231 protein-coding genes, 7 pseudogenes and 1 other annotated feature (1 of these 239 running past the window's edge) are annotated in these 223,964 nt (G+C 55.4%); of the genes and pseudogenes, 140 read left to right on the plus strand and 98 right to left on the minus strand.

Annotated elements, in window-relative coordinates; genetic code table 11:
- Window positions 1-213 precede the first annotated feature (213 nt).
- From rimJ to murJ, 4 genes are all read left to right on the plus strand, one after another.
- Window positions 214-798 carry a ribosomal protein S5-alanine N-acetyltransferase gene (gene rimJ / locus IAE50_RS01260; RefSeq protein ID WP_076769679.1) on the plus strand — a complete coding sequence of 195 codons (585 nt, stop codon included), beginning with the start codon at window positions 214-216 and terminating at the stop codon, window positions 796-798.
- A 9-nt stretch (window positions 799-807) separates the two neighbouring features.
- The gene (locus IAE50_RS01265; protein WP_200579347.1) at window positions 808-1,455 is read left to right on the plus strand and encodes a YceH family protein; all 648 of its coding nucleotides are present in this window, start codon (window positions 808-810) and stop codon (window positions 1,453-1,455) included.
- A gap of 2 nt (window positions 1,456-1,457) precedes the next feature.
- A complete protein-coding gene (locus tag IAE50_RS01270; protein ID WP_094420241.1) occupies window positions 1,458-2,381 on the plus strand; it encodes a Gfo/Idh/MocA family protein in 924 nt (307 codons plus the stop codon).
- 106 nt (window positions 2,382-2,487) lie between these two features.
- Complete coding sequence (murJ, locus tag IAE50_RS01275; protein WP_139964968.1) at window positions 2,488-4,023, plus strand: murein biosynthesis integral membrane protein MurJ; 1,536 nt, start codon at window positions 2,488-2,490, stop codon at window positions 4,021-4,023.
- 67 nt (window positions 4,024-4,090) lie between these two features.
- Here murJ and flgN read toward each other — a convergent pair whose 3' ends face one another.
- The 3 genes from flgN to flgA all read right to left on the minus strand — a co-directional run bounded on the left by flgN (window position 4,091) and on the right by flgA (window position 5,562).
- Entirely contained in the window at window positions 4,091-4,513 is a 423-nt protein-coding gene (gene flgN / locus IAE50_RS01280; RefSeq protein WP_023481860.1) for a flagella biosynthesis chaperone FlgN, read from the minus strand.
- Between the two features lie 4 nt (window positions 4,514-4,517).
- Window positions 4,518-4,811, minus strand: a complete 294-nt coding sequence (gene flgM, locus IAE50_RS01285; RefSeq protein ID WP_042714118.1) for a flagellar biosynthesis anti-sigma factor FlgM — start codon at window positions 4,809-4,811, stop codon at window positions 4,518-4,520.
- A gap of 91 nt (window positions 4,812-4,902) precedes the next feature.
- The gene (gene flgA, locus IAE50_RS01290) at window positions 4,903-5,562 is read right to left on the minus strand and encodes a flagellar basal body P-ring formation chaperone FlgA (RefSeq protein ID WP_094420238.1); all 660 of its coding nucleotides are present in this window, start codon (window positions 5,560-5,562) and stop codon (window positions 4,903-4,905) included.
- 157 nt (window positions 5,563-5,719) lie between these two features.
- Here flgA and flgB point away from each other — a divergent pair, with 157 nt between their 5' ends.
- From flgB to flgL, 11 genes are all read left to right on the plus strand, one after another.
- Window positions 5,720-6,136: a flagellar basal body rod protein FlgB gene (gene flgB, locus IAE50_RS01295; RefSeq protein ID WP_023481616.1), complete on the plus strand. Its 417-nt coding sequence runs from the start codon at window positions 5,720-5,722 to the stop codon at window positions 6,134-6,136.
- A 4-nt stretch (window positions 6,137-6,140) separates the two neighbouring features.
- Window positions 6,141-6,545, plus strand: coding sequence for a flagellar basal body rod protein FlgC (flgC, locus tag IAE50_RS01300; protein WP_023481372.1), 405 nt, complete (start codon window positions 6,141-6,143; stop codon window positions 6,543-6,545).
- 11 nt (window positions 6,546-6,556) lie between these two features.
- The gene (flgD, locus tag IAE50_RS01305) at window positions 6,557-7,243 is read left to right on the plus strand and encodes a flagellar hook assembly protein FlgD (RefSeq protein ID WP_200579348.1); all 687 of its coding nucleotides are present in this window, start codon (window positions 6,557-6,559) and stop codon (window positions 7,241-7,243) included.
- Window positions 7,244-7,270: 27 nt separating this feature from the next.
- The gene (gene flgE / locus IAE50_RS01310) at window positions 7,271-8,548 is read left to right on the plus strand and encodes a flagellar hook protein FlgE (RefSeq protein ID WP_200135510.1); all 1,278 of its coding nucleotides are present in this window, start codon (window positions 7,271-7,273) and stop codon (window positions 8,546-8,548) included.
- Window positions 8,549-8,568: 20 nt separating this feature from the next.
- Window positions 8,569-9,324, plus strand: coding sequence for a flagellar basal body rod protein FlgF (locus tag IAE50_RS01315; RefSeq protein ID WP_200579349.1), 756 nt, complete (start codon window positions 8,569-8,571; stop codon window positions 9,322-9,324).
- Between the two features lie 15 nt (window positions 9,325-9,339).
- Complete coding sequence (gene flgG, locus IAE50_RS01320) at window positions 9,340-10,122, plus strand: flagellar basal-body rod protein FlgG (RefSeq protein WP_023481502.1); 783 nt, start codon at window positions 9,340-9,342, stop codon at window positions 10,120-10,122.
- A 57-nt stretch (window positions 10,123-10,179) separates the two neighbouring features.
- Window positions 10,180-10,878, plus strand: coding sequence for a flagellar basal body L-ring protein FlgH (locus IAE50_RS01325; protein WP_023481882.1), 699 nt, complete (start codon window positions 10,180-10,182; stop codon window positions 10,876-10,878).
- A 12-nt stretch (window positions 10,879-10,890) separates the two neighbouring features.
- Complete coding sequence (locus IAE50_RS01330) at window positions 10,891-11,988, plus strand: flagellar basal body P-ring protein FlgI (protein WP_023481768.1); 1,098 nt, start codon at window positions 10,891-10,893, stop codon at window positions 11,986-11,988.
- The gene (gene flgJ, locus IAE50_RS01335; protein WP_200579350.1) at window positions 11,988-12,965 is read left to right on the plus strand and encodes a flagellar assembly peptidoglycan hydrolase FlgJ; all 978 of its coding nucleotides are present in this window, start codon (window positions 11,988-11,990) and stop codon (window positions 12,963-12,965) included. The genes IAE50_RS01330 and flgJ overlap by 1 nt, the downstream gene beginning before the upstream one ends.
- A 75-nt stretch (window positions 12,966-13,040) precedes the next feature.
- Window positions 13,041-14,690, plus strand: coding sequence for a flagellar hook-associated protein FlgK (gene flgK, locus IAE50_RS01340; protein ID WP_076769683.1), 1,650 nt, complete (start codon window positions 13,041-13,043; stop codon window positions 14,688-14,690).
- Between the two features lie 14 nt (window positions 14,691-14,704).
- A complete protein-coding gene (gene flgL / locus IAE50_RS01345; protein ID WP_200579351.1) occupies window positions 14,705-15,673 on the plus strand; it encodes a flagellar hook-associated protein FlgL in 969 nt (322 codons plus the stop codon).
- An 84-nt stretch (window positions 15,674-15,757) separates the two neighbouring features.
- On the opposite strand, the gene IAE50_RS01350 is transcribed toward flgL, so the two are convergent.
- Window positions 15,758-16,969 (minus strand): MFS transporter, encoded by a 1,212-nt coding sequence (locus tag IAE50_RS01350; protein ID WP_200579352.1) that lies wholly within the window; start codon window positions 16,967-16,969, stop codon window positions 15,758-15,760.
- Window positions 16,970-17,106: 137 nt separating this feature from the next.
- Between IAE50_RS01350 and IAE50_RS01355 the strand changes: the two genes are divergently transcribed.
- On the plus strand, window positions 17,107-18,042 hold the full coding sequence (locus IAE50_RS01355; protein ID WP_200579353.1) for a LysR family transcriptional regulator: 936 nt from the start codon (window positions 17,107-17,109) through the stop codon (window positions 18,040-18,042).
- 40 nt (window positions 18,043-18,082) lie between these two features.
- Here IAE50_RS01355 and rne read toward each other — a convergent pair whose 3' ends face one another.
- Window positions 18,083-21,316, minus strand: coding sequence for a ribonuclease E (rne, locus tag IAE50_RS01360; protein ID WP_200579354.1), 3,234 nt, complete (start codon window positions 21,314-21,316; stop codon window positions 18,083-18,085).
- Between the two features lie 71 nt (window positions 21,317-21,387).
- Here rne and IAE50_RS01365 point away from each other — a divergent pair, with 71 nt between their 5' ends.
- On the plus strand, window positions 21,388-21,780 hold the full coding sequence (locus tag IAE50_RS01365; RefSeq protein ID WP_139567097.1) for a hypothetical protein: 393 nt from the start codon (window positions 21,388-21,390) through the stop codon (window positions 21,778-21,780).
- 108 nt (window positions 21,781-21,888) lie between these two features.
- Complete coding sequence (rluC, locus tag IAE50_RS01370) at window positions 21,889-22,842, plus strand: 23S rRNA pseudouridine(955/2504/2580) synthase RluC (protein ID WP_023481636.1); 954 nt, start codon at window positions 21,889-21,891, stop codon at window positions 22,840-22,842.
- A gap of 31 nt (window positions 22,843-22,873) precedes the next feature.
- Here rluC and IAE50_RS01375 read toward each other — a convergent pair whose 3' ends face one another.
- Window positions 22,874-24,025 (minus strand): dienelactone hydrolase family protein, encoded by a 1,152-nt coding sequence (locus IAE50_RS01375; protein WP_375286130.1) that lies wholly within the window; start codon window positions 24,023-24,025, stop codon window positions 22,874-22,876.
- Between the two features lie 85 nt (window positions 24,026-24,110).
- Window positions 24,111-24,695, minus strand: coding sequence for a nucleoside triphosphate pyrophosphatase (locus tag IAE50_RS01380; RefSeq protein ID WP_042714964.1), 585 nt, complete (start codon window positions 24,693-24,695; stop codon window positions 24,111-24,113).
- A gap of 141 nt (window positions 24,696-24,836) precedes the next feature.
- On the opposite strand from IAE50_RS01380, the gene yceD reads away from it, so the two are divergent.
- The 14 genes from yceD to ptsG all read left to right on the plus strand — a co-directional run bounded on the left by yceD (window position 24,837) and on the right by ptsG (window position 37,208).
- A complete protein-coding gene (gene yceD, locus IAE50_RS01385) occupies window positions 24,837-25,358 on the plus strand; it encodes a 23S rRNA accumulation protein YceD (protein ID WP_023481686.1) in 522 nt (173 codons plus the stop codon).
- 16 nt (window positions 25,359-25,374) lie between these two features.
- Complete coding sequence (gene rpmF, locus IAE50_RS01390) at window positions 25,375-25,548, plus strand: 50S ribosomal protein L32 (protein WP_006819481.1); 174 nt, start codon at window positions 25,375-25,377, stop codon at window positions 25,546-25,548.
- 79 nt (window positions 25,549-25,627) lie between these two features.
- Window positions 25,628-26,716, plus strand: a complete 1,089-nt coding sequence (gene plsX / locus IAE50_RS01395) for a phosphate acyltransferase PlsX (protein WP_200579355.1) — start codon at window positions 25,628-25,630, stop codon at window positions 26,714-26,716.
- Window positions 26,717-26,722: 6 nt separating this feature from the next.
- Window positions 26,723-27,676, plus strand: coding sequence for a beta-ketoacyl-ACP synthase III (locus IAE50_RS01400; RefSeq protein WP_023481420.1), 954 nt, complete (start codon window positions 26,723-26,725; stop codon window positions 27,674-27,676).
- 16 nt (window positions 27,677-27,692) lie between these two features.
- The gene (fabD, locus tag IAE50_RS01405; protein WP_094420227.1) at window positions 27,693-28,622 is read left to right on the plus strand and encodes an ACP S-malonyltransferase; all 930 of its coding nucleotides are present in this window, start codon (window positions 27,693-27,695) and stop codon (window positions 28,620-28,622) included.
- 12 nt (window positions 28,623-28,634) lie between these two features.
- A complete protein-coding gene (gene fabG, locus IAE50_RS01410; protein ID WP_094420226.1) occupies window positions 28,635-29,369 on the plus strand; it encodes a 3-oxoacyl-ACP reductase FabG in 735 nt (244 codons plus the stop codon).
- A 154-nt stretch (window positions 29,370-29,523) separates the two neighbouring features.
- A complete protein-coding gene (gene acpP / locus IAE50_RS01415) occupies window positions 29,524-29,760 on the plus strand; it encodes an acyl carrier protein (protein WP_000103754.1) in 237 nt (78 codons plus the stop codon).
- A 90-nt stretch (window positions 29,761-29,850) separates the two neighbouring features.
- Window positions 29,851-31,092 carry a beta-ketoacyl-ACP synthase II gene (gene fabF, locus IAE50_RS01420; RefSeq protein WP_094420225.1) on the plus strand — a complete coding sequence of 414 codons (1,242 nt, stop codon included), beginning with the start codon at window positions 29,851-29,853 and terminating at the stop codon, window positions 31,090-31,092.
- Window positions 31,093-31,204: 112 nt separating this feature from the next.
- On the plus strand, window positions 31,205-32,020 hold the full coding sequence (pabC, locus tag IAE50_RS01425; RefSeq protein ID WP_200579356.1) for an aminodeoxychorismate lyase: 816 nt from the start codon (window positions 31,205-31,207) through the stop codon (window positions 32,018-32,020).
- Window positions 32,017-33,039 carry a cell division protein YceG gene (gene yceG, locus IAE50_RS01430; RefSeq protein ID WP_200579357.1) on the plus strand — a complete coding sequence of 341 codons (1,023 nt, stop codon included), beginning with the start codon at window positions 32,017-32,019 and terminating at the stop codon, window positions 33,037-33,039. Before pabC ends, yceG begins: the two co-directional genes overlap by 4 nt.
- On the plus strand, window positions 33,029-33,670 hold the full coding sequence (gene tmk / locus IAE50_RS01435) for a dTMP kinase (RefSeq protein WP_200579358.1): 642 nt from the start codon (window positions 33,029-33,031) through the stop codon (window positions 33,668-33,670). Before yceG ends, tmk begins: the two co-directional genes overlap by 11 nt.
- On the plus strand, window positions 33,667-34,671 hold the full coding sequence (gene holB / locus IAE50_RS01440; protein ID WP_200579359.1) for a DNA polymerase III subunit delta': 1,005 nt from the start codon (window positions 33,667-33,669) through the stop codon (window positions 34,669-34,671). The genes tmk and holB overlap by 4 nt, the downstream gene beginning before the upstream one ends.
- Window positions 34,672-34,681: 10 nt before the next feature.
- Window positions 34,682-35,476 (plus strand): metal-dependent hydrolase, encoded by a 795-nt coding sequence (locus IAE50_RS01445; RefSeq protein WP_054803912.1) that lies wholly within the window; start codon window positions 34,682-34,684, stop codon window positions 35,474-35,476.
- A gap of 298 nt (window positions 35,477-35,774) precedes the next feature.
- Window positions 35,775-37,208: a PTS glucose transporter subunit IIBC gene (gene ptsG / locus IAE50_RS01450; RefSeq protein ID WP_023481473.1), complete on the plus strand. Its 1,434-nt coding sequence runs from the start codon at window positions 35,775-35,777 to the stop codon at window positions 37,206-37,208.
- Between the two features lie 192 nt (window positions 37,209-37,400).
- Here ptsG and fhuE read toward each other — a convergent pair whose 3' ends face one another.
- Complete coding sequence (gene fhuE / locus IAE50_RS01455; protein ID WP_200579360.1) at window positions 37,401-39,587, minus strand: ferric-rhodotorulic acid/ferric-coprogen receptor FhuE; 2,187 nt, start codon at window positions 39,585-39,587, stop codon at window positions 37,401-37,403.
- Window positions 39,588-39,916: 329 nt separating this feature from the next.
- On the opposite strand from fhuE, the gene hinT reads away from it, so the two are divergent.
- From hinT to IAE50_RS01495, 8 genes are all read left to right on the plus strand, one after another.
- Window positions 39,917-40,276, plus strand: a complete 360-nt coding sequence (hinT, locus tag IAE50_RS01460) for a purine nucleoside phosphoramidase (RefSeq protein WP_200579361.1) — start codon at window positions 39,917-39,919, stop codon at window positions 40,274-40,276.
- Window position 40,277: 1 nt separating this feature from the next.
- Window positions 40,278-40,652, plus strand: coding sequence for a YcfL family protein (locus IAE50_RS01465; protein WP_200579362.1), 375 nt, complete (start codon window positions 40,278-40,280; stop codon window positions 40,650-40,652).
- A gap of 10 nt (window positions 40,653-40,662) precedes the next feature.
- The gene (lpoB, locus tag IAE50_RS01470; RefSeq protein WP_094420219.1) at window positions 40,663-41,316 is read left to right on the plus strand and encodes a penicillin-binding protein activator LpoB; all 654 of its coding nucleotides are present in this window, start codon (window positions 40,663-40,665) and stop codon (window positions 41,314-41,316) included.
- Complete coding sequence (thiK, locus tag IAE50_RS01475; RefSeq protein ID WP_200579363.1) at window positions 41,297-42,112, plus strand: thiamine kinase; 816 nt, start codon at window positions 41,297-41,299, stop codon at window positions 42,110-42,112. The genes lpoB and thiK overlap by 20 nt, the downstream gene beginning before the upstream one ends.
- Before the next feature lie 11 nt (window positions 42,113-42,123).
- Window positions 42,124-43,149, plus strand: a complete 1,026-nt coding sequence (nagZ, locus tag IAE50_RS01480; RefSeq protein ID WP_200579364.1) for a beta-N-acetylhexosaminidase — start codon at window positions 42,124-42,126, stop codon at window positions 43,147-43,149.
- 35 nt (window positions 43,150-43,184) lie between these two features.
- On the plus strand, window positions 43,185-43,727 hold the full coding sequence (gene ycfP / locus IAE50_RS01485; RefSeq protein WP_054803905.1) for an alpha/beta hydrolase YcfP: 543 nt from the start codon (window positions 43,185-43,187) through the stop codon (window positions 43,725-43,727).
- Between the two features lie 258 nt (window positions 43,728-43,985).
- Window positions 43,986-45,290 (plus strand): NAD(P)/FAD-dependent oxidoreductase, encoded by a 1,305-nt coding sequence (locus tag IAE50_RS01490; protein ID WP_200579365.1) that lies wholly within the window; start codon window positions 43,986-43,988, stop codon window positions 45,288-45,290.
- A gap of 191 nt (window positions 45,291-45,481) precedes the next feature.
- Window positions 45,482-46,021 carry a glycine zipper 2TM domain-containing protein gene (locus tag IAE50_RS01495; protein WP_023481678.1) on the plus strand — a complete coding sequence of 180 codons (540 nt, stop codon included), beginning with the start codon at window positions 45,482-45,484 and terminating at the stop codon, window positions 46,019-46,021.
- 517 nt (window positions 46,022-46,538) lie between these two features.
- Here IAE50_RS01495 and IAE50_RS01500 read toward each other — a convergent pair.
- Window positions 46,539-47,174, minus strand: coding sequence for a TetR/AcrR family transcriptional regulator (locus IAE50_RS01500; RefSeq protein WP_076769689.1), 636 nt, complete (start codon window positions 47,172-47,174; stop codon window positions 46,539-46,541).
- A gap of 241 nt (window positions 47,175-47,415) precedes the next feature.
- Here IAE50_RS01500 and IAE50_RS01505 point away from each other — a divergent pair, with 241 nt between their 5' ends.
- Window positions 47,416-47,673 carry a YdgH/BhsA/McbA-like domain containing protein gene (locus IAE50_RS01505; RefSeq protein WP_042715368.1) on the plus strand — a complete coding sequence of 86 codons (258 nt, stop codon included), beginning with the start codon at window positions 47,416-47,418 and terminating at the stop codon, window positions 47,671-47,673.
- 80 nt (window positions 47,674-47,753) lie between these two features.
- Here IAE50_RS01505 and IAE50_RS01510 read toward each other — a convergent pair whose 3' ends face one another.
- The 4 genes from IAE50_RS01510 to IAE50_RS01525 all read right to left on the minus strand — a co-directional run bounded on the left by IAE50_RS01510 (window position 47,754) and on the right by IAE50_RS01525 (window position 53,998).
- Window positions 47,754-48,719 carry a L,D-transpeptidase family protein gene (locus IAE50_RS01510; protein ID WP_200579366.1) on the minus strand — a complete coding sequence of 322 codons (966 nt, stop codon included), beginning with the start codon at window positions 48,717-48,719 and terminating at the stop codon, window positions 47,754-47,756.
- A gap of 451 nt (window positions 48,720-49,170) precedes the next feature.
- Window positions 49,171-52,617: a transcription-repair coupling factor gene (mfd, locus tag IAE50_RS01515; RefSeq protein ID WP_094420213.1), complete on the minus strand. Its 3,447-nt coding sequence runs from the start codon at window positions 52,615-52,617 to the stop codon at window positions 49,171-49,173.
- 110 nt (window positions 52,618-52,727) lie between these two features.
- Complete coding sequence (locus tag IAE50_RS01520; RefSeq protein WP_200579367.1) at window positions 52,728-53,801, minus strand: acyltransferase family protein; 1,074 nt, start codon at window positions 53,799-53,801, stop codon at window positions 52,728-52,730.
- Entirely contained in the window at window positions 53,798-53,998 is a 201-nt protein-coding gene (locus IAE50_RS01525; protein WP_200579368.1) for a hypothetical protein, read from the minus strand. The genes IAE50_RS01520 and IAE50_RS01525 overlap by 4 nt, the downstream gene beginning before the upstream one ends.
- 92 nt (window positions 53,999-54,090) lie before the next feature.
- Here IAE50_RS01525 and lolC point away from each other — a divergent pair, with 92 nt between their 5' ends.
- The 11 genes from lolC to crtB all read left to right on the plus strand — a co-directional run bounded on the left by lolC (window position 54,091) and on the right by crtB (window position 66,054).
- On the plus strand, window positions 54,091-55,290 hold the full coding sequence (gene lolC, locus IAE50_RS01530) for a lipoprotein-releasing ABC transporter permease subunit LolC (protein ID WP_200579369.1): 1,200 nt from the start codon (window positions 54,091-54,093) through the stop codon (window positions 55,288-55,290).
- Window positions 55,283-55,984: a lipoprotein-releasing ABC transporter ATP-binding protein LolD gene (gene lolD, locus IAE50_RS01535; RefSeq protein ID WP_200579370.1), complete on the plus strand. Its 702-nt coding sequence runs from the start codon at window positions 55,283-55,285 to the stop codon at window positions 55,982-55,984. The genes lolC and lolD overlap by 8 nt, the downstream gene beginning before the upstream one ends.
- The gene (lolE, locus tag IAE50_RS01540) at window positions 55,984-57,228 is read left to right on the plus strand and encodes a lipoprotein-releasing ABC transporter permease subunit LolE (protein ID WP_094420209.1); all 1,245 of its coding nucleotides are present in this window, start codon (window positions 55,984-55,986) and stop codon (window positions 57,226-57,228) included. The genes lolD and lolE overlap by 1 nt, the downstream gene beginning before the upstream one ends.
- Window positions 57,229-57,264: 36 nt before the next feature.
- Window positions 57,265-58,182, plus strand: a complete 918-nt coding sequence (gene nagK, locus IAE50_RS01545) for an N-acetylglucosamine kinase (RefSeq protein WP_200579371.1) — start codon at window positions 57,265-57,267, stop codon at window positions 58,180-58,182.
- Between the two features lie 10 nt (window positions 58,183-58,192).
- Window positions 58,193-59,014, plus strand: a complete 822-nt coding sequence (gene cobB / locus IAE50_RS01550; RefSeq protein ID WP_128483175.1) for a Sir2 family NAD+-dependent deacetylase — start codon at window positions 58,193-58,195, stop codon at window positions 59,012-59,014.
- A 253-nt stretch (window positions 59,015-59,267) separates the two neighbouring features.
- The gene (locus IAE50_RS01555; protein ID WP_076769696.1) at window positions 59,268-60,185 is read left to right on the plus strand and encodes a polyprenyl synthetase family protein; all 918 of its coding nucleotides are present in this window, start codon (window positions 59,268-59,270) and stop codon (window positions 60,183-60,185) included.
- 3 nt (window positions 60,186-60,188) lie between these two features.
- Window positions 60,189-61,217 (plus strand): type 2 isopentenyl-diphosphate Delta-isomerase, encoded by a 1,029-nt coding sequence (gene fni, locus IAE50_RS01560; RefSeq protein WP_200579372.1) that lies wholly within the window; start codon window positions 60,189-60,191, stop codon window positions 61,215-61,217.
- Window positions 61,214-62,479, plus strand: coding sequence for a glycosyltransferase (locus IAE50_RS01565; protein ID WP_200579373.1), 1,266 nt, complete (start codon window positions 61,214-61,216; stop codon window positions 62,477-62,479). The genes fni and IAE50_RS01565 overlap by 4 nt, the downstream gene beginning before the upstream one ends.
- Window positions 62,476-63,651, plus strand: coding sequence for a lycopene beta-cyclase CrtY (crtY, locus tag IAE50_RS01570; protein ID WP_200133270.1), 1,176 nt, complete (start codon window positions 62,476-62,478; stop codon window positions 63,649-63,651). Before IAE50_RS01565 ends, crtY begins: the two co-directional genes overlap by 4 nt.
- Window positions 63,644-65,125, plus strand: a complete 1,482-nt coding sequence (locus tag IAE50_RS01575; protein ID WP_200579374.1) for a phytoene desaturase — start codon at window positions 63,644-63,646, stop codon at window positions 65,123-65,125. Before crtY ends, IAE50_RS01575 begins: the two co-directional genes overlap by 8 nt.
- Window positions 65,122-66,054, plus strand: coding sequence for a 15-cis-phytoene synthase CrtB (crtB, locus tag IAE50_RS01580; RefSeq protein WP_200579375.1), 933 nt, complete (start codon window positions 65,122-65,124; stop codon window positions 66,052-66,054). Before IAE50_RS01575 ends, crtB begins: the two co-directional genes overlap by 4 nt.
- Here the strand turns inward: crtB and IAE50_RS01585 are convergent.
- The 5 genes from IAE50_RS01585 to potA form a co-directional block, all read right to left on the minus strand.
- Window positions 65,987-66,538 carry a sterol desaturase family protein gene (locus tag IAE50_RS01585; RefSeq protein ID WP_200133267.1) on the minus strand — a complete coding sequence of 184 codons (552 nt, stop codon included), beginning with the start codon at window positions 66,536-66,538 and terminating at the stop codon, window positions 65,987-65,989. The genes crtB and IAE50_RS01585 overlap by 68 nt on opposite strands.
- 125 nt (window positions 66,539-66,663) lie before the next feature.
- A complete protein-coding gene (gene potD / locus IAE50_RS01590) occupies window positions 66,664-67,710 on the minus strand; it encodes a spermidine/putrescine ABC transporter substrate-binding protein PotD (protein ID WP_200579376.1) in 1,047 nt (348 codons plus the stop codon).
- A complete protein-coding gene (gene potC, locus IAE50_RS01595; RefSeq protein WP_200133265.1) occupies window positions 67,710-68,498 on the minus strand; it encodes a spermidine/putrescine ABC transporter permease PotC in 789 nt (262 codons plus the stop codon). The genes potD and potC overlap by 1 nt, the downstream gene beginning before the upstream one ends.
- The gene (gene potB, locus IAE50_RS01600; protein WP_023481604.1) at window positions 68,495-69,352 is read right to left on the minus strand and encodes a spermidine/putrescine ABC transporter permease PotB; all 858 of its coding nucleotides are present in this window, start codon (window positions 69,350-69,352) and stop codon (window positions 68,495-68,497) included. The genes potC and potB overlap by 4 nt, the downstream gene beginning before the upstream one ends.
- The gene (potA, locus tag IAE50_RS01605; RefSeq protein WP_200579377.1) at window positions 69,336-70,454 is read right to left on the minus strand and encodes a spermidine/putrescine ABC transporter ATP-binding protein PotA; all 1,119 of its coding nucleotides are present in this window, start codon (window positions 70,452-70,454) and stop codon (window positions 69,336-69,338) included. Before potA ends, potB begins: the two co-directional genes overlap by 17 nt.
- 284 nt (window positions 70,455-70,738) lie before the next feature.
- On the opposite strand from potA, the gene pepT reads away from it, so the two are divergent.
- Complete coding sequence (gene pepT, locus IAE50_RS01610) at window positions 70,739-71,977, plus strand: peptidase T (protein WP_200579378.1); 1,239 nt, start codon at window positions 70,739-70,741, stop codon at window positions 71,975-71,977.
- Window positions 71,978-72,080: 103 nt separating this feature from the next.
- On the opposite strand, the gene IAE50_RS01615 is transcribed toward pepT, so the two are convergent.
- The 8 genes from IAE50_RS01615 to rluE form a co-directional block, all read right to left on the minus strand.
- The gene (locus tag IAE50_RS01615) at window positions 72,081-73,202 is read right to left on the minus strand and encodes a cupin domain-containing protein (protein ID WP_042717553.1); all 1,122 of its coding nucleotides are present in this window, start codon (window positions 73,200-73,202) and stop codon (window positions 72,081-72,083) included.
- Window positions 73,203-73,261: 59 nt separating this feature from the next.
- Window positions 73,262-74,722: a two-component system sensor histidine kinase PhoQ gene (phoQ, locus tag IAE50_RS01620; protein WP_200133261.1), complete on the minus strand. Its 1,461-nt coding sequence runs from the start codon at window positions 74,720-74,722 to the stop codon at window positions 73,262-73,264.
- Window positions 74,719-75,393 carry a two-component system response regulator PhoP gene (gene phoP, locus IAE50_RS01625; RefSeq protein ID WP_023481368.1) on the minus strand — a complete coding sequence of 225 codons (675 nt, stop codon included), beginning with the start codon at window positions 75,391-75,393 and terminating at the stop codon, window positions 74,719-74,721. Before phoP ends, phoQ begins: the two co-directional genes overlap by 4 nt.
- A 135-nt stretch (window positions 75,394-75,528) precedes the next feature.
- A complete protein-coding gene (purB, locus tag IAE50_RS01630; protein WP_200579379.1) occupies window positions 75,529-76,899 on the minus strand; it encodes an adenylosuccinate lyase in 1,371 nt (456 codons plus the stop codon).
- Between the two features lie 19 nt (window positions 76,900-76,918).
- Window positions 76,919-77,548 carry a high frequency lysogenization protein HflD gene (hflD, locus tag IAE50_RS01635; protein WP_042717549.1) on the minus strand — a complete coding sequence of 210 codons (630 nt, stop codon included), beginning with the start codon at window positions 77,546-77,548 and terminating at the stop codon, window positions 76,919-76,921.
- Window positions 77,549-77,622: 74 nt separating this feature from the next.
- Complete coding sequence (mnmA, locus tag IAE50_RS01640; protein WP_042717548.1) at window positions 77,623-78,729, minus strand: tRNA 2-thiouridine(34) synthase MnmA; 1,107 nt, start codon at window positions 78,727-78,729, stop codon at window positions 77,623-77,625.
- Between the two features lie 55 nt (window positions 78,730-78,784).
- Window positions 78,785-79,243 carry an NUDIX hydrolase gene (locus IAE50_RS01645; protein ID WP_200579380.1) on the minus strand — a complete coding sequence of 153 codons (459 nt, stop codon included), beginning with the start codon at window positions 79,241-79,243 and terminating at the stop codon, window positions 78,785-78,787.
- A gap of 17 nt (window positions 79,244-79,260) precedes the next feature.
- A complete protein-coding gene (gene rluE, locus IAE50_RS01650; RefSeq protein WP_200579381.1) occupies window positions 79,261-79,908 on the minus strand; it encodes a 23S rRNA pseudouridine(2457) synthase RluE in 648 nt (215 codons plus the stop codon).
- Window positions 79,909-80,095: 187 nt separating this feature from the next.
- Between rluE and icd the strand changes: the two genes are divergently transcribed.
- Window positions 80,096-81,346 carry an NADP-dependent isocitrate dehydrogenase gene (gene icd / locus IAE50_RS01655; protein WP_023481567.1) on the plus strand — a complete coding sequence of 417 codons (1,251 nt, stop codon included), beginning with the start codon at window positions 80,096-80,098 and terminating at the stop codon, window positions 81,344-81,346.
- Window positions 81,347-81,456: 110 nt separating this feature from the next.
- On the opposite strand, the pseudogene IAE50_RS01660 reads toward icd, so the two are convergent.
- The 4 genes and pseudogenes from IAE50_RS01660 to IAE50_RS26625 form a co-directional block, all read right to left on the minus strand.
- A pseudogene (locus tag IAE50_RS01660) lies at window positions 81,457-81,621 on the minus strand (integrase); the annotation flags it as partial.
- A gap of 376 nt (window positions 81,622-81,997) precedes the next feature.
- Window positions 81,998-82,285 carry a contact-dependent growth inhibition system immunity protein gene (locus tag IAE50_RS01670; protein WP_200579382.1) on the minus strand — a complete coding sequence of 96 codons (288 nt, stop codon included), beginning with the start codon at window positions 82,283-82,285 and terminating at the stop codon, window positions 81,998-82,000.
- A 3-nt stretch (window positions 82,286-82,288) separates the two neighbouring features.
- Window positions 82,289-82,597, minus strand: coding sequence for an RNase A-like domain-containing protein (locus tag IAE50_RS26620; protein ID WP_309228082.1), 309 nt, complete (start codon window positions 82,595-82,597; stop codon window positions 82,289-82,291).
- Window positions 82,598-82,600: 3 nt separating this feature from the next.
- Complete coding sequence (locus IAE50_RS26625; protein WP_309228081.1) at window positions 82,601-83,116, minus strand: hypothetical protein; 516 nt, start codon at window positions 83,114-83,116, stop codon at window positions 82,601-82,603.
- Between the two features lie 182 nt (window positions 83,117-83,298).
- Between IAE50_RS26625 and IAE50_RS01680 the strand changes: the two are divergent.
- From IAE50_RS01680 to IAE50_RS01695, 4 genes and pseudogenes are all read left to right on the plus strand, one after another.
- A pseudogene (locus tag IAE50_RS01680) lies at window positions 83,299-83,668 on the plus strand (putative holin).
- Window positions 83,655-83,922: pseudogene (locus IAE50_RS01685) on the plus strand (phage holin family protein). Before IAE50_RS01680 ends, IAE50_RS01685 begins: the two co-directional pseudogenes overlap by 14 nt.
- Entirely contained in the window at window positions 83,919-84,374 is a 456-nt protein-coding gene (locus IAE50_RS01690) for a lysozyme (protein ID WP_200133294.1), read from the plus strand. The pseudogene IAE50_RS01685 and the gene IAE50_RS01690 overlap by 4 nt, the downstream one beginning before the upstream one ends.
- Entirely contained in the window at window positions 84,374-84,841 is a 468-nt protein-coding gene (locus tag IAE50_RS01695; RefSeq protein ID WP_370568925.1) for a lysis protein, read from the plus strand. Before IAE50_RS01690 ends, IAE50_RS01695 begins: the two co-directional genes overlap by 1 nt.
- A 30-nt stretch (window positions 84,842-84,871) precedes the next feature.
- Here IAE50_RS01695 and IAE50_RS01700 read toward each other — a convergent pair whose 3' ends face one another.
- Complete coding sequence (locus IAE50_RS01700) at window positions 84,872-85,159, minus strand: hypothetical protein (RefSeq protein ID WP_200133255.1); 288 nt, start codon at window positions 85,157-85,159, stop codon at window positions 84,872-84,874.
- A gap of 437 nt (window positions 85,160-85,596) precedes the next feature.
- Between IAE50_RS01700 and IAE50_RS25900 the strand changes: the two are divergent.
- The 5 genes and pseudogenes from IAE50_RS25900 to IAE50_RS01720 all read left to right on the plus strand — a co-directional run.
- Window positions 85,597-85,814: pseudogene (locus IAE50_RS25900) on the plus strand (terminase small subunit); the annotation flags it as partial.
- A pseudogene (locus tag IAE50_RS25905) lies at window positions 85,794-86,006 on the plus strand (hypothetical protein); the annotation flags it as partial. The pseudogenes IAE50_RS25900 and IAE50_RS25905, both read left to right, overlap by 21 nt.
- Before the next feature lie 134 nt (window positions 86,007-86,140).
- Entirely contained in the window at window positions 86,141-86,386 is a 246-nt protein-coding gene (locus tag IAE50_RS01710; RefSeq protein ID WP_200133254.1) for a hypothetical protein, read from the plus strand.
- A 337-nt stretch (window positions 86,387-86,723) separates the two neighbouring features.
- A complete protein-coding gene (locus tag IAE50_RS01715; protein ID WP_200133253.1) occupies window positions 86,724-86,951 on the plus strand; it encodes a hypothetical protein in 228 nt (75 codons plus the stop codon).
- Window positions 86,942-87,865: pseudogene (locus IAE50_RS01720) on the plus strand (glycosyltransferase family 2 protein); the annotation flags it as partial. The gene IAE50_RS01715 and the pseudogene IAE50_RS01720, both read left to right, overlap by 10 nt.
- 341 nt (window positions 87,866-88,206) lie before the next feature.
- Here IAE50_RS01720 and IAE50_RS01725 read toward each other — a convergent pair.
- Window positions 88,207-89,181: a hypothetical protein gene (locus tag IAE50_RS01725; RefSeq protein ID WP_200579383.1), complete on the minus strand. Its 975-nt coding sequence runs from the start codon at window positions 89,179-89,181 to the stop codon at window positions 88,207-88,209.
- A gap of 173 nt (window positions 89,182-89,354) precedes the next feature.
- Here IAE50_RS01725 and IAE50_RS25910 point away from each other — a divergent pair.
- Window positions 89,355-89,429: pseudogene (locus IAE50_RS25910) on the plus strand (hypothetical protein); the annotation flags it as partial.
- A gap of 135 nt (window positions 89,430-89,564) precedes the next feature.
- Here IAE50_RS25910 and IAE50_RS01730 read toward each other — a convergent pair.
- Complete coding sequence (locus IAE50_RS01730; RefSeq protein ID WP_200579384.1) at window positions 89,565-90,005, minus strand: GNAT family N-acetyltransferase; 441 nt, start codon at window positions 90,003-90,005, stop codon at window positions 89,565-89,567.
- Between the two features lie 193 nt (window positions 90,006-90,198).
- On the opposite strand from IAE50_RS01730, the gene IAE50_RS01735 reads away from it, so the two are divergent.
- A complete protein-coding gene (locus IAE50_RS01735; protein WP_200133250.1) occupies window positions 90,199-90,816 on the plus strand; it encodes a LysE family translocator in 618 nt (205 codons plus the stop codon).
- Between the two features lie 174 nt (window positions 90,817-90,990).
- On the opposite strand, the gene IAE50_RS01740 is transcribed toward IAE50_RS01735, so the two are convergent.
- The 3 genes from IAE50_RS01740 to IAE50_RS01750 form a co-directional block, all read right to left on the minus strand.
- Window positions 90,991-92,649 (minus strand): methyl-accepting chemotaxis protein, encoded by a 1,659-nt coding sequence (locus tag IAE50_RS01740; protein WP_200579385.1) that lies wholly within the window; start codon window positions 92,647-92,649, stop codon window positions 90,991-90,993.
- Between the two features lie 449 nt (window positions 92,650-93,098).
- A complete protein-coding gene (locus IAE50_RS01745) occupies window positions 93,099-94,649 on the minus strand; it encodes a methyl-accepting chemotaxis protein (RefSeq protein WP_200579386.1) in 1,551 nt (516 codons plus the stop codon).
- A gap of 418 nt (window positions 94,650-95,067) precedes the next feature.
- A complete protein-coding gene (locus IAE50_RS01750) occupies window positions 95,068-96,006 on the minus strand; it encodes an alpha/beta hydrolase (RefSeq protein WP_200133247.1) in 939 nt (312 codons plus the stop codon).
- A gap of 70 nt (window positions 96,007-96,076) precedes the next feature.
- Between IAE50_RS01750 and IAE50_RS01755 the strand changes: the two genes are divergently transcribed.
- The gene (locus tag IAE50_RS01755; protein WP_200133293.1) at window positions 96,077-97,012 is read left to right on the plus strand and encodes a LysR family transcriptional regulator; all 936 of its coding nucleotides are present in this window, start codon (window positions 96,077-96,079) and stop codon (window positions 97,010-97,012) included.
- Window positions 97,013-97,175: 163 nt separating this feature from the next.
- On the opposite strand, the gene IAE50_RS01760 is transcribed toward IAE50_RS01755, so the two are convergent.
- The gene (locus tag IAE50_RS01760; protein ID WP_200579387.1) at window positions 97,176-98,081 is read right to left on the minus strand and encodes a LysR family transcriptional regulator; all 906 of its coding nucleotides are present in this window, start codon (window positions 98,079-98,081) and stop codon (window positions 97,176-97,178) included.
- A gap of 128 nt (window positions 98,082-98,209) precedes the next feature.
- On the opposite strand from IAE50_RS01760, the gene IAE50_RS01765 reads away from it, so the two are divergent.
- Window positions 98,210-98,503 carry a DUF1330 domain-containing protein gene (locus IAE50_RS01765; RefSeq protein ID WP_200579388.1) on the plus strand — a complete coding sequence of 98 codons (294 nt, stop codon included), beginning with the start codon at window positions 98,210-98,212 and terminating at the stop codon, window positions 98,501-98,503.
- 124 nt (window positions 98,504-98,627) lie between these two features.
- Window positions 98,628-99,218, plus strand: coding sequence for a TetR/AcrR family transcriptional regulator (locus tag IAE50_RS01770; RefSeq protein WP_200579389.1), 591 nt, complete (start codon window positions 98,628-98,630; stop codon window positions 99,216-99,218).
- A gap of 26 nt (window positions 99,219-99,244) precedes the next feature.
- Here IAE50_RS01770 and IAE50_RS01775 read toward each other — a convergent pair whose 3' ends face one another.
- Complete coding sequence (locus IAE50_RS01775; protein WP_200579390.1) at window positions 99,245-100,024, minus strand: BPL-N domain-containing protein; 780 nt, start codon at window positions 100,022-100,024, stop codon at window positions 99,245-99,247.
- Between the two features lie 520 nt (window positions 100,025-100,544).
- Window positions 100,545-101,345, minus strand: coding sequence for a helix-turn-helix domain-containing protein (locus tag IAE50_RS01780; RefSeq protein ID WP_200579566.1), 801 nt, complete (start codon window positions 101,343-101,345; stop codon window positions 100,545-100,547).
- 77 nt (window positions 101,346-101,422) lie between these two features.
- On the opposite strand from IAE50_RS01780, the gene IAE50_RS01785 reads away from it, so the two are divergent.
- The 4 genes from IAE50_RS01785 (at window position 101,423) to IAE50_RS01800 (ending at window position 105,480) form a co-directional block, all read left to right on the plus strand.
- Window positions 101,423-103,459, plus strand: coding sequence for an FUSC family protein (locus IAE50_RS01785; RefSeq protein ID WP_200579391.1), 2,037 nt, complete (start codon window positions 101,423-101,425; stop codon window positions 103,457-103,459).
- A complete protein-coding gene (locus IAE50_RS01790) occupies window positions 103,452-103,667 on the plus strand; it encodes a DUF1656 domain-containing protein (protein ID WP_042712952.1) in 216 nt (71 codons plus the stop codon). The genes IAE50_RS01785 and IAE50_RS01790 overlap by 8 nt, the downstream gene beginning before the upstream one ends.
- Complete coding sequence (locus IAE50_RS01795; RefSeq protein WP_200579392.1) at window positions 103,664-104,527, plus strand: HlyD family secretion protein; 864 nt, start codon at window positions 103,664-103,666, stop codon at window positions 104,525-104,527. Before IAE50_RS01790 ends, IAE50_RS01795 begins: the two co-directional genes overlap by 4 nt.
- Window positions 104,528-104,622: 95 nt before the next feature.
- On the plus strand, window positions 104,623-105,480 hold the full coding sequence (locus IAE50_RS01800) for an erythromycin esterase family protein (protein ID WP_200579393.1): 858 nt from the start codon (window positions 104,623-104,625) through the stop codon (window positions 105,478-105,480).
- A gap of 11 nt (window positions 105,481-105,491) precedes the next feature.
- On the opposite strand, the gene IAE50_RS01805 is transcribed toward IAE50_RS01800, so the two are convergent.
- Entirely contained in the window at window positions 105,492-106,376 is an 885-nt protein-coding gene (locus IAE50_RS01805) for a LysR family transcriptional regulator (RefSeq protein WP_200579394.1), read from the minus strand.
- A gap of 162 nt (window positions 106,377-106,538) precedes the next feature.
- Between IAE50_RS01805 and IAE50_RS01810 the strand changes: the two genes are divergently transcribed.
- A complete protein-coding gene (locus IAE50_RS01810; protein ID WP_200579395.1) occupies window positions 106,539-107,675 on the plus strand; it encodes an alpha/beta hydrolase in 1,137 nt (378 codons plus the stop codon).
- A gap of 172 nt (window positions 107,676-107,847) precedes the next feature.
- Window positions 107,848-109,023 (plus strand): MFS transporter, encoded by a 1,176-nt coding sequence (locus IAE50_RS01815; RefSeq protein ID WP_200579396.1) that lies wholly within the window; start codon window positions 107,848-107,850, stop codon window positions 109,021-109,023.
- Window positions 109,024-109,046: 23 nt separating this feature from the next.
- Here the strand turns inward: IAE50_RS01815 and IAE50_RS01820 are convergent, their stop codons facing one another.
- A complete protein-coding gene (locus IAE50_RS01820) occupies window positions 109,047-109,949 on the minus strand; it encodes a LysR family transcriptional regulator (protein WP_200579397.1) in 903 nt (300 codons plus the stop codon).
- 98 nt (window positions 109,950-110,047) lie between these two features.
- Between IAE50_RS01820 and IAE50_RS01825 the strand changes: the two genes are divergently transcribed.
- From IAE50_RS01825 to IAE50_RS01835, 3 genes are all read left to right on the plus strand, one after another.
- A complete protein-coding gene (locus IAE50_RS01825; protein WP_200579398.1) occupies window positions 110,048-110,596 on the plus strand; it encodes a GNAT family N-acetyltransferase in 549 nt (182 codons plus the stop codon).
- 114 nt (window positions 110,597-110,710) lie between these two features.
- Entirely contained in the window at window positions 110,711-111,232 is a 522-nt protein-coding gene (locus IAE50_RS01830) for a GNAT family N-acetyltransferase (protein ID WP_200579399.1), read from the plus strand.
- 169 nt (window positions 111,233-111,401) lie between these two features.
- Window positions 111,402-113,300 (plus strand): methyl-accepting chemotaxis protein, encoded by a 1,899-nt coding sequence (locus IAE50_RS01835; protein ID WP_200579400.1) that lies wholly within the window; start codon window positions 111,402-111,404, stop codon window positions 113,298-113,300.
- A gap of 330 nt (window positions 113,301-113,630) precedes the next feature.
- Here IAE50_RS01835 and IAE50_RS01840 read toward each other — a convergent pair whose 3' ends face one another.
- Complete coding sequence (locus IAE50_RS01840; protein ID WP_200579401.1) at window positions 113,631-114,533, minus strand: hypothetical protein; 903 nt, start codon at window positions 114,531-114,533, stop codon at window positions 113,631-113,633.
- The gene (locus IAE50_RS01845; RefSeq protein ID WP_200579402.1) at window positions 114,533-115,528 is read right to left on the minus strand and encodes a DGQHR domain-containing protein; all 996 of its coding nucleotides are present in this window, start codon (window positions 115,526-115,528) and stop codon (window positions 114,533-114,535) included. The genes IAE50_RS01840 and IAE50_RS01845 overlap by 1 nt, the downstream gene beginning before the upstream one ends.
- A gap of 451 nt (window positions 115,529-115,979) precedes the next feature.
- Between IAE50_RS01845 and IAE50_RS01850 the strand changes: the two genes are divergently transcribed.
- Window positions 115,980-116,546 carry a TetR/AcrR family transcriptional regulator gene (locus IAE50_RS01850; protein ID WP_200579403.1) on the plus strand — a complete coding sequence of 189 codons (567 nt, stop codon included), beginning with the start codon at window positions 115,980-115,982 and terminating at the stop codon, window positions 116,544-116,546.
- A gap of 60 nt (window positions 116,547-116,606) precedes the next feature.
- Complete coding sequence (locus tag IAE50_RS01855; RefSeq protein WP_200579404.1) at window positions 116,607-117,083, plus strand: nuclear transport factor 2 family protein; 477 nt, start codon at window positions 116,607-116,609, stop codon at window positions 117,081-117,083.
- Window positions 117,084-117,149: 66 nt separating this feature from the next.
- Here IAE50_RS01855 and cynS read toward each other — a convergent pair whose 3' ends face one another.
- Both cynS and IAE50_RS01865 read right to left on the minus strand, forming a co-directional pair.
- Window positions 117,150-117,620, minus strand: coding sequence for a cyanase (cynS, locus tag IAE50_RS01860; protein WP_200579405.1), 471 nt, complete (start codon window positions 117,618-117,620; stop codon window positions 117,150-117,152).
- A gap of 26 nt (window positions 117,621-117,646) precedes the next feature.
- Window positions 117,647-118,300 (minus strand): carbonic anhydrase, encoded by a 654-nt coding sequence (locus IAE50_RS01865; protein WP_200579406.1) that lies wholly within the window; start codon window positions 118,298-118,300, stop codon window positions 117,647-117,649.
- 109 nt (window positions 118,301-118,409) lie between these two features.
- On the opposite strand from IAE50_RS01865, the gene cynR reads away from it, so the two are divergent.
- Entirely contained in the window at window positions 118,410-119,297 is an 888-nt protein-coding gene (gene cynR, locus IAE50_RS01870; RefSeq protein WP_200579567.1) for a transcriptional regulator CynR, read from the plus strand.
- An 86-nt stretch (window positions 119,298-119,383) separates the two neighbouring features.
- Here the strand turns inward: cynR and IAE50_RS01875 are convergent, their stop codons facing one another.
- Entirely contained in the window at window positions 119,384-120,220 is an 837-nt protein-coding gene (locus tag IAE50_RS01875; RefSeq protein ID WP_200579407.1) for a MipA/OmpV family protein, read from the minus strand.
- A 183-nt stretch (window positions 120,221-120,403) separates the two neighbouring features.
- On the opposite strand from IAE50_RS01875, the gene IAE50_RS01880 reads away from it, so the two are divergent.
- Both IAE50_RS01880 and IAE50_RS01885 read left to right on the plus strand, forming a co-directional pair.
- Entirely contained in the window at window positions 120,404-121,081 is a 678-nt protein-coding gene (locus tag IAE50_RS01880; protein ID WP_200579408.1) for a response regulator transcription factor, read from the plus strand.
- A complete protein-coding gene (locus IAE50_RS01885) occupies window positions 121,081-122,469 on the plus strand; it encodes a HAMP domain-containing sensor histidine kinase (protein WP_200579409.1) in 1,389 nt (462 codons plus the stop codon). Before IAE50_RS01880 ends, IAE50_RS01885 begins: the two co-directional genes overlap by 1 nt.
- Before the next feature lie 201 nt (window positions 122,470-122,670).
- Here IAE50_RS01885 and IAE50_RS01890 read toward each other — a convergent pair whose 3' ends face one another.
- The gene (locus tag IAE50_RS01890; RefSeq protein WP_200579410.1) at window positions 122,671-123,258 is read right to left on the minus strand and encodes a TetR/AcrR family transcriptional regulator; all 588 of its coding nucleotides are present in this window, start codon (window positions 123,256-123,258) and stop codon (window positions 122,671-122,673) included.
- Window positions 123,259-123,536: 278 nt separating this feature from the next.
- On the opposite strand from IAE50_RS01890, the gene IAE50_RS01895 reads away from it, so the two are divergent.
- On the plus strand, window positions 123,537-124,715 hold the full coding sequence (locus IAE50_RS01895; RefSeq protein WP_200579568.1) for an MFS transporter: 1,179 nt from the start codon (window positions 123,537-123,539) through the stop codon (window positions 124,713-124,715).
- Between the two features lie 36 nt (window positions 124,716-124,751).
- Here the strand turns inward: IAE50_RS01895 and IAE50_RS01900 are convergent, their stop codons facing one another.
- On the minus strand, window positions 124,752-125,303 hold the full coding sequence (locus tag IAE50_RS01900; RefSeq protein ID WP_200579411.1) for a cysteine hydrolase family protein: 552 nt from the start codon (window positions 125,301-125,303) through the stop codon (window positions 124,752-124,754).
- Window positions 125,304-125,664: 361 nt separating this feature from the next.
- On the opposite strand from IAE50_RS01900, the gene IAE50_RS01905 reads away from it, so the two are divergent.
- Window positions 125,665-126,402 (plus strand): SDR family oxidoreductase, encoded by a 738-nt coding sequence (locus tag IAE50_RS01905; protein WP_200579412.1) that lies wholly within the window; start codon window positions 125,665-125,667, stop codon window positions 126,400-126,402.
- 82 nt (window positions 126,403-126,484) lie between these two features.
- Window positions 126,485-127,054 (plus strand): YceI family protein, encoded by a 570-nt coding sequence (locus IAE50_RS01910; protein ID WP_200579413.1) that lies wholly within the window; start codon window positions 126,485-126,487, stop codon window positions 127,052-127,054.
- A gap of 14 nt (window positions 127,055-127,068) precedes the next feature.
- Here the strand turns inward: IAE50_RS01910 and IAE50_RS01915 are convergent, their stop codons facing one another.
- Genes IAE50_RS01915 through IAE50_RS01930 form a run of 4 tightly spaced genes read right to left on the minus strand, consistent with a single transcriptional unit; the run spans window position 127,069 to window position 129,526 of the window.
- Window positions 127,069-127,866 (minus strand): anti-sigma factor, encoded by a 798-nt coding sequence (locus IAE50_RS01915; RefSeq protein ID WP_200579414.1) that lies wholly within the window; start codon window positions 127,864-127,866, stop codon window positions 127,069-127,071.
- Window positions 127,863-128,378, minus strand: coding sequence for a sigma-70 family RNA polymerase sigma factor (locus tag IAE50_RS01920; RefSeq protein ID WP_200579569.1), 516 nt, complete (start codon window positions 128,376-128,378; stop codon window positions 127,863-127,865). Before IAE50_RS01920 ends, IAE50_RS01915 begins: the two co-directional genes overlap by 4 nt.
- 22 nt (window positions 128,379-128,400) lie before the next feature.
- A complete protein-coding gene (locus IAE50_RS01925) occupies window positions 128,401-128,916 on the minus strand; it encodes a tetratricopeptide repeat protein (protein WP_375286304.1) in 516 nt (171 codons plus the stop codon).
- A 31-nt stretch (window positions 128,917-128,947) separates the two neighbouring features.
- Window positions 128,948-129,526: a cytochrome b gene (locus IAE50_RS01930; RefSeq protein ID WP_200579416.1), complete on the minus strand. Its 579-nt coding sequence runs from the start codon at window positions 129,524-129,526 to the stop codon at window positions 128,948-128,950.
- Window positions 129,527-129,762: 236 nt separating this feature from the next.
- On the opposite strand from IAE50_RS01930, the gene IAE50_RS01935 reads away from it, so the two are divergent.
- The 4 genes from IAE50_RS01935 to IAE50_RS01950 all read left to right on the plus strand — a co-directional run bounded on the left by IAE50_RS01935 (window position 129,763) and on the right by IAE50_RS01950 (window position 132,193).
- Entirely contained in the window at window positions 129,763-130,245 is a 483-nt protein-coding gene (locus IAE50_RS01935; protein ID WP_200579417.1) for a glutathione peroxidase, read from the plus strand.
- Between the two features lie 193 nt (window positions 130,246-130,438).
- Window positions 130,439-131,248 (plus strand): pentapeptide repeat-containing protein, encoded by an 810-nt coding sequence (locus tag IAE50_RS01940; RefSeq protein WP_200579418.1) that lies wholly within the window; start codon window positions 130,439-130,441, stop codon window positions 131,246-131,248.
- A gap of 2 nt (window positions 131,249-131,250) precedes the next feature.
- A complete protein-coding gene (locus tag IAE50_RS01945; protein ID WP_200579419.1) occupies window positions 131,251-131,883 on the plus strand; it encodes a nucleotidyltransferase domain-containing protein in 633 nt (210 codons plus the stop codon).
- Window positions 131,876-132,193 carry a hypothetical protein gene (locus IAE50_RS01950; RefSeq protein WP_200579420.1) on the plus strand — a complete coding sequence of 106 codons (318 nt, stop codon included), beginning with the start codon at window positions 131,876-131,878 and terminating at the stop codon, window positions 132,191-132,193. Before IAE50_RS01945 ends, IAE50_RS01950 begins: the two co-directional genes overlap by 8 nt.
- Window positions 132,194-132,379: 186 nt before the next feature.
- Here the strand turns inward: IAE50_RS01950 and IAE50_RS01955 are convergent, their stop codons facing one another.
- The 5 genes from IAE50_RS01955 to IAE50_RS01975 all read right to left on the minus strand — a co-directional run bounded on the left by IAE50_RS01955 (window position 132,380) and on the right by IAE50_RS01975 (window position 136,344).
- A complete protein-coding gene (locus IAE50_RS01955; protein WP_200579421.1) occupies window positions 132,380-133,447 on the minus strand; it encodes a hypothetical protein in 1,068 nt (355 codons plus the stop codon).
- Window positions 133,448-133,735: 288 nt separating this feature from the next.
- Window positions 133,736-134,119 (minus strand): hypothetical protein, encoded by a 384-nt coding sequence (locus tag IAE50_RS01960; RefSeq protein WP_200579422.1) that lies wholly within the window; start codon window positions 134,117-134,119, stop codon window positions 133,736-133,738.
- A gap of 268 nt (window positions 134,120-134,387) precedes the next feature.
- Entirely contained in the window at window positions 134,388-134,792 is a 405-nt protein-coding gene (locus IAE50_RS01965; RefSeq protein WP_200579423.1) for a nuclear transport factor 2 family protein, read from the minus strand.
- A 146-nt stretch (window positions 134,793-134,938) separates the two neighbouring features.
- Window positions 134,939-135,424, minus strand: a complete 486-nt coding sequence (locus IAE50_RS01970; protein WP_200579424.1) for a cupin domain-containing protein — start codon at window positions 135,422-135,424, stop codon at window positions 134,939-134,941.
- Window positions 135,425-135,513: 89 nt separating this feature from the next.
- Complete coding sequence (locus tag IAE50_RS01975) at window positions 135,514-136,344, minus strand: SDR family oxidoreductase (protein WP_200579425.1); 831 nt, start codon at window positions 136,342-136,344, stop codon at window positions 135,514-135,516.
- 100 nt (window positions 136,345-136,444) lie between these two features.
- Here IAE50_RS01975 and IAE50_RS01980 point away from each other — a divergent pair, with 100 nt between their 5' ends.
- Entirely contained in the window at window positions 136,445-137,341 is an 897-nt protein-coding gene (locus tag IAE50_RS01980) for a LysR family transcriptional regulator (protein WP_200579426.1), read from the plus strand.
- A gap of 58 nt (window positions 137,342-137,399) precedes the next feature.
- Here IAE50_RS01980 and IAE50_RS01985 read toward each other — a convergent pair whose 3' ends face one another.
- Window positions 137,400-138,392, minus strand: a complete 993-nt coding sequence (locus tag IAE50_RS01985; protein ID WP_200579427.1) for an AraC family transcriptional regulator — start codon at window positions 138,390-138,392, stop codon at window positions 137,400-137,402.
- Between the two features lie 61 nt (window positions 138,393-138,453).
- On the opposite strand from IAE50_RS01985, the gene IAE50_RS01990 reads away from it, so the two are divergent.
- Window positions 138,454-139,695 carry an MFS transporter gene (locus IAE50_RS01990; RefSeq protein WP_200579570.1) on the plus strand — a complete coding sequence of 414 codons (1,242 nt, stop codon included), beginning with the start codon at window positions 138,454-138,456 and terminating at the stop codon, window positions 139,693-139,695.
- Window positions 139,696-139,738: 43 nt separating this feature from the next.
- On the opposite strand, the gene IAE50_RS01995 is transcribed toward IAE50_RS01990, so the two are convergent.
- Window positions 139,739-140,200, minus strand: a complete 462-nt coding sequence (locus IAE50_RS01995) for a helix-turn-helix domain-containing protein (RefSeq protein ID WP_200579428.1) — start codon at window positions 140,198-140,200, stop codon at window positions 139,739-139,741.
- Between the two features lie 192 nt (window positions 140,201-140,392).
- On the opposite strand from IAE50_RS01995, the gene IAE50_RS02000 reads away from it, so the two are divergent.
- On the plus strand, window positions 140,393-141,535 hold the full coding sequence (locus IAE50_RS02000) for an MFS transporter (RefSeq protein ID WP_232045500.1): 1,143 nt from the start codon (window positions 140,393-140,395) through the stop codon (window positions 141,533-141,535).
- Between the two features lie 2 nt (window positions 141,536-141,537).
- On the opposite strand, the gene IAE50_RS02005 is transcribed toward IAE50_RS02000, so the two are convergent.
- Window positions 141,538-143,019, minus strand: a complete 1,482-nt coding sequence (locus IAE50_RS02005; RefSeq protein WP_200579430.1) for a PLP-dependent aminotransferase family protein — start codon at window positions 143,017-143,019, stop codon at window positions 141,538-141,540.
- A gap of 252 nt (window positions 143,020-143,271) precedes the next feature.
- Between IAE50_RS02005 and IAE50_RS02010 the strand changes: the two genes are divergently transcribed.
- Together IAE50_RS02010 and IAE50_RS02015 are read left to right on the plus strand one after the other, a co-directional pair.
- A complete protein-coding gene (locus IAE50_RS02010) occupies window positions 143,272-143,727 on the plus strand; it encodes a GNAT family N-acetyltransferase (protein ID WP_200579431.1) in 456 nt (151 codons plus the stop codon).
- 43 nt (window positions 143,728-143,770) lie between these two features.
- On the plus strand, window positions 143,771-144,436 hold the full coding sequence (locus tag IAE50_RS02015) for a hypothetical protein (protein ID WP_200579432.1): 666 nt from the start codon (window positions 143,771-143,773) through the stop codon (window positions 144,434-144,436).
- Window positions 144,437-144,564: 128 nt separating this feature from the next.
- On the opposite strand, the gene yjbE is transcribed toward IAE50_RS02015, so the two are convergent.
- Window positions 144,565-144,831, minus strand: coding sequence for an exopolysaccharide production protein YjbE (gene yjbE / locus IAE50_RS02020; RefSeq protein ID WP_225975733.1), 267 nt, complete (start codon window positions 144,829-144,831; stop codon window positions 144,565-144,567).
- A 310-nt stretch (window positions 144,832-145,141) separates the two neighbouring features.
- Between yjbE and IAE50_RS02025 the strand changes: the two genes are divergently transcribed.
- Together IAE50_RS02025 and IAE50_RS02030 are read left to right on the plus strand one after the other, a co-directional pair.
- Window positions 145,142-145,675: a hypothetical protein gene (locus tag IAE50_RS02025; protein ID WP_200579433.1), complete on the plus strand. Its 534-nt coding sequence runs from the start codon at window positions 145,142-145,144 to the stop codon at window positions 145,673-145,675.
- Window positions 145,676-145,790: 115 nt separating this feature from the next.
- Entirely contained in the window at window positions 145,791-146,999 is a 1,209-nt protein-coding gene (locus IAE50_RS02030; RefSeq protein WP_200579434.1) for an MFS transporter, read from the plus strand.
- Here IAE50_RS02030 and IAE50_RS02035 read toward each other — a convergent pair.
- The 7 genes from IAE50_RS02035 to IAE50_RS02065 form a co-directional block, all read right to left on the minus strand.
- Window positions 146,976-147,620 (minus strand): hypothetical protein, encoded by a 645-nt coding sequence (locus IAE50_RS02035; RefSeq protein WP_200579435.1) that lies wholly within the window; start codon window positions 147,618-147,620, stop codon window positions 146,976-146,978. The genes IAE50_RS02030 and IAE50_RS02035 overlap by 24 nt on opposite strands.
- A gap of 128 nt (window positions 147,621-147,748) precedes the next feature.
- Window positions 147,749-148,324, minus strand: coding sequence for a YrbL family protein (locus IAE50_RS02040; RefSeq protein WP_200579436.1), 576 nt, complete (start codon window positions 148,322-148,324; stop codon window positions 147,749-147,751).
- Between the two features lie 182 nt (window positions 148,325-148,506).
- The gene (locus IAE50_RS02045) at window positions 148,507-148,746 is read right to left on the minus strand and encodes a DinI family protein (RefSeq protein ID WP_023481865.1); all 240 of its coding nucleotides are present in this window, start codon (window positions 148,744-148,746) and stop codon (window positions 148,507-148,509) included.
- A 358-nt stretch (window positions 148,747-149,104) separates the two neighbouring features.
- On the minus strand, window positions 149,105-150,688 hold the full coding sequence (locus IAE50_RS02050; protein ID WP_200579437.1) for a methyl-accepting chemotaxis protein: 1,584 nt from the start codon (window positions 150,686-150,688) through the stop codon (window positions 149,105-149,107).
- Between the two features lie 199 nt (window positions 150,689-150,887).
- Window positions 150,888-152,711: a sensor domain-containing phosphodiesterase gene (locus IAE50_RS02055; RefSeq protein ID WP_200579438.1), complete on the minus strand. Its 1,824-nt coding sequence runs from the start codon at window positions 152,709-152,711 to the stop codon at window positions 150,888-150,890.
- A gap of 96 nt (window positions 152,712-152,807) precedes the next feature.
- The gene (yoaJ, locus tag IAE50_RS26690; RefSeq protein ID WP_071789586.1) at window positions 152,808-152,885 is read right to left on the minus strand and encodes a protein YoaJ; all 78 of its coding nucleotides are present in this window, start codon (window positions 152,883-152,885) and stop codon (window positions 152,808-152,810) included.
- 98 nt (window positions 152,886-152,983) lie between these two features.
- The gene (locus tag IAE50_RS02065; protein WP_200579439.1) at window positions 152,984-154,012 is read right to left on the minus strand and encodes a sensor domain-containing diguanylate cyclase; all 1,029 of its coding nucleotides are present in this window, start codon (window positions 154,010-154,012) and stop codon (window positions 152,984-152,986) included.
- 302 nt (window positions 154,013-154,314) lie between these two features.
- Between IAE50_RS02065 and IAE50_RS02070 the strand changes: the two genes are divergently transcribed.
- Both IAE50_RS02070 and IAE50_RS02075 read left to right on the plus strand, forming a co-directional pair.
- Entirely contained in the window at window positions 154,315-154,560 is a 246-nt protein-coding gene (locus tag IAE50_RS02070) for a DUF333 domain-containing protein (RefSeq protein WP_054802910.1), read from the plus strand.
- Between the two features lie 78 nt (window positions 154,561-154,638).
- The gene (locus IAE50_RS02075) at window positions 154,639-154,944 is read left to right on the plus strand and encodes a hypothetical protein (RefSeq protein ID WP_200579440.1); all 306 of its coding nucleotides are present in this window, start codon (window positions 154,639-154,641) and stop codon (window positions 154,942-154,944) included.
- Here the strand turns inward: IAE50_RS02075 and IAE50_RS02080 are convergent.
- Window positions 154,941-155,288 (minus strand): DUF488 domain-containing protein, encoded by a 348-nt coding sequence (locus IAE50_RS02080; protein ID WP_200579441.1) that lies wholly within the window; start codon window positions 155,286-155,288, stop codon window positions 154,941-154,943. The genes IAE50_RS02075 and IAE50_RS02080 overlap by 4 nt on opposite strands.
- A gap of 120 nt (window positions 155,289-155,408) precedes the next feature.
- On the opposite strand from IAE50_RS02080, the gene IAE50_RS02085 reads away from it, so the two are divergent.
- Window positions 155,409-156,116 carry a CTP synthase gene (locus IAE50_RS02085; RefSeq protein WP_200579442.1) on the plus strand — a complete coding sequence of 236 codons (708 nt, stop codon included), beginning with the start codon at window positions 155,409-155,411 and terminating at the stop codon, window positions 156,114-156,116.
- Window positions 156,117-156,324: 208 nt separating this feature from the next.
- Here the strand turns inward: IAE50_RS02085 and IAE50_RS02090 are convergent, their stop codons facing one another.
- Window positions 156,325-157,509, minus strand: a complete 1,185-nt coding sequence (locus IAE50_RS02090) for a CynX/NimT family MFS transporter (RefSeq protein WP_200579443.1) — start codon at window positions 157,507-157,509, stop codon at window positions 156,325-156,327.
- 99 nt (window positions 157,510-157,608) lie between these two features.
- Here IAE50_RS02090 and IAE50_RS02095 point away from each other — a divergent pair, with 99 nt between their 5' ends.
- The 5 genes from IAE50_RS02095 to IAE50_RS02115 all read left to right on the plus strand — a co-directional run bounded on the left by IAE50_RS02095 (window position 157,609) and on the right by IAE50_RS02115 (window position 161,686).
- Window positions 157,609-158,394, plus strand: a complete 786-nt coding sequence (locus tag IAE50_RS02095) for a helix-turn-helix transcriptional regulator (protein WP_200579444.1) — start codon at window positions 157,609-157,611, stop codon at window positions 158,392-158,394.
- A 203-nt stretch (window positions 158,395-158,597) separates the two neighbouring features.
- The gene (locus IAE50_RS02100; protein ID WP_200133194.1) at window positions 158,598-159,422 is read left to right on the plus strand and encodes an ABC transporter substrate-binding protein; all 825 of its coding nucleotides are present in this window, start codon (window positions 158,598-158,600) and stop codon (window positions 159,420-159,422) included.
- Window positions 159,423-159,424: 2 nt separating this feature from the next.
- Complete coding sequence (locus IAE50_RS02105) at window positions 159,425-160,246, plus strand: amino acid ABC transporter ATP-binding protein (protein ID WP_232045001.1); 822 nt, start codon at window positions 159,425-159,427, stop codon at window positions 160,244-160,246.
- Entirely contained in the window at window positions 160,246-161,004 is a 759-nt protein-coding gene (locus tag IAE50_RS02110) for an amino acid ABC transporter permease (RefSeq protein WP_128483100.1), read from the plus strand. Before IAE50_RS02105 ends, IAE50_RS02110 begins: the two co-directional genes overlap by 1 nt.
- Window positions 160,994-161,686 (plus strand): amino acid ABC transporter permease, encoded by a 693-nt coding sequence (locus IAE50_RS02115; protein ID WP_200579445.1) that lies wholly within the window; start codon window positions 160,994-160,996, stop codon window positions 161,684-161,686. Before IAE50_RS02110 ends, IAE50_RS02115 begins: the two co-directional genes overlap by 11 nt.
- On the opposite strand, the gene IAE50_RS02120 is transcribed toward IAE50_RS02115, so the two are convergent.
- Window positions 161,669-162,115, minus strand: a complete 447-nt coding sequence (locus IAE50_RS02120; protein ID WP_054802901.1) for a DUF441 domain-containing protein — start codon at window positions 162,113-162,115, stop codon at window positions 161,669-161,671. The two genes, IAE50_RS02115 and IAE50_RS02120, sit on opposite strands and share 18 nt — an antisense overlap.
- An 11-nt stretch (window positions 162,116-162,126) precedes the next feature.
- Window positions 162,127-162,633: a YbaK/prolyl-tRNA synthetase associated domain-containing protein gene (locus tag IAE50_RS02125; protein ID WP_200579446.1), complete on the minus strand. Its 507-nt coding sequence runs from the start codon at window positions 162,631-162,633 to the stop codon at window positions 162,127-162,129.
- A 398-nt stretch (window positions 162,634-163,031) separates the two neighbouring features.
- Between IAE50_RS02125 and IAE50_RS02130 the strand changes: the two genes are divergently transcribed.
- Window positions 163,032-163,358 carry a four-helix bundle copper-binding protein gene (locus IAE50_RS02130; RefSeq protein WP_200579447.1) on the plus strand — a complete coding sequence of 109 codons (327 nt, stop codon included), beginning with the start codon at window positions 163,032-163,034 and terminating at the stop codon, window positions 163,356-163,358.
- A 53-nt stretch (window positions 163,359-163,411) separates the two neighbouring features.
- Here IAE50_RS02130 and IAE50_RS02135 read toward each other — a convergent pair whose 3' ends face one another.
- From IAE50_RS02135 to yeaG, 6 genes are all read right to left on the minus strand, one after another.
- The gene (locus IAE50_RS02135) at window positions 163,412-164,149 is read right to left on the minus strand and encodes an ankyrin repeat domain-containing protein (RefSeq protein WP_200579448.1); all 738 of its coding nucleotides are present in this window, start codon (window positions 164,147-164,149) and stop codon (window positions 163,412-163,414) included.
- A gap of 33 nt (window positions 164,150-164,182) precedes the next feature.
- On the minus strand, window positions 164,183-164,386 hold the full coding sequence (locus IAE50_RS02140; RefSeq protein ID WP_200133188.1) for a hypothetical protein: 204 nt from the start codon (window positions 164,384-164,386) through the stop codon (window positions 164,183-164,185).
- A gap of 102 nt (window positions 164,387-164,488) precedes the next feature.
- Entirely contained in the window at window positions 164,489-164,983 is a 495-nt protein-coding gene (locus tag IAE50_RS02145; protein WP_042714625.1) for a MarR family winged helix-turn-helix transcriptional regulator, read from the minus strand.
- 250 nt (window positions 164,984-165,233) lie between these two features.
- Window positions 165,234-166,778 carry a methyl-accepting chemotaxis protein gene (locus tag IAE50_RS02150; RefSeq protein ID WP_200133187.1) on the minus strand — a complete coding sequence of 515 codons (1,545 nt, stop codon included), beginning with the start codon at window positions 166,776-166,778 and terminating at the stop codon, window positions 165,234-165,236.
- 211 nt (window positions 166,779-166,989) lie between these two features.
- Window positions 166,990-168,267 (minus strand): YeaH/YhbH family protein, encoded by a 1,278-nt coding sequence (locus IAE50_RS02155; protein ID WP_094420118.1) that lies wholly within the window; start codon window positions 168,265-168,267, stop codon window positions 166,990-166,992.
- A 68-nt stretch (window positions 168,268-168,335) separates the two neighbouring features.
- Entirely contained in the window at window positions 168,336-170,270 is a 1,935-nt protein-coding gene (gene yeaG, locus IAE50_RS02160) for a protein kinase YeaG (protein ID WP_042714617.1), read from the minus strand.
- A 434-nt stretch (window positions 170,271-170,704) separates the two neighbouring features.
- On the opposite strand from yeaG, the gene IAE50_RS02165 reads away from it, so the two are divergent.
- On the plus strand, window positions 170,705-171,451 hold the full coding sequence (locus tag IAE50_RS02165; protein WP_023481831.1) for a MipA/OmpV family protein: 747 nt from the start codon (window positions 170,705-170,707) through the stop codon (window positions 171,449-171,451).
- Window positions 171,452-171,542: 91 nt separating this feature from the next.
- On the plus strand, window positions 171,543-172,397 hold the full coding sequence (locus tag IAE50_RS02170; protein WP_200579449.1) for an aldo/keto reductase: 855 nt from the start codon (window positions 171,543-171,545) through the stop codon (window positions 172,395-172,397).
- Between the two features lie 44 nt (window positions 172,398-172,441).
- Here the strand turns inward: IAE50_RS02170 and IAE50_RS02175 are convergent, their stop codons facing one another.
- Together IAE50_RS02175 and gapA are read right to left on the minus strand one after the other, a co-directional pair.
- Window positions 172,442-173,326 carry a D-hexose-6-phosphate mutarotase gene (locus IAE50_RS02175; protein WP_200579450.1) on the minus strand — a complete coding sequence of 295 codons (885 nt, stop codon included), beginning with the start codon at window positions 173,324-173,326 and terminating at the stop codon, window positions 172,442-172,444.
- 74 nt (window positions 173,327-173,400) lie between these two features.
- Window positions 173,401-174,396 (minus strand): glyceraldehyde-3-phosphate dehydrogenase, encoded by a 996-nt coding sequence (gene gapA / locus IAE50_RS02180; RefSeq protein ID WP_023481291.1) that lies wholly within the window; start codon window positions 174,394-174,396, stop codon window positions 173,401-173,403.
- Window positions 174,397-174,738: 342 nt separating this feature from the next.
- On the opposite strand from gapA, the gene msrB reads away from it, so the two are divergent.
- Complete coding sequence (msrB, locus tag IAE50_RS02185) at window positions 174,739-175,152, plus strand: peptide-methionine (R)-S-oxide reductase MsrB (protein ID WP_054802950.1); 414 nt, start codon at window positions 174,739-174,741, stop codon at window positions 175,150-175,152.
- Between the two features lie 38 nt (window positions 175,153-175,190).
- Entirely contained in the window at window positions 175,191-175,466 is a 276-nt protein-coding gene (locus IAE50_RS02190) for a YeaC family protein (protein ID WP_023481791.1), read from the plus strand.
- A gap of 317 nt (window positions 175,467-175,783) precedes the next feature.
- On the opposite strand, the gene pncA is transcribed toward IAE50_RS02190, so the two are convergent.
- From pncA to sppA, 3 genes are all read right to left on the minus strand, one after another.
- On the minus strand, window positions 175,784-176,425 hold the full coding sequence (gene pncA / locus IAE50_RS02195) for a bifunctional nicotinamidase/pyrazinamidase (protein ID WP_200579451.1): 642 nt from the start codon (window positions 176,423-176,425) through the stop codon (window positions 175,784-175,786).
- A 10-nt stretch (window positions 176,426-176,435) separates the two neighbouring features.
- Window positions 176,436-177,452, minus strand: coding sequence for an asparaginase (gene ansA / locus IAE50_RS02200; RefSeq protein ID WP_200579452.1), 1,017 nt, complete (start codon window positions 177,450-177,452; stop codon window positions 176,436-176,438).
- Between the two features lie 61 nt (window positions 177,453-177,513).
- Window positions 177,514-179,367 (minus strand): signal peptide peptidase SppA, encoded by a 1,854-nt coding sequence (gene sppA / locus IAE50_RS02205; RefSeq protein WP_094420113.1) that lies wholly within the window; start codon window positions 179,365-179,367, stop codon window positions 177,514-177,516.
- Window positions 179,368-179,529: 162 nt separating this feature from the next.
- On the opposite strand from sppA, the gene IAE50_RS02210 reads away from it, so the two are divergent.
- The gene (locus IAE50_RS02210; protein ID WP_200133150.1) at window positions 179,530-180,081 is read left to right on the plus strand and encodes an NAD(P)H nitroreductase; all 552 of its coding nucleotides are present in this window, start codon (window positions 179,530-179,532) and stop codon (window positions 180,079-180,081) included.
- 98 nt (window positions 180,082-180,179) lie between these two features.
- On the opposite strand, the gene phoC is transcribed toward IAE50_RS02210, so the two are convergent.
- Complete coding sequence (phoC, locus tag IAE50_RS02215) at window positions 180,180-180,926, minus strand: acid phosphatase PhoC (protein WP_042712399.1); 747 nt, start codon at window positions 180,924-180,926, stop codon at window positions 180,180-180,182.
- A gap of 263 nt (window positions 180,927-181,189) precedes the next feature.
- On the opposite strand from phoC, the gene selD reads away from it, so the two are divergent.
- The gene (selD, locus tag IAE50_RS02220; protein WP_200133149.1) at window positions 181,190-182,233 is read left to right on the plus strand and encodes a selenide, water dikinase SelD; all 1,044 of its coding nucleotides are present in this window, start codon (window positions 181,190-181,192) and stop codon (window positions 182,231-182,233) included.
- 4 nt (window positions 182,234-182,237) lie between these two features.
- Window positions 182,238-184,175 (plus strand): DNA topoisomerase III, encoded by a 1,938-nt coding sequence (locus tag IAE50_RS02225; RefSeq protein WP_094420109.1) that lies wholly within the window; start codon window positions 182,238-182,240, stop codon window positions 184,173-184,175.
- Window positions 184,176-184,490: 315 nt separating this feature from the next.
- Here the strand turns inward: IAE50_RS02225 and gdhA are convergent, their stop codons facing one another.
- Window positions 184,491-185,834 carry an NADP-specific glutamate dehydrogenase gene (gene gdhA, locus IAE50_RS02230; RefSeq protein ID WP_200579453.1) on the minus strand — a complete coding sequence of 448 codons (1,344 nt, stop codon included), beginning with the start codon at window positions 185,832-185,834 and terminating at the stop codon, window positions 184,491-184,493.
- A gap of 236 nt (window positions 185,835-186,070) precedes the next feature.
- On the opposite strand from gdhA, the gene IAE50_RS02235 reads away from it, so the two are divergent.
- Window positions 186,071-186,358, plus strand: a complete 288-nt coding sequence (locus IAE50_RS02235; protein WP_200579454.1) for a DUF1496 domain-containing protein — start codon at window positions 186,071-186,073, stop codon at window positions 186,356-186,358.
- Here the strand turns inward: IAE50_RS02235 and IAE50_RS02240 are convergent.
- Together IAE50_RS02240 and xthA are read right to left on the minus strand one after the other, a co-directional pair.
- A complete protein-coding gene (locus IAE50_RS02240; protein ID WP_128483087.1) occupies window positions 186,324-186,743 on the minus strand; it encodes a pyrimidine (deoxy)nucleoside triphosphate diphosphatase in 420 nt (139 codons plus the stop codon). The genes IAE50_RS02235 and IAE50_RS02240 overlap by 35 nt on opposite strands.
- A complete protein-coding gene (gene xthA, locus IAE50_RS02245) occupies window positions 186,743-187,549 on the minus strand; it encodes an exodeoxyribonuclease III (RefSeq protein ID WP_200579455.1) in 807 nt (268 codons plus the stop codon). Before xthA ends, IAE50_RS02240 begins: the two co-directional genes overlap by 1 nt.
- A 433-nt stretch (window positions 187,550-187,982) precedes the next feature.
- Here xthA and IAE50_RS02250 point away from each other — a divergent pair, with 433 nt between their 5' ends.
- The 7 genes from IAE50_RS02250 (at window position 187,983) to ves (ending at window position 195,681) form a co-directional block, all read left to right on the plus strand.
- Complete coding sequence (locus IAE50_RS02250; protein WP_200133145.1) at window positions 187,983-189,203, plus strand: aspartate aminotransferase family protein; 1,221 nt, start codon at window positions 187,983-187,985, stop codon at window positions 189,201-189,203.
- Window positions 189,200-190,249, plus strand: coding sequence for an arginine N-succinyltransferase (gene astA / locus IAE50_RS02255; RefSeq protein ID WP_200133144.1), 1,050 nt, complete (start codon window positions 189,200-189,202; stop codon window positions 190,247-190,249). The genes IAE50_RS02250 and astA overlap by 4 nt, the downstream gene beginning before the upstream one ends.
- The gene (gene astD, locus IAE50_RS02260; protein ID WP_200579456.1) at window positions 190,246-191,724 is read left to right on the plus strand and encodes a succinylglutamate-semialdehyde dehydrogenase; all 1,479 of its coding nucleotides are present in this window, start codon (window positions 190,246-190,248) and stop codon (window positions 191,722-191,724) included. Before astA ends, astD begins: the two co-directional genes overlap by 4 nt.
- Complete coding sequence (astB, locus tag IAE50_RS02265) at window positions 191,721-193,046, plus strand: N-succinylarginine dihydrolase (protein WP_200579457.1); 1,326 nt, start codon at window positions 191,721-191,723, stop codon at window positions 193,044-193,046. The genes astD and astB overlap by 4 nt, the downstream gene beginning before the upstream one ends.
- A gap of 11 nt (window positions 193,047-193,057) precedes the next feature.
- Complete coding sequence (astE, locus tag IAE50_RS02270) at window positions 193,058-194,023, plus strand: succinylglutamate desuccinylase (protein WP_200579458.1); 966 nt, start codon at window positions 193,058-193,060, stop codon at window positions 194,021-194,023.
- Window positions 194,024-194,334: 311 nt separating this feature from the next.
- On the plus strand, window positions 194,335-194,817 hold the full coding sequence (spy, locus tag IAE50_RS02275; RefSeq protein WP_094420101.1) for an ATP-independent periplasmic protein-refolding chaperone Spy: 483 nt from the start codon (window positions 194,335-194,337) through the stop codon (window positions 194,815-194,817).
- Between the two features lie 309 nt (window positions 194,818-195,126).
- Complete coding sequence (gene ves / locus IAE50_RS02280; RefSeq protein WP_023481716.1) at window positions 195,127-195,681, plus strand: environmental stress-induced protein Ves; 555 nt, start codon at window positions 195,127-195,129, stop codon at window positions 195,679-195,681.
- Here ves and cho read toward each other — a convergent pair.
- A complete protein-coding gene (cho, locus tag IAE50_RS02285; RefSeq protein WP_076769745.1) occupies window positions 195,678-196,541 on the minus strand; it encodes an excinuclease Cho in 864 nt (287 codons plus the stop codon). The genes ves and cho overlap by 4 nt on opposite strands.
- Before the next feature lie 165 nt (window positions 196,542-196,706).
- Window positions 196,707-197,537, minus strand: coding sequence for an ammonia-dependent NAD(+) synthetase (gene nadE, locus IAE50_RS02290; RefSeq protein ID WP_200579459.1), 831 nt, complete (start codon window positions 197,535-197,537; stop codon window positions 196,707-196,709).
- A 252-nt stretch (window positions 197,538-197,789) separates the two neighbouring features.
- Between nadE and osmE the strand changes: the two genes are divergently transcribed.
- Window positions 197,790-198,158, plus strand: a complete 369-nt coding sequence (gene osmE / locus IAE50_RS02295) for an osmotically-inducible lipoprotein OsmE (protein ID WP_042716978.1) — start codon at window positions 197,790-197,792, stop codon at window positions 198,156-198,158.
- A 57-nt stretch (window positions 198,159-198,215) separates the two neighbouring features.
- On the opposite strand, the gene katE is transcribed toward osmE, so the two are convergent.
- Complete coding sequence (katE, locus tag IAE50_RS02300; protein WP_200579460.1) at window positions 198,216-200,474, minus strand: catalase HPII; 2,259 nt, start codon at window positions 200,472-200,474, stop codon at window positions 198,216-198,218.
- 194 nt (window positions 200,475-200,668) lie between these two features.
- On the opposite strand from katE, the gene cedA reads away from it, so the two are divergent.
- On the plus strand, window positions 200,669-200,923 hold the full coding sequence (gene cedA / locus IAE50_RS02305) for a cell division activator CedA (RefSeq protein ID WP_258185103.1): 255 nt from the start codon (window positions 200,669-200,671) through the stop codon (window positions 200,921-200,923).
- Window positions 200,924-200,970: 47 nt separating this feature from the next.
- Here cedA and IAE50_RS02310 read toward each other — a convergent pair whose 3' ends face one another.
- The 4 genes from IAE50_RS02310 to hxpB form a co-directional block, all read right to left on the minus strand.
- Window positions 200,971-202,362, minus strand: coding sequence for an L-cystine transporter (locus IAE50_RS02310; RefSeq protein WP_200579461.1), 1,392 nt, complete (start codon window positions 202,360-202,362; stop codon window positions 200,971-200,973).
- 128 nt (window positions 202,363-202,490) lie between these two features.
- On the minus strand, window positions 202,491-203,081 hold the full coding sequence (locus tag IAE50_RS02315) for a metal-dependent hydrolase (protein ID WP_094420097.1): 591 nt from the start codon (window positions 203,079-203,081) through the stop codon (window positions 202,491-202,493).
- A 97-nt stretch (window positions 203,082-203,178) separates the two neighbouring features.
- Window positions 203,179-203,940: a 2-dehydro-3-deoxy-D-gluconate 5-dehydrogenase KduD gene (kduD, locus tag IAE50_RS02320; RefSeq protein ID WP_094420096.1), complete on the minus strand. Its 762-nt coding sequence runs from the start codon at window positions 203,938-203,940 to the stop codon at window positions 203,179-203,181.
- A gap of 146 nt (window positions 203,941-204,086) precedes the next feature.
- Entirely contained in the window at window positions 204,087-204,755 is a 669-nt protein-coding gene (gene hxpB / locus IAE50_RS02325) for a hexitol phosphatase HxpB (protein WP_200579462.1), read from the minus strand.
- Window positions 204,756-204,901: 146 nt separating this feature from the next.
- Between hxpB and IAE50_RS02330 the strand changes: the two genes are divergently transcribed.
- On the plus strand, window positions 204,902-205,438 hold the full coding sequence (locus tag IAE50_RS02330) for a YniB family protein (RefSeq protein ID WP_139567267.1): 537 nt from the start codon (window positions 204,902-204,904) through the stop codon (window positions 205,436-205,438).
- Window positions 205,439-205,488: 50 nt separating this feature from the next.
- On the opposite strand, the gene IAE50_RS02335 is transcribed toward IAE50_RS02330, so the two are convergent.
- The 3 genes from IAE50_RS02335 to pfkB all read right to left on the minus strand — a co-directional run bounded on the left by IAE50_RS02335 (window position 205,489) and on the right by pfkB (window position 207,770).
- Window positions 205,489-206,349, minus strand: a complete 861-nt coding sequence (locus IAE50_RS02335) for a fructosamine kinase family protein (protein WP_094420093.1) — start codon at window positions 206,347-206,349, stop codon at window positions 205,489-205,491.
- Between the two features lie 105 nt (window positions 206,350-206,454).
- Window positions 206,455-206,745 carry a type V toxin-antitoxin system endoribonuclease antitoxin GhoS gene (gene ghoS / locus IAE50_RS02340; protein WP_200579463.1) on the minus strand — a complete coding sequence of 97 codons (291 nt, stop codon included), beginning with the start codon at window positions 206,743-206,745 and terminating at the stop codon, window positions 206,455-206,457.
- A gap of 92 nt (window positions 206,746-206,837) precedes the next feature.
- Window positions 206,838-207,770 carry a 6-phosphofructokinase II gene (gene pfkB / locus IAE50_RS02345; protein WP_200133137.1) on the minus strand — a complete coding sequence of 311 codons (933 nt, stop codon included), beginning with the start codon at window positions 207,768-207,770 and terminating at the stop codon, window positions 206,838-206,840.
- Window positions 207,771-208,056: 286 nt separating this feature from the next.
- Between pfkB and IAE50_RS02350 the strand changes: the two genes are divergently transcribed.
- Window positions 208,057-208,812 (plus strand): YdiY family protein, encoded by a 756-nt coding sequence (locus tag IAE50_RS02350; RefSeq protein WP_023481849.1) that lies wholly within the window; start codon window positions 208,057-208,059, stop codon window positions 208,810-208,812.
- A gap of 245 nt (window positions 208,813-209,057) precedes the next feature.
- Window positions 209,058-209,261 (plus strand): hypothetical protein, encoded by a 204-nt coding sequence (locus IAE50_RS02355; RefSeq protein ID WP_054802949.1) that lies wholly within the window; start codon window positions 209,058-209,060, stop codon window positions 209,259-209,261.
- Window positions 209,262-209,424: 163 nt separating this feature from the next.
- Here IAE50_RS02355 and IAE50_RS02360 read toward each other — a convergent pair whose 3' ends face one another.
- Window positions 209,425-210,870, minus strand: coding sequence for a flagellin (locus tag IAE50_RS02360; protein ID WP_200579464.1), 1,446 nt, complete (start codon window positions 210,868-210,870; stop codon window positions 209,425-209,427).
- Between the two features lie 227 nt (window positions 210,871-211,097).
- On the opposite strand from IAE50_RS02360, the gene fumD reads away from it, so the two are divergent.
- The 15 genes from fumD to selO form a co-directional block, all read left to right on the plus strand.
- Window positions 211,098-211,310, plus strand: coding sequence for a fumarate hydratase FumD (fumD, locus tag IAE50_RS02365; RefSeq protein ID WP_042715883.1), 213 nt, complete (start codon window positions 211,098-211,100; stop codon window positions 211,308-211,310).
- A 551-nt stretch (window positions 211,311-211,861) separates the two neighbouring features.
- Window positions 211,862-213,790 (plus strand): threonine--tRNA ligase, encoded by a 1,929-nt coding sequence (gene thrS, locus IAE50_RS02370; RefSeq protein ID WP_094420089.1) that lies wholly within the window; start codon window positions 211,862-211,864, stop codon window positions 213,788-213,790.
- Window positions 213,791-213,793: 3 nt separating this feature from the next.
- A complete protein-coding gene (gene infC / locus IAE50_RS02375; protein ID WP_071789579.1) occupies window positions 213,794-214,336 on the plus strand; it encodes a translation initiation factor IF-3 in 543 nt (180 codons plus the stop codon).
- 92 nt (window positions 214,337-214,428) lie between these two features.
- Window positions 214,429-214,626: a 50S ribosomal protein L35 gene (gene rpmI, locus IAE50_RS02380; protein WP_001124225.1), complete on the plus strand. Its 198-nt coding sequence runs from the start codon at window positions 214,429-214,431 to the stop codon at window positions 214,624-214,626.
- Window positions 214,627-214,671: 45 nt separating this feature from the next.
- Window positions 214,672-215,028 carry a 50S ribosomal protein L20 gene (gene rplT / locus IAE50_RS02385; protein WP_007374646.1) on the plus strand — a complete coding sequence of 119 codons (357 nt, stop codon included), beginning with the start codon at window positions 214,672-214,674 and terminating at the stop codon, window positions 215,026-215,028.
- A gap of 119 nt (window positions 215,029-215,147) precedes the next feature.
- Window positions 215,148-215,272: a sequence feature (Phe leader region), on the plus strand.
- A complete protein-coding gene (pheM, locus tag IAE50_RS02390) occupies window positions 215,153-215,197 on the plus strand; it encodes a pheST operon leader peptide PheM (RefSeq protein ID WP_001386830.1) in 45 nt (14 codons plus the stop codon). (Overlaps the previous feature by 45 nt.)
- Before the next feature lie 40 nt (window positions 215,273-215,312).
- Complete coding sequence (gene pheS, locus IAE50_RS02395; protein ID WP_023481633.1) at window positions 215,313-216,296, plus strand: phenylalanine--tRNA ligase subunit alpha; 984 nt, start codon at window positions 215,313-215,315, stop codon at window positions 216,294-216,296.
- Between the two features lie 14 nt (window positions 216,297-216,310).
- Window positions 216,311-218,698, plus strand: coding sequence for a phenylalanine--tRNA ligase subunit beta (gene pheT / locus IAE50_RS02400; RefSeq protein WP_200133134.1), 2,388 nt, complete (start codon window positions 216,311-216,313; stop codon window positions 218,696-218,698).
- A gap of 4 nt (window positions 218,699-218,702) precedes the next feature.
- Window positions 218,703-219,002, plus strand: coding sequence for an integration host factor subunit alpha (gene ihfA, locus IAE50_RS02405; RefSeq protein WP_006820203.1), 300 nt, complete (start codon window positions 218,703-218,705; stop codon window positions 219,000-219,002).
- A 101-nt stretch (window positions 219,003-219,103) separates the two neighbouring features.
- Complete coding sequence (gene btuC, locus IAE50_RS02410; RefSeq protein ID WP_200579572.1) at window positions 219,104-220,084, plus strand: vitamin B12 ABC transporter permease BtuC; 981 nt, start codon at window positions 219,104-219,106, stop codon at window positions 220,082-220,084.
- A gap of 34 nt (window positions 220,085-220,118) precedes the next feature.
- Window positions 220,119-220,670 carry a glutathione peroxidase gene (locus tag IAE50_RS02415; RefSeq protein ID WP_094420087.1) on the plus strand — a complete coding sequence of 184 codons (552 nt, stop codon included), beginning with the start codon at window positions 220,119-220,121 and terminating at the stop codon, window positions 220,668-220,670.
- Window positions 220,670-221,419: a vitamin B12 ABC transporter ATP-binding protein BtuD gene (gene btuD / locus IAE50_RS02420; protein WP_042715842.1), complete on the plus strand. Its 750-nt coding sequence runs from the start codon at window positions 220,670-220,672 to the stop codon at window positions 221,417-221,419. Before IAE50_RS02415 ends, btuD begins: the two co-directional genes overlap by 1 nt.
- A gap of 78 nt (window positions 221,420-221,497) precedes the next feature.
- Entirely contained in the window at window positions 221,498-221,962 is a 465-nt protein-coding gene (locus IAE50_RS02425) for a C40 family peptidase (protein ID WP_042715841.1), read from the plus strand.
- Between the two features lie 314 nt (window positions 221,963-222,276).
- Window positions 222,277-222,990 (plus strand): EAL domain-containing protein, encoded by a 714-nt coding sequence (locus IAE50_RS02430; RefSeq protein ID WP_094420086.1) that lies wholly within the window; start codon window positions 222,277-222,279, stop codon window positions 222,988-222,990.
- A gap of 62 nt (window positions 222,991-223,052) precedes the next feature.
- Window positions 223,053-223,964, plus strand: the 5' portion of a protein-coding gene (selO, locus tag IAE50_RS02435) for a protein adenylyltransferase SelO (RefSeq protein WP_200133133.1). 531 nt of this gene lie beyond the right edge of the window; the window shows 912 of its 1,443 coding nt (coding positions 1-912); the start codon lies at window positions 223,053-223,055; the stop codon falls past the right edge of the window.

Here is a 223,964-nt window from a genome sequence, read left to right on the forward strand (position 1 = left end):
AAGGTGACGTCTCTATTCTGCGGCTTCGGCAACCGTTTTCACACATTCACCGCGACAATATTTTTTTATCAAGGCGGGCGTTTGATTGAGACTTTTCATCGAAAAGGGGGCGCGGCGCAGAAAATGCCATGTTGCTGTTTTCACAGAGTCGCAGAGCAAAGGTATAGTAAAGAGAAGGGGTAAAAAAAGCCGCGAAACGAAGGAGTGGTAAACATGTTTGGCTATCGCAGTAATGTGCCGAAAGTACGCTTGGTAACGGACAGATTAGTGGTGCGCCTGGTTCACGAGCGCGATGCGTGGCGGCTTGCGGATTATTACGCGGAAAATCGCCAGTTTTTAAAACCCTGGGAGCCCGTTCGCGATGAGAGCCACTGTTACCCTTCCGGCTGGCAGGCGCGTCTGGGGATGATCAATGAGTTTCATAAACAGGGCTCTGCTTTTTACTTCGCCCTGCTCGATCCCGAAGAGAAAGAGATCGTCGGCGTTGCCAACTTTTCCAACGTGGTGCGCGGCTCGTTTCACGCCTGTTATCTCGGCTACTCCATCGGCCAGAAGTGGCAGGGGCAAGGCCTGATGTTTGAAGCCCTGACATCCGCCATTCGCTATATGCAGCGCACGCAACATATGCACCGCATAATGGCCAACTATATGCCGCACAATAAACGCAGCGGCGACTTGCTGGCGCGCCTCGGGTTTGAAAAAGAGGGCTATGCCAAATCCTATTTATTGATCGACGGGCAGTGGCGCGACCACGTCCTCACCGCATTAACCGCCCAGGAGTGGACTCCGGGACGCTAAGGAGCAGAGATGAAGTATCAACTCACCGCCATCGAGGCGCGGGTTATCGGCTGCCTGCTGGAGAAGCAGGTCACTACGCCGGAGCAGTATCCGCTCTCCATCAACGGCGTGGTGACGGCCTGTAATCAAAAAACCAACCGCGAGCCGGTGATGAACCTGAGCGAGCACGAGGTCCAGGATGTGCTTGATGAGCTGGTAAAGCGCCACTATCTGCGCACCGTTAGCGGTTTTGGTAATCGGGTGACCAAATATGAGCAGCGCTTCTGCAACTCAGAGTTTGGCGATCTGAAGTTAAGCCCGGCAGAGGTGGCGCTTATCGCCACGCTGTTACTGCGCGGGCCGCAAACGCCGGGCGAACTGCGTGGACGTGCGGAACGCATGCACCGTTTTGATGATATGGCCGAGGTGGAGAACGCCCTTGAGCAGCTGGCCAGCCGTGAAGATGGCCCCTATGTGGTGCGCCTGCCACGCGAGCCGGGCAAGCGTGAAAGCCGCTATATGCACCTCTTCAGTGGCGATATGCAGACGCTGATCAATGTGGTGGAAGCCGTCGCGCCGAATGAGCAGAGCCTCGAAGCGCGCGTTGAAGCGCTGGAGATCGAAGTCGCGGAACTGAAGCAGCGTCTCGATTCGCTGCTGGCACATTTAGGGGATTAAGCGTGACGACATTACGGATTGGTGTAGTAGGGCTGGGCGGTATCGCGCAGAAAGCCTGGTTGCCGGTACTCGGTGCGGCAACGGAGTGGACGCTGGCGGCGGCCTGGTCGCCGACGCGGGACAAAGCCCTGCGGGTGTGTGAAACCTGGCGCATTCCTTATGCAGATTCGCTGGCGTCGCTGGCGGCGCAGTGCGATGCGGTCTTCGTGCACACCTCAACCGCCTCGCACTATGCGGTGGTGAGCGAGCTGCTCAACCTTGGCGTGCATGTCTGCGTCGATAAGCCGCTGGCGGAAAACCTGAAAGATGCCGAGCGCTTAGTCGAGCTGGCGGCGCGCAAAAAACTGACGCTGATGGTTGGCTTTAACCGCCGTTTCTCGCCGCTCTACCGCGAGTTGAAACAGCAGATGCCGCAGGCGGCGTCGCTGCGCATGGATAAACACCGCGCCGACAGCGTCGGGCCGCACGACCTGCGCTTTACGCTGCTTGATGACTATCTGCATGTGGTCGACACCGCGCTATGGCTGGCGGGAGGCCGCGTGCAGATCCAGAGCGGCACGCTGCAAACCACCGACGACGGCGCAATGCTCTATGCCGAGCACCACTTCAGCGCCGACACGCTGCACATCACTACCAGTATGCACCGGCGGGCGGGCAGCCAGCGCGAGTGGGTGCAGGCAGTGACTGATGGCGGGCTGGTGGATATTACCGATATGCGCGAGTGGCGCGAAGAGCGCGGGCAGGGGATTATTGCGCGCCCAATTCCCGGCTGGCAGAGCGTGCTGGAGCAGCGCGGTTTTGCCGGTTGCGCGCGCCACTTTATCGAGTGTGTGCAAAATCAGACGGTTCCGGAAACTGCGGGCGAGCAGGCGATCCTTGCGCAGCGCGTGGTGGAGAAGCTCTGGCGCGAGGCGATGAGTGAATAATGCGGGGTAACGCAGGCGATAGTAATTCGCTTTTTTCCCTGTAGACTAAGCGCTTCGCTGTATCCCAACGCCTGCATTGCAGGCGTTGTGTCTTATGGAAACCAGAATGAACTTACTCAAATCGCTGGCGGCAGTCAGCTCCATGACAATGTTTTCCCGCGTGCTGGGTTTTGCGCGCGATGCCATTGTGGCACGGGTGTTTGGCGCAGGGATGGCGACGGACGCCTTCTTTGTCGCCTTTAAACTGCCCAACCTGTTACGGCGTATTTTTGCCGAGGGCGCCTTTTCCCAGGCCTTTGTGCCGATCCTCGCCGAGTACAAAAGCAAACAGGGCGAAGATGCCACCCGCGTCTTTGTCGCCTATGTTTCCGGCCTGCTGACCCTTGCGCTGGCGATAGTCACCGTTATCGGGATGCTCGCCGCGCCCTGGGTTATCCTCGTTACCGCGCCGGGGTTTGCCGATACGGCAGATAAATTCAACCTCACCTCGCAGCTGTTGCGCATTACCTTTCCCTATATTCTGCTGATCTCGCTGGCGTCGCTGGCAGGGGCGATCCTCAATACCTGGAACCGCTTTTCGGTACCGGCGTTTGCACCCACCTTTCTCAATGTCAGCATGATTGGTTTTGCGCTATTTGCCGCGCCTTACTTCCATCCGCCGGTGCTGGCGCTGGCCTGGGCGGTGACCGTCGGTGGCGTGCTGCAACTGGTCTATCAACTGCCGCATCTGAAGAAGATTGGCATGCTGGTGCTGCCGCGTATCAACCTGCGCGATGCGGGTGCAATGCGTGTGGTGAAGCAGATGGGGCCAGCGATCCTCGGCGTCTCCGTCAGCCAGATCTCGCTTATCATCAACACCATATTCGCCTCGTTCCTCGTCTCCGGCTCCGTGTCGTGGATGTATTACGCCGACCGCTTAATGGAGTTCCCCTCCGGCGTGCTGGGCGTGGCGCTCGGGACGATCCTGCTGCCATCGCTGTCGAAAAGCTTCTCCAGCGGCAATCAGGAGGAGTATTGCCGCTTGATGGACTGGGGCCTGCGCCTCTGTTTTCTGCTGGCGCTGCCCAGTGCCGTGGCGCTTGGTATTCTCGCTAAGCCGTTGACCGTTTCGCTGTTCCAGTACGGTAAATTCACCGCTTTTGATGCGGCCATGACCCAGCGCGCGCTGATCGCCTATTCGGTCGGGTTGATGGGGTTGATCGTGGTGAAGGTGCTGGCACCGGGTTTCTATTCACGCCAGGACATTAAAACGCCGGTCAAAATCGCCATTGTGACGCTGCTGATGACCCAGGTGATGAACCTGGCGTTTATCGGCCCGCTGAAGCATGCCGGGCTGTCGCTGTCGATTGGTCTGGCGGCCTGTCTCAATGCCAGCCTGCTCTACTGGCAGCTGCGCAAGCAGAAGATCTTTACCCCGCAGCCGGGCTGGAGCCGTTTTCTGCTTCGTCTGGTGATTGCCGTGGTAGTCATGGCCGCCGCGCTGGTAGGGATGCTGTATGTGATGCCTGACTGGGCGACAGGAACAATGCCGTACCGCTTGCTGCGCCTGATGATAGTGGTTGGGGCGGGTATTGTTGCTTACTTTGTTACCCTTGCGCTGCTCGGGTTTAAAGTGAAAGAGTTCGCGCGCCGGACGGTATAAAAAGCAACGCAAAAAGCCAGGGGAGACCCTGGCCTGTTTACGACGGCGTGCTCACGCTATCGTCGGACTAAATCGCGATCTTCTTGCCGCCGCGATTGGCGGATGAGGCATAGCCATTCGCACCGTAGAGGCTCGGTTCCTGATGCGGTTTCAGGACTTCCAGTGCCTGCTGGTTGCGCGCGATTTGCCCCTCCAGCAGCCAGCCGTTGTGCTGGTTGAGGTCGCGTAAATGCTGCGTTTTCTGCGTGATGATCTGCCAGCGATTGGCAACATCGCCAGAGGCGTTTTGTTGCGTTTTCTGTTCGGCACGACGCTGCTGCTCAAGGTAGTCCAGCGTCGCGAGCAAGGAGCTTTTCTCCTCCGTAATGCGCTGTAGCGCGCTGCCATTGAGATGGCCAACGGAAAGCTGTTTTTGCTCAGTATCCATCACGTCTTTCAGAGCGCTCAGGATAACTGTCATTTGATCAAGAATATCTGACAGTCGATTCATACGGTTATTTACTCTGTAAGTAACTCTTCGCTTCGTTAATCAGGGCATCAGCAATTTTGCCGGTGTCCATTTTGAGTTCACCATTACGAATCGCGGTTTTCAGTTTTTCAACGCGTTCCATATTGATGTCGTTAGCGCCCGCCTGCATCAGCTTGGTTTGGGAACCGCTGAGCGTGACGTTGGTGCTGTTTGCCGTCGCGGCAGTTTCCTGACGCGCTTTCTGCGTCTGGGTTTCGTTAGTCTCACGCTGTTGAACGGTGTTAACCGGCTTCAGGGAAGAGGTACGATCGATGCTCATAATGTTTCCTCATTGAGGTTCGCGGCGTTTCGGGCCAGATTTCTTCAGTCTTACTAACTTATCGGCAGATAGCATTAGTTCTTTAAGCAATTTATAGGTTAATAAGAATATTCCCATCAGAATTAACCGTACCGCTAACTATCTGCCCTGAAGCCATGCGAACACGCGCATTTTGCGCCACTGCCGCATTGTTCATCGCCTGACCTTCGCTGTTCACACTAAAGCCATCTCCGGACGCTACAACCTGTACGCGCTGGCCGGCTTTAATCCGCCATGCCTGACGCACCATTGAGAGCTGAATTGCCTGGCCTGGTGCCAGATCGCGCAGACTTACCGCGTCCTGCGCCATATTGATATCGAGCATGGTTCTCGGCGGCAGCTGATCGAGTCGGCCGCGCTGTAACGCCACGCTGCCGGGCTGCAAAGTCGCGCCGCGTGCAACAGGCTGCACCGCCACAACATAGTTGCCGGTCGCCTGGACTTCGACCTGCACAAAGCGTTTCGTGCCCGCGCAGTTCGCCATCACATTCATATTGCCCCACAGCTTCGCGCCACCCACCACGCTCAGGGTGGGCTGGTCGCACGCCGGTAACTGGCTTTGCGGGGTGCGAATGTTTACCACCACCTCATCGCTAAAGCCAGCCAGACGCTGGGCGAAAAGCGACGTCAGTTGCGCCTGCAGATCCGCTGCCTGAGAAAAGGGGCTTAATAACAATAAGATTGCGGCTACACCGCCTTTCAACGTCTTCATCGCAAAACATGCCTGTTGAACCAGATGAGGAGATTTTAACCGCTTTGCAAATCTATCAACGCAAAAAATAGCGACGCATTTTGCCCTTATTCCAACGATAAGTTTGCAAGGGGCGATTTAAGCTGTTGGCTAAATAATTGTCATCAGTGAGGGAGCCATGCTCGATAAACTTGATGCCGCACTGCGCTTTCAACAGGAAGCGCTGAACCTGAGCGCCCAGCGCCAGGAGATTCTGGCAGCAAATATTGCTAACGCCGACACCCCAGGGTTTCAGGCGCGCGATATGGATTTTTCCAGTGAATTAAAAAAAGTGATGGAGCGCGGTCGGGCTGAAGGCAGCGGTGTATCGCTGGCGCTCACCTCTTCGCGCCACATTCCGGCGCAGGCGATGACCGGCCCGTCTACCGATCTGCTTTATCGCATTCCCGATCAACCATCGCTGGATGGCAACACCGTCGATATGGATCGTGAACGTACCCAGTTCGCCGACAACAGCGTCAAATACCAGACCGGGTTGACCGTGCTGGGCGGGCAGATCAAAAGCATGATGAGTGTTCTGCAACAGGGGAACTAATTAAATGGCATTACTGAATATCTTTGATGTCGCAGGCTCCGCGCTGACCGCACAGTCCAAACGTATGAACGTCGCCGCCAGTAACCTGGCAAACGCCGACAGCGTAACCGGACCGGATGGCCAGCCGTATCGCGCTAAACAGGTTGTCTTTCAGGTCGATGCAGCACCGGGCCAGGCAACGGGCGGCGTAAAAGTGGCGGATGTGATTGAAAGCCAGGCGCCGGACAAGCTGGTGTATGAACCTGGTAACCCGCTGGCAGATGCAAGCGGCTACGTAAAAATGCCTAACGTCGATGTCGTGGGCGAAATGGTCAACAGCATGTCCGCGTCACGCAGCTACCAGGCGAACGTTGAAGTGCTGAACACCGTGAAGAGCATGATGCTCAAAACGCTCACTCTCGGTCAGTAAAGGGGCCCCGTATGTCTATCAGCGTAAATATTAACGACCCGATTAACAACGGCGTCTCGACGACCAGCAAAACGTCCGGTACCACGACTACCGGCACTAACAGCGCATCCGACCTTCAGGGCAGCTTTTTGACGCTGCTGGTTGCGCAGTTAAAGAACCAGGATCCCACCAACCCGCTGCAGAACAACGAGCTGACCACGCAGCTGGCGCAGATCAGCACCGTAAGCGGGATTGAGAAACTGAATACCACCCTCGGCTCCATCTCCGGACAGCTTGATAACAATCAGTCGCTGCAGGCGAGCACCCTGATTGGTCACGGCGTGATGATCCCGGGACAGACGGTGCTGGTGGGCAAAGGAACATCCACGCCGTTTGGCGTAGAACTGACGCAGACTGCCGACAAAGTGACCGCCATCGTAAGCGATAAGAGCGGTACGCCGGTGCGGACTATTGAACTCGGCGGTCTGAAAGCTGGCGTCCACACCTTCAGTTGGGACGGCAAAATGACAGATGGCAGCGTAGCACCGGATAACTCATATACGGTGTCTATCGCGGCCAGCTCCGGCACAACGCAGCTGGTTGCACAACCGCTGCAGTTTGCGCTGGTACAGGGTGTTACCCGCGGCGACAAGGGAAGCACACTGGATTTAGGTACTTACGGAAGTACCACACTCGACGAAGTACGACAGATTATTTAAAGCCTTCATACTTATCAGGAGTAAGTCATGGCCTTTTCACAAGCGGTCAGCGGCCTGAATGCTGCGGCCACCAACCTCGATGTCATTGGTAACAACATTGCCAACTCCGCCACCTATGGCTTTAAATCCGGATCTGCGTCCTTCGCCGATATGTTTGCCGGTTCTAAAGTGGGTCTCGGCGTTAAAGTGGCAGGTATTACTCAGGACTTCGCTGACGGCACCACCACCAACACCGGTCGTGGCCTCGACGTCGCGCTGAGCGGCAACGGTTTCTTCCGTGTGACCGACAGCAACGGTTCTGTTTACTACAGCCGTAACGGTCAGTTCAAACTCGACGAAAACCGCAACCTGGTTAACATGCAGGGTATGCAGGTGACCGGTTTCCCGGTAGCTGGCACCCCGCCTGCGGTACAGAGCGGTGCGAACCCGTCTGCCATCACCATCCCTAACACCCTGATGGCGGCGAAAGCTACCACCACGGCGGCGATGCAGATGAACCTGAACTCAACGGACTCCACCCCGACGGTTAGCCCGTTCGATCCGACGAACTCAGACTCCTACAACAAAAAAGGCACTGTTACCACCTATGACAGCCTGGGTAACTCCCACGCCGTTGACGTTTACTACGTTAAAAACAGCGCCAACAAATGGGATGTCTACACCCAGGACTCCAGCGTAGCGGGCTCTTCTTACCAGAAAGCCGCGCAGATGACCTTTACCAGCAACGGTACGCTCTCTGCGGTCAACAACTACACCGAAGTCTCTCCGGCGACCTCTCCGCGTACCTGGAACCTGTCAGCGACCGCTAACGCTCAGCCGCAGATCGATATCAATCTGGCCAGCCTGAACGGTTCTGCGCCGGGCACTTTCAGCCTGAGCTTCCTGAACTCAATGCAGCAGAACACCGGCACCAGCGGTGTAGTGGCTATCAACCAGAACGGTTACGCGCCGGGTTCACTGGTGAGCTACGCCATCAACGATGACGGCACCGTTGTCGGTAGCTACTCCAACGAACAGTCGCAGCTGCTGGGTCAGATCGTGCTGGCGAACTTCGCCAACAACGAAGGCCTGCAGTCTCAGGGTGACAACGTCTGGTCCGCTACCAACTCCTCTGGTGTTGCGCTGCTCGGCACCGCCGGTACCGGTAACTTCGGCAAGCTGACTAACGGCGCGCTGGAAGCCTCAAACGTGGATCTGAGTAAAGAACTGGTCAACATGATCGTCGCGCAGCGTAACTATCAGTCGAACGCGCAGACCATCAAAACCCAGGATCAGATTCTTAACACGCTGGTTAACCTGCGTTAATCGACTGACGGGACGGCTTAATGGATCACGCAATATATACCGCGATGGGCGCAGCCAGCCAGACGCTGAATCAGCAGGCTGTCACCGCCAGCAACCTCGCGAATGCTTCCACACCGGGCTTTCGCGCCCAGCTGAACGCGCTGCGCGCGGTGCCGGTAGAAGGGCTTTCTCTGCCTACCCGCACGCTGGTGGTGGCCTCCACGCCTGGCGCCGATATGACGCCGGGTCAACTGGACTACACCTCACGCCCGCTTGACGTGGCGTTGCAGCAGGATGGTTGGCTGGCAGTGCAAACGGCGGACGGCTCGGAAGGTTACACCCGTAACGGCAATATCCAGGTGAGCCCGACCGGTCAGTTGACGATTCAGGGCCATCCATTGATTGGCGAAGGCGGTCCGATCGCCGTACCGGAAGGGGCGCAGGTCACCATCGCCGCCGACGGTACGATTTCGGCGCTCAACCCTGGCGACGCGGCGAATACCATCGCGCCTGTCGGCAAGCTGAAGCTGGTAAAAGCAGAACCGCGCGAAATAGTGCGCGGTGATGACGGTCTTTTCCGTCTGAGCCAGAGCGCGCAGGCGACCCGTGGCGCAACGTTGCAGCCTGACCCCTCCATTCGCGTGCAGTCTGGCGTACTGGAAGGCAGTAACGTGAAACCGGTCGAGTCGATGACCGATATGATCGCCAGCGCGCGCCGTTTCGAAATGCAGATGAAGATCATCAGCAGCGTCGATGAAAACGAGCAGCGTGCTAACCAATTGCTGTCAATGGGCTAATAAACAGGACTACATATGATCAGTTCATTATGGATCGCAAAAACCGGCCTCGACGCCCAACAAACCAATATGGATGTCATCGCCAACAACCTGGCGAACGTCAGCACCAATGGTTTTAAGCGTCAGCGTGCGGTATTTGAAGATTTGATGTACCAGACGATCCGCCAGCCAGGCGCGCAATCATCTGAACAGACAACGCTGCCTTCCGGTCTGCAGATCGGTACCGGTGTGCGTCCGGTCGCCACCGAACGTCTGCACAGCCAGGGCAACCTGTCTCAGACCAACAACAGCAAAGATGTCGCCATTAAAGGCCAGGGCTTCTTCGAAGTTCTGCTGCCGGACGGCACCTCTGCTTACACCCGCGACGGCTCTTTCCAGGTGGATCAGAACGGCCAGCTGGTAACAGCAGGCGGTTTCCAGGTGCAACCGGCAATCACCATCCCGGCGAACAGCCTGGGCATCACCATCGGTCGCGATGGTGTGGTCAGCGTGACGCAGCAGGGCGCGGCAGCACCGGTGCAGGTTGGCCAGTTAAACCTCACCACCTTTATGAACGACACCGGGCTTGAGAGCATTGGTGAGAACCTCTACACCGAAACCCAGTCTTCCGGCGCGCCAAACGGCACCACGCCTGGCCTGAACGGTGCAGGTTTGCTCTACCAGGGATTTGTGGAAACTTCCAACGTAAACGTCGCGGAAGAGCTGGTGAACATGATCCAGGTTCAGCGCGCTTACGAAATTAACAGTAAAGCAGTATCGACCACCGATCAGATGCTGCAAAAACTGACGCAACTCTAAGGCGTTATCCGGTGCGGTAACCGCCGCACCGGAACCCTGATCTCGAAGATGAATGCAATGCAAAAATACGCCGTCCGCAGCTACCCGATAATGGCTTTAGTGGCATTAACCCTGACCGGGTGTGCCTGGGTCCCTTCTACACCGCTGGTGCAGGGGGCAACGACAGCTCAACCGATGCCCGGCCCCATTCCGGTGGTCAATGGCTCGATTTATCAGACCGCGCAGCCGATTAACTACGGCTATCAGCCGCTGTTTGAAGATCGTCGTCCGCGCAACATTGGCGATACGCTGACTATCGTACTGCAGGAAAACGTGAGCGCCAGCAAGAGCTCGTCGGCCAACGCCAGTCGTGATGGTAAAGCCAGTTTTGGCGTAGACACCACACCGCGTTATCTCGAAGGTCTGTTTGGCAATGCACGTGCCGATCTGGGTGCCTCGGGCAGCAACTCCTTCGGGGGTAAAGGCGGCGCCAACGCCAGTAACACCTTTAGCGGCACGTTGACCGTGACCGTCGATCAGGTGCTGATCAATGGCAATTTACATGTTGTGGGTGAAAAACAGATCGCCATCAACCAGGGCACTGAGTTCATCCGCTTCTCCGGTGTCGTGAACCCACGCACCATCAGCGGCAGCAACAGCGTTCCTTCCACCCAGGTGGCGGACGCGCGCATCGAGTACGTCGGCAACGGCTACATCAACGAAGCGCAGAATATGGGCTGGCTGCAGCGTTTCTTCCTTAACTTATCGCCGATGTAACCGGGGTGAACAATGTTTAAATATTTGACTGGTATGGTGTTAGTGCTGATGGCGACCTTCGCCCAGGCTGACCGTATCCGGGATCTCACCAGTGTACAGGGCGTACGTGAAAACTCCTTAATTGGCTACGGGCTGGTGGTTGGCCTGGATGGTACGGGCGACCAGACCACCCAGACACCGTTTACTACCCAGACGCTGAACAACATGCTCTCGCAGATGGGTATTACCGTCCCGCAGGGCACCAACATGCAGCTGAAAAACGTGGCGGCAGTCATGGTCACGGCGCAGCTTCCGGCCTTTGGTCGCCAGGGGCAGACCATCGACGTGGTGGTCTCCTCAATGGGTAACGCCAAAAGCCTGCGCGGCGGTACGCTGCTGATGACCCCGCTGAAGGGCGTCGACAGCCAGGTCTATGCGCTGGCGCAGGGCAACATCCTCGTTGGCGGCGCGGGCGCATCAGCCGGCGGCAGCAGCGTGCAGGTTAACCAGCTTAACGGCGGTCGCATTACCGGCGGCGCGGTGATTGAGCGTGAGTTGCCGAACCAGTTCGGGGCCACGAACAGCATCAACCTGCAGCTGAACCAGGAAGACTTCACCATGGCGCAGCAGATTGCTGACACCATCAACCGCGCACGCGGTTATGGCAGCGCCACCGCGCTGGATGGTCGTACCGTTCAGGTGCGCGTCTCCTCCGGCGGCAGCTCTCAGGTTCGTGCGCTGGCGGATATCCAGAATATGGAAGTCGGCACCACGCAGCAGGATGCGAAAGTGATTGTTAACTCGCGTACCGGCTCGGTGGTGATGAACCGCGAAGTGTCGCTGGATAGCTGCGCCATTGCGCAGGGTAACCTCTCGGTCACCGTCAACCAGCAGAATAATGTTAGCCAGCCGAATACGCCATTTGGCGGCGGCCAGACCGTGGTGACACCGCAAACGCAGATTGACCTGCGCCAGAGCGGCGGCTCGCTGCAGAGCGTACGCTCCAGCGCCAACCTCAATAGCGTCGTGCGTGCCCTTAACGCCCTGGGTGCCTCGCCAATGGAGCTGATGTCGATTCTGCAGGCAATGCAGAGCGCCGGTTGCCTGCGTGCGAAACTGGAGATCATCTAATGTTGACCGACAGCCGAATGTTGACCAGCGCGGCATGGGACGCGCAATCGCTGAATGAACTGAAGTCAAAAGCCGGACAGGATCCGGCTGCCAACCTGCGCCCGGTGGCGCGTCAGGTGGAGGGGATGTTCGTGCAGATGATGCTGAAAAGCATGCGCGAAGCGTTACCGAAAGACGGGATTTTCAGCAGTGATTCAACGCGGCTGTATACCAGCATGTATGACCAGCAGATCGCCCAGCAGATGACCGCCGGTAAAGGTCTGGGTCTCGCCGATATGATGGTGAAACAGATGACCGGCGATCAGGCGCCGGTCGATCCGGCTGACCAGATGCAGCAGGTGCCGATGAAGTTCCCGCTGGAGACCGTCAACACCTATCAAAACCAGGCGCTGACACAGCTGGTGCGCAAAGCGATACCCAAAGTGCCGGATGCCGATGACGTTTCCGACGCGGGTAGCGGGCAGGCACTCTCCGGCGACAGCAAAGACTTCCTCGCCCAGCTTTCGCTCCCGGCGCGGCTGGCGAGCCAGCAGAGCGGCGTGCCGCACCACCTGATCCTCGCGCAGGCTGCGCTGGAATCGGGCTGGGGACAGCGGCAGATCCCGCGTGAGAACGGCGAGCCGAGCTACAACATCTTCGGCGTAAAAGCGACCTCAAGCTGGAAAGGGCCGACTACCGAAATCACCACCACCGAGTATGAAAACGGTGAGGCGGTGAAGGTGAAAGCCAAATTCCGTGTGTATAGCTCTTACCTTGAAGCGCTCTCCGACTATGTCGGCATGTTGACGCGCAACAAACGTTACGCGGCGGTAACCACCGCGGCAACGGCGGAGCAGGGCGCACAGGCGTTGCAGAGCGCCGGTTACGCAACCGATCCGCACTATGCCCGTAAGCTGACCTCAATGATCCAGCAGCTTAAATCAATGGGTGAGAAAGTGAGCAAGGCGTACAGCACAGATACACAAAATCTGTTCTAAAACGTCTCAAGTTTCACTCAGGGTTGCCGATAATCTTCAACAGGACTCATGTCTGAAAGTGTATAAGGAACCTCCATGTCCAGTTTGATTAACAGCGCAATGAGCGGGCTTAGCGCAGCCCAGGCCGCGCTCAATACCGCCAGTAATAACATTGCGAGTTATAACGTCGCGGGCTATACCCGTCAGACGACGGTGTTGACCAGTTCGAACAGCACGCTGACCGGTAGCGGCTACGTGGGCAATGGTGTCACCGTGACTGGCGTTCAGCGTGAGTATGACGCCTTTATTACCAACCAGCTGCGCGCGGCGCAAAACCAGAACAGCGGGTTGACCACGCGTTACGAGCAGATGTCAAAAATTGACGATGTGCTGTCGGATACCACCAACTCCCTGTCGAGCAGCCTGCAGAGCTTCTTCTCCAGCATGCAGACGCTGGTGAGTAACGCCTCCGATCCGTCGTCGCGCCAGGCGCTGCTCGGCAAAGCCGACGGTCTGGTAAACCAGTTTAAAGTGGCCGATCAATATCTGCGTGACCAGGATAAACAGGTCAACTTATCTATCGCTACCAGCGTTGATCAGATCAACAACTACTCGAAGCAGATCGCCAACCTCAACCAGCAGATCTCTAAACTGACTGCGGTAGGTGCAGGCTCATCGCCAAACGACCTGCTCGATCAGCGCGATCAGCTGGTCAGCGAACTGAACAAAGTCGTGGGTGTGGAAGTCAGCACCCAGGATGGCAGCTATAACGTCAGCATGGGTAACGGCATTACTCTGGTGCAGGGTAAGGAAGCGCGTCAACTGGCGGCGGTGCCTTCCAGCGCCGATCCGGCACGTACCACGCTGGCGTATGTCGATAAGATTGCCGGCAATGTCGAGATCCCGGAAAAGCAGGTGACCACCGGTTCACTCGGCGGCCTGCTCTCATTCCGCACGCAGGATCTGGACCAGGCGCGTAATACGCTGGGCCAGCTGGCGCTCTCGTTCGCCGACTCCTTTAACCAGCAGCACGTTAAAGGCTTTGACGCAGACGGCGATGCGGGTGAGAAGTTCTTCAATATTGGCGGGCCTTCTGCCACGTCGAACAGCAAAAACAGCGGCGACGCTACGCTGACTGCGGCCGTAACCAACAGCTCTGCGGTACAGGCGACCGACTATAAAGTCGCTTTTGACGGCACGCAGTGGAACGTCACGCGTCTCTCCAATAACACCACCATCGCGGTAACGCCGGATACAACAGACGGTACACTCAATTTTGATGGCCTGAAAGTCTCCATCAATAACGGCTCTACCGGCGCGAAAAAAGATGACAGCTTCACCATCCGTCCGGTGAGCAACGCGATTGTGAATATGAGCGTGGCGGTGACCGATGAGTCGAAAATCGCCATGGCGGGCGCGGCCGGTAACGGCGCGAGCGACAACCGCAACGGTCAGGATTTGTTAAAGCTGCAGAGCGCGAAAGTGGTCGGCGGGAACAAAACCTTTAACGATTCGTATGCCACGCTGGTGAGCGATGTCGGGAACAAAACCTCGACGCTGAAAACCAGCAGCGCGACACAGACTAATGTCGTGACCCAGTTGAGCAACCAGCAGCAATCTATCTCCGGGGTAAACCTCGATGAAGAGTACGGCAACCTGCAGCGTTTTCAGCAGTACTACCTGGCTAACGCCCAGGTACTGCAGACCGCAAGCACGTTGTTTGATGCCCTGCTGGCCATTCGTTAAGTAAGAGGTGAGTCATGCGTATTAGCACGCAAATGATGTACGAACAAAATATGCGCGGCGTAACCAATGCTCAGGGCAAATGGTTAGGATACGGCGAGCAGATGACAACCGGTCAGCGCGTTAACCGCCCGTCTGATGATCCGATTGCCGCCTCGCAGGCGGTAGTGATCTCCCAGGCGCAGGCGCAAAACACGCAGTACGATACGGCGCGCACCTTCGCGAAGCAGAAAGTTTCGCTGGAAGAGAGCGTGTTGCAGCAGGTGACTACTGCCATCACGGGCGCACAGAGCAGCATCGTGAAAGCGGGCAACGGCTCGTTGAGTGATGATGACCGCGCCTCAGTTGCCGCCGAGCTGCAGGGCTTTCGCGATCAGTTATTGAACCTCGCGAACAGCACCGACGGTAACGGCCGCTACATTTTTGGTGGTTACCGCACTGAAAACAAGCCGTACGATGCCACAGGCAACTACAGCGGCGGTACCGACGCCATTACCCAGCAGGTTGATGCTGCGCGTACGATGGTGATCGCCCATACCGGTGACCAGGTATTCAACTCCGTTACCAGTAATGCGACCAAAGAGCCTGTCGATCCTGCTACAGGAGTTGCGCCTGCGCCGGAGACGGATCTGTTCAAAATGCTCGACACGGCAATTGCAGCGCTGAAGACGCCGGTAGCGGGCGACGATACGGCGAAAGACGCGGCACAGGCCGTGGTGGATAAAAGCAGCCGTGGTCTGAGCAACTCGCTGAACAACGTGCTGAGTGTGCGTGCTGAACTCGGTACGCAGCTTAACGAACTGGATACCCTCGATGCGCTTGGCGACGATCGTGCACTGTCGTTAAAGCAGCAGAAGAGCGATCTGATCGATGCTGACTGGAACTCGGTGATCTCCTCTTACACCATGCAACAAGCGGCGTTGCAGGCTTCTTATAAAGCCTTCACCGATATGCAGGGTATGTCACTGTTCCAGATGAATCGCTAATAACCTTTTTACTTTGGGCATATCCTGAAACTGGAGTATGTCTACTATGCCCGCTCTGTCTCTCCAGAGCGGGCCTTTTTTTATCTATGCGTTTTGCTTCGCCTGCTCAAGCTTACGGGCATCGAAGAGACGAATCAGCAGGGCGATAAGCCCCGATACGCTCGCCAGTACCACCACCCCCTGCCATGAGGCGACAGCGTAAAGCTTGCTTCCCAGCGCGGAACCCAGCGCCATCCCAATAAACACCCCCGTAAAGAGCAGCGCATTGAGTCGTCCCCGCGCCTGTGGCTCCAGGCTATAAACCAGATTTTGATGCGCGACGAGGCTCGATTGCAGGCCAAGATCAAACCCGACCGCAGAGAGGGCTATCAGCGCCAGCTGGCCATGGGGCGGCAGGGCAGGCAGCAGGAACATCAGGGCGAAGGAGATCGTTACCAGCCCGGCTCCCAGTTGGGTTACGCGCTCTGCACCCACTTTATCCGCAAGGCCTCCCGCCAGCGGCGCCGCTAACGCCCCTGCGGCACCGGCAATGCCGAACGTCCCGGCAACCGCGCTGCCCAGCTGATAGTGCTCAAGCAGCATCAGCGCCAGCGTCGACCAGAAGGCGCTAAAGGCGATGGATAAAAAGCCCTGCGCCATCGCCGCACGGCGCAGCGTCGGGTAGCGCTGCCAGAGATGCGCCATTGAGCGCATCAGTGCCGGGTAGCTCAGCGTGGAGTGGGTAGCGAAGCGCGGCAAGACTGACCACATCAAGAGGCCGATCAGTGCAATGCTGACCGCCGCGAGCTGATACATCACACGCCAGCCAAACGCCGCGCCGACAAAGCCGCTGACCGTACGCGAGAGCAAAATACCGAGCAGCAGACCGGTCATCACCGTGCCGACCATTTTCCCCTGTTTCCCCGCCGGGGCGAGGATCGCCGCGGCCGGCACAATATCCTGCGCCATGGTCGCCGCCATGCCGATTAACAGACTGACAATAAGCAGTGAGGGCAGGTGGCTGGTCAGGCTACAGGCCAGCAGTAACACCGCCAGCGCTGCGCTTTTCACCACAATTAAGCGACGGCGATCGTGACGGTCGCCCAGCGGCAGCAGAAAGAGAATGCCGAGCGCGTAACCGGCCTGGGTGAGTGTCGGTACCAGTCCCATGCCGTTGATGGTCAGATGCAGATCGCTGCCCATCAGCGGCAGCAGTGGCTGCGAGTAGTAGATGGCCGCGACGCTGAATCCTGCGCCAAGCGCCAGCGCAAAAAAGATGCCGTTTGCCATACGGGCAGAGAGCGATTGATGGTTCATATGGTGTCCCCGAAGAGATAAAGCTGTGAATGCGTAGTCAGGCTACGGTGTGAGCGCATTTTTACCCATGGCGCGGTAGCGCGGTAGCCAGCGCAGTGGTAAAACGGTTATACGTGAAACGTATAGGCATAAAGATTATGAGGCGACAAGAGCGTATAGACCGGGTGGACTTAATGCGGACCTTTATCCGCATTGTTGAAGCAGGCTCCCTGTCGGCAGCGGCCCGCCAGCTGGAGACAACACAGGCAACCGTCAGCCGTCGTTTGCAATCGTTGGAGACATTGCTTGGCGTCAAACTGCTGCTGCGCACCACCCATGCCATGAAGCTCACCGATGATGGCGAGCGCTGCTATCAACATGCAAAACGGGTGGCGGATGCCTGGGTGGCGCTGGAGGACGATCTCAGCCAGTCCGACGACGAACCGGTCGGCATGCTGCGGGTGCGCGCCCCGCATGCTTTTGGTCAGCAGCAGCTGCTGGTGCCGCTAACACAATTTCTTGAGCGTCATCCGCAGCTGACGGTGGAGTGGATGCTGAATGATAAAACCGTCGACTTTCTTAGCGCCAATATCGATTGCGCCATTCGCGTCGGGGCAGAGGTCGATCCGGCTACCGTCTCGGTGCTGCTGGCAGAAGTGCCGCGCAGTCTGGTGGCGTCGCCCGCGCTGCTGGAACGCTTTCCGGCTATTGAGACACCGCAGCAGCTGAGCAACTTACCATGGGTGGCGCTGAGTACCTTCTATCAGCATCAAATCACGCTGTACGCGCAGGATGATGAGCAGGTGCAGGTAACCATCTCTCCACGCTTGTTTACCGACAGCCTTTACGCCGCGCGCAATACGGCACTCGCCGGGCTGGGAGTGACGTTAATCTCCAGCTGGGCGGTGGAAGAGGATATCCGCAGCGGCAGGCTGGTGACGCTTTTACCGCAATGGCAGGCCGCACCGTTGCCGGTTCACCTTGTCTATCCGTGGGCGCGCTACTACCCCGCGCGGCTGCGTAAATTCTTGCAACTGATGCGGGAAGTGATGCCGGGGCTGAGCGGGATGCGCCAGCCGGAAATGCGGGCATAAAAAAAGCCGACCCGGGGGTCGGCTTGTTGCAGCGTTTTACTTACTCAACCGCTGGCGGTTTGGTCGCCGGCGCGGTGGCGGTATGCGTGGCGCTGTGACCGCCCGCAGAACCTTTACCGTCGAAGTTGAACGCCGGGCGAACCCAGTCGCTGTGGCGCGGTGCTTCCTGTACATACGCAGGGGCAGGCGCTTTAGTCATCGGCGCGGTTGCAACCACCGGCGCGTCGGCTTTCACCGGCGCAGCTGTTTCAGCTTTCACCGCGACAGGGGCTTCAACTTTCACCGGAGCAGGAACTTCAGCTTGCACTGGCGCTTCAACTTTCGCCGGCGCAACGTCTTCAACAACTGGTGCAGGCGCAGCCTCTTCTTTCACTGGCTCGGCCTCTTCGGCAACCTGCTCTGCGACAGGGCGATCTTCCTCAGCAATCAGCTGCGGCTGCTCGTCTACCGGGGCAGAGATCGCTTCCGGATGGGTCGTTTCAACCTCGACCGGAGCTGGCTCTGCAACCGCTGCCTGCGGTTCAACCACTTCTGGCTGTTCGCTGACAGCTGCGGTTTCTACCGGTGCCTGCGGCTCAACAACGTCAGCCTGCGGGGTGGTGACCAGCTGTGCTTCAGCTACGGCTGGGGCAACTTCATGCTCTGCTGCATGCTGCTGCTCGGTTTCCAGTGCGCTGTTATGCTGGATCTCCTGCTGCTCTTCCTGCGCACGCGGCACCGGATAGCGAACCCACACTTTACCGGAAGCCATCTCCGGTGAGGCGCAGGCGATAGTCAGCGGCATCGCGGACTGTACCGGGTAGCGCTCGTCACGGTAGCGACGGCGGCGTTGACCGCTGACACGCAGGTGACGCGGGGAGCGGCGTGAGCGGCGCGGCATGGTGTTTTCACGCGCTTCACCGTTCTCTTCCTGCTCCAGCACCGGGGCGTTTTCAACCACAGCCGGCAGATCGACTTTCGCGAGCTGAGTATGCTGCTCCTCTGGCGCGGTCTCTGCGACGGTTTCGTCGATAACGGTTTCAGCACGGTTATCATCGATGCGCACTTTCTGGCTCAGCTGGCGCTGTTTGCGGCGCGGCATCACCTGAACACGCTCTTCCTGCTCCGCTTCCTGAGCAGGCTGCTCTTCGCGGGTCAGCTCTTCACGGTTCAGCTCTTTGACTTCCTGCTGCGCCTGACGTTTGTCATCACCGCGGCGGCGATTGCGTTCACGACGTGACGGCTGCTGCTCGTCGCGGGTTTTCGCTTTATCCGACTCGTCAACGACGGTGTTCTGGCGCGGCTCGCGATTCTCCGCGTTCTGCTGCGGTTTTTCACGACGGTTGCGGCGGTTATCTTCGCGACCTTCACGGTTATCACGATTGTCGCGGTTGTCACGTCCTTCACGACCCTCGTTGCCTTCGCTACGGGAATCACGCGAATCGCGGCGATCGTTACGGTCGCGACGGTTGCTTTGACGCGGTTTACGACGCTCCTGCGAACGCTCAGGTTTCGCCTCTTTCTTCTCTTCCTTCACTTCAACCGGCGCAGGCGCTTCTTCGCCAGCAAACAGGTTTTTCAGGGCAGAGACGATGCGGCCAAACAGACCCGGTGCTGCGGTAGTGGCAGCGGCAGGCTGTGCCTGTGCTACAGGCGCTGGCTCCTGGGCTTGCGGCGCAGGCGGCACATCCGGCATTACAAAGGTGGCGAGGGCAGGCTGCTCAGGCAGTTTACGCTCGGCATACTCCTCTTCAGACGGCAGCGCCATCTCCTCTTCATGCAGCTTCGGCAGCAGGTAGCTGAGAGTTGGCGTCTCTTCGCCTTTACGTACGCGCAGTACCGAGTAGTGCGGCGTTTCCATCTGATCGTTCGGCACGATGACGCAGCGCACGCCGCCCTGACGGGCTTCGATAGCGCTGACGGCGGCACGTTTTTCGTTCAGCAGGTACGAGGCAACAGGCACCGGCACAATGGCGTGCACTTCCTGGGTGTTCTCTTTCAGCGCTTCTTCTTCAATCAGACGCAGAATAGAGAGTGACAGGGATTCGTTGTCACGGATGGTACCCGTACCGCTACAGCGCGGGCAGACATGATGGCTCGATTCACCCAGCGACGGGCTCAGACGCTGGCGGGACATCTCCAGCAGGCCGAAGCGGGAGATGTGGCTGATCTGAATACGTGCACGATCCTGACGTACCGCTTCACGCAGACGGTTTTCAACCGCGCGCTGGTGGCGTACCGGAGTCATGTCGATAAAGTCGATAACGATCAGGCCGCCGAGGTCGCGCAGACGCAGCTGGCGGGCAATCTCATCTGCCGCTTCGAGGTTAGTGTTGAACGCCGTCTCTTCAATGTCGCCGCCGCGGGTTGCGCGAGCGGAGTTGATGTCGATGGCGGTCAGCGCTTCGGTGCTGTCGATAACAATCGAGCCGCCTGACGGCAGACGCACTTCACGCTGGAAGGCGGATTCGATTTGCGACTCAATCTGATAGTGGCTGAACAGCGGGATTTCACCGGTGTAGAGCTTAATTTTGCTGCTGAAATCCGGACGACCCAGTGCGGCGATATGCTGGCGAGCCAGCTCCAGCACTTTCGGGTTATCAATCAGGATTTCGCCAATGTCCTGGCGCAGATAGTCACGGAAAGCGCGAACGATAACGTTGCTCTCCTGGTGAATCAGGAACGGAGCCGGGCGGCTCTCTGCGGCTTTCTGAATGGCTTCCCAGTGTTTCAGGCGGAAGCTGAGATCCCACTGCAGCGCTTCGGCAGATTTGCCAACGCCTGCGGTACGCACGATAAGACCCATGCCGTCCGGCAGTTCAAGGCTAGACAGCGCCTCTTTCAGCTCGGTACGGTCATCGCCTTCGATACGGCGGGAGATGCCGCCCGCGCGCGGGTTGTTCGGCATCAGAACGAGGTAGCTACCGGCGAGGCTGATAAAGGTGGTCAGCGCCGCGCCTTTGTTGCCGCGCTCTTCTTTGTCGATCTGGACGATAACTTCCTGGCCTTCACGCAGCACATCTTTGATGTTCGGACGGCCATGCGCGTTGTAGTTGGCGGGGAAGTATTCGCGAGCGATCTCTTTGAGGGGGAGGAAACCGTGACGTTCAGCGCCGTAGTCAACGAAGGCAGCTTCAAGGCTCGGTTCAATGCGGGTGATTTTACCTTTGTAGATATTGGCTTTTTTCTGTTCATGCCCGGGGCTTTCGATATCCAGGTCGTACAGACGTTGCCCATCAACAAGTGCGACACGCAACTCTTCTTGCTGAGTTGCGTTGATTAACATTCTTTTCATCGTAACTTACTCATTATTCTTACATTGACGACTAAGCTGCGGGCAAGATTTTGCCTTTCCGGGGAGAACCGATGGCCTCGAGTCTATTACGCGTCGCCAACCTCACGGTTATCGCTCGCTTAAGAGGCGCAGTGTGTCGGTTGCCTGCATTTCCTGTGGAAAATACAGCGCAATTATCAGGGGAACAGCCTGGGAAAAACTCTCCAGAGAAGATTCCATCTACCGGTAAGGACTGCAACCCGCAGCCCGCTAACTGCCTGAAAGATCAATACGTCTTACGCCATTGCTGCGTGTATGATCGGACAGGCAAAACTGGTCATTCCGCTCATTTACTTGTTTTAGCAAAATTCAACACGGAAAACGGCAACATTATTCCCTGCGAACCCTGTTATAGCAAGCTGACTTTTACCATTTATCACCCGGTTACTCACAGTTTCTTCACCTTTGCCCGGAGATTGGTTTAATAACCACCGAATCAACTGTATGAAACGCTGTTTACCGAATGTAATAGTCAATATAAGCATATAAAAATGAGTGGCGCTATTCAGCGTGGCTATTTAGAATCGCCTCCCATGAAAACTGAGACATTAGCCGTAAAATTTGTTGCTATCACTGCAGACGAAGCGGGGCAACGCATTGATAACTTTTTGCGTACGCAGTTGAAGGGCGTACCGAAGAGCATGATCTACCGTATTTTGCGTAAAGGCGAAGTACGTGTGAACAAAAAGCGCGTAAAACCAGAATATAAACTGGAAGATGGCGATGAAATTCGCATCCCGCCGGTACGCGTGGCCGAAAAAGAAGAAGAGGCAGTTTCGCCGCACCTGCAAAAGGTCGCCCAGCTTAACGACGTCATCCTCTACGAAGATGATCATATTCTGGTGCTGAATAAACCCTCGGGCACCGCGGTACACGGCGGCAGCGGCCTCAGCTTTGGCGTGATCGAAGGGCTGCGTGCGTTGCGCCCGGAAGCGCGCTTCCTCGAACTGGTTCATCGCCTCGATCGCGACACCTCCGGCGTGCTGCTGGTGGCGAAAAAGCGTTCGGCGCTGCGTTCGCTCCATGAGCAGTTGCGCGGTAAAGAGATGCAGAAAGATTATCTGGCGCTGGTGCGCGGGCAGTGGCAATCCCACGTGAAAACCGTGCAGGCACCGCTGCTGAAAAATATTCTGCAGAGCGGCGAGCGCATCGTACGGGTTAACAGCGAAGGTAAACCGTCGGAAACGCGCTTCAAAGTGGAAGAGCGCTACGCTTTCGCCACGCTGGTACGTTGCAGCCCGGTAACGGGGCGTACGCATCAGATCCGCGTTCATACCCAGCATGCCGGGCATCCCATTGCCTTTGACGATCGCTACGGCGATCGCGAGTTTGATAAGCAGCTTGCCTCAACCGGCTTATCACGCCTCTTCCTGCATGCGGCGGCGCTGAAGTTCACCCACCCGGCAACCGGCGAGACGCTGCGCATCGAAGCGCCCCTCGACAACGCCCTTAAGCACTGCCTGACGACGCTGCGTAACGCAAAATAACGTCTCTCCCCTCCGTTGCGGAGGGGATCGCTTACGGCTTCAGCCACCTGTCCAGCCACGGAAAGACCTCATCCTGCTGCTGCTGATAAAAGACATGGCCCAGTTCGGGCCAGCTTTTGGTCACCAGTTTTTCATCGGCATGCTGCGACGCCCAGACGCGGTGCACTTTCTCAAAGGCCTCTGCGACCGCCTGGGGCGGGAAGAGCTTATCTTTACCGCCGCTGAAGATCAGCATCGGTTTTGGTGCAGCGAGGCTGGCAATATCGGGAATATCCATCAGCGCCGGCATTCCAGGGTGCAGCATATAAAAGGCTGACTGCCCGCGCAGCACATTATTCCCGGGCTGCATCAGGCCATTGTAAGTGCCGAACCACGAAATCACCGCCGTCGCGGCCACCTTGTCACTCAGTGCAGCCAGTTGCCAGGCGCGGAACCCGCCCATTGAGAAGCCCAGCACGCCGACGCGTTTGCTATCGACCCCTGCATGCGCGGCGATAAAATCGACGGTGCGCATATCTTCATATGCCACTTCGCCCGCAAGAGAACGGCCCAGATTGAAGTAGTTGCTGGCCAGCGCCTGCTGTTGTTCATAGACCATCGGCCCGCGATCGCCCCAGCCGGGGCTGTCGATAGCGATAACCGCATAACCGCGCTGCGCCAGCTCGTCGCCAATAAATTTTCCGCTGAAGAACTTATCCGCCCATGCCTGCGCACTGGCGAGTTTTTTAGCGTCATTCCACGGTTTGATGAGCTTCTCTTTGCCGATATCAAATTTCGAACCGTGGTCGTGCAGAAGCACCACCGCCGGATGCGGGCCGGGCGTTTTTGGCATCAGCAGCAGGGCCGAAATGCGGTTGTCGTCGGTAATGTTAAGCGCCAGTTTTTCGGCGGTGTAGCTGCCGCGATCCTCTTTGCTTATTGTTTCCGGCGCGAAAATTTTTGTGGCATCGGGGGTGAGGAGGGCGGCACGAAAGCGTTGGCGGCTCTCTGTTTGCCATTGATTAAAATCGGTGTAGTGGCCGGAGAGCCAGGAGTCAGGGTAGAGCATTTGCGCTTTCAGCGCGGGCCAGCTTGCCGGGAGATTGCCTTCGACGACGCCCTCGGTTTGCCACGTCTCTTGTGCGCTGGCCGCAGCGGAAATCAATAACGCAGCGGCCAGCGCCGTTTTGCACGACATCTTCATCAGTACCCCTCAAATTAAAACGCCGTTTTAATATTGAGAGTGACTCTACAGGTCGTGTACTAAACAATCTGTGATCGCCTAAGCATTAGCTTAACAATGGGTTGCGCTCCTCGCGGCGCAGCATCTGGCACAGCGCAATCAGCGGCAGCCCGACCAGCGTATTTGGATCGCGCCCTTCAAGGCGCTCGAACAGCGCGATGCCCAACCCTTCGCTTTTAAAACTACCGGCACAATTAAGCGGACGCTCTTTACGCACGTAGTCCTCGATCTCCTGCTCATTTAAATGGCGGAAATGGACGTCGAAGGGTTCGCACTCCGTTTGTAGATGCCCGGTTGCTGAATTATAGAGCGCCAGTCCCGTATAGAAGGTGACAATATTTCCGCTCGCTTTCAGCAATTGCTGGCGTGCATTCTCTTCCGTATGCGGTTTGCCGTTAATTTCGCCATTCAATACGCACACCTGGTCGGAACCAATTATCAGATGGTGCGGATATTTATCCGCCAGTGATTGCGCTTTTTCCTGAGCAAGGCGCAGCACGAGGTGGCGGGGTGTTTCACCGGGGTGCGGTGTTTCGTCGGTTTGTGGTGCTGCACACTCAAAGGGGAGGCCGAGTTTATCCAGCAGCGCGCGACGATAGGGTGAAGTTGAAGCAAGAATAAGAGGAGACATATTTTTTCCACCAAATATGGCTTAACGATGAGAGGCAAATTAAACTGTAGGCCGCAATGTGTGCGAATAATTGGCAAAAGGCAACCGCAGGCTGCCTTTTTCTTTGACTCTATGACGTTACAAAGTTAATATGCGCGCCCTATGCAAAAGGTAAAATTACCCCTGACTCTTGATCCGGTTCGTACCGCTCAAAAACGCCTTGATTATGAGGGTGTCTACACTCTCGATCAGGTCGAGCGCGTCGCCGATTCTGTTGTCAGCGTAGAAACTGATGTGGAGTGCTCCATGTCGTTTGCTATTGATAATCAGCGTCTGGCGGTGTTAACCGGCGATGCGAAGGTTACGGTAGCTCTCGAGTGCCAGCGCTGCGGGAAACCGTTCACCCATCACGTCTACACAACGTATTGTTTTAGTCCTGTGCGTTCAGACGAACAGGCTGAAGCACTGCCGGAAGCGTATGAGCCGATTGAGGTTAACGAATTCGGCGAAATCGATCTGCGGGCGTTGGTTGAGGATGAAATCATTCTCGCCTTGCCTGTAGTTCCGGTGCATGATTCTGAACACTGTGAAGTGTCCGAGGCGGACATGGTCTTTGGGGAATTGCCTGATGAAGCGCAAAAACCCAATCCATTTGCCGTATTAGCCAGCTTAAAGCGTAAGTAATTGAGGAGTAAGGTCCATGGCCGTACAACAGAATAAACCAACCCGTTCCAAACGTGGCATGCGTCGTTCCCATGACGCGCTGACCGCAGTCACCAGCCTGTCTGTAGACAAAACTTCTGGTGAAACCCACCTGCGTCACCACATGACCGCTGACGGTTTCTACCGCGGTCGCAAGGTTATCACTAAGTAATCACGCGCAAGCGTGATGAAGCTTAGTGAGGCTTTCCCCGCTCAGGCGGGGATAAACCGAACCAGGCTCTGACGATACCTTGACACGTCTAACCCTGGCGTTAGATGTCATGGGGGGCGATTTTGGCCCCTCCGTGACAGTGCCTGCAGCTTTGCAGGCACTGAATTCTAATTCGCAACTCACTCTCCTGTTAGTCGGCGATCCCGACGCAATCACGCCATTACTTGCCAAAGCTGATTTCGAGCAGCGCTCTCGCCTGCTTGTTGTTCCTGCACAGTCAGTTATTGCCAGTGATGCGCGCGCGGCGCAGGCGATCCGTAATAGTCGCGGTACGTCAATGCGTATTGCGCTGGAGCTGGTGAAAGAGGGGCGCGCCCAGGCCTGCGTCAGCGCAGGCAATACCGGGGCGCTGATGGGGCTGGCGAAGCTGCTGCTCAAACCCCTCGACGGCATTGAACGCCCGGCGCTGGTGACGGTATTACCGCATCAGCAAAAGGGCAGAACGGTGGTGCTCGATCTGGGTGCGAATGTCGATTGCGATAGTACGATGCTGGCACAATTCGCCGTTATGGGTGCCGTCATGGCGGAGGAGATCCTTGAGATCGCCAACCCGCGGGTCGCTCTGCTCAATATTGGTGAAGAGGAGAGCAAAGGCCATGACAATATCCGCGAAGCTGCCGCGTTATTACGCGAAGCGCCATCCATCAACTACATTGGTTACCTGGAAGCGAACGAATTATTAACCGGCAAGACGGATGTGCTGGTGTGTGACGGTTTCACCGGAAACGTCACGCTAAAAACCATGGAAGGGGTTGTCAGAATGTTCCTTTCGCTGCTGAAATCGCAGGGCGAAGGGAAAAAAAGGGCGTGGTGGCTCATCTTACTCAAACGTTGGTTACAAAAAAGTCTGATAAGTCGATTCAGCCACCTCAACCCCGACCAGTATAATGGTGCCTGTCTGTTAGGATTGCGCGGCACAGTGATTAAAAGTCACGGCGCAGCCAATCAGCGCGCGTTTTGCGTCGCGATTGAGCAGGCAGTGCAGGCGGTGCAGCGGCAAGTCCCACAACGGATTGCCGCTCGCCTGGAATCTGTGTACATCTCGTCGGCTTCGTCTGCACTGGGCGACGAAAGCAAGAACGTATGTATATTATCCAAGAGTGACTGAGCGCACATGTATACAAAGATTATTGGTACCGGCAGCTATCTGCCAGAACAGGTTCGAACAAACGCCGATTTAGAAAAAATGGTCGATACCTCCGACGAGTGGATTGTCACGCGTACGGGTATTCGTGAGCGTCGTATTGCTGCGGCAAACGAGACTGTATCGACTATGGGCTTTGAGGCCGCTAAACGCGCGCTCGAGATGGCCGGCATCGATAACGATCAGATTGGCTTAATCATTGTCGCAACCACTTCAGCGACCCACGCTTTCCCAAGCGCTGCCTGCCAGATCCAGAATATGCTGGGGATTAAAGGCTGCCCGGCGTTTGACGTTGCCGCCGCCTGCGCAGGCTTTACCTATGCCCTGAGCATTGCCGATCAGTACATCAAATCCGGCGCGGTAAAACATGCGCTGGTGATCGGCTCCGATGCGCTGGCGCGCACGCTCGATCCGGAAGATCGCGGTACGATTATCCTCTTCGGTGACGCCGCTGGCGCTGCCGTGCTGGGCGCTTCAGAAGAGCCGGGTATTATCTCCACGCATATGCACGCTGACGGAAGCTATGGCGAACTGCTGACGCTGCCGAACCTCGATCGCGTAAACCCGGAAAATCCGACCTATTTAACGATGGCGGGTAACGAAGTCTTTAAAGTTGCCGTCACCGAACTGGCGCATATTGTTGACGAAACGTTGGCTGCCAACAACCTTGAGCGCAGCGAGCTGGACTGGCTGGTGCCGCATCAGGCGAACCTGCGTATTATCAGCGCGACGGCGAAAAAACTCGGCATGTCGATGGACAATGTAGTGGTAACACTCGATCGTCATGGCAATACGTCTGCCGCTTCCGTGCCTTGCGCACTGGATGAAGCGGTGCGCGACGGGCGCATCAAAGCTGGTCAGCTGATCCTGCTTGAAGCCTTTGGCGGCGGGTTCACCTGGGGCTCTGCGCTGGTACGTTTCTGAGTATAAGGATAAAAAAATGACGCAATTTGCATTTGTGTTTCCGGGACAGGGTTCCCAGACTGTCGGCATGTTGGCCGATATGGCTGCAACCTGGCCGGTTATCGAAGAGACTTTCCAGGAAGCTTCAGCGGTGCTGGGCTACGATCTCTGGGCGCTGGTGCAGCAAGGCCCGGCGGAAGAACTGAACAAAACCTGGCAGACGCAGCCGGCGCTGTTGACGGCGTCTGTCGCGCTGTGGCGCGTATGGCAGCAGCAGGGCGGTAAAGCGCCTGCGCTGATGGCAGGCCATAGCCTTGGCGAATACTCTGCGCTGGTTTGCGCTGGCGTAATCGCGTTTGCTGATGCGGTTCGCCTGGTTGAACTGCGCGGTAAGTTTATGCAGGATGCCGTTCCGGCAGGTACCGGTGCGATGTCCGCGATTATCGGTCTTGATGACGCCGCAATTGCACAGGCGTGTGAAGCCGCTGCCGAAGGGCAGGTTGTATCGCCGGTAAACTACAACTCACCGGGTCAGGTTGTTATTGCGGGTCATAAAGAAGCCGTTGAGCGTGCGGGAGCTGCCTGTAAAGCCGCTGGCGCAAAACGTGCGCTGCCGTTGCCGGTAAGCGTTCCTTCCCACTGCGCGTTGATGAAACCTGCGGCGGAGAAACTCGCTGCTGAGCTCAGCAATATTACGTTTAATGCGCCGCAGATCCCGGTGATCAATAACGTTGATGTGGCGTGTGAAACTACCCCGGAAGCGATTCGCGATGCGCTGGTGCGCCAGCTCTATAGCCCGGTTCAGTGGACCAAAAGCGTTGAGTTTATGGCGTCACAGGGCATTGAGCACCTGTATGAAGTGGGCCCGGGTAAAGTCCTCACCGGCCTGACTAAACGTATTGTTGACACCCTGACAGCCTCGGCGTTAAACGAGCCGGCGGCGATGTCAGAGGCACTTGCGCAATAAAAGAGGAAGACCATGAGTTTTGAAGGAAAAATCGCGCTGGTTACCGGTGCAAGCCGCGGTATTGGCCGCGCAATCGCCGAAACCCTCGTAGCCCGTGGCGCGAAGGTGATTGGTACTGCGACCAGCGAAAGTGGCGCGCAGGCAATCAGCGATTATCTGGGTGCGAACGGTAAAGGTCTGCAGTTAAATGTGACCGACCCTGCATCTATCGAATCTGTGCTGGAAAACATTCGCGCTGAGTTTGGCGAGGTCGATATTCTGGTGAATAACGCCGGTATCACCCGTGACAATCTGCTGATGCGCATGAAAGATGATGAGTGGGACGATATTATCGAGACCAACCTTTCATCTGTTTTCCGTCTGTCAAAAGCGGTAATGCGAGCTATGATGAAAAAGCGTCATGGGCGTATTATCACTATCGGTTCTGTGGTTGGTACCATGGGAAATGCCGGTCAGGCCAACTACGCTGCGGCGAAAGCGGGTCTTATCGGTTTTAGTAAATCGCTGGCGCGTGAAATTGCGTCCCGCGGTATTACGGTAAACGTTGTTGCTCCGGGTTTTATTGAAACGGACATGACGCGTGCGCTATCTGACGATCAGCGTGCGGGTATTCTGGCGCAAGTGCCTGCAGGCCGTCTCGGCGGTGCGCAGGAAATCGCCAGCGCGGTTGCATTTTTAGCCTCTGACGAGGCGGGTTACATCACTGGTGAGACCCTGCACGTCAACGGCGGAATGTATATGGTTTAACCACGATGAAATTTATTTGCGTTATTGGGGTGAAAAGCCTCAAAATAGCGTAAAATCGTGGTACGAACTGCCGGGATTTAGTTGCAAATTTTTCAACATTTTATACACTACGAAAACCATCGCGAAAGCGAGTTTTGATAGGAAATTTAAGAGTATGAGCACTATCGAAGAACGCGTTAAGAAAATTATCGGCGAGCAGCTGGGCGTTAAGCAGGAAGAAGTTACCAACAATGCTTCCTTCGTTGAGGACCTGGGCGCTGATTCTCTTGACACCGTTGAGCTGGTAATGGCTCTGGAAGAAGAGTTTGATACTGAGATTCCGGACGAAGAAGCTGAGAAGATCACTACCGTTCAGGCTGCCATTGATTACATCAACGGCCACCAGGCGTAAGTGAACATCTCCAGGCGGTCATTCGACCGCCTGAGTTTTATCTGAGCAATCCCACGAATCTCTTTTTTTATCCCTCCCTGGAGGACAAACGTGTCTAAGCGTCGTGTAGTTGTGACCGGACTTGGCATGTTGTCTCCTGTCGGCAATACCGTAGAGTCTACCTGGAAAGCTCTCCTTGCCGGTCAGAGTGGCATCAGCCTGATCGACCATTTCGATACTAGCGCCTATGCAACCAAATTTGCTGGCTTAGTAAAGGATTTTAATTGTGAAGAGTACATTTCGCGCAAAGAACAGCGCAAAATGGACGACTTCATTCAATATGGAATTGTCGCTGGTATTCAGGCCATGCAGGATTCCGGCCTGGAAGTAACAGAAGAAAACGCCTCGCGTATTGGCGCGGCGATTGGTTCTGGCATTGGTGGTCTCGGCCTGATCGAAGAAAACCACAGCTCCCTCGTCAAGGGTGGGCCGCGTAAAATCAGCCCGTTCTTCGTTCCATCGACCATTGTGAATATGGTGGCTGGCCATTTGACCATTATGTTTGGTCTGCAAGGCCCCAGCATTTCAATTGCGACTGCCTGTACCTCAGGCGTGCACAACATTGGTCACGCGGCGCGTATCATTGCCTATGGCGATGCAGATGCGATGCTGGCAGGCGGTGCGGAAAAAGCGAGTACGCCGCTTGGCGTCGGTGGTTTTGGCGCAGCGCGCGCGCTCTCCACGCGTAACGACAATCCGCAGGCCGCAAGCCGCCCGTGGGATAAAGACCGTGATGGTTTTGTCCTCGGCGATGGTGCAGGCATCATCATGCTGGAAGAGTACGAACACGCCAAGAAGCGCGGTGCAAAAATCTATGCTGAAATCATCGGTTTTGGCATGAGCAGCGATGCTTACCACATGACTTCTCCGCCGGAAAACGGCGCGGGTGCGGCGAAAGCGATGATTCATGCGCTTCGCGATGCGGGCATTGAGCCGTCTCAGATTGGCTATGTGAACGCACACGGCACTTCAACACCTGCGGGCGATAAAGCCGAAGCGCAGGCAGTGAAGTCCGTATTCGGCGACGCAGCTTACAACGTAATGGTTAGCTCGACGAAATCGATGACCGGCCACCTGCTCGGTGCGGCGGGTGCAGTAGAATCTATCTACTCCATCCTGGCACTGCGCGACCAGGCTGTACCGCCAACCATCAACCTGGATAATCCGGATGAGGGTTGCGACCTTGATTTTGTGCCACATGAGGCGCGTCAGGTCAGCGGTCTGGAGTACACCCTGTGTAACTCCTTCGGCTTCGGTGGTACCAACGGCTCGCTGATCTTCAAAAAAGTGTGATCAACCTGCCGTATAAAGGCCCGCTTGCGGGCCTTTTCTATTCTGATTTATCCCCCTTGTCCTCGGCTTTTCATCCTGCCAAACTGTCTGCCCATGCATACAAGGAGTCGCTATGTTCTTGATTAATGGCACAGAGCAGGCCTCGCTTGCGGCCAATGACCGGGCGACGCAGTTTGGCGACGGCTGCTTTACCACCGCACGCATCATCGACGGGCAGATTCAATTTGCTGCCGCTCACCAGCAGCGTCTGCGGCAGGGGTGCGAGCGCCTGGCGATCCCTTTTGCCGACTGGTCTGCCCTTGAGCAGGAGATGGCCTCGCTGGCGAAACAGCATGATGAAGGCGTTATCAAAGCGGTGATCACGCGCGGTGTGGGCGGGCGGGGCTACAGCCCGGCCAACTGTTCTGCGCCGACGCGCATTGTCTCCTTTGCACCGAGGCCCGCACACTATGCGCGCTGGCAGCAGGAGGGGGTCTCCCTTGCGCTCAGTGAGATCCGTCTGGGGCGCAACCCTGCGCTTGCCGGTATCAAACACCTTAACCGGCTGGAACAGGTGCTTATTCGTCTCGGGCTTGAACAAACCGACGCCGATGACGCGCTGGTGCTCGACAGCGACGGCTGGATCACCGAGTGCAGCGCGGGAAATCTCTTCTGGCGGCAGGGTAAAACGGTGTTTACGCCGAGGCTCGATCAGGCGGGTGTGAATGGCATTATGCGGCAATATTGCCTGCGCCAGCTGGCATCTTCTGCGTTTGACGTGGTCGAAGTCAACGCCAGGCTCGATGCGCTGGCACTGGCAGACGAAGCTATTATTTGTAACGCGCTGATGCCCGTTGTGCCGGTTCGCCAGTGGGCGGACAGGCAGTGGCAGGCGCGCGATCTGTACCATTTTTTAGCCCCTCTTTGTGAGCGCATGAATCAATTATGAAAAAACTCTTTGGCGTTGTACTCATTCTGCTCGCGGTACTGGTTGTTGCCGCAGGCGCCGGTGCCTGGAAGGTGCGGCAGCTGGCCGACAGCAAAATTTTGATCAAAGACGAAACCATCTTCACCTTGCCGGCAGGCACCGGGCGCACAACGCTTGGCGAGCTGCTCTATCGCGAAAAGGTGATTAATCGTCCGCGCGTATTCCAGTGGTTACTGCGCCTTGAGCCCGATCTTTCGCATTTTAAAGCCGGTACCTACCGCTTCACGCCCAACATGACCGTGCGGGAGATGATGCAGTTGCTGGAGAGCGGCAAAGAGGCGCAGTTCCCGCTGCGCTTCGTTGAGGGGATGCGGTTAAGCGACTACCTGAAACAGCTGCGCGACGCGCCATACATTAAACACACGCTGAAAGATGATGACTATGCGACCGTGGCACAGGCGATAAAAATGGCGCACCCGGAGTGGGTCGAAGGGTGGTTCTGGCCCGACACGTGGATGTACACCGCCAATACCACCGACGTCGCGCTGTTGAAACGCGCGCATCAAAAAATGGTGCAGGCCGTTGTCCGCGCCTGGGAAGGGCGCGCCGAGGGTCTGCCCTATAAAGATGAAAATCAGCTGGTGACCATGGCCTCGATCATTGAGAAAGAGACCGCCGTCGCCGGTGAGCGCGACCGGGTCGCCTCGGTGTTTATTAACCGGCTGCGCATCGGGATGCGTCTGCAGACCGATCCGACGGTAATCTACGGGATGGGGGCGCGATATAGTGGTAAGCTGTCGCGCGCCGATCTGGAGGCGCCGACGGATTACAACACCTATGTCATTAATGGCCTGCCGCCGGGGCCGATTGCCACGCCGGGTGAAGCCTCACTGAAAGCCGCGGCGCATCCGGCAAAAACGCCATATCTCTATTTTGTTGCCGACGGTAAAGGCGGGCATACGTTTAACACCAATCTCGCCAGTCATAACCGATCGGTGCAGGAGTACCTGAAAGTACTTAAGGAAAAAAATGGGCAGTAAATACATCGTCATTGAAGGGCTGGAAGGCGCGGGCAAAACCACCGCGCGGGATGTCATTGTCGACACGCTGAAAACGCTCGGCGTTGGCGACATGGTCTTCACCCGCGAGCCGGGCGGCACGCTGCTGGCAGAAAAGCTGCGCAGCCTGGTGCTGGATATCCGATCCGTCGGGGATGAAGTGATCACCGATAAAGCCGAAGTGCTGATGTTTTACGCCGCCCGCGTCCAGCTGGTGGAGACAGTGATCAAACCTGCGCTGGCAAGCGGAAACTGGGTGATTGGCGATCGCCACGATCTCTCCACCCAGGCCTACCAGGGCGGCGGACGCGGTATCGATCAAACCCTGCTCACCACGCTGCGCGACGTGGTGCTTGGCGATTTCCGCCCCGATTTAACCCTCTATCTTGATGTAACGCCGGAAGTGGGCCTCAAACGCGCCCGCGCGCGCGGCGAGCTTGACCGCATTGAGCAGGAGTCGCTCGATTTCTTCAACCGCACACGTGCGCGCTATCTGGAACTGGCGGAACAGGATGCGACTATTCGTACCATTGATGCCACCCAGTCGCTGGAAGAGGTTGTAGCCGATATTCGCCGCACCGTTACCGCATGGGTGGAGGAGCAGGGCGCATGAAATGGTATCCGTGGCTACGGCCGGACTTTGAACAACTGGTCGCCAGTTATCAGAGCGGGCGCGGGCACCACGCGTTACTGATCCACGCCCTGGAAGGGATGGGCGACGATGCGCTGATTTACGCCATCAACCGCCTGCTGCTCTGCCAGACGCCGCAAGGAAATAAAAGCTGCGGTCGCTGCCGCGGCTGCGAATTGATGCAGGCCGGTACGCACCCCGATTATTACGTGCTTGCGCCGGAGAAAGGGAAGTCGACGCTGGGCATCGATGCGGTGCGTGAAGTGAATGAAAAGCTGTATGAGCACGCCCGGCTCGGCGGCGCGAAAGTCGTCTGCCTGCCGGACGCCGCGCAGCTCAGCGACGCTGCTGCCAACGCACTGCTCAAAACGCTGGAAGAGCCGCCCGCGCAGACATGGTTTTTCCTTGCCTGCCGCGAGCCTGTGCGGCTGTTACCAACCCTGCGCAGCCGCTGCCGCATGCATCACTTAGCGCCACCCGCAGAACAGTACGCCGCGACGTGGCTTTCACGTGAAGTGACAATGTCACAAGAAGCGATTCTTACCGCGCTGCGCCTGTCGGCCGGCTCGCCGGGTGCTGCTCAAGTGTTGTTGCAGGATGATAAGTGGAAGCAGCGCCAGGCGCTGTGTGAAGCGGCAAATACCGCGCTGGCTGGCGGTGACTGGCTGGCAATGCTGCCGGCGCTTCATCATGACAATGCCCCGGAGCGCCTACAGTGGCTTGCTTCGCTGATCCTCGACGCGCTGAAACTGCAGCAAGGCGCAACATTGGTGACTAACGTTGATGCCCCGGCGCTGGTGCAGGGTTGCGCCCGCCAGTGGCGCAGCGACACGCTGCATGCGCTTTTGCATGCGCTGTTTACCTGCCGTGAGCAACTGCTGAGCGTAGTTGGCGTCAACCGTGAACTGCTGCTGACCGATTTACTGTTAAATGTGGAGCGTTACCTGCACTCCGGCGTGACGCTTCCTGTATCCCATCTATAAGAGAGACATTATGTTTTTAGTCGACTCGCACTGCCATCTCGATGGCCTTAACTATGAAACGCTGCATAAAAATGTGGACGATGTGCTGGCGAAAGCCGCCGCGCGCGATGTGAAGTTCTGCCTCGCGGTTGCCACGACGCTGCCCGGATACCGGTCAATGCGTGAATTAGTCGGCGAGCGTGAGAATGTGGTCTTCTCCTGCGGCGTACATCCGCTTAATCAGGATGAAGAGTACGAGGTGGAAACCCTGCGCCAGCTGGCGGCAGAAGAGGGGGTGGTGGCAATGGGTGAAACCGGCCTCGACTACTTCTATACCCCGGAAACCAAGCCGCGCCAGCAGGAGTCCTTCCGCAACCATATCCGCATTGGGCGCGAGCTGAATAAACCGGTGATTGTGCATACGCGTGACGCGCGCGCCGATACGCTGGCGATTTTACAAGAAGAGAAGGTGCAGGATTGCGGCGGCGTACTACACTGCTTTACCGAAGATCGTGAAACGGCCGGTAAGCTGCTGGATATGGGTTTTTATATCTCCTTTTCCGGCATTGTCACCTTCCGTAACGCTGAGCAGTTACGTGACGCCGCGCGCTATGTGCCGCTCGATCGCCTGCTGGTGGAGACGGATTCCCCCTATCTGGCACCGGTACCGCACCGCGGGAAAGAGAACCAGCCCGCCATGACGCGCGATGTTGCAGAGTATATGGCGGTGCTGAAGGGCGTCTCCATTGAAGAGCTTGCACAACAGACGACGCAAAACTTTGCCCGCCTGTTCCATATCGCCCCGTCGCGTCTGCAATTAGCCTGAAAAGCAGCTTATTTTAGTACTCGTAATTAATAACCGATAAGAGTAAAGTTCACCGCCATAAAATGGGCGGTGACGGTTACAATTTGACCTAAACAGAGCGGCAAATGTAAGGCAATGTGAGTTTTATTGTCGATGCTGGCTGAAACGTGATAGCGGTCAAACAAACCTGAAACGATTTATTTTACTCTGTGTAATAAATAAAGGGCGCTTAGATGCCCTTCCCACGGCGCGGTTCTCCCCCCGTGCCAATGCGCGAAAGCGTAGAAAAAAGCACTAATACTCAGGAGCACTCTCAATTATGTTTAAGAATGCATTTGCTAACCTGCAGAAGGTCGGTAAATCGCTGATGCTGCCAGTATCCGTACTGCCTATCGCAGGTATCCTGCTGGGCGTCGGTTCGGCAAACTTCAGCTGGCTGCCAGAAGTGGTTTCCCATGTTATGGCCGAAGCGGGCGGTTCCGTTTTCGCCAACATGCCGCTGATCTTCGCGATCGGTGTGGCCCTTGGCTTCACCAATAACGACGGCGTTTCCGCACTTGCCGCCGTTGTCGCCTACGGCATTATGGTTAAAACCATGGCGGTGGTTGCGCCGCTGGTTCTGCATTTACCTGCTGAAGAGATCGCGGCGAAACACCTGGCAGACACCGGTGTTCTCGGCGGTATCATCTCTGGTGCGATCGCAGCGTATATGTTTAACCGCTTCTACCGTATCAAGCTGCCTGAGTATCTGGGCTTCTTCGCGGGTAAACGCTTTGTGCCGATCATCTCTGGTCTGGCAGCAATCTTCACCGGCGTGATCCTCTCCTTCATTTGGCCGCCGATCGGTACTGCTATCCAGACCTTCTCTCAGTGGGCTGCTTACCAGAACCCGGTTGTTGCGTTCGGTATCTATGGCTTCATCGAGCGCTGCCTGGTGCCGTTTGGTCTGCACCACATCTGGAACGTACCTTTCCAGATGCAGATTGGTGAATTCACCAACGCCGCAGGCCAGGTGTTCCACGGCGATATCCCGCGTTACATGGCAGGTGACCCGACCGCAGGTAAACTCTCCGGTGGCTTCCTGTTCAAAATGTACGGTCTGCCAGCTGCCGCGATTGCTATCTGGCACTCTGCGAAACCGGAAAACCGCGCGAAAGTGGGCGGTATCATGATCTCCGCCGCGCTGACCTCGTTCCTGACCGGTATCACCGAGCCGATCGAGTTCTCCTTTATGTTCGTGGCGCCGATCCTGTACGTTATCCATGCGATTCTGGCAGGCCTGGCCTTCCCGATCTGTATCCTGCTGGGTATGCGTGACGGTACGTCGTTCTCTCACGGTCTGATCGACTTCGTCGTGCTGAGCGGCAACAGCAGTAAACTGTGGCTGTTCCCGATCATCGGTATCTGCTACGCAGTGGTTTACTACACCGTCTTCCGCGTGCTGATTAAAGCGCTGGATCTGAAGACGCCGGGTCGTGAAGAGACCACCGAAGAGAGCAAAGCTGGCGTCACCAGCGAAATGGCTCCGGCTCTGGTTTCCGCGTTTGGCGGCAAAGAGAACATCACCAACCTCGATGCGTGCATCACGCGTCTGCGTGTCAGCGTGGCTGACGTAGCGAAAGTGGATCAGGCTGGCCTGAAGAAACTGGGCGCTGCGGGTGTGGTTGTTGCCGGTTCCGGCGTTCAGGCGATTTTCGGTACCAAATCCGATAACCTGAAAACCGAGATGGATGAGTACATCCGCAACAGCTAAGCCATAGTCTGGGGAGACTGAGGGAGCCTGCGGGCTCCCTTTTTTATTGCCCTGCATTTGCCTTTGTAGGCCGGATAAGGCAACGCCGCCATCCGGCAAAACCGCAATGCCGGATGGCGCTAACGCTTATCCGGCCTACAGGTAGCCAATAAAAAAGGAGCCCGCAGGCTCCTTTTGTTGACTGATGCGATATCAGAAGCGGTAATTGGCGCTCACCGAGAAGTTACGCGGCTCGCCGAACACATAGGTGCGGCTGTCAACGTTGGTGTCATATTTCTTGTCGAACAGGTTATCGATATTCGCCTGCACCGAGAGCTGTTTGGTCACCTGATAACGGGCAAACAGATCGACCAGCGCATAGCTGCCCTGTTCAGAGCGGAAGTTGCCGTTGGCGGTGCTGACATTCGCCCAGGTGCTGTTCTGCCAGTTAACGCCGCCGCCGACGGTTAACTCCTGCAACATCGGCAGGCGATAACTGGTGAAGGTTTTGATCGATGTGCGTGGCAGGTTCGGGTTCACCGCATTGCCATCTTTATCATCGGCAACATAGCGCGTGGCACCGAAAGTCATCTGCCAGTTATCCGTCAGCGCGCCATTAATTTCCAGCTCCACGCCTCTACTCACCGCGCCATCAACCGCTTCATACGCGCTTTCGCCGCTGGTGCCCGGCACCACGCCGCCGGTTGTCTGCCCAAGGTTATCCTGCTCAATACGGAACACGGCGAGTGAAGCGGTTAAACGGCTGTTCATCCAGTCAGATTTCACGCCCAGCTCGTAGTTTTTCCCGGTTACCGGCGAGAGATATTTCCCCTGCGCGTCGCGATACTCCTGCGGTTTAAAGATGGAGGTGTAGCTGGCATAGGTCGACCAGGTATCGTTGATGTCGAAAATCAGGCCCGCATAGGGTGAGAGGTTGTTCTTCTCCAGATCCTGCGTCAACGTCTCAAGTTTGTATTTGGTATAACGCGCGCCGGCAATCAGATGCAGCGGATCGGCAAGGGAGATACGCGTCGCGAGGTAGGCTGACTGCTGACGAATAGTATCTTCCTGCGCCAGGCTCAGCGGTGCCCACTGGGTTTCCGGGTAGTTGCCGTTGAAGTTGCTGTAGTTGCCGAGCGAGGTATCGAGGATATTCTCCCACGAGCTAAAGTAGCGGTTATTTTGCTTGCTCAGATTGCCGCCGACCATCAGCTCATGCTGGCGGCCAAACAGCTCATACGAGCCATTAGCAAAGGTATCCAGCGCATCGACTTTACGCATGCCGGTGTTATACCCGGTGCCGCCAACATAGGGATAAGACGCACCATAAGGGCTGACCATCAGTCCGGTGGATTTATCGACCGTGCCGTCGACATAGAGTGCTTTGCTGTCGAGCTGCGTCTCGGTATGGGTGCCGTTCACCGTCAGCAGCCAGTCACTGCCGAGGCTCTGTTTCACCGTCGCGAAGGTACGTTTGGAGACTTTATTGTTGTAGGCCCAATCCGGCGCGGTGCTGTCGCTGCGGCTCGGGTGGGTTTTTGTGCCGTCGGTATACCAGCGCGGCAAGCCGCCCCACGTTGGGCTATCAACGTCGGTCTCCTGGTAGTCATAGCCAACGGAGAAAGCGGTCGATGCGGTCAGATCGACATCCAGCACGCCGTAGAAGAACTTCTTCTCCTGGCTGTAGCGGTCAAGCCAGCTGTCATTATGCTGGTAACCGGCCACCGCACGGCCACGGATCCTGCCATCATCAGTCAGCGGCGTGGAGACGTCCGCCACGTAACGCTGTTTATTCCAGCTGCCATACTCGGCGGAAACGTTTGAGGTGAATTCGCGGCTGTCGGCGTGCTTGCGCACCATATTCACGGAAGCGGAAGGGTTGCCCGCCCCGGTCATCAGCCCGGTTGCGCCGCGCACCACTTCAATGCGCTCATACATGGCGGTATCGGAGAGCGCATCGCCCAGGTTCCAGCGGGTTTCAAAAATCGTCGGAATACCGTCGACCATATAGTTATCAATCAGGAAGCCGCGCGAGTAGTAGGTGCTGCGATCGGAGTCTGCCGCGCTCTCGAACACGCCGGTGGTGTTCTTCAGCACATCGCCCAGCGTTTCCAGCTGCTGATCCTTCATTCGCTGTTGGGTGGTAATACTGATGGATTGAGGAATATCGCGCTGCACCAGCGTCATTTTGGTGCCCGCCGCAGTGGTCTGCGTATTGTAATCCTGTTCGGTCAGGGCACGGGTGTCGGCAGCGCTGGTTCCTTCAACGACCACCGTCTCTTCACTGCCGGCGGCAAAACCGGTGGCCGGGGTGAGCGCGAAAGCAATGGCAACGGCCAGCAGGGAAGGGGCGGCCGTACAGGCGCGTGCGCCGAAGCGGCCATTCTGCGGGAAAGACATGATAAACCCTTAATGGTGTGTGAGCAGAACCTGCAGCCAGTACGTTGCTGGCTACGGGAAGTAAATGCGTCAGCGCGAGGCGCGCATGGAAATGCAAATGCGAAATATACGCATTCACTTCACTGGTGTAAACAGATGTAATTATCGATTATGAAATGCGATTTCATCTCTGCCGGGCGGCGTCTGCGCCTGCGACAATCAGGCCAGGCGTAAAAGGGGAAAGAAAAACAGCGTTATAGTTGAAAGAACAAGAGAATCTCGATCATACTCTAGGGCACATAATTGACGACGACGGCGGGCCTGGCCCGCACTCATAAAAGGAAAACGTCATGGCCGAAGAGACCATTTTCAGCAAAATCATTCGTCGCGAAATTCCGGCGGACATCGTTTATCAGGATGAACTGGTTACCGCCTTTCGCGATATCTCTCCGCAAGCACCGACACATGTGCTGATCGTGCCGAACCTGCTTATCCCAACCGTCAACGATGTAACGCAGGCCCATGAGCAGGCGCTGGGGCGCATGATGACGGTTGCTGCGAAAATCGCCCGTGGTGAAGGGATTGCCGAAGATGGCTATCGCCTGATCATGAACTGCAATCGTCACGGCGGGCAGGAGGTTTACCATATTCATATGCACCTGCTGGGCGGGCGCGTGCTGGGGCCGATGCTGGCTCATAAAGGGCTTTAAGATGAGCGTCGCGCGTGTTGTGTTACTGCTGACGGCGTTAGCGCTTGTCGGCTGCGGCTCCCGGCCCGCAATCCCGGTCGCCAGCAATCAAACGTTGGTGATGGAGTCCTCCATCCTTGCCGCAGGCATCATCGCGCAGCCGCCGACCATGAGCCGGGAGGCGCTGCAGCCTTCCGCCTCCTCAGAGATCTATAACGAACGCCAGCAGCCCGTCACGCTGCACTATCGCTTTTACTGGTATGACGCCAGAGGTCTGGAGATGCACCCGCTGGAAGCGCCGCGCAGCGTAACGGTTCCCGGTAATGCCACCATGACACTCTACGGCAGCGCTAACTATCTCGGCGCGCACAGCGTCAGACTCTATCTCTATCTCTAAGAGGTGACACTTGATTAAGACCATTGGACGCTACGCGTTACTGACCACACTTGCCATGCTGCTTGCAGGCTGTATCACCGACCAGCAACCGGCTCCGGTTGAGCAGGCAGGCGGCGGAGCGACGCAACCCGCGCAACCTCAGCAGCCGCAGCAGCCGATTCCGGGCGTGCCTTCCGTGCCAACGCTGCCGCAGCAGCCAGGCCCGATTGAACACCCGGATCAGAACGGCCAGCCAACGCCGCGCGAGCGTCACTATGACTGGAACGGCGCAGTACAGCCGATGGTGGGCAAAATGTTGCAGGCCAGCGGTGCCAACGCCGGCAGCGTTCTGCTGGTGGACAGCGTAAACAACCGCACTAACGGTTCGATTAACACCGGCGAAGCGACGGAAGTGGTGCATAACGCGCTGGCAAACAACGGTAAATTCACCCTGATTACCGCCCAGCAATTGGCTGTCGCTAAGCAGCAGCTCGGCCTGTCGCCGCAGGACAGCCTCGGCACGCGCAGCAAAGCAATGGGCATTGCGCGCAACGTCGGCGCACAGTATGTGCTCTACTCCAACGCAACCGGCAATGCCAATGCGCCTTCGCTGCAAATGCAGTTAATGCTGGTGCAGACCGGCGAGATTATCTGGTCAGGTAAAGGTGCCGTTCAACAGCAGTAATCTGACGCGTGACGCCATCCTGTCACGCTACTTTCCGCACTACGCTCCCGTCGCCAGCCAGCATGTTGGGCTGAGCGGCGGGAGCTGTCTGATAAGCGACGGGCAGCAGACGCTGGTGCTTCGCCAGCAGCATCAGGCCGCCCCAGCCTCCTTTCTGCGCCAGTATCGTCTGTTGCGCCATCTTCCTGCCACTATTGCGCCGCAGCCCCTTTTTTTCGCGGCTGGCTGGATGGCGATCGACTATATTCCCGGCACGATCGACACCGCGCTGCCGCAGGCCGACGCGCTGGCGAGATTGCTGTATGATCTGCACCGGCAAAAATGCTTCGGCTGGCGCATCACGCTATTGCCGCTGCTGGAGCGTGACTGGCAGTGCAGTGCGCCCGCACGGCGCACGCCCTTCTGGCTGCGGCAGCTAAAACGGCTGCGGCGTCAGCGTGAGCCACTGCCGCTGCGCCTTGCGCCGCTGCATATGGATGTTCACGCCGGAAATATTGTGCACGGCGAGAAGGGGCTACGGCTTATCGACTGGGAGTATGCTGGCGACGGCGATGTGGCGCTGGAGCTGGCCGGGATCTGGTGCGAAAACGAGGCGCAGCGCAGCGATATTGCCGCGCGCTATGCAATGCAGGCGAATATCGATCCGCCTCTGCTCTGGCGGCAGGTTAAGCGCTGGCGGCCATGGGTGTTAATGCTGATGGTCGGCTGGTATGAACGCCGCTGGCAGCAGACCGGCGATCAACAATTTATTATGCTGGCGAATGAAATATGGCGTCAGCTTCAGTCTGAAGGATAAGAGAGGTAAGTGTGGGTCCAGTGATGTTGGATGTTGAAGGGTACGAACTGGATGCGGAGGAGCGCGAGATCCTGGCGCATCCGCTGGTTGGCGGCTTGATCCTCTTTACCCGGAATTACCACGATCCCGAACAGCTGCGCGAGCTGGTGCGCCAAATCCGCGCGGCTTCCCACCACCGGCTGGTGGTGGCGGTCGATCAGGAAGGCGGGCGCGTGCAGCGTTTTCGCGATGGTTTCACCCGTCTGCCAGCGGCGCAATCTTTCGCGGCGCTGCTCGGCATGGCAGAGGGTGGTCGGCTGGCGCAGGAGGCGGGCTGGCTGATGGCGAGCGAGATGATCGCCATGGATATCGATATCAGCTTTGCGCCGGTGCTGGATGTCGGGCATATCAGCGCGGCGATCGGTGAGCGCTCTTACCATGCGGATGTGCAGAAAGCGTTAACGCTTGCCACCCGCGTGATTGATGGCATGCACAGCGCAGGCATGAAAAGCACCGGTAAACACTTCCCGGGCCACGGCGCGGTAACCGCGGACTCGCATAAAGAGACGCCGTTCGATCCGCGCCCGCTGGCAGAGATCCGCGCGAAAGATATGTCCATTTTTAAAACGCTGATTGAGCAGAACAAGCTGGATGCCATTATGCCGGCGCATGTTATCTACACCGATGCCGATCCGCGTCCGGCCAGTGGCTCACCCTGGTGGCTGAAAACCGTGCTGCGCGGTGAGCTGGGTTACGACGGCGTGATTTTCTCCGACGATCTCTCGATGGAGGGGGCGGCGATCATGGGCAGCTACGCTGAACGCGGGCAGGCGTCGCTGGATGCCGGTTGCGATATGATCCTGGTCTGTAATAATCGTAAAGGTGCCGTTGAGGTGCTGGATAACCTGTCACCGATCAATGCAGAGCGTGTTACACATTTGTATCATAAAGGTTCTTTTTCTCGTCAGGAGTTGATGAGTTCGGCGCGCTGGAAAGCGGCTCACAACGAGCTGGAACAGTTGCACGAACGCTGGCAGGCGCATAAAGCTGCGCATTAACCCTGCGGACAAACCGTCGAAGTGGTGAGGATACCATGATTATCTATTTACACGGTTTTGACTCGAACAGCCCCGGCAACCACGAAAAGGTGCTGCAACTGCAGTTTATCGACCCCGATGTCCGGCTGATTAGCTACAGTACGCGGCATCCGAAACATGATATGCAGCATCTGCTCAAAGAGGTGGATAAAATGCTGCAGCTCAACGTCGATGAGCGCCCGCTGATTTGCGGTGTCGGTCTGGGCGGTTACTGGGCGGAGCGCATCGGTTTTCTCTGCGATATCCGCCAGGTGATATTCAACCCCAATCTCTTTCCTTATGAAAATATGGAAGGGAAGATCGACCGGCCGGAAGAGTACCGGGATATTGCCACCAAGTGCGTCGCCAACTTTCGTGAAAAGAACCGCGACCGCTGTCTGGTTATCCTCTCGCGTCAGGATGAGGCGCTCGACAGCCAGCGCACTTCAAATGAGCTGCACCACTATTACGAGATTGTCTGGGACGAAGCGCAGTCCCATAAGTTCAAAAACATCTCACCGCATCTGCAGCGCATTAAAGCCTTCAAAACCCTCGGTTAATCCCTCTCTTAGCGGCAGGTTTCCCCCTGCCGCAGCACCCTTTTTCCGCCTTTTTAGCGCGTAACTTGCGCCGCTACGGCTACACTTGCTCATCTTTGCGGCAGCAAAACTTGATGTACATCAATTTTGGTATGACCATTGAACCGTTCGTGATATTCTCGTGGTCAATGCATGGTTGCCAGCTCGTAAACCATTGTTAATTAAGGGCTATTTTTATAACTTTTAGTTAACAATTGGTTAATATTTTAGGGGGTCACTTTGACTACACCATTGAAAAAAATCGTGATTGTAGGCGGTGGTGCTGGCGGGCTTGAGCTGGCAACGCAGTTAGGCAAGAAGCTGGGTCGCGGTAAAAAAGCGAAAATCACCTTGGTGGATCGCAATCACAGCCATTTATGGAAACCACTGCTGCATGAAGTGGCGACCGGCTCCCTCGATGAAGGCGTCGATGCGCTGAGCTATCTGGCGCATGCGCGTAATCACCATTTCCAGTTCCAGCTCGGTTCCGTTATCGACATCAACCGCGAAAGCAAAACGCTGACGCTGGCTGAACTGCGTGATGAGAAGGGCGATCTGCTGGTGCCGGAGCGCAAGCTGGCGTATGACACGCTGGTGATGGCGCTGGGCAGCACCTCTAACGACTTCAACACCCCGGGTGTGAAAGAGCACTGCATCTTCCTCGACAACCCGCACCAGGCGCGTCGTTTCCATCAGGAGATGCTTAACCTGTTCCTGAAATACTCCGCTAACCTTGGCGCAAACGGCAAAGTGAATATCGCTATCGTGGGCGGCGGGGCAACGGGCGTTGAGCTGTCGGCCGAACTGCATAACGCGGTCAAACAGCTGCACAGCTACGGCTATAAAGGGCTGACCAACGAGGCGTTGAACGTAACGCTGGTAGAAGCGGGCGAGCGTATTCTGCCTGCGCTGCCGCCGCGTATTTCGGGCGCAGCGCATAATGAGCTGACCAAAATGGGCGTACGCGTTCTCACACAGACGATGGTCACCAGCGCCGATGAGGGCGGTCTGCACACCAAAGAGGGTGAGTATATTCAGGCCGACCTGATGGTGTGGGCTGCGGGCATCAAAGCGCCGGACTTTATGAAAGAGATTGGCGGCCTGGAGACTAACCGCATCAATCAGCTGGTGGTGGAGCAGACGCTGCAAACCACGCGCGACCCGGATATCTACGCGATTGGCGACTGCGCCTCCTGCGCGCGTCCGGAGGGTGGTTTTGTGCCGCCGCGCGCCCAGGCTGCGCACCAGATGGCAAGCCTTGCGCTGCATAACATCCTCGCGCAGATCAAAGGCAAATCGCTGAAAGATTATGTCTATAAAGATCACGGCTCGCTGGTGTCGCTCTCCAACTTCTCCACGGTCGGTAGCCTGATGGGTAACCTGATGCGCGGCTCAATGATGGTAGAGGGGCGTATTGCGCGCTTCGTCTATATCTCGCTCTACCGTATGCACCAGGTGGCGCTGCACGGCTACTTTAAAACCGGGCTGATGATGGTGGTGGGCAGTATCAACCGCGTGATCCGCCCGCGCCTCAAGCTCCACTGATCCTTCTGCTGCTCTCCGCCATTTGGCGCGGGAGCAGCATATCCCTCTGCCTGATGTGCCTTTAGCGCTCGGACAACTCTGAATAACTCCGCTTTCACCTGCCGAACCCCTATTTTTGCGCGATTTCTGATTGGCTGCCCTCTTGCACCATTGCAAAATTGTTACCAATAGCCAACCAGGGAGAGAATCCTGTGAATAAATCAATGTTAGCGGGTATCGGTATTGGCGTGGCCGCTGCACTGGGCGTTGCCGCAGTCGCCAGCCTCAATGTTTTCGATCGCGGGCCGCAATATGCGCAGGTGGTATCAGCCACGCCGATCAAAGAGACGGTGAAAACGCCGCGAGAGGCATGTCGCAATGTCACGGTAACGCATCGTCGTCCGGTGCAGGATGAGAACCGTATTACCGGTTCCGTACTGGGTGCGGTAGCGGGCGGTGTGCTTGGCCATCAGTTTGGCGGCGGACGCGGACGCGATGTGGCGACCGTAGTCGGCGCGTTAGGCGGCGGTTATGCAGGCAACCAGATTCAGGGCGGTATGCAGGAGAGGGATACCTATACGACCACTCAGCAACGCTGCAGCACGGTATATGACAAATCGGAAAAAATGCTCGGTTATGACGTGACCTATAAAATCGGCGACCAGCAGGGGAAAATCCGCATGGATAAAGATCCTGGCACGCAGATTCCGCTGGATAACAACGGTCAGCTGATTCTGAATAACAAAGCATAAAAAAGCAGTACTCTGCATATTGGCTCCTCATCGCTCAGGCTGAGGAGCCTTTTTTTGCCATAAAAAAGCCTCGCATCATGCGGGGCTTTTTCGTTGTTAAATAAAGTCTTGTTGGCGAACAACCAGCAATCCGGTAATGAGGACAGAGACAAATGCGAACAGTACCGAGCCACCCAGCAAGACCCACAGACCAAATAACAATGTAATTACTATTAACACTTTGATGAATGGTAATAGCAAAATCATTTCCATTTCCTTCTGCATGTGATTAGTCAGTAAAAGACCCTTTATCCTCATAAGAGTGATCGGTACTACGCGTAGAGTGAGAGCAAGGGAAAAGTGACGCCTGAAAAACATACTTATTGTTTTATATTGCCGCCGACAATGATTAGCGACGCAATAATCACAATTAAGCATAGCAAAGGCGGGGAAATGGCTGATAGATTTTACCTATTGTTGAATTGTGTAATCACTATCACAGAGAGGAAATGAGACGGAGATCCGTCTCATTTTTTTATCACGCTTTGATCAAATCTGGCCACAGGCGCAGGGTGGTGCGGGTGATTTGCAGCAGCTTCTCAAGGCTTGCGCCTTCGCGGGCGCTGATGGACATGCCCTGCAAGATGCAGCCAAGAAACTGCGCCAGGGAAGCGATATCTACGCCTGCCGGGATCTCGCCTTTCGCCTGCCGCTGTGCGAGGAAGTGCTGCAATGTCTCCTCCTGGCGGGCATGACGCGTTTTAATCGTCTTCGCAATCTCCTGCGACGAGGCGGCAAGCGTCGCGGAGGTGTTAATCATAAAGCAGCCCGCGGGCGTATCGGTGCTGGTAAAACACCTGGCGATAGCAGAGAAATAGTCCAGCAACGCCTGTTCCACCGGCTTCTCTTCGCACTCCAGCAACGCTTCATGCTGCCTGGCGAAACGGGCGATATAGCGATCGAGGACCGCGCGAAACAGCCCCTCTTTATTGGTGAACTCTGCGTAGAGCGTCGGTGCTTTTGCCCCGGTCGCTTCTACCAGATCGGAGAGTGATGTGGCTTCATAGCCATGCTGCCAGAATAGCGTCATGGCTTTATCGAGCGCCGCTTCCCTGTCGAACACTTTCGGTCGGCCACGGCTTTTTTTCGTACAACTGCTGACTTCACTGGTCATATAGCCGCTTCTTTGTTGGTTTGTTGAATAGCCATTATAAAAATAATCCTGGTGAATGACCAGTCGCAAAACCGCACATATTAATAAATCATATGCTTATGAAAATTAAGAACTATTTAAATTAGTTAATGAGCGTTATAAAAAAATATTGACGGGTGATATAGATCACACTTATGATTTACCTATCGATCGTTAACTTAATGCTTAACGACCTCCGTTCACCTGCATCAGGACAATCATTATGAAAACCATCAACACGCTGTTTACCGCCGCTGTTTTAAGTACTCTCTCATTTGCCAGCTTTGCCGCCGTTGAGGTGCAGTCCGCACCGGCCGGGCAGCAGGAGCTTACCGCCATCGGCGTGACCGGCAGCACTAACCTCGCATCCGTTGAGAAAAAAGTGGCTGAGAAAGCTGAACAGCTGGGCGCGTCCTCTTACCGCATCACCTCCGTGACCGGCTCTGATCGCCTGCACGGTACCGCAGTGCTTTACAAATAAGCTCACCACCCTCGAGCTACGCCACTGCAATAAAAAAGGCCCTGCACAATGTGCAGGGCCTTTTTGTTTATGCGCGGGCGTTACATCGCTTGCATACTCTCTTGCGCATGTTTGGTCACGTTCACCGGCATACCCGAGCGCAGCTCAATAGCCTGCGCCATCACCGCCGCATCGCTTTGTGCATCGGCCTGAAACGCCTTCAGCGACGCATTGAGCGGGATCGGCAGCGTTTTCGGATCGTCATTGATCGATTCGGAAAGCGGCTGATGCACCTCCACCAGCCGCGTGCCGTCTGGCTCGACAGAGGCTTTAATCGGCGTGTTGATGATATTTACCGGTGTACCAGGGCTGACTGCAGCAAACAGCGCGGCAATATCGCTATCCCGCAGGCGAATACACCCGGAGCTAACGCGCATGCCGATGCCAAAATCAGCATTGGTACCGTGCAGCAGGTAAACACCGCCAAAAGCGGCGAGGCGAATCGCATGATGACCCATCGGGTTATCCGGCCCGGCCGGCATCACCGGCGGTAGATCAATCCCGCGCGCTTTGTAGCGGGCACGGATATTGGCGGTCGGCGTCCAGGTCGGGTTGGCCCGTTTATCGGAAACGGTGGTCACCATCGTCGGCGTCAGCGTATCACCGCCCAGTTGACCAATGCCAATCGGGTAGATGGTGACCTCATTTTTTCCGGGGGGATAGTAGTAAAGACGCAGCTCGGCGAGGTTAATCACAATCCCTCTGCGCGGCACATCCGGCAGCAGGGTTTGCAGCGGGATGGTGACAACGCTGCCAGCGCGCGGCACGAAGGGGTCAATACCGGGGTTAGCCTGTAACAGCGCGAGGAAGCCAACGCCATACTTTTTGGCAATCGCCTCCAGCGAACCGCCATCGTTCTCAACAATATGGAAACGGTTTTCCCCCACCAGCTTGCTGCCCGCAGGCGGCAGCGGCCAGGTATTCGCCCGGGCGGGAAGGGCAAAGATAAGCGTAGCGGCGACGGTGAACAGCGTCATCCAGTGAGCGAAGCGCGACATTTTGAACATGATCATAATCCATGTAAATCATAAGGTTATTTCTATAAGACTACTCAATAGGATTATGCTCATCGGGTTCGTCTGGAAACCCTGGTTATTGCAAAGCATTTGTAAATATTACAAAAAAAGACGCGGATGAGGGGAAAACATCGTATTCGTAGGCCGGATAAGGCGGTACGCCGCCATCCGGCAAAACGCGGGCAGAATGTTCGACTCTTGCTCCCAAAAACATGCCTGATGGCGCTGCGCTTATCAGGCCTACAAAAGAGCACGAACCCGTAGGCCGGATAAGGCAACGCCGCCATCCGGCAATAAAGCGGGCAGGATGTTCGACCGTGGTTCCCAAAAACATGCCTGATGGCGCTGCGCTTATCAGGCCTACAAAAGGGCACGAACCCGTAGGCCGGATAAGGCAACGCCGCCATCCGGCAAAACGGCGCGCAGAGGCGCTAACCCGCCGTCAGGCGACGGCGTTCTCCGCCAGCTGCTGCATAAAGTTGCGCACCCACTCCATGCGGGTTTTGCGCTCGCTCAACTCCTGGAAAAACTTCAGCCGCGTCGGGCCATCGAGGCGGAAATGCTGCGGCTGCTTCTGCAACAAGCCAATCAACCACGCCGGGTTAACGTGATTCTTCTCGTTAAACTCAATCAGGCCGCCTTTATCATTCCCCTCCAGCTTGCGGATCCCCAGCTTCTGCGCCTGCTGGCGCAACATGGCGATATCAAGCAGATTACGCGCCGCATCCGGCAGCAGGCCAAAGCGGTCAATCAGCTCCACCTTGATCTCCTCCAGCGCATTTTCATCTTTCGCGCTGGCGATGCGCTTATAGAACGACAGGCGCGTATTCACATCAGGAATAAAATCATCCGGCAGCAGGGCAGGCATGCGCAGCTCCACCTCCGTTTGCTGGCTGGTCAGATCCTCCAGCGACGGCTCACGACCCTCTTTCAGGGCATCGACGGCATTCTCCAGTAGCTCCATATAGAGCGAGAAACCGATGGTCTCCATCTGCCCGCTCTGATCCTCACCAAGCAGTTCACCCGCACCACGGATCTCCAGATCGTGAGTCGCCAGCGCAAAGCCAGCGCCCAGATCCTCCAGCGAGGCAATTGCTTCAAGGCGTTTTTGCGCATCGGTGGTCATCGCCTTCGGATGCGGCGTCAGCAGCCAGGCATAGGCCTGGTGATGAGAACGCCCGACGCGACCGCGTAGCTGGTGCAGCTGCGCCAGGCCAAAGTGGTCGGCGCGCTCAATGATGATGGTATTGGCGGTGGGAATATCGATCCCGGTTTCGATAATGGTGGTACAGACCAGCACGTTGAACCGTTGATGGTGGAAATCATTCATCACCCGCTCCAGCTCGCGCTCGCGCATCTGGCCGTGGCCGATGGCGATACGCGCTTCCGGCACCAGCTCCGCCAGCCGGTCGGCCGCTTTCTGGATGTTCTCCACATCGTTATAGAGGTAGTAAACCTGGCCGCCGCGCAGCACTTCACGCAGGATCGCCTCGCGCACCACCAGGTTGTCATATTCGCGAACAAAGGTTTTCACCGCCAGACGGCGCGCGGGAGGTGTCGCAATGATCGACAGATCGCGCATGCCGCTCATCGCCATATTCAGCGTACGCGGGATCGGCGTCGCGGTGAGCGTCAGGATATCAACGTCGGCGCGCATCGCTTTAATGCGCTCTTTATGCCGCACGCCAAAACGGTGCTCCTCATCGACAATCAGCAGCCCCAAATCCTTCATTTTCACATCGCTTTGCAGCAGCTTATGCGTGCCGATCAGAATGTCGATCTTCCCTTCGGCGGCCTGCTCGAGGATCTGCGCCTGCTCTTTGGCGCTGCGAAAACGCGACAGCATCTCAATGCGCACCGGCCAGTTGGCAAAACGGTCACGGAAATTATCGAAGTGCTGCTGGGCGAGCAGGGTGGTCGGCACCAGCACTGCCACTTGCTTATTGTTCTCGATAGCAAGGAAGGCGGCGCGCATCGCCACTTCGGTTTTACCAAAGCCGACATCGCCGCACACCAGCCGATCCATAGCCAGCGGCTGGCACATATCGCTCAGCACGGCATTGATAGCCTGGGCCTGATCCGGGGTGGTTTCGAAGGGGAAACCGTCGCAAAAGAGCTGGTACTGTTCGCGATCGTGTTTAAACGCGAAGCCCGATTTCGCCGCGCGCTGGGCGTAAATATCCAGCAGTTCCGCCGCCACGTCGCGCACCTTCTCCGCCGCTTTTTGCCGCGCGCGCGTCCAGGCATCGCTGCCCAGTTTATGCAGCGGGGCGTTATCTTCCGCGCCGCCGGCGTAGCGGCTGATGAGGTGTAACGACGAAACCGGAACATAGAGTTTGGCGTCGTTGGCATAGGTCAGCATCAGGTACTCTGCGGTGATGCCGCCTGCTTCCAGCGTCGTCATCCCGGCATAGCGACCAACGCCGTGCTCAAAGTGCACCACCGGCTGGCCGTCATGCAACTCAGCGAGGTTGCGAATCAGCGTATCGGGGTTGATGGTACGCCGCGTATCCTGGCGGCGGCGCGCAACGCGCTCGCCCAACAGATCGCCTTCGCAAATCAGCGCCCGGTTACGCAGCGTATCAATAAACCCGCGCTCGGCGGCACCGATCATCAGCCACGCGCCCGGCGCGCTGGCATCATCCAGACGCAGAGCGCGTTTTGGCGCAACTTTAATGCGTGCCAGCAGTTCGAGCAGCGCTTCGCGACGCCCCTCGCTCTCGACGGAAAAGACCACCGGGCCGCTGAAGGACTCAAGGAATTTACGCAGGTTATCCAGCGGCGACTTCTGCTGCGCCTGCACCGAGAGATCCGGCAGGCTCTGGTAACCAAGGTTAATCTGGCCCGCTTTATCCGCCACCTGTTCGGTTTTGAGCTGAATGCGCGGCCATTTTTTCAGTTCGCTGAACAGCGCATCAACCCGCAGCCACAGGGCGTCGGGCGGTAACAGCGGGCGCATCGGATCAACGCCGCGGTTCTCATAGCGTGCCTGCGCATCCTGCTGGAAACGCTCGGCGCTGGCTTCCAGATCGCCGGTATTCACCAGCAGGGTGTTGGCCGGAAAGTAGCTGAAGAGCGGCGGTAGCGGTTCGCTGAAAAAGAGCGGCTGCCAGTATTCGATCCCGGCGGGCAGGGTGCCTTTGCTCACCTGCTGATAGATATGCTCCGCGTCGCGCTTCACCTCGAACTTATCGCGCCACTGGCTGCGGAAAAGCTCGATGGCGGTCTTATCGGTCGGAAACTCATGGGCCGGAAGCAGATTAATCGCCTCCACCTCTTCGAGCGTGCGCTGGGTATCTGCATCAAACAGGCGCAGGCTGTCGATCTCATCATCGAAAAAGTCGAGGCGGTAAGGCTGGCTGCTGCCCATCGGGAAGAGATCGAGCAGCGCGCCACGAGTGGCATATTCGCCATGCTCCATCACCTGATCGACATGGCGATAACCGGCGCTATCGAGCTGCGTGCGCAGTTGATCCCGCGACAGACGCTGCCCCTTTTTCATCACCAGCGCGTGACCGTGCAGATAGCTGTGCGGGCATACGCGCTGCATCAGCGTATTGACTGAGACAATCAGCACGCCGCGCTGCATCGCAGGCAGCTGGTAAAGGGTGGAGAGACGGGAGGAGACAATCTCCTGGTGCGGCGAAAAGCTGTCGTAGGGCAGCGTTTCCCAGTCCGCGAGGTTCATCACCAGGTTGTCGGTAAACTGGCTAATCTCATCATGTAAACGCAGCGCGTTCTGCATATCCGGGGCGATAAGCACAACCGGACCGGCGTGTCGTTCAATGATTTCTGCCACTTCGGTGGCGCAGGCCGCGCCGGTAAGCTCGCCAAACTGGCGCTGGTCACCCGCTTTTGACGGCAGGGAATAACGGTATTGTTCAGGCATGGGGATATGAAGATCTCATTATGGATATACCCCCGTTATGGGGGCATATCCTTGATACGCAATACGAGGATTATGTGTGATTACGTGAGTTTAGCCAAGAAATCGCCCTGTCAGCGTGCTGTCGCCGCCGAAAGGTGCTTTGTTGGCGGGGTAAAAAAGAGATCGCCAAACAGCGCGGAGGAGAGTTTACGCACCATCAGCCCGACCAGCGTACAGATCAGCAGCACCGCCGCCGGATAGGCAATCAGCACCGCCAGCTCGACCGCAGGCGGCCAGACGCCGGCGTTAAGCGGTTTGATCAGCGCCAGGCTAAAACCCTCCACCAGAATGCGGTGGGTGGTGTAGATCGCCAGCGTATTGGAGCCGACCACATTGAGCAGGCTCTTCTCGCTCGGCGGGAAGCGTTTCTCCATCTCCTGGAAGAGGCGCATGATGCCGACAATCGACAGCAGGCAGAGCGGCAGCGGCATATTAAACATCCACAGCCCAAACGCCACCACCACGGCGACAATAAACAGCAGGGCGTAGCGGCGCAGCGAGACGGTTTTAACAAACTCCATCACCTGCATACCGTACCAGGCACCGAGGCTGTAGAAGATCATATTGCGCACGACGCTGTTCATTCCCCACCACGGCAGCGGCAGGTAGTTAATCGCCAGGCTTGCCACAATCATCAGCGCCAGCATCGGCACTTTCCAGCGGCTGAGCAGTTTACACAGCGTGAAGTAGACCACTAACGCGTAGAGATACCAGAGGCTGGTAGTGGCGGTCAGCATGCCGTATAAAAATCCTTGCCAGCTGTCGGCATAGGCTGCGTTTGACGAGTTGCTGAGATCGCGCTCCGGCGCCAGCCAGTCGTTAAGATGGCTTAGGCCCACCCACTGCAATACGCCCCACAGCGCCAGCACATAGACAATGCTCCAGATCCGTTTATCGATGGCGTCTTTCCATGGCACATCATCGATATAGCGGCGGATCAGAAAGCCGGAGATAAAAAAGAACACCGGCATGCGGAACGGCGCGAGATAGAGGTTGAAATAGATCCAGCACTTGGAGAGCGTTTCTGACCAGGGATGCTGGAAGACCGAGAGGTGTGGATAAAAGGTAATAACCGAGTGGTAAATCACCACCAGGCAAATGCAAAGTCCTTTTATCTGGTTTATCCATAATGTTTTCTGTTTCATTCGTTCTGTGCCTGTTGTTGCCATAATCCCGGCAAACGATCCTGGCCATACAAACGCTGAATGTAACGGGAAAGAGTCTGGATATATTCATTTTCGGAATAAGTGGAGGCTAAGAAATCGACAGATTGCCAATTTACCGGCGCACAGCAGGCGCTCTGGCGAAAGTAGCGATTTGATTTTTCGACTTTTTTTGACATTAATCAGATGAATTCTTACGCTATCACGCATTTACGCTCTCACCTTTCGCTTATATACTCCTGACTCTGCTCACAGCAACCAGACGGATTTCATGTATCAGCCTGTCACTCTCTTCATAGGTCTACGCTATATGCGTGGACGCGCGGCGGACCGCTTTGGCCGCTTTGTCTCCTGGCTGTCAACCATTGGCATCACCCTGGGCGTTATGGCGCTGGTGACGGTGTTATCGGTGATGAACGGCTTCGAGCGCGAACTGCAAAACAACATCCTTGGGCTGATGCCCCAGGCTACCCTGACGACCCAAAAAGGCTCGCTCAACCCGCAACAGCTTCCGGCCAGCAGCGTTAAGCTGCAGGGCGTGTCGCGCATTGCGCCGCTGACCACCGGCGATGTGGTGCTGCAAAGCGCGCGCAGCGTCGCGGTTGGCGTGATGCTCGGTATCGATCCGGCGCAGAAAGATCCGCTGACGCCGTTTCTGGTTAACGTGCAGCAAAACCAGCTGCAGGCGGGCAAATACAACATCATTCTCGGCGAGCAGTTGGCCAGCCAGTTGGGCGTTACCCGCGGTGACCAAATCCGCGTGATGGTCCCCTCTGCCAGCCAGTTCACGCCAATGGGACGCCTGCCGAGCCAGCGCCTCTTCACGGTGGCGGGCACTTTCGCTGCTAACAGCGAAGTGGACGAGTACCAGATGCTGGTCAATATCGACGACGCCTCGCGCCTGATGCGCTACCCAGCGGGCAATATCACCGGCTGGCGTTTATGGCTCAATGAGCCGCTGAAAGTGGATGTGCTCAGCCAGCAAACGTTGCCGGAAGGCACCCAGTGGCTTGACTGGCGCGATCGTAAAGGCGAGCTCTTCCAGGCTGTGCGCATGGAGAAGAATATGATGGGGCTGCTGCTGAGCCTGATCGTTGCCGTTGCCGCTTTTAACATCATCACCTCGCTTGGTCTGATGGTGATGGAGAAGCAGGGCGAGGTCGCCATTCTGCAAACCCAGGGCTTAACGCCGCGCCAGATTATGGCGGTGTTTATGGTGCAGGGCGCCAGCGCCGGGATTATTGGCGCGCTGCTTGGTGCCGGGCTGGGGGCGCTTTTGGCCAGCCAGTTAAATAATTTGATGCCGATTATCGGCGCGCTGCTCGACGGCGCCGCGCTGCCGGTGGCGATCGATCCGCTGCAGGTGGTTGGCATTGCGCTGGTGGCGATGGCCATTGCGCTACTTTCGACGCTTTACCCTTCCTGGCGCGCTGCCGCCACTCAACCCGCTGAGGCTTTACGTTATGAATAAGATCCTGTTGCAATGCGACAACCTGTGCAAACGCTATCAGGAAGGCAGTGTGCAGACCGATGTGCTGCACAATGTCAGCTTCAGCATGGCAGAAGGGGAGCTGATGGCGATTGTCGGCAGCTCCGGCTCCGGGAAAAGCACGCTCCTGCACCTGCTCGGCGGGCTGGATACGCCGACTTCCGGCGACGTCATTTTTGGCGAACGCCCGATGAGCAAACTCTCCTCCACGGCCAAGGCCGAGCTGCGTAACCGCGAGCTGGGCTTTATCTACCAATTCCACCACCTGCTGCCGGACTTTACCGCGCTGGAAAACGTGGCGATGCCGCTACTGATCGGCAAGAAAAAACCGGCCGAGATCGACACCCGCGCCCGCGAGATGCTGCGTGCCGTTGGCCTGGAGCACCGCGCCAGCCATCGCCCGTCTGAACTCTCCGGCGGTGAGCGTCAGCGCGTCGCCATTGCCCGCGCGCTGGTTAACAACCCGCGTCTGGTGCTGGCGGATGAACCGACCGGCAACCTCGATGCCCGCAATGCTGACAGCATCTTTGAACTGCTCGGTGAGCTGAACCGCACCCAGGGCACCGCCTTCCTGGTGGTGACCCACGATCTGCAACTGGCAAAGCGCATGAACCGCCAGCTGGAGATGCGCGACGGCCATCTGAAAACCGACCTGACCCTGATGGGGGCTGAGTAATGGCATCCCCGCTGTCATTATTAATCGGCCTGCGCTTTAGCCGCGGCCGTCGCCGTAGCGGCATGGTGTCGCTGATCTCGGTTATCTCCACCGTCGGTATTGCGCTCGGTGTGGCCGTGCTGATTGTTGGCCTGAGCGCAATGAACGGCTTTGAACGTGAGCTGAACAACCGCATTCTGGCGGTGGTGCCACACGGCGAAATCGAGCCGGTGAATCAGCCGTGGAACGGCTGGGAAACGGTGCTTGGCAAAGTGCAAAAAGTGCCGGGTATCGCCGCTGCCGCACCCTATATCAACTTTACCGGGTTGGTGGAGAGCGGGGCGAACCTGCGTGCTATTCAGGTTAAAGGCGTTGATCCAGCGCAGGAGATGCAACTCAGCGCGCTGCCGAAGTTTGTGCAGGGCGATGCGTGGAAAGGCTTTAGCGCCGGCTCCCAGCAGATCATCCTCGGCAAAGGGGTGGCAGACGCCCTGAAAGTGAAGCAGGGCGACTGGGTCTCGATCATGATCCCCAACTCCGATGACGCGCATAAATTGTTGCAGCCAAAACGCGTGCGCCTGCATGTCACCGGTATTCTGCAACTGAGCGGCCAGCTCGATCACAACTACGCGATGATCCCGCTGGCAGATGCGCAGAACTATCTCGATATGGGCAGCAGCGTCACCGGCATCGCCATTAAAGTGAACGACGTATTCAACGCCCAAAAGCTGGTGCGCGATGCGGGCGAAGTGACCAACAGCTATGTCTATATCAAAAGCTGGATCGGCAAATATGGCTACATGTACCGCGATATTCAGATGATCCGCGCGATTATGTATCTGGCGATGGTGCTGGTGATTGGCGTCGCCTGCTTCAACATCGTTTCGACGCTGGTAATGGCGGTGAAAGATAAGAGCGGTGATATCGCCGTGCTGCGTACGCTGGGGGCGAAAGATGGCTTGATCCGGGCGATTTTCGTCTGGTACGGTCTGCTGGCGGGGCTGTTTGGCAGCCTCTGCGGTGCGGTGATTGGCGTCATTGTTTCGTTGCAACTGACGCCGATTATCAACGGTATTGAGAAGCTTATCGGCCATCAGTTCCTGTCGGGGGATATCTACTTTATCGACTTCCTGCCGTCGGAACTGCATCCGCTGGATGTGGTGTACGTGCTGGTGACGGCGTTGCTGTTGAGCCTGCTGGCGAGCTGGTATCCGGCGCGTCGGGCGAGCAACATCGATCCGGCAAGGGTGCTGAGCGGGCAGTAATCCCGCGGGTCACGGCGCCACAACGAAGGAGTGGCAATGCACTATGGGTTTGATATTGGCGGCAGTAAAATCGCGCTCGGCCTCTTTGACGCCGGGCGGCGGTTGCAGTGGGAAACACGTATTGCCACGCCCCACGAAAGTTACGACGCCTTTCTGCAGGCTATCGCCGCGCTGGTGGCGGAAGCCGATCGCCGCAGCGGCGTGAAGGGCAGCGTCGGCATTGGCATTCCGGGGATCCCGGAAACCGCCGATGGCACGCTCTATGCCGCCAATCTGCCCGCCGCCAGCGGGCAGATGCTGCGCCGCGACCTGAGTAATCTGCTCGATCGCGACGTGCGTATCGATAACGATGCCAACTGTTTTACCCTTTCAGAGGCCTGGGATGAGGATTTCCGCCACTATCCGCTGGTGATGGGGCTGATCCTCGGCACCGGCGTCGGCGGCGGGCTGGTGTTTAACGGCAAATCGATCCCCGGGCGGCGCTTTATCACCGGCGAATTTGGTCATATCCGCCTGCCCGTCGATGCACTCTCCCTGATGGGCTTTGATTTCCCCCTTTTGCGCTGCGGCTGCGGCAACATCGGCTGTATTGAGAACTATCTCTCCGGTCGCGGTTTTGCGTGGCTCTACCAACACTTCTATCATCAGACTCTGACAGCGCCGGAAATTATCGCGCGCTGGGAGCAGGGCGAGGCAAACGCGCGGGCGCACGTTGAGCGCTACGTCGACTTGCTGGCGGTCTGCCTTGGCAATATTTTGACGATTATCGACCCGGATCTGATAGTGATTGGCGGCGGATTATCCAACTTCAGCGCGCTGACCCGGCTGCTGCCGGATCGCATTGCGCCACACCTGTTACCGGCCGGCGACGTTCCCCGTATCGAACGCGCGCGCCACGGCGACGCGGGCGGTATGCGCGGCGCGGCCTTCCTTCACCTTGCAGACCACTCCTGAGAGGATGCCCATGCAATCGCGACGTTCACATCGTCTCAGCCGTTTTCGCCGCAACAAGCGCCGCCTGCGCGAGCGCTTACGCCAGCGAATCTTTTTCCGCGACATAATGGTGCATGACGTAATGGAAAAACCGAGAGTTGTTGTCTTAACCGGGGCGGGGATCTCCGCTGAATCCGGTATCCGAACCTTCCGCGCTGCGGACGGCCTGTGGGAAGAGCATCATGTGGAAGATGTGGCGACGCCGGAAGGTTTCGCCCGCAATCCGCAGCTGGTGCAGCGCTTCTATAACGATCGCCGCCGCCAGCTACAGCAGCCGGAGATCGCGCCGAACGCCGCGCATCTGGCGCTGGCGCAGCTGGAAGAGGCGCTGGGCGATCGCTTTTTGCTGATCACGCAGAATATCGACAACCTGCACGAGCGCGCCGGGAATCAGCACATTATCCATATGCATGGCGAGCTGCTGAAAGTGCGCTGTTCGCAGAGCGGGCAGGTGCTGGAGTGGACCGGCGATGTCACCGAAGAGGATAAGTGCCACTGCTGCCAGTTCCCCGCGCCGCTGCGCCCGCACGTGGTGTGGTTTGGCGAAATGCCGCTCGGCATGGATGAGATCTACAGCGCGCTGGCGATGGCGGATCTCTTTATCGCCATTGGTACCTCCGGGCATGTCTATCCCGCCGCCGGGTTTGTCCATGAGGCGAAGCTGCACGGCGCGCATACTGTTGAACTCAACCTCGAACCGAGCCAGGTCGGCAGCGAGTTTGAAGAGAAGCAGTATGGGCTGGCAAGCGAGGTTGTTCCGGCGTTCGTCGACAAGCTGCTGAAAGGGTTATAAGCGCCTCGCCCGGTCGCGCAAGGTTGACCGGGCGGCTATGTTGTAATAATGTAAAAATTCTTATGAATTCGCTCGTTACGGAGCAAATGTCCCAATCTACGCTACGCTTTGCCAATACGACACCGCAGAGATTAGCGCCCAGGCTGCGCGGAGTTTTTTACGCACTCCGACGAGCGCAGCAGGCTAACCGCTGCCCTCACGCTCTGACTTATTTACCCGGCCATCGCTTTAAGGATAACGAGGGACAGCCACGATGAATCTCAACCACGACGCCCAATTGCAGACCTTACGCGACGCGCTGCAACAACGCCTCGATCACCTGTTACCCGCCGGTGCGCAGCAGGATCAGATCTACAGCGCGATGCGCGAAGGCACCCTGGTGGCGGGCAAGCGTGTTCGTCCGCTGCTGCTGATGCTGGCCGCGCACGATCTTGGCTGCGATGTTGACCAGCGTGGGCTGCTCGATCTCGCCTGTGCCGTCGAAATGGTGCACGCCGCCTCGCTGATGCTGGACGATATCCCCTGTATGGATAACGCTGCGCTGCGCCGTGGACGCCCAACCATTCATCGCCAGTATGGTGAAAACGTCGCCATTCTGGCCGCCGTTGCGCTGCTGAGCCGCGCCTTTGGCGTGGTGGCAGAGGCGCAGGGCTTATCGGCCGCCTGCAAAGCGGCATCCGTCGCGGAACTCTCCACCGCCGTTGGGCTTCAGGGGCTGGTACAGGGGCAGTTTCTCGATCTGCATGAGGGCGACAAGGCGCGCAGCCCGGAAGCTATCCAGCTGACCAATGAGTTAAAAACCAGCCGCTTGTTTGATGCCACGCTACAAATGGCGGCGATTGCGGCCGAGGCTTCGCCGCAGGTGCGTGAGCGGCTGCGCTGTTTTGCCCTCGATCTCGGCCAGGCGTTCCAGCTAATGGACGATCTCACCGACGGGCTGAACGGCACCGGCAAAGATCTCAATAAAGATGATGGTAAATCGACGCTGGTGGCGATGCTGGGCGCAGAGGTGGTGCATCAGCGCCTGAGCGACCATCTGCGTAGCGCCGATGAACATCTTGCTAACGCCTGCCCGCGCGGCGTCTCTACGCGCCGCTTTATGCGCGCCTGGTTCGATAAACAGATGACGCTGTTTGGCGAAAGCCGGGCGACGACGCTGCCGGGGTGCTAGCGAATGAAGGATCTGGCGAAACGTAAAAACGATCACCTCGATATTGTCCTTAACAGCCCACACAGCGCCATGAAACGCACCACCGGCTTTGAGCAGTGGCGCTTTGAACACTGCGCGATGCCGGAGCTGCATCTGGATGAGATCGATCTTGGCTGCAGGCTGTTTGGCAAAACCCTGCGCGCGCCGCTGTTGATCAGCTCCATGACCGGCGGTGCCAGCCGTGCGGCGATGATTAACCGCCATCTGGCGCAGGCCGCGCAGCAGCTTGGTCTGGCGATGGGCGTCGGCTCACAGCGCGTGGCGCTGGAGAGCAGAGAGAACTCTGGCTTAACCCGTGAGCTGCGCCAGCTGGCGCCGGATATCGCGCTGCTCTCAAACCTCGGTGCGGCGCAGATTGCCGGGCCTGAGGGTGTGGATTACGCGCGGCGCGCGGTGGAGATGATTGAAGCCGATGCGCTGATTATTCACCTCAATCCACTCCAGGAAGCGCTGCAAAGTGGCGGCGATCGCGACTGGCGCGGCGTGCTGGCGGCAATTGAGAAAACCGTGGCGGCACTTCCCGTCCCGGTGGTAGTTAAAGAGGTGGGAGCCGGGTTATCCGTCAACGTCGCGCGCCAGTTGCGCGATGCCGGTGTGGCGATGCTTGATGTCGCCGGGGCAGGTGGCACCAGCTGGGCGGCGGTGGAGGGCGAGCGCGCCGCGCAGGCCCATCATCGCGCCGTGGCAATGGCCTTTGCCAACTGGGGCATTCCGACCGCGCAGGCCCTGACCGACCTGCAACAGGCGATGCCGGAGATGCCGCTTATCGCCTCCGGCGGCATTGCGAACGGTATCGACGCGGCGAAAGCGCTGCGGCTGGGTGCGTCGCTGGTGGGCCAGGCTGCGGCCGTGCTCGGCAGCGCCACCATCTCATGTGAAACCGTCGCCGCCCACTTCCAGGTGGTAATCGATCAACTTCGTGTCGCCTGTTTCTGCACCGGCAGCGCTAACCTGGAGGCGCTACGCCAGGCGACGCTGGTGCGTGAAGCATGAGCCACTATGCTGTGATCTCACCGCCGCTCTACAGCCATATGCGCGCGCTGGAAGCGCTGGCGCAGGCGCTTATTGCGCGCGGGCACCGCATCACCTTTGTTAATCAGGCCGGGGCGCAGCAGTTATTGCAGGATCCGCGCATCGGCTTTTGCGCGGTCGGCGAGAAGAGCCATCCGCCCGCCCGCCTGCAACGCACTTTACGCCTGATGGCCCATCCCGCAGGGCCGGGCATCATTCGCCTGATTAAGGATCTGGCAAGCACCACCGATATGCTCTGCCACGCGCTGCCTGCCGCGCTGACGCAGCTTAGCGTCGACGGGGTGATTGTCGATCAGATGGAGCCTGCCGGTGGACTGGCGGCAGAGTCGCTGGGCTTGCCGTTTGTCTCCGTCGCCTGCGCGCTGCCGATTAACCGGGATGAAACCATCCCGCTGCCGGTGATGCCGTTTCGCTACGCGCCCGGCGAGCGGCGCAAAAAACTCTACCGCGCCAGCACCCAGGTTTATGACAAGGTGATGGCGCGGCAGAATGCCGTCATTTCCCGGCATGCGCGCCGCTTTGGCATCCCTGAACGTAACGCGATGCATGAGTGCCTTTCGCCGCTGGCGCAGATCAGCCAGACGCTGGCCTGCTTCGATTTCCCGCGCCAGCTTCCCGCCTGCTTTCATGCGGTCGGGCCGCTGCGCCAGCCGCAGGCGATCGCCCCTGTTAGCCAGTCTCACGCTGAACGCCCGCTGATTTTTGCTTCCCTCGGCACCTTGCAGGGGCATCGCTACCGGCTATTTCGCACCATTGCCCGCGCCTGTCGGCGCATGAATGTGCGCTTACTGATCGCCCACTGCGGCGGGCTGAACGCGCGCCAGGTGGAGAAGCTGATCGCCCGCGGGGCGGAAGTGACCGACTTTGCTGACCAGACGGCGGTGATGCGCGACGCCGATGTGGTGGTCACCCACGGCGGCATGAATACTGTGATGGACGCCATCAATAGCACTACACCGATTCTGGTGATCCCGCTGGCCTTCGATCAGCCCGGCGTCGCGGCGCGGGTCGAGTACCACCAGATTGGTCGCCGGGTGTCACGCTTTGCCAGCAGCGCGCGGGTGGAGAAGAGCCTGCGCGCGCTGCTGGCAGATAACCGTTACGCCGCAAGGCTTGCCGCGATGCAGCAACCGTTGCAGCAGGCGGGCGGCGCGCCGCGCGCGGCGCAGATTGTTGAGCAGGCGCTGAACACCGGACAGCCGGTGATGGCGGGTGCGCTATGAGCCCGCGCTGGGATCTGATCCTCGTCGGCGGCGGGCTGGCGAATGGCCTTATCGCCTGGCGTCTGCACCATGCCCGGCCCGATCTGCGCCTGCTGATGGTTGAAGCGGGCGCGCAGCCGGGCGGCAATCACACCTGGTCTTTCCATCAGGCGGATCTGACGGAGGCGCAGCACCGCTGGATAGCTCCACTGGTCAGCCACCGCTGGCCGGGTTACGAAGTGCGTTTTCCGGCGCGCCAGCGCACGCTGGAGGGCGGCTATCTCAGTATCAGCTCAGAGCACTTCGCGCAGAAAATTACCGACACCCTCGGCGCTGCGCTGTTAACCGATACGCCGGTGGCGAGCCTGACGCCGCAGAGTGTTACCCTTGAGAGCGGCGAAACGCTGCACGCCGGGGCGGTGATTGACGGGCGCGGCTACCTGCCGGATGCCCATCTGACGCCCGGCTTTCAATCCTTCCTTGGCCAGCACTGGCAGCTTGCCGAGCCGCACCAGCTTCAGCAGCCGATTTTGATGGATGCCACCGTCAGCCAGGCGGACGGGTACCGTTTTGTCTACACCTTGCCGCTCTCGGCGCGCGAGGTACTGATCGAAGATACCCACTATATTGATCGGCCCACCCTCAGCGGCGATGAGGCGCGCCAGCACATCGCGGATTACGCGCACCAGCAGGGCTGGACGCTGACAACGCTGGTGCGTGAAGAGCAGGGCAACCTGCCGATCACGCTGGATGGCGATATCCGCGCCTTCTGGCAATCGCGCGCGCCGCAACCCTGTAGCGGCCTGCGCGCCGGGCTGTTTCACGCCACTACCGGTTACTCCCTGCCGCACGCGGTGGCGCTGGCGGATCTTATTGCTGAGCAGCCGGTGCCTGCGGGCGATAAAATCTTTACTCTGATCAAGCACTACGCCGAGCGCGTCTGGCGTCAGCAGCGCTTCTACCGCATGCTCAACCGCATGCTGTTTCTGGCGGGTGACGCCAGTGCGCGCTGGCAGGTGATGCAGCGCTTTTATGGCCTCAACCCGGCGCTCATCGCCCGCTTCTACGCCGACAGACTCACCTTTTTTGATAAAGCGCGGATCCTGACAGGAAAACCGCCGGTACCGGTGGGCGAAGCCATGCGCGCCGTACTTAAACACACACCTGGACTGCGAGCCTTCAATCATGAATAAAACCATCGTCATCGGGGCCGGATTTGGCGGGCTGGCGTTAGCCATTCGCCTGCAGGCGGCAGGCGTGCCGACCGTGCTGCTGGAGCAGCGCGACAAGCCGGGCGGCCGCGCCTATGTCTACCAGGATCAGGGCTTTACCTTTGACGCCGGGCCAACGGTGATTACCGATCCCAGCGCCATTGAAGAACTCTTTACCCTTGCGGGTAAAAAGATGGCGGATTACGTCGACCTGCTGCCGGTGACGCCGTTCTATCGACTCTGCTGGGAGCAGGGGAAGGTGTTTGATTACGATAACGATCAGGCGCGACTTGAAGCGCAGATCCGCCGCTTTAACGAGCGCGACGTCGAGGGCTACCGCCGCTTTCTCGACTACTCAAAAGCGGTATTTAAAGAGGGCTACCTGAAGCTCGGCACCGTCCCGTTCCTCTCCTTCCGCGATATGCTGCGCGCTGGCCCGCAGCTGATGCGCTTGCAGGCGTGGCGCAGCGTCTACAGCATGGTCTCTAAATTTATTGAAGATGAGCACCTGCGCCAGGCCTTCTCTTTCCACTCGCTGCTGGTGGGCGGTAACCCCTTTGCCACTTCGTCAATCTATACGCTGATCCACGCCCTGGAGCGGGAGTGGGGCGTCTGGTTTGCCCGCGGCGGCACCGGGGCGCTGGTGCAGGGAATGGTGAAGCTGTTTAAAGATCTCGGCGGCACGCTGGAGCTGAATGCCGAAGTGAGCAAGCTGGAGGCAGAGGGCAAACGTATTACCGGCGTCGAGTTAAAAGATGGCCGTCGTATTGCCGCCGCCGCCGTCGCGTCGAATGCCGATGTGGTGCACACCTACGAGAAGCTGCTCGGCCACCATCCGACCGGGGCGAAACGCGCCGCTTCGCTGAAGCGTAAGCGCATGAGCAACTCGCTGTTTGTGCTCTATTTTGGTCTCAATCATCACCACGATCAGCTGGCGCACCACACCGTCTGCTTCGGGCCGCGCTATAAAGAGCTGATTGAGGAGATTTTCCACGGCGAAGCGCTGGCGGAGGATTTCTCACTCTATCTTCACGCGCCTTGCGTTACCGATCCCTCGCTGGCACCGCCCGGCTGCGGCAGCTACTACGTCCTTGCGCCGGTGCCGCACCTTGGCAAAGCGAAGATCGACTGGGCCGTCGAAGGGCCGCGCCTGCGCGATCGCATCTTTGCTTATCTGGAGCAGCACTATATGCCCGGCCTGCGCGAGCAGCTGGTCACCGAGCGCATGTTTACCCCGGTCGATTTCCGCGACCAGCTTGGCGCGCACCTGGGTTCCGCCTTCTCCGTGGAGCCGATCCTGCGCCAGAGCGCCTGGTTCCGCCCCCATAACCGCGATAGCGAGATCGATAACCTCTACCTCGTTGGCGCAGGGACTCACCCTGGCGCGGGCATTCCTGGCGTGATTGGTTCGGCGAAAGCGACGGCGGGGCTGATGGTCGAGGCGCTCAGCGGATGAATGATGCGTTAATGAGCCATGCGACGGAGACGATTACCGTCGGCTCGAAAAGTTTTGCCACCGCCTCGAAGCTGTTTGATCCCGCCACGCGCCGCAGCGCACTGATGCTCTATGCCTGGTGCCGCTACTGCGATGATGTGATTGATGAGCAGGAGCTTGGCTTTCGCACTGAAGTGCCGCAGCAGGAGAGCGCGCTGGCGCGCCTCGAGATGCTGCGCGTTGAGACGCAGCGTGCCTTCGATGGCGAGGCGATGGGCGAACCGGCGTTTGCCGCTTTCCAGGAGGTGGTCACGCGCCATGAAATGCCCGCTCATCTCGCCTTTGCGCATCTCGAGGGTTTCGCGATGGATGTGCGCGAAACCCACTACCAGACCTTTGACGATACGCTGCGCTACTGTTATCACGTCGCGGGCGTGGTTGGCCTGATGATGGCGTGGATCATGGGCGTGCGCGATGAGGCGGTGCTCGATCGCGCCTGCGATTTAGGGCTGGCATTCCAGTTAACCAATATTGCCCGCGACATTGTTGAAGATGCGGAAAATGGGCGCTGTTATCTGCCTGCGCAGTGGCTGGCGGAGGAGGGGATGACGGCCAGAGAGATTACCGACCCGGCGAAACGGCAGCATATCGCGCGGCTGGCGCGGCGACTGGTGATGGCCGCTGAACCCTATTACGCCTCGGCGAAAGCCGGATTGCGCGGTCTGCCGCTGCGCTCAGCGTGGGCGATTGCCGCCGCGCACGGCGTCTACCGGCAGATTGGCATTAAAGTGATGGCCGCCGGAGCGGCAGCGTGGGAACAGCGCCAGGGCACCAGCAAGGCCGAGAAGCTCGGCTTACTGGCGAAAGGGGCGGGGATGGCGCTTACTTCCCGTCTGTCGCGGCCTGCGCCGCGTCCTGCTCACCTGTGGCAGCGTCCGCGCGCGCGCTGACCTTCTCCTCATGCTCCGCCCGTTTGCGCTGGCGCAGGGTCTGTTGCAGATCCTCAACCGGCGGGGCATAGAGAAAACCAAACGAGACACAGTCGGCTTTGCCGCGCACCGCGTGGTGCAGGCGGTGCGCCATATAGAGGCGTTTCAGGTAGCCGCGGCGCGGCACGTAGCGAAACGGCCAGCGCTGATGCACCAGCCCGTCATGCACCATAAAGTAGAGCGCGCCATACAGCGTCATGCCCGCGCCAATCCACTGTAACGGCCAGAAACCGGCGGTGCCGAGGGCGATCAGCACAATTGCCAGCAGGGCGAAAACCACGGCGTAGAGATCGTTAACTTCAAAGGCGCCGGTGCGCGGTTCGTGGTGCGAGCGGTGCCAGCCCCATCCCCAGCCATGCATGACATATTTATGCGCAAGCGTGGCGATAATCTCCATCGCGGCGACGGTGGCAAGCGTGATCAGTGTGTTCCATAAGACGAGCATCGGTATCCCTTATTAACCGGACATCCATTGACTCTAGTGCAGTCGTGCGGATACACAACGACAGCGGCGGGTTTTTTATCGCCAGCCGGTGCGAAAAGTGCCGCACCGGCTGGCGATCTGCGATCTTAGCGACCGGCTTTTAGCTTCTGATAATACTCTTCATACAGCGCGCTGGCGCTGCCAACGTCATTTTGCCACTCGCCCTTGCTGATGGTTTCCGCATCCGGGTAGAGGGATTTGTCGTTAGCCACTTCTGGCTTCAGCAACTTACGTGCGGCAAGGTTTGGTGTCGGGTAGCCGATGGTTTCCGCCACCTGTTTGGCGATCTCCGGGCGCAGCAGGAAGTTAATCAGCTTCAGCGCGCCGTCGACGTTTTTCGCGTTCGCCGGAATAGCAAGGCTGTCCATCCAGAAGATACCGCCCTCTTTAGGCCACACCACCTCCAGCGGCGTGCCCGCTTCGCGCGCAACGAACGCCGAGCCATTCCACACCATCCCAAGGTTCACTTCCCCCTCCATATAGGGGTTAGCCGGGTTATCGGAGTTGAAGGCGGCGACGTTCGGCATCAGTTTTTGCAGCTCTTTATAGGCCGCTTCAATCTCTTTCGGATCGGTGGTGTTACCGGAGTAGCCGAGCTTGCGCAGCGCCATCTGGAACACTTCACGCGCATCATCCGTCAGCAGTAGGCTGCTTTTATACTCCGGTTTCCACAGATCGGCCCAGCTGGTGACGCTTTTCGGATCCATCGCGTCGCTATTGATACCAATCGCCGTTGCGCCCCAGATGTAGGGGATCGAGTAGTCGTTGCTCGGGTCAAAGGGCTTGTTGAGCATCTGCGGATCGAGGTTGTGGAAGTTGGTCAGCTTCGACTTATCGATCTTCTGAATCATCCCCTCTTTGCGCATTTTGTCGACAAAGTAGGTGGAAGGCACCACCAGATCGTAGGCCCCCTCTTTATAAGTTTTCAGCTTGGCGTACATCGTCTCATTCGACTCGTAGGTCGAGTAGATCACTTTGATGCCGGTCTCTTTGGTGAACTGCTCCAGCAGGCCTGGCGGCACATACTCGGTCCAGTTATAGAAGTAGATCGTCTTATTATCATCCGCATGTGCGGCGCTGATACCGAAGGCGAACGCGCCTGCGGCGAGCAGGTGGCGTGACCATTTTTTCATTACGATGTCCTCTTAGCTTTCGTCGTATCGCGAGCAATCAGCTGGCTGGCGATCACCAGCACCAGCGACAGCACTAACAGAATCGTGGCCAGCGCGTTCACTTCCGGCGAGACGCCCACTTTGACCATCGAATAAATTTTCAGCGGTAAAATCTCATACCCCGGCCCGGTAACAAACGAGGAGACCACGACGTCGTCCATCGACAGGGTAAAGCTGAGCAGCCAGCCCGCCGCCACGGCAGGCATCGCCAGCGGCAGGATAATCTTGCGCAAAATGGTGAACTCGCTGGCACCGAGATCTTTCGCCGCTTCCAGCATCCGCACATCAAACCCTTTCAGGCGCGAGAAGACCGTTACCACCACAAAGGGCAGGCAGAAGGTGATATGCGAGAAGAGCAGCGACATAAAGCCGAGCTGCACGCCGAGCAGCATAAACAGCACCAGCAGGGAGATGGCCATCACGATATCCGGCGACATCATCACCACAAACAGCATGCCGCTGACAAATGGCTTGCCGCGAAAGCGGTAGCGGTAAAGCGCCACTGCCGTCAGCGCGCCGATAAGCGTCGCGAAGGTGGCGGATAATACCGCCATGGTCAGTGAGTGCTGCGCCGCCTGCAACAGGCTGTCGTTATTCATCAGCAGGCTGTACCACCTGGTGGAGAAGCCCTGCCAGTTAATGCCGAAGCGCGAACTGTTAAAGGAGTTTACGATCAGAATGATGATCGGAATATAGAGGTAAGCGTAAATGGCGGCCATAAAACCGCCTCTGAAGAGACGACCGATCATTCCAGCTCCACCTTTTTGTTAAGCAGACGCGCGGCGCGCCAGTAGACCAGCAGCATCAGCCCCATCACCAGCGTCAGGGTGATACTGGTCGCGGAGCCGAACGGCCAGTCGCGAATATTGAGGAACTGGCTCTTAATGACGTTGCCGATCAGCAGGTTTTTCGCCCCGCCCATTAAGTCCGAGACGTAGAACAGCCCCATGGCCGGCAGCATCACCAGCAGGCAACCGGCGATAATCCCCGGCATGGTCAGCGGAATAATAATGCGCAGAAAGGTTTGCAGCTTGCTGGCACCGAGATCTTTCGCCGCTTCCAGCAGCGGTTTGTCGAGCTTCTCAATGCTGGAGTAGAGCGGCATCACCATAAACGGCAGCAGGATATAGACCAGGCCGATAATCACTGCACCCGGCGTAAACATGATGCGGATTGGCGTATCGATCACCCCCAGCCAGAGCAGGAACTCGTTGAGGTAGCCTTTGGTACTGAGGAAGATCTTCAGCCCGTAGATGCGGATCAGCGAGTTGGTCCAGAAGGGGACAATCAGCAAAAAGAGCAGCAGCGGGCGCACGTTCGCCGGAAGCTTTGCCAGGAACCAGGCAAACGGGTAGCCGAGCAGCAGGCAGGCGAAGGTGGCAATCAGCGCCATATTCAGCGAGTGCAGCAGCACATCGAAGTAGAGCGGATCAAGCAGCCGCGCGTAGTTATCCAGCGTGAAGACCAGCTTAACGAAGTTGGCGTCGTCGCGGGTCAGGAAGCTGGTGGCGATGATCATCAGGTTCGGCAGGAAGACAAACAGCACCAGCCAGCCGACGATGGTCGCGATCACCGCTTTCTGGAATTTACTTGTGCTCTTCATCAGCCAGCACGACCTCCCAGCTCTCGACCCAGTTGATGGCCATCTTCTGATCCAGCGAGTGGTCAAAGTCGGGATCGTCTTCGTTGAAGAACTCGCTGACCATCACCATCTTGCCGTTTTCCAGCTCAACCATCGACTCCAGCGTCATGCCTTTGTAGTTGCGCTCGCGCACGTAGCCAATCAGCCCTTCAACCTCGGCGATGTCGTTGATCTCTTCGACCCGCAGATCTTCCGGGCGCAGCAGCACATTGAGCTGCTGACCACTCTCTACCGGGAAGTTGACGTAAATATTGCACTCGCGGCCTTCAACGTTGGCACGCACGCGACTCTCGTCGAGACGCTCAATCACCGTGGCGTTGAAGATATTGATTTCGCCGATAAAGCTGGCGACAAAGAGGTTTTTCGGCTCTTCGTAGATTTCGCGCGGCGTGCCGTCCTGCTCGATGCGCCCGTTACGCATCACCACGATGCGATCGGACATCGTCAGGGCTTCTTCCTGATCGTGGGTCACAAAGACGAAGGTGATACCGAGTTTACGCTGTAGCGCTTTCAGCTCGTTCTGCATCTGCTTGCGCAGCTTGTAATCGAGCGCGGAGAGGGACTCATCCAGCAGCAGTAAACGCGGTTTATTGACCACCGCGCGGGCGATGGCGACGCGCTGCTGCTGGCCGCCGGAGAGCTGGTGCGGTTTACGCTGGGCGAACGCATCAAGCTGCACCATGCGCAGCGCCTCGGTGACGCGCGGAGTAATCTCGGCCGCTGGCGTCTTTTGCATCCGCAGGCCAAACGCCACGTTTTCAAACACGGTCATATGCGGGAAGAGGGCGTAACTTTGAAAAACGGTGTTCACGTGGCGATGTTCAGCCGGAACGTCGGTAATATCCTGGTTATCCAGCTGGATATGACCAACATCGACGCTCTCAAGCCCGGCAATCAGGCGCAGAATCGTGGTTTTACCGCAGCCGGAGGGGCCGAGCAGCGTAAGAAATTCGCCGTTATTAATGGTGAGATTGAAATCGGAGATTACCGTTTTGCCATCAAAGCTTTTGCGCAGACCGGCCAGCTCAACCAGCGGCGAACGCGAACGCGATTGTGTATTCAATTTTTGACTCTGTCCCGTGTTTGCGCATCGGAGGGCGTATCAGATGCGGGGTTTGTGATTAACCACCTTCAGGGTTGTGCACGATTTAAGGCCAGGCATTCTACGGCAAAGCGGTTAAATCGCCAATCGTTGATGGCTTTTCGCCGCTCAATCAGTCACTTTCTCAACTACGTTTAATACGACGACCTTTAAAATATTCTCGTTTGCCGGGTAAAAGTGACCTGACGCAATATTTGTCTTTTCACGCTTACTGATAATGTTGTGACATTTTGTTAGGGGGCTTTATGGATAAGTTATTAGAGCGCTTTTTGCAGTACGTAACGCTGGATACGCAATCGAAGCCCGGCGTGCGGCAGGTGCCAAGTACGGATAGTCAATGGAAGCTCCTGCATTTACTGCAAGACCAGCTTAAAGAGATGGGGCTGGTGGACGTGACCTTAAGCGATAAGGGCACGCTGATGGCGAAACTGCCATCCAACGTCGACAAGCCGGTTCCGGCGATTGGTTTTATCTCCCACGTCGACACCTCGCCCGACTTCAGCGGCAAAAATGTTAACCCACAGATCCTTGAAAACTACCGTGGTGGCGATATTGCGCTCGGTGTCGGCGATGAGATCCTCTCACCGGTGATGTTCCCGGTGCTGCACCAGTTGCTTGGCCATACGCTGATCACCACCGACGGCAAAACCCTGCTCGGTGCGGATGATAAAGCGGGCGTGGCGGAGATCATGACCGCGCTGGCAGTGCTGAAGACAAAAAACACTCCCCACGGCGATATCTGCGTGGCGTTCACGCCCGATGAAGAGGTGGGCAAAGGGGCGAAGTATTTCGATGTTGAAGCCTTTGGCGCGAAGTGGGCCTACACCATGGATGGCAGCGGCATTGGCGAGCTGGAGTTTGAGAACTTCAATGCCGCATCGGTGACGGTGAAAATCGTCGGTAATAACGTCCACCCCGGCACCGCAAAAGGGGTGATGGTCAATGCCATGACGCTCGCCAGCAAAATTCATGCGCGCATACCGGAAGAGGAGAGCCCGGAGCAGACCGAAGGGTATGAGGGCTTTTACCATCTCACCAGCATTAAAGGCACGGTGGATCGCGCCGAGATGCACTACATCATCCGCGATTTTGAGCGCAAATCGTTTGAAGCCCGCAAACGCAAGATGATGGAGATCGCCAAAGAGGTGGGCAAAGGCCTACACCCGGATTGCTATATCGAACTGGCGATTGAAGACAGTTATTACAATATGCGCGAGAAGGTGGCGGAGTTCCCGCACATTATCGACATTGCCCAGCAGGCGATGCGCGATTGCGATATCGAACCGGAGATGAAACCGATCCGCGGTGGCACCGACGGTGCACAGCTCTCCTTTATGGGGCTGCCCTGCCCGAATATCTTTACCGGCGGCTACAACTATCATGGCAAACATGAGTTCGCCACCCTCAACGGCATGGAAAAAGCGGTGCAGGTGATTGTGCGGATCGCGGAGTTAACCGCCGAAAGGGAGACCGCGCAGGGTTGATTCCCGGCGCGGGAATCATTGCGGGATGGCACGCGTTTGTAGGTTTTGTAGGCCTGATAAGCGCAGCGCCATCAGGCATGATGCCCGATGGCGCCAGAGGATATTAATCCTCGAAGAACCAGTACCCGCTGTTTACCAGCGCGGCAAGCATAGCGAGGAAGGAGGGATCGTCCAGCGCATCGCCAAACATCTCGCCGGAGATAACGCTATGGCGAGCCAGCGCTTCGAGCGCCGGGCGGTGCGGGGAGTTGATCTTCTCACCGTTGGCATACACATCGTCGCCGATGCGCAGCACGCGCAGGCCGCCGAGACGCGCCAGCTTGTCGCCCTGTTTCAGCGCATCGTAAATCTCATCTGGCTGATAGGGCGGTTCCGGCGGCGCGATATCCAGTTCGTGACGCGACTGGGAGATAAACTCGCCGAGCCACTCGTTAAACTGTGCCGGCTGATTAATCAGCCCAAGCATCATCTCGCGCAGCTTATCCAGCTCCTGCGGCAGGATATCCGCCGGGTGGTCGCGCTCCGGCACGTCCGGATCGCTGTAGCGCTGGCTACCTAGTTCTCGTTGCAGCACATAATCGGCAAAGCCGCTGATCAGCTCACGCCCGCTTGGCGCACGGAAACCGACCGAGTAGTTAAGCGAGTTCTCCAGCGAATAGCCTTCGTGCGGGAATCCCGGCGGAATATAGAGGATATCGCCCGGCTCCATCTCTTCATCGATGATCGCTTCGAAAGGATCAACCTGTAGCAGATCCGGGTGCGGGCAGTGCTGCTTCAGCGGCACTTTATCCCCGACGCGCCAGCGGCGACGGCCGGTCCCCTGAATAATAAACACATCATACTGATCAAGGTGCGGGCCAACGCCGCCGCCCGGCACCGAGAAGGAGATCATCAGATCGTCGGTGCGCCAGTCCGGCAGCACGCGGAAGGGGCTCATCAGCGCTGCGGCAGGCTGATGCCAGTGGTTCACCGCCTGCACCAGCAGCGACCAGTTGTTTTCGCCCATGTGATCGTAACTCTCAAACGGGCCGTGGCTTACCTGCCATTTGCCATCAAGATGGCTGACCAGGCGGCTGTCGACTTCATTCTCCATCGCCAGCCCCGCCAGTTCGTCCGGGCTAATCGGATCGACGAAATCCTTAATTCCGCGTTTCAGCACCACCGGGCGTTTCTGCCAGTAGCGTTGAATAAAATCTGGCCAGTTTATCTCTACGTGATATTCCATATACATTTCCGGCAATTAATCATGGGCTGAATAATCGATTATAGCTGGGTTAAGGGGGTTCAGTCGCCCGTTATTCCCGTTTGCTGACGACCAAAAATCACTTCCATGCGCGCACCGCCGAGCAGGCTGTCGCCGGTCAGGATCTGCCCGCCATACTGCTCGACGATCTCCCGCGCCACCGAAAGCCCGACGCCCTGGCCCGGACGCAGCGTGTCGGCGCGCTGACCGCGATCGAACACCAGCTCGCGTTTCGCCAGCGGAATACCGGGGCCATCATCCTCGACAACAATGTGCAGCATGTCGTCGCTCTGGTTAACGGAGACCTCAACAAACTCGAGGCAATATTTGCAGGCGTTATCCAGCACGTTGCCCATCACTTCCATAAAGTCGTTCTGCTCGCCGACAAAACCTACCTCCGGCGAGATATCGAGCGTGATATTAACCCCTTTACGCTGATAGACCTTATTCAGCGCGGAAGTGAGGTTATCAAGCAGTGAGGCGACCGGATGTAGCTCGCGGCTGAGCATGCTGCTGCCGCGCATGGTGGCGCGGTGCAGGTAGTAACCAATCTGTTGCGAGATGCGGCTGATCTGCTCAAGCATCACCGGTTCGGCCTCGCTGACGCTCATCTTGTCGCTGCGCAGCGAGCGCAACGTGCTTTGCAGCACCGCCAGCGGCGTTTTCAGGCTGTGGGTGAGGTCGGTCAAGGTGGTGCGATATTTGTCATAGCGCTCACGCTCGCTTTTCAGCAAGCGGTTGAGGTTAAGCACCAGGCTGGTCAACTCGCGGGTGGTTTCCGGGTTGAGCTGCTCGCGGTGGTGCTCCTCCAGCTCGCGCACTTCGCGCGCCAGATCCTCAATTGGCCGCAGGCTCCACCAGGCCGCCAGCCACAGCAGCGGGATCACCAGCAGCAGGTTGGCTGAGAGCACGTAGATAAACCAGTTCCACACCATATAGGAGCGTTTAAGCTCGATCGGGATGGTATCGACTACTACGATGGTCAACTGCGGCATACGCGCGGTGGCAGGGTAGAGGTTTACCGCCACCGAGTGGGTCATTTCAGAGTCGCTGTCATCTTCACGGATCGCTTTGAGTTGCTCCGAGGCGGCGTGATCGTCGTTGATCAGCGTGCTGGTGGAGTCGATATCCGCTTCAATTTCATGAAAACCATCGCTTTTCAGCCACTCCGGCTCAATGCGTTTTTGCAACCACGGCACATCCCGCTGGGACCAGATCAGCTTGCCGTTTTTGTTGTAAATAAAGGTCATGGTCGGGCTTTGCAGATCGAGGTTTTCCGGCAGGTCGATCTCCAGCTTGTTCTCTTTCCACTGCGCCAGCGTATAGAAGAGGTTGCTCTCGCCGCGCAGCAGTCGGAAGGTGGTTTTATCGAAGCTGACGCTGTAGCCGACCAGCGCGACCACGCCATACGCCAGCGACAGCACCATCACTACCGCGGCGGTGGCGAGTAAAAAGCGCACCCGTAGCGAGAGCGGGAAGAGGTGCCGCAACAGGCGTTTCATTTTGGCAGTTCGAAAAGGTAGCCCTGACCGCGCACGGTAGTGATCACCTCATCGGGATACTGTGCCTGGATCTTTTTGCGCAGGCGACCCATCAGCACATCAATGGTGTGGCTCTCGCGCAGTTCGGCATCGGGATAGAGTTGCAGCATCAGCGAATCTTTGCTCACCACTTTGCCGCTGTTACGGATCAACGTCTCCATAATGGTGTATTCAAAGGCGGTGAGTTTGACCACTTCCTCATTGACCGAGAGTTCGCGGCGTGAGAGGTCAACCTGGAACGGTGGCATGGAGATCAGCTGCGAGGCGAGGCCGCTGTTACGGCGCATCAGCGCCTGAATGCGCGCCACCACTTCTTCGATGTGGAACGGTTTGGTGACGTAATCATCGGCGCCCGCGCTCAGCACTTCAACCTTATCCTGCCACCCTTCACGCGCGGTAAGCACCAGCACCGGCAGTGAGACCTCATGGCTGCGCCAGCGGCGGATCAGCGACAGGCCATCCTCATCCGGCAGGCCAAGATCGACAATCGCGATATCCGGCAGGTGTTCGTTCAGAAAGTAATCCGCTTCCTTTGCATCTTCAGCGGCGTCAACCTGATGTCCCAGCTCCTGCAACTGCACTTTTAAGTGGTGGCGCAGCAGAGCATTATCTTCCACAACCAGTACGCGCATCGTCAGACCTCTCCCTCTATTTTTGGAGTGAATAGTTTAACGCTGATTTTGTTACAAGAGGGATAAACATTTACTCAACCGTAACAGGAAGATGCCCTCTTTCCGGCGAAAGAGGGCGGGCAGAGCGGGCGGGGGTTATTTCAACTCATCAACCATGGTGATAGCGCGACCAATATAGTTGGCCGGCGTCATCGCTTTCAGGCGCACTTTTTCCTCCTCCGGCAGTGCCAGGCTGTCGATAAACTGCTTCATCCCTTCGGCGTCAACGCGCTTACCGCGGGTCAGCTCTTTCAGTTTTTCGTACGGCTTCTCAATGCCGTAACGGCGCATCACCGTCTGAATCGGCTCGGCCAGCACTTCCCAGTTGTGATCCAGCTCATCCAGCAGGCGGTCGCGGTTCACTTCCAGTTTGCTGACGCCTTTCAGAGTCGACTGGTAAGCGATCAGCGCATAACCGACGCCGACGCCGAGATTACGCAGCACCGTCGAGTCGGTCAGATCGCGCTGCCAGCGCGATACCGGCAGTTTGCTCGCCAGGTGTTGCAGCACGGCGTTCGACAGGCCGAGGTTGCCTTCGGAGTTTTCGAAATCAATCGGGTTCACTTTATGCGGCATGGTCGAGGAGCCAATCTCCCCGGCGATGGTCTTCTGCTTAAAGTGGTTCAGGGCGATATAACCCCAGACGTCGCGGTCGAAGTCGATCAGGATGGTGTTGAAACGCGCCATGCAGTCAAACAGCTCGGCGATGTAGTCATGGGGCTCAATCTGCGTGGTGTAGGGGTTCCACTCAATGCCTAATGAGGTGACAAACTCTTCGCTGAACTGGTGCCACTCCACTTCCGGATAAGCGGCGATATGGGCGTTATAGTTGCCAACCGCGCCGTTGATTTTGCCGAGAATCTCCACCTGGTTGAGCTGGCGGTACTGGCGCTCCATACGGTAGGCGACGTTTGCCATCTCTTTACCGATGGTCGACGGGGTGGCTGGCTGACCGTGGGTGCGCGACAGCAGCGGAATATCACGGTACTCAACGGCCAGCGCTTTCACCGCGTCAATCAGCTGACGCCAGTAGGGCAGGATCACCTCATCGCGGGCGCTTTTCAGCATCAGGGCGTGGGAGAGGTTGTTGATATCTTCGGAGGTGCAGGCGAAGTGGATAAACTCAGAGACCGCGTGCAGCTCCGGAACTTCGGCCACTCTCTCTTTCAGAAAGTACTCCACCGCTTTCACGTCGTGGTTGGTGGTGCGCTCAATGGTTTTGATGCGCTGCGCATCTTCAACCGAGAAGTCCGTAACGATTTTGTCGAGGAAACCGTTTGCGTGATCGGCAAAAGCAGGAACTTCCTTGATCGCCGCGTGCGCCGCCAGTTTTTGCAGCCAGCGTACTTCAACCTGAACGCGAAACTTCAGCAAACCGAATTCGCTGAAGATCCCGCGCAGCGCGCTGACTTTATCGCCGTAGCGTCCATCGACAGGGGAAACGGCGGTCAGTGAGGATAATTCCATAAGTCACAACTCCGGGAGGTTAACAATGAGCGAGAATGTGTTTGGCCTGTGTCGACAGGCGATTACGGGAAAACATTAACTGTAGCCGACCGCCGCCCACCTGGTGCCACAGCACGGCGGCGCGGATACCTGCCAGCAGAGTGGCGCGCACTTTGGCCTGCACCTGCGCGCTTTGCAAAATGGCAGGGGAGCCGGTGACCTGAATACGCGGCCCGAGCGGGCTGATGACATCGACATAGATGGCGGCCATCGCACTCAGCAGGGTGTCGGATTGCAGATCGAAGTGTTCAAGCTGGCGCTGCAGGCCGCCAATGCGGGTGCCGAGCGTCTCCATCGCCGCTTTTTTTGCCGCCAGCTTGCGCTCGAGTACCATCATGCTCAGGGTGTAGCGGGTCACTTCCCCGTTCAGCCCCTGGCGGTTGCTGCCGTTGAGCACGCCAAGCAGCGACTCGAGCCCAATGCGCAGGTTGGCTTCGCTGCCGCCAAATACGCCGAGGGTGGAGTCCGGGTTCATATCGATAACGCTATTAAGGGAAACGTGCAGCGCGTCGGCGTCACAGTGGCCCTGGTGCGCAAGCTCCTGCACCAGACGTGCTGACTGACAGATGCCTGCCAGCGCCAGGGTAATGTCGTAATAGTTCTTCGCCACACTTACTCCTTTTTGTGCCCGCGTCAGAGTGCATCTGCGCGGGCGTTAGCCAGTCCGATATCGCTAAAACAGAGTTAAACCGGCAGCGGCAGGCGCTGCTCGATAATGCCGCCGCCAAGGCAGACGTCATCCAGATAGAAGACGGCAGATTGACCCGGCGTGACGGCAGCCACCGGCTCGTCGAAGCGCACTTCAATGCGATCGTCGTCCAGCGCCGTGACGGTGCAGGGAATATCCTGCTGGCGGTAGCGGGTTTTCACCGTACAGCGCAGCGTGCCGTTGACCGGCTCGCGATCGACCCAGTGCAGCTGCTGGGCAATCAGCCCGACCGACATCAGGCGCGGGTGGTCGTGGCCCTGGGCGACGATGAGGATATTGTTTTCGACATCTTTGTCGACCACATACCACGGATCTTCGCTGCCCTCTTTGGTGCCGCCGATGCCTAAGCCTTTGCGCTGGCCCAGTGTGTGGTACATCAGGCCCTGGTGTTCGCCGATCGCTTCGCCATCAACGGTGACGATTTTGCCCGGTTGTGCAGGCAGATAGCGGCCGAGAAACTCGCGGAATTTGCGCTCGCCGATAAAGCAGATACCGGTCGAGTCTTTCTTCTTCGCGGTGGCAAGGCCCAGCTCTTCGGCGATTTTACGCACCTGAGGCTTTTCCAGCTCGCCGACCGGGAAGAGGCTCTGGGCGATCTGTTCATGGCCCAGCGTATAGAGGAAGTAGCTCTGATCCTTGTTGCCGTCGAGACCGCGCAGCAGGCGGCTTTTGCCGTCGACATCGGCGCGGCGTACATAGTGGCCGGTGGCAATATAGTCCGCACCAAGATCTTCGGCGGCGAACTCAAGGAAGGCTTTAAATTTGATCTCTTTGTTGCAGAGAATATCGGGGTTTGGCGTGCGCCCGGCTTTGTACTCCGCAAGGAAGTGCTCAAAGACGTTGTCCCAGTACTCTGCGGCAAAATTGACGGTGTGAAGCTCAATGCCGAGCTTGTCGCAGACGGCCTGCGCGTCGGCCAGATCCGCCGCCGCGGTGCAGTATTCCTCGCCGTCATCCTCTTCCCAGTTCTTCATGAACAGGCCTTCCACCTTGTAACCTTGTTGCTGCAACAAGTAGGCGGAAACGGAAGAGTCGACACCGCCGGACATGCCGACGATCACTTTTTTTGGGCTATCAGACATAGAATACTCACAACGAAGAACTTCAGGGCGGCGTATTCTAGCACGCACTGCTCGCTCAGGCATCCCCTGTAAACGGCCAGTTAAATTCTGCGATTGTTGCCAGCGGCAGACGCTGACCGTTCTGGTAGCAGCGAATACTCTCGGCAACCAGCGGCGAGCGCAGGTTTGCGGCAGTGAGGATCTCCTCAGCCGTGACCCACAAACAGCGGTCGATGTCGCTGTCGTGCGGCTCAGTGGCGCACATTTCGTTAAGCTCAATGGCAAACAGGAAGCGCAAAAAAGGCGTGCTGTCGGGGGCTATCCACTGATGCATGCGGATAAAGTGCTGCGGCGCGGCGTCGATGCCGGTCTCTTCCCATAACTCGCGCTTTGCGGCCTGCACTAATGTTTCGTCCGCTTCAAGATGACCGGCAGGCTGGTTCCACAGCACTTTGTCGCGGATCGTCTCTTCGACAACGAGGAACTTTCCCTGCGCGTGAACCACACAGGCTACGGTGACATGGGGTTTAAACATCGATTTCTCCCTGGCAGTTAAGCGTCACGCCATTCGCCATTGGCGAGGTTTTCCAGCGTGTAGTTTCCCATAGCGTAGCGGATGAGGCGCAAAGTGGGAAAGCCAACGTGGGCGGTCATTCGTCGCACCTGTCGATTGCGGCCTTCATAAAGGGTGATTTTCAGCCAGCAGGCCGGGATCGATTTACGCTCGCGAATCGGCGGGTTACGCGGCCACAGCCAGGCGGGCTCCTCGACACGCTCAACTTCAGCGGGCAGGGTAGGGCCATCGTTGAGCGTCACGCCAGTGCGTAATTGTGCAAGAGCTTCTTCGGTGGGTTCGCCTTCGACCTGCACATAGTAGATTTTCCCCGTGCATTTACCCGGCTGGGTCAACCGCGCTTGCAGCGCGCCGTTGTTGGTTAACACCAGTAAGCCTTCGCTGTCGCGATCGAGGCGGCCTGCGGCATAGACGCCGGGAACGTCGATATACGCTTTAAGGGTGCTGCGCCCGGCTTCGTCGGTGAACTGGGGTAAAACATCGTAGGGTTTATTAAACAAAATGACGCGCGTTGGCGCGCTTTTTTCAGCCGTTCGGGCGGGTTGTCGTGAGCTGAATCGCTCAAGCTTGTGATTTCTATAAGAAGTTTTCTTCATGGTATTTTCACAGGTTATCAATTGCCGCATTATAGCGGAATCATGATTGCCTTTCATGGCGTCGAACTATCGGTTAGTATTGACGGGCTCATTACAATTCATTAACAAAAAACGGTTTGCTCTGTGTGATTCACGTAACAGGTGAGCGGACGCAGTCTGAGCGCCCCGGCATGAAGTCAGCGAGCAAAACAACCAGAAGCGCTCGAAGGAGAGGTGAATGGAAAGCAAAGTAGTTGTTCCGGCGGAAGGTAGTAAGATCACCCTGCAAAATGGCAAGCTCAACGTTCCTGTTAACCCGATTATCCCGTTTATTGAAGGCGATGGTATCGGCGTTGACGTGACCCCGGCAATGCTGAAAGTGGTCGATGCCGCTGTGGAAAAAGCCTACAAAGGTGAGCGTAAAATTTCCTGGATGGAGATTTACACGGGCGAGAAATCGACCCAGGTTTATGGCCAGGATGTCTGGCTGCCGCCTGAAACACTGGATCTGATTCGTGATTACCGCGTAGCGATCAAAGGCCCTCTGACCACCCCGGTTGGCGGCGGTATCCGTTCTCTGAACGTTGCCCTGCGCCAGGAGCTGGATCTCTACGTCTGCCTGCGCCCGGTGCGCTACTACCAGGGCACTCCGAGCCCGGTGAAACAGCCTGAGCTGACCGATATGGTCATCTTCCGTGAGAACTCCGAAGATATCTACGCTGGCATCGAGTGGAAAGCTGACTCTGCCGACGCGGAAAAAGTGATCAAATTCCTGCGCGAAGAGATGGGCGTGAAGAAAATTCGCTTCCCGGAACATTGCGGTATCGGCATCAAGCCGTGCTCCGAAGAGGGCACCAAACGCCTGGTTCGCGCAGCGATCGAATATGCCATCACCAACGACCGTGACTCCGTGACGCTGGTGCACAAAGGCAACATCATGAAGTTCACCGAAGGTGCGTTCAAAGATTGGGGTTACCAGCTGGCTCAGCAAGAGTTCGGCGGTGAGCTGATCGACGGCGGCCCGTGGCAGAAAATCAAGAACCCGAAAACCGGCAAAGAGATCATCATTAAAGATGTGATCGCCGATGCGTTCCTGCAGCAGATCCTGCTGCGTCCGGCAGAGTATGACGTTATCGCCTGTATGAACCTGAACGGCGACTACATCTCCGACGCCCTGGCTGCACAGGTTGGAGGTATCGGTATCGCACCTGGCGCGAACATCGGCGACGAGTGCGCACTGTTCGAAGCCACCCACGGCACCGCACCGAAATACGCAGGCCAGGATAAAGTGAACCCGGGCTCCATCATTCTGTCCGCAGAAATGATGCTGCGTCATATGGAGTGGTTCGAAGCCGCAGACCTGATCGTTAAAGGTATGGAAGGCGCAATCGCTGCCAAAACCGTGACCTACGATTTCGAACGTCTGATGGATGGCGCTAAGCTGCTGAAATGTTCAGAGTTTGGCGACGCGATTATCGCGAACATGTAATCCGCGCTGCGGGTTGCACAAGAACGGGAACCTGTTGGTTCCCGTTTTTTATTGGGCGTTTGAGTTCTTCCCCAAAACTTTCCCCAAAACCTTTCCCCAAAACTCCCTCTTCACGACCCTGTTTTTGCGCTCACTATTACCCAATCTTTCCCTCGGTCATCATTGTATCTGTCCGTCATTTTCTGTGTCTTATGCCCCAGCAGTTTTTGCGTATCTACACCCTGTTCTCTGTATAACCGTTCCGATAAAGAACGTTGCTCATGGAAAGTAGGGGCTAACGACCCCGACACCTGACAGAACACGGGCAGTGTGGAATGGGCACGCAGGCGCACGGCCTGTTTGTAATCCGGCTTTGCAGAGTGCATCACGACGCGTTGCACACTGACACCGTGGCATTCACCGAAATATGCTGCGAGAAATCACACGTTATGAACCTGCTTAAAGATTTTAGCGACAAGATGCTTGCTAGATTCAAAAAAATGGGTGGGGTTTTTCTAACGATGGGTATTATATATTCACTGTACAGAACCCGCTCATAGTAGCGGGTTTTTATTCGGCGTTAATCACTTTCCAGATGTCTGGTTTTCCAGTTAGTCAGTTCACAACCTATTCATTTAAGGCTACAACCTTTCGCTGAAAAAGTTCTTTCTGTCATGGAATATGGAGCAGAATTTTTTGTAAAAAGGAACGCCATGTTTCACCCCATGGGGCTGGTGAAAATTGACTCTCTGCAAGCGAAGTCATAGTGCGGTTTAACTCCTCATCACTTTGTATAGCAATTGCCTGAGAAGCCTGTTGTTTGAGATTGCGAATAGCTAATTCGTTTTCCATCTCAACATAAGAACTCATAATTTCGTCGATGTTTTCGCCAAATATTTGATAATCCGGACCGAAAAAAATCACCAGCAGCTTTCTTAGTGTTTCGTAGTTTTTGTCCATTATTTATCCCATGAATGGATATGCAGTTAAAACGTAATAAGGCTTGTTGTTATACATTTTTTTGAGAAGAACAATTCGTACTACATAAAGAGTTTCTTTGATCTGACTCCCTTGGCGGAAACCGTAACCAACTGCTGAGCCTGATTTATAAGTAATATCCAGCGTATTTTCTGCGCTTCGGGACAGATTTGCCCAGTGCAGAATTTTCAACCGGTTAGCTTTAAGTGCAGAACTGATAACTTTTTCAGCTTGCTCCAGCTTAAAAAAAGACGATGTGGACTGCATTTGAGGGGTTCTGGCAAGGCGAGCCAGTAACTATTCTTCAGAAACAGCGATATGTTTCGCCATTGTATGACCGCCAGCTTTAATACCTTTTACAGCTTCATGCTCTGCCAGCCTGAAATTGCCTGCGCGAACGTAGGCAACCCGGGAAGTGCCAAGCGACAAGCCGAAGGCTAGCGGCACCGCAATATCAACAGTTAAACCGATGTTTAATGCGGTATCCTCATCCGCGCCAAACTGACGGGCTGTCTGCACAGCCAGCTGGTAAGCCGCTGTGCGGGTATCACGCCCTGATATTGTCTGGTCGATGGCTGCCTGCAGTGAATCCATGCTATGAGCGCCAACAACAACACAGTCTGCCTTGGTCAGCGTGGTAGGTTCAGGTGTGACGCAAAGGACTGTCGCACCAACCAGCTCTAATGTACCCATAACCACGCCGAGACCGCCGAGAAGGCGGTTTTGCATGGTTTCGGCTTCAGTTACGGTTTTATCCGACAGGACCGCTGCCATTTGAACTGGTGACATAACAATCTGTAATCCATCACTCATATTTTTTCTCCAGAGTTCTTCGAGATCGATAATAGAAAAAGTCGCTACGCTTCGCAAAAAGCATGATTCGAACAAAGCCTTTTTATTCTTTTTTTATGCCAACAATCTCAGTTTCGCTTTTATGCGTGGATTTTCCTTTCACCTTATTTCAAGAGGATTCACAGCAAATACGAGGGGGCTTAATGTCCGAACCTGTATCCGGGTCCGCTGCGGCGGCCAGCGCCTTAACCGGTGCCAGTCTTTATGGGCTTCTGACTGGTACTGATTACGGTGTCGTTTTTGGCGCTTTCGCCGGCGCGGTGTTTTATGTGGCAACTGCCGCTGATCTGACTTTGCCGCGGCGAACGGCATACTTCGTCGTCTCGTACTTTGCAGGTGTGTACGGATCCGGGCTGGTGGGCTCGATGCTCGCCAGCATTACCCATTACAGCGAATGCTCTCGGCGCGGTTCTGCTTTCTGCGCTGGCCATTAAGACGCTGACCTTTTTCAGTGAGCAGGATCCTCTGTCACTGCTGCAAAGGTGGCGGGGAGGAAATAATGGTAACGACTGACCCACTGGTGCTGACGGATGATCGTGATCCGCCTGATGATGTTCCGTAAGCCGGGCGGGAAGCACAACGTATGGGCCTCCTGGCTGGCATACGTGATCATCCTGGCGTATGCGTCCGTCCCGTTCCGTTTCATGTTCGATTTCTATTTCCACGTCCACTGGGCGACCGTCATGTTGAATCTCATCATTTGCGCTGCCGTGTTCAAAGCGCGTGGCAACGTGGCGCGCCTGTTTAACGTACTGAGGCCAGAATAATGCGGATCAGCGATAAAGGCATTTCTCTCATTAAGCAGTTTGAAGGCCTGCGCCTGACTGCGTATCAGGACAGTGTGGGCGTCTGGACAATTGGTTATGGCTGGACACAGCCTGTGGACGGCAAGCCGATCCGCGCCGGAATGACCATCAAAGAAGAAACAGCCGAGCGCCTGCTGCGCACCGGGCTGGTGGGCTACGAAAGCGACGTGTCGAAACTGGTCAAGGTGAAGCTGACGCAGGGTCAGTTTGATGCGCTTGTTTCGTTCGCCTATAACCTCGGTGCCCGCGCGCTGTCGACTTCCACGCTACTGCAAAAACTTAATGCTGGTGATAACGCCAGTGCTGCTGATGAGTTCCCACGCTGGAATAAGGCTGGTGGAAAGGCACTGCCTGGCCTGACACGGCGTCGTGAGGCAGAGCGGGCGCTGTTCCTCTCGGACAGCAAAAAATGATCTCCAGCTGGAAAGCCGCTGCGGCTTTGCTTTTACTCGCTGGCGTTCTGTCAATCGCTTGGACGATTAACCATTACCGCAATAATGCGATCACTTTCAAAGACCAACGCGATAAAGCCACCCACAACCTAAAACTGGTTAATCGAACAATCGCCGATATCAAGGTGCGCCAGAGCGAAGTTGCTGCACTAGATGCTAAATACACAAAGGAACTCGCCGATGCAAAAGCTGAAAATGCTGCTCTGCAACGTAAGCTTGATAATGGTGGTCGGGTGCTCGTCAAAGGCCGCTGTCCAGTGTCAGTCACAACCCAAAATAACAGTTCCTCCAGCATGGGCAATGATGCCACCATCGAACTCTCTTCAGTTGCTGGACGAAACGTTCTTAGTATCAGAGACGGAATCAAGCTTGACCGAGCAAAAATAGCCGCACTTCAACAGTTCATTACTGAGCAGTGCAGCCAGTGATTTTGGTTGTCAGTTGATGAGTTATGTAGATTAGTACTGCTCTGGGAAATGCACCTCGAAAGAGTAATTTTGCTTATCACTGCTTATGGTTAAGGTGCATTCTTCTTCGTCCCACTCCATTTTTTGAAAGCGCGAATCAAAATACTGATAACCACAGATTGCGGACTCAAAACTAAATATAACTTTGTCGTAGTCTGATAAAATAGTCACATTGTGAGGATTACCATCTACATACCCGTTTACGGTTACGTAAGTATTTCCCTTTATTCCCAAATACTCACGACAATCTTGGGCTGCTGCAATTGACTCAAAAGCCATTGTTGATTCCTTTTCAAAAAGAGAGACATAAAGATCGGCAATCCATAATAAAGCTTTAATTTACAATCGAACGAATTTGAAAAAAACGATACTGGACGAACTCTAAGATGGTGATCAATTTTAGTGGACCACTAGATTGTCGCACTGGCACAAGAGAGTAGTGAGTGGCTTTACTTCGCTCCGGGAGACGTTAAGCTCTCCCGGTTCACGCAGACGGAGGATAAGCGCCCTAGTAATCTATAAATCAAGGCACTACTTATTCCTTACTCATCTTCGCAGTCTTCCCCTTGGTACTCGCATGCACCAGATGAAGGGCCTTCATCACTATGTACGTCAAAGGCGACAACACAGTTTTCACAAAGGGTCTTGTGTGCAATGCCTTTTTCAGTACATGAAACCAGATAATCATGAACCATAAAACTCTCCTAAGAATTGAAATGGAACCCAATGACAAACAAGAAATGTTCTGTCGCGAGTACCTCATCGATTTGAACGCCACCCAAGCGGCTATTCGGGCGGGGTACAGCGCAAAGACTTCTAACCGTGCCGGCTTAAAAACCTGTCAAAATCTGAAGTCTAATCCAGAATTGCCGAAACGAAAGCTGAGCGCAATGATCTGGTTGGCATAAATGGGATATATCTCCTGAAACGTCTTGAAGGCGTCAGCCACCATTTCTGCAACCTTCTCGATACCGAACGCGAAAACGTAAGCGCTGAGCTTTCTGAGACGGCGAATCACTCTGTCGAAGCACAGGAAGCTGCGCGCTGCCTAGCTATTGCCCGCACCAAAATGCAGGAAGCCTGCATGTGGGCATGTCGTGCTGTAGCACTTCTAGACTCAGACTGCAGGGTTCATCACAAGGCGCATTTGCGAGTGCGCCTGATGATGAATCTTTTCAACAAGGGATAACGGCTAGCCACGCTGTTAAGCGTCATATTATCGGCATATACTGAAGATCCAATTTATTATGAAAAGGTTAAATGCAATCCGTGAAGCGCTATATGGTTTTTGCTTATAAAAAGGATGGGCTTCCAGGTGGCTACCGAGATTTTTGCGGTTTTGCTGACAATTTAGGACAGATCGCTGATTTAGTCGGTGCCGCTCAAGATAATGTGCTCATTAATCCTGATGTCGTCGAAGTATATGATTCCGAGCAAGAGGAACTAGTAGAGCTATTTGCTATTAATTCTGACGGTGATTGGATTCGACATGAATTAGATAACTAACCGCCTCCGGGCGGTTTTTTGTTGCCATCACCGTGCGGCATTACAGCAGGCATTCACTGAGTGCCTGTGATAATGTTAATTTGTGGAGGAATTGCCAAGGCTGATTAGCGTGACCGGTCGTTCTTGTGGCACCACAGACCTAGATCGTTAAGCCGCAAAGCCGGAGATCAGCACCGGCCACCATAACACATCTAAGCTACTGGCATCCGCTGGTGGCTTTTTTTATTGCGCCTCGCATGCGCTAAACAATCGAGAGTCTTTCAGTCGTGAGCCTGGGGAAAGCTGTGTTCTCGGGCGGCTGTCCCATGCGACAGGCTCACATCTAAAAGGATAAATCATGCGCATCACCGTTCTTGATGATGATCCCGATAAAAGAATTAACCCTGCTGTTGAGCGCTATAAAGTTTTTATTGATGGAAAAGAGATCAAACACTGCTTTGCTGCTGACGATGATAAAGGCGAAGTGATTTGCGCGGTATTCAAAGACGAGCGAATCGTACTTGAATCCGGAGAGGTTAAGCGGCAAACCCTGCGGGGCTCGGTAAGGATTGAGCCATGCGAGTAGAAATCGATGGTGTCCCGTATGTACCTGCCTGCGCGCCAACCACCAGCCGGATCGGCATAGCCATTTCCACGCATAATCGCGCTGGCGTACTCAGTCAGGCGCTGGAGCACCAGCTCCGGCATTTACCTGCTGGTGCGCTGGTAGTTGTCGTTGATGATGGTTCGCAGCCACCAGCGGTTGTACCTGCCAGCGTTAACCTGATCCGACACGATAAATCGCTGGGCATTGTGGCATCAAAGAATGCCAGTCTGGCTGCACTGATGGATGCCGGTTGTGCGCACCTTTTCTTGTGGGACGATGACGCCTGGCCGATCGCAGATGGCTGGTGGCTGCCTTACATCGAATCACCCGAGCCACATCTGGCTTATCAGTTTCTCGATCTGGCTGGCGCGCGCAAGCTTAACGATATCGCGGTGCTGTATCGCGACGATCAGCATATCGCCTACACCGGCCAGCGTGGTGTGATGCTCTATTACCACCGTAGCGCGATAGAGCGCGTTGGTGGCTTCGACCCGATTTACGGTCGCGGCATGTATGAGCACAGCGATCTCGCCCTGCGCATCCACAATGCCGGGCTGACGTCGTGGGCGTTTGCTGATGTGGTTGGTTCTGAAAAGCTGATTCACTCCCTCGATGAGCATGAGCTGGTGGAGCGCTCGGTGCCACGTCCGGATCGGGAAGAGCAGGTTAAGCGCAACGTCAGGATTCACAACGAACGTCGGGACACCGGTTATACCGGCTACGCCCCATATCGACCGCAACGTAATGTTGTAATCACCACACTGCTGACCAGTGAGCCCGACCCGCAGCGCAGTACCAGAATGACAGCCTCACCTGACCTGCTGGCGAAGTGGGCTGGTTCGTTGCGCGGCCGCAGCCGGGTCGTACTGGCTGATGAGCTGGCGAACGCACCATTCCGTACACTGGAACCGACACCCTGTTTTTCATCCCCACCGCCTCGTTATAGCAAAGCAGCGGCGTGTTGCTGGCGCAACCTGACTCTATTAAAGAAACCAGCACAGCCGCCGAGGTGTTAATTATTTTCATATTTATTCCCTGAAGAATTTTGTAGCTTTCGCCAATGGTTCTGAGGGGTGAGATGTGATGGAAATGGATGAGTTTTTACCCAGCTCACCATAGATTTTAATAAATCGAATCCGCAGCACTTGCAGGGTCTGATTGGATATAGAGAATTATTGTACGATAAGCCTGTTTTTGAACAGGCTTATCTATAGAAATAGGCCGTAGTCAGGCACTAAACAGCGTTATTACCTGGCAGTCCCAGTCGATCTATTTCCAGTTCGTCGGCTGCTTTGAGGCGTTTATTCTCTACAAGGTAATTATGAAGGCGCTCAATCAGGGCTTTATCACCCTCCCAGAAGTAATATCCTTTCTTGCCCCTTCTCTCTAACATTTCAGAGTGCCAGATATCCTCCCACCATACCGATTCCTGACAGCCATGTTCAATTAAATAGTGTGGATGACAATGCCCTTCGCGATAGTAAAGGGATAAGTCATTTTCACTAAGATCATAGCTTTTCACGAAAAAATTCCCTTTTATGTAGCGGGAATATAATTCCTGAAGGATAACAAGAAAATCCGCAAGATCATGAAACCCGCCGTTACCGATTTCTTCACTCAAATGAAGATTTGTGTAAAAAAAGTCAGTGCTTAAAGTATCTTTGAATTCTCTTAAAATCAGTATGTTACCAGCGAAATTGGTTAGACGAATTATGCGAATAAACGTTACGGGATTACCTTTAGCATCTGGAGCGAGCAAAGCATCAACATCTTCAGTACTCCCTCCTTTCCAGTTGATTCGACTCTGGGAATTCATCGGAAAGGGTACTCTTTCTCCAAATTTAAGCCATTCTGCGCAACAGCCTAGTAATTCGCTCAGATTATTGAGATCTATAAATCCGGGAACTTCATTACCTGTAAACCAGTTTTCAGCGGACAATGCATTTTGGTGTCCCAATAGCTCCGCCAACTTTGCCGGAGTTAACGGAGATCCCCTGCGAAATTTATTCACAGTTGGCAAAATATTGTTCAATCGTTCAGTTATTTCATGCTGATAACGGTCTCCACCAGAGATGTTTTTCTTGCTCTCCACTGATTGAGTAAGAATATATCTGGCGTGGCCTTCCAGAGAACGTTCTGCTTCGTTGGCGGCTGTTTCAAGAGCCTGGTATATATTTTCAGGAATAAGTCGGATGAGTAATTTTTTCATAAGCCTTCCATAGGTCACGCGTTTTATCTTATGTATCATAATGACATCATTTAGATATCATCTGATTTTTTGTATGTTACAAAATGTAAATTTTGGTGCTGAGAATGATTTTTGAGCGCGATTTACCTGATCTCATGGCTTCCTATCGTGGCAAAAATGAAAAGCTGATGTAAGTTCAGGATCACCTGAATGCGAAGGGCGGGCGAGGCGCACTTTATTTTGCCGGGGAGGGGATAGATCCCGCACGGTAGATGAAGCGTGAAATGCTTTCCGCACGTATAGCGCGATTTTTCATACCTGTTAGTTGTCAGGTGAACAGGGAGCAAAATTATTTAATGGATCCAGCCAATACCTGAGCCAGAGTTGCTTATACCACCGGGATATTAATCAAGCGGCGGCAGATCGCTGAGAAGCTTTACAAAGCGCTTTCTCACTTCCTTATATCCGTTATTTTCATAAAATTTGTGCGCCTTAACCCTTTTTTCGCTGCTTGATAGTTCAATCTGAGAACATCTCTTGATAGCCGCGATGCGTTCAGAGGCGATAAGGAGTTGCTGCCCTACGCCTTGTCCTCGTGACGACTCATCTATTACCAGCGCTGAGATTAATGCCCATAAGTTATTTTCATGAACAGGCATGATGAAATTTATGACAATAACGCCACAAACCTCTTTCTCTGATTCGGCAACTAAAGTACACAGCGTGTCATGCTGTTCACGGATACGTTGTTCTAAACTCGCACTCTCTGTCTTATAGCCCAACTGCAGGAAAAGCCGTTTTAACGATGGAATGTCTTTGAGTTCAGCAGCCCTGATTGAAATCATTATGATCGCGTCCTTATTTTGATTTCGATAAAGATATTCAGGTTTGACTAATCAATTCAACAAAATTTCTGAGACGGGTACATGAACTATGCGCAGGGGCAGACATTGTTGGCATTGTGTTATGTTGTTAACCGGATGCCGTTCATGAAGGGCGGAATTGCCTGACGACACTGTTTACTGATGGGGAAGATGAATGACAAGTGATGTGATCGCGCTTTCTGCTATTGGCGTAGCTATCCTGTTTGGCGCAATGAGCCCGGGAGTGAGTTTTCTGCTCGTCGCCCGAACGGCCATGTCCAGTTCGAGAAGGGCGGCTTTAGCTGTTGCTACAGGGATGGGTTTTGGTGCGTTTGTTTTTGCTGCCATCGCCTTAGCGGGTCTTCACACCCTGTTGACGTTGATCCCGTCACTGTACACAGGTCTGAAGCTTGCAGGCGGTTGCTATCTTTTATGGCTGGCTGTGAAAATGTTTCGTCGTCCTTCAAATCGTTTTAATGATTTGACCGAAACAGAGGAAGTCAGCGTCTCAAAAGCATTTATAACTGGCGTATTTACGCAGATCAGCAATCCCCATACGGCACTGGTATTTGCCAGTATTTTTTCCGCAGCGCTTAGCAAAAATATTCAGCCTGTTATGTACATCATCCTGCCAACAATGGCATTCGTTATCGATGTGCTCTGGTATGCAGTCGTCGCATGCTTATTATCAACTCACGGGCCACGCCAGGCTTACATTAAATACCGTAAGCTTATAGATAAACTAAGTGGAGGCATTATGGCCTTGCTTGGAATACGGCTGTTGCTGAAGTAGGTCAGCAGGTGCGAGCTTTTATCGATGCAGTCTTTAGCTGGGTAGCTTCAGAACGTGGGGAGAATAAGCGTCGTAAGTATGGTGAAGAACAAACAGATAGATCGTCCTGAAGGGTAAAAGCGCTGCTAGAGCAGCGCTTTTTAGTAATTAATAATCGTGTGTAAAAGTCAAAAATCAGAAACTTTCCCAGTCTGTATTACGAGCTTCACCAGCAGTAGATGCGGGTTTTGTTTGCAGCTGCTGTGTTCTGGCGATCGGCGTGCTTACTGCTTTTCCGACATACCCAGTATTTTCGTTAAGCGTAAAAGTAGAGACCAGGCTCGACAAGGTTTCAGCCTGCTCCTGCAGAGATTTAGATGCCGAAGAGGCTTCTTCAACCAGTGAGGCGTTTTGCTGGGTAACTTCATCCATTTGCCCGATCGCCTGGTGAACCTGCTCAATACCTTTACTCTGCTCAGTGGTCGCAGCCGCAATTTCGTTAACCAGATCCGCGACCTGGCGAACCGCATTGCTCACATTTTCAGTGTTACTTCCCACATTCGCTGCCTGGTTAAGACCCTGCTCAACCTGGGAAACAGAGAGTGAAATGAGATCTTTAATTTCACGGGCAGCAGAGGACGAGCGCTGTGCCAGAGTACGCACTTCAGAAGCAACCACCGCAAATCCTCGGCCATGTTCACCTGCACGCGCGGCCTCTACCGCCGCGTTAAGCGCCAGGATGTTGGTCTGGAAGGCGATACCTTCAATAAGGCCTGTAATATCGGAGATTTTTTCTGAACTTCCGCGAATCTCTGACATCGTTTCCAGCATCTGGCTGACTGCGCCCGCATTCATGCTCGATAAACTGTTAGCGTTATTCGCCAGTTCGCTTGCCTGAACTGCGCCATCGGCATTCTGGCGCACGGTTTCACTCAGGGTGGCCATACTGGCAGAGGTCTGCTCCAGAGAGGCGGCCTGCTCTTCGGTTCGTGATGACAGGTCTTCGTTGCCTGCGGCAATCTGAGCGGAGCCGGTGCTGACCGATTGCGCAGCATGGTTTACCGATAGCAGCGTTGTTGAAACCTTCTCCAGCAGGCCGTTAAACGCTGATGCAGTCTGGCCTATTTCATCGTTTCTGTAGACAGTGGCAACCTGGGTCAGATCGAGACTGTTACTGACCTCTGTCATTGTGCTCTTTATGCTGTTGAGGCTGCGCTTGATGCCCTGAATAATAGTGATGGAAAACAGACCAAGCAGAAGGATCACCACTGCTGCAGCGCTGGTCATCATCCACCACGTTTTTGCATAAATTGTCTTGTTTTGTTCGCGCAGGGCGTCGCCAATTTTTATATTTAATTCAATCTGATTGGTGAAATCGGCTTCCATTTTACGCGATGCGGCACCCACACCATCTTCACTTTTAAGAAGAGACAGGGATGACGCATTGTCGTGGTTTTTTGAGGCTGCTAAAAAAGCGGGTAACGCCGCACGAACGGCTTCGATATTACGGTATGCCTGCTCGGTCATCGCTTTATCTTCATCGCTGGAAATATCATTTGCCATGTAATAATCCGTGAGCGATTTCAGCGTGTTAAGCAGGCTGTTTATTCTCTCTTCAGCCGCAGTCTGGCCAGCAGTGTCCAAAGCAGTCTGGTGACGATAAAAGGCGATACCCAGCTGGCTGGTGGTGCTGATTGATTTATTCAAATCCTTGATGCTGGGTATGGCATTGACCTGTACATACTCAAAACGCGACTGGAAACCTGAAATCACCGAAAGTGAGACGGCAACAACCGCGAAAAGTGATATAGCGAGCAAAGAAAATGCCAGCGACAAACGCTGTGTGATAGTCATAAGAACCCTGGTGTTATTAGTAAATGAAGCAAAAAGGGGTTATCGACGCCGCGTTTAAAGGCTTTAACGATATTTAATAAATATATTTTTTTTGAAAAAATGGCTACTTCCTGAATTTATGCTAGCCAGCTTTTTTTTCACCAAAATTAATTTCATTATCCTCTTTCATATTAAATAACTTAATTAATCACCGTTGTGAAAGTGACTGATAGATAAGTCAATTTACAAAAAAATAAGCAGAACATAGCCATAATAAAATTTAACCAGACGGGCTCTATGGTTATTAAAGTTGGAAAAAATTCCTTTTAGCCCGTTGATTGAACTCGCTCAACGAGAGCTCTTCGTCTGACAGCTGTGCCCGCGACTGCCACGTTAATATCAACGGTAACGGCTGGCTGCTGGCGTTACCCAGCAGCAGCGGGCCCAATGCGGCCATCAGGAACCTTTTGTCAGGCAAGTTTGAAAACCGCAGCTGATCGGTTCAGATGAGCCGCCTGATCTTCCAGCGATGCGGCAGCAGCAGCGGCCTGTTGAACCAGTGCGGCGTTTTGTTGGGTCACTTCATCCATTTGGGTGATAGCGATGCTGACATGCTCAATACCGTTCACCTGCTCACCGGAGGCGGTGTAGATTTCGGCCATAATTGCAGAGACGTTGTTGATCGCGGTGACCACCCCGGTCATGGTTTTGCCCGCCTGCGCGACCAGGTCGGTGCCTTCCGATATGCGGCTATTCGAGGCTTCAATCAGCGCTTTAATCTCTTTTGCCGCCGTCGCGCTGCGCTGGGCAAGTGCGCGCACTTCGCTTGCCACTACGGCGAAGCCACGGCCTTGCTCACCAGCGCGGGCTGCTTCCACCGCAGCATTAAGCGCCAGGATATTGGTCTGGAAAGCGATGCTTTCAATGGTGCTGATGATATCGCCCACGCTTTTCGAGCTGTCAAAAATAGCCGCCATGGTGGTGACAACTTTATCCACAACTTTGCCTCCCTGCTGCGCGACGCTGGAGGCGTCAGACGCTAGGCTGCTGGCGTTTTGTGCGTTAGAGGCATTTTGCCTTACTGTCGCCGTCAGTTGTTCCATGCTGGCTGACGTCTCTTCCAGCGAAGCGGCCTGCTGTTCCGTTCGTGAAGAGAGATCGGTATTACCCATCGCGACCTCTTTAGAAGCGCTGTCGATAGAGGTCGCGGCGGTCTGGATATCAGAGACTACTTTTTTGAGCTGCTCCTGCATGGCGGTCAGGGTGACGATCAGAACACCGGCTTCATCTTTTGAACGCGCAACCAGGCGGGTGGAGAGATCGCCTGAGGCAATCGCCTTCGCTGCGTTTACCGCTTCCCCAAGTGGAAGGGTGATGGCACGGGCAAGAAGATAGCCCAAACCTGAAGCGATAAGGACACCTAACAGCGCGCCGATAAACAACGCCAGCCGGGTCTGCGTTTCAACGGAGTCGACAGAACCCTGACGCTCGCCGAGCAGTTTTTTTTCATTGTTGATGATTTCATCAATGGTGGCGCGCATTTGATCCATCTGCTGCTTGCCGGTGTTAGCTTCAAAGGCGGCATTGAAATCGGCCTGCGTCATGGTCCCGGCATTGAGTGCACGACGATGAGCCAGCAATTCAGTAACAAACTTATTTCCCCACTCTTGCTCCTGTTGCAGCAAATTATTCAGGCGATCCTGCTGAGTAGGGTTATCAGAAGTTAAGCTTTTCGTTTCCTGCAAAACGTTAACGAAATCCTCTTTGCCTGAGCTCCACGGAGCCAGCATTTCCTCTTTGCCATTGATGGCATAGCCGCGTAGTCCGGTTTCCATATTTACCAGGTCCTGGGTCAAGGCACGGCTTTTATCAATAACGCGCCAGCTATGTATATTCCATTCGTTAGTACTGACAATTCTGGAAAAGTTATTGTAGAAAGTGGCGCAGAGTAATAGCAGTAAAATTAAAACGGCGCCAAAGGCAAAAAAGAACTTTTTCTTGATAGGTAAATTCCTGAACATTTGAACCTCGTTCTACAGAGAATGACAGAGCAGCTCCATGAGCCCTTAAACAGATAAGTTATCGGCATTGATTAATCTGCCTTTAACTAAAACTCGTCGAACTACAGGCAACGAAGAATATATCCACTTTGCTTTTTTTCTATGCTTCTGATTTTAAGGAGATAGCGCACTGCAAACGCAAGAAGTGAAGCAGGATATATCGTTTGCGCTGGTGGTGTGGCGCAAGCAGGGCAGTGCAGAGCTCTATCAGATGCAAAATCAGGAAGAAATCCTGTGTCTTATATACACAGGATTTCACCATTTTAATTTTCCCTGACGCGCTATAAAAATGAAGTTCTGCCTGTAGAACGAGGGATTAATAATCCAGGTTATGGCGTTGTGGTTATTTACTAATAAAGAGTGGCTTTCTTCACAAATGTTATTTCGCTGATTCCTGTTCTTTTGTTAAAGCCTGTTCCAGAAAATGAATCGCGTTATTTAACGCCTGGTCGGCTTCCGGCAGAGTACCGGCCAGAAGATGCCATACATGAAACATCCCTGGCCACACTTCGAGCGTTGTTCGTACGCGCGCTTCGCCTAAATTTGCAGCCAGCTTGATAGCATCGCTCAGCATGACCTCATTCTCACCTATCTGGATGAGGATGGGTGCAAGCCCCTGGACATTCGCATAAACCGGGGAGGCATCAGGATGGGTGGCAAGCTCTCTCGCCAGAAAGCATCTTGCCAGCCTGTTAAGAAAGTCGACGTTACAAAGGGGATCAATCCCGTCACGGGTCGTCGCAGATAAACCGCTATGGGTAAGATTAGCCCAGGGCGAGATAGCCACGCCTGCGGCCGGAAGCGGAATACCCGCGTCACGGGCCTTGCGCATGATCGTCACCACCATCGCGCCACCGGCTGAATCGCCTGTTAGCACGAGATTTTCAGGCTGGACGCCGCTATCGAGAAGGGCACGATAAGCTGAAAAAACATCATCTATTGGCGTAGGGAAAGGGAATTCAGGCGCCTGCCGATAATCTGGTGTGTACACCCTGGCTTTTAGTGCCTTAGCGATACGTCCAGTAAGGCCGCGGTATGCTTCGACCCCGCCATGGACATAGCCGCCGCCATGAATATAAAGCACCACTCTGCTGCCAATATGTTCATGCCTCTCACTGATCATCGCGGGCATATTGCCCAACACGCTTGTCTTGTAGGTGACCCCTTCGATCGCAGGGAAGATTTTTTCGAGCCCCTGCATATAGCGGGCGCGAACTTCAGGCCAACTGGCTTCTGACGTACCGTAAACCTTCTCGACAACCGGACCAGCTGCACTGATCCATCCATTCAGATTTTTTTGAGCGTTTTTCGACAACATTATTGAATCCTCACTGATTGAAATTCTACAATCCGAGTATATTTAAATGATTGGCGAAAAAGGTTCCCCAATGACGGGCAGAAAAATCGCGTCGCCAGAGAGTGCTGGCTCAGCTCTGGAAATTAACGCATTACGTATCTTTGTTGCTGTGGCAGAGGCGGGCAGTTTCGTTGCTGGCGGTAAGGCAATGGGGCTGACGCGTTCAGCCGCAGGGAAAGCCATTGCGCGTTTAGAGGCTTACCTTGAGATCCGGCTTTTTCAGCGTACAACCCGCCGTTTATCGCTTACGACAGAGGGGCACGAATTTTATCATCGATGCAGCCAGATACTGGAAGATTTAGACGAAGCTGAAGCTAATATTCGTCAGAACCTGCCGTTGCCGAAAGGCACCCTCAGAATGACCGTGTCAGAAGGCTACGGCAAAATGATCGTTCTGCCCTTTATCAATGAGTTTTTGCGGGCCTCGCCAGATATAAGTATTGAAATCAGCTTCAGCGATCGGATTGTCGATCTCGTAGAAGAGGGGTTCGATCTTGCAATACGCGTAGGCAACGGAAGTACCAGTTATCAATACATCACCCAGGTGATCGACAGAACAAGCCCACAACTTTGGGCTTCACCAGAGTATCTCCGCCAGGCAGGCATGCCTGAATCACTTGCTGAGATTAAAAACCACCGTCGACTCGTTTATGGTCTGGGCGCGGCTTCCACCGCATGGACTCTCGTTGATAAAGCGCAGGGACAGGTAACAGTGAACGGCCACAATCACGTCAGGTTTGACAGCGGGGATGCCATTCGTACAGCAGCTATAGCCGGGCTGGGTATCGGATTTCTCCCCTCATTTATGGTTGAGAAGGATATTCAGGAAGGGTGCCTGGCCCAGGTGCTGCCCGACACACGAGGTGAAGAAGTCGCTATTCATGCTATCTACCCTAACCGGCGACATCTTCCTGTCAGGGTGCGGGCTTTTATTGATAGCTTTAAATCTTTCCTGAGTAACAGATAAAGCAGCGGCACATGACGCTGTATTGTTCGGGAAACCTACGCTGCCAGAAGGGGACGTTTTCATTCCTGCCCATCCCCGGCACCGTGGTTTTTAACCTCATAGTCCGTGCACGCTCTGCTATTTGAATAGCTCCGCGCCCGGATTAAATTCGCGAAAAGCATCATCACTCAAAATAAGGTCTTAAAACTTCCTCCGTCCAGTTCATAAACGCTCTTACACGCGGCGATAAATTGCGCCGGTGCGCGACAACAAAAGAGGCGGTGATTGGTTCAGGACGTAGGTCTGGCAGGATCTCTATTAGCGCGCCGCGCTGGATATGCGTTAACAGTGAAGGGTAGCCACCCTGAATCAGTCCCAGACCTGCAAGACCCGCATCATGATAAGCCGGAACGCTGTTGACCGTGACCGCACCAGGCAGCATCAGCGATTTATAACCGTCGTCCGACGGATACTCCCAGCCGTCAGGTTTCGCTCTAAAACTCCGGAGGTAATGCACCATCCTGTGTTTCTGGTTGAGAAGATCCTCTAACGTCTCTGGTACCCCAAAGCGATTGAGATATGCCGGGCTGGCGGCATTTATCATGCGCAAATGGCCCAGCGGCCTGGCAATAAGCGTTTCGTCGACAATGGGCCCCAGGCGCACCACGCAGTCAAACCCCTCCTGAACCAGATCGACGCGTCGATCGCTGCTTGACAGCTCTATCGCCAGTTCAGGGTGTGCTTCCAGCAACTGGGGCAGGGCAGGGATCACCACGCTCTGCGCCAGGATCGCAGGCATATCGACGCGCAACTTGCCCTTCAACGGCATGCCGGATGCAGTGAACATTGAGCGCAGATCGTCGGCTTCCGCAAGTAGATCCCGCGCACGGGCATAAAAAGCCCGCCCGTCTTCCGTCAGTTGTACCGTCCGTGTTGTACGGTGAAGGAGCGTAGCGCCCAGTTCATGTTCCAGTTCACGCACCACCATTGACGCCCGTCCTTTCTGGATCCCCAGGCTTTCCGCTGCCTGGGTAAAGCTCTTCAGTTCTGCCACGCGAGCAAAAATAACCAGCGGCTCAAGGTTCTTCATTGTTCATCCTCAGGGTAACAGTGCGTATTTTCTGGCGCCGTTTATGCAGGTATTAAAACTCAATAGAGTACTTTCACAGCGTCTATTTCGCATCACGTTTTCTGAAGGCAAATGAGGAGTAAACAGAAATGAACAAAGGTTATTTAATTGGTCATGTGACCGTCAAAGACCCCGACGCGTATGCCGAATATGCCCGGGCAGCGGGGGAGGCCATTCAGCCCTTCGCGCCAAAGATCATTGCCTGGTCCGGGCAGTATGAAAACCTTGAGGGCGAGTCGCATCAACGGCATGTCATTTTTGAGTTCGCTTCTTTTGACGAGGCTAAACGCTTCTATGAGAGCCCTGAGTATCAGGCGGCAAAAACACTCCGCGCAGGTGCGGCGAACGGCACCTTTGTTTTGGTTGAAGGGAGCAACTTTTAGCAGGCATAAGCCTCTGCTCTTCACACTAAGAAAGGGGAGCATTTGCTCAGGTTGTAACGTTGTAACCGGGGGGGTAAACTTACCGACACTCGAGTAGACCGTGTCGCCTGAAGGGAAAACCCTATTGAAAACCCCTAATTTCTCTGAGCTGATAAAAATGACAGCTCTGCAACTGTTCAAAGAAAACGGGTTGAATAAGGTTTCAACCCGTGATTTAACGCAAAAACTCAATATTTCACGAAGCCACATCTATCACTATTATCGTGATTGGGAAAGTCTCAAAATAGATGCTATCCAGTACATGCTGGATAAAGATATTAATGAATACCATAGCTTTTTACAGGCTTCTGAAGTCTTAAGCGCAACTGAGAACGTTCTCCACTATATTCGATATCTGCTGCCTGACGCACCTTCCGCACACTGGTTGCTCTATCTTGAACTCTGGCCAATGGCCGCCCGCGATAATAATTATGCTCAATTAGTTCACAATCAATATCTCAGGTGGAGAAGCATCCTCGAGGAAATTATTAATCTCGGCATTAAAGAAAAAGCGTTCCTCACCCAGGACGCCTCAGCCTCTGCCCGGAAAATAAATGCATTAGTAGATGGTTACTCCAGTATGCTGATCCTTGAGTTTACTGCTGAAAAGCGCACTGTTTATATCAGCGAACTTTCTGAGCTTTCTTTTGAGATACTTAAAGTAAGCTCCCGGTGAGGTGACAAAATGCCTTGCGGGAGTCATCACTTTTTTATGTCAAAATAAGACAAAATACGCGCCATTTTACTCTCCGCAGTGGTGTTGCCTGGCATTGTGGAATCAATCCAGGTTTTATCAGCCTCAGGGTGTGGGCCAGAAAGCAGCACGGTACCTTTACCGTATTTATAGCGTGCCATTGCGATATCGCCGTTCTCATAATAGGCAATTGCTTTGAACCCATCCGTTGGATCGCCATTATCCATATAGGGCCCATCCTGATAGTAAAAAGGCTCACGTTTATTATTCCAGTCTATCTGCAGCGTGTAATCACCCTGATCGTAGGCGCGCGATCCCGGCCTGCCTACTTCTGACTCCAGTGAAGTATCGACCAGCCCAATCCAATCTTTGCCTGCGAGGTAAGCGCCCATGCAAAGACCAATAAATCCTTTGCCACTTTTTACAAAATTACGCACAGCTTCGGCACCTTCATCGCTGAGTGCCTCATAAGAACCCGGGATATCCTGTCCTCCTCCAGGCTGAACGTAGATATCAAAACTTCTCAAGGTTTGTTCATTCACTTTGAGCTTTTCAGCTTCGCCTACATAGGTAATATCCAGCGGCAACCCTGTTTTCATCAACGATTTGTAGACCATTTCGGAACAGCCAGCGCATCCGGCCTGACCGCGATAAAGGGCGATGTGATAAGTCTTATGATCCTGGACTCCAGCCGCGGCAGTGCCGTAAGAAGGGGTTAAAAAGAACAAAGCTAATAAGGTTAACCTACGTATTGTTGCGGATTTTGTTGCCTGTTTTAAAAGAAACATACGAATGATTCCCCTGTCATATAAATGTCATCTTCCCGCCAGGTAAATATTTGCAGGTCACGCCAGAACCTTTTGCAAAATTAGAGCGGTCGCTCAAATTTATGCGTATCGTCGTTTATGTCAAGTTTTTTTGCTTTAGTAAGATAAAAGAAAAAGGCAACTGAACTGAAAAATTCGGCGTCCATTTCGCGGTCAACTATCTGTTTCGGTTGCGATATGTGCAGGTGGTAGAGTGAAATGGCGGGTAAAAACAGGTGCAGAATTCTGTTGTGAACAAGAACCGTTTAAAAAGTCATTACAGTAACTATTATCGCGGATTCACACTGCCTGTTTTATTAATGACGTTGGGCGGTGCAGTAAATTTTGGCTGGCAAGTGTTGCTTCCTCTCTCTTTTAGAGAGGGTTGCCAAAGGTCACTGGCAGAGGCGGGTTTACTTCTTACCTGCAATTAATCGCTTATGCGGCAGGTTTTTGCTGGCAGCGTTATGCCCAAGGCGAATGTCAGCAACCTCGCTGCACATCACGGTGCGGGATCTGCCGTTCTCTTTGCGGCAAAATAGTGTGCTGGCGTGCTGCCCATGGTTTTCTTGAACATGGTGATAAAGGCATTAACCGACTCATAGCCCAGATTGGCCGCTACGTTTTGTACCGAGACTCCGCTTGCCAGCTCCCGCAAGGCAACGATCAGATGCAGCTGCTGGCGCCACCTTCCAAAGGTCAGGCCGGTTTCGCGTAGCATCAAGCGGGCTAAAGAGCGCTCGCTGAGCGCCAGCCGCTTTGCCCAGCTTTTAAAGGTGCTCCGATCTTCCGGATGGCTGACCAGCGCATCGGCCATGGCGCGGATTTTTGGATGCGATGACACCGGCAGGCTCAGTTTCTGCTGCGGCATGGTGGCGAGCTCATCGAGCGTCACGCGGGTCAGCCTGCCGGCATGGCTCTGTGCGGCGCAATCCACCTCTTCATGAGTTAAGCGCTCCACCAGCGCTTTAATCAGCGGTGAAATCGCCAGCGTGCAGCATCTCTCCGGCAGCGCAGCGGCACCTGGTTCAATAAACAGATAGTTGAGATGCGCATTCCAGGTCGCTTTGGCGCTATGCGCGATCCCCCCGGGGATCCACATCGCGCAATCTGGTGGCACGATCCAGAGATCATTTTCCGCCCGGCAAATTACCGCGCCGTACAGCGCAATGATCAGCTGCCCCTTGCGGTGCGTATGAACCGGCACTTCAGCCGCGTAATCCACGAAATCAATATGGCGTGCAACCGCCGGGCCGGAGGTGCTGTCCGGATCAAACAGAGTATGAGCAAGTCGGGGCATCATCACTTTGGCAACATTTAGGTATTTTTTGACAGAATAGGGTATTTAGTGACCTGCGCAAACCGGAAATAATGCCCGGTATGAGCAAAATAACCTTTCGTCACATAGTTCCCGTGAATCTGATCAGCCGCATATCAGGACGCAGGCTTGCATCGACGCTGCTGAGCGATGCCCACGCCTTGCTTTACTCCGTCAGGAGCTTTGCCGCCGCGATGCTTGCCTGGTACGTTGCCCTGTCGATCGGTCTTGAGCGACCCTCCTGGGCAATCATCACCGTCTATATTGTTTCGCAAACCTCGGTGGGCGCGTCCCTAAGCCGCAGCCTCTATCGCCTGGCAGGCACCGTCGTGGGGGCAGGGGCGACGGTGTTGATTGTGCCGACATGTGTGAACATGCCCATTTTATGTAGCGTGATGCTGACCGGCTGGATCACCTTCTGCCTCTGTTTATCCCTGCTGGAACGCACGCCCCGCGCCTATGCCTTTGTGCTGGCCGGCTATACCGCAAGCCTGATTGGTTTCCCCGCTGTCTCCGATCCTGGCTCGGTGTTTGACATCGCCATCATTCGGGTGCAGGAGATCACCATCGGCATTCTTTGCGCCGCGCTGATCCACCGATACGTTTTTCCGCGCCGGATCTCCGGGCTGTTCAACACGACATTAGCGCAGACCCTGCACTCGGCGCGCCAGCGTATCGCCGACACCTTGTCAGGCAAGCCCGTTGCGCAGTCAGGGCCGCTGCATCTGGCGCTGGACCTGCAATTTCTGCAGGGCATCAGCCACCATATTCCCTATGATTTTGCCCTTTCGGTGCCGGTGCGCCAGGCAAGGAAAGCCCTGCATGACAGGCTGGCGCGGCTGGTCATCGTCAACGGTGAATTACGCGATCGCATACAGATGATTGCCAGCATGCCAGCCGATATTCAGTTGCTGCTGGATGACGTTCAGGCCTGGCTTATCTGTGATGATGCCGGGCAGCGTAAAAGCACGGCAGAGGCGCTACGAAAACGCAGCGCCCGGTTGGCGCAGCGGCGCGCGGCGCAGATAAAGACATTTGAGGACGCGCTGGTGGTGAATATGATCCGCTATATCACGGAGTCGATAACCCTCATACACGAGTGTGAGCATCTTTCTACCGCCATCCATCACGCCAGGCCAGTGCCTGCGCCAACAGAAAACCACGCGCTGAAAGGGTATGTTTTTCATCGCGATCCGCTTACGGCCGCCCGCACGGCGCTGGGCGCCTTTGCCATCATCCTGAGCGGCTGTCTGGTATGGATTTACTCAGCCTGGCCAGAGGGCGGTACGGCGGTCTCTATCCTTGGAGTGTGCTGCACGCTGTTTGGCAGCTTCGACACGCCGGCACCCCATATTCTGAAATACATTATCGGCTCCATCTGGGGCGTTTTGATAAGCCTGATCTATAGCTTTCTCCTGCTTCCCCAAATCAGCGATTTCGCCGTACTGGTTGCGGTGTTTGCACCGGTCTATCTGCTGGCCGGGTCACTGCAGGCGCGGCCACCCACCACCTTTATGGCAATGGGCATCACGCTGACGCTGCCGGTGTTATGCGAACTGGGGGCGCACTACAGCGGTGACTTTGCCGTCGCGGCGAATACCGCAATCGCGCTCTTTATAGCGACCGGCTTTGCATTTATCAGCATGAGCCTGCTGCAAACCGTGCAGGCAGACGCCGCGATAAGTCGTTTGCTGAAGCTCTGCCAGCGCGATATTCGCCGCAGCGTGAGCGGGGTGGTGACCAGCGATGAGGCGCACTGGACCAACCTGATGATTGATCGGGCCGCGCTGCTGATCCCGCGCCTGTCGCGCAGCGGGGCGTCATCAGCACGGGCGCTCGATCATCTGTTGCACTTTCTGCGCATCGGTCTTTCTGTCCGCCACCTGCGCCGCGGCGATTCGCCTGTGAGATGTGAGATCAACGAAGTGCTGTATCGCCTAACCCGCACAACTGAAACCGAAGCCTTGCGTGAGCGCATCGTCGCGATCGCAGGCCGCTGCTTGCGTGCAACTGATGAGCCATCGCGCCAGTTTGTCGACAAGCTGGTTGATCTGCACTGCGCGTTACGCGCGCAGGACGAGGAGTCCGCCAATGATTAATGACATTAATATCGGGGGCGTTTTTATCCCCGGATTGCTGGTAACGGCGCTTATCGCGCTGGTCTGCACGTTGCTGCTCGTGCCGCTACTTTGCTACAGCAGGCTTTACCGCCGTTTGCCGTTTCGCCCGTTGCTCGATCTCTCAAGCTATATCGTTACCTTTTTCCTGCTGTTGCAGGGCCTGACCACCCTGGGGTTACTCGTATGAAATCTTTACTCTCTTTACTGGGACGCTATGTGGTGACGCTGAGTGCTGTCGCGGTGGCAACGCTTGTGGCGTTTATCCTCTGGAAACATTACGCACAGACGCCGTGGACGCGCGACGGGCGGGTGCGTGCAGATGTGGTGCAGATTGCGCCGGATGTCTCCGGGCCGGTAAGCAGTGTGATGGTGCGCGATAATCAGTGGGTTAACCGGGGCGATACTCTCTATGTTATCGATCCGCACTGGCTGAAGCTGAGTGTGCTCAGCGCGCATGCCGACGTTGAGGCAAAACGTCATGAGATGCTGATGCGCCAGGATGCGGCGCGCCGACGTGCACAAATCAAAGAGGTCATTTCCGGCGAGGATATCCAGCAGACACGCAGCGCGGCACGTGTCGCGGTGGCTAATTATCAGGGCGCGCTGGCTGCGCTGGAGCTGGCGCAGCTGAATTTATCCCATGCCACCGTTCGCTCGCCGGTTGCAGGTTATGTCACGCATCTGCGGCTCCGCCCTGGTGACTATGCCACGGCGGGGGAGACAAAAGTCGCCATTGTCGATGCGCACAGTTTCTGGGTGGTCGGTTATTTTGAAGAGACCCGGCTGCGACATATCCAGGTTGGCAACCGTGCGCAGGTTTCGCTGATGGGGTATGACGCGATGATTAGCGGACACGTGGAGAGTATCGGGCGCGGGATCGGCGATAGCAATGACGAAACCGGCGGGCTGGGGCTACCGGAGGTTAACCCAACCTTTAACTGGGTGCGGCTTGCGCAGCGGGTACCTGTGCGTATCCAGTTAGACAGGATCCCTGAGGGCGTAGTGTTAGTGGCCGGGCTATCCGCCAGCGTCGCTATCGCACCTTAAATGGCGTTTGCATCCCAGGCGAGCATGGCGGACGACACCGCCGCCTCATAACGTTAAGGTTAGAGCGTGAATATCCCGGAAGGAGACGCATTCTGATGATCAGAACCACGGATTATGCACGTAACGAGCAACGGCTTTTTCGCGACAAACGGTTTATTTTTTTGGGCGAGTCCATCCATGGTGTAGCGGAATTTACGCAGTTAAGAGAGGAGATCGCGGCGTGCTATTTTGATCACGCCGCAGTGTTGATATTTGAGGCTGACAGTACAGGGATGCTGTTTTCTCATCAACACAACGAATCTGCCTTGGGCAGACTGAAGAATTTCCCCAAAATATTACGCACTCAGGAAACCGTAAGCTTACTGGCATGGGCTATCTCAAGAGATATTCCCTGTCTGGGCATCGACCCCATTCCTCGCAGACCTTTAACCGATTTCACCCAGCAGTGGCACGCAATCCGGCACCGGGAAACAGATGACTATTCCAGCGCCAAATCAGCGGGTACGCTTTTTGCCTGGCGTGACGCAAGCATGGCTGAAAAGTTAATTGCCTTAACCTCAGCCTACCCCCGGCAGCGGATGCTGATCATGCTGCATAACCTGCATATAAAACGAGCCGGGAGCCGTGAGCGGGCAGCATTAAAGCTGAAATCTGTACGAGAATATTTCGAAGAGGTTTTTCCCGGGCAAAGTCACTCTGTGGCTCAGCTTGCCCGCAGTGGCAGCGCCTTACACAATGATTTATCCCCCTTTAGCTTTCACATTACCGACCCACAATCCGCAGAGTCTCTGTGCGGTGATGCTGCCTGCACTCTGCTTACCGCGGCAGAAATACCGGATACCTGCATCGCATGGCACCATGCCTTTGAGCGTGAAACCGTGACAGCCAAAGATCAGTACGAGGGCTGTTTTATCTTCAACGCGGTGCGTCCTCCGATAGGCGTTTGCGGTTAAAACCGGCACCCTCAGATCCGCAATGTATCAATCACCGCGCGCAGAGCGGGCGAGACATTGCGGTGCGGATAGTAGAGAAACGAACCGTCGAGACGCTGGCTGTAAGGCTGCAACACACGGATAAGCTTACCTTGCGCTAACTCGTCAGCGACCAGCTCTTGTGGAACATAGGCCAGCCCCAGGCCGAGCCTCGCGGCTTTCGCTTCCATATAGCTGTCAGCAAACGCCCACTGTCCCTGTGGCTGGTGGGTCACTTTTTTACCCTCGCGCTGGAGTTCCCAGCCATACAGGCTACCATCGCCGAACTGATAAGCGATGCAGGGGTGCGCCACTAAATCTGCGGGATCTTGCGGGAAGCCGTAGCGACGAAAATGGTCCGGCGCGCCGACCACGACCATCTCCATGTCAGGTGAAATGCGCACCGCAATCATGCCACTGCCCACCTCTGGCCCGAGACGAACACCAGCATCAAACCTCTCGGCAATAATGTCGACAAAGCGGCTTTCGCTGATGAGCTCCAGCCGGATATCGGGGTAGCGCTGCTTAAAGACCGCAAGCTTCGGTAGCAGCACTTTATCGATGGTGTGCTGGCTGGCATTGATGCGCACCGTGCCGGAGGGCGTCTGCCGATAGTGAGCCAGTGTGGCGAGCCCCATATCTAATGCATCAAAACCCGATTCGACGGTCCGATAGAGCTGTTCACCGGCGTGGGTAAGCGATAATCGGCGCGTGGTACGTACCAGAAGCTGGACGCCCAGTCGCTCCTCCAGTTCGCGTACCGCACGGCTAACGCCTGATTGCGCCAGCCCAAGGCGCTGTGCCGCGGCGGTAAAACTCCCCTCCTGCACAACCAGCATAAAGAGGTAGAGATCGTTATAGTTTTCCCGTTTCGCCATGCTTTTGCCCGTCGCTATTCATAACAAATTGGTATCAATTCTAGCACTCTTTTGCCTCTAATCAGCACGATTACTGCTAACTATAATGAGCGCATTCCAACCAGGCGCAGCCGCGTTGTCCACGTGACAGCGCTCGCTGTGCCGTTTTTCAGGAGCATTTTGATGACTGTTTTCACCCGCACGCTGACAGCCGCGCTTCCTGCCATGCTGTTATGCGCATCATTAAGTGGAGTCACAACCATCAGTTACGCTGATACAACCCATCCGAACGCCCCCGTTTCGCTGGTCGAAAAGTGGGATAAAACCTTTGCTGAAAGCACGAACGTTGATCACCGTAAAGTGACCTTTCAGAACCGCTACGGGATCACCTTAGTGGCAGATCTCTACCTGCCGAAGGATCGTGGCGATCGCAAACTGGCGGCGATTGCCGTGAGCGGGCCTTTCGGCGCGGTTAAGGAGCAGTCCAGCGGCCTCTACGCGCAGACACTGGCGGAGCAGGGCTTTATCACTCTCGCGTTCGACCCCTCCTACACGGGGGAAAGTGGTGGCTACCCGCGTAATGTTGCTTCGCCGGATATCAATACTGAGGATTTCAGCACGGCGGTTGATTTCTTGGGTCTGCAAAAAGAGGTGGATCGCAACCGCATCGGGCTGCTCGGTATTTGCGGCTGGGGCGGCATGGCACTGAACGATGCCGTGATGGATACCCGCGTCAAAGCGGTGGCCACCAGCGTGATGTATGACATGAGCCGCGCGATGGGGCATGGCGTAGGTGATGGCAAAGATCGCTACACGACGGCGGATCGCCGCGCTGTGTTGCAGTATCTGAACGCCCAGCGCTGGAAAGATGCGGAAAACGGCACATTCGCAGCGGGCGGGCATGACATTTACGTCGATGAGAAGCGCAACGTGACCGCCGCTGAGCGTATTCTGCCGGAAACGCTGCCTGCCAATCCCAACCCGGTGTTGAAAGAGTTCTTTGATTACTACCGCATGCCGCGTGGTTTCCATCCGCGTTCGGTCAACTCAACCGGCGCATGGAATGCGACAATGCCGCTCTCATTTATGACGATGCCACTGCTGAGTTATGCCAGTGAAGTCACTATTCCTGCGCTTATCGTCACCGGTGAAAAAGCCCACTCGCGTTATTTTGCGCAAGAGGCTTTCAGGGCTCTCGGTAGCAAAGATAAAATGCTGGTGGTTATTCCGGGGGCAAACCATGTCGACTTATATGACAACGCGGCCGGGAAAATCCCGTTTGCTAAATTCGATGCGTTTTTTAAGACCTATCTAAAATAACGCACTGAACTGACGCTTTTATTGAGCCACCCCTTCTGCGCGGGTGGCTCTCATCTCTTTGATGTGAGGCCGCACAGGCTGCCTCACGCTCATCTTATTCACACCGTATGTCGTTATTCCCTGAATAGCGTCGGTTCCGGCTGCGCCGGATCGCGATAAAAAGAGGCTGATAATGTCCACCGAAACTCTTCCGTACCGTAACAGCTCCGCACACTGGGGAGGCGTATTCGCCATGACGCTCTGCGTCTTTGTGCTGATCGCCTCTGAGTTTTTGCCGGTCAGCCTGCTGACTCCGATTGCCAGCGATCTGCGCATCAGCGAAGGGCTGGCAGGGCAGGGAATTGCCATCTCCGGTGCGCTGGCGGTCGTGACCAGCCTGATGATTTCGCGCCTTGCCGGAGGCATCAACCGTAAATATCTTCTGCTGGGGCTGACGGCGCTGATGGCAATCTCAGGCGCAATTATCGCGCTGGCACCCGTCTACCCGGTTTATATGCTGGGCAGGGCGCTGATCGGTGTTGTTATTGGGGGCTTCTGGTCGATGTCGGCGGCGACCGCTATTCGGCTGGTGCCACAACATCAGGTTCCTCGCGCGCTGGCAATTTTTAACGGCGGCAACGCGCTGGCCACCGTTGTCGCGGCGCCGCTTGGCAGCTATCTGGGCGCAACCGTTGGCTGGCGGGGTGCTTTTCTGTGTCTGATCCCGCTGGCGATAGCCGCATTTATCTGGCAATGCATCAGCCTGCCGTCGATGGAGAGCGAGACAAAACGCAAGCCGCAGGGATCGCTGTTCCGTCTGCTCCGCGTTTCCATCGTTCCTGTTGGGCTGCTGGCCTGCGGGCTCTTTTTTATGGGGCAGTTTGCCTTGTTCACTTACGTGCGGCCGTTTCTGGAGAGCGTGACCAGGGTGAATGCATCTGGCCTCTCGTGGATTTTGCTTGCGATAGGGATTGCCGGTTTTGTCGGTACTCTGCTCGTATCGAGCGCCCTGAACGCCCGCTTTTATTTGACGTTAATCCTCATCCCGTTGCTGATGGCCGCCATTGCCGGCACGCTGCTGCTCACCGCGCAGAGCGTGTGGACGGTAGCCTTTTTGCTCAGCCTGTGGGGCGGGCTTGCGACGGCTGCGCCAACGGGATGGTGGACGTGGATAGCGCGCACGCTGCCCGACGATGCAGAAGCCGGCGGCGGGCTGATGGTGGCAGTTATTCAGCTCTCTATCGCGCTGGGTTCAACGGCAGGGGGCCTTGCATTTGACATACTGGGATGGCGAAGTGCGTTTGCCCTCAGTGGAGTATTACTGCTTGCGGCGGCAGCGATGACGGTTTTCATCTCCCGCCAGAAATAGCCGTGCCAGCCCACGCGATGCCATCAGCTCTCCTTTTTGACAAAGGATTCAGCGAGCTTTTTCAGCACTTCGTTCATTCCCCTGCTGACGATCCTGTCTTCACGCATAACAGTCCCAAGCGTTCGCTGAAGCGGGGGCGTCAGCGGGTATACGCTGAGTCCTTCACACTCTTCACGGGCTGCTACGGCGATGCGGGGAACGATGCTGTAACCCAGCCCGGATCGCACCATTCGTTTGATCGCTTCGATACTGCCCAGCTCCATCACCGGGCTGGCAAGCTGGCCTGCGTGCCGGAACCATTCGTCAATCAGCGCGCGCGTTCCGCTTCCTGATTCAAAAATAATCAACGGCAGCGATAAGAGATCGTCAGGAGAAAGCGCTTTCATCGATCGCGCGGATAAATCCTCCTCCATGATGACCACAAACGCATCCCTGTAGAGTGGATTAACGCTCACGCTTTTGCCTGCTGCTGGCAGTGTGACCAGGCCGATATCGATCCGGTTCTCCTCGACGCCGCGGACAATCTCTGAGGTGTTGCCGGTGCGCACATTCACTTTCAGCAGCGGATGCGTCTGGCGCAACTGCTGCAATATCGGCGGCAAAAGATGGATGCAGGCCGTTGCGCCTGTGCCAACGGTGACGGTGCCGGTGATCTCATCTGAATGTAGCGAGACCGCTTCCACCGCGGTGGTTACCGCTGCCGCTATTTTCTGGCAGTGCTCGCAAAGCGTTATGCCAGCCGCAGTGGGCTTGATTCCCCGGCCGGTTCGCTCAATAAGCCGCACCTGCAGCGTCTGCTCCAGTTGTCTTATTTGCAGGCTGACAGCGGGCTGTGTCAGGCCAAGCTCCTCCGCCGCTTTGGAGAAACTGCCCCGGCTGATGACCAGTCTGAAGGTGGCCAGATGGTCGAGGTTAAGGTTTGTCATGCCAAAGTTTTCCTTATGCTGCTGATAAGCCCGGTGGCCTGTCTGAAATGATCGCCAGGGGATAGTCTCTTTCTCAGACGCAATAAGGAGCCGTACTGATGGAAATTATTCAGGCAGAAGAACGACATATCCCGGCTATACAACAAATTTATGCATACCACGTATTACACGGCTGCGCCACGTTTGAAACCCAACCGCCCGATGAAGCAGAAATGGCATTCCGCCTCAAGAGGCTGCAGGCCGCCGGGCTGCCCTGGTTTGTTGCTATTGTGGATGGCCACGTGCGCGGTTACTGCTATCTGGCGCGCTACCGCGAAAGGCATGCCTATCGGTTTACTCTCGAAGATTCGGTCTATATCGATGCCGCTTGCCAGGGGCAGGGCATTGGCAAAAAACTGCTCTCGCGTGCGGTGGCATGGGCCGAAGCGAGCGGTTTTCGCCAGCTTGTCGCCGTGGTGGGTAATAGCGAAAACGCCGCCTCACTTGCCCTGCATCGCGGGGCGGGATTTATGCTTACCGGCACACTCAGATCGGTGGGATTTAAACATGGGCGCTGGCTCGATACCGTCATGATGCAACGCACCCTCGGGCAGGGGGAGACCACGCTGCCGGAGATGGCTGAAAGATCCGGGCATTCTGCCTACTGATGCAGTCGGCTGGAGATCAGTAGAGGTTGTTGTTGCTGATATGTTAATTCATTGTGGGTGTTTCGTTTTTGGTGATAACGTAGCCACATCATAAAACCCGCATAAGGGGTAACCGTGGCACACCAGCAAGCACCTTACATTGAAACAGAACGCCTGATTTTAAAGCAGTTTACCCTCGATGATTTTCCGGCGCTCCAGGCGTGCTGGTCGACCCCGGAAATGGCAAAAATAAGCGGTGGCGAGATCCCGACGGCAGAGATGGTCTGGGCTCGCTTATTACGTTATATCGGGCACTGGCAGGCGTTAGGGTATGGCTACTGGGCGGTGTTTGAAAAAGCAACGAACCAGTATGCCGGTGCGTTTGGCTTTCAGGATGCGCATCGCGACACCACGCCGAAGCTGGCATACCCGGAAGCGGGATGGACACTGATTCCGGAAGTCCGTGGCAAAGGTTATGCCTCTGAAGCGCTGGCAGCAATTTTACGATGGGCCGATGAGACACTCGCTTCGCCTGTCTGCTGCATCATTGCTGAAGAAAACCAACGCTCAAACTATTTAGCCGAGCGTTTCGGCTTCGAGTTTCAACATTATGTGAGTTATCGCAGTAAGCAGGTGCGGCTTCTGGTTCGCGGCTAAACTCTTAAAGCGCATTTATAAAATGTGATCGACATAACGTTTTTTTCTCAAAAAATAGTTTGTCCGATTAAATGTGCTTCGAAATGAAATAGTGGCGCCGGGTGAGTTAAAGCATTTCAACGGAATGTCGATATTAGATCGAATAACAACCCCAATGAGTGCCGCTAATATGACATGGAAAAATACCCAGGGCCGAATAGGCCTGTTACTTATAAGCTTTTTCGTTATCTTATTGATCGTTACCTATATTGTTATCAAGCTATTCGTTTCTCCGCAGATTATTGAAACCGAAACCAAAAATATTCAGGCGACGGTTGAATTACAAAGTAATGCCATTAAAGAGCAGATGAACCGGGTTAAGGCTCAGCAGCGCTCAATTACTGAACTGGTTGTCGGTCTGCAAAGCGAGCAAATCGACGCATTATTACCGCATCTGGTTAACCAGTATGGGGATCTCAACGTATTCGGCGGTGGGATTTGGCCTCTGCCTGGTCAGCGCGATCCGGCGCGGGACAAATTCAGTACTTTCTATGCCCGCGACAGCGGCGGCAATCTGCAAGTCAACACCGTATGGAACCAGCCGGAATCGGCTAAATACTGGGAGCAACCCTGGTATAAAGACGGTATGAATGCGCCAAAAGGCGAGTGTGCATGGGCGAAAGCCTACCAGGATGCGGCCAGCCCACAGCCCCGCACTAACTGTGCCATGGCGATCTGGAAAGATGGCAAAGTCTGGGGCGTGGCGACCATTGACGTGACGCTGGGCTTCTTTAACCAGCTGGCTGTCGACATGGGCAAAGCGGTCAATGGCAGCGTCCTGATTGTTGAAGCGGACGGCAAAATCGTCGGCAATGGCTCTTCCGTACAGGATAAACCCGCGCTCTCAAATGTCCGCGATCTCGGTATTCCGGCGGCGTCGCCGTTAATGAGCCTGTTAGGGCAGGGTAAAACAACGGAAGTGCGCGGAAGTTATGACGGTGAAGACGGCGCGCATTCGCTGTTCGTTCTGCCTATTAGCGGCAGCCCGTGGTTTATGGCGGTTGATATTCCGAGCAGCCAGCTGGTGAGTATTTCTGACGCCATTATGACCAAGCTCACCATCGTACAGGCGATTATCGGACTTCTTATCGTCGTGATCATGATGATTATTGTGCGCAATATTTTCCATAATGTGACGTTGCTCAACCGTAATATTGAAGCGCTCTCAAGCGGCGGTGCGGATTTAACGCAGCGTCTTGCGCAAAGTAAGAGCCCGGAATTTAATGCGATTATTAACAACTTCAATAAGTTTATTTCATTCCTTAATGAGTTGATGCAGCAGGTCGGGAGCAGCACGCTGGCGATCTCGTCCGCTTCGCGCCAGATTGCCAGCGGTAACCTTAACCTCTCTTCGCGCACCGAAGATCAATCGGCATCGATTGTGGAAACGGCAGCGTCGATGGAAGAGTTGACCAGCACCGTGCGCCTTAATGCTGAGAACGCATTGCAGGCGAACAAACTGGCGGAAGAGGTTTCAGCGGCGGCAAAACAGGGGGCCAGCGTGGTCAACAAAGTTGTCTCCACGATGAACAGCATTAATGACTCCTCCGCTAAAGTGGTGGACATCATCAGTGTGATTGATGGCATCGCCTTCCAGACCAACATCCTGGCGCTTAACGCCGCTGTAGAGGCAGCCAGGGCGGGCGAGCACGGCCGTGGGTTTGCTGTGGTGGCCGGTGAAGTTCGTTCTCTGGCGCAGCGCAGTGCCCGCTCGGCTCAGGAGATCAAAAAACTGATTGAAGAGTCGGTGAGCAGCATTGAGCAGGGCAGCGGGCAGGTTCGTCTGGCCGGGGCAACAATGGACGGCCTGATGGAGAAAGTAGAGGGCGTGGGCGTGCTGATCTCAGAAATCAGCTCTTCCAGCGATGAACAGAGTCGCGGGATTGCCCAGATCAATATCGCCATCAACCAACTTGATAGCGCCACGCAGCAGAATGCGGCGCTGGTGGAAGAGGTTGCGGCCGCTGCGCAATCGATGGAAGAGCAGACCGTCCAGCTCGAAAACGTGGTTGGCAGCTTTAAGCTCTGACATACATAAAAGCCGGCCCTGCGGGGTCGGCTTTTTTCTCTTCCTGTTTTACATTTCTCTAGTCGTAAAAATGTTGTTTTTTGCTGAGAAGTTAGTCGCTGCGGATCTGGTAGTCCTCGTTCAGGATTCAGGCGTAACTAATGTCGGCTTTATGCAAGGATTTGACGCAAATTGATTCTTGCGGGATGCTGGGAAGTAAATCAAAAGAAAAATGTATTATAAAAATACCCAAAGCCATACTCGTGAAAAAGTCACAGATATATATTTAAGTAAATGCGCTGGGTATAATCACAGTGGAAACTATTTATTTGGCAATTCAAGTTAAAAACATTATTCAAGAAGAATATTATTATAAGCTTTGGTTGTTGCCTCATACAAAATCTTGTAGAAACACGCAATAGATGTAGCATTGCTCATTTCATCAGTCTTGGTTTTAGCTCCTGCCAGCCATTCCTCTGCACTTATTTCATTCCTAATTATTTTCATGAAATCACTTCCTAAAGTGTCGCCTTTTTCATGAAAAAGCAATGGGTCAGTATAGTTCCATTTGTTTCTGGTATCACTTAGATTCAGCCATTTATTCCCATGATTATTATACTTTGAGCCTTTTATTATTTCTCGCATGGTCTTCAGTTCTATCCACTTTTTATTTTTATAAGCAATATTTAAGATTGTGCTCTCAAATTGGAACCATGCGTATGCATGAGGTTTTTCATTGTTGGAGCTTAAGGAGATAGTATTGTTTACCTCATCAATCTCACCGAGAAACCCACGTTGGGACGAGACACTTTTGTCATTAGTCCGGGAGCGCCTATTCAGTTCTAAAATTTGCTCTTTGTCGAAATTTATATTTATTTTGTTAAAGATTCTACCAATATCGATTGCGCAAAAAAAAGCACAATAATAAGCGGTAACAAGAGGCCATACTGGATTACAAGTTGGTTTTTCACTAACTAATTGAATGAGGTTTTCGTTCTGCTTAGTGCGCCTGTAGTGTCCCATAGCATAATCATAAAGTAATGCTTCATATACTGATTTTCCAGTAGTATCATTAAAATAAATTTTTTCCGATATTATATTTACTTCAAGAGCCTGATCTCTGATTAGGGTCATTTTCAAGCCATTGTTTATTGATGGCCGTTCAGTGTTTATCCCGTCGATATTGGATTTCTTTAAAAGAAATAATAATCTGTCTTCAATCTCACTAGCGATAAGAGAGGATATTTTTCCCATTAGAATAGATTCCTGTTGGAGATTTTAATTTTGACTTCAATATCTAATAGGGCAGAAATGTCTTTTTCGAGTGCAGTAATTGCTTGATCGTTGGTGCCTGAATGCAATTCATAGTTTATTTTCTGAAGCACATTAAACAAAGATACAAAAGTTTCTTTTTTATAATTAGAGCCAATAGTCATTGCTATTGAACACGCTTGTTCAAAAACTCTAAATATCGATTGAAAGAAAGTGGCTTGAAATAACTTTTCTTGGCTTCCTACTTCGACAAGGTTTACTTTGACACCAAAAAGATAGTTTTTAATAAGAATTAATTTGTCATCATATGGCAAGTCTTTTAAAGGTGAAATCTGCAGAACTCGATCTAAAGCAGCTTGAAAAGGAACGTGGGTAATATAGCCCCGACCTTTTTGTGAGGCACTTAATCTACCTGATAAAGGGGAGTCTAAATTATCACTTAAATCATCAAATAACTTTAGTCTGATACCTTCAAGTGAACCTTCCTCGACAAGATATTTGGTTAATTCAATTCTCAATGTTTTAGGAACACCTTTTTGATTTGAATTGATATCTATAAAATATTCTATTTCTTCTTGGCGATTTAATCCAGATAGAATGCATACAGGGATTCTGGTTTTATCATCTTCTTTGTAAGCAATATAGCTACCATATAACCTATGCTGTCCATCGATAACCATGAACAAACCTTCAGACCTAGTTATAATCAATTTTTGCGTTTTTTCATCATATTCGACGTCACTATCTCTTTGACAGGATAGGATTAAGGCGCCAGGGATTACTTTCCCATCATTTAAGTATTTTGCTATTTTACTGGCTCGTGCAGTGTCTAGCGTTCTTTGGAATCCTTGCTCAGCTTTTTCATTGACACGTGAGATTTTACACGTGCTCATTAATTCATTAGTAGTTAATGAAGTTAAAAAGAACTTTATATCTCCCTTAGTGAGATTAATAGCTGTAGTTTCAATCTTGCTCATACTATCTCCTATCATAATAGTGTTTATTTTTTTACATTAGGTAATACCTTAACTCATTTTGCCACAGTTTTTCTACCAAGTTTGTGCATTTATAGAAGCCATTGGCATTTACCATATTTAGTTTGCATTACTAGTAATCTCCGTGATAGTAACAATCTACTATAACAATCGCTTTGACTAGGCAAACGTTGGCTTTTCACTGGAAACAGCCGCGACTTCTCTCCGTCCTGCCTTTCATCAACCCACCATCCGTACTGCCGTTCTATGTCTCCAAAAAATCCCGCCGGAGCGTGAATATCCGCTCCGTACTTACCCTGTGCATAAGTAATTTATGGCAACCCGATTCTTCACCCTTGATTTAAAAGCCTTTTATTAATCTCTTCCCGTGAGCAGCAAAAAGCGTATACGTTATCGCTTGACCAAAGTAGAACGATCGTTCTACCATCAACCCATGAACAAAAACATGACCAACACACGCGAGAAAATTCTCGCAACCGCTGAAGAGCTTATCTATCAGAACGGTATTCATGCCACCGGGATGGAGCTTCTGGTGAAGACGTCCGGCGTGGCGCGCAAAAGTATTTATCACCATTTCACCAACAAAGATGAGGTGGCTGCCGCGGCGCTTAATGCGCGTGATGTGCGCTGGATGGCGTGGTTCAGGCGTGAGTGCGACAAAGCGGAGACGCCGCGCGAGCGGATCCTGAATATCTTTACCGTGCTTAAAAGCTGGTTCGAGTCGGAAGGCTATCGCGGCTGCGCGTTTATTAACACCGCGGGCGAAGTGGGGGATGCGGACGATCCGGTTCGTCAAATCGCCAGGCTGCATAAACAGAAACTGCTCGACTACCTGGTTGAACTTACCGGGCAGTTAAATGCGGATCAGCCATTACCGCTGGCGAGGCAGTTACTGATACTGATTGAAGGCGCCATCACCATGTCGCGCGTGATGGGCGATTACCGCGCCGCCGATGAGGCAAAAGATATCGCTCAGCTATTACTAAAGCAGATCCCGTAGCCGGGATCTGCGTTCCAAAAATGAAACACTCACCTGTCCACTTATGCTGGAGGCAGCACCATGTCCGATTCACCTATCCGTCCGCCACTGCCGCCGTTTACCCGCGAGTCAGCGCTTGAAAAAGTCAGGCTTGCTGAAGATGGCTGGAACAGCCGCGACGCCGAAAAAGTGTCGCTTGCTTACTCTCTGGATACCAAATGGCGCAACCGGGCGGAGTTTGCCAATAATCGTGAAGAGGCGAGAGCGTTTCTTGAGCGTAAGTGGAAAAAAGAGCTGGAGTACCGACTGATCAAGGAACTGTGGGCATTTGACGGCGATCGCATCGCTGTTCGCTACGCCTATGAGTGGCGCGATGACTCCGGGAACTGGTTCCGCTCTTACGGTAATGAGAACTGGGAGTTTGGCGAAGACGGGCTGATGCACCATCGCTACGCCTGTATCAATGACATGTCGATTAAAGAGAGCGAGCGTAAATTCCACTGGCCGCTGGGACGTCGCCCGGACGATCATCCGGGATTATCCGCGCTGGGCCTGTAAGTCTCCGGGCATCCCTCGCAGGATGCCCGTCCGTTATCGGCTGGCAGAAGCCGCAGGCCTGGAGGATCAGAAAGGTTTGGTGGGAAGGTACTTGCCATCCAGCGTGATCACGGCGCGATGGCCACCATCCGGATCGTCGACTTTTTTGATGTCCAGCTTGAAGTTGATCGCGCTGATCACACCATCGCCGAATTTCTCATGAACCAGCGCCTTCAGGGTCGGCCCGTAGACCGACATCATTTCATAGAAACGGTAGAGGGTCGGATCGCCGGGCACGCCGCCCCCAAAGCTTCCGCGAACCGGCACCGTTTGTAGTAGCGTAATTTCATCAGCATTCAGATCAAGCTTCTCGCCCACGACGCGCGCGGCACTCTCCGGAAGTGGGTGCTGGCCGAGCAATGCGGCAACAACGAAGGCTTCGGAAAGCCCTGTGCCATCAACGATCTCCGCATAGGAGAGGTTTTTGCGCGCCTTCGCCAGAATGATGGTTTCAGTAAGCACCTGGCGGGCGCTCTGGGTAACTTGAGTCTGGATCACTATTTTATCTCCTGTTGATAGGTATTTCAGGCAACACGCCTGGTACGTTGGAAAACAGCATGAACATCCGGGTTTTCTGCAAGGGAGACGAATTCCCGGCCATTGAAGGCGTCAATGCGTCCGCTGCCGATGTCATATACCCAGCCATGCAGCGTGACGCGGCCCTCTTCAAGCGCCAGGCGAACAGAGGGGTGCGTCTGAATATTGGCAAGCTGCGCAATCACATTTTCACGCACCATCGCCGCGACTTTCGTCGGCCGATCCGCATGCTGCCTCGACTCATTCACGACCTTCGCTGAATCAGCGTATCGCAGCCAGCTGGCCACGGCGGGCATATGATCCAGACACTGACAGGTGGCAATTGCCGTCATTGCGCCGCAGTCGGAGTGACCGCAGATCACAATGTCGGCGACCCTGAGGGCGGAAACGGCGTACTCCACGGAGGCGGTAACACCGCCCGGTTCGGGGCCGTACGACGGCACAATGTTGCCGGCGTTGCGGATCACAAACAGATCGCCGGGTTCGCGTTGAGTGACCAGCTCCGGCACCAGCCGGCTGTCGGAGCAGGAAATAAACAGCGCCCTCGGGCTTTGCTGGGTGGCGAGATCCCGAAACAGTTTGATGCGCTCGGGAAACGCCTCCTGCTGGAACTTCAAAATACCGTCAATGATCGCTTTCATCGTGCTTTCTCACTGTCGTTGGGTGTGGAGCAGAGAGTAAGCCGTGCGTTGTATAAGGTAAAAGACTCATTTATTATGAGGTTTATTAGATAATCTAATGGAGAGCATGATGCTCGCCCGCCATATTCACTATTTTCTTGCAGTTGCAGAGCACCTTAGCTTTACGAAAGCGGCAGCGGAGCTGCACGTTTCCCAGCCAGCGCTTTCGCAGCAGGTTAAGTTACTGGAGGAGAGTCTGGGCGCTCAGTTATTTGATCGCTCAGGGCGTACGACACGTTTGACGGACAGCGGCAAGATCTATCTGCAATACGCCCGTCGCGCTTCGCAGGAGCTGCGTGAAGCTACGCGTGCCATCCATGAGGTGAGCGATCTCAGCCGCGGATCGTTACGCGTGGCGGTGACGCCAACTTTTACGACCTACCTTCTGGGGCCGCTGATTGAAGCCTTTCACGCCCGCTATCCAAAAATCACCCTCAGCGTGCAGGAGATCGCCCAGGAGCAAATCGAGGAGCGGCTTCTGGCAGGGGAGCTGGACGTGGGTATCGCTTTTGCGCCGGTGCACAGTCCCGATATTGAATCGGTGCCGTTGCTGGAGGAGACGCTTGCGCTGGTGGTCAGCCCCAGACACCCCTTGTCGAAAGAGAAACGTGTTGAGTTGCAAAGGCTTGGTGAGGAGTCGCTTGTGTTACTCAGCTCGGAGTTCGCCACGCGCGAGCAGATCGATCGTTACTTTCGCAAGCATCACATCACTCCACAGGTGCTGATGGAAGCCAACGCCCTTGGCGCGGTGATTGAGATTGTCCGTTGGACGCCGCTATCAACGTTGCTGCCTGCGAAGACAGCGTTTGCCCAGGACGACCTGTTAGCCATCGCGCTTGAGCCCGAGCGGTTACAGCGTACGGCTGTTTTACTGGGGCGAAGAGATGGCTATCAAAGCTTCTCCGCCCGTGCCTTCACTGAAGTGGCAACAGAGGTTTCAGCCAGGCTAACTGACTGAAACGCAGCCCATTTATCGCTAACCCGGCGGATAGAATCTCTGTACTGTAACGCCAGATAACCGCCAGCCGCCGGGGCGAATATTCATCAGAAGCGATATGTCACAGTCAGGCTTCCGGTGGGGGAAGCTTTGCGTTGTACGATGGGGCTAATACGCGCATCACCCGCCAGCTGCGTATAGCCTGCATCGGCGACCACGCTCCAGCGTTCGGTGAAGTTGTGCGTCCAGTCGAGATTGAGTGACCAGGCATAGATCCCCGAACCGGCGGTGTATTGCGTAAAACCCGATGCGGCGGACTGCGAGGCGCTCACGCCGTAATAGGTCTGCATATAATCATTTGTCCCCCAGCTGCTGGTCAGCCCCAGCGTCACGCTATTTTTCGGCGAGTGATATAGCGGGCTGACGATACCGAAATGCAGCGCCGCGCCGTTATCGCGCTGGGAAAAGGGCACCTCAGCCTGCAACTGCGCACTCAGCCAGTGGGTCAACTTATACCCAAGGCCCACCACGCCGAGCGCCGAGCCTTTTACATTGCCCATTCCGCGCAAGTGGTCGCTGCCGTCGCTCATGGTATCGCTGTCGACATTGTGATCCTTGCGGCCGGTGCGATAGCTCAGCGCCGCGCTGTAATCGACGTTGCCAAGGCTGTTGCCATAACCGAGGCCGCGCGTCGAGCTGGCGAAGAAGCCATTACGCATTGAGTAATCGAGCACCAGCGCCGTCGAGACGCGGTTTTCATCGGAACCGGAATAGCGCGGCGTAACACCCACGCCGCCCCCTAACGTTAAGGTGGTACCCTGGGGCGGTTCTGCCGCCAGTGTTGGAGTGGCGAGCAACGCCAGCAGCGCGCCCGGCACGATGTTTTTCAGCGGGCGTCCCGGGAATGCAGGGAGGAACTTACGACGCGGTTCGGGGTTTCTCATTAAATACGTCCTTATGGAGTCATCTGATTACGAATCACGCCTAGTTTGCATACCCACCCTAAAGTTCTCATGAGCCGAAAATGAAGAAAGCCTGAAGCGCGTAACGGTGAGATAAACCTGATAGATTTCAGCAACCGTTTTTTCTTCAGACGTTCTTCATTCACGCCTGGTAACGTAACTATTGTGAAAATTCTACTTATCGAAGACGACCTCGATCTTGGCAACGGCGTACGTATTGCGCTGGCCGATCAAGGGCTAGACGTCATATGGGTTCGCCGCAAAGCGGATGCGCTGCATCAGCTCGATCTCTGCGTGCCGGAGCTGGTGCTGCTGGATCTCGGGCTGCCCGACGGCGATGGCATGAGCCTGATGGCCGCGTTACGCCAGCGGCTTAACAGGATCCCGGTCATCATTCTGACCGCGCGAGGCACGTTGCAGGATCGTCTGGGCGGGCTGGATGCCGGAGCTGATGATTATCTGGTCAAACCCTTTGTGCTCGCCGAGCTGCTGGCGCGGGTGAGAGCCCTTGCGCGGCGCAGTTACGGTTTTGACAATGAGGTGATCGACATTCGCGGCTTGTCCCTTCATGTGCCAACGCGGCGCGTGTCCGTAAGCGCACGCACGATTGAGTTGACGGCAAGCGAGTACGCGCTGCTTGAGACGCTACTGTTGCGCCCCGATCGCGTAGTGACGCGCCGCTTTCTGGAAGAGCGCGTCTTTGGTGAAAAAGAGAATATGAGCAACACCCTCGATGTGCATATGGGCAATCTGCGGCGCAAAATTGGCGAAGGGTATGTGCGCACGGTGCGGGGCGTAGGGTATGTCATTGATACCGTTCCCATCGAGAAGAGGGAAGGGTGATGGGAACGTTCTGGCGCAGCCTGAAGGCCCCGACGCTGGCTCGGCGAATTATCATCGCCCAGATGCTGCTGCTTACGCTGCTGTGGTGCCTCTTTCTCACCTTCATTTTGTGGGAGGACCTGCGCAGCCCGCCCATCCTCACCGGGAGTGAGACTTACGAAACCATCTTCACCATGGTCGATCATATGGACGATCGCCCGCGGGAACGAACCGGGATGCTGGAAGCGTTCAGTCGGGCGTTGCGCGAGGGGTATGGCGGCGGTGACGACCCGGCACTCTCCATCAGCCTTATCGTGCGCAAGCATCACGCGATTATTTACGCCTCTGAAGGCGCGCCAACCGGGGTAACCAACAGCAGCTATGGCAAGCTGCAAAAAATCGAGAGCGAAGGGCGCAGCTGGACCAGCCGTACCCTGAAATCAGCAGACGGCAACACGGAGGTTACGCTCATCACGCCTGCCGGCAGCTTGAACTTCTTTATCTACCTCAACTCGCGCGGCTACTACATCCTGCCGCTGCTGGTCTGCATCCCGTTTCTGCTATTTCCCGCCTGGCTGTCGATCCGCATCGCCATGCGCCCCTGGAACAGGGTGGTCAGCGAGATTGCCTTACGCACGCCGGAGGATCTCTCGCCCTTAAACGCCGTGCCGAAGCATAAAGAGCTTCGCCAGATGGTGGATGCAATCAATGACTTTCTGGCGAGATTGCGGGAAAGCACGGAGCGGGAGCGGGTGTTTATTGCCGATGCCGCTCACGAGCTGCGCACCCCGCTGGCGGCGATGCGCATCAATGTTGAGGCGTTGCAGGGCTATATCAGCAGCGAGCGTCAACAGGCGTTGCTGGCAGGAATTATTCGTAGTAACAGCCGTGCGGCACGTCTCGTTAATCAGTTGTTGCTGCTGATGCACAGCGAAGCGCGCACCGATACGGTGATGGCCCCCGTGCCGCTGACCTCGCTTATTCAGGATCGTATGGCGGCATTGTCGCCGCTGGCTGCTGAGCGGCGGATTGAACTGGAGTTTTACGCCGATGATGAGTTCTGCATCGACGGTGTCAGGGAGCGCCTGATGTCGCTAATTGATAACGTTATTGAAAATGCCATCAAATATAGCCCGGAGGGCGGGCGGGTTGAGGTCGCAGTGCGAACGTGTGGTGCATTCACCCAGCTTCGCGTCTCTGATGCCGGGCCCGGCATCCCCGTTGAGCTGCGCGAGCGCGTCTTCGACCGCTTTTTCCGCGATCCCAATCAGATGCAGAGCGGTAGCGGGTTAGGGCTCTCCATCGTCAGGACGGTGGCGCAGCAACACAACAGCCGCGTCAGCTTAAGCACCTCTGAAGAGGGCGGATTAGTGGTGACCGTTGAGTTTCCGAGCCACACCGCTGCCTGAAAAAAGGAGCTGCTTTACAGAAAATCATGCATACGCCATTCATGTATCGCTGAAGTGCTCACGCTCACACCTGTCAAAATGATGTCGGGAAACTGCACATTATCACTATCTGCACGCCATTAACCCCCACTGGATCTGGCTGGCTTTTTGTGAAGTCTGAAAGGGCATACGCTTCGCAGTTGTCCTTTTGCGATGCGCACGCTATCGAACTGGCCGTAATCCGCGAAGCAGCAGGTTCAGCGCGGCAATGCCTTGCGCGAGGCGCGTATCGCTTTCATCGCTATCGGCAATCCAGAACGCGGCTTCAGCCAGGCTTCCGTAAATCAGCGAAGCGAGCCCCTCCGGGTCGGCTTCTTCAATTACGCCCTGCTGGATCAGATCGCGAATCAGGGCCTGCATGGATTGCACGCAATGGCGCTGTGATTCAGGTGAGAAACCGCCCAGTACGGCTTTTGCATCGCGCAACATAATGCGCTGAAACTCAGGCTCCAGCGCCATCTCAAGGCAAGCCCGGCAACGGCTGCAAAAACCTTCCCACGGATCGGCTGCACTGTCCGAAATCGCCTGGAGCCGTTGATCCATTTCATCATCAATTTGCTCTACTACCGCGGCCAGTAAGCCTTTTTTATCCCCGAAGTGGTAATAGAGCGCACCACGCGTTAGCCCCGCCTGAGCAGTCAGATCATCCATCGAGGTTTCAGCGAAGCCATGCTCTTTAAAAAAGTGGCGGGCAGTTGTCAGCAATGTCGCTCTTGTCTCTTCCATCTCGGTACGGGTACGGCGAACCATGATTTTTCCTTTACATACGCAATGAATGATTATTTACATACGCAGCGTATGAATATAGGATTGTTTTCATACGCCTTGTATGAATTGTCGCTGTGCCACGGCGTTGTGGCAAGCACATGCTACCGGAGAATGAGATGGCAACACTCTATCGAGACCTTTTTTCTGCCCCTGGAACCGGCCGTTTTACGGCGGCTGGGCTGATTTTAGCCGCGTATGCCTGGCTAGGTTGTTGTTCGGATCATTGCGCCTGACAGGGCGCTCACATAAGGAACTGCATGATGAGTACTTTCTCTGGCGCGACGCAGGTTCGCGGTTTATGGACGCCGGTCCTCGCGGTTGGTCTGGCAACATTCTCTGTAGTGACGACGGAAATGCTGCCGGTCGGGTTGCTGACTTCCATCGCCGCGACGCTCTCTGTCACCACAGGCAGTGCGGGGCTGGTGATCTCTCTGCCAGCACTGCTTGCTGCGTTATTCGCACCCTTCGTGGTTATTGCATCGGGGGGGATCGATCGGCGTTTGATACTGTGTGGCCTGCTGGTGCTGCTGATAGTGGCTAACCTGGCCTCGGCGTTGGCATCCAGCCTGACCATGATGCTGATGGCTCGTGCCCTTGTTGGCTTATGCATGGGGGGAATCTGGGCCATCGCGGGCGGTCTGGCGGCGCGCCTGGTGCCGGAAAAATCGGTTGGCCTGGCGACATCTATTATATTTGGCGGTGTTGCGGCCGCATCGGTACTCGGCGTACCGCTGGGGGCGTTCATTGGCGATGCGATCGGATGGCGTTGGGCTTTTGGCTGCATGGCGCTTTTTAGCACGTTGGTCCTGGCGCTGCATCTTGCTGTTATCCCGCCGTTGCCTGTTGCTGCCTCCGCGAAGGTCGGCCAGTTCATTGCGCAACTTACCAACCGCACATTAGTGGCAGGTTTGCTCCTGACACTGTTGCTGGTTACCAGCCATTTTGCGGCTTTTACCTTCGTACGCCCGCTGTTGATCTCTGTATCCGGATTCCATACCCAGTGGATTTGGGCGATCCTCTTCGCCTACGGTATCGCGGGCATCACTGGTAATTTCCTTGTGGGGATCGGCGCTGCCCGCAATACCACGCGCACGCTGATGGTGGTGGCAACTGCACTGGCCGTAACGCCGCTGCTTTTTCTGAGCGCAGGGCAGACGGTCATGGGCGGCGGGGCGATTTTGATTTTCTGGGGGCTGGCATACGGTGGGCTCTCCGTCGGGCTGATGACCTGGATGATGAAAGCCGCTCCCGACGCCGTTGAGATAGCCGCAGCCCTTTATGTCGGCATATTTAATATTGGCATTGCGACAGGGGCATGGGTTGGCGGGGAGCTGGTTGATGCGTTAACGCTTACCGCGCCTTTGTGGCTTGCCTGCGCATTAGCGATTGCTGCTCTGTTATTAACCATGATGTCGAGTCGTATCTCTGCCCGAAGATAACTGTAGCGCCCCCCAGAATCAGGGGGGCATCATCCTTCAGGCACTTTTGTCAGAGCCAAAATGCCATTCAGCGGTGGTCGAAAGCGTTACGAACGGCCCGCCGAGCGTGGCATTGTGATGGCTGATGATGTCACTTGCTGACAAGCATTCGCTATCCATGGTGGTGTGCGCATCTGAAATCAGCACGGTTTTAAAGCCCCGCTCCGGCGCTGCCCTGCAGGTCGTATCGACACAAAACTCTGTTTTCATGCCGGCAATAACCAGCTGTTTTACGCCTGCCTGCTCGAGGTGATGCAGCAGGGTCGTATCCCGAAAACAGCTGGGATACTTTTTAACAAAAATGGTATCCCGCCCGGCATCGACGTCCATTTCCGCTATCAGTTGCGTTAGCGGGCTCTGCTCTGAGAAGGGCGAGTCATCTGGTCCGGTGTGGCGGGCAAAAAAGATCGGCACCCGATCCTGTCTCGCTTTAGCAATCAGCAGGCAAATATTTTCCAGCACGCTGTCTGCGGAGTGTGGGGCAACAGGGCCACGGAAAAGCCCCTGCTGCATATCGATAACCAAAAGTGCCTTGTCAGATGAAATCATGATGTGTCTCCATTCAGCATGTTATGAACGGAGAGATCGTTTTCCCCGTCCGGTTTGGCGGGGGCGAGGATCTGTTTGTCAGAATTCAGTCACAGATAACTCCACACCGCCGCAAGGCCCGGTGGTGGTGGTCGTTATTGAGTGAACTGACTTAATCATTTTCTGGCCTTTAGTGATGCGTTAACGATTAAAACAGGAAAGAGAAAGATGACAGAAGCGCCTCTTCGCTTATAACACCAGGCAAATAACGTTTTCAATCTCTAATCTGAACAACGCTCATTTAAAAATGGCACGAACGGAAAGATGTCACCCCGCCTCCTCATGTATATCTCCCTTCACAGAGAAAAAAGAGGAGATGAAGATGCTGAAAGGTAAAAGAGCGGTTATTACCGGCGGGGGCAGGGGATTTGGCCAGGCGCTCTGCGTATGGCTGGCGCGAGAGGGCGTTGAGGTCGATTTTTCCGCGCGGCGGGCTGAGGATATTGAGAAAACCTGCGGCATCATTACCGCGGAGGGCGGTGTCGCAAGAGGGTATCTCTGCGATTTAGCCCAGCCTGAATCCCTCTCTCACTTTGCCGATCGGCTGTTAGCGTCAGATAAGCCAATCGATATTTTAATCCTCAATGCTGCGCAGTGGTTGTCAGGCATCTTAGACGAGCAGCCTGCGGCAGACATTATCACGACCATCAACTCTGGCGTGACCGGGTCGATTCTGCTGACGCGGGCATTGCTGCCAGGGCTTCGGCGATCAGAGAGTGCGGATATCGTCGCGATCATCTCTTCATGCGGCATCCCGAACTTTACGGACTCCATTGCCCACCCGGCGTTCTTCGCCAGCAAACATGGGCTTAGCGGGTTTATCACGAAACTGTCTCAGCAACTTAGCGAAGAGAATATTCGGGTTACCGGCCTCTATCCACCCGATTTCGAAGTGACAGGATTAGACCCGCTTGCTGCGAGCCAGGCGAAAATGGGCGAGCGTCTGCTGAATGGGCGTTCGGTCTGGGAGACGATGCGTTTTGTGCTGACGCAGCCGCGCAGTTGCCATATCGGCCAGATTTACTTCCAGGGCCCAACCCGCGAAGCGCTGCAACCGTAGCACTTTCAGATTCAGCAAAAGGGAGTCGAATAAAAAACCGGGTTGGCACGTTTACACGCTAAACACCCCAGGGATTATCAACATGACGCGTATCGTGCCTGCCATCGCTCTCGGATTTCTGTTCTGCTCCTGTTCGTTATTTGCCAGCCCGGCTGACTACCGAATTAATTCGCAGGAGACCACCATTACCCTCTCCTGGCAGGCATTTGGCGATATGTCACAGGCCAGGCTGGGAAATGTCACCGGTGATATTGCGCTTAATGCCGGCAACGACAGAGATGACACTGTTCATGTCTCCATCCCGGTAGCGACGCTCAATGCCTCTAACCCGCTGTTAACCTGGCAGATGAAAAGCAACCTCTTTTTTGACGCTGAACGCTACCCGAACATCATATTCACCAGTAGCCGGGTGGTGGCGCTCGGGCAGGGCCACTATCGGATCCTGGGCACTCTGGCGGTGAAGAATATTGCGCGCCCGGTCATTCTGGACGCCTTACTGAATGATAAAGCCAGCGGGCCAGAGAACATTTCCCTGCATGCATCAACCACCATTTCACGCTCGGCGTTCAATATGGCCAGTTTCGCGGCGCTGGTTGATGACCACGTGACCATCAATATTGCGATTCAGGCCCGCCTGCACCGGGCCGTCTGAGTGCAAGCCTTTGGCTATGCAAACGCTGCCTGCAGGGTGAGCGCGTTTTGCTTCAGCTGGGAGGTGGGGTTACGGCCAATCAACACAAACTGGTAACCCCCTGAGTGCCACCAGACAAGGTTCATCTGGTGGCGCTGCTCGTGATTCAGCTCCGTGCGCGCGGGCTGGCTGTCCGGCGAAATGCAGAGCGCCATTGGGCCATAATCGGCATGCATCCAGGCGATCTGCGCAATGGAGGTGGTGTCGTAACGCAGGATGCGCACCATTTTCAGCTCTGCTCCGTGCAGTTCAAGTTGCTGCGCATTCGCCTGTAAACCGATGTCCTGTGCCGTGCGTGCCAGCCCGCGCTGCAATGCTGTGGGCGAGCTGTCTGCATCAAGCAGCGTCTCTGCGCTGTAGAGCGACATATACTGCGCCTCAAGGTCACGAATTTTTTCGCTCTCTCCCAACGTCTTTGTTGCAGGACGTGCCAGATAGCCCAGCCCGGAGCCGATCACCAGAAAACTGAGCGAGGCGGCGATAAGCGCCCGCCGGCTGACACCATTGGCCTTCGCTTCAGTTGCTGCTGGCCGGGCGAGCAGGGTGGCGAGTTGTGCTTCCATGCGTGACTGCGGTGCTTCATTAAGCAGTGGCGCAAAAGCGCTGGCAATCTCTTGCTGGTTGAGCCTTAACGCGTCAGTGCGTGCGGCGAGCTGTGCATCTTCAGCCAGCGCGGCCTCGAAACGTCGGGCGTCGCTTGCCTCCATTTCGCCATCCAGCCAGGCGACGATAGCTTCATCGCTGTAGGGCGCTGTAAATCTGATGGATTTCACTCTCGCTTCTCCTGTACAGGTCGCGCGGCGTGCATAAGCTGGGCAATTTTCGCCCTCGCCGTCGCCAGCCGGCTCATGATGGTGCCAATCGGCACAGACAAGGTATCTGCCGCTTCCTGATAGGTAAAACCTTCGACATAGACCAAAAAGACCGCGTTGCGCTGTGCTTCCGGCAGGTCGCTGACGTGCTGCATAATTTTTCCATAGTGCAGGCGAGCCTCATCCTGCTCATGGGTCTCCGGCGCCAGCAGTTCATCACTTTCGACGAAGCCCTGCCCGAGGCGCACCCGGCGGGCACGCACATCTGAGATCCAGATGGAGTGCAGGATGGTGAATAACCAGCTGTCGATGCGCGTGCCGGGGGTGAACTGCGCGCTTTTTTCCAGCGCGCGCACACAGGTAGACTGCACCAGCTCTTCGGCAACCTCACGATTGCGCGACAGCACCAGCCCATAGCGCCACAGGCGTGTCAGATGTTCAGCAAGATGCTGGCGGACGTCACTGCTAGTGATTTTTTTATCCTCATACCTTTACTCAGGATCCAGCATGGCTGTTAATTGCCGCTTCGAGATCCCGATACTCCTCGCAACTCTGCCCACAGAGTGCGGCGATGGTTTTCAGTTGTGCTTGCGCCAGGTCAGGACGCCCTTTGATAAGCCACGCTTCACCCAGATATTCCCGCACCTTGGCATACGTGGGATCGAGGGCGATAGCGCGCTGATAATAGCCGATACCCTCATCTGTACGCCCCAATTTGCGCGTGGCGTAGCCGCGATAATTCCACGCTTCAGCTGTATCGCCCTTTTTCAGCGTGTTGAGCAGATTCAGCGCAGCCTGATACTCCCCTTTTTTTGCCAGATGATAGGCGTAACGGGTTTTATCTTCATCACTGAGTTGGCCTGTTTTTTCGGGCACGCACTGCTTTGTCGAACTGTCGTACACCTGCCCGGTTGGGCAATCCGGCGTTTTGCTGTTGCTGCTATCGTCCCCGGCGGCCAAAACCGGCGCGCTTAACAGAACAAAGGCCACAGGCAGCAGACGTTGAATCATGGCGGTGGGTAATTTCATGGTGGACTCCAGGTTAACGAAACGCACGGCCGGGCAGCATGCGACGCAGCACGCCGTCCCGTAACAGGTAGTGATGGAAAAGCGCGGCCAGCGCATGCACCAGCGCCAGTGAGATCAGTGCCCACGCTACTGTGTCGTGCCACCCATCAAGGGTATGTCGCAGCGTGGGGGTAATTTCCACCCAGCCTGTCAGGTCGAACAGACCAAAGAACTGGAAAGGCTCATGCTGTGACCAGCGGAAAAGAAAGCCGAGCACGATTTGCATAAAAAGAAGCAGATAGAGCGCGGCGTGCATGCCATGCGCGAGCCCTTTCGCCAGAGCGGAACCTTCAAGCGGCGGCATCGAAAACTGGCGAGAGCGTTGGCTGAATAGCCGCCAGAGCGGGCGGACAACCATCACCAACGCCAGCAGGATGCCGCAGGAGATATGCACGGCCTGCAACCCTTTTCGCATCGACGTCCCGCGCTCCAGCAGCTCCCAGATATGTGCGCTGGCAAAGAGGAAAATGACGCTGGCTGCGGTGATCCAGTGCAGTATCAGGGTAAAACTATCGTAGCGCTGTCGTGTCAGCGCCGGTGTTGTTGCGGTCATAAAGCGATTCCATCAGTCTGTTGATGACGGGTAAACGCCACACCCTGGGGATCTATTCGATAAAAAAATGTTTTTCGCTTTTTACCCCGGCAAGCGGCGCTAAAAAGAGGCGGCTATCACGCAGCAAAACCGCGAAGCGGTGCGGTTTGTTGTTCTTTAGCGCCAACTTTGCCACCATGTGCCCCCAGACACGCGCTGAGCGGTAATGTCGACCTGTTCTGCTACGAGGACCTCATATGAGCAATTTTCATCAACATACTGCTACCAGCCTGGGCGGCCAGCCTGTGCCGATGGCCGACTACGCGGGGAAGGTGGTACTGGTCGTTAATACCGCCAGCCATTGCGGCTTCACGCCACAATATGCCGGCCTCGAAACCCTCTACCAGAAATATGCCGCCCAGGGGCTGGTGGTGCTCGGTTTTCCCTGCAACCAGTTTGGTAAACAGGAGCCCGGCAGTGCGGATGATATCGCGCAGACCTGCCACATTAACTACGGCGTCAGCTTTCCAATGTTTGCAAAAATCGAGGTTAATGGCGCCGCCGCGCATCCGCTGTTTCGTTACCTGAAAAAGGCGCTGCCCGGTGTACTGGGGGAGCGGATCAAGTGGAATTTCACCAAGTTCCTGATCGGCCGCGACGGCAAACCGCTTAAGCGCTTTGCGCCGTTTACCAAGCCGGAGAAGATGGAAGCTGCCATTGTTGCTGCGCTTGAAAGCTGAGTTCTGCGCTAAGTCGAAGGTTTGAGTTTTACTTCGAGGGCGAAAGCGGATTAGAAGAGTTGATGTGGGAGCAAGATGAGTTCGCTTTGTGCAAGAAAAAGACGTTGTTATAGCAGGTCAGCATGGCTTCAAATTAGCCCAAAAAAGAATTATAATTCATTAAAGATTAGTCTATTAACTTGTAGAGAAAAAAATGATAAAAGATAGCGGAAGAGAAAAGCTGTCAGACAAAAGATTTGACTCTGTAGTATCCAAGGATAAGTTTGTTAATAAATTATTTGAACGATTAGTAGCGCTAAATATTGAATTTAAAAATGTTAACTTCAGCTACTGTATTTTCGATGCTGCTTATATCAGAAACTGTAGTTTTCAGGACTGTGATTTTACCGGTTGCAGATTTTTAAATTGCAACTTAATAGGGGCAAGTTTTGGTGGCTGCAAATTTGACTATGCCACTTTTGATAAAACCTACATTGATAATGACATCCTCGAAAATGGTTGTCCTGGACTGGACAACCTTAAGCTCAAATTTGCGCGTTCTTTACGTTTGAATTATCAGCAAATTGGTGATTCAAAATCAGCAAATAAAGCCATAGCAATCGAGCTACAGGCTACAGGAGAGCACCTTCATAAAGCATGGAAATCCAATGAATCTTATTACCGAAAGAAATATAAAGGACTTGACCGTTTTAAAATGTTTGGCGAATGGTTTGAATTTAAGGCACTAGATCTTATCTGGGGAAACGGAGAGTCTGCTTTTAAATTATGCAGGGCTGTTATTGTTATTCTGTGCATTATAGCCTTACATCACGTTTTTAACTATGGTGATCCTAAACTACTTAGCTCATATTTTGACGCGTTAGCAATGTCCCCTTTGATATTTTTGGGGACATTACAATCCTCTCCGTATTCAGCATCGTTTTTGACAATAGTTGTTTTAGTAAGACTAATTATGTTTGGTTTCTTTATGTCTATAATAATCAAACGATTCAATAGGCGGTAATTATGCATATCTATGCTTTTGGTTCGATATGTCGCGGAGAGGTTGATTCATTTTCAGACATTGATATGTTAGCTATTGTCAGTGGACGGGATGAAAGGTTTAATCCGAGAGATTACTCGATTTACTCGTATGAACGGATAAATGAACTCTGGAAAGAAGGTAATCCATTCGCTTGGCATCTTTTTTTGGAATCCAAGATTATTTATTCAACCGATAACGTTGATTATTTACAGAGTTTAGGTAAGCCGAGTAACTATAATTCAGGCTTAGCTGATTGTGAAAAGTTCTTGGAGATATTCATGAGCGCTAAAAATTCAATTGAATCATCTGATCTTACGGTGATCTTTGATCTATCCTCAGTGTTTTTGTCGATACGAAATTTTGCAACATGCTTTTCTTTAGATTTCAATCCAAGACCTGACTTTTCGCGGAACTCGGCGCGTAATTTGGGTATTCATAGCATACCAATTTGTGATTTGACCTATCAATTATTAGAAAGGGCCAGAGTACTTTGTACCAGAGGTATTGGTGAAATATTGAATGCTGATGACATTAAAAAAGTCAAGGCTCAATTAGGTTTAATTGAGTCTTGGATGCGAGATGTAATAAAAGCAATTGGTGGAAAGTATGAGTGAGTTTAATAATAGAATCAAAGCTCAAAGAGAAGCATTGAAAGTAGTCAATGGTTCAGGATTATTCAGTGAACCGTTATTAAGTCTGACCGAGAAAGCCATAGATCGATGGTCTAATAACAATAATCTCAGTAATACTGATCCCTCAATTGTCTTGTTGAAAGAAATGTCAGGAACCTTATTTTTCCTGGCAAATAAGAGTCAGGAGCAGGTTACTGAAGACTATAAGATTCTTTCTGAAAGAGTGAGTGACCTGTTATCGAAATTGGAAATTGAACTGAAAAACAGAGTCGTTTCCAAGCCAATTCGTTGAGAACGGAATAGCCTCTATAGTCAGCTTGGGAGTGGTTGAAAGTGTCAAAGTCCGCCTCTCGCTCATAGCTGCCTTTAAAATATCTCACATTCAGCATGAGCGGCGATTGTAGCATCCTTGATTGAAGGCCTGAGCATTCAGGCCCATCGGCATTTTTCCAACCAAACTCAAAGAAATCACTTTAACTTATAACTTGTTTAAACGGTCCTTTACTCTCGTCGCACATGCTATGGGATCTTCTACAATATCCTTACCAAAGATCCTAATGCTGAAAATACCAATTTCTGCTAAGGACTTATCAATACTACAGTCTTTATCAGTAGCTTCCTTGGACGAATGATGTTCTTTAGAATCACAAAAAACTGCCAACTTTTTTTCAGGAAAATAAAAATCTGCATCTGTTATAGTATTCAAACGTTTACGTGAGCGACAGTTTTCCCACAATTTATGCAAACTAGGGATTGTGAGTCCATCTTTAGTAATTATCGTCTGAATTTCAGGTGTTAAACCTAGGGTATCCATTGCCTGAAGTAAAAAAAGTTCGATAGGTGAATCACAACCCCATATTTTTCTTGGTTTTATTTTGTTAAATTTCTTGAAGTATCTGTCCTTTCTATATCTTTTGTAATCAGCTTTTATTTGCGCATTATTTTCAATGGATTTGATGATTGGAGGTATGACATTATGGTAATTATATTTATCTGACAAGAGATACATGCTATATACGAAACCAATCATATCTGATTCGATTCCAGAGTAGTCGACATGATTATAGACATAGAAACCAAATGCTCCCTTGAATGGGTTAAATCCATAGTAAAACTTCGGCACGTTAGCATCCATCTCAAGATCCAATTTCTTAATCGAATCCGACTTAAGCGAAGTCAACTCACCTCTTTTGCTTGCTGGAAAAAGTGATATATTGTAAGGTTTGCAATGGATTACCCCATCAATTTCTTTAAAGCCATACGCATTAATTACTAAAAATACCATTTGAAAGGAGTCATCTCTTTTTTTATAAAGCTCAAGGGACTCCTTTGATGGATTGATAGTAATTATCTCACCATATGTATCTAAGTGTTCTTTCTCAATCGGCTGCAATCCGAATAAATCCGCTATATCATAACTCAAAAAATCACCAGTCATACCCTCCAAGTCTATTTTTAAAGGAATGTTTGGCAAATCTTTATAGAACGGAATACTGTAAAGTACCTCAGGTCTATTAGATATATTTTCAATTTCGTCTTTACTCATTAAATTAAACTCCAATAAAATCAGTATTAAATCAAAACAGAAATTAAATTAAATATTTGATATATTATATACCTACACAATGTGAGTTGCTCCCCGTTATTCATACAGAATGCTGTTAGTAATGTCCGCAGATCGCTTATATCAGACCTCTCGGCGCTTAAGGCGGTCTGCTTCGTGCCAAAAGCGGCAGTGTCTTATAGCAGATTGCGTGGATCAAAGAGATGCAGATTAAATAGCAGTTATTGACGCATGATGAAAATACCTCGCGAGAGCAGTGTTTGAACGTAGCTATAATCTTTTAATCAGGTTCTCAATGTTGGCTGGTTTCAAGTAATGCTGATTAACTTCACCATTTATGAGAAAGCCTTCTTTTAGTAGGTCTTCAAGCTCACTCTCTGCCTCTTTGTTGAAGACGCCTGGATATATTCTCTTGTATGACTGAAAAGTGCCTTTCATATTCCTGCAAGCATTCTCCACGATTTCGAATGAGATCTCGTTTCCTATGTTAAAGACTGGAATGAAGATCTCAAGAATATCGTTCTTTAATTTCTGTTTAAGTTTCTTTTTTTCAACGATATTTGAATAGCAGATACCTAAAAAGAAGGTGAAGATACCAGGAATCCAATTGTTAACGAAAACTTCAAAAATCTCTTTAATAGACAAAGTATCCACTGTTTTACTCCTGAATTGAGCTTGAGGTTTATAAAGCACAAAAGCCGTTCAAGGCGGGTATTAAACTGCAGATTACCTGCTCCACGTTGATTAAGATACCCCAATTTAGTATTGCCTTCATCATGAGCCTGAGCACGAATATGTTCACGTCATAATCGGATATGAGACAATCTTGAACTTCCGTTCCTCGCTCAAAGCAGCCCATCAGTTCAATTAGCTCTTCCGCTTCCTTCCAGCAGCGGACCCTTAATACAAACCATCTCAGCCATCAACGGCACGCCTCGGAAACGGCATAGCTATCCTCGAACATGCGAAAGCGAGTAATAAGGCCGTTTTCAATCTCCATATCGAGGACAAATTCTGTCTCGATCAGCTTGTCGGTTTTTTTAACCCGGGATGCAAGCTCTCCAATCGTCACAATCCGCTTACCCTTGACGAGGATATCTTTGATTTCAAACCGCTCTGGCGTCAGGTGTGAGCGGATTTGTGCATAAAATTCTGCCACGCCTTTTCTGCCCTCTTTGCGGCCAACCCACGGAACCAGCGGGGTATTGCCTGCCACCAACCAGTCGACGTTCTCACTCATCAGCGCCGCGATCTCATTCACGTCTTCTGCGTTGGCGATACGGTGAAAAAAGGTTTCTGCTACTGCCTGCGGTGTTTGATTTGTCATGGCGTGTTACTCCCGGTAAGCGTCGTTAAGTGTCATCAGCCTGAAAGAGCGTATTAAAAATCACCTTATCCAGCGGTGCGGTTTGGTGGGGTTTTTGAGCGCCGTGACAAGCTTCTTTTGCCGCAGCGCGCACCAGATTCAACTCATCACGGCTCGCCTTCCCAGTAATCGACGCCTTTACCCCTGAAGTCGAGCACCCTGAAACCATCATCTTTCTGATTGGTGGATTTCACTAAATATTTATTCGAATCCGGGTATTCGCACACTTCGGGGAACTCCATGGTGCTAACAGACATATACATCAGTGGCAGGGAGGAGGTGTTGATAATCTGATGCGGCCACGCTTTCCCGGGCGGAATGGTAATGACGTCTCCCTCTTCGATAGCCACCATCCGATCGGCGATCCTCAGCGTGCCGTTCCCCTTCAGAATGATAAACATCTCCTCCTGAACGTGATGGAAATGGAAGGGCGTCGATCTTTTCCCCGGCGGAAGCGTATCTACAGAGGCACCAAGCTTGTTGGCCAGCGTGCCGGAGGTGAGCGAACCACCCTCTGAGGCATAGAGTGGCTCGCGCTCAAAACGTACGTCATTTACTTTATTGAAGTTTTTTATGGTGAATGTTTCGCTCATTAGGTCACTCCATAGTTATCTGAGTCCAGCTCAGTTTTTTAATGACACTGATACATTACGCGATCCGTTACTATTTTCACCTTATCCGCTTACTTCTGCTCACGATCGGCGCTATACGCGACTGCTTTCATCTCCTGCAACGCTTCAAGACGGGTTTCCAGCGCGGCGTTGATATTTTCATAAGCCGTGCTGCCGAGCGGCAGGCGAAGCGGGGGGCTGGCAGCGTCCGCTGCTGCAATCATTGCCGCCACGCACTTCTGCGCATCGCCTTTGATGGCGAATTCACCCGCAAGCAAAGCCGCACGCAGTCTCCCCGCTGGCGTATCGCGGTAGGCGGGCAGGGCATCGGCAATATCCAGACCCGCACCGAATTGTGTCGCCGTCGGGCCCGGCTCGACCAGTAAGAAGTCAATGCCGAAGGCCGCAACTTCCTGACGAACCGCTTCGACAAAGCCTTCAACTCCCCACTTTGTCGCATGATAGAGACTGAAATCAGGATAGGCGATCTGCCCCCCTTCTGACGAAACCTGCACAATGCGCCCGCCGCCTTGTTCTCTCAACAATGGGATCGCCGCGCGGATCAACTGAATGGAGCCGGTAAGATTGGTGGCGATTTGCCGCTCGATCTGGGCATCGCTCAACTCCTCGGCGGCACCAAACAGGCCGTAGGCAGCATTGCTGACCACCACATCGATGCGTCCCGCCTGCGAAAATGCCGCCTCAATGGTCGGTTTTATCGTTGCCGACTGGCTCAGATCGAGCACGATAACCTGCAAAAGGTCGCCATACTTCGCCTCCATCTCATCCAGCACAGCTTTCTTGCGCACGCTTGCAACCACCCGATCGCCGCGTGCCAGCAGCGCTTCACACATCAGGCGACCCAGGCCGCTGGATGCGCCGGTTATTAGCCAGGTTTTCATTATGCTTATCTCCGTTTGATAAAGTGGAAACAATCATAAAACGAATGATTGATGCCATAATCGCCCTGAACTGGAATGAGCTGGTGTGGAATATTCAACAATGAAACGTCCCTCCTGGAATGAACTGTTAGCGGTGAAAACCGTTGCCGAGCAGCGGAGCTTTAGCCGCGCGGCCGATCTGCTCGGGCTGAAACGCTCGTCACTGAGCCACACGATCAAAGGGCTGGAGACGTCGCTTGGCGTGCAGCTCTTTCTGCGCACCACCCGCAGCGTTGCGCTCACCGATGCTGGTGAAATGCTGATGGCGCGCCTGTCGCCGCTGCTGGCTGAAATGGATGAGTTGCTAAATGATGTGAGCGCCAGCGCGCAGCAGCCTTATGGCACGCTGCGTATCAGCGCCAGCGATACAGCGATCGGCCTGCTGCTGGAAACGGTGTTGCCGGACTTTATCCAGCAAAAGCCCGGCATTGAAATTGATCTGGTGGCGCAGGGGCACCTGGTCGACATCGTCGAGCAGGGGTTTGATGCCGGCATTCGTCTGGTTGAAGATGTACCGGGCGATATGATCGCCATTCCTCTCAGCGGGCCGCTGCGCTTTGTAACGGTCGCTTCGCCCGCTTATCTGGCAGGACGGCCGACAATTGCGCATCCGCAAGACCTGATGCAACACCGCTGTTTGCGCCAGCGTTTGCCTGGCGGAAAACGCTATCACTGGGAGTATCAGAAGGGTGACGCGCAGTTCGCGCTGGATGTGCCGGGTAGCCTGACGCTGAATAACAGCGCGTTAATGGTCGAAGCCGCCGTCGCCGGTCTGGGCATTGCCTATGTGCCGGAGCGATACGCCCGCCGCCATCTTGGCGATCGGCAACTGGTGACGCTGCTTGACGACTGGGCGGTGGCGTCAGCAGGGATCGCCCTCTACTTTCCGCAAAATCGCCATATGCCCGTTGCGTTGAGGCTTTTTGTCGACAGGGTCAAAGCCATGCAGCGTGGCTGAACCTGTTCCGTGTGAACAGACCGCTATTATGGCTGCCACCCAGCCACACATCTTTCGCTCAACGCTGTCGCAGCACGCCGGGAGGGCATCCATTGATGCGTTTGAACGCACGGCTGAAGGCGGCCTGCGAGGCATAACCCAGACGCTGGGCGACGGTCTCGATGGCGAGTTTCTCATTGCTGATCCAGTGGCTTGCCAGGCGCATACGTAACTCCGTGGCATAGCGTAAGGGCGAGACACCAATGGTGGACTTAAAACGATCGGCAAAAACAGAGCGAGAGACATTCGCCTGGCTTGCCAGTTCGGCAACGCTCCACTCCCGGCCAGGATCGCGGTGGAGCGCCAGAATGGCGCGCGCCAGGCGGGGATCGCGCAAGGCAGCCATAAGACCAGAGGCGTTTTCTCCGCCGGACTCGATCCATCCGCGCACGATCATCGACGCGGCCACCTCGGCAAGCCGGGCGAGAATACCGGCGAAGCCAATACGCCCGGAGCAAATTTCACTTTTCATCGCGTTCATGATGGGCACCAGCCCCGGATAACGCTGCTCCCCGGCGTCAACCACCATGGCTTCAGGCATCAGTTTACCCAGCGCCTGCATCGCGCCGAGATCAAACTCCATACAGCCATAAAAAAGCACCGTGCCTGGAGTCGGATGCGTACTGGGGCAGGTGTCGACCCCATACACGGATTCGCCGATAGGCGCGGCACCCAGTTCATCAATGTGCTGAAAAGTACTCGTTGCGCTGGAGAGCAGTTGATGGCTTGCACCCTGGGGCATAAATACCGCGCTTCCGGCTTTGAGCGCATGCAGCGTGCCATCCCTGAGGCGTAAAAGGACGTCACCCACCGCAACGTAATGGAAATAGGCGTGGCCCGGTTTGGTGTCGAAACCGACGCCAAATTCCGGCCCGGTCTGCACACGACGGTACTGAACGCCGCGCAGGCGTAAACCCATCAGCAGTTCACTGATCAAATCGGAGGAGAGGGCAAAATGTGCTTCTGTGTTCATATCAGGCGTTTCGGGTAAAAATGCAGGACGCAGCATCATAGATCGTCCAGACGTTCAACTCTAGACTTTGGGTGGAAATTTAACCCAGGAAGAGATTGTGATGAGAAATGATGTAACTGAAGCACGATGCACAAAGGTCAAAGAGGGTAAAGGATCAGGATCGGCATGGCTGGCGGTGTTTTCACTGGCAATGGGCGTGTTTGGTCTGCTGACGGCGGAATACCTTCCTGCCAGTTTACTGACGCCGATGGCCTACGATCTGGGTGTCACCGAATCGATGGCGGGCCAGGCGGTCACGGTAACGGCAGTAGTCGCGCTGTTTGCCGGGCTGGCCGTTCCCCGGCTAACCCGCAGCCTCGATCGACGAATTGTTCTGCTTGGTTTCACGGTCCTGATGATTGCCTCTAACCTGCTGGTTGCGCTCTCTTCGAGCCTGATGATTGTTTTAGCGATGCGCATCCTGCTCGGGATCGCGCTCGGCGGGTTCTGGAGTATGGCAGCAGCCGTCGCCATGCGCCTCGTGCCTGAAAACCGGGTACCGCGTGCGCTTGCCATCATTTTCAGCGGTATTGCTGTCGGGACAGTGGTTTCGATACCGCTGGGCAGCTATCTGGGGGGAATGTACGGTTGGCGCAGTGCCTTTATCGCAGCAACAGCAGTAGGGGCGCTGACGCTGATCGTCCAGCTCTTTACGCTCCCCGCGATGCCGCCGCGCAGCACGGTGAAAACGGCCTCAGTGGCAGACTTACTCCGCAGGCCAGGCATTGCGACAGGCATGATGGGATGTGTACTGGCGCATACCGGCCAATATGCGCTGTTTACCTACATCCGCCCGGCGCTGGAGAGCGTTGTGCCGCTGGATGTCGATCGCTTGTCGTTGATTCTGCTGGGCTTTGGCGTCGCCAATTTTATCGGCACGCTGCTCTCCGGTTGGCTAATCGAGCGTAGCCTTCGCCTCACTCTGGTGGTGATGCCAGCCATTGTCGGCGCAGCCGCATTAAGCATGATCATCTTTCCACTTGAGGAAACCGGGCTGATGCTGCTGGTTGCGATATGGGGGCTGGCATTCGGCGGTATTCCGGTGGCATGGTCCAACTGGGTAGCGCGCGCTGTTCCGGATCAGGCGGAAACGGCCGGCGGCATGGTGGTCGCCGCCGTACAATCCTCAATCGCCATCGGGGCGGCGCTGGGAGGCGTCATCTTTGGCTTGAGTGGCATAACCGGTGTCTTTGTTGTCGCAGGTGGCGTCATGTTCCTTGCTGCGCTTGTTATTGGCACAAAAGTACGTCTTGTGCAGGCAAACAGCGCGCGGGCGAATACCCCTGCAACCTCATTTGAATAACGATCTCTCTTTAGCTGGCCCGCCAGGCCAGCTAAATCGACGACTACGCTTTGCCACCTGACGTCACCCGCTGGCGGTGACAATCCGCCGGCTCCACTTTTTTCCCCTCTGCGGAACAGACACGTAACGTCTGCAGAGGCTGACCGCTGGTGTTATCTACCAGCACAGAGTGCACCTCTCCCTCGGCAAAGAGGTAGCGCTCACCCCATTGGCGCATCGCCACCACAATCGGAAACACCGCGCGGCCTTTGTCGGTCAGCACATATTCACTGTAGGCGCTGCCATCGGAAGCCGGACAAATCTCAAAGATGCCGTGCTCAACTAACAGTTTGAGGCGAGCGGCGAGAATGTTTTTTGCCAGCCCCAGATTTTTTTGAAACTCACTGAACCTGCGCACATCGTCAAACGCTTCCCGGATAATCATCAAACACCAGCGCTCACCAATCGACTCGAGGGTTCGGGCCACGGGGCATTCACTGGTTCTGAGGGATTCCTGTTTCGCCATTTCTGCACTCCCGGCATCTCTTGAGGGAGATGAGTATAAGTCCCTCGCAAACTGGTTGCAAAAGAAAACCGTCGATGCTATCTCTGTCGCTCTTGTGGTTTTAAAAAGCAACCAGAATGGGCGGGTGCGATGAGGAATAAGTTGAGTGTAGAGGCGGGTATTACGCAGGCTGCAGGATCTGGCGCTGCTCTGGTGCTGAAACCGGGCATTGTCTTTTTGTTCTCGCTGATAAGCGCGCTGTCGGTGGCAAATGTTTACGCGTCACAGCCTTTACTGGAATCCATTGCGCTGACGCTCAATATTCCCCAGGCGGTGATTGGCAGCGTGGTAACAGCCACCCAGGCGGGCTACGCGCTCGGGTTGATTTTTCTTGTGCCGCTCGGGGATGGGATTAACCGAAAAACCCTCACCATCACGCTGCTGTCGCTCTCGGCTACGGCACTGCTGGCGGCGGGATTAGCGCCCAATTTTGTCACTCTGCTTTGTGCGCTGTTCTTTATCGGCCTGCTGGCGGTGGTGGTGCAGCTGGTAGTGGCCTGGGTCGCCATCCTGGCGGCACCGGAGCAACGCGGAAAGATTGTTGGCACGGTGACCAGCGGCATTGTGTTGGGCATTCTGCTCTCCCGCGTTGTCGCTGGCAGCCTGGCGGATCTTGCCGGCTGGCGGGCGGTTTACCTGACTTCAGCCTGCCTGATTCTGCTGATGGTCTGCGTGGTGGCGAAAGCGGCGCCCGCACCATCTGTTGAGCGGCGCACCGCGCCTTATCTCTCTCTGCTGATCTCGGTTTTCAGGCTCTTTATCACCGAGCCGCAGTTGAGAAGAAGCGGTGCATTCGCGCTGCTTATCTTCACTGCGTTCAGCATGTTGTGGAGCGCGATGGTGTTGCCGCTCACTGCGCTGTCGTTATCCCATACGGAGACAGGCTTGTTTGGCCTGGCAGGGGTGGCCGGTGCACTGGCCGCGGCGAAGGCGGGTGCCTGGGCCGACAGAGGCTGGGGGCGCAGCGCCTGCGGTGCCGCACTGGTCATGCTGACGCTCTCGTGGTGGCCCATCGCATGTACCGAATCTTCTCTGCTGTGGCTGGTTGTTGGCATCCTGATGCTGGACTTCGCCGTGCAGACGGTGCACGTAATCAACCAGAGTATACTCATCGCCGCCAGGCCAGAGGCCGCAAGCCGGCTGGTGGGCGCGTACATGTGCTTTTACTCGACGGGCAGCGCAACGGGCGCAATTATTGCCACCCAGCTCTACGCTCACTTTGGCTGGAGCGCGGTCTGTATCGCCGGAGCGGGCGTCAGCGCCTGCGCGTTTCTGCTCTGGTGCGTAAAGAGATAGTTTCATCCGCGCGCGCGAAAAATCGCCGCCAGCTTCAACACGGCGGACTCAATTTCCCGCTCGTTGTAGGCGGCAAAGCCCATCAGAAATCCTGTTGAGGCAGGTTGGCCTGCATATAACGCGGTCAGCCCGAGCATATCGACATCGGCGCGGCGGGCGGCGAGGGCAATTTCAGCTTCTGCGATCCCCTCCCGGAGGTGGCAGGGCATCTGCATACCACCCGCTGGCGTCACCCAGGTGACGAAATCAGCGAGGTGCTGCGCTATCAGGCTGGCCAGTTTGTCACGCCGCGCAACATAGACGCCGCGCATCATCCGCACATAAGCGCCAAAGTGTCCGCCCTCGATAAATTTAGCCAGCGTCAGTTGGGGAATGGAGGCGGTATGACCATCCATTAATGTGCGCGCTACCGTCAGCGGCTCTACCAGCTCATCGGGAACAATCATGTAGGCGATGCGCAGCCCAGGAAAAAGTGATTTCGTGAAAGTGCCGATATAGATCGTCCGGTCAGAGCCATCCAGCCCCTGGACGCAGGCCATTGGCTTGCCCTCATAGTGAAACTCACTGTCGTAATCATCCTCAATGATCCACGCCTGGTGCCGGTTTGCCCAGTCGATAACCGCCAGCCGCCGATCGAGAGAGAGCGTGGCGCCGGTAGGGTACTGATGAGAAGGGGTGAGATAGATCGCCCTTGCCGGTTCGCTCAGCGCGTTAAGCTGCTCAATCGACAGGCCGTTCTCATCGAGCGCAACCGGCAGGGTCTTTAGCCCGGCGGCCTTAAACGCTTTATGCGCCCCTTGATAGGCGGGATCTTCAATCACCACGCCATCGTTGTTATCCATCAGCACGTTGGCGCAGAGCGCCAGCGCCTGCTGGGAACTGGTGACAATGATGATGTGATCTGCCGTAGCGTGCGCGCCGCGCTCCAGGTTGACATACTCAGCGATCGCCCGTCGTAACCGTTCCATCCCCTGGGGCGGGCTTTGATCGAGAGCCTGGTGACGATACTCTTTCAGTACCTGGCGTTGCAGGCGCTCCCAGGTATGGATCGGGAACAACCGTGTTTCAGGAATACCGGGAGCCAGCGGGCGAGGCCGGGAAAACTCACGCACCCCTCCGCTTTCATAGATAACCTCTCCCCGGGCGCTGAGCGCGGGTTTGCGCGCTCCAGCACTTGAACGGCGCTGCCGGGCATGCGATTTCAGCAACCGGGTACGGGGCGAGACGAAGCTCCCTTTTCCGGTGTGTCGTTCAATAAACCCCTCCGCATGCAGGCGGCTGTAGGCGGCTTCAATGGTATCCCGCGAGACCGTAAGCGATGTTGCCAGCGCGCGGGAGGCGGGAAGCGCTTTCCCTTCAGACAAGATCCCGTCAAGGATGAGCGTACGTATCGCCCGCTGGATCCTCTCATGCAGCGGCAATGATCCGTTGGCGGGATCGATTATCCACGCTTTTACCGTTTCAAGTTGTGCATGCTTAAACATCGGCTCTCCCCGCCATGATGCATCTTAGCCGTCAGTCTAAAGCAACAGGGGAAAATGCCGAACCTAAATTGGTCTGCTCTGCACGCCAAAATTGGTGGGGCTAAACGTGCCATTCCCTGCTTATAATCATTTCGCAAGCCTGATTAGCTATTTCCATGGAGTGAGTGGGAAATTACCGCCGGGATCTATTCCGGTGCAGCTTATTTGCGCCTGCCGGGCACGTAACAGATATAAAAAAGAGAGGTCATTACTATGAGTAATACTATTTTTACGATTGAAGCGGTCATTGAGAGTGATTATGAAGGCTGGTTGCCGTTGTGGGAGAAATATCAGGAGTTTTATAAGGTAGATATTCCCGAGGCGGTGACCAGACGTACGTGGCAACGATTTTACAGCCCGGTTGAGCCGGTATTTTGCGTGGTGGCGAAATATAACGGCAAGGTGGTGGGGTTTGCTCACTATCTCTTTCACCGCTCAACCTGGGCGGAGAGCGATTATTGCTATCTTGAAGATCTCTATGTTTGCGAATCGGTTCGCGGCCAGCAGGCGGGCAAGCAGCTGATTGAATATGTGCAGCGCGAGAGCAGAAAGCGTCACGCCAGCCATCTCTACTGGCATACCCACGAAACCAATTATCGTGGGCAGCGTTTATATGATTGGGTGGCGAAGAAGAGCGGCATGATTGAATATCGCATGCAGGTGAGATAGCGATATTTTTTGCACCTTTCATATGCCTTAGGGTCATTCTTATATGGCTAAATTATCACGCAAGGAAACGATAATAAATTTAGCTTTAGGGCCTCTTATTTTATCAATGTCTCGACTGACATGTTGGCAAGATGCTAACGCGTTGTTGAAGGGCTATGACGAAAAATGTAGGATAGCGGCTCCATTAATGTACAAGGAAACAGACTTATACCTGAGCACAGTGAGGGTGTTCACCTTTGGCTTATTTGCCGTCGCGAACGTTGTTCGCTTTTTAAGAAAGGGTATAAAAATGAGTACAGAAGATGAACTGGTAAAGATCCGGGAAGAGTTAAGCAGTATCAGGCGCCGGGTTTATGGCGGTGGAAACGACAACTGGTTTATCTATGCGGTCCTTATCCTACACGGGCTGGTTGCAGGTGGCGTAACGGGTTACTTTTTAACCTCCCAGGCAGGCTGGAAAACGCTTCCTGCCTATGGGCTGGTCTACATTGTCTCTGCGCTGCTGTTTTTATTCGGTTTTAAAAGACCGGTTCTGCATCTGATCTATATTGCGCATGCTTGTTTCTATTGGGGCGTGATTGCCTGGGGCAGTGCTCATCAGTTAGGTACCGTTGTGAGCTGGGGATGTGGGATCGCTGCGTTCGTATTCTCCTTAATAACGCTCTGTTATCCTCTGGGCGTCTTTCCACGGCTAGAACAGAAGAAATAGACCAAATCTTTAAGGTCGTTAATTGCAGCGCGTAATACGCTGACAAAGGCGTAAATATAACGGGAACCTGAAGGTTCCCGTTTTTGTGTGCAATGACAGCCACCTGAACCCGTCAGGCGAAGCGCAACTTACTGTGTCGAGGTGGTCGTCGTCGTTGTGGTACCGGTATTCGAACCGTTATTGCCGCCTGCCGCCATCAGTGCGAGGCCGGTTATGGCTGTGGCTATGGTCACCCCTGCAATGGCGGACGATCCCACTGCAAATTCAGAGGCGTTTGCGCCAGCCGCTTCACCGCTAGTGAGTTCCAGGGCGGAGCCCGGCGCGGCAACAGCGTTACCCGCCGCTGCAATCAGAACCAGGGCAGCAATTGTCATTTTCATCTTTCTCTTCTCCATTTAACGTTTCCTCCATCAGGGCAATGACACCCACCCCATACACTATTTTTATTGTTACTTAAGTGAAACTTATAACTGTATCTATATGTTAAATATACGTTTTATTCACACGTGATATGACTATCAAATGACTGATTTCCCGACGCCTCGTTTTTAATCTCAGCGGATATTTTCAGACTATCCGCATCCGTGCCCGCGCCGCTGCTGGCGCTTTTAGCGGCGCGGCCTACGCTTAAAAGGTGTGACGCAGCGGCCTGTAACCGGGCTGCGCGAGAGCTGTGGTGAATGGAAAAAAGAACAAGGAGCAAGAATGAACATTGCCTGTCTTGGTTGGGGATCGCTGATTTGGAAAGCGGAGGGTTTACCACTGGCCAGCCGCTGGCATGCCGATGGCCCACGTTTACCGATCGAGTTTTCCCGCGTCGGTGATGGGGGCGAGCTGGCAACGGCGCTCTGCATCAACGCGCCGGCTGTTCCGGTTCACTGGGCGTTTCTCAATACCGGCGATCTGGAGCTTGCGACTGCGGCTCTGCGCAAGCGCGAGCAGATCCCGGATTCACGGGAAGATGGCGTCGGCTCGCTGGTGCTGGCGGGTAATATGGACGGTGCGCTCGCCACATGGGCGGCGGCGAAACAGCTTGATGCGGTGATCTGGACCGCATTGCCACCGCGTTTCAATGGCATTGAAGGGCGGATCCCCTGTGTCGATGATGCGCTCGCTTACCTGCGCTCGCTAACGGGCGACACCCTCAGCCACGCGCAGGACTATCTCTGCCGGGTTCCCGCCGTGTTCGATACGCCCTATCGCAGAGCGATTCGCGAGCAGCTCGACTGGCCCTGCTGATTCCGACCGTCGCGCAACTAATCACATTTTTGTAACACTTTCATCGCATCCTGGTAGCGCTTCGCCAGGGTAGACTCTGCCTGCTCATTGAATATGGAAAAAAGAGAACTTTAAGATGCCATTACGTTCGATTCAGGCGTTGTGTTTGCTCAGCTTTTTTATGGCGGATGTGCGGGATGGTCTTGGCCCCTTTCTGGGGATCTTCCTGATTCACTATCACTGGAGTGCGGAAGCGATCGGCTACGCGATGACCGCAGGCGGCATTGCCGGGCTGCTGGCGACGCTGCCCTCCGGGATTATGGTGGATGCCTCGGCGCGCAAGAGGGCGATTATCGCCGTGGCCGCGCTGCTGATTATGGCGGGCACGCTGCTGCTGTGGTTCTTCCCCGGCTCGTTAATGGTTTACGCAAGCCAGGTGGCAACGGGCATTTCAGCGGCGTTTATCGGCCCGGCAATGGCCGGTCTGACGCTCGGCCTGGTGGGGCAGAAGCGCTTTGCTCATCAACTGGGGCGCAATGAGGCTTATAACCACGGCGGCAATATGCTCTCGGCGCTGCTGGCTGGTGTTGCCAGCTGGTACTGGGGCATCGGCGCGGTCTTCCTGCTGATGCTGGTGATGGCCTTTGGCGCGCTGATGGCGGTGCTCGCGATCCGTGAAAAAGATATCGATCACCGCGTCGCGCGTGGGCTGAATCCTGAAGAGGCCCTCGGCGAGATCCCCTCGCTCTTTACGCTGCTCAAAATCCCGGCGCTCACCATTACCGGGCTGACCCTGATGCTGTTCCATCTGTCGAATGCCGCACAGCTACCGATGCTGAGTATGCAGGTGGCTTCAGGCCATAACGCCACACTGTTTAACCCTGGCGCGTATGCCGCAATGACGGTGGTGATAGCGCAGGGCGTAATGATCCCGGTAGCGCTGATGGTCTCGCGTTATGCCCAGCGATATGGCTATGAAAAACTGATTTTGATCGCGCTGATTATCCTGCCGGTTCGCGCAATGACCGCCGCGCTATGGCCCTCGCCGTGGGCGGCGATCCCGGTGCAGATTTTCGATGGAATGAGCGCCGGTATTCTCGGCGTGGCTGTGCCAGGCTTTATTGCTTCGCTATTAAACGGCACGGGGCACGTCAATGCCGGGCAGGCGCTGGTGATGCTGATGCAGGGCTTTGGTGCCGCCATCAGCCCCTCGCTTGCGGGAACCGTGGCAACGCACTATTCATGGCGCACGGCGTTTATCACGCTGGCGAGCATTGCCCTGGCGGCGCTGCTGATCTGGCTCGGCTTCGCCAAAAAAGGGTCAACGCAACCCCTTCGCGAGTGACATCTCCTGCGGCTGATGCGCTGTTAACGGTTCCCGGCGCATCAGATCGCGGCAGACATAAAAGAGCCCAATCATAAAGGGGAACTCATACAGCTCTTCTATCAAATCCTGATAGTCGCGCTTGTGCAGGAAGAAGTGGGCAATTGCGCGATGGTGCTCCACGCTGTCGGAGATCAGGAAGGTGACGACCACCAGCGCGAAACTCCAGATAAGCAGAGTTTGATGGCGCAGTCGGTCACTAATCTGCTGGCGTAGCGCATGGGAAAAGAGGGGAAACAGCACCAGAGTGCCAATCAGTAACACCGAAATGGCGCGAAAGAGCAGGCGCGGCTCGTGGGGAAAATAGTCGCGGCCCCAGCTGATGCTGCGTCCGAGCAATACCAGCCACCACGTTGCCGCCCAGAGCCAGAAGCGTTTGCGCTCGGGCGTCAGCGGAGTAGTGAGCGCGAAGCGCAAGGTAAAAACAAAAGCAAACAGCAGCCACAGTGCCTGGACATTTTCTATCACTGATACTGAGAGCCCGTGATAAAGGGGCAGAGAAAAGTCGGCGAAAAAAGGAATGATGCAGGAGAAAACCGCCAGCATCACGGTAGTGGGCGTCAGGCGTTTATCGAATTTCATAATATTGCCACATTGATAATAATTAGCGGGCTAACATAGCGGATGAGGGGTTGTGCTGCTTTGCGATTAGTGGCGTATTGACTTACCAGGGTGGGAAACGCACCGGCAAAATAGCCGGTGCGTTATTTTCAGGCGGCCTGAACGGTATTGATAATCTTATGGATGCGTTGTTTAAAGCGCTTAATTGACCTGTCTATTTTCCGGCGATGAAGAAAGCGGAAATAAGATGAGAGCGGAACAAACTCAGCTTCGCCAATATTATCGATAACGACCAATTCATACTCTTGCGGCGCGGTTTTACGCACCAGCACATTGTACTCTTTCAGCGTCATGGTCGAGATGCCGTACTCAACGAGATGCGTGCGCAGCTCGGCGAGTTTCTCCTCCAGCAGCGGCAGAGAAAGACGCTTATTTTTCAGGTAGAACTCCAGGCTTTTAGAAATTTTCCCATCGTAATCGGTGACCAGATCGAAAACATGGCCGGTGCCAAAATTGGTCTGGATTTTACCGTAGTAGTTGGGAATGGCCTGGCATGCCTGAATAGAGCCTGATTTTTTGCGGTAGTAGCGCATTTCGCGCTTCACCTCTTTTAACCCACCGTCGTCGGGGTTATAGAGGGTTTTGACACATTTTTGACTATCAAACGGGTGCTGGTAACACCGGCGGTGGCGACCGCTACCTATATTCTCTTTTAGTATCAGCATGGTTACTCTCCTTGCCGGGTACTATGAGATTGCGCGGTTAAATATTTCCTAAACGAGGGAAATGCTTTGATACATTTGCCCGGAAGGCAGGGAATAAGCGCACCACGTGTTAAATTTGGTCGCCCGGCGGGGGGAAAGAGCGACCCTGAAATAATGCACGGCGCGTATCACGTCACTGACGTTTACTCCTGAACCATCCACATATCTGCCTCTTCAAACATCTCTTCCAGCATGCGGTTGAGCTTTTCGCGATCGCTTTTGCTGGCATCGCTGTTCAGGCCGTTAGCCTGCATCGGTTTTACCCGCACATCGGCGTCCGGGAAAATGCGGTGTACGCGCTTTGTCAGTTCAGTGAGGATAATCTCGCGCGCGCCAGGTAAACCTTCAACATTACGCTTGTCGTAAACCAGTTCAACAAACACAGGGTCGTCCTATTCAGTCTGAATTTTTCGTGCAGCATTTATACTGGATAAAAAATCAGTATTCAAGATTAAAGCGTGTAAGAGAGGCGCATTCTGCGTACAAGCGCGTAAACCGGGCATATTGGGCAGAGCAGGGGGTGTTTTTTTAGCAGGGGGAAGAAATAAAGGATGGCAGTTTCGACATCAAAACTGCCAGCGAAGAGAGTACAAATTGTTTAAGCGTATATCCGTCACTTGCGCACTTTATAACCTGTCGGCCAAAAGTGCACAAACGCAAATTTTTCGCTGGAGGGATTCATAAAATTGATGATCAGTGTATTAATCATCAGCCTTTGTAATTCCCCTGGCGAAAATGTGCTTATACCGGGTCGCGCTGAAGTTTGAAGATGCGAACCATCTCTACCAGCTGTTCCGCCTGCTGCTGCATCGCCTGCGCGGCGGCGGAGGACTCTTGTGAGAGCGTGGCGTTCTGCTGCGTTGCGGCATCCATGTGCGTGATGGCGACATGTACCTGATCGATGCCCACACTCTGCTCGTTGCTGGCCAGCGAAATGGTATCGACAAGTTGGCTTACGCGCTCAACGCTCTGCATGATTTCGGTCATCGCGCTGCCAGCGTTTCTCACCAGTTTGTTGCCTTCATCAATGCGATTCACCGAACGCTGGATCAGTTCACTGATCTCTTTCGCCGCCGTGGCGGAGCGCTGGGCGAGGGCGCGCACTTCCGAGGCCACCACGGCAAAACCGCGGCCCTCAGTCCCTGCGCGTGCCGCTTCTACCGCCGCATTGAGCGCCAGGATATTGGTCTGAAACGCAATGCTGTCGATCACGCCGATAATGCTGCTGATCTCGGTCGAAAGGTGATTGATCTCGCTCATGGTGGTGACGACGCGCTCCACGACCTCACCGCCCTGGTTAGCTACCCGCGTGGCTTCACGGGTAATATCACTGGCGATGCGTGAATTATCAGCATTATTCTTCACCACCGACGTCAGCTCTTCCATCGAGGCGGCGGTTTGTTCAATCGCGCTGGCCTGCGCTTCATTGCGTGCGGAGAGTTCTCGGCTGCCGCTGGCAATCTGCTGTGAGGCGCCGGCGATCGTTTCAGTGCCGGAGCGAACCCCGGAGACGACGCGCGTCAGGTTCCGGTTCATCTCCTGCATGGCGCGCATCAGTTCGGCGGTCTCATCGCGCCCGGAAATGACGAAGGAGGATTGCAGATCGCCCGCGGCGACGGTGCGGGCAACGGAGACGGCCTGTGCCAGCGGACGCGTAATACTGCGAATTAACCACCAGGTGATCAGCATGCCGACAATCAGCGTAAAGGCCATCACCAGCGTCAGCATCAGACGCGTCTCTTCAAACAGGGTGTTATTGTGCGCCTCGGTCTGCTGGCGGATATGCGCCGCATGTTGCAGCGTGCTCGCCACCACCGTATCGATCATTTTAGTCGGTTCCCGATCGATACCGGTCACCATATGGTCGACCCGCTGTGCGCTGCTGGCATCAGTAATATCGTAGTGCTGCAAGGCATCCAGATACTCTCTTTCCAGCTTTGCATGCAAGTCGATGGTTTTGACAACCTCATTGTTCGCGACACCAATCTTTGGAAGCAGCACGCTCAGGGTTTTTAACAGCGCCTGCGTTTTCTGGCTCTGTTCAACAAAGGCGTTTTTATATTTAACGAAGGTTTCCTGATTTTGCGTCCCGCGCAGCAGCGTGTTTTTCCACTCCTGCACCTGAATTTTGAACTGCACTTGCGCATTACGCGCGGTGTCGATGCTCTGCGCAACTTCGCCTTCGGTTGTCATGATCTGTTTGTTTTGCGCGAGTGCGCCGGCGTTAATGGCGAGACCGCGTATCCCCATAAACAGCGTTGCCAATAACAATAACGTCGCCAGCAAACCCAGACGCTGCCCGATAGTAAGATGGTTAATTTTCATGCTGTGTCACTTCCCCTGGTGATGAGGCGCAAATGGCGCACACGCCAGCACTATCGACCTACTTAAGCAGGGCTTTAATGTCGATCTGAACAGAAATAGAGCATTTTTAGCTTAATATTTTGATATATATACAGATGGCATTTTTATGACATTTTCGTGACGCTGTGCTACTGCTCAACTTACCGTGTGCGCAGAGGGGTTAACCCTTCAAATGATGCCTGGGATCGGCATGGATCTTTGCCAGCAGGCGCCAGGGTTTGCTATCCAGCAGCCAGCCGGGAATATCCGCCGCCGGTAACGGGCGGGCAAAAAGATAACCTTGCGCTTCATCGCAGCCATACTCTTCGAGCATGCGCGCGGTTTCCAGATCTTCCACCCCTTCCGCCAGCACCTCGTAGTTCAACTCTTTAAGCATCATGATCACATTGCGCGCGATGATGCGGCTGTCGTTATCGGTGGCGATCTGGCTGACCAGCGAGCGGTCGAGCTTGATCATGTCAATCGGGATGCGCCGCAGGTAGCTGATGTTGCTGTAACCTGCGCCAAAATCATCAAGCAGGATGGTAAAACCGAGCGCATCGAGGCGGTTAAGCTCGCGCAGCGCGGCATCGCTCTCCAGCACTTTCTCTGTTTCCAGACACTCAATATGAATATCGGCAGGTGTAAGCCCGGCATCGATAATGTGCTGCGCCAGTTCATCGGCGAAACCGCTGCGCGAAAAGTCACTCACCGTGACGTTAATGGAGACAGGAAGAACGATGCCGATCGCCTTCCATGCTTTGACCTGGGCAATCACCATTTTGATTACCCAGCGGGTGATATCGGCCATCAGGGTGGTTTTTTCCGCCAGCGTGACGATCACCGCCGGCGAAATTGGCCCAAGCTCGGGGTGGGTCCAGCGCAGCAGCGCCTCCACGCCCTCGGTCTTTCCTGTACGCAGTGAGACTTTAGGTTGATAGGCCATATGGAGCTGATCGCCTGATTTGATCGCTTCACTCAGATCATACAGCAGGCGGAAATCGGTATTACGCTGCTCATCAAGAACCTGGTTGAAGTGCAGCACCGGAATGTTCTCGCGGATCGCCTCATGCAGGGCGCTGATTGCCTGGCGCACCACCTCCTGCACGCTGTCCGTCTGCGGCGTAAAGGGGACATAACCCGCGTGAATAGAGAGATTAATATTGATATCGGCACCAATGGTCGCCTGAAAACCGTGCATGCTCTGAACCCGCTTAGCCAGCCTGAGCGCCGCGTTACGCTCGGTCAGCACCGCAAAGCGCCCGGTGGCGAAGGCGTAAAGGGTTGTTGCTTTGTTAAGCCGCAGGCGCATCTGTAAAAGCGGGCCAAAGCTGCGCAGCAGCGTCTCCAGCGCCTCAACGCCGAGATAGCGGGTCAATTCATAGGCACGGGGAATATCAATACAGTCAAAAATGATCAGCGCATAGTCACCGGTCGCACTTTGCTTCAGGCGCGTCATCTCTTTGATTAAGCAGGGGCGATTCGGCAGGCCGGTCAGCGCATCGACGAGGCCGATGTTGTAGCAGGATTCAAGGTAGAGCGTGGCGAGCGCCGCGATGCGCTCAAAACTGGCGAGCTGCCGGGCAGTGGGTTGGTGAATATCCGGATGGGTGACGCACAGCGTGCCGAGCACCGTGCCCTCTTTGGCGATCAGCGGCGCCGAGGCATAAAAGAGGATATCGCCACCTTTGACCAGCGGCTGATGGGAAAAGCGTGCGTCGAGGCGGGTATCGATACAAACAATCGTCTGGCGATCGGCCAGCGAATACTGGCACATGGTGCGATCGATGGCGATTTTATCATGCTCAATCGGCACGTTTTCGACGAACTTGATGTACTGAAACTTATCATCAAAGGTAGTAATAAAGCAGCCTGCTACGCCCATCACTTCGCTTGCCAGACGCGCAAATTCTGCCAGCGCCGCATCGCGGGCCGTATCTGCCTTACTCAATAATTCGAGCGCGGCCAGCTGTCTGCTTTCATTTTTTTTAAGACCCGTAAACATGGTGCGCTCCTGGCCAACAAGTTAAAACAGGGTGTCTTACTCTGAGAACGCCATCAGCGTGACAGGCCCCGGGTTATCCGATGCAGCCGCGTATCACTATTTCCACCAGCCAAGCTGGGTGCCGACCACGGCGATAATTGCAACGATCAACATAATGATGGTGGTCTTTTTCATAGGGGCTCCTCGGTCAGCGGCATGCGCCGACCCTGTTAAGTGTATATGAAAGCGAGGCCATTAAGATTTGCCTCATGTCAGCAACCGAGAAAACGCCATTAATTGAGCTGCTGGAACGCTTTTTTGCTTTTACTCTTCTTCACCCGATACATCACTTCATCGGCCGCGCGCAGGGCGCTGTCCGCATCGTACTGCTCAGGGTTAATTTCAATCACGCCGACGCTGGCACCGGGGTAATAAAGATGGATATCACCGAGTTGATACTCACCGGCAATCTGCTTATCAAGGCGCGTTTTTAGCGCGCTGAGCAGCACGCCCTGCGGCTGGTGGAGCGGGCCGCCGGGGCAGGCGAGTAAAAACTCATCGCCGCCAAGACGCCCAATGATGTCATCGTTACCGCGATCCTGCGTCAGCCGCTTACCTACCTCAATCAGGAAGCGATCGCCGGCCTCATGGCCAAACTGGTCGTTAATTCCTTTGAAATTATCGAGATCGATAAAGGCGATAATGACGTGAATGTGGAGATGACGGGCGAGGGAGAAGAGCGTCTGCAGCGACTCAAATAGCGCGCGGCGATTCGGCAGGCCGGTTAATACATCGGTATAGGAGTGGGCGATCAGCGCGGCGTTGGCTTCGCGCAGCTGGTCAACCAGATGCTCTTTTTCGATATATTGCGCGATCAGGCTGGCAAACAGGCGCAGCACCTGCTCGCCGCGCGCGCTGAGCATCTTTTTCTGATTACTGGCCGCACACAGCGTGCCATAGAGCGAACCGTCCGCCAGCTGCACCGGCTGGCTGAGATAGGTAGTGATCCCCAGGGCCTGGGCGGCTTCGCAATCGCGCCAGCGGGTTGCCACATCATTGGCAAACAGGCAGTTATCATCCAACGCGCGTTTGCACAGGCTGTCGCCAAAGGGGAGGGAGAAGCCTTCAGGGATCTCAAGCTGCTTGCTGTTACGGGAGTAGACAATATGCTGCTGGCGGGGGTCGTTGCTGATTTTGGTCAGATAGGTCGATTCCATATCGGTCACCATCTCCAGCATTTCCAGAAACTGGCGGACTAAGCTTTCCAGCGAGTGCTCTTTCGACAGGGTTTCCGATACCCGGGCGAGAATGAAATCGGACATGAATATTGGGCTCCGGTGCGTGGGTACCTCGTTAACCCGGCACGTTATTGCTGACTATTTCGACGGCGCGCCATTAAAACATGAACCTAGAAGATTTGATATATCGTGTAACGGACAAAAAAAAGCCCCGCTGATGAAGCGGGGCAAAAACTCATTGATTACGGAATGATGTTCTCTGGTCATGGGTGAGAACAAGGCAGACTATAACGGCGAAAAGTGCATTAAGGATGGAGAAATCATGGAGATATGCTGCTTGCACGGCTATTCTGAAGAGCGTTGTTGGTCACTGTAAGGAAAAGAAGATGCGTTATGGGTTACTCGTTTTACCGCTGCTGGTCTCTGCCTGCACCTCATCACCTGCTCAAAAACCGGATCATCCGCAGGTTGGCATGGCTAACCCGGCGGCAGTCTACTGCCAGCAGCGCGGCGGCGAGCGCGTGCCGGTGCAGAGCCCGCAGGGTGTGCGCACCGAGTGCAAACTGCCAGGCGGCGAAGTGATCGACGAGTGGGCGCTGTGGCGTCGCGATCATCCGACACCGGGATCGTGACAGCGGCAGAAAAGCCCGGTAAACTTCTCTTTCAGAATTATCTCATATTCAGCTTTAACGAGATCACGCGAGAGAAGCATGTTTCAGTTACGACCGGGCAGCCAGGCATTAGTCATCGGCGCCCAGACCGCCAGCGGGCGGAGCAATATCGGTAAATCCGTTGAGTTATTTGGTCTCTGCCAGCCGGGTGAGCGCTTTCTTAACCCGGTGAATGGCGTGGTCACCGAAATGCCGCGCACCGCAGCGCGCGCGCTCTGGCTGGTGACGGGCGATGTGACCGCGTTTGATGGTCAGCACGGTTTTGCCTTTGTGCGCGCCGAGCACCTGATGCCCCTGCAGCCGGACAGCGCGCCGCAGGGCGAGCGTACGCAGGTGATGAGCTAACGCAGCGCGCGCAGCCACTCCGCCAGCACGACGGCGTGGTTCTGATCCCTCTCTTTTGCCGCATATAACAGCGTGACGGTGCCGTTTCCCCCCCGCGCCGCCAGCTGTTCTCCTGCCTCTTTCTGTGCCTTCAGCTCTTCACAGTAGCTTCTCTTAAAGGCGGCAAAATCGATCGCCTCTCCGTGAAACGCTTTACGCAGCTCCGTTGACGGAGCCAGCGTTTTGCACCATTCGTCATAAGCCAGATCGGCTTTCTTTATGCCGCGCGGCCAGAGCCTGTCGACCAGCACCCGGTAGCCATCCTCTTTACTGGCGGCGGCGTAAACACGTTTACACTGGATCATCGCGTTCTCTCCCTTTTCGTCTGGTCATTGATTTTAAAGTGTTGTGATTAATGTTAAAGACGTCTAGTGTGATGCGCCTTATGTTAGCCATTATCTACCACGGCATAGGGGCACTTCTCCATGAACCACATTCCGCCTAAAAAGACACTGCGTATTGCGCTAATCGGCGACTATAACCACGACACTGTTGCGCATCAGGCGATTCCGCTTGCCATTGATGATGCCGCGGCTGTGCTTGAGATCACCGCTGACTATGACTGGCTGGCGACCCGCGAGATCGACAATCCTGAAGATCTGGTCGGTTATGACGCCATCTGGGTCGTGCCGGGCAGCCCGTATGAGAATGCAGCAGGGGCATTTATCGCCATCAAATATGCGCGTGAAAATGCCATTCCGTTTCTCGGCACCTGCGGCGGTTTCCAGCATGCGGTGATCGAGTACGCCCGCAATGTGCTGGGCTGGGAGGATGCCGCCCATGCTGAAACCGAAACCGCAGGGCAGATGGTGATTACGCCGTTGACCTGTGCGCTGATGGATCAAACCGCTGCCATTGAGTTAAGACCCAACACGCTGATTGCCCGTGCCTATGGGCGCAACGAGATTGATGAAGCCTACCGCTGTAGCTTTGGCGTCTCCCCGGAGTTTGCCAGCGAGCTGGAGCGCGGCGATCTGCGGGTGACCGGCTGGGATGAAGAGGGTGAGGTGCGAGCGGTAGAGTTGATCACCCATCCGTTCTTTGTCGCCACGCTGTTCCAGCACGAGCGCGGCGCGCTGGAAGGTCGCCCGGTGCCGCTGGTGCATGCAATGCTCCGCGCCGCAGGCGAATAAGCCCGTGGATTGTGCCGGATGGCGCGTAAACGCTTATCCGGCCTACAACACCCCGGTACCGCTTTTGTAGGCCGGATAAGGCGCCAGCCGCCATCCGGCAGAGCATCGGTGCCACCCTCCGACCCGGTACCGCTTCTGTAGGCCGGATAAGGCGTAAGCCGCCATCCGGCATTTACCCGCAATCCCGCTTTTACCCACCATCCATCCTCTACCCGGAAACAATCTCCCGGTCCCGTCCGGCAAACGCGCCGCACAGCGCCATCACTACCGACAAGAGCGCACAGGCGATCAGCGGCAGATGCCAGTCGCCGCTGGCGTCATGCACTTTCCCCATCAGCGGCGGCCCGCAGGCGGCGAGCAGATAACCAACCGACTGCGCCATTCCCGACAGCGCGGCGGCCTGATGCGCCGAGCTTGCCCGCAGGCCAATAAAGGTGAGGCCGAGGATCATCGTCGCCCCGGAGCCAAATCCGTACACCACCGTCCAGATCGCCGCGTGCTCCGGTTGCAGCCATAGCCCCAGCGCGCCCGCAGCACACAGCAGTGCGACCAGCGCCGCGATAGCGCGCTGATCCCGCAGGCGGTGCAGCACCAGCGGCACCAGTAAACCGGGCGCGGCCGTAGCCAGTTGCAGCACACCGTGCAGCGAGCCAGCCTGCGTCTCGCTAAAGCCCTGGCTTATCAGAATCGACGGCAGCCAGCCGATCACAATGTAGTAAATCAGCGAGTTGATCCCGAGGTAGAGCGTCACCTGCCAGGCCAGCGCCGAGCGCCATATACCGCGGCTGTGAAGTGCTCCGCTGGCACTGAGCTCAGCAGGTGCGCCGTGGCGCAGCCGCGGCAGCCAGAGCAGCAGCGCCAGCAGCGGGAAGATCATTAGCGTCAATAACGCGCCGTGCCAGCCCGCGCCGCTCTGCGCAATCGGCACCATTGCCGCGGATCCGAGCGCTGCCGCCGCGCCCATGGTGAGGGAATAAGCCCCGGTCAGTTTGGCGACATGCTGCGAAAAATCCCGCTTCAGCATGCCGGGCAGCAGCACATTGCCAAGCGCAATGCCGCAGCCAATCACCGCCGTACCGATAAACAGCAGAAGAGAAGAGGGCAGCGAGCGCAGGGCGATGCCAGCGCAGATCAGCAGCAGCGCGGCAAACAGGCTGCGCTCCATACCAATCCGGCGCGCCACGCCCGCCGCCAGCGGCGAAATCAGCGCGAAGGCCAGTAGCGGCAGCGTGGTGAGCATACCGGTTTGCGCGGTGGTTAAGCCATAGTCGGCGCGAATGGCATCCAGCAGCGGTGCGGCGCCGGTGAAGGTGACGCGCAGCGTGGTGGCAATCATCAGAATGCCAATAATCAGCAGCACACGCTGTTTGCCGTTTAAAGAGGGAGTGGTCATGGTGTTCTCATTAATAAACAGAGGACACTACGATAGCGTTTTTCACCGCTGTTTGAATCAAGCTAAAATGACACTTTATCGCTAAATTCGGACAACTTTATGCACGACTTAGCCTTAGCGGGCTTCGATCCCGACAGCCAGCAGGAAGCCGCCGTCGCCTTTCACATCCGTATGGCGGCGCACGAGCAGCGCATTCCCGCGCATCATCACCGCAAAGGGCAGTTGATCCTCGCCTTAAAAGGGGCGATCACCTGTGAAGTGGAGAATGCCCGCTGGATGGTGCCGCCGCACCACGCCATGTGGCTTCCGGGTTTTGTGCCGCACAGCAATCACGCCACCGCCAATGCGCAGCTCTGCTTTCTGTTTATTGAAAGCTGGGCGGTGGTAATGCCGGAGCACTGCTGCACCCTCAAAATCTCGCCGCTGGTGCGCGAGCTGATCCTGCAACTTGCTGCCCGTTCAACCGCTGCACGGCGTGAGCCGCAGACCCAGCGCCTGATCCAGGTGCTGTTTGATGAGTTACCCCATCAGCCGCAAATGCAGCTCCAGCTTCCCGTCTCCATTCACCACAAGATCCGTCAGATGGTCGAGACGATGGAGCAGGCCCCGGCGGAGCGGCAGACGCTGGCGCAATGGGCGCAGCGTTTCGCCATGAGTGAGCGCAACCTTGCTCGCCTGGTGGTGAAAGAGACAGGGCTGAGTTTTCGCCGCTGGCGGCACCAGTTGCAGCTGATCCTCGCCCTGCGTCTGTTGATTGAGGGGCATAGCGTGCAGCATATCGCCCAGACGCTGGGGTATGACTCAACCACGGCGTTTATCACCATGTTTAAAAAGGGGTTAGGGCAGACGCCGGGGCGCTATCTGGCAACGCTTGGCGAGCAGTAATATTTTTTCCTGCCAAGTCCACTTATGTTGTGTGGAATTAAATCGTTTATAGCGCCCGAAACAAAAGGATAAGTCATTAATATCGCGAAACTGTTTTTAATAACTTTTTCAGATATTCAATGCACTTTTTGATATTTGTGTGATGAAAAACCTTATGTGACTTTAACGCGGCAATAACACAATAACCGGGCATAAGGATTAGCATGGCAACTTCATTACACACAAAAAACATCGTTGCGCTCAGCGCGCTGGCGCTGCTTTCGGCGCTCTCCTTCTCCGCGCAGGCAGACAAGCTGGCAGATATTAAAGCCGCAGGCGTCGTTAAAGTCGCCACTTTTGACGCTAACCCGCCCTTTGGCGCGATCGACCCTAAAACCCACGATATTGTTGGCTACGACGTCGATTTTGCAAAAGCGCTGGCGAAAAGCCTCGGCGTTAAGCTGCAACTGGTTGCCACCAACCCGGCGAACCGTATTCCGCTGCTGCAATCCGGCAAGGTCGACCTGATTGTTGCGGATATCACCATTACCCCGGAGCGGGCGCAGGTGATTGATTTCTCTACCCCTTACTTTGTCACCGGCCAGCAGTTCCTCGTTCCGGCCTCTTCACCAGACAAGCTTGATGCCTACAGCAAAGCGCGCATCGGGGCGGTAAAAGGCACCACCGGCGAGCAGGCGCTGCATCAGCGCTTCCCGCAATCCCGCGTGCTGGCCTATGACGATATCCCGCTGGCGTTGACCGCACTGCGTAACGGCAACGTGCAGGCGATCACCCAGGACAGCACCATTCTGGCGGGGCTGCTGGCGGGCGCGCCGGACAAAGCGAAGTTTAAGATCCTGCCCGATCTGCTGTCGAAAGAGGAGATTGGTGTCGGCGTCAGCAAAGGGGAGAGCGCCCTGCTGAACAAAGTTAACGAAGAGCTGGTGAACCTCGAAAAGAGCGGTGAAGCAGCGAAAATTTATGACACCTGGTTTGGCCCGCAAACGAAAACTCCGGCTCCGCGTAGCTTTACCATAGAAGCGAAATAACGATGTTGGCAGGTCTCTTCTCTTCCTCTGCGGCAGATGCCGCAGGGGCGTTGCCCGTGCAAAAAGGCACGGTAGTGTTTCGCCAGGCGAGCAAACGCTTTGGCGACAACGTGGTGCTGAAAGCGATTGATTTACAGGTTGCGGCGGGAGAAGTGGTGGCGGTATGCGGCCCTTCCGGCTCCGGGAAATCGACGCTGATCCGCCTGATTAACCAGCTCGAAAACCTCTCCAGCGGCGAGATTTTTGTTGATGGTCAGCCCACCAGCCAGCTCACCGGGCGTAAGTTGCGTGAGTTGCGCCGCCATGTTGGCTTCGTTTTCCAGCAGTTCAACCTCTACGCCCACCTCACCGCGCTTGAGAATATCACCCTCGCGCTGCGCCACATTCACGGCAAAAGCGCTGCCGAGGCGCAGCAGATTGCGCTCGCGCTGCTGGCGCGCGTTGGCCTGCAGGAGAAAGCGCAGCATTACCCGGCGCAGCTCTCCGGCGGTCAACAGCAGCGGGTGGCGATTGCGCGCACCCTGGCGGCCGACCCGCACATTATCCTGTTTGATGAGCCGACCTCGGCGCTCGATCCAGAGATGATTGGCGAAGTGTTGCAGGTGATGAGATCGCTGGCGCACAGCGGCATCACCCTGATTGTGGTTACACACGAGATGCAGTTTGCGCGCGAAATCGCCGACCGGGTGATTTTTATCGACGGCGGCGAAATTCTTGAGCAGGCCGCGCCCGCCAACTTCTTTACCGCGCCGCAGCATCCGCGCGCGCAGCGTTTTCTGCAAAAGGTGCTTAACCCGCTGCATGCCGATAACAAGGAGTTGTAATGGCACTGCATCTTGACTGGGCGGGCGTGCTCAGCGGCCAGCCCGCAGCGTGGATCCTCTCCGGTTTTCTCACTACCGTGTGGGTCACGCTGGTGGGTATGATCCTCGCCACCCTGCTTACCGTGCTGCTGCTGGCGCTGCGCCTGGCAGGTGGCCGCGTGGGACGCGGCGCGGTGGCGGCATGGGTGTCGCTGTTTCGTAACACACCGCTGCTGGTGCAGCTGCTGTTCTGGTATTTCGCCGCATGGAACGTTTTGCCGCTGGCGGTTCGCCAGTATGTAAACGACGAACACGCCTTTAGCATTCTGCCGGGCGATGTCTGGTGGTTTACACCGGAGTTTCTCTCCTCTGCCTGGGCGCTTGGGCTCTTTACCGCCGCTTTTCTGGTGGAGGAGATCCAGGCCGGGCTGCTCGCTGTGCCGCGCGGTCAGGTGGAAGCGGCGCAGTCGCAGGGCTTCAGCCAGCTTGCGATCTTTCGTTGGGTGTTGTTGCCGCAGGGGCTACAGAATGCCTGGCAGCCGGTGGTGGGGCAGTATCTCAACCTGATGAAACTCTCCTCGCTGGCGACCGGGATTGGGCTGGGCGAACTCACTTACCAGACGCGGCAGATTGAGAGCTTCAACGCCCACGCGCTGGAGGCGTTTGCCGTGGGCAGCGCGCTCTATCTGCTGCTTGGTCTGCTGATGAGCGTGCTGTTTAACCTGCCGCGCCACTGGCGCTCACTGCGCCACGCCACGGAGGTGCCGCGTGATCGCTAATATCACCGTCATTACCGATAACCTCGACTACCTGCTGTGGGGCAGAGCCGCTCAGCGTGAGCCGGGCGGCGTGCTGCTGTCGCTGTTAATGACTATAGGCGCGGCGGCGCTGGCATTTCCCGGCGGCATTCTGCTGGCGTGCTGCGCCTGGCGTTTTCGCGGCTGGCCGCGCAAGGTGCTGTTTCTGTGGGCGGAGCTGATTCGCGGTATCCCGCTGATCTTCGTTATCTTCTGGCTCTGGTTTTTACTGCCGTGGATAACCGGAGCGGATCTGCCCGGCGCGGTAACGGTCACGCTGGCGCTGGCGTGGTTTACCTCGGCCTCGGTGATGTACTCGACGCTGGCGGCACTCGGCGCACTGCCGCGCGGGCAGTATGAAGCGGCGCTGAGCAGCGGTTTTTCCAGCGCACAGATCCTGCTTCGCGTGCTGCTGCCGCAGGCACTACGCAACGCGCTGCCGTCGTTTATCGGCTTGGTGATCGCGCTGCTGAAGGACACCTCGCTGGCCTTTATTGTTAACGTCCCGGAGCTGACCACCGTCGCCGGGCAGGTGAACAACCGGGTGCAGGTCTATCCGGCGGCGCTGTTTATCTTCACCGGGCTGGTCTACTACCTGCTGTGCAGCGCGCTGGAGTATGGCGTGAAGCGCTGGCAGCGGCGGCTTTCACTGCCGGCCAATTAGCAGCGATACCAGGCCTGCGGCAATCAGTGGCCCGACCGGTACGCCCCGGAACAGGGCCACGCCTAACACCGTTCCCACCAGCAGCCCCGCAACCAGCGAGGGCTGCGAACTCATCAACGTAACCCCGCGCCCGCCCAGCCATGACACAAACACCCCGACGGCAATCGCCACCAGCGATTTCCAGTTGGCAAAGGAGTGCAGCAGCGTCGAGGGCGGCAGCGATCCGCTGGCAATTGGTGCCATCACGCCAATCGTCAGAATGATAATGCCGACCGTCAGCCCCTGCTTTTCGATCCAGGGAAAGAAGGTGTTGAGCGGTGTGACGCGCACAATGATCAGCACCAGAATCGAGACCGCAACGGTGGTGTTATGGCTGACAAAGCCGAGCGCGGCGAGGGCGAGCAGAATAAACAGCGTGGTATCAAACATGCAAAGCGTCCTTACTCTGCGCTCTCGCGCCTGAAATCGACCAGCGCTGGCTGGGCGATGCGCAAATAGTCGTGGGTATTCATGATCACTGATTTTTCCAGCAGCCCGGCGTTAAAGGCGATCTCATCGAAGCGCTGAAACAGCACCGGGTCGGCAACCAGGTCAAGGTCAGGGTGAAAAGAGAAGGGGGGAATGGCACCAAAAACGCAGGCGGTAAGGGCATCGACCTCCGCCGGGCTTGCCAGCGACGCTTTCAGGCCGCCAAAGTGTTGTGCTAAGCGGCTGAGATCGGCCTGCAGGTCGGCACCAAGGATCGCCAGCACATGTTTTTTCACGCCGTTGCCTTTGATTTTACACACCAGCGCTTTAGCACCCTGGCCGAGGGCGGTACCGCGAATTTCACTTACCGCTTCACATTTGCCGACGGCATCATGCTCAACCACGCGAAAGCGTGCCTGTTGCTCAGTAAGAAGTTGGAGTAGATGCGCGTGGATATCGCGGCTGGCAATCTCAGACATGTTCGCTCCCGGAAAATGTAAAGAGGCTTACATTACCGCACATCACGGGGGCTGAAAATAAAAATGCCGCCCCGGGGGGCGGCCAAAAAATACAAGCACTACAAACAATTCTTTGTGTGTACGGAAAAATCGGTTCTAAGCCCTGGTGGGCTTTACTCGCTCACATTACCAGCCGCAGCGATGACTCCCGCTGCGCCTCAAACTTCAATGACGATAATGTGCCACATGCTGGCGGCGGCAAGAGGGTAAATAAACCCCGTTTTTACGTCTATTTCTGCCTATCACCGGCAAATTTCGCTTATGTTACGCCATCTTAGGCGCAGCCCTGACAAAAATGGCGATCTCGGGTGGCTTAACTAGACTTAGAGATTCACTTTATCCACATCGGGAGTGTGACTATGGCTAATGTATATCAGTCATGCATTGATGCCTGCTATCAATGTGCTGAAGCCTGCGATCGCTGTGCGGTCTCCTCTCTGCAGGAGCCGCATCTTGAGATGATGAGAGCGTGCATTAAAGCGGATATGGAGTGTGCGGCGCTCTGCCGGGTGACGGCGCAGCTATTAAGCCTTGAGAGCGAGCAAGCGAAGCAGGTGTGCCGCATTTGCGCTGACGCCTGCCGCGCCTGTGCCGAAGAGTGCTCGAAACATCAACATGAACACTGCCAGCAGTGCGCCGCAGAGTGTCGCCGCTGTGCCGAAGTCTGTATGCAGATGACCGCTTAAGCCAGCGCGGATCAACATGGAACGGGAGGGTGGCGTCAGCAACGCGCCACGCCCTACGCCCCGTGGCTTTTAAGCCTCTCGTTCACCTTGAATAGATTGTGGTAGAACTCGCCCTCTTTTTTAATCTCCGCCAGACGTTCACTGACCATCTGCCTGAAGGAGTCACCCTGGTGATTGCGCAGATCCGGGTCAGCACCCTTATCCAGCAGAAGCGCGATCTTGTCGAACTCGGCACCATAAAACGCCTCGGCCAGCAGTGTGTTGCCCAGCGAGTCACGGCTGTTTACATCCGCACCGCGTGCGAGCAACAGCGCCAGCGTGGCGTTGTTTTTCGCTCTGATGGTCGAGAAGATTAGCGGCTCAGCGTAACGCTTCTCGCGGGCGTTAGCATCCAGCCCACCGTCAAGCATCGCTTTCAGCCAGATATCCTTATCGCCCATCGCCACCATTTCTGCCGGGCTCCAGGATTTATCCTTCTGCGGTTGCAACGGGTCTGCACCCAGGCGCACCAAATCCGTGACGATCTGCAACCGCTCAGGCGGGTTGCCATTATAAAAAGACTCATTGAGGGCAAAAAAGAGGATCGTCAGGTCTTCATTTCCTGGCGTGCTAAGGTCCGTCTTTTTTGCCAGACGCAGGATGGTGTAGCGATCTCCAGCCTGAATCGCCTTTGCCAGCACCAGCTGCGCGCCCGAAAAGTGCTTTTCAGGCTCGATTTTTTTCAGGCTCTTACAGCCGGGCAGCAGCGTACACAGCAGAGTGAGCAGGAGAGTGGAGAGTAATTTTTTCATGTCGTTTCCCCCGTAGAGCGGGGTTTACATCCTCTACGAGTGCTTTTTGGGCTGTAACAGCGCGACGGCCTGCACATAAACCGCCTTTGCGGCACCGACGGCTTCACCTTCGCAGGCAATAAGGTGCGCCAGAATATTACCCTTGTTTAGGGTGCGCCCGGCGCGAAGCACCGCTTGTGCTGCGTTGCCTATTGCGGCATGGACGGCGTCGTTGTCGTCTGAGTGGGAAATTGTCACGCTCTGTTCCTCGGGATGCTAATCCAGTTGGTGGCTTATCTGTGCGCCGGTGTTTATGGTGCGTAGCCACTGGTCGCCTCGCCTGAGGCACAAAAAAATGTGTCAGGGCAGAGCTTTTAAAAGTTTTTCACGCAGCCCGCTAACCCGGGTTGCCAGGTCAGATAACTCTGCAAACGGCGTGTCCATTACCGAGATCATATCGGCGGGAACGCCGGCGGCGTCGATCTTTAACTGCTGCCCCTGTTCGGTCAGGGTGATCAGCACCCGCCGCTCGTCGCCTTGCGTATCGCGTTTTCTGGCGACCAGACCGGAGGCCTCAAGCCTTTTCAGTAGCTGGCTTAGCGTGCCGGAGTCCAGCTGAACGCGCGCGCCCACTTCCGACACCGTCACGTTATCTTTTTCCCACAGCGCCAGCAGCACCAGATACTGCGGGTAGGTCAGCCCAAGCGGTTTCAGCCGTGACTGGTAAAGCCGGGTCATCGCCAGCGAGGCGGAGTAGAGCGCGAAGCAGAGAAATTGATCCACGGTCACCGGCGCATTGCCCGGGGCCGGCAGGTCATCACTCTTATCGCTGTCGTTATTTGCGTCGATACACATAAGCAATATGGGCCTGTTGCAAAGATGGAATTCTCTCTCTGAATAGCGGCAACGGATTCAGGGAGGCTGGCATGTTCACGTCGGATTAAAAGAGGCGCAGGGGAAGAGGAAAAAACGGCCTGCGCGTCGGTTGTCAGAGCGAAGTATTGAGTCTAATTATGTTGACGTCAACCTAATTAAGGCTGGTGTATGAATCAGAGGCAAAACCGCGCCGCCATTATGCTCTTTTCAGGCGGCGCGCTGTGGCCGATTAGAGGCGGAAAGTGTCCACCATGCCGCGCAGGGCATGCGCCTGAGCAGAGAGCGACTGCGATGCGCTGGAGGACTCCTCCACCAGCGCGGCGTTGTTCTGCGTCACGCCGTCCATCTGGCTGACCGCCAGGCTGACCTGGCTGATACCCTGCATCTGCTCCGAAGAGGAGAGGGAGATATCATCCATGGCGTCCGCCAGATCGCCGACCATGCCAACCACCTTCAGGATGTTGTCACCGGTGTCGGCGGCTTCAGCGACGCCATCTTCCACCTGGGCAACCGCCTGTTCGATCAGCGTTTTGATATCCAGTGCCGCACTGGCACTGCGCTGCGCCAGGGTTCTCACTTCCCCTGCGACCACGGCAAAGCCGCGTCCCTGATCACCTGCGCGGGCCGCTTCGACCGCGGCGTTCAGCGCCAGGATGTTGGTCTGGAAGGCGATGCCTTCGATTACGCTTGTGATCTCACGTACTTTTACCGCGCTCTGGGAGATGGCGTTCATGGTCTGCGACATGCGCCCCAGCTCCTCACCGCCGGTGCGGGCAAGGGTGGCGGTGGTGCGGGCAGTGTCAGCAGTCTGGCGCGCGCCGTCGGCATTGCTTTTTACCGTGGCGGTCAACTGCTCCATGCTGGCGGCCGTCTCCTGCAGGGCCGCGGCCTGCTGCTCAGTACGGGATGAGAGTTCGGTGTTGCCCTGCGAGATCTCATCGGCCGCCGAGGCCACCGAGACGGAGGCATCGCGGATATCAGAGACCAGGCTGCGCAGATTGGCCTGCATACCGGCAAGCGAAGCCAGCAGGCTGCTGCTATCGTTGCGACGCAGTGCTACAGGCGAGCTGAGATCGCCCCCGGCAATCGCTGCCGCAAGGGTCTGCGCCTGGGCGGGTTCGCCGCCGAGCTGGCGCATCAGCACGCGCACCGTAATCATACAGGTTGCCACTGCCAGTAAGATCGACAGCCCTGCCAGCCCCATCAGGATCATCGCCGTACGGGAGATATTTTCACCGTTCTCCGCGAGCGTATCGCGGCTTAACTTCATCTGCACATCCGTCAGGGCATTAAGGGCGTCCAGCAGCGCTTTTTGCGCCGGGCGGGCGGTGTTCATCAGGTAGGTGGTGGTCTCCTCCTGGCGATTTGACAGCCCCAGTTTTCCCGCTTCCATCAGCGTCGACAGGGCCGCAGGCTCTGCGGCAACAATGCGTGAAAGCGCCGCTTTGCCTTCGTCGGAAACATTTGACGCCATGCTCTGCTCCAGCAGTTCACGGTTATGGATGAAGAGTTCGCGCTGATCGTTCAGTCGCTTCCACTCCGGCTGCATCTGAGCCGGGTCTGTCAGCAGGGCGAGGTTACGCACGGCGATAGCCATATCGCGCGCGCTGCCCCGCATATCCAGCACCAGATCGTAGCGCTTCATTTTGGAGTTAACGGTGTCGTTCATACTGTCGCGCGCTTGCCACAAGCCCTGCAGTGCGGTTGCCGCACAAAGGATAAATAACACAATAATCAAGCCAAACCCAACGCTCAGGCGTGTAGAAATTTTCATCAGTTTTCTCATCCTATTTATGGTGTGGAGCACTATCGGCAAGCAGACGAGAAACCATTAGGGTTGAAATCAATCAAAATGTGTTCAATTGTGTCGCGCGTTAGTTAATTGCGGGTTTTGTAGATTTTGAGGAGGGTTAAGAAAGCTAAGTTATTGCGTAAGCAGGCAGGAAAACAGCCAGTTATTTTCATTTAACTGGCTGATTTAGCGGTTAATTTGAGGCGTTTTGCTTATGGAACAGCTCGCGGAATACCGGGTAGATATCATCCTGGTCACGAATATGCTGGATAGCGAAATTATCAAACATCGTTTGCAGATGTTCATATTCCCGCCACAGCGTCTGGTGCGCCCGACGGGTGATCTCGATATAGCTGTAGTAACGCACCACCGGCAGGATCTTCTTCGCCAGAATTTCATGACACAGCGGTGAGTCATCCGCCCAGTTATCACCATCGGAGGCCTGCGCAGCGTAGATATTCCACTGCCCCGGGTCGTAGCGCTCCTTCACCACTTCATCCATCAGTTTCAGGGCGCTGGAGACAATGGTGCCGCCCGTCTCCTGCGAGTAGAAGAACTCATGTTCATCCACCTCTTTCGCCTGCGTGTGGTGGCGAATATAGACCACTTCAACGTTTTTATAGGTCCGGCTTAGGAAGAGGTAGAGCAGGATATAGAAGCGCTTGGCCATATCTTTGGTGGCCTGATCCATCGACCCGGAAACATCCATCAGGCAGAACATCACCGCCTGGCTGGAGGGCTCCGGGCGTTTTTCGTAGTTTTTGTAGCGTAAGTCGAAGGTGTCGATAAAGGGTACGCGCTCGATTTTTGCCCGTAGCTCGGCAATCTCTTTGCGCAGACGCTCCTCCTCCAGCAGTTGCGCTGGCTCGCTTTTGGCAACGGTCTCCAGATTGCTCTCCAGCTCGCGCAATTCGCGACGCTTGCCGGCCGTCATCGCCGTACGGCGGGCGAGGGAGTTTTGCAGCGATCGCACAACGCTGATGTTTGCCGGTACACCGTTGGCGGTATACCCGGCGCGGTGCGTTTTGTACTCATTCATCTGCCGCTGCTGGTTTTTTTGCAGGTTTGGCAGGGCAAGATCTTCAAACAGCAGATCGAGATACTCATCTTTCGAGATCTGGAAAACAAACTCATCCTGGCCTTCACCATCCTGGCTGGCGTCGCCCTGGCCGCTCCCTCCGCCACCGCCGCCGCCCTGCGGACGTTCGATGCGATCGTTGGGCACAAAATGGTCGTTCCCCGGGTGAACGCGATGGCGTAAGCCGCCGCGTCCCTGGTGGAACATCGGTTCGCTAATATCTTCCGTCGGGATTGAGACAGACTCGCCGCTCTCGACATCCGTGACCGATCGTTTATTGATCGCCCCGGAAATGGACTGCTTTATTTGCGCTTTGTAACGGCGTAAGAAGCGCTGGCGGTTCACCGCGCTCTTGTTTTTGCCGTTCAGACGCCGGTCAATGAACCAGGTCATAGTTCCCTCCCGCTGCGTATGCCAACTTTGCAACAGACCGCGCACGGGGCGCGGCCGGGGTGGTGCTGTTATGAGGATTTACGAACCCGCAGATACCATTCGCACAGCAGGCGTACCTGCTTGCGGGTATAGCCTTTCTCCATCATGCGGTCGACAAAGTCATCATGTTTTTTCTGCTCGTCGGTCGAGGTTTTGGCGTTAAAGGAGATGACCGGCAGCAGCTCTTCGGTATTAGAGAACATTTTCTTCTCAATAACCGTGCGCAGTTTTTCGTAACTGGTCCAGTTCGGGTTGCGGCCGCTATTATTGGCGCGGGCGCGCAGCACGAAGTTGACGATCTCATTACGGAAATCTTTCGGGTTGCTGATCCCGGCCGGTTTCTCAATCTTCTCCAGTTCCGCATTAAGGGACTCACGGTCAAACAGCTGTCCGGTGTCGGGATCGCGGTACTCCTGATCCTGAATCCAGAAATCGGCGTAGGTGACATAACGGTCGAAAATGTTCTGCCCATACTCCGAGTAGGATTCGAGATAGGCGGTCTGGATCTCTTTCCCGATAAACTCGGCGTATTTCGGGATCAGGTAGCCTTTGAGGAACTCGAGATAGCGCTCGGCCTGCTCCTGTGGGAACTGCTCGCGCTCAATCTGCTGCTCCAGCACATAGAAGAGGTGCACCGGGTTGGCCGCCACTTCCACATGGTCGAAGTTGAACACCCGCGAGAGGATCTTAAAGGCAAAACGCGTTGAAAGGCCGTTCATCCCTTCGTCGACACCCGCGTAATCACGGTACTCCTGATAGGATTTCGCTTTCGGATCGGTATCTTTCAAACTCTCGCCGTCATAGACGCGCATTTTGGAGTAGATGCTGGAGTTTTCCGGCTCTTTCAGACGCGACAGGATAGAGAAGCGCGCCAGCGTTTCCAGCGTCCCCGGCGCGCACGGTGCGTGGGAAAGCTCAGAGTGATTAAGCAGTTTTTCGTAAATCTTCATCTCTTCCGAGATGCGCAGGCAGTAAGGCACCTTGACGATGTAAACACGGTCGAGGAAGGCCTCGTTGTTTTTGTTGTTACGGAACTGCACCCACTCCGATTCGTTGGAGTGAGCAAGGATAATGCCGTTAAACGGCAGGGCGGAGATCCCCTCGGTGCCGTTGTAGTTCCCCTCCTGGGTGGCGGTCAGCAGCGGGTGCAGCACCTTGATCGGCGCTTTAAACATCTCGACGAACTCCATCACCCCTTGGTTGGCGCGGCAGAGCGCGCCGGAGTAACCGTAGGCGTCCGGGTCGTTTTGCGCGTGGTTTTCCAGTTTGCGGATGTCGACTTTACCCACCAGCGCGGAGATATCCTGGTTATTCTCATCGCCCGGTTCGGTTTTGGCGATGGCGATCTGCTCCAGAATCGACGGCCACACTTTAACGACGCGGAATTTACTGATATCGCCGCCAAACTCATGCAGCCGTTTTGCCGCCCACGGCGACATAATGGTGCCGAGATAGCGTCGCGGCACGCTGTACTCTTTTTCGAGGATCTGCGCATCTTCCTGCGGGTTAAACAGGCAGAGCGGATGGTCGTTGACCGGGCTGCGTTCGCCGTTGGCGCTCAGCACGTAGATCGGCACGCGCTGCATTAAGGATTTCAGGCGTTCAGCCAGCGAGGATTTACCGCCGCCGACCGGGCCGAGCAGATAGAGGATCTGTTTCTTCTCTTCAAGCCCCTGCGCGGCGTGCTTGAGGTAAGAGACAATCTGCTCGATAGCTTCTTCCATACCATAGAACTCTTCAAACGCCGGGTAGCGTCCGATAACCCGGTTCGAAAAAAGACGGGAAAGCCGTGGCTCCTGAGCGGTGTCAACCATCACGGGCTCACCAATGGCCATCAATAGCCGTTCTGCCGCGTTAGCATAGGCACTGCGATCTTGCTTACAGATGGCAAGAAACTCCTGCAGTGTGAACTCTTCGTCCTTGGCAGCTTCATAGCGCTGGCGATAGTGATCGAATATATTCATGGCATGCCGTCCTTTCGTTTTTTAGCACAGGTTAAGAGCCGTTCGTATGAGTAATGGAGGCTCCCGGAAGCGTTAGCTGAACGACGCATTTAGTCACCGAGCAACCCTTGTGCCAGGTTGCATGCCAACAACTGAGCGCGGATCAGGTAAATCATCTTCTTAATCTAAGCGTAGAAGGCTTTGCAAATCTTGCATGCGCCCCAAAACCAATTTCAATGGCATATCAATAACTCATCCTAAAAATCCTGTTTTTGTCATAAGCCGCAGCCAGCGCTTTCATCGTTGTTTCATAACGCTGTAATGGGAACGTCATAACCCGGCTTCAGAGTAGAAAGTTAATTTTTTGTAATCTTCAGACAAAAAGAGTTGGGCGGGGTGCGCGGGGCGACTACACTTCATCCGCCAATTATTTGACGAACAGGAAAGAAAGGACTGTGACCAAATTCAAACTCCTGGCACTGGGCGTAGTGACGGCGATCTCTGCCTGCGCGGCCAATGCAGAAAGCAATTTTTCTCTCGGCGCGGGTGTGGGCGTGATGGAGTCTCCTTATAAGGAGTACGACACGCGCGTCACGCCGCTTCCGGTTGTTACTTATGAGAGCGATGACTTCTGGTTCCGCGGCATCGGCGGCGGCTACTACTTATGGAATGACGAAGCGGACAAACTGTCGGTGATGGCTTTCTATTCACCCTGGCAGTTCAAGCCGAAAGATAGCGACAACATCCAGCTGCGCCAGCTGGATCGCCGCAAATCAACGGCAATGGCCGGTTTAAGCTATATCCATAACACGCAGTATGGTTTCCTGCGCACCACCCTTGCCGGTGACGTGCTGGATAACAGTAATGGCGTGGTGTGGGATCTGGCCTGGCTTTACAACTACACCAACGGCGGTCTGACCGTGACGCCGGGTATCGGCGTCGAGTGGAGCAGCGATAACCAGAACGAATACTACTACGGCGTATCACGTTCAGAATCGCGCCGCAGCGGGCTGTCGAGCTACGACCCGGACAGCAGCTGGGATCCGTATCTTGAGCTGACCGTCAGCTACCGTTTCGCGGACAACTGGAGCGTTTACGGCACCGGCCGCTACTCGCACCTCTCTGATGAGATCAAAGACAGCCCGATGGTGGATAAATCCTGGTCTGGTCTGCTCTCAACGGGTGTGACCTACCGCTTCTGATTGTGCACGTCTACAGTGCATGTTGTGCATTCCAACAGGGCCTATGGCCCTGTTTTGTTTTATGGTGGTGCGTTCAACCCAGGAGGAGAAGATGGCAGAAAAAACGGTAAGTCTCGGCGGCACGCTACTGCCCGCCATTGGGCAGGGCACGTGGTATATGGGTGAAAACGCCCGTTCCCGGCAGCAGGAGGTTGCTGCACTACGCGCGGGCATCGATCTGGGCCTGACGCTTATCGACACCGCAGAGATGTATGCCGATGGCGCGGCAGAAGAGGTGGTCGGCGAGGCATTGCAGGGTAGCCTGCGCGACAAGGTGTTTCTGGTCTCCAAAGTCTACCCATGGAACGCGGGCGGTGAGAAGGCGATTGCCGCCTGCGAAGCGAGCCTGCGACGGCTGAAAACCGACGCGCTCGATCTCTATCTGCTGCACTGGCGCGGGAACTATTCGCTGGCGGAAACCGTTGAGGTGATGGAGACGCTCATTCAGCAGGGGAAAATCCGCCGCTGGGGCGTCTCCAATCTCGATTACGGCGATATGCAGGAGCTGATGCAGGTGAGCGGCGGCGATGCCTGTGCCACCAATCAGGTGCTCTATCACCTGGCTTCGCGCGGCATTGAGTACGATCTGCTGCCGTGGTGCCAGCAGCAGGCGATGCCGGTAATGGCCTACTGCCCGCTGGCCCAGGCCGGGCGGCTGCGCGACGGGCTGATGGAAAACCGCGTGGTGCAGCAGATTGCCGAAGCGCATCGCGCCAGCGCGGCGCAAATCTTACTGGCGTGGGTGATCCATCATCAGGGCGTGATGGCGATTCCGAAAGCATCAAGCATTAAGCACGTGGAAGAGAATGCCGCCGCGCTCGCTATCGTGCTCAGTGATGATGAAATGCGACAGCTCGACGCGGCGTTTCCGGTGCCGAAGGGCAAAACCCCGCTTGATGTAGTGTAAGGCAGGCAATTCCCTCTCCCGGCGGGAGAGGGGAGGCAGGGCGATCAGCGTTTAACGACGCGGATGGTCTGCGCAAGGCGGGAGGGTTTCTCTTCGCTCGCTTTCTGCGCCACGGTCGCATTGACCGACTCGACGCAGACAAAGGTTTTATAGCCATCATCCGGCATGTCGGCCATGCTGACAGAGAGCGCCGGGCCCGGGTTCCAGGCAACGACGTTAGCGTTGTGGTGATGAGTCACTTCGATCGCGCGATTCAGCTTCGCGTCGTGGATCAGGCTGCAACCTTCGGCGTTGAGGTAGACGCGGTCAATGCGATCCGGGAAGGTCTGCACGCCGTCGGTCAGCACATCCTCTTTGGCGTCGTTCACTTTATCGATAAAGCGATCGCCGAGGCCGCTTACTTTGACATCTGCGATATCGCCAACGTTAAAGTAGGTGTGCAGCGCAGAGGTGGTTTCGAATTCACCGTGCGCTTCCAGCTCCATTTCGCAGGTTGCTGCCAGCTTGAACCGGGCGAAGAGGGTGAAGTCGTGCGGCCAGTGCTGGCGCGACGCGTCGCTGCTCTGCAGTTCGAAGGTCAGCACTACGCTGCTCTCATCTTCATTATGCGCCTGGAGTGCCCACGGCAGGTTACGGGCAAAACCGTGCGCCGGCAGACTCTGCTCCTTCGCCGGGCCGAACCACGGCCAGCAGATCGGCACGCCGCCACGGATCGCCACACCCTCTTTAAATGGCGTATTGCCGCTCAGCCACAGTACCTCTTCTTCACCCTGTGGTTTCCAGCACAGCAGATGCGCGCCCTGGTAAGCAAACGCGGCCTTCACCTGCGGATGATCGACAACCAGCAGGTCGAGGTCATCCAGCGTGCGGCGCGAGAGCGTCGGCGTGATTTGTTCGACTACCGGAAGTGCAAAAATTTTAGTAATCATTAACGCAATCCTCTGTCTTCAAAACAAAAAAAGAGCGACCGAAGTCGCCCTTTCAGAAAGCTTACCATCTCAACTTATTTGGAGATGTGAGCGATCAGATCCAGAACTTTGTTAGAGTAGCCGGTTTCGTTGTCGTACCAGGAGACCAGTTTCACGAAGTTGTCGTTCAGTGCGATACCAGCTTTAGCATCGAACACGGAAGTGCAAACTTCGCCGTTGAAATCGGTAGAAACAACGTCGTCTTCGGTGTAACCCAGAACGCCTTTCATTTCGCCTTCAGAAGCGGCTTTGATGGCTTTCTTGATCTCTTCGTAGGACGCTGCTTTTTCCAGACGAACGGTCAGGTCAACAACGGATACGTTCGGAGTCGGAACGCGGAACGCCATACCGGTCAGTTTGCCGTTCAGTTCCGGCAGAACTTTACCTACTGCTTTAGCAGCGCCGGTAGAGGACGGGATGATGTTCTGAGCTGCGCCGCGGCCGCCGCGCCAGTCTTTGTGAGACGGGCCATCAACGGTTTTCTGAGTTGCGGTGGTCGCGTGAACGGTGGTCATCAGACCTTCGATGATGCCGAAGTTGTCGTTGATAACTTTCGCCAGCGGAGCCAGGCAGTTAGTGGTGCAGGAGGCGTTGGAAACGATGTCCTGGCCTGCATATTTCTCGAAGTTAGCGCCACGCACGAACATCGGAGTGTTGTCTTTGGACGGACCGGTCAGAACAACTTTTTTCGCGCCGGCAGTGATGTGCTTACGAGCAGTTTCATCGGTCAGGAAGATACCGGTAGCTTCAGCAACAACGTCAACGCCGATTTCGTTCCACTTCAGGTTAGCCGGGTCTTTCTCAGCAGTAACACGGATGGTTTTGCCGTTAACAACCAGGTGGCCGTCTTTCACTTCAACGGTGCCGTTGAAACGACCGTGAGTGGAGTCGTACTTCAGCATGTACGCCATGTAATCCGCATCTAACAGATCGTTGATACCAACGATTTCGATGTCAGAACGCTCTTGAGCAGCACGGAAAACAATGCGACCGATACGGCCAAAACCGTTGATACCTACTTTGATAGTCATATATTCCACCAGCTATTTGTTAGTGAATAAAAGGTTGGCTGTAAAATTACAAAAACCTTACGCAGCGTCAAGCGGAATCGTGTCAATCATTGCGACAAATCAATCATCCGCATGTCCGTGGTCAGACTGATTAATCTCACTTTCCCTTTGAGCATCTTCCCCATATGGGGTGCCGCCCAAGATTTTAAAGGTCACTAAAGATAAAAGTGTGAGACTCATCACAATTCCCTGGCTGCTTTATCGCAACTGCTAAGTTTAGAACAAAAGTCGCGCCCTGAGTGTTAATGTTTTGTTAGAATCAGGCTGATAAGTTGTCGAATCATGACCGCGAGATGTAAACAAATGGCGAATAATTCTTCCCAGGACGATCTGAAAAACGATCTGACCGAAATGCAGTTCTACGTAACGCAAAATCATGGCACCGAGCCGCCGTTTAGCGGACGCCTGCTGCACAACAAGCGCGATGGCGTTTACCACTGTCTGGTGTGCGATGCTGCGCTCTTCAGCGCCGAGACCAAGTATGATTCTGGCTGCGGCTGGCCGAGCTTCTACGAGCCCGTGAGCGAAGAGGCAATTCGTTATATCAATGATTACTCCCACGGCATGCAGCGGGTTGAAATCCGCTGCGGCAAGTGCGACGCGCATCTGGGGCACGTTTTCCCGGACGGCCCGCAGCCAACCGGCGAGCGTTATTGCGTCAACTCCGCGTCGCTGAGCTTCACCGATGAAGAGAATGGCGACCAGACCCGCGGTTGAAAAATCGATTCAGCTATTATTCCAGAGAGCAGAGTAAGATGAATATTGATGAGATCGTGAGCAATATGACGCCGGAGATTTATCAGCGTCTGGCAACGGCAGTTGAGCTGGGAAAATGGCCCGACGGCGTGGCGCTGACGCCGGAGCAGAAAGAGAACAGTCTGCAACTGGTGATGTTGTGGCAGGCACGCAATAACGTGCAGGCGCAGCATATGACCATCGATACCAACGGGCAGATGGTGATGAAGAGCAAACAGCAGTTGAAAGAGGAGTTTGGCATCACCCCCAAACCGATCGCCACCTTCAAATCCTGACGATCTGCCGGATGGCGGCGTAAACGCCTTATCCGGCCTACGGGTTCACACGCTTTTCCAGGCCTGATAAGCGCAGCGCCATCAGGCAGGTTTTCGGACCCGGTGCAGAGTGCCGCATGGCGGCGTAAACGCCTTATCCGGCCTACGGACGCGCGTTTTTGTAGGCCTGATAAGCGCAGCGCCATCAGGCAGGTTTTCGGACCCGGCGCGGATTGCCGGATGGCGGCATAAACGCCTTATCCGGCCTACGGGGGCATGCTTTTGTAGGCCTGATAAGGCGCAGCCGCCATCAGGCAGTGCACGGGAATCAGCAACACTTACCCGTGCGTTTCCAGCCAGTCCGCCAGCGTATAGAGCGTTGCGCCGCCGCTTGCCATTGCCATAAACGCCTGCGTGCTGTCGTCGGCATGCAGGTTTACACCGCGACAACCATCGGTAATCACACTCACTTCATACCCAAGCTGTAGCGCATCCTGCACCGTAAACTTCACGCAATAATCGGTGGCTAAGCCCATCACCACCAGCTCGCGAACGCCATGCGCCTGCAACCAGTCGTGAAGCGCCGTCTGCTGACGGTGGCCGTTATCGAAAAAGGCGCTATAACTGTCGATACGCGGGTTTTCCCCTTTGTGGAACACCGCATCGATGGCCTGCCGATCGAGCAGCGGATGCAGCGCCGCGCCCTCGCTCCCTTGCACACAGTGATCGGGCCAGAAGGTTTGTGGTAACCCCTCCAGCTCGCCGGTAACAAACGGCTCAACACCGTGCTGACTGGCGAAACTGCCGTGCCTGGCCGGGTGCCAGTCCATGCTGGTCAGCACCGGTTCGCCGCGGCTTTTAAACCACGGGATCAGCGTGTTTGCCACATCCACGGTGCTGTCGCCGCCCGCAACGGCCAGCGCGCCGCCGGCACAAAAATCGTTTTGCAGATCGACCAGCAGCAGAGCGCGTGCTTTCATCGTTAACTCCTTACTCGTCCGGCGTCAGTTCACCGCGCAGGTTTTGCGTCATCGCGGTGCGGATCGCATTTGCGTCCAGATCCTGACTTAACAGATAGTGCAGTTTAGTCAGCGTCGCCTCGACCGTCATATCCGCGCCGCCAATCACGCCCGCATGGGCGAGGGCGTTACCGGTAGCGTAACCGCCCATATTGACCTTGCCGGACATGCACTGGGTCAGGTTCACAACCACGATGCCGCGCTCACTCGCTTCCTGCAATGCCTTAAGGAACTCGCGGTTTTGCGGCGCATTGCCCACGCCATATGAACGCAGGATCAGCGCTTTTACCGGCTGCAGCAGGAAGTTACGCACCACATCGGCAGAAATACCCGGGTAGATAGTCACTACGCCAATCGGTTGCGGAGTGATCGGATGAACGATCAGTTCGCCCACGGTGCTCGGCGCAGGCGGCGTGCCGAGACGGCGAATATGGATACCCGCTTCCAGCAGCGGCGAGAGGTTCGGCGAAGCAAAAGCGTCAAAACCGTCAGCGTGGGCTTTAGTGGTGCGGTTGCCGCGATAGAGACGGTTGTTGAAAAAGAGGGTCACTTCGTTAATCGGGAAGTTCGCCGCCACATAGAGCGCGTTAAGCAAGTTGATCTGCCCGTCGGAGCGCAGCTCCGCCAGCGGGATTTGTGACCCTGTCACAATCACCGGCTTGCCGAGGTTTTCCAGCATAAACGACAGCGCGGAGGCGGTGTAAGCCATGGTGTCGGTGCCGTGCAGGATCACGAAACCGTCATATTCGTCATAATGCGCTTTCACATCATCCGCAATATGCTGCCAGTCTTTCGGCGTCATATCGGAGGAGTCCATCAGCGGGGCATATTCATGGATGGTGAAGTCGGGCATCTCCGGACGATGGAACTCTGGCATCAACGCCAGCTGGCGCTGCAGATGACCGGAAACCGGCACATAGCCATGCTCTGAACGCTGCATGCCGATGGTGCCGCCCGTGTAGGCTACGTAAATGGATTTTTTTTGCATGGTAAGTAGGTTCTGACTGAATCAAAAAAATCCCCTCCGGCGGAGGGGATGCGTAAGAAAATTAGCGAACGGTGGCGCAGTTCAGGCACAGCGCATAACGGTTCTGCGGATCGTTAAACACCGCCAGTTTATCCGTTTCGGCTTTCACTTCCTGCGCTGCGCTGGCCAGCGGTGCCGGCAGGTAAGCCTGCAGCGCCTGCGGCAGCATTGCGCGCACCGAGCCGGTCATGCTGTCCACCACGCGGTCCAGTAAGCCTGGTTCCTCTTCGTAGTAATCAACATGCCACTGTTTCAGCTTCGCCAGCTCTGCGGCTTTAGCAATCGCGTCATCGAAGTCGCCCAGCGCATCGACCAGACCATTATTTTTCGCATCCTGACCGGTCCAGACGTGGCCCTGCGCGATTTTATCCACCTGCTCCGGCGTGCTGTTGCGCGATTTCGCTACCAGCGTGATAAAGCGCTTATAGCCGTTCTCGATGCTCAACTGCATCATCTGCTGAACTTCATCAGGCAGCGCTTTGGTCATGCTCACATCTGCCAGCGGCGAAGTGGCAACGCCATCCGTATGCACACCGATGCTGTCGAGGCTGTTCTCCAGCGTATTGATCACGCCAAAGATGCCGATGGAGCCGGTCAGGGTGCTCGGGTTGGCAACAATGTAGTTGGCTGGCGTTGAGATCCAGTACCCACCGGAGGCTGCCATACCGCCCATCGAAACGACAACCGGTTTGCCTGCCGCACGGGCAGCGGCCAGTTCAGCGCGGATCACCTCGGAGGCGCTGACGCTGCCGCCCGGGCTGTTGACACGCAGGACAATCGCTTTGACCTTGTCATCCAGACGCGCATCGCGGATCTGCGCTGCGGTAGTATCACCGCCCACATTCCCCGGGGTCTCTTCGCCATCCATGATGGCGCCGTTAGCGAAGATCACCGCCACGGTACCGCCCACGTCGGCCGGCGTTTTGGTTTGATAGTCATAGAAGCTGATGGCGCGGAAGTTTTTATCTTCCTTGCTCCAGCCAAACTGTTTCACCATCGCTTTTTCAGCGTCAGCGGCAGAGCCCAGCTCATCAACCAGCTTGTTATCCAGCGCATATTTCGCCGTATCGCCGTCCACTTTACGCAGACCGTCGAGCATCGCTTGCGCGCCAGGGAAGACCTGCTGGGCGGTGATCTGGCGGTTAGCCGCCACGGTGTTGAGGTAGTTTTGCCACAGCTCGCCGATCCAGCGGCTGTCCGCTTCGCGCGCGGCAGGGGACATATCATCGCGAATGAACGGCTCAACGGCGGATTTGTAAGTGCCGACGCGGAAGACGTGGGTCGTCACTTTCAGTTTGTCGAGCAGCGCTTTGTAGTAAAGGCCGTTGGTAGCGAAACCATGCAGATCGACCACGCCCTGCGGCGAGAGCCAGATCTTATTGGCAAAGCTTGCAAGGTAGTACTGACCCTGGCTGTAGTTATCGCCCACCGCATAGACCGGTTTGCCGCTGTCGCGGAATTCGCGCAGCGCTTTACCGATGTACTGCATCGAGGGCTGATCGGCACCGGCGAAATTCTTCAGATCGAGCACAATGCCGGTAATGTTGCGATCCTGCTGTGCCTGACGAATAGTTTCGACGATATCGAAGAGTGAGTTCTCCTGCAGACGATCGGAGCTGGCGCCGAACAGCTGGCGACCCAGTGCGCCGAGGCGACCGCTGGCGGAGGTTTTATCGACCACCACGCCGGAGATATCCAGCAGCAGCGCACCGCGCCCGCTGTGCTCCGCTTTGCTGTCGCTCATCTGCACCCATACGCCGACTGCGACCAGTATCAGCAGGATGAAGACAATGTTCATCACCAGGTTGCGGGTAAAGTTCAGCAGTCGCCAGCACCACTTAAAAAATCCGGCAATAATGCGCCAAAGGGTTTGCATGTATTCTCCCTGCGAGTTAACGGCCACCGCTGCCCGAGCGGCAAAGTGTGGTTATCCTAATTATCCCGCTGCCTCTTGTCAGCAGGAATCGCCTCCGGCGCTGTAACAATTTCTACGCCCATGTTAATTTTATGAACAAATTTCACAACAAGAGGTTAACTAATGGACGCACTTGAACTTCTCGTCAACCGACGCAGTGCTTCTCGCCTGGCAGAGCCGGCTCCGGCAGGCGAACAGCTGGATAACATTCTGCGTGCCGGGATGCGGGCGCCAGACCACGGCACACTGCAACCGTGGCACTTCTTTGTGATTGAGGGGGAAGGGCGCGAGCGCTTCAGCCAGACAATGGAGCAGGCGGCGCGTGCCGCGGGCCAGGATGAAAAAGGCATTGAGAAAGCGCGCACCTCGCCGTTTCGTGCGCCGATGATTATCACCGTAGTGGCAAAGTGCCAGCAGCACCACAAAGTGCCGCAGTGGGAGCAGTTGCTCTCTGCCGGGTGTGCGGTGATGGCGATGCAGATGGCGGCTCTGTCGCAGGGCTTTAACGGCATCTGGCGTACCGGCCCGCTGACCAACAGCCCCGAGGTTCGCCAGGCGTTTAACTGTGGTGAGTTGGATCAAGTTGTCGGCTTCCTCTACCTCGGTACCCCGCAGCTGAAAGCCTCTACCACGGTGACCGTGCCGGATCATACGCCGTTCGTTACCCACTTCTGAGTGCCACTTTTGCCGGATGGCGATAAACGCTAATCCGGCCTGGGCCACCACGCTGGTTTGCAGGCCGGATTAAACGCTGCCCTCATCCGGCAGCAGGATTACTTATGACTCGCAGCAAACTCCGCTTTGGCTTTTTGCAGCTGCTGCTGGAACGCCGGATTGGTGTGCAGGGTGGCGACAACCGCCGAGCCGACCACGCGCGCGGCGTCCACGTCGCTCTGCCAGTGGTAACCACAAATCACCCGGCTTTGGCCCAGGTCGAAGCCGCGCTTGAGGATCTCATTCTGTCGCTGCGGGTTCACCTCCGCCAGCACCAGCGCCGTAGCCCAGCCAATCGCCGTATGGCCTGACGGGTAGGATCCATTCTTCGACAGCTCATCCTGATCTTTGGTATTGCAGGTTGGCACGTTGTAGAAGGCGAAAGGACGAATGCGCATGTACTTCTGTTTAGCGCCGCGTGTTGCCAGATCGCCCGCATCTTCAATCATATTGGTCAGCAGCTTGTGCAGCTGCGGCGCATCTTTTTCGGTGATCGGTGAACCGAACGCGCCGGAGAAGGCGTTGGCCACGCCGCCGCTGCTCAGGTTGGCGTCTTCAGCGGCAAGCTTGCCGCGCTCGGTATTGCGCAGTAAACGACCCTGCTCATACATCGCCTGATCGTTGAGAAAAGCGATGCTGCCCACTTCCGGCGGTGGCGGCAGCAGCGCCAGGCTATCAATCGCCTGGTCGTTTTTCAGGTAGTAGAGATCCGGTTTGGTGGTGGCATCATTTCCCGTTGGTACAAGAGCAAAGGCGTTGGCAGAAAGTAAACCCGCAAGGCAAAGGGTGATAAGGCTTTTTTTCATTAGAGATTCCTTAGATTTTTGACTGCAACAGCCATAGGTGGCTGTTGTCATATTTCTGTCATAATCTGCGCAAAATAACATTGCGGTGAATCGCAAAACCGCTCCTGCACCGTTCTGCTGCGGTGTGAACGCTTAAAAGATAACCAGCGATTATCACTCTTTCGCTCGCTTAATGAGCAACGGGGCGCGAAATCGGATTGTCACACTTACTACCTTACGGTTTGGGCGCTACCATAGCGCGATTGCAATGACAGGAGATGTCCATGAGCGAGCAAGCTATTCGTTTAACGCAATACAGCCACGGAGCCGGTTGCGGATGTAAAATTTCCCCCAAAGTGCTGGATACCATTCTGCACAGCGAGCAGGCGAAGTTCATCGATCCAAGCCTTCTGGTTGGTAACGAGACGCGTGACGACGCCGCGGTTTACGACCTTGGCAATGGCACCTGCGTTATCAGCACCACTGACTTTTTTATGCCGATTGTCGATAACCCCTTCGACTTTGGCCGCATCGCTGCAACAAACGCCATCAGCGACGTCTTCGCGATGGGCGGCAAACCGATCATGGCGATCGCTATCCTCGGCTGGCCACTTGATAAGTTGCCGCCGGAGGTTGCCCGTGAAGTGATCGAAGGCGGGCGTTTTGCCTGCCAGCAGGCGGGGATTGCGCTGGCCGGTGGCCACTCAATCGATGCCCCGGAACCGATTTTTGGCCTCGCCGTCACCGGCGTGGTGCCGACCGAGCGCGTGAAGAAGAACAGCACCGCGCAGGCGGGCTGTAAACTCTTCCTCACCAAACCGCTGGGTATTGGCGTGTTGACCACCGCGGAGAAGAAATCCCTGCTTAAGCCGGAGCATGTCGGGCTGGCGACGGAGGTGATGTGCCGGATGAACCTCGCCGGTGCGGCCTTTGCCGATATTGAGGGTGTGAAAGCGATGACCGACGTCACCGGCTTTGGTCTGCTGGGCCACCTGAGCGAGATGTGCCAGGGCGCGGGCGTGCAGGCGCAACTTACCTACGCCGACGTGCCGAAGCTGCCTGGCGTGGAGGAGTACATTGCTCAGGGCGCGGTGCCGGGCGGTACGCAGCGTAACTTTGCCAGCTACGGCCATCTGATGGGCGAAATGCCGGACGCGGTGCGCAATCTGCTGTGCGATCCGCAAACCTCCGGCGGTCTGCTGCTGGCGGTGACGCCGGAGGCCGAAGCGCAGGTGAAAGCCACGGCGGCGGAGTATGGTATTGAACTGAGCGCCATTGGCGAGCTGGTCACCGCCCGCGGCGGTCGCCCGATGATTGAGATCCGATAAGTCGATGCGGTTATTTATTGCCGAAAAGCCCAGTCTGGCGCGCGCCATTGCCGATGTGTTGCCCAAGCCGCATCGCAAAGGCGATGGCTACATTGAGTGCGGTAATGGCCAGGTGGTGACCTGGTGTATTGGTCACCTGCTGGAGCAGGCGCAGCCGGATGTCTATGACAGCCGCTATGCGCGCTGGAACCTGGCGGATTTGCCCATTGTGCCGGAGAAGTGGCAGCTGCAGCCGCGCCCGTCGGTGCTCAAGCAGATCAATGTTATTAAGCGTCTGCTTGCCGACGCCGACGAAGTGGTGCATGCCGGTGACCCGGATCGCGAAGGGCAACTGCTGGTGGATGAAGTGATTGACTACCTGCAACTGCCCGCGGAAAAGCGCCAGCATGTGCAACGCTGCCTGATTAACGATCTCAACCCGCAGGCGGTGGAGAGAGCGATTGGGCGGCTGCGCGCCAACAGCGAGTTTATTCCGCTCTGCGTCTCGGCGCTGGCCCGCGCCCGCGCAGACTGGCTTTACGGCATTAATATGACCCGCGCCTATACGCTTTTAGGCCGCAACGCCGGGTATCAGGGGGTGCTCTCCGTTGGGCGTGTCCAGACCCCGGTGCTGGGGCTAGTGGTGCGGCGCGATGAAGAGATTGAGAACTTCGTCTCGAAAGATTTTTTTGAAGTGAAAGCGCACATTGTGACGCCCGCCGGGGAGCGGTTTACCGCCCTCTGGCAGCCGAGCGATGCCTGTGAGCCTTACCAGGATGAAGAGGGGCGCCTGCTCCATCGCGCGCTCGCGGAGCATGTGGTTAACCGCATTAGCGGTCAACCGGCGATGGTCACCGCCTATAACGATAAACGGGAATCAGAACTGGCACCGTTGCCGTTCTCCCTCTCCTCACTGCAGATTGAGGCGGCGAAGCGTTTTGGCCTGAGCGCGCAGAATGTGCTCGATATCTGCCAGAAGCTGTATGAAACCCACAAATTAATTACCTATCCGCGCTCCGACAGCCGCTATCTGCCGGAGGAGCACTTCGCCGGTCGCCATGCGGTGCTGAACGCGATTGGCGTGCATGCCGCCGATCTGCTGCCGCAACCGGTGGTTAACCCCGATACGCGCAACCGCTGCTGGGATGATAAAAAGGTGGATGCTCACCACGCCATCATTCCGACCGCGCGCAGCTCGAAGGTGAGCCTCAGCGATAACGAAGCCAAAGTCTACAACCTGATTGCGCGGCAATATCTGATGCAGTTCTGCCCGGATGCGGTGTTCCGCAAGTGCCAGATCGATCTCGATATCGCCAACGGCAAGTTTATCGCCAAAGCGCGTTTCCTGGCGGAAGCGGGCTGGCGTACGCTGCTCGGTGCGAAAGAGCGCGATGAAGATGATGACGGCACGCCGCTGCCGGTGGTAGCAAAGGGCGATGAATTGTTGTGTGAGAAGGGCGAAGTGGTGGCGCGCCAGACGCAGCCGCCGCGCCACTTCACCGATGCGACGCTGCTCTCTGCAATGACCGGTATTGCGCGCTTTGTGCAGGATAAGGATCTGAAAAAGATCCTGCGCGCCACCGATGGATTAGGCACCGAAGCGACGCGCGCGGGCATTATCGAACTGCTGTTTAAGCGCGGCTTTCTGGTGAAGAAAGGGCGCTATATTCACTCTTCCGATGCAGGACGGGCATTGATCCACTCGCTGCCGGAGATGGCGGCGCGACCCGATATGACCGCGCACTGGGAGTCGGTGCTGACGCAGATCAGCGAAAAAGAGTGTCGCTACCAGGACTTTATGCAGCCGCTGGTCGGCACGCTGCATGAGTTGATCCACCAGGCGCGCAGCACCCCGGTGCGGCAGTTCCGCGGCCTGGTGGCACCCGGCGGCGATAAGAAAAAATCCTTCGCCAAAGGAAAGAGTAAGAAACGCCCGCCCGCGGCGGAAGCGCCTGCCTCGTAATTCCGTCAGCAATGCCCGATGGCGCTGCGCTTATCGGGCCTACAAAAGCGTGCCACCTCGTAGGCCGGATAAGGCGTTTATGCCGCCATCCGGCATTCTGCACCGTATCTGATACCCTGCCTGATGGCGCTGCGCTTATCAGGCCTACAATAGCGTGCTAACCCGTCGGACGGATAAGGCGTTTATGCCGCCATCCGGCACTCCGCACCGGTTCTGCAAATTGCCCGATGGCGCTGCGCTTATCGGGCCTACAACAGCGTGCTAACCCGTAGGCCGGATAAGGCGTTTACGCCGCCATCCGGCAATGCGCGGCGGTTAAATCACGCCCTGGGCGATCATCGCGTCGGCGACTTTAACAAAGCCCGCGATATTCGCACCGCGCACGTAATGCGTCTGCTTCTCTTCGCCGCCGTACTCCACGCAGGCCTGGTGAATATCCAGCATGATGTGCTGCAAACGGGCATCCACCTCGTCGGCTTTCCAGCTGATGCGTCCTGCATTCTGCGCCATCTCCAGACCCGATGTCGCGACACCGCCGGCATTCGCCGCTTTGCCCGGGGCAAACAGCACGCCCGCGTCGAGGAACAGATCCGTCGCTTCGATGGTGGTCGGCATATTTGCCCCTTCGGCTACCGCTTTGACGCCGTTGGCGATAAGCGTCTGCGCGGCCTCAACGTCCAGCTCATTCTGCGTGGCGCAGGGCAGCGCGATATCGACCGGCACTGACCACGGTTGTTTCCCTTCCAGATAGGTCAGGCCAAACTCCCGCGCATAATCGGCGACCCGGCCGTCGCGGCTCGCCTTGATCTCGCACAGGCGCGCCAGTTTTTCCGCCGTGAAGCCCGCTTCGTCAACCACCGTTCCCGCAGAGTCAGAGGCGGTAATCACGCGCGCGCCGAGCGACATCGCTTTCTCAATCGCGTACTGGGCAACGTTACCGGAGCCGGAAACCGCCACGCGCATCCCTTCAAAGCCAAGGCCGTGGCGCTCCAGCATCGCCTGGGTGAAGTAGACCAGGCCGTAGCCGGTCGCTTCCGGGCGGATCAGGCTGCCGCCAAACGAGAGGCCTTTTCCGGTAAAGACGCAGGCGGTGTTGTTGGAGAGCTTTTTCATCATCCCGGCCATAAAGCCCACTTCGCGCCCGCCTACGCCGATATCGCCAGCAGGCACATCGGTGTCTGCGCCAAGGTGGCGATAAAGCTCGGTGATCAGCGCCTGGCAAAAGCGCATCACTTCGCCATCGCTTTTGCCTTTAGGATTGAAATCGCTGCCGCCTTTACCCCCGCCCATCGGGAGCGTGGTGAGGGCATTTTTAAAGGTCTGTTCGAAGCCGAGGAACTTGAGGATCGATAAGTTTACCGAGGGGTGAAAGCGCATGCCGCCTTTATAGGGGCCGATGGCGGAGCTGAACTGCACGCGCCATGCGCGGTTAACCTGCACCTGGTTACGATCGTCTACCCAGGCGACGCGGAACTGAATCACGCGCTCCGGCTCAACCAGACGTTCAAGCAGCGAAAGCTGACGGTAGCGCGGGTTGGCCTCGAGAAAGGGCCAGAGGGTGCTCATCACTTCGCGAACGGCCTGGGAGAACTCCGGCTGGTGCGGATCGCGTTGATGAACAGTGTTGAGGAATGTTGCAAGAGAGGAGGTCTGATCCATAGATATAAGCGTCTCTTATTATGTTGATGAGTGTTGTTGTGTTTGCAATGCGCAAAAAACGGGCGCTTTTCGACTATAACATCGGCGACAGGCCACGCCGCAAGGGAAAATCTCGCTCATCAGATAAATTAAGAACCTGTTTACGGTCATAATGAAAAACGATGAAGCGGGAAACTAAAGTCCCGGAAAATAGATCCGTTATAGTAATAAGTGCAGTCAATCAAAAAGGAGAGGCTATGAGCCGATTTACAGGCGTTGCCGCCGCGTTATTGCTGATCGCATCGGGCAGCGCGCTGGCGGATCGCTACCCGTCACCGGATGTGGAAGTGAATGTGCCGGCTGAAGTATTCAGCAGCGGCGGGCAGACGCAAACGACACAGCCCTGCATGCAGTGCTGCGTCTACGGCAATCAAAATTACAGCGAAGGGTCGGTGATCAAAATGGAAGGGGTGCTGCTGCAGTGCCAGCGCGATGAACGCACGATTTCCACTAATCCGCTGGTGTGGCGTCGCGTAAAACCCTGAATGCCTCCAGTAGGGGGATATCCGCCGGAGCCAGCGCATAGGTGAGCGCGTCGGCGGGTGTCACCCACGCAAGCTCACTGTGATAATGGCGCGTTGGCTCGCCTGCAAAGGTGTGCACGTGCCAGGCGTGAAGCGTAATCAGCCGCCCGGAGACTTCGCGCTGGTGGCTGGCAACAAAGCGCGCCGGAACCGCCTCGATACCCAACTCTTCACGCAGCTCGCGCACCAGCGCCTGCGGCTGCGTTTCACCCGCTTCCACTTTGCCGCCTGCGAACTCCCATAAACCGGGTTGATCCGCGTGCGGCGGGCGTTGCGCGAGCAGAATATGGCCGTCGCGCTCAATGATAGCGGCGACCACGTCGATGCTCTTTGGCGTCTGCGTCATCAGAGTTTGAACGTCGCCCAGACCGGTGCATGGTCAGAGGGTTTTTCCATGCCGCGGATATCGTAATCGATGCCGGTCTCAATGCAGCGCTCCGCCAGCGGCTGGCTCGCCATCAGCAGATCGATACGCAGCCCGCGGTTATCATCAAAGCCTCTTGAGCGGTAATCAAACCATGAGAAGCGATCCGTAGTGTCCGGGTTGGCTTCGCGGTAGGTATCCACCAGCCCCCAGTTTTTCAGGCGTTCCATCCACTCACGCTCTTCCGGCAGGAAAGAACATTTACCGGTACGCAGCCAGCGCTTGCGGTTCTCCTCCCCGATGCCGATATCGAGATCCGTCGGGCTGATATTCATATCGCCCATAATCAGCACCGGGTTCTCGCGCTTCAGTTCGTTATCGAGGAAGTGTTGCAGATCCCGGTAGAACTTCTCTTTTGCCGGGAACTTGGTCGGATGGTCGCGGCTTTCGCCCTGCGGGAAGTAGCCATTAATTACCGTGATATTGCCAAGCGGGGAGGGGATCTCCGCCATGATGATGCGACGCTGTGCCTCTTCGCCATCTTCCGGGAAGCCGCGACGCACCAGAACCGGTGTCTCTTTGGTCAGCAACGCCACGCCATAGTGACCCTTCTGGCCGTGATAAAAGACGTTGTAACCGAGACGCGCCACCTCTTCGAGGGGGAACATATCGTCATGGACTTTCGTCTCCTGCAAACCAATCACATCGGGCTGGTGTTGTTCGACGATTGCCTGAAGCTGGTGGGGTCTGGCGCGCAGGCCGTTGATATTGAACGAGACAAATTTCATAGTCGCAGCCACTTAATGGGGTGAAAGATGCAGGAATGTTATCAGAGTTTACTTTCAATCACTGCCACTTATTCCGACGTTCATCGCGTCTGCGCAAAAATCAGGCCAGCTGCCTCTTTTCAGGGCGCGCTGCGCCAAAATGGGGCGCGTTGGCAGAATTAATTTCGCGGACGATCACAGTTCCAGAATTAAATTTCATAAATGCATAAACTATCGCTAAATCCCGCCCTGGTTCGCCGCAATATCTAAAATTATTCACTTTTTATGCATGATAAGCGAATAGCGATCGGTTGTAAGTTATTGAAATAACGTTGTTGCACGCCGTTTATGCATTTTTCCCTCTAGCTGGCACGAAGCGTGCAATCTACATTAAGGGCGAAAACGTCATTTTTATTAACATTTATTCAACCATTTATTTACCGGTGAGGTCGCTATGTCTCTGTCTGTTACGCGTGAAAATTTCGATCAATGGATGCTGCCGGTCTACGCGCCTGCGCCCTTTATCCCGGTTCGCGGCGAGGGCTCACGTCTGTGGGATCAGCAGGGCACGGAGTATATCGACTTCGCTGGCGGCATTGCGGTTAACGCGCTGGGCCACGCTAACCCGGTGTTGTGCAAAGCATTAAGCGAGCAGGCGGCGAAGTTCTGGCATACCGGCAATGGTTACACCAACGAGCCGGCGCTGCGGCTGGCAAAACGGCTGATTGATGCCACCTTTGCCGACCGCGTCTTCTTTTGTAACTCCGGGGCGGAAGCCAACGAAGCGGCGCTGAAACTGGCGCGTAAATATGCTCACGACACCTTTGGCGCGCAGAAGAGCGGCATTGTCGCCTTCAAAAATGCCTTCCACGGCCGCACGCTCTTTACCGTCAGCGCCGGGGGTCAGCCCGCCTATTCACAGGATTTCGCGCCGCTGCCGCCGCAGATCCAGCATGCCACCTTTAACGATCTCGCCTCTGCCAGCGCCCTGATTAACGACGACACCTGCGCGGTGATTGTTGAGCCGATGCAGGGCGAGGGCGGCGTGGTGCCTGCCGATCCGGCCTTTTTACAGGGGCTGCGCGAGATCTGCTCCCGCCACAATGCGCTGCTGATTTTTGATGAAGTGCAGACCGGCGTCGGTCGCACCGGCGAGCTCTATGCCTATATGCACTATGGCGTGACGCCGGATGTATTAACCACCGCAAAAGCGCTCGGCGGCGGCTTCCCGATTGGCGCGATGCTCACTACCGAAACCTTCGGCAAGGTGATGAATGTTGGCACCCACGGCACCACCTATGGCGGTAACCCGCTGGCGGGCGCGGTGGCAGGCGCGCTGCTTGATACCGTCAACACCCCGCAGATGCTCAACGGCGTGAAACAGCGCCACGAGTGGTTTACCGAACAGCTCAACGCCATCAACGCCCGTCACCTGCTGTTCAGCGACATTCGCGGCCTTGGGCTGTTGATTGGCTGCCAGCTGGTGCCCGCCTTTAGCGGTAAAGCGAAGCAGATCTCCCAGCTGGCGGCGGCGGAAGGGGTAATGGTGCTGATTGCCGGTGGCAACGTGCTGCGCTTCGCCCCGGCGCTGAATATCAGCGAAGAGGAGGTGCGCATCGGCCTTGAGCGCTTTGCCCGCGCCTGTGAAAAATTCCTCTCGGAGAGCACAACATGATGGTGATTCGTCCGGTCGCGGCAAGCGATCTCGCAGCCCTGATGAAACTCGCTGGCAAAACCGGCGGCGGTTTAACTTCACTGCCCGCCGATGAGGCAACCCTGGCGGCGCGTATTGAGCGCGCCCGCCAGACCTGGCAAGGCACGCTGCCGAAGGGCGAGCAGGGCTATGTCTTTGTGCTGGAAGATACCCAGAGCGGCGAAGTGGGCGGCATCTGCGCCATTGAGGTCGCCGTCGGGCTAAATGATCCCTGGTACAACTACCGCGTTGGCACCCAGGTACACGCCTCGAAAGAGCTGAATGTCTACAACGCGCTGCCGACGCTGTTTCTCAGTAACGATCACACCGGTAGCAGCGAGCTCTGCACGCTGTTTCTCGATCCCGCCTGGCGCAAAGCGGGCAACGGCTACCTGCTGTCGAAATCGCGCTTTATGTTTATGGCGGCGTTTCGCGATCGCTTCAATGAGAAAGTGGTTGCCGAAATGCGCGGGGTGATTGATGAGCACGGCTACTCCCCCTTCTGGGAGAGCGTGGGTAAACGCTTCTTCTCGATGGAGTTTAGCCGCGCGGATTATCTCTGTGGCACCGGGCAGAAAGCTTTTATTGCCGAGCTGATGCCGAAACATCCGATCTATACCCACTTCCTCTCGGAAGAGGCGCAGTCGGTGATTGGTCATGTCCATCCACAAACCGCGCCTGCGCGCGCGGTGCTGGAGAAAGAGGGGTTCCGCTACCGCAACTATGTCGACATCTTTGATGGCGGGCCGACGCTGGAGTGCGACATCGACCGCGTGCGGGCGATCCGCAAAAGTCGGCTGGTGGCGATTGGCGAAGGGCAGCGCGCGCCGGGCGAGTGGCCAGCCTGCATGGTCTCGAATGAGCGCTATGACGATTTTCGCGCGATGCTGATCAATGTTGACCCGCAGACGGAACGGCTGCTGCTGTCGGCGGGCGAGCTGGATGCGCTGAAGTGTCAGCCCGGCGATAGCGTCCGGCTGGTGCGCCTGTGTGCGGAAGAGAAGAGTGGTGAGGAGAGAGCGCAATGAGTTTATGGATCAACGATGAGTGGATAAAGGGCCAGGGCGCACGGCGGGAGAAAACCAACCCGGTGAGCCACGACGTGCTGTGGCAGGGCTTTGATGCGGATAGCGCCCAGGTCGGGGCGGCTTACCAGGCCGCGCGCGCCGCTTTCCCCGCCTGGGCGCGCCAGCCCTTTAGCGCCCGCCAGGCGATCGTGGAGAAATTTGCCGCGCTGCTGGAGAGTAATAAAGAAGAGCTGACAACGATCATCGCCCGCGAAACCGGCAAACCGCGCTGGGAAGCCGCCACCGAAATCTCCGCGATGATCAACAAAGCGGCAATCTCGGTAAAGGCATATCACACGCGCACCGGCGAACAGCAGACGGAGATGGCCGACGGCGCGGCAACCCTGCGTCATCGCCCGCACGGCGTGCTGGCGGTGTTTGGCCCCTATAACTTCCCCGGCCACCTGCCAAACGGGCATATCATCCCGGCACTGCTGGCGGGCAATACGCTGCTGTTCAAACCGAGCGAGCTGACGCCGTGGATCGGCGAGGCGGTGGTGAAACTGTGGCAGCAGGCGGGCTTACCGGCTGGCGTGCTCAACTTATTGCAGGGCGGGCGCGAAACTGGCCAGGCGCTGAGCGCGCTGGCAGGGCTGGATGGGCTGCTGTTTACCGGCAGTGCCAATACCGGCTATCAGCTGCATCGCCAGTTGGCGGGTCAGCCAGAGAAGATCCTCGCGCTGGAGATGGGCGGCAATAACCCGCTGATTGTTGAAGATCCTGATGATATTAATGCGGCGGTGCATCTGGCGATCCAGTCCGCCTTTGTAACCGCTGGTCAGCGCTGCACCTGCGCGCGGCGGCTGCTGGTGAAACGCTCGGCGGCGGGCGATGCCTTCCTGAAAAGGCTGGTGGAGGTTGCCAGCAAGCTGATACCGGCTGCCTGGGACGCCGAGCCGCAACCCTTTTTCGGCGGGCTGATCTCACCCCAGGCGGCGGAGCAGGTCTATCACGCCTGGCAGGAGCATGAAGCGCGCGGTGGCAAAACGTTACTGGCTCCGCGTCTGCTGGCGGCGGGCACCTCTCTGCTGACGCCGGGCATTATTGAGATGACTGCGGTGGGCAACGTGCCTGATGAAGAGGTGTTTGGCCCGCTGCTCTGCGTCTGGCGTTATGACGACTTTGACGATGCGATTACGCTTGCGAACAACACGCGCTATGGCCTCGCCTGCGGCCTGATTTCGCCGCAGCGGGAGAAGTTCGATCGCCTGCTGTTGGAGGCGCGCGCCGGGATCGTTAACTGGAACAAGCCGTTAACCGGTGCGGCGAGCACTGCGCCGTTCGGCGGTGTTGGTGCGTCCGGCAACCATCGCGCCAGCGCCTGGTATGCGGCGGATTACTGCGCCTGGCCAATGGCGAGCCTTGAGACGGCGGATCTCTCTCTGCCGCAGAGCCTCAGCCCGGGCCTTGGCCATTTGCGTGAGGAGCAGCCATGAGCGCGCGTGAAGTGAACTTTGATGGCCTGGTCGGGCTGACGCACCACTACGCGGGTTTATCCTTCGGTAATGAAGCCTCGACTAAACACCGCTTTCAGCGATCCAACCCAAAGCTGGCGGCGAAGCAGGGGCTTTTAAAGATGAAAGCGCTGGCGGACGCCGGCTTTCCACAGGCGGTCATTCCGCCTCACGAGCGCCCGAACGTCGCTGCGTTACGCCAGTTAGGTTTTCGCGGTAGCGATGAACAGGTCGTTGAAAAAGCGGCAACCCAGGCGCCGGAACTGCTCTCTGCTGCCAGCTCCGCTTCAGCGATGTGGGTGGCGAATGCCGCCACCGTCTGCCCGTCGGCAGACGCCGAGGATGGCAAAGTCCACCTGACGGTGGCGAACCTGAACAATAAGTTCCACCGCTCAATCGAAGCGCCCACCACCGAAGCGCTGCTGCGGGCGATTTTCCGCGATCCGCACACCTTCAGCGTGCACGGCGCGCTGCCGCAGGTGGCACGTTTTGGTGACGAGGGGGCCGCGAACCATAACCGCTTCGGCGGCGAGTATGGCGATGCGGGGGTGCAGCTCTTTGTGTATGGCCGCGAAGAGGGCAACGAACTGGCTCCCGGGCGTTATCCGGCGCGCCAGACGCTGGAGGCAAGCCAGGCCGTTGCCCGCCTCAACCAGGTGCGTGCGCATCAGGTGGTCTATGCTCAGCAAAACCCGGAAGTTATCGATCTGGGCGTATTCCATAATGATGTGATTGCGGTCTCCAACCGCCAGCTGCTGTTCTGCCACGAGCAGGCGTTTGCCGGGCAGCCTCAGCTGCTGGCAGAACTTGCGGCAAAAGTGCCGGGCTTTATGGCGATCGAAGTGCCGCAACAGGCGGTATCGGTCACAGACGCGGTGGCAACTTACCTGTTTAATAGTCAATTATTGAGCCATGATGATGGACGCATGACCCTGGTGTTGCCGCAGGAGTCGCAGGAGCATGCGGGCGTCTGGCGTTACCTCAACGACCTGCTGGCGCAGGATAACCCGATTAGCGCCCTTAAGGTCTTCGATCTGCGCGAAAGTATGGCGAACGGTGGCGGGCCAGCCTGCCTGCGTTTGCGGGTGGTGTTGAGCGAGGCGGAACAGCGGGCGGTCAACCCGGCGGTGATGATGAACGATAGGCTGTTTACCGCGCTCAATGCGTGGGTAGACAAATACTATCGCGACCGTCTCACGCAGGCCGATTTAGCCGATCCGCAGCTGCTGCGCGAAGGGCGTGAAGCGCTGGATCGCCTCACTCAACTGTTGGATCTCGGGTCGGTTTATCCTTTTCAGCGTTAAGCGGAGGCGGTATGGAGAACTTTCTGGCAGCAACCATTGCGGGCGATATTCCACGCAAGATGTCCGGTGAAGCGGGCGGAATTCACTGGTTGTGGCATGAGCAGGGGATCCTCGAGCTGGTGCCGCCGCAGCCGGTAGGACGTTCGCTGGTGATCTCCTGTGCCATTCACGGCAATGAGACGGCGCCGGTGGAGCTTATCGATCAACTGCTGCACAACCTCTTCTCCGGTGAGCAGCCGCTGAGCTGGCGATTGCTGATTATTCTTGGCAATCCGCAGGCGCTGGCGCAGGGCAAGCGCTATATCAAAAGCGATCTCAACCGCATGTTCGGCGGGCGCTGGCAGCAGCTTCCGCCGAGTGATGAAACCATCCGCGCGGCGCAGCTTGAGCGGGCGGTGACGCACTTTTTCTCTGAAGGGGATGAGACGCGCTGGCATCTCGATCTGCATACCGCCATTCGCGGCTCGCACCATGTGCGTTTTGGTGTCCTGCCGCAGCGCGCCACGCCTTGGGATGAAGCTTTCCTGACGTGGCTCGGCGCGGCCGGGCTTGAAGCACTGGTGTTCCATCAGGCACCTGGCGGAACCTTTACCCACTTTAGCTGTGAAAGCTTCGACGCGCTTGCGTGCACGCTGGAGCTGGGCAAAGCGCTGCCGTTTGGTGCCAACGATCTCAGCCAGTTTCAGCGCACCGCCTGGGCGCTGGCGGCGCTGCTTGCCGGTGAACCCGCGCCTGATACCGAGCTTGCTCCCCTGCGTTACCGGGTGGTGCAGCAACTGACCCGGCGCAGCGAGGCGTTTACCCTCTATATGGACAATGAGACGCTGAACTTTACCCCCTTCAGTGAAGGTACGCTGCTGGCGGAGGATCGCGGCGAGCGCTATGTGGTGACGCACCCGCAGGAGTATGTGCTGTTTCCCAACCCCAATGTCGAGATTGGATTACGCGCCGGATTAATGCTGGAAAAAATAGCGTAGCGTTAAGCCCTGCCACCGCAGGGCTTATTTTTGCTCTCTGAATTTATTACGGAATTATCTTGTTGAGTGCTGAAAAAAATAGCATACTCAGTTTTTACTTATCTCCATAAAAAACTTATATTTCAGCGGCTTGTTTATTTTTATTTCCACTCTTCACCGTTTATCCTTATTTCCTTCATATTTGATTAAAATCTCACTTTTATACTTTCACTGTTTTACCATCGCTCTGATTAATTGACGCTTGAAGCGCTAAAGTGATTAGCGTCAACACGGCAACCGCCGTATATAAAACTGAAGTAAGGAAGAATATTATGCGTAAATTGACTGCCCTGTTTGTTGCCTCTACCCTGGCGTTTGGTGCTGCAAGCCTTGCGCACGCTGATGATGCTCCGGCTGCACCGGCCGATGCCAAACCGATGATGCATCATCACAAAGGAAAAGGGCCGCACGAGATGATGTTCCAGGGCCTGAACCTGACCGATGCGCAGAAAACGCAAATCCGCGACATTATGAAGAGCCAGCGTGAAGAGATGAAACGTCCGCCAGTGGAAGAACTGCGCGCGATGCATGAGATTGTTGCCAGCGACAGCTTCGATAAAGCCAAAGCCGAAGCGCAAATCAACAAGATGGATGAGCAGCGCAAAGCCGACATGCTCAAACATATGGAAACGCAGAACAAGATCTACAACATTCTGACGCCGGATCAGAAAAAACAGTTCAATGCCAATTTTGAGAAGCGTCTGACAGAACGACCAGCCGCAGGCGATAAAATGCCTCCTGCACCGGCTGAATAATTTAGTCGACCCCTCTTAAGACCGCCGGTTTTGCCCATCGCCAATAGCACATGATGGGCAGAACCGGCGGTTTTTTCTCGCCTGCCTCTTGCCAGCCGCTACCGGCGCGGTATCCTCGTTGTTCCTGTGTGCCCGAAGTTGCTACTTATCTGAAGTTTATACTTTTTTACATCTCTGGTTACGTCGTAGCCTAAGGCATCGCTGCCTGGCTGCCGATAACCTGTTTATAGCCAATGTGAACAAGAACAAGAATGCACGCTGTTTCAGAAGCAGCGGCGCAGCGTATCGCTGTGCTATTCAGGAGTGATGATGGAATTCTTTGATATTCGCAAAATGCCGGTCAATCTCTGGCGAAATGGCGCAGGCGAAACGCGCGAGATTTGCTGCTTTCCGCCCGCTACCCGCGAATTTAACTGGCGCGCCAGCATTGCCTCGCTGGCCGGAAACGGCGAGTTTACGCCGTTTCCCGGCGTCGATCGCGTGATCACCCTGATTGAGGGCGGGGAAGTGACGCTCAACGGCGGCAGCGTGCGCCATACGTTGAAACGCCACCAGCCCTTCACCTTCGCCGGGGATCAGCCGGTCAAGGCCGAGCTTTGCGAAGGCCGCATGTCGATGGATTTTAATATTATGACCCGCCGCGATCGCTGCCAGGCGAACGTGCGCATCGCCGATCGCACCTTTACCACCTTCGGCTCGCGCGGCGGGGTGGTGTTTGTGCTGAGTGGCGCATGGCAGCTGGGCGATAAACTGCTCACCGCCGATCAGGGCGCCTGCTGGCAGGAGGGGAGGCAGACCCTGCGGCTGCTCCGCGCCGAAGGGCAGTTACTCTTTAGCGAAATCACGTGGCTGGCCGGGCACTAAGCCAGCTCGACGATCTCGTGTTCACCCGACAGCAGCGGTTTACACAGAATTTTATAGCCATCGTGATCGAAGCCGGCGGGCGTGCGCAGCAAGGCTGCCGCTTCGCCTGGCGTATTGACCGAACCCAGCCAGAGCCAGTTATGGATGATGTGATACTGCGTCATCTCGCCAAAGCTCTCTTTTAAGCCAATCGGGCCCTGCCACGGCCAGCACACCAGCTGCATGCGCGCCATCGCGGCGAGAAAACGGCTATTGTGCTCTTCAACGCTCTCTTTCCCGCAGCAGGCACCGGCGCAACGTTTCAACGCCGAGCGAAAACAGGGGCGGCCACGGCTGAGTGGTTCAAGACCAAGCAGGCCGTAACAGAGCTTCTCTTCATCAGCGATAGATTGCAGCGCCTGTAGCGCCGTGCGCCGGTTGGCAAACAGGCCAAAAAGATGCGGCGATGAGGAGAAGTCCACTTCGCGGGCGTAGACCACCTGCGGTTTACCTTCCTCCACGCGCAGGGAACAGAGCTGGCGATTACGGCGCAAGCGTTTATTAAACAGCGGCTGTTGCTCTTTAATAAGCCTCGCTTCCAGCAGCAGCGCGCCAATCTCGCCGGCGGTGCAGATCCAGCTGACGCGCCTTGACTGGCGCAGCATGGAGGCTTCATCCGGGGTGCGGAAATGGGACATCACGCGGCTGCGAATATTGACGCTTTTGCCGATATAGAGCGGCATGGCCTCGCTGTCACCGTGAAAAATATAGACGCCAGGGTGCTTAGGCATCGCCTCAAGCCACTGACGCAGATGTTCGGGGTATTCATAGATTGCCGCCGCCTCAAATGAAAGACGCGGGGCCGATTGACGCCTTGCCACACGGAACTCCTGATACTGGTTACTTGTACAGTGTAGCAGGGTGCTTCAGGTTAAAAAAGAAACATTTGGAAAGATCAGGCAAGTGTGGGGCGGGAAGAAGGGAGCTGATACCGCTTCGCTTAGCAGGCCTACAGCGTATCTGTAGGCCTGAGCGGGCGTCACGGTTTACTGTTTCTTCCAGAAATCGTCGAAAATGGTGATTGGCGGACGGCGCTTGTGCTCGGTCTTCACATACCAGCCCTCAATAATGCGGGCGGTCGCTTCATCCAGCGTTTTGCCTTCCAGATAATCGTCGATATTCTCGTAGGTGACGCCAAGTGCGGCTTCATCCGGCAGAGAAGGGCGGTCATCTTCCAGATCGGCAGTCGGTGCTTTCTTATAGAGATGCTCCGGGCAGCCAAGGTGCACCAGCAGCTGTTTGCCCTGACGCTTATTGAGGCGGAACAGCGGGTTAATATCGGTACCGCCATCGCCATACTTGGTGTAGAAGCCGGTGACCGCTTCGGCGGCGTGGTCGGTTCCGACAACAATCCCTTTGCACATCCCGGCGATGCTGTACTGCGCTTTCATACGCTCGCGCGCTTTCTCATTCCCGCGCACAAAGTCGCTCAGCTCAATACCGGTATCGCGCAGCGCCTGCTCGCTTGCCAGCACCGAGGCTTTGATATTGACGGTCAGGACGCGGTCAGGTTTGATAAACGCAATCGCGTCCTGGCAATCCTGCTCATCTGCCTGCGCGCCGTAGGGCAGACGCACGGCGATAAACTGCAACTCGCTGTCGCCGCTCTCTTCACGCAGCTCCGAGATGGCTAACTGGGAGATTTTCCCCGCCAGCGTCGAGTCCTGGCCACCGCTGATGCCGAGCACCAGTGATTTGATAAAGGGATAGGTTTTCAGATACGTTTTCAGAAAATCCACGCTGCGGCGAACTTCTTCTTCGGCATTGATGGTTGGCTTGACGCCCAGTGCCTGAATAATCTCTTGTTGCAGAGCCATTAACCCCTCCGTTGTTGAATCCTGCTGTGCAGGTTGCAAATTGTTATTCATTAAAGCTAACCCCTTCGTGGGAAAACGACAAGGTTCACAGTTTTACGTGCCGTAATTTGCGCCGATTCAGGTCGTTTACGCACTTTTATTAGATTTTTCTGAAAGATATATCATTTTCTGTCCTGAGTTGAAAATTCCAATATTATATTCCAGGCTTAGTTAACACGCTGATACAGAAGCGGATACTAAAGAGGATGGAATATGAATAAGAATATCGCAGGAATTCTGGGCGCCGCAGCAGTACTGACTATGCTGGCTGGTTGTACCGCTTACGATCGCGCGAAAGATCAGGTTAGTCAGCCGGTCGTTAAAGATGTGAAAAAAGGGATGAGCCGCCAGCAGGTAATGCAGATTGCAGGCCGTCCGTCATCAGAAGTGAGCATGGTTCACGCTCGTGGTACCTGCCAGACCTATATCCTGGGTCAGCGTAACGGCAAAACTGAAACCTACTTCGTTGCACTGGATGAGACCGGTCACGTGCTGAACTCGGGTTATCAGACCTGTTCTGAATACGACACCGACCCGCAGGCACCGCAGCAGCAGTCTCAGCAGAAAAAACCTTTCCAGTAATTTTTTGATTCGCCTGAGCACACAAAAAACCGGCCATCTGGCCGGTTTTTTTATGCCTTATGCCGGCACGTTATCGATTTTGCTGATACGTGACCAGACGCGGTGCGCGGAAAGCTGTTCGATAAAATCCTCCACCAGCGCGGTGGACGCGATATCGCCTTCAATAATGCCCTCTTCGCCCTGCGGGTTTACGTGGATCACCCCTTTAAACTGGCGGGCGTCACCGGCAAGACCGATAGTTTTGAGATGCTTATAGGCTTCCAGCAGGTAGTATTTCGCATCGCCATTTTGCAGCAGCGTGCTGACATCGCCGCCGGGCACAAAGACGCCATCCACCGTCAGCGAAGGCGAACCGGCAAAAGTTGCCGCCACCGGCAAGCGGGAGCCATCATCAGCCACCACTTCGCCCATACGTGAATAGAGCAGTTTGGCGTGCACGCCTTTGTTCTTCAGCCCTTGCAACAGAGTCAGCACATCCTGCGAGCGAACATTGTCATGCAGCAGCACTGCGACCACACGGCCCTTCACATCGCCATCCGGAATGGCATAAAGGCTGAGGGAGGGATCTTTCTCCACGCCATTTACCGCAGGCGGCGGCGTAATATTGCACTGCTCTTCCGTCAGGGTAATACCCAGGTTTTCCGCGACGGACTGCGCCAGCTTGACATCAATATGTGCCAGCAGATCGACCACGCGTTCGCGAATATAGGGGCGTGCCACTTTGCTTAGCTCAAAGCTGAAGGCATCAACGATATGGCGTTGTTCAAACGGCGTCTGGCTTAGCCAGAAGAGGCGAGGATGGGCGTAGTACTCACCAAATGAGGGGCTGCGCTCGCGCACTTTATGCCCTTCAACACGCTCCTGATAGCTCTCAAAACCACCGCGTTTCGGCCCCGGCGGCGTTTCGCGCGGCCAGTTATCGTTGATGGAGTTCGGCTCATAGTTGGCCGGATTGGTGTCGATATCCATCCGGTGCATGCCGTCACGCTGGAAGTTGTGGTACGGGCAGGTCGGGCGGTTAATCGGAATTTCGTGGAAGTTCGGCCCGCCGAGACGGCTGATCTGCGTATCGGTATAGGAGAAGAGGCGCCCCTGCAACAGGGGATCGTTGGTGAAATCGAGCCCTGGGACAATATGGCCCGGATGGAAGGCCACCTGTTCGTTTTCGGCAAAGAAGTTATCCGGGTTACGATTGAGCACCATTTTGCCGACCCGCTGCACCGGCACCAGCGCTTCCGGGATCAGCTTGGTCGGGTCGAGCAGGTCAAAATCGAACTTGAATTCGTCCTCTTCCGGGATCAGTTGCAGCCCCAGTTCATATTCCGGGTAGTCGCCCGCTTCAATCGCTTCCCACAGCTCACGGCGGTGGAAGTCCGGATCGCGCCCGGTCAGCTTCTGCGACTCGTCCCACACCAGCGACGCTTTACCCGCCAGCGGTTTCCAGTGGAAGCGTACAAAGGTCGCTTTCCCTTCGGCGTTAATCAGGCGGAAGGTGTGAATACCAAACCCTTCCATGGTGCGATAGCTGCGCGGAATGCCGCGGTCGGACATCGCCCACATCACGTTATGCAGGGTTTCCGGTTGCAGGGAGACGTAATCCCAGAAGGTGTCGTGCGCGCTCTGACCCTGCGGAATAGCCCAGTGTGGCTCCGGTTTCACCGCATGGACAAAGTCGGGGAATTTGTGCGCATCCTGCAAGAAGAAGATCGGCGTGTTGTTGCCGACCAGATCGAAGATGCCCTCTTCGGTGTAGAACTTGGTGGCGAAACCGCGAATATCACGCACGGTATCCGCTGAACCGGCACCGCCCTGTACGGTTGAGAAGCGCACAAACACCGGGGTGATCTTCTCCGGGTCGGAGAGGAAATCGGCCTTGGTAATATCTTGCAGGCTGCGGTAGGGCTGGAAGTACCCGTGCGCCGCCGAGCCACGCGCATGCACGATACGTTCAGGGATACGCTCATGGTCAAAATGGGTGATCTTTTCGCGCAGAATAAAATCTTCCAGCAGCGTCGGGCCGCGCGAGCCTGCGCGCAACGAGTTCTGATCGTCGCTGATGCGCACACCCTGGTTAGTGGTTAGCGCGGCGTTTTCGCCGCCCTTACGGAACGGCTCCAGCGCATTCAATTTCTCATTGGCGGTATCGGGTGATTTAAGGCTGCCAGGTGCGGTGGGCTCTTCACCGGGTGCGGTCGGTTTTGGCGAAGGGCGGTGGGAGTTATCGGATGGTGCGAGGGAATCCAGTCCCGGGCGGGCTTCGTTTTCATCATCAACCGGGGCGCGGGAAGGTTGCGTCTCTTTCTCATGCTGCGACATTGAACTCGTCTCCTGTTATCCATGACTAAAAAGGCAGGTTATTGCCATTAACCCTTCTAACTATAGAACAATGTCCCGGTCGCGCCCGTTTACCGGCCCGGCCTTGAAAACGCGCTGAGAAGCGCACGCCGGGCGCGACGAGCGGGGTCACAATCGGCTATCATTGGCTTTCGTGTGTGTGAAATTTGTCTTTAGTGAATGCATCGCTTATGAAAACGCTTCGTCAACAGAATCGAGTCATTATCAGCTATGTCCCGCGCGTCGAACCGGCGCCCCCCGACCATGCGTCAAAGGTCGAAGGTTATCGTGATGTCTGGAGGCTGCGCGCTAAATATGTCGCGTTTGTGTTGATGGGCGAGAATTTCCGCCGCTCGCCGACCTTCACTACGCCGGATGCGGCGCAGCGCTGGGCGACGCAGATGCGTCAGGAAGGCGAGATAGAGGAATAAAAAAAACGCCTGCAGTGTGCAGGCGTTTTTGTTTTTACGCGGGAAGCTTAGTGATGTGCCAGTTCGGCGTGCTCTTCGCTATCCAGAATGGTTTTATCTGTCTGCTTCAGCCACTGGCTGGTCAGCGTCCCGGCGGTCATGGAGCCGCTCACGTTCAGCGCGGTACGGCCCATATCGATCAGCGGTTCGACGGAGATTAGCAGCGCAACCAGCGTAACCGGCAGGCCAAGCGCCGGCAGCACAATCAGCGCGGCGAAGGTAGCACCGCCGCCCACGCCCGCTACACCGGCGGAACTGATGGTGACAATACCGACCAGCGTGGCGATCCACATCGGGTCCAGCGGGTTGATGCCGACCGTTGGTGCAACCATCACCGCCAGCATTGCCGGGTAGAGACCCGCACAGCCATTCTGGCCGATGGTCGCACCAAAGGAGGCGGAGAAGCTGGCAATCGACTCCGGTACGCCAAGGCGACGGGTCTGCGCTTCCACATTCAGCGGAATAGAGGCTGCGCTGGAGCGGCTGGTGAAGGCAAAGGTCAGTACCGGCCACACTTTACGGAAGAACTTCAGCGGGCTGACGCCATTTACGCCCAGCAGCACGCCATGTACCACGAACATAATGCCGAGGCCGAGGTAAGAGGCGATAACAAAGCTGCCCAGCTTGATGATGTCGTGGATGTTGGAGCCAGCAACCACTTTGGTCATCAGCGCCAGCACGCCGTACGGCGTCAGCTGCATTACCAGACGCACCAGCTTCATCACCCAGCTCTGCAGCGTGTCGATGGCGGTCAGCACGCGCTGGCCCTTCGGCGCATCATCCTTCAGCAGCTTCAGCGCGGCAACGCCGAGGAAAGCGGCAAAGATAACGATGCTGATGATCGACGTTGGGCTTGCGCCAGTCAGATCGGCAAACGGGTTTTTCGGCACAAACGACAGCAGCAGTTGTGGCACGGTCAGATCGGCCAGTTTACCAACGTAGTTGCTCTGAATGGCGTTCAGACGCGCGGTTTCTGCGCTGCCCTGCACCAGCCCTTCAGCGGTAAGACCAAACAGATTGGTCACCAGCACACCCACCAGCGCGGCGATAAGCGTGGTGAACAGCAGCGTGCCGATGGTAAGGAAACTGATTTTGCCCAGCTGCGACGCGTTGTGCAGACGTGCAACGGCGCTGAGGATCGAGGCGAAAACCAGCGGCATCACAATCATTTGCAGCAGTTGCACATAGCCGTTACCGACTACGTTGAACCACTGAATAGACTCTTTCAGCACCGGATTATCGGCACCGTAAATGGCCTGCAGCGCAAGACCGAATGCCACGCCAAGCCCGAGACCAACCAGTACTTTCTTTGCCAGGCTCCACTGTTTGTGGCGCGCCTGCGCCAGCAAAAGCAGCAGTGCAGCGAACACGACAACGTTCGCGATTAATGGAAAATTCATCCCCGTTCTCCTGATTTCATTATATTGATGACATCGAGGTCATCCTGTGGCGCAAGGTTAGCAGAAGTGCCCGGGGCGGCTTATATCCAAATGGAATGCTTTATAGCGAAGTGTTCAAAAGCGACTATTTATCGTGCAATCTGGCGATCAATAAAGCGATTGAACTCATTTTGCAGGATATTTATCGCTTCGGATGACCAGCGGATTGCACCATTTTCGGGCAAGGTTTGCGGCATCCACACGGCATAGGTGAGCAGGGCCATGCAGAGCACTCGCTCCATCTGGTTACCTTTTTGTGACGCGAGAATCGGCAGGCGAAAGCGCCAGCGGCAGGGCCACAGCAGCGGTACACCGGCAGGCGTGAGCATATCTGCAACGATATGGCTGAGATAGCCGACGACCATACCCTGCAGCGCATCCGTCGGCAGGATCCAGCTATCAGGGACTTTTAAGGCAAAAAGGGTAAGCGCAAGAAAGACCGCCAGCAGGCTATGGGTGAATCCACGGTGACCAAAGGCGCGCGCAACGGGTTTTGAGATCCACTTTAGCCGCTGGCCGAGGAAGGATTTTGGGTGATCGATGTCCGGCAGCAGGCAGGTGAGAATGGCTGAAGGCACAATATGCCACCAGTCGCCCTGTGCAAGCACGGGCGTCAATTCGGCATTCTTGGTAAACACCGCGCAGGCTATGGAGAAAAGCAGGTGTCCTTCCGCCGTCATGATCAAACTCGCTAAACTGTCGATGCATACAGTATAGGATGTTTGTACAGTAGGCGGAAGAGGTGACGGTGTAACTCTTTGTCACAATCCTGCTAATTTAGCGCGCCAGCCAGCCGCCATCGACCGCCAGCGTGTAACCATTTATGTAGTCAGCCGCCGAAGAGGCGAGAAAAACCGCCGCGCCCTGTAAATCCTCCGGCGTACCCCAGCGAGCCGCGGGAATACGATCGAGGATCTCCTGATTACGTTCAGCATCTTCGCGCAACTGCTGGGTATTGTTGGTCGCCATATAGCCGGGTGCAATCGCGTTGACGTTAATATTGTGCTTCGCCCACTCATTCGCCAGCAGGCGGGTAAGGCCCATCACGCCGCTTTTTGAGGCGGTATAAGAGGGAACACGAATGCCGCCCTGGTAAGAGAGCATCGAGGCAATATTGATAATTTTGCCGCCGCTGCGCTGGGCGATAAATTGTCGGGCGACAGCCTGGGAGAGGAAGAAGAGCGATTTGAGGTTGAGATCCATCACCTCATCCCAATCCTTTTCGCTGAAATCGATGGCGTCACAGCGGCGGATAGTTCCGGCGTTATTGATGAGAATATCAAGGTGCCCCATCTTCGCCACCGCTTGATCGACAATCGAGGCCAGCTGCTGCTGGTCGCGCAGGTCGGCCTGAATCGCGTGAAATCGGCGGCCAAGCGCCTCGACGCGTTTTGCCGTTTCATGAGGGATTTTCCGGTTAACACCGACAATATCGCAGCCTGCTTCCGCCAGCCCTATTGCCATGCCCTGGCCCAGACCGGTATCGCATCCGGTTACAAGAGCCACCTTATCCGTTAGCTTAAAAGCATCCAGTATCATATCTACTCCGGCGTGATGTCATGTCGTGACGGGCGTCAATGCCTGCGGATCAGAATAGAAGGCGGGAGCGTAAAATACAAACAAATGAAATCATGTTTCAATATTTTTGTGATGCAGGAGCAGCTTTGCGCTGCTCCTGCACATTATTAACCGAGCAGATGTGCAGCGGTGAGCTGCTGCAAGCTGTCGAGTTTGACATTCGCCAGCACATAGCGCGGATCGGCACGATGCTCCTCATCGGGCACCACAATCGAACGCATGCGCGCCGCTTTGCTGGCAATCATCCCGTTTACGGAATCCTCCAGCGCCACGCAGGCTAAGGGATCGACACCGAGTTTCGCCGCGCAATCAAGATAAACCTGCGGGTGCGGTTTGCTGTAAGGCAGGCTCTCGGCAGAGGCCAGTGCATCGAAGCTGTCACGAAGGTCGAACATCGCTAAAATTTTTTCGAGCATATGCAGCGGCGAGGCGGAGGCCAGCCCGACACGCAGGCCGTTCGCTTTGCACAGTGCCAGCGCTTCACGCACGCCCGGCAGCAGTGGGCGCTCTGCTTCTACCAGCGCGATTGCGCGCTCGATAATTTGTGCGGTCACTTGCTGGCGGGACGGACCGCTCCACGGCTGTTGCGCATACCATAAATCAACCACCATATCGATGCGCAGGCCCAGCGTGTCAGGCAGTTCGTCGCGGCGCGTGATGTCGACGCCGAGGCTTGAGATCACCTCAAGTTCAGCGCGATCCCACAGCGGTTCCGAGTCAATTAATAAACCATCCATATCAAAAATTGCTGCAACTGTTTGGCGCGGGGCAGACATAACACCTCTCCGGTTAGCGTGATTAAACAGGGTGAAGGTAGTGAGTATGGCAATGCGTTCACCCTGGCGTCTTTAAAAATCAGGCGAAAATAGTTATCAGCAGGTAGACTAAGGCACAAACAGTGCGTCAACAACAAGGGGAATCCATGACGTATCAACAAGCTGGACGCATCGCCGTACTGAAACGCGTTCTGGGTTGGGTGATTTTTATTCCGGCCGTTATTTCGACCGTTATTTCGATCCTGAAGTTTATGTATGAGCATAGCGATAAACAGCCCGGTATTAACGCCGTGATGCTCGATTTCGCCCACGTGATGATTGAGATGATGCGGTTCAATACGCCATTCCTCAATCTCTTCTGGTACAACTCGCCGACGCCCCATTTTCAGCAGGGTCTGAACGTTCTCTTCTGGATTATCTTCGCGCTGATCTTTATTGGCCTGGCTTTACAGGCTTCCGGTGCACGCATGAGCCGCCAGGCACGCTTTGTGCGTGAAGGGGTGGAAAACCAGCTGATCCTCGAAAAAGCCAAAGGCGACGAGGGGCTGACCCGCGAGCAGATCGAAGCGCGTATTAATGTGCCAAACCACACCATTTTCTTGCAGATTTTCCCGCTCTATGTGCTGCCGGCCATTATCATCGTGGCGGGGTACTTCTTCTTTAAGCTGCTCGGCTTTCTGTAAAGTGACAGCGCCCGATAGCATTCGCGATCGGGCTTCTTAGCCTTCCACTTTTACGCGGCCAATACCCGATCCAGCGCCTTCTGTGCATTCATCAAATGTTCACCGCCGAAAAGAATGGCGCGGTTGAAGAGGGTATAGAGCTGGTAAATCGGTTGGCGGTCGAGAAAGTCGGGCGGGAGCGGGGAGATAGACTGGTAACCGTCGTAGATCTGCGGCGGCTGATCCGGATGGAGCGGCAACATCGCCAGATCGCACTCCCTGTCGCCCCAGTAGCAGGCGGGATCGTAAATATAGGGGCCATCCGGGCCAAGGGCGCAGTTGGCGGACCAGAGATCGCCATGCAGTAAAGAGGCCTGCGGCTGGTGGCCAGCTAACCGCTGCTGGACATGTTCAACAATTGCATCGATATTGCCGAACTGTAGCCCTTTCTCCGCCGCCAGCTCAAGCTGCCAGCCGATACGCTGCTCGGCGAAAAAGGTCGACCAGCGTCGCTGCCAGGCGTTCGGCTGCGGGGTGGTGGAGAGATCGTTATCGAAGTCGAGACCAAACTGCGGCTGATCGCTCCACTGATGGAGCCGGGCAAGCTGCTGGCCCAGCAAAAAGGCGCTATGCATATCCAGCGGGCGGGCGTGAAGGTACTCCATCACCAGGAAGCTGTAGTCGCGGTCGCTGCCGACCGCCCACACTTCAGGCACCCGGACCGTATTGCTGCGCGCCAGCAGCGCCAGCTGATCGGCTTCGGCAGTGAAGATGGGAAGCAGGGCGCGTTCATCACATTTAACGAAACAGTCGCGTCCTGCGTAACGTATGCGCCATGCAGCGTGAATTTCGCCGCCCGGTAGCTCATCGCGTTGTTCAATTTCGCCTTCACCCAGTTGCTCGCTTAACAGACCACTTATCGCTTGCCACATGATATTTCTCCCATGTAATCAGCCAGATCATTAGGTTAGCGCACTAAAGCTGTGAAAAAATTCGACTTAACGCACACCAGGCGCACGCACGGCGCAGGATGGCACTTATTGCTCTTGTTGCCGCCACGTCTCCCAGGTGGAAACCGTGACATCGGTTTTTCGCCCGACGGCGCTTTCGGCCAGGCCGCTGGCGAGATCATGAACCTCTTGCTCATTTAAGGCGCTAATCAGGCCGAAGGTGTTGGTGCCCAGATCGTGCACCTTGCCATCGTCGTCCGCCATGGTGATAAGAAAGCCCGCAAGTGTAAAGTGGTTATTCAGCTCATTGATATCCGTTAGCGTCTCATCGTGAAATTTCACCGTGACGACGTAGCGGCTGATGCCATCGCTACTCATATTTCACCTCATTGTTAATGCAAATTTTTTTAGCATAGTCGGCGACGACTATTTGTCGACCATCGCCAGCGATTCTCGCTGCGTTAACGCGCTTAAGCACCGCATAAGTAGTCGTAGATCTTTTGCGTATCTTCACTGGCACACAGGCGCGTACCCTGATTGATGGTTGCCGCGCTGCCGGCTGCGACGCCAAAGCGCACCATATCGTCGAGCGGGGCATCTTCGGCAAGCTTAAGGGTCATGGCACCGACCATGCTGTCACCCGCACCAACGGTGCTCTGGCTTTTCATCGGCGGCGGCACAACCTGAACATGCCCCTGCTGATCCACCCCCAGCGCCCCTTGCGGCCCAAGCGAGACCACTACGCGGCGCGCTTTGCCGCTGTTAATGATCTCCTGCGCGGCACGCAATACGTCATGGGGTTGGTTCAGCGGTCGGCCAACCAGCGCGCTCAGCTCTTTCTGGTTGGGTTTGACCAGTTCGATATTGCCAATCTCCAGCGCAGCGGCCAGCGCTTCGCCTGAGCTGTCGATAATGCAGCGGATCCCCTGTTTTTGCGCGACCGTAATCAACTGCGTCAGTTTTTCAAGCTGTACACCAGGCGGAAGACTGCCGCTGATGACCAGAATCGCGCCGCTCTCTATCGTCAGCACTCTCTCTTCTATCTGGCGGAACTCATCTTCGCTGAGGGCGGCGCCGGGCATCACAAAGCGATACTGCTCGCCGCTCGCTTCAACGTGCACATGCAGGTTCTGTCGCGTCCAGTCGGCGGTCTGCACGCTGAGGGTCGGGACATGCTCATCGGCGAGCAGGGCAGTCAGGTGTTCACCGGTTGCGCCGCCCGCCGGGAAAATCGCGGTAGCTTTGCCGCCGAGGTGGGCAATGGCGCGGGCAACATTAATGCCGCCGCCACCCGGTTCAAAAACCGGCGAGGTGCAACGGAGTTTTCCTTCCGGATAAATTTGCGGCGTTATTGTCGCGCTATCGAGAGATGGCGCGAGCGTTAGCGTATAAATCGATACCATATTGACCTCCTGTTACGTAGGGTGCAGTAAGCCTGGCACCATTTACAGCGAAGGGAAAGTAAATAACAGTATGATTTTAAATACGATATTATTTTTACGGTGATATTTCGGAATCTATAACAATTATTCTGAGATCTCTCTTATTCAAAAAATCAAATAAGATTTCATTGATATGTTTAAGCGGTCTTTTTATAATTTGTTACCTTTCTGCGGACCGTTGGTCATTGATCCATAAGAAAGTTTCCGGGACCGTGTTGGTCTCATTTACTGTACGGATTTTAAAAAAATGAAGCTTTTTAAGACAGTACCCGCGCTGGTTATGGCTGCGGGCGTGCTTGCGTCGATGAATGCTGTCGCAGATGATACCGTTTTTACTGTCATGGATGACCCCGCCTCCGCGAAAAAACCGTTTGAAGGTAATGTTAACGGTGGCTATCTCGGTCAGTCAGGCAACACAAAGAGTTCCTCTTTGACGGCTGACTCTACCCTGACATGGTATGGCGATTCTACGGCCTGGTCCCTGTGGGGCAACGCCAGTAATACCTCGTCTAATGACGAACGTTCTTCCGAGAAGTATGCCGTTGGTGGTCGTAGCCGTTATAACATGACTGACTACGACTACCTGTTTGGCCAGGCGAGCTGGTTAACCGATCGCTACAACGGTTACCACGCCCGTGACATCGCTACCGCCGGTTATGGTCGTCAGTTCCTGAATGGCCCGGTTCACAGTTTCCGTCTCGAATTCGGTCCGGGTGTACGTTATGACAAGTACACTAACGGCGATACCAAAACGACGGCGCTGGGCTATGCGTCTGGCACTTACGCGTGGCAGTTCTCTGACAATGCGAAATTTACCCAGGGCGTTTCGGTGTTTGGTGCGGACGATACCACCGTCAACTCCGAAACCGCACTGAACGTGGCGATTAACTCCCACTTCGCGTTGAAAGTTGCCTATAACGTGACCTGGAACTCCGAGCCGCCATCATCGGCACCGGATCATACCGATCGCAGAACGTCTATTACCTTAGGCTACAAAATTTAACTGGACGGGCCGGATTATCCGGCCCGTTTTTATTTACACGCAGTGCGCAATTCGCTGATTAATTTTATTTAAGTCCCATCCTGCACTTTCTCTCCACATTTCCTCTTTGAGAAACATATTCAGTTTATTTGACACGAACGGCTAAATAAATTGACTGGGAAAAAGTGTGATCCAGATCTACAATTCTTGCTGTGGGCACGCTGCTGCCCGGCCAGTTAAATCTATTTCAGCAAGAGAATTCAATCATGAAAACAATCACAACAACCGCCGCCGCGCTGGTTATTTCTGCGCTCTCTTTCAGCGCTTTCGCGGCACAGCCTGCACAATCTACTAACCACATCACCAGCATCGAAGCGGGTTCAAACATGATCCCCGGCACGCATGCAGTAAAAGGTACTAATGACGCTGCTTTTAATGCGCATACGCTTGTAGCCGGTGGATGGGAATAAAGATTATTCTTAGCAGTTTCATCTGCTTAATTTAAAAACCGGATTATGCGGTACCGGTTTTTAAATTTGGCAAGACAGACTTAATAATGAGTCGATTCTGAAAAGTTATTTATAAAAAGTGCACGAATAACGCTTATCTCTGGTTGCGTTAAATCTCAAAGTATTAGCTACGCAGGAGAGAGAGAATATTCTCCGCCGCCTGGTTCGCCACTTTTAGCACGGCGTCCTGACCCTGCTGTAACAGCTGTGCTTTAGCCATCTTGCTCGCTTCCAGCGCGTAATCTGCATCTTCTATCCGGCTCTTTGCCGCCTGTATGGCGACACTCTGCTGCGCCAGCACCGATTTGTTTGATTCAAAACGATTAATAAAAGCGCCATATTGCGCGCGGTAACCGCTCACTTTCTCCAGCGCCTGGTCGAGTTTGCCCATCGCCTTACCAGCAGTGGTTTCTGACAGCAGATCCGTGCCGGTTAAGCCAAGGGATTTAACATCCGCGGGCGTGGTCGGAATGGTCGTTGATTTGATCTCATCCCCGACAGTGGCGCTGGTCACCACTTCCCACGGCCTGCTCTGCTTAGGTGGCACTTCCGGCGTAATGGTCGGTTTTGGCAGCTCGCCCCAGGTCAGGTTGCTGGTAAAAGAGCCGCTACCGACGACCATGACAACAAGATCTTCGGTGACATTATCGATCGTTAAACGCTCAAGGCGGTTCGAACCATTGCTGCCATCATTGTAGGCAGCACCGGACTCATAACGATCGCCGTCACCACTGTATTTGATGGTCATGCCATTATAGGCGAGCGTCGAACTACCATTTAATGCCCAGGAAGAGCCACCCTCAATCAGTAACGAGTCATCGTAAGTGGCGCCACTCTTAAAGCCATTCGATGCGGTCAAAACGCGGCTGGTCGCCTTTGCTGAATCCGTGATGCCGCGGCTTTTCCAGGTGTAATCCGGGTCACTGCCATTAATCGGCGTACCAGCCAGATGTTTACCGTCACGCGTAAAGAGCTGGATATCGTCATCCAGACCGAGTGAGTCGATGGTAATAGTAATATTTTTCGCTCCCGCAGGAATATAGGCCAGCGAGACGATGCCTGAGCTGAACGAATAGTCCGTTCCGCTCACCGGAAATTTCGTACTCAGCGGCGGAACATCGCCGATAAGTGCTGGCGGAAGTTCCGGCGCGTCCGTTGCCAGCGGATAAGAGCCGAAAATCTCGGTGCCTTCGGAAATCGACTGAATGGTATCCAGAATGCTTTGATACTCATTCTGTATGCTGCGTCTGTCGCTGTCGGAAAGCGTGCTGTTGCCAGCCTGGATAGCCAGGCTTTTAGCGCGAATCAGCCGTTCACTAATGGTACTCAGGCCACCATCGGCGGTCTGCGCCATGCTGATGGCGTCATCAAGCCCGCGGGAAACCACGGTGTCTGCGTTGCTGTTAGAACGCATACGATTGGCGATGGCCTGGCCTGCCGCATCGTCTTTTGCGCCATTGATTCGAAAGCCTGACGATAAACGCTCAATTGACTCCTGCAGAGTCGATGAGGTCGTTTTTCGAACCGTCAGGTTCAATCCCGTCATCTCGTTGTAATTGATCGCTTGCATTACCGTCGCTATATCATTCAAACCACGAATGCTCTATTTATCGGCAACAGGAGTGAGTTTCTTTAAGGTAAATCGATAAGGAAATTTAACTTTGTGCAACTGTATAAAAAACAAGTGCTTTTACATTTCCGCTATAGATTTGCTGTGTTGTGGCACACTTACAGGCAATGGGGATAAGGATAGATTGCGTTTTACTCAAGGCTTTCTAATGAAAAAAGTGGGGCGATATGGGCAAGTTGAATGATGCGGCGTTATACGATGAGATGTGCCGGGTGGTGGGCAAGGTGGTGCTTGAGATGCGTGACCTGGGACAGGAGCCTAAGCATATTGTTATTGCGGGTGTGGTAAGAACCATGCTGGCTAATCAGAGAATTAAACGTACCGAACTGACCGAAGCGGCGATGGAAGAGGTGATTCGCGCACTGGGTTTCGACGCCTGAGCCGGGTTTCAACAGGGCACGCATTGCTGCGTGCCCGGGAGAAGCGAAAGCCCTAGCGTCGTTTTCTCGGGGAAACCGGTAGGGTTTGTGAATATTTCACTTTGCTGTGTTTATAAAAGGCAAAAAAAACAATCGCAATCAGCAGAACAATGGCTAAGATATAAACTATTACCATGATTTATCAGTGGGTTAGGGGTTAATGGGAAGCCAAATAGACTGCTTCCACCCCTGTTGTGTCAAGATGGCAAAGCAAAATCAGATAATACCTTCCTTGCGCCAGCACAGTTGAATGGCGACTTACTCCCCAATAGAGCCGAAAAAGGGCGCAATAACGATCCGCGCCACACTAGCCCTTTCAACGCCGAGTGCAAATGTGTACTATTGTCGGGTACTTAACAGCAGCGGGTAAGGGTAAAGTGCGGTCATTACCGTTCGATACATATTCCGCAGAGTGAAGCGAGAAAACTTATCTAAGCGGCTGTTATATCTTTGAAATCTCATTTTGCATGTGCTCTTTCGTGTGGCGCACCACTGCAAATTAAGGAAATGAAATGCCTGTAATTACGCTTCCTGATGGCAGTCAACGCCATTATGACCACGCCGTAAGTCCCCTGGATGTCGCGCTTGATATTGGCCCTGGCCTGGCGAAAGCTTGCATTGCCGGGCGCGTCAACGGTGAACTGGTCGATGCTTCAGATATCATCGACAGTGATGCAAACCTTGCTATCATCACCGCAAAAGATGAGGAAGGGCTGGAGATTATCCGCCACTCCTGTGCGCATCTGTTGGGCCATGCGATCAAGCAACTATGGCCGCACACCAAAATGGCGATTGGTCCGGTTATCGACAACGGTTTCTATTATGACGTTGATCTCGACCACACCCTGACTCAGGAAGATATCGACGCGCTCGAAAAACGTATGCACGAGCTCGCCGAATCCAACTATGACGTTATCAAGAAGAAAGTGAGCTGGCAGGAAGCGCGTGAAACGTTTGTCGCACGCGGTGAAAACTACAAAGTCTCCATTCTTGATGAAAATATTGCCCATGATGATAAGCCTGGCTTGTATCATCATGAAGAATACGTCGATATGTGCCGTGGTCCGCACGTACCGAATATGCGTTTCTGCCACCATTTCAAACTGATGAAAACGGCGGGCGCTTACTGGCGTGGCGACAGCAACAACAAGATGCTGCAGCGCATTTACGGTACCGCATGGGCAGATAAAAAAGCGCTTAACGCCTATCTGCTGCGTCTGGAAGAAGCAGCAAAACGCGACCACCGTAAAATCGGCAAGCAGCTTGACCTGTACCATATGCAGGAAGAAGCGCCGGGTATGGTATTCTGGCACAACGATGGCTGGACCATTTTCCGTGAACTGGAAACGTTTGTACGCTCTAAGCTGAAAGCGTACCAGTACCAGGAAGTTAAAGGCCCGTTTATGATGGACCGTGTGCTGTGGGAAAAAACCGGCCACTGGGACAACTATAAAGATGCTATGTTTACGACCTCTTCGGAGAATCGTGAATACTGCATCAAACCGATGAACTGCCCGGGACATGTGCAGATTTTCAACCAGGGGTTGAAATCCTACCGCGACCTGCCGCTGCGTATGGCGGAGTTCGGTAGCTGCCACCGTAATGAACCTTCGGGCGCGTTGCACGGTCTGATGCGTGTGCGCGGCTTTACGCAAGATGATGCGCACATCTTCTGTACGGAAGAGCAGGTTCGCGATGAAGTGAACGCCTGCATCCGTATGGTCTACGATATGTACAGCACGTTTGGCTTCGAAAAGATCGTTGTCAAACTCTCCACCCGTCCCGAGAAACGTATCGGTAGTGACGAGATGTGGGATCGTGCTGAGGCGGATCTGGCAGTTGCGCTGGAAGAGAACAATATCCCATTTGAATATCAGCTGGGTGAAGGCGCATTCTACGGTCCGAAAATTGAATTTACCCTGTATGACTGCCTCGATCGTGCATGGCAGTGCGGAACGGTACAGCTGGACTTCTCCCTGCCGGCTCGTCTGAACGCCTCTTATGTGGGCGAAAGCAACGAGCGTCAGGTTCCAGTTATGATTCATCGCGCAATTCTTGGGTCACTGGAGCGCTTTATCGGCATCCTGACTGAAGAGTTCGCAGGCTTCTTCCCAACCTGGCTTGCGCCGGTGCAGGTAGTGGTCATGAACATCACTGATTCACAGTCTGAATATGTCAACGAATTGACCGAGAAACTGCAAAATGCAGGCATTCGTGTAAAAGCAGACTTGAGAAACGAGAAGATAGGCTTTAAAATCCGCGAGCACACTTTACGTCGTGTCCCTTATATGCTTGTTTGTGGTGACAAAGAGGTTGAAGCCGGCAAAGTTGCTGTGCGTACCCGTCGCGGTAAAGACCTGGGTAGCCTTGACGTAAATGAAGTTATCGAGAAGCTGCAACAAGAGATTCGCAGCCGCAGTCTTAAACAACTGGAGGAATAAGGTATTAAAGGCGGAAAACGAGTTCAAACGGCGCGTCCCAATCGTATTAATGGCGAGATCCGCGCCCTGGAAGTTCGCTTAACTGGTCTGGAAGGCGAGCAGCTTGGTATTGTGAGTCTGCGAGAAGCTCTGGAAAAAGCTGAAGAAGCCGGGGTTGATTTAGTTGAAATTAGCCCTAACGCCGAGCCGCCCGTTTGCCGTATAATGGACTACGGCAAGTTCCTCTATGAAAAGAGCAAATCTTCTAAGGAACAGAAGAAGAAGCAAAAAGTTATTCAGGTCAAGGAAATCAAATTCCGACCTGGTACAGATGAAGGCGACTATCAGGTAAAACTCCGCAGCCTGATTCGCTTTCTTGAAGAGGGCGATAAGGCCAAGATCACACTGCGTTTCCGCGGTCGTGAGATGGCCCACCAACAGATCGGTATGGAAGTGCTTAACCGCGTGAAAGAAGATCTGGTCGAACTGGCAGTTGTCGAATCCTTCCCTACGAAGATCGAAGGCCGCCAGATGATTATGGTGCTTGCTCCTAAGAAGAAACAGTAAGGCCATCAAGTAATTAAACCTGTGGGCCTCGTGCTCGCGGGTTTAGTTCGCCTTTGTTTCGTTTATTAACAATGCGAAGTGGAAATTGAAAAATGCCAAAGATCAAAACCGTACGCGGTGCTGCTAAGCGCTTCAAAAAAACCGGTAAAGGTGGTTTTAAGCACAAGCATGCTAACCTGCGTCATATTCTGACCAAAAAAGCTACCAAGCGTAAACGTCACCTGCGTCCGAAAGCCATGGTTTCTAAAGGCGATCTGGGCCTGGTCATCGCGTGCCTGCCGTACGCATAAGTCGTTAACCTTTTAACTTTTTAATTAGAATATACAGGAGAGCATATGGCTCGCGTAAAACGTGGTGTGATTGCACGTGCACGTCATAAGAAAATTTTGAAACAAGCTAAAGGCTACTACGGCGCGCGTTCACGCGTTTACCGTGTTGCCTTCCAGGCTGTTATCAAAGCTGGTCAGTACGCTTATCGTGACCGTCGTCAGAAAAAGCGTCAGTTCCGTCAGCTGTGGATTGCACGTATCAACGCAGCAGCACGTCAGAACGGTATTTCTTACAGCAAATTCATCAACGGCCTGAAAAAAGCCTCTGTTGAAATTGACCGTAAGATCCTGGCTGACATCGCCGTATTCGACAAAGTGGCATTCTCTGCCCTGGTTGAAAAAGCGAAAGCAGCTCTGGCGTAAGCCAGTTTAAGAGAGGGAGCCTGGCTCCCTCTTTTGCTTTAACAGTATCAATACATTGACTTTTTGCCGTGATGCGTTTTCAATAGCCCATCGTCGCCACGTAGCCGATTAAGGTAATGCAAGCATGAATGCTGCTATTTTCCGCTTCTTTTTTTACTTTAGCACCTGAATCCAGGGGGCTTGCGCGTGAAAGAAGAAACGGAAAACAGCGCCAGAAAGCCTCCCTTGTGGAGGCTTTTTTTGTATCTGCCGCGTGTAAATATCGTCATATAACGAGGAAAACCATGTCACATCTCGCAGAGCTGGTTGCCAGTGCGAAGGCAGCCATTAACGATGCCTCAGATGTCGCCGCGCTGGACAACGTACGCGTCGAATATTTGGGTAAGAAAGGGCATCTGACCCTTCAGATGACCACCCTGCGTGAGCTGCCGCCAGAAGAGCGCCCGGCTGCCGGAGCGGTAATCAACGAAGCGAAAGAGCAGGTTCAGCAAGCGCTGAACGCGCGCAAAAACGATCTCGAAAGCGCTGCGCTGAATGCCCGCCTCGCTGCTGAGACCATCGATGTCTCCCTGCCGGGCCGTCGTATTGAAAATGGCGGTCTGCACCCGGTGACCCGTACCATCGATCGTATCGAGAGCTTCTTTGGCGAGCTGGGCTTTACCGTCGCCACCGGGCCGGAGATCGAAGACGATTACCATAACTTTGACGCGCTGAACATTCCGGGCCACCATCCGGCACGTGCCGATCACGACACCTTCTGGTTCGACGCCACGCGTCTGCTGCGTACGCAGACCTCAGGTGTGCAGATCCGCACCATGGAGCATCAGCAGCCGCCGATCCGCATTATTGCTCCGGGCCGCGTCTACCGTAACGACTACGATCAGACCCACACCCCGATGTTCCATCAAATGGAAGGGCTGATCGTTGATAAAAACATTAGCTTTACCAACCTGAAAGGGACGCTGCACGACTTCCTGCGTAACTTCTTTGAAGAGGATCTGCAAATCCGCTTCCGTCCCTCCTACTTCCCGTTCACCGAACCCTCCGCCGAAGTGGATGTGATGGGTAAAAACGGTAAATGGCTGGAAGTGCTGGGCTGTGGCATGGTCCACCCGAATGTGCTGCGTAACGTTGGCATCGACCCGGAAATCTACTCCGGCTTCGCGTTTGGCATGGGGATGGAGCGCCTCACCATGCTGCGCTACGGTGTGACAGATCTGCGCGCATTCTTCGAAAACGATTTGCGTTTCCTCAAACAGTTTAAATAAGGGCAGGCGAAACAATGAAATTCAGTGAACTGTGGTTACGCGAATGGGTGAACCCAGCGGTTGATAGCGAAGCGCTCTCCGGGCAGATCACCATGGCCGGCCTGGAAGTGGACGGCGTTGAACCGGTCGCCGGTGCGTTTCATGGTGTAGTGGTTGGCGAAGTGATGGAGTGCGCTCAGCACCCGAACGCCGACAAACTGCGAGTAACAAAAGTGAACGTGGGCGGCGATCGCCTGCTGGATATCGTCTGCGGCGCGCCAAACTGCCGTCTCGGTCTGAAAGTGGCCGTTGCGACCGTCGGCGCGGTACTGCCGGGCGATTTCAAAATCAAAGCGGCGAAACTGCGCGGCGAACCCTCTGAAGGGATGCTCTGCTCCTTCTCCGAACTCGGTATTTCCGACGATCACAACGGCATCATTGAACTGCCGGCAGATGCGCCGATTGGCACCGATATTCGTGAATACCTGAAGCTTGACGACAACACTATCGAAATCAGCGTCACGCCAAACCGCGCCGACTGCCTGGGCATTATCGGTGTTGCTCGCGACGTTGCAGTGTTGAATAAATCCCCGCTGAACGAGCCAGAAATCGCACCGGTTGCCGCCACCATTAACGATACGCTGCCGATCGTTGTGGAAGCGCAAGAGGCCTGTCCGCGCTACCTGGGCCGCCTGGTCAAAGGTATCAACGTCAGCGCGCCGACGCCGCTGTGGATGAAAGAGAAGCTGCGTCGCTGCGGCATTCGTTCAATCGATGCGGTAGTCGATGTCACCAACTACGTTCTGCTTGAGCTCGGCCAGCCGATGCACGCTTTCGACAGCGATCGCCTGGAAGGCGGCATCGTGGTGCGTATGGCGAAAGAGGGCGAAACGCTGGTGCTGCTCGACGGCAACGAAGCGAAGCTGAGCACAGACACGCTGGTCATTGCTGACCAGAAAAATGCGCTGGCAATGGGCGGTATCTTCGGCGGGGAACACTCCGGTGTAAACAGCGAAACGAAAAACGTTCTGCTGGAGTGTGCTTTCTTCAACCCGCTCTCCATTACCGGTCGTGCGCGTCGTCACGGTCTGCACACTGATGCTTCTCACCGCTACGAGCGCGGCGTCGATCCGCAGTTGCAGTATAAAGCGATGGAGCGCGCCACGCGCCTGTTGCTGGATATTTGCGGCGGTGAAGCGGGCCCGGTCATTGACGTGACTAATGAAGCCTCTCTGCCGAAACGCGCCACCATCCGTCTGCGTCGCAGCAAGCTGGACCGCCTGATTGGTCATCACATTGCCGATGAGCAGGTGAGCGATATTCTGACCCGCCTTGGCTGCGAAGTCACCGCAGGCCAGGATGAGTGGCTGGCGGTCGCGCCGAGCTGGCGTTTCGATATGGAGATCGAAGAGGACCTGGTGGAAGAGGTTGCCCGTGTTTACGGTTACAACAATATTCCTGACGAGCCAGTACAGGCCGGGCTGATCATGGGCGAACATCGCGAAGCCAACTTGTCCCTTAAGCGAGTGAAAACTATGCTTAACGACAAAGGCTACCAGGAAGTGATCACCTACAGCTTCGTTGATCCGAAACTGCAGCAGTTGATCCACCCGGGCGAAGAAGCGCTGGTGCTGCCAAGCCCGATCTCCAGCGAAATGTCGGTGATGCGCCTCTCACTGTGGACTGGTCTGCTGGGCACCATTGTCTATAACCAGAACCGTCAGCAGAGCCGTGTGCGTATTTTCGAAACCGGTCTGCGTTTTGTGCCGGATACCCAGGCGAACCTCGGCATCCGTCAGGATGTGATGCTGGCGGGTGCTATCTGCGGTAACCGTTATGAAGAGCACTGGGACCTCGCGAAAAACAGCGTTGATTTCTTCGATCTGAAAGGCGATCTGGAGTCTGTGCTGGAGCTGACCGGCAAAACAGGCGCTATCGAGTTCCGCGCTGAGACCAATCCGGCGCTGCATCCGGGTCAATCTGCCGCGATTTATCTGAAAGATAAGCGCATTGGCTTTATCGGCGTGGTGCATCCGGAGCTGGAGCGTAAGCTTGATCTGAATGGCCGCACGCTGGTGTTTGAACTGGAGTGGAATGCCCTTGCAGACCGCGCCGTGCCTCAGGCTCAGGAGATTTCTCGCTTCCCGGCGAACCGCCGCGACATCGCTGTTGTGGTCAATGAAAATGTACCCGCAGCAGATGTTTTGGCTGAATGTAAGAAAGTTGGCGCAAATCAGGTAGTTGGCGTAAACTTGTTTGACGTGTACCGCGGTAAGGGCGTCGTGGAAGGGTCGAAAAGCCTTGCCATCAGTCTGATCCTTCAGGATACCGGCCGTACACTCGAAGAAGAGGAGATTGCCGCTACCGTTGCCAGATGTGTAGAGGCATTAAAAGAGCGATTCCAGGCATCATTGAGGGATTGAACCTATGGCGCTTACAAAAGCTGAAATGTCAGAATATCTGTTTGATAAGCTCGGGCTTAGCAAACGGGATGCAAAAGAGCTGGTAGAGCTGTTTTTCGAAGAGATCCGTCGTGCTCTGGAAAATGGTGAGCAGGTCAAACTCTCCGGCTTCGGCAACTTTGATTTGCGTGACAAGAATCAACGTCCGGGTCGTAATCCAAAAACCGGCGAAGATATTCCCATTACAGCACGGCGCGTGGTGACCTTCAGACCCGGCCAGAAGTTAAAGAGCCGCGTCGAAAACGCTTCGCCCAAAGCTGAATGATTTTGCATTAACCAAAAAGGCCGCCTCGCGGCCTTTTTTCTTTTCAGCATCCGCTATCCCTCTTAGAATCAGTCACCTGGCTGATGAGTAAACGTGAAACCATGCTGGCATACGCCCATCTTCAACAGCAACGCAACCGCCGCTGGCTCGGCGCGCTGGCGCTGCTGTTACTGCTTGCGCTCACCTTAAGTCTTTGCGCAGGCGAGCAGTGGATAGCCCCCAATCGCTGGTTCACTCCTGAGGGTGAGCTTTTTGTCTGGCAGATACGCTTACCGCGCACTCTTGCCGTGCTGCTGGTGGGTGCTGCGCTGGCGCTGTGTGGTGCCACCATGCAGGCGCTGTTTGAAAATCCTTTGGCAGAGCCAGGCCTGCTTGGCGTATCGAGCGGCGCGGGCGTAGGCCTTGTTGCGGCAGTGTTTCTCTGCGGCGGGATGTTGCCCGACTGGGCGCTCGGTCTCTGCGCCATTGCCGGCGCATTAATGGTTACGCTTATCCTGCTGCGCTTTGCGCGCCGCCATCTTTCCACCAGCCGCTTACTGCTGGCTGGTGTCGCACTCGGCATTATCTGTACCGCCTTAATGACCTGGGCGGTCTACTTCTCTACCTCGCTCGATTTACGCCAGTTGATGTACTGGATGATGGGCGGCTTCAGCGGCGTCGACTGGCAGCAGGGCTGGCTGATGGCAGCACTTCTGCCGGTGATGGTGTGGATCTGCCTGCAATCCACGGCGCTGAACGTGTTAGCGCTGGGGGAAATCTCCGCCCGCCAGCTCGGGCTGCCGCTCTGGTTATGGCGTAATCTGCTGGTGGCGGCCACCGGCTGGATGGTAGGCGTCAGCGTGGCGATTGCCGGGGCTATTGGCTTTATCGGGCTTGTGATCCCGCATATTTTGCGCTTATGTGGCTTAAGCGATCATCGCGTTCTGCTTCCGGGCTGCGCGCTGGCGGGCGCGGTTGCGTTGCTGTTTGCGGATATTGTCTCGCGCCTCGCGCTTAGCGCCGCAGAGCTGCCGATTGGCGTTGTAACATCAACACTAGGTGCGCCGGTGTTTATCTGGCTATTATTGAGGGTCGGGCGCTAAGCCCGGCAACCATCACATTCATTAAGGGGATGTTATGCAACAGAATATTCTGGATACCGAAGTTACCACTATTGATGGCGAAAAGATCTCGCTCAGCGCCTGGCGCGGCAAGGTGCTTTTAGTGGTTAACGTCGCGTCAAAATGTGGCCTGACGCCGCAGTACGAGCAGCTGGAAAACCTGCAGAAAGCGTGGGAAGGGGAAGGCTTTAGCGTGCTGGGCTTCCCGTGCAACCAGTTTCTTGGCCAGGAGCCGGGCTCGGAAGAGGAGATCAAAACCTTCTGTAGCACCACCTATGGCGTCACCTTTCCGCTGTTCAGCAAGATCGACGTCAATGGCGACGCGCGTCATCCTCTGTATGAAAAATTGATTGCTGCCGCACCAACAGCGCTTGCCCCGGCAGACAGCGAATTTTATGAGCGCATGGTCAGCAAAGGCCGCGCACCGCAGGCACCGGGCGATATTTTGTGGAACTTCGAAAAATTCCTGATTGGCCGCGACGGCCAGGTGATTCAGCGTTTTTCACCCGATATGACGCCGGAGGATCCGCTGCTGGTCAACGCCATTAAGCAGGCCGTCTCGAAGTAATGTCGATGCTGATGCAGCTGCAGCAGGTTGCTGAGCCAGGCAGGCTGGCACCGATAAGCGTGTCGCTGCCCCCCGGGCAGATCGTGCATCTTGTCGGGCCGAACGGGGCAGGGAAGAGCACGTTGCTCGCACGTATCGCCGGGCTTTCCGGCGGGCCGGGTAAGATAACTTTTGGCGGCCAACCCCTTGAGCAGTGGTCGGCGACGGCGCTGGCACGGCATCGCGCCTACCTGGCCCAACAGCAGAGTGCACCGTTTGCCATACCCGTGTGGCACTACCTGTCGCTGCATCAGCCTGATAAAAGCCAGCACGCCCTGCTGACCCATATTGCCGGTCAGCTTGGCCTGCAGGATAAGCTGGCGCGGGCAACCAACCAGCTCTCCGGCGGCGAATGGCAGCGGGTGCGGCTGGCGGCGGTGATTTTGCAGATCCATCCGCAGGGCAACGATCGCGGGCAGCTGTTGCTGCTCGATGAACCGATGAACAGCCTTGATGTGGCACAACAGGCGGCGCTGGATGGGGTAATTGGCGAGCTGGTCAGCGCTGGTATTTCGGTAGTGATGAGCAGCCACGATCTGAATCATACCCTGCGACAGGCCCACCAGGTATGGCTATTGCGTGAGGGAGAGTTGCTGGTAAGCGGCACCAAAGCGGAGGTAATGACACCTGCGCATCTGGCTGACGCCTACGGCATGGCTTTCCAGCAGGTTGAGGTGGAAGGCCACCGAATGCTGATCCCGACCGTGTGACGCAATGGAGACTTGCCACGACTCGCGCTCCCACTGTAGATTAATCCGATAAAAAGAGATAACGAGGCGTATTGCAGAATGCGTATCTGGTTTTTACTGGCGGCAGCGCTTTTCCTTGCAGGATGTAGTTCTCATCGCGCCCCCCCGCCTAACCCACGGCTGTCGGACTCGATTACGGTGATCGCCAACCTGAACGATCAACTGAGCGAATGGCGCGGCACGCCCTATCGCTATGGCGGAATGGCGCGTTCAGGCGTCGACTGCTCGGGCTTTGTGATGATGACCTTCCGCGACAAATTCGCGCTGCAGTTGCCGCGTGAAACGCGTCAACAGGCGAAGCTTGGCACCGAGATAGATAAAGAGGATCTGCTGCCAGGCGATCTGGTGTTTTTCAAAACCGGCTCTGGCGAGAGCGGGCTTCATGTCGGCATCTACGACACTGATAACGCCTTTATTCACGCCTCAACCAGCCGGGGCGTGATGCGCTCTTCGCTGGATAATGTCTACTGGCGCAAAAATTTCTGGCAGGCGCGACGTATCTGACGCGGCATCGACAGACAGAGAAAAAAGGGAGCGCGCGTAATGCAGGCCTCCCTTTTTTTGTTTGCGGCAGCGGAACATTTTCATATAAACCAGGACGTTTCCACTAATTCATTTTTTAAAGTTTAATTATGCTTGTTCGCAACTCACCGCCAGGGGGCAGGAGAATGCGGGAGCCAACGAATAACAACGGAGGGGAGGGTAGAAAAATAGAACGGGAAAAAAATGAAGCCAATCTCATTAAAATCAGTAAATATGGAATATTGTCAAACAGCTTTGTTGAAGCCGGATTTCACCCATAATGCGGGGCTGGCAAAATGATAGTTTCACTCGATTACAGCTATCGCTCTGAGCTTTTATTACTCCCGGCAAGAAACGGTAACGGAGTGCTTCAGGGTGTCGAAATTATCGTTAACTTTGTTGGAAAGGACAGCACCGTCCGCGCCCCGACAGAGCTGGTTTTGCCGCGCCTGACGAATGCAGAAAAAGTGACGCTGTTTACTGAGCAACTGGCGCTAATTGAAGCCTGCCAGCTCTTTTTAATTCAGCATCACCTTACCGCCTGGATTAATATTTCTCCGGAAATAACCGAGCAATTACTGACGGATGACACGCTGGCGGCGCAGGTAAGAAAATTCCCGTGCCTTGAATTAGCCATCAATGAGAATTATCCAGATCTCAATAGCGGAAAAGAGAACAAAACTCTGTCTCTTTTGGCGAAACAATATCCGCTGGTGCTGTGGAATTTTGGCGTTGGCGCTGCGTCAACCAGAGCGGTATTTGACGGGTTGTTTAAACGGGTCATGCTGGATAAAAACTTTATTCACCAACGTTTATCTACGCTTGCCTTCGAACCCTTTATGCGCGCCATCATTTCGCAGGTTGAACCCTATTGCGATGCGGTGATGATTGCCGGCATTGATGATGAGCCGTCGCTGAAGCGCGCAAGGGCGTTTCAGTTCAGCGCCATGCAAGGCGCACTCTGGCCTGCGGTTACCGCCGCGCAGCTGACGTCACTGATCCATCCATAGCCCTTGTGTTGCCCGGTGTTTAAACACCGCGTTAGGCACTACACTAAAAGGCTGGAGGATCTATGACCCTGACTTTTACTACTCGCTGGCGTGATGAACTGCCAGATTACTACACCGCGTTAATGCCCACTCCGCTCAGCAACGCACGCCTTATCTGGCGTAATGCTCCGCTGGCTGAAACCCTCGGCATACCCGAGGCGCTCTTTCACCCTGAATCCGGCGCTGGCGTCTGGGGCGGCGAAACGTTGCTGCCCGGCATGTCGCCGCTGGCGCAGGTCTATAGCGGGCATCAGTTCGGTGTCTGGGCCGGGCAACTGGGCGACGGGCGCGGCATTCTGCTCGGCGAACAGCAGCTGGCGGATGGCTCAACCCGCGACTGGCACCTGAAAGGTGCCGGGCTGACGCCATACTCGCGCATGGGCGATGGCCGCGCGGTGCTGCGTTCGACCATTCGTGAAAGCCTTGCCTCAGAAGCGATGCACTATCTCGGCATTCCCACCACTCGTGCGTTAAGCATTGTCACCAGCGACACGCCGGTGATGCGCGAGACCCGCGAGCAGGGGGCGATGCTGATGCGCATCGCGGAAAGCCATGTCCGTTTCGGCCATTTCGAACACTTCTACTATCGTCGTCAGCCTGAGAAAGTACGCGAGCTGGCCGATTTTGTCATTCGCCATCACTGGCCGCATCTGCAGGAGGAGCCTGACCACTACGTCGCCTGGTTCCGCGATGTGGTCCGGCGTACTGCCGTGATGATTGCCCGCTGGCAGGCGGTCGGTTTTGCCCACGGCGTGATGAACACCGACAATATGTCGATCCTCGGTTTGACGATGGATTACGGGCCGTATGGTTTTCTCGACGACTACAACCCGGCGTTTATCTGCAACCACTCTGACTACCAGGGGCGCTACAGTTTTGAAAATCAGCCGGTGGTGGCGCAGTGGAATCTGCAACGCCTGGCGCAGTCCCTCTCG

The sequence above is a fragment of the Kosakonia sp. S42 genome (genome assembly GCF_016624785.1).
Classification (GTDB): Bacteria; Pseudomonadota; Gammaproteobacteria; order Enterobacterales; family Enterobacteriaceae; genus Kosakonia; species Kosakonia cowanii.

Excerpts from the sequence above, each read along its gene's own strand:
- rimJ (WP_076769679.1), top strand. The coding sequence starts at position 214 with ATGTTTGGCTATCGCAGTAATGTGCCGAAAGTACGCTTGGTAACGGAC.
- IAE50_RS01265 (WP_200579347.1), top strand. The coding sequence starts at position 808 with ATGAAGTATCAACTCACCGCCATCGAGGCGCGGGTTATCGGCTGCCTG.
- murJ (WP_139964968.1), top strand. The coding sequence starts at position 2,488 with ATGAACTTACTCAAATCGCTGGCGGCAGTCAGCTCCATGACAATGTTT.
- flgN (WP_023481860.1), bottom strand. The coding sequence starts at position 4,513 with ATGAATCGACTGTCAGATATTCTTGATCAAATGACAGTTATCCTGAGC.
- flgM (WP_042714118.1), bottom strand. The coding sequence starts at position 4,811 with ATGAGCATCGATCGTACCTCTTCCCTGAAGCCGGTTAACACCGTTCAA.
- flgA (WP_094420238.1), bottom strand. The coding sequence starts at position 5,562 with ATGAAGACGTTGAAAGGCGGTGTAGCCGCAATCTTATTGTTATTAAGC.
- flgB (WP_023481616.1), top strand. The coding sequence starts at position 5,720 with ATGCTCGATAAACTTGATGCCGCACTGCGCTTTCAACAGGAAGCGCTG.
- flgC (WP_023481372.1), top strand. The coding sequence starts at position 6,141 with ATGGCATTACTGAATATCTTTGATGTCGCAGGCTCCGCGCTGACCGCA.
- flgD (WP_200579348.1), top strand. The coding sequence starts at position 6,557 with ATGTCTATCAGCGTAAATATTAACGACCCGATTAACAACGGCGTCTCG.
- flgE (WP_200135510.1), top strand. The coding sequence starts at position 7,271 with ATGGCCTTTTCACAAGCGGTCAGCGGCCTGAATGCTGCGGCCACCAAC.
- IAE50_RS01315 (WP_200579349.1), top strand. The coding sequence starts at position 8,569 with ATGGATCACGCAATATATACCGCGATGGGCGCAGCCAGCCAGACGCTG.
- flgG (WP_023481502.1), top strand. The coding sequence starts at position 9,340 with ATGATCAGTTCATTATGGATCGCAAAAACCGGCCTCGACGCCCAACAA.
- IAE50_RS01325 (WP_023481882.1), top strand. The coding sequence starts at position 10,180 with ATGCAAAAATACGCCGTCCGCAGCTACCCGATAATGGCTTTAGTGGCA.
- IAE50_RS01330 (WP_023481768.1), top strand. The coding sequence starts at position 10,891 with ATGTTTAAATATTTGACTGGTATGGTGTTAGTGCTGATGGCGACCTTC.
- flgJ (WP_200579350.1), top strand. The coding sequence starts at position 11,988 with ATGTTGACCGACAGCCGAATGTTGACCAGCGCGGCATGGGACGCGCAA.
- flgK (WP_076769683.1), top strand. The coding sequence starts at position 13,041 with ATGTCCAGTTTGATTAACAGCGCAATGAGCGGGCTTAGCGCAGCCCAG.
- flgL (WP_200579351.1), top strand. The coding sequence starts at position 14,705 with ATGCGTATTAGCACGCAAATGATGTACGAACAAAATATGCGCGGCGTA.
- IAE50_RS01350 (WP_200579352.1), bottom strand. The coding sequence starts at position 16,969 with ATGAACCATCAATCGCTCTCTGCCCGTATGGCAAACGGCATCTTTTTT.
- IAE50_RS01355 (WP_200579353.1), top strand. The coding sequence starts at position 17,107 with ATGAGGCGACAAGAGCGTATAGACCGGGTGGACTTAATGCGGACCTTT.
- rne (WP_200579354.1), bottom strand. The coding sequence starts at position 21,316 with ATGAAAAGAATGTTAATCAACGCAACTCAGCAAGAAGAGTTGCGTGTC.
- IAE50_RS01365 (WP_139567097.1), top strand. The coding sequence starts at position 21,388 with ATGGCCTCGAGTCTATTACGCGTCGCCAACCTCACGGTTATCGCTCGC.
- rluC (WP_023481636.1), top strand. The coding sequence starts at position 21,889 with ATGAAAACTGAGACATTAGCCGTAAAATTTGTTGCTATCACTGCAGAC.
- IAE50_RS01375 (WP_375286130.1), bottom strand. The coding sequence starts at position 24,025 with ATGAAGATGTCGTGCAAAACGGCGCTGGCCGCTGCGTTATTGATTTCC.
- IAE50_RS01380 (WP_042714964.1), bottom strand. The coding sequence starts at position 24,695 with ATGTCTCCTCTTATTCTTGCTTCAACTTCACCCTATCGTCGCGCGCTG.
- yceD (WP_023481686.1), top strand. The coding sequence starts at position 24,837 with ATGCAAAAGGTAAAATTACCCCTGACTCTTGATCCGGTTCGTACCGCT.
- rpmF (WP_006819481.1), top strand. The coding sequence starts at position 25,375 with ATGGCCGTACAACAGAATAAACCAACCCGTTCCAAACGTGGCATGCGT.
- IAE50_RS01400 (WP_023481420.1), top strand. The coding sequence starts at position 26,723 with ATGTATACAAAGATTATTGGTACCGGCAGCTATCTGCCAGAACAGGTT.
- fabD (WP_094420227.1), top strand. The coding sequence starts at position 27,693 with ATGACGCAATTTGCATTTGTGTTTCCGGGACAGGGTTCCCAGACTGTC.
- fabG (WP_094420226.1), top strand. The coding sequence starts at position 28,635 with ATGAGTTTTGAAGGAAAAATCGCGCTGGTTACCGGTGCAAGCCGCGGT.
- acpP (WP_000103754.1), top strand. The coding sequence starts at position 29,524 with ATGAGCACTATCGAAGAACGCGTTAAGAAAATTATCGGCGAGCAGCTG.
- pabC (WP_200579356.1), top strand. The coding sequence starts at position 31,205 with ATGTTCTTGATTAATGGCACAGAGCAGGCCTCGCTTGCGGCCAATGAC.
- yceG (WP_200579357.1), top strand. The coding sequence starts at position 32,017 with ATGAAAAAACTCTTTGGCGTTGTACTCATTCTGCTCGCGGTACTGGTT.
- tmk (WP_200579358.1), top strand. The coding sequence starts at position 33,029 with ATGGGCAGTAAATACATCGTCATTGAAGGGCTGGAAGGCGCGGGCAAA.
- holB (WP_200579359.1), top strand. The coding sequence starts at position 33,667 with ATGAAATGGTATCCGTGGCTACGGCCGGACTTTGAACAACTGGTCGCC.
- IAE50_RS01445 (WP_054803912.1), top strand. The coding sequence starts at position 34,682 with ATGTTTTTAGTCGACTCGCACTGCCATCTCGATGGCCTTAACTATGAA.
- ptsG (WP_023481473.1), top strand. The coding sequence starts at position 35,775 with ATGTTTAAGAATGCATTTGCTAACCTGCAGAAGGTCGGTAAATCGCTG.
- fhuE (WP_200579360.1), bottom strand. The coding sequence starts at position 39,587 with ATGTCTTTCCCGCAGAATGGCCGCTTCGGCGCACGCGCCTGTACGGCC.
- hinT (WP_200579361.1), top strand. The coding sequence starts at position 39,917 with ATGGCCGAAGAGACCATTTTCAGCAAAATCATTCGTCGCGAAATTCCG.
- IAE50_RS01465 (WP_200579362.1), top strand. The coding sequence starts at position 40,278 with ATGAGCGTCGCGCGTGTTGTGTTACTGCTGACGGCGTTAGCGCTTGTC.
- ycfP (WP_054803905.1), top strand. The coding sequence starts at position 43,185 with ATGATTATCTATTTACACGGTTTTGACTCGAACAGCCCCGGCAACCAC.
- IAE50_RS01500 (WP_076769689.1), bottom strand. The coding sequence starts at position 47,174 with ATGACCAGTGAAGTCAGCAGTTGTACGAAAAAAAGCCGTGGCCGACCG.
- IAE50_RS01505 (WP_042715368.1), top strand. The coding sequence starts at position 47,416 with ATGAAAACCATCAACACGCTGTTTACCGCCGCTGTTTTAAGTACTCTC.
- IAE50_RS01510 (WP_200579366.1), bottom strand. The coding sequence starts at position 48,719 with ATGTTCAAAATGTCGCGCTTCGCTCACTGGATGACGCTGTTCACCGTC.
- mfd (WP_094420213.1), bottom strand. The coding sequence starts at position 52,617 with ATGCCTGAACAATACCGTTATTCCCTGCCGTCAAAAGCGGGTGACCAG.
- IAE50_RS01520 (WP_200579367.1), bottom strand. The coding sequence starts at position 53,801 with ATGAAACAGAAAACATTATGGATAAACCAGATAAAAGGACTTTGCATT.
- IAE50_RS01525 (WP_200579368.1), bottom strand. The coding sequence starts at position 53,998 with ATGTCAAAAAAAGTCGAAAAATCAAATCGCTACTTTCGCCAGAGCGCC.
- lolC (WP_200579369.1), top strand. The coding sequence starts at position 54,091 with ATGTATCAGCCTGTCACTCTCTTCATAGGTCTACGCTATATGCGTGGA.
- lolD (WP_200579370.1), top strand. The coding sequence starts at position 55,283 with ATGAATAAGATCCTGTTGCAATGCGACAACCTGTGCAAACGCTATCAG.
- lolE (WP_094420209.1), top strand. The coding sequence starts at position 55,984 with ATGGCATCCCCGCTGTCATTATTAATCGGCCTGCGCTTTAGCCGCGGC.
- nagK (WP_200579371.1), top strand. The coding sequence starts at position 57,265 with ATGCACTATGGGTTTGATATTGGCGGCAGTAAAATCGCGCTCGGCCTC.
- cobB (WP_128483175.1), top strand. The coding sequence starts at position 58,193 with ATGCAATCGCGACGTTCACATCGTCTCAGCCGTTTTCGCCGCAACAAG.
- IAE50_RS01555 (WP_076769696.1), top strand. The coding sequence starts at position 59,268 with ATGAATCTCAACCACGACGCCCAATTGCAGACCTTACGCGACGCGCTG.
- fni (WP_200579372.1), top strand. The coding sequence starts at position 60,189 with ATGAAGGATCTGGCGAAACGTAAAAACGATCACCTCGATATTGTCCTT.
- IAE50_RS01565 (WP_200579373.1), top strand. The coding sequence starts at position 61,214 with ATGAGCCACTATGCTGTGATCTCACCGCCGCTCTACAGCCATATGCGC.
- crtY (WP_200133270.1), top strand. The coding sequence starts at position 62,476 with ATGAGCCCGCGCTGGGATCTGATCCTCGTCGGCGGCGGGCTGGCGAAT.
- IAE50_RS01575 (WP_200579374.1), top strand. The coding sequence starts at position 63,644 with ATGAATAAAACCATCGTCATCGGGGCCGGATTTGGCGGGCTGGCGTTA.
- crtB (WP_200579375.1), top strand. The coding sequence starts at position 65,122 with ATGAATGATGCGTTAATGAGCCATGCGACGGAGACGATTACCGTCGGC.
- IAE50_RS01585 (WP_200133267.1), bottom strand. The coding sequence starts at position 66,538 with ATGCTCGTCTTATGGAACACACTGATCACGCTTGCCACCGTCGCCGCG.
- potD (WP_200579376.1), bottom strand. The coding sequence starts at position 67,710 with ATGAAAAAATGGTCACGCCACCTGCTCGCCGCAGGCGCGTTCGCCTTC.
- potC (WP_200133265.1), bottom strand. The coding sequence starts at position 68,498 with ATGATCGGTCGTCTCTTCAGAGGCGGTTTTATGGCCGCCATTTACGCT.
- potB (WP_023481604.1), bottom strand. The coding sequence starts at position 69,352 with ATGAAGAGCACAAGTAAATTCCAGAAAGCGGTGATCGCGACCATCGTC.
- pepT (WP_200579378.1), top strand. The coding sequence starts at position 70,739 with ATGGATAAGTTATTAGAGCGCTTTTTGCAGTACGTAACGCTGGATACG.
- IAE50_RS01615 (WP_042717553.1), bottom strand. The coding sequence starts at position 73,202 with ATGGAATATCACGTAGAGATAAACTGGCCAGATTTTATTCAACGCTAC.
- phoQ (WP_200133261.1), bottom strand. The coding sequence starts at position 74,722 with ATGAAACGCCTGTTGCGGCACCTCTTCCCGCTCTCGCTACGGGTGCGC.
- phoP (WP_023481368.1), bottom strand. The coding sequence starts at position 75,393 with ATGCGCGTACTGGTTGTGGAAGATAATGCTCTGCTGCGCCACCACTTA.
- purB (WP_200579379.1), bottom strand. The coding sequence starts at position 76,899 with ATGGAATTATCCTCACTGACCGCCGTTTCCCCTGTCGATGGACGCTAC.
- mnmA (WP_042717548.1), bottom strand. The coding sequence starts at position 78,729 with ATGTCTGATAGCCCAAAAAAAGTGATCGTCGGCATGTCCGGCGGTGTC.
- IAE50_RS01645 (WP_200579380.1), bottom strand. The coding sequence starts at position 79,243 with ATGTTTAAACCCCATGTCACCGTAGCCTGTGTGGTTCACGCGCAGGGA.
- rluE (WP_200579381.1), bottom strand. The coding sequence starts at position 79,908 with ATGCGGCAATTGATAACCTGTGAAAATACCATGAAGAAAACTTCTTAT.
- icd (WP_023481567.1), top strand. The coding sequence starts at position 80,096 with ATGGAAAGCAAAGTAGTTGTTCCGGCGGAAGGTAGTAAGATCACCCTG.
- IAE50_RS01670 (WP_200579382.1), bottom strand. The coding sequence starts at position 82,285 with ATGGACAAAAACTACGAAACACTAAGAAAGCTGCTGGTGATTTTTTTC.
- IAE50_RS26625 (WP_309228081.1), bottom strand. The coding sequence starts at position 83,116 with ATGAGTGATGGATTACAGATTGTTATGTCACCAGTTCAAATGGCAGCG.
- IAE50_RS01700 (WP_200133255.1), bottom strand. The coding sequence starts at position 85,159 with ATGGCTTTTGAGTCAATTGCAGCAGCCCAAGATTGTCGTGAGTATTTG.
- IAE50_RS01710 (WP_200133254.1), top strand. The coding sequence starts at position 86,141 with ATGCAATCCGTGAAGCGCTATATGGTTTTTGCTTATAAAAAGGATGGG.
- IAE50_RS01715 (WP_200133253.1), top strand. The coding sequence starts at position 86,724 with ATGCGCATCACCGTTCTTGATGATGATCCCGATAAAAGAATTAACCCT.
- IAE50_RS01725 (WP_200579383.1), bottom strand. The coding sequence starts at position 89,181 with ATGAAAAAATTACTCATCCGACTTATTCCTGAAAATATATACCAGGCT.
- IAE50_RS01730 (WP_200579384.1), bottom strand. The coding sequence starts at position 90,005 with ATGATTTCAATCAGGGCTGCTGAACTCAAAGACATTCCATCGTTAAAA.
- IAE50_RS01735 (WP_200133250.1), top strand. The coding sequence starts at position 90,199 with ATGACAAGTGATGTGATCGCGCTTTCTGCTATTGGCGTAGCTATCCTG.
- IAE50_RS01740 (WP_200579385.1), bottom strand. The coding sequence starts at position 92,649 with ATGACTATCACACAGCGTTTGTCGCTGGCATTTTCTTTGCTCGCTATA.
- IAE50_RS01745 (WP_200579386.1), bottom strand. The coding sequence starts at position 94,649 with ATGTTCAGGAATTTACCTATCAAGAAAAAGTTCTTTTTTGCCTTTGGC.
- IAE50_RS01750 (WP_200133247.1), bottom strand. The coding sequence starts at position 96,006 with ATGTTGTCGAAAAACGCTCAAAAAAATCTGAATGGATGGATCAGTGCA.
- IAE50_RS01755 (WP_200133293.1), top strand. The coding sequence starts at position 96,077 with ATGACGGGCAGAAAAATCGCGTCGCCAGAGAGTGCTGGCTCAGCTCTG.
- IAE50_RS01760 (WP_200579387.1), bottom strand. The coding sequence starts at position 98,081 with ATGAAGAACCTTGAGCCGCTGGTTATTTTTGCTCGCGTGGCAGAACTG.
- IAE50_RS01765 (WP_200579388.1), top strand. The coding sequence starts at position 98,210 with ATGAACAAAGGTTATTTAATTGGTCATGTGACCGTCAAAGACCCCGAC.
- IAE50_RS01775 (WP_200579390.1), bottom strand. The coding sequence starts at position 100,024 with ATGTTTCTTTTAAAACAGGCAACAAAATCCGCAACAATACGTAGGTTA.
- IAE50_RS01780 (WP_200579566.1), bottom strand. The coding sequence starts at position 101,345 with ATGATGCCCCGACTTGCTCATACTCTGTTTGATCCGGACAGCACCTCC.
- IAE50_RS01785 (WP_200579391.1), top strand. The coding sequence starts at position 101,423 with ATGAGCAAAATAACCTTTCGTCACATAGTTCCCGTGAATCTGATCAGC.
- IAE50_RS01790 (WP_042712952.1), top strand. The coding sequence starts at position 103,452 with ATGATTAATGACATTAATATCGGGGGCGTTTTTATCCCCGGATTGCTG.
- IAE50_RS01795 (WP_200579392.1), top strand. The coding sequence starts at position 103,664 with ATGAAATCTTTACTCTCTTTACTGGGACGCTATGTGGTGACGCTGAGT.
- IAE50_RS01800 (WP_200579393.1), top strand. The coding sequence starts at position 104,623 with ATGATCAGAACCACGGATTATGCACGTAACGAGCAACGGCTTTTTCGC.
- IAE50_RS01805 (WP_200579394.1), bottom strand. The coding sequence starts at position 106,376 with ATGGCGAAACGGGAAAACTATAACGATCTCTACCTCTTTATGCTGGTT.
- IAE50_RS01810 (WP_200579395.1), top strand. The coding sequence starts at position 106,539 with ATGACTGTTTTCACCCGCACGCTGACAGCCGCGCTTCCTGCCATGCTG.
- IAE50_RS01815 (WP_200579396.1), top strand. The coding sequence starts at position 107,848 with ATGTCCACCGAAACTCTTCCGTACCGTAACAGCTCCGCACACTGGGGA.
- IAE50_RS01820 (WP_200579397.1), bottom strand. The coding sequence starts at position 109,949 with ATGACAAACCTTAACCTCGACCATCTGGCCACCTTCAGACTGGTCATC.
- IAE50_RS01825 (WP_200579398.1), top strand. The coding sequence starts at position 110,048 with ATGGAAATTATTCAGGCAGAAGAACGACATATCCCGGCTATACAACAA.
- IAE50_RS01835 (WP_200579400.1), top strand. The coding sequence starts at position 111,402 with ATGACATGGAAAAATACCCAGGGCCGAATAGGCCTGTTACTTATAAGC.
- IAE50_RS01840 (WP_200579401.1), bottom strand. The coding sequence starts at position 114,533 with ATGGGAAAAATATCCTCTCTTATCGCTAGTGAGATTGAAGACAGATTA.
- IAE50_RS01845 (WP_200579402.1), bottom strand. The coding sequence starts at position 115,528 with ATGAGCAAGATTGAAACTACAGCTATTAATCTCACTAAGGGAGATATA.
- IAE50_RS01850 (WP_200579403.1), top strand. The coding sequence starts at position 115,980 with ATGAACAAAAACATGACCAACACACGCGAGAAAATTCTCGCAACCGCT.
- IAE50_RS01855 (WP_200579404.1), top strand. The coding sequence starts at position 116,607 with ATGTCCGATTCACCTATCCGTCCGCCACTGCCGCCGTTTACCCGCGAG.
- IAE50_RS01865 (WP_200579406.1), bottom strand. The coding sequence starts at position 118,300 with ATGAAAGCGATCATTGACGGTATTTTGAAGTTCCAGCAGGAGGCGTTT.
- cynR (WP_200579567.1), top strand. The coding sequence starts at position 118,410 with ATGCTCGCCCGCCATATTCACTATTTTCTTGCAGTTGCAGAGCACCTT.
- IAE50_RS01875 (WP_200579407.1), bottom strand. The coding sequence starts at position 120,220 with ATGAGAAACCCCGAACCGCGTCGTAAGTTCCTCCCTGCATTCCCGGGA.
- IAE50_RS01885 (WP_200579409.1), top strand. The coding sequence starts at position 121,081 with ATGGGAACGTTCTGGCGCAGCCTGAAGGCCCCGACGCTGGCTCGGCGA.
- IAE50_RS01890 (WP_200579410.1), bottom strand. The coding sequence starts at position 123,258 with ATGGTTCGCCGTACCCGTACCGAGATGGAAGAGACAAGAGCGACATTG.
- IAE50_RS01895 (WP_200579568.1), top strand. The coding sequence starts at position 123,537 with ATGAGTACTTTCTCTGGCGCGACGCAGGTTCGCGGTTTATGGACGCCG.
- IAE50_RS01900 (WP_200579411.1), bottom strand. The coding sequence starts at position 125,303 with ATGATTTCATCTGACAAGGCACTTTTGGTTATCGATATGCAGCAGGGG.
- IAE50_RS01905 (WP_200579412.1), top strand. The coding sequence starts at position 125,665 with ATGCTGAAAGGTAAAAGAGCGGTTATTACCGGCGGGGGCAGGGGATTT.
- IAE50_RS01910 (WP_200579413.1), top strand. The coding sequence starts at position 126,485 with ATGACGCGTATCGTGCCTGCCATCGCTCTCGGATTTCTGTTCTGCTCC.
- IAE50_RS01925 (WP_375286304.1), bottom strand. The coding sequence starts at position 128,916 with ATGATTCAACGTCTGCTGCCTGTGGCCTTTGTTCTGTTAAGCGCGCCG.
- IAE50_RS01930 (WP_200579416.1), bottom strand. The coding sequence starts at position 129,526 with ATGACCGCAACAACACCGGCGCTGACACGACAGCGCTACGATAGTTTT.
- IAE50_RS01935 (WP_200579417.1), top strand. The coding sequence starts at position 129,763 with ATGAGCAATTTTCATCAACATACTGCTACCAGCCTGGGCGGCCAGCCT.
- IAE50_RS01940 (WP_200579418.1), top strand. The coding sequence starts at position 130,439 with ATGATAAAAGATAGCGGAAGAGAAAAGCTGTCAGACAAAAGATTTGAC.
- IAE50_RS01945 (WP_200579419.1), top strand. The coding sequence starts at position 131,251 with ATGCATATCTATGCTTTTGGTTCGATATGTCGCGGAGAGGTTGATTCA.
- IAE50_RS01950 (WP_200579420.1), top strand. The coding sequence starts at position 131,876 with ATGAGTGAGTTTAATAATAGAATCAAAGCTCAAAGAGAAGCATTGAAA.
- IAE50_RS01955 (WP_200579421.1), bottom strand. The coding sequence starts at position 133,447 with ATGAGTAAAGACGAAATTGAAAATATATCTAATAGACCTGAGGTACTT.
- IAE50_RS01965 (WP_200579423.1), bottom strand. The coding sequence starts at position 134,792 with ATGACAAATCAAACACCGCAGGCAGTAGCAGAAACCTTTTTTCACCGT.
- IAE50_RS01970 (WP_200579424.1), bottom strand. The coding sequence starts at position 135,424 with ATGAGCGAAACATTCACCATAAAAAACTTCAATAAAGTAAATGACGTA.
- IAE50_RS01975 (WP_200579425.1), bottom strand. The coding sequence starts at position 136,344 with ATGAAAACCTGGCTAATAACCGGCGCATCCAGCGGCCTGGGTCGCCTG.
- IAE50_RS01980 (WP_200579426.1), top strand. The coding sequence starts at position 136,445 with ATGAAACGTCCCTCCTGGAATGAACTGTTAGCGGTGAAAACCGTTGCC.
- IAE50_RS01985 (WP_200579427.1), bottom strand. The coding sequence starts at position 138,392 with ATGATGCTGCGTCCTGCATTTTTACCCGAAACGCCTGATATGAACACA.
- IAE50_RS01990 (WP_200579570.1), top strand. The coding sequence starts at position 138,454 with ATGAGAAATGATGTAACTGAAGCACGATGCACAAAGGTCAAAGAGGGT.
- IAE50_RS01995 (WP_200579428.1), bottom strand. The coding sequence starts at position 140,200 with ATGGCGAAACAGGAATCCCTCAGAACCAGTGAATGCCCCGTGGCCCGA.
- IAE50_RS02005 (WP_200579430.1), bottom strand. The coding sequence starts at position 143,019 with ATGTTTAAGCATGCACAACTTGAAACGGTAAAAGCGTGGATAATCGAT.
- IAE50_RS02010 (WP_200579431.1), top strand. The coding sequence starts at position 143,272 with ATGAGTAATACTATTTTTACGATTGAAGCGGTCATTGAGAGTGATTAT.
- IAE50_RS02015 (WP_200579432.1), top strand. The coding sequence starts at position 143,771 with ATGGCTAAATTATCACGCAAGGAAACGATAATAAATTTAGCTTTAGGG.
- yjbE (WP_225975733.1), bottom strand. The coding sequence starts at position 144,831 with ATGGAGAAGAGAAAGATGAAAATGACAATTGCTGCCCTGGTTCTGATT.
- IAE50_RS02025 (WP_200579433.1), top strand. The coding sequence starts at position 145,142 with ATGAACATTGCCTGTCTTGGTTGGGGATCGCTGATTTGGAAAGCGGAG.
- IAE50_RS02030 (WP_200579434.1), top strand. The coding sequence starts at position 145,791 with ATGCCATTACGTTCGATTCAGGCGTTGTGTTTGCTCAGCTTTTTTATG.
- IAE50_RS02035 (WP_200579435.1), bottom strand. The coding sequence starts at position 147,620 with ATGAAATTCGATAAACGCCTGACGCCCACTACCGTGATGCTGGCGGTT.
- IAE50_RS02040 (WP_200579436.1), bottom strand. The coding sequence starts at position 148,324 with ATGCTGATACTAAAAGAGAATATAGGTAGCGGTCGCCACCGCCGGTGT.
- IAE50_RS02050 (WP_200579437.1), bottom strand. The coding sequence starts at position 150,688 with ATGAAAATTAACCATCTTACTATCGGGCAGCGTCTGGGTTTGCTGGCG.
- IAE50_RS02055 (WP_200579438.1), bottom strand. The coding sequence starts at position 152,711 with ATGTTTACGGGTCTTAAAAAAAATGAAAGCAGACAGCTGGCCGCGCTC.
- yoaJ (WP_071789586.1), bottom strand. The coding sequence starts at position 152,885 with ATGAAAAAGACCACCATCATTATGTTGATCGTTGCAATTATCGCCGTG.
- IAE50_RS02065 (WP_200579439.1), bottom strand. The coding sequence starts at position 154,012 with ATGTCCGATTTCATTCTCGCCCGGGTATCGGAAACCCTGTCGAAAGAG.
- IAE50_RS02070 (WP_054802910.1), top strand. The coding sequence starts at position 154,315 with ATGCGTTATGGGTTACTCGTTTTACCGCTGCTGGTCTCTGCCTGCACC.
- IAE50_RS02075 (WP_200579440.1), top strand. The coding sequence starts at position 154,639 with ATGTTTCAGTTACGACCGGGCAGCCAGGCATTAGTCATCGGCGCCCAG.
- IAE50_RS02080 (WP_200579441.1), bottom strand. The coding sequence starts at position 155,288 with ATGATCCAGTGTAAACGTGTTTACGCCGCCGCCAGTAAAGAGGATGGC.
- IAE50_RS02085 (WP_200579442.1), top strand. The coding sequence starts at position 155,409 with ATGAACCACATTCCGCCTAAAAAGACACTGCGTATTGCGCTAATCGGC.
- IAE50_RS02090 (WP_200579443.1), bottom strand. The coding sequence starts at position 157,509 with ATGACCACTCCCTCTTTAAACGGCAAACAGCGTGTGCTGCTGATTATT.
- IAE50_RS02095 (WP_200579444.1), top strand. The coding sequence starts at position 157,609 with ATGCACGACTTAGCCTTAGCGGGCTTCGATCCCGACAGCCAGCAGGAA.
- IAE50_RS02100 (WP_200133194.1), top strand. The coding sequence starts at position 158,598 with ATGGCAACTTCATTACACACAAAAAACATCGTTGCGCTCAGCGCGCTG.
- IAE50_RS02105 (WP_232045001.1), top strand. The coding sequence starts at position 159,425 with ATGTTGGCAGGTCTCTTCTCTTCCTCTGCGGCAGATGCCGCAGGGGCG.
- IAE50_RS02110 (WP_128483100.1), top strand. The coding sequence starts at position 160,246 with ATGGCACTGCATCTTGACTGGGCGGGCGTGCTCAGCGGCCAGCCCGCA.
- IAE50_RS02120 (WP_054802901.1), bottom strand. The coding sequence starts at position 162,115 with ATGTTTGATACCACGCTGTTTATTCTGCTCGCCCTCGCCGCGCTCGGC.
- IAE50_RS02125 (WP_200579446.1), bottom strand. The coding sequence starts at position 162,633 with ATGTCTGAGATTGCCAGCCGCGATATCCACGCGCATCTACTCCAACTT.
- IAE50_RS02130 (WP_200579447.1), top strand. The coding sequence starts at position 163,032 with ATGGCTAATGTATATCAGTCATGCATTGATGCCTGCTATCAATGTGCT.
- IAE50_RS02135 (WP_200579448.1), bottom strand. The coding sequence starts at position 164,149 with ATGAAAAAATTACTCTCCACTCTCCTGCTCACTCTGCTGTGTACGCTG.
- IAE50_RS02145 (WP_042714625.1), bottom strand. The coding sequence starts at position 164,983 with ATGTGTATCGACGCAAATAACGACAGCGATAAGAGTGATGACCTGCCG.
- IAE50_RS02150 (WP_200133187.1), bottom strand. The coding sequence starts at position 166,778 with ATGAAAATTTCTACACGCCTGAGCGTTGGGTTTGGCTTGATTATTGTG.
- IAE50_RS02155 (WP_094420118.1), bottom strand. The coding sequence starts at position 168,267 with ATGACCTGGTTCATTGACCGGCGTCTGAACGGCAAAAACAAGAGCGCG.
- yeaG (WP_042714617.1), bottom strand. The coding sequence starts at position 170,270 with ATGAATATATTCGATCACTATCGCCAGCGCTATGAAGCTGCCAAGGAC.
- IAE50_RS02170 (WP_200579449.1), top strand. The coding sequence starts at position 171,543 with ATGGCAGAAAAAACGGTAAGTCTCGGCGGCACGCTACTGCCCGCCATT.
- IAE50_RS02175 (WP_200579450.1), bottom strand. The coding sequence starts at position 173,326 with ATGATTACTAAAATTTTTGCACTTCCGGTAGTCGAACAAATCACGCCG.
- gapA (WP_023481291.1), bottom strand. The coding sequence starts at position 174,396 with ATGACTATCAAAGTAGGTATCAACGGTTTTGGCCGTATCGGTCGCATT.
- msrB (WP_054802950.1), top strand. The coding sequence starts at position 174,739 with ATGGCGAATAATTCTTCCCAGGACGATCTGAAAAACGATCTGACCGAA.
- IAE50_RS02190 (WP_023481791.1), top strand. The coding sequence starts at position 175,191 with ATGAATATTGATGAGATCGTGAGCAATATGACGCCGGAGATTTATCAG.
- pncA (WP_200579451.1), bottom strand. The coding sequence starts at position 176,425 with ATGAAAGCACGCGCTCTGCTGCTGGTCGATCTGCAAAACGATTTTTGT.
- ansA (WP_200579452.1), bottom strand. The coding sequence starts at position 177,452 with ATGCAAAAAAAATCCATTTACGTAGCCTACACGGGCGGCACCATCGGC.
- sppA (WP_094420113.1), bottom strand. The coding sequence starts at position 179,367 with ATGCAAACCCTTTGGCGCATTATTGCCGGATTTTTTAAGTGGTGCTGG.
- IAE50_RS02210 (WP_200133150.1), top strand. The coding sequence starts at position 179,530 with ATGGACGCACTTGAACTTCTCGTCAACCGACGCAGTGCTTCTCGCCTG.
- phoC (WP_042712399.1), bottom strand. The coding sequence starts at position 180,926 with ATGAAAAAAAGCCTTATCACCCTTTGCCTTGCGGGTTTACTTTCTGCC.
- selD (WP_200133149.1), top strand. The coding sequence starts at position 181,190 with ATGAGCGAGCAAGCTATTCGTTTAACGCAATACAGCCACGGAGCCGGT.
- IAE50_RS02225 (WP_094420109.1), top strand. The coding sequence starts at position 182,238 with ATGCGGTTATTTATTGCCGAAAAGCCCAGTCTGGCGCGCGCCATTGCC.
- gdhA (WP_200579453.1), bottom strand. The coding sequence starts at position 185,834 with ATGGATCAGACCTCCTCTCTTGCAACATTCCTCAACACTGTTCATCAA.
- IAE50_RS02235 (WP_200579454.1), top strand. The coding sequence starts at position 186,071 with ATGAGCCGATTTACAGGCGTTGCCGCCGCGTTATTGCTGATCGCATCG.
- IAE50_RS02240 (WP_128483087.1), bottom strand. The coding sequence starts at position 186,743 with ATGACGCAGACGCCAAAGAGCATCGACGTGGTCGCCGCTATCATTGAG.
- xthA (WP_200579455.1), bottom strand. The coding sequence starts at position 187,549 with ATGAAATTTGTCTCGTTCAATATCAACGGCCTGCGCGCCAGACCCCAC.
- IAE50_RS02250 (WP_200133145.1), top strand. The coding sequence starts at position 187,983 with ATGTCTCTGTCTGTTACGCGTGAAAATTTCGATCAATGGATGCTGCCG.
- astA (WP_200133144.1), top strand. The coding sequence starts at position 189,200 with ATGATGGTGATTCGTCCGGTCGCGGCAAGCGATCTCGCAGCCCTGATG.
- astD (WP_200579456.1), top strand. The coding sequence starts at position 190,246 with ATGAGTTTATGGATCAACGATGAGTGGATAAAGGGCCAGGGCGCACGG.
- astB (WP_200579457.1), top strand. The coding sequence starts at position 191,721 with ATGAGCGCGCGTGAAGTGAACTTTGATGGCCTGGTCGGGCTGACGCAC.
- astE (WP_200579458.1), top strand. The coding sequence starts at position 193,058 with ATGGAGAACTTTCTGGCAGCAACCATTGCGGGCGATATTCCACGCAAG.
- spy (WP_094420101.1), top strand. The coding sequence starts at position 194,335 with ATGCGTAAATTGACTGCCCTGTTTGTTGCCTCTACCCTGGCGTTTGGT.
- ves (WP_023481716.1), top strand. The coding sequence starts at position 195,127 with ATGGAATTCTTTGATATTCGCAAAATGCCGGTCAATCTCTGGCGAAAT.
- nadE (WP_200579459.1), bottom strand. The coding sequence starts at position 197,537 with ATGGCTCTGCAACAAGAGATTATTCAGGCACTGGGCGTCAAGCCAACC.
- osmE (WP_042716978.1), top strand. The coding sequence starts at position 197,790 with ATGAATAAGAATATCGCAGGAATTCTGGGCGCCGCAGCAGTACTGACT.
- katE (WP_200579460.1), bottom strand. The coding sequence starts at position 200,474 with ATGTCGCAGCATGAGAAAGAGACGCAACCTTCCCGCGCCCCGGTTGAT.
- IAE50_RS02310 (WP_200579461.1), bottom strand. The coding sequence starts at position 202,362 with ATGAATTTTCCATTAATCGCGAACGTTGTCGTGTTCGCTGCACTGCTG.
- IAE50_RS02315 (WP_094420097.1), bottom strand. The coding sequence starts at position 203,081 with ATGACGGCGGAAGGACACCTGCTTTTCTCCATAGCCTGCGCGGTGTTT.
- kduD (WP_094420096.1), bottom strand. The coding sequence starts at position 203,940 with ATGATACTGGATGCTTTTAAGCTAACGGATAAGGTGGCTCTTGTAACC.
- hxpB (WP_200579462.1), bottom strand. The coding sequence starts at position 204,755 with ATGTCTGCCCCGCGCCAAACAGTTGCAGCAATTTTTGATATGGATGGT.
- IAE50_RS02330 (WP_139567267.1), top strand. The coding sequence starts at position 204,902 with ATGACGTATCAACAAGCTGGACGCATCGCCGTACTGAAACGCGTTCTG.
- IAE50_RS02335 (WP_094420093.1), bottom strand. The coding sequence starts at position 206,349 with ATGTGGCAAGCGATAAGTGGTCTGTTAAGCGAGCAACTGGGTGAAGGC.
- ghoS (WP_200579463.1), bottom strand. The coding sequence starts at position 206,745 with ATGAGTAGCGATGGCATCAGCCGCTACGTCGTCACGGTGAAATTTCAC.
- pfkB (WP_200133137.1), bottom strand. The coding sequence starts at position 207,770 with ATGGTATCGATTTATACGCTAACGCTCGCGCCATCTCTCGATAGCGCG.
- IAE50_RS02350 (WP_023481849.1), top strand. The coding sequence starts at position 208,057 with ATGAAGCTTTTTAAGACAGTACCCGCGCTGGTTATGGCTGCGGGCGTG.
- IAE50_RS02355 (WP_054802949.1), top strand. The coding sequence starts at position 209,058 with ATGAAAACAATCACAACAACCGCCGCCGCGCTGGTTATTTCTGCGCTC.
- IAE50_RS02360 (WP_200579464.1), bottom strand. The coding sequence starts at position 210,870 with ATGCAAGCGATCAATTACAACGAGATGACGGGATTGAACCTGACGGTT.
- fumD (WP_042715883.1), top strand. The coding sequence starts at position 211,098 with ATGGGCAAGTTGAATGATGCGGCGTTATACGATGAGATGTGCCGGGTG.
- thrS (WP_094420089.1), top strand. The coding sequence starts at position 211,862 with ATGCCTGTAATTACGCTTCCTGATGGCAGTCAACGCCATTATGACCAC.
- rpmI (WP_001124225.1), top strand. The coding sequence starts at position 214,429 with ATGCCAAAGATCAAAACCGTACGCGGTGCTGCTAAGCGCTTCAAAAAA.
- rplT (WP_007374646.1), top strand. The coding sequence starts at position 214,672 with ATGGCTCGCGTAAAACGTGGTGTGATTGCACGTGCACGTCATAAGAAA.
- pheS (WP_023481633.1), top strand. The coding sequence starts at position 215,313 with ATGTCACATCTCGCAGAGCTGGTTGCCAGTGCGAAGGCAGCCATTAAC.
- pheT (WP_200133134.1), top strand. The coding sequence starts at position 216,311 with ATGAAATTCAGTGAACTGTGGTTACGCGAATGGGTGAACCCAGCGGTT.
- ihfA (WP_006820203.1), top strand. The coding sequence starts at position 218,703 with ATGGCGCTTACAAAAGCTGAAATGTCAGAATATCTGTTTGATAAGCTC.
- btuC (WP_200579572.1), top strand. The coding sequence starts at position 219,104 with ATGCTGGCATACGCCCATCTTCAACAGCAACGCAACCGCCGCTGGCTC.
- IAE50_RS02415 (WP_094420087.1), top strand. The coding sequence starts at position 220,119 with ATGCAACAGAATATTCTGGATACCGAAGTTACCACTATTGATGGCGAA.
- btuD (WP_042715842.1), top strand. The coding sequence starts at position 220,670 with ATGTCGATGCTGATGCAGCTGCAGCAGGTTGCTGAGCCAGGCAGGCTG.
- IAE50_RS02425 (WP_042715841.1), top strand. The coding sequence starts at position 221,498 with ATGCGTATCTGGTTTTTACTGGCGGCAGCGCTTTTCCTTGCAGGATGT.
- IAE50_RS02430 (WP_094420086.1), top strand. The coding sequence starts at position 222,277 with ATGATAGTTTCACTCGATTACAGCTATCGCTCTGAGCTTTTATTACTC.